General features: G+C 35.5%; 193 protein-coding genes and 3 pseudogenes (2 of these 196 only partly in view). 38 read left to right on the top strand and 158 right to left on the bottom strand.

The annotated features are described in order from the left end of the window. The 18 genes from gudD to ABC346_RS07505 all read right to left on the bottom strand — a co-directional run. A protein-coding gene (gudD, locus tag ABC346_RS07590; protein ID WP_413234278.1) for a glucarate dehydratase crosses the window boundary here: on the bottom strand, positions 1-1,003 show its 5' portion. The gene continues 362 nt to the left of window position 1, outside the view; the window shows 1,003 of its 1,365 coding nt (coding positions 1-1,003); it begins with the start codon at positions 1,001-1,003; the stop codon falls past the left edge of the window. Positions 1,004-1,121: 118 nt separating this feature from the next. After that, complete coding sequence (locus ABC346_RS07585) at positions 1,122-2,123, bottom strand: tripartite tricarboxylate transporter substrate binding protein (RefSeq protein WP_413234277.1); 1,002 nt, start codon at positions 2,121-2,123, stop codon at positions 1,122-1,124. Between the two features lie 23 nt (positions 2,124-2,146). Continuing rightward, the gene (locus ABC346_RS07580) at positions 2,147-3,661 is read right to left on the bottom strand and encodes a tripartite tricarboxylate transporter permease (RefSeq protein ID WP_413234276.1); all 1,515 of its coding nucleotides are present in this window, start codon (positions 3,659-3,661) and stop codon (positions 2,147-2,149) included. Positions 3,662-3,673: 12 nt separating this feature from the next. Then, positions 3,674-4,162 (bottom strand): tripartite tricarboxylate transporter TctB family protein, encoded by a 489-nt coding sequence (locus tag ABC346_RS07575; RefSeq protein WP_413234275.1) that lies wholly within the window; start codon positions 4,160-4,162, stop codon positions 3,674-3,676. Positions 4,163-4,216: 54 nt separating this feature from the next. Then, positions 4,217-5,677: an alpha-ketoglutaric semialdehyde dehydrogenase GucD gene (gucD, locus tag ABC346_RS07570; RefSeq protein ID WP_413234274.1), complete on the bottom strand. Its 1,461-nt coding sequence runs from the start codon at positions 5,675-5,677 to the stop codon at positions 4,217-4,219. A gap of 26 nt (positions 5,678-5,703) precedes the next feature. Next, positions 5,704-6,630 carry a 5-dehydro-4-deoxyglucarate dehydratase gene (gene kdgD, locus ABC346_RS07565; protein ID WP_413234273.1) on the bottom strand — a complete coding sequence of 309 codons (927 nt, stop codon included), beginning with the start codon at positions 6,628-6,630 and terminating at the stop codon, positions 5,704-5,706. Between the two features lie 12 nt (positions 6,631-6,642). After that, entirely contained in the window at positions 6,643-7,347 is a 705-nt protein-coding gene (locus tag ABC346_RS07560; protein ID WP_413234272.1) for a FadR/GntR family transcriptional regulator, read from the bottom strand. 171 nt (positions 7,348-7,518) lie between these two features. After that, positions 7,519-8,694, bottom strand: coding sequence for a mandelate racemase/muconate lactonizing enzyme family protein (locus tag ABC346_RS07555; RefSeq protein ID WP_413234271.1), 1,176 nt, complete (start codon positions 8,692-8,694; stop codon positions 7,519-7,521). 25 nt (positions 8,695-8,719) lie between these two features. Further along, the gene (locus tag ABC346_RS07550; protein ID WP_413234270.1) at positions 8,720-9,679 is read right to left on the bottom strand and encodes a hydroxyacid dehydrogenase; all 960 of its coding nucleotides are present in this window, start codon (positions 9,677-9,679) and stop codon (positions 8,720-8,722) included. A 6-nt stretch (positions 9,680-9,685) separates the two neighbouring features. After that, positions 9,686-10,603 carry a dihydrodipicolinate synthase family protein gene (locus ABC346_RS07545; protein ID WP_413234269.1) on the bottom strand — a complete coding sequence of 306 codons (918 nt, stop codon included), beginning with the start codon at positions 10,601-10,603 and terminating at the stop codon, positions 9,686-9,688. A gap of 62 nt (positions 10,604-10,665) precedes the next feature. Next, positions 10,666-11,736 carry an Ldh family oxidoreductase gene (locus ABC346_RS07540; protein WP_413234268.1) on the bottom strand — a complete coding sequence of 357 codons (1,071 nt, stop codon included), beginning with the start codon at positions 11,734-11,736 and terminating at the stop codon, positions 10,666-10,668. Positions 11,737-11,858: 122 nt separating this feature from the next. Further along, positions 11,859-12,518 (bottom strand): GntR family transcriptional regulator, encoded by a 660-nt coding sequence (locus tag ABC346_RS07535; protein WP_413234267.1) that lies wholly within the window; start codon positions 12,516-12,518, stop codon positions 11,859-11,861. Positions 12,519-12,543: 25 nt separating this feature from the next. Then, positions 12,544-13,518 carry a 2-hydroxyacid dehydrogenase gene (locus ABC346_RS07530; protein WP_413234266.1) on the bottom strand — a complete coding sequence of 325 codons (975 nt, stop codon included), beginning with the start codon at positions 13,516-13,518 and terminating at the stop codon, positions 12,544-12,546. A 331-nt stretch (positions 13,519-13,849) separates the two neighbouring features. After that, positions 13,850-15,157 carry a S8 family peptidase gene (locus ABC346_RS07525; protein ID WP_413234265.1) on the bottom strand — a complete coding sequence of 436 codons (1,308 nt, stop codon included), beginning with the start codon at positions 15,155-15,157 and terminating at the stop codon, positions 13,850-13,852. Positions 15,158-15,500: 343 nt separating this feature from the next. Continuing rightward, entirely contained in the window at positions 15,501-16,100 is a 600-nt protein-coding gene (locus ABC346_RS07520) for a response regulator (RefSeq protein WP_413234264.1), read from the bottom strand. After that, positions 16,097-17,236 carry a sensor histidine kinase gene (locus tag ABC346_RS07515; RefSeq protein WP_413234263.1) on the bottom strand — a complete coding sequence of 380 codons (1,140 nt, stop codon included), beginning with the start codon at positions 17,234-17,236 and terminating at the stop codon, positions 16,097-16,099. The genes ABC346_RS07520 and ABC346_RS07515 overlap by 4 nt, the downstream gene beginning before the upstream one ends. 128 nt (positions 17,237-17,364) lie before the next feature. Beyond that, positions 17,365-18,414: a Delta(5) desaturase DesA gene (desA, locus tag ABC346_RS07510; protein ID WP_413234262.1), complete on the bottom strand. Its 1,050-nt coding sequence runs from the start codon at positions 18,412-18,414 to the stop codon at positions 17,365-17,367. Between the two features lie 695 nt (positions 18,415-19,109). Next, positions 19,110-20,297: a M14 family zinc carboxypeptidase gene (locus ABC346_RS07505; protein ID WP_413234261.1), complete on the bottom strand. Its 1,188-nt coding sequence runs from the start codon at positions 20,295-20,297 to the stop codon at positions 19,110-19,112. Positions 20,298-20,643: 346 nt separating this feature from the next. On the opposite strand from ABC346_RS07505, the gene ABC346_RS07500 reads away from it, so the two are divergent. Further along, complete coding sequence (locus tag ABC346_RS07500) at positions 20,644-21,828, top strand: endonuclease (protein ID WP_413234260.1); 1,185 nt, start codon at positions 20,644-20,646, stop codon at positions 21,826-21,828. Positions 21,829-22,023: 195 nt separating this feature from the next. Here the strand turns inward: ABC346_RS07500 and ABC346_RS07495 are convergent, their stop codons facing one another. The 15 genes from ABC346_RS07495 to ABC346_RS07425 form a co-directional block, all read right to left on the bottom strand. Then, a complete protein-coding gene (locus ABC346_RS07495; protein WP_413234259.1) occupies positions 22,024-23,466 on the bottom strand; it encodes an FIMAH domain-containing protein in 1,443 nt (480 codons plus the stop codon). 720 nt (positions 23,467-24,186) lie between these two features. Continuing rightward, the gene (locus tag ABC346_RS07490; protein ID WP_413236528.1) at positions 24,187-26,118 is read right to left on the bottom strand and encodes a fructose-1,6-bisphosphatase; all 1,932 of its coding nucleotides are present in this window, start codon (positions 26,116-26,118) and stop codon (positions 24,187-24,189) included. Between the two features lie 325 nt (positions 26,119-26,443). Beyond that, the gene (tkt, locus tag ABC346_RS07485) at positions 26,444-28,441 is read right to left on the bottom strand and encodes a transketolase (protein ID WP_413234258.1); all 1,998 of its coding nucleotides are present in this window, start codon (positions 28,439-28,441) and stop codon (positions 26,444-26,446) included. A 71-nt stretch (positions 28,442-28,512) separates the two neighbouring features. Further along, complete coding sequence (gene ulaA / locus ABC346_RS07480; protein ID WP_413234257.1) at positions 28,513-29,853, bottom strand: PTS ascorbate transporter subunit IIC; 1,341 nt, start codon at positions 29,851-29,853, stop codon at positions 28,513-28,515. Between the two features lie 30 nt (positions 29,854-29,883). Continuing rightward, positions 29,884-30,165, bottom strand: a complete 282-nt coding sequence (locus ABC346_RS07475) for a PTS sugar transporter subunit IIB (protein ID WP_413234256.1) — start codon at positions 30,163-30,165, stop codon at positions 29,884-29,886. Then, complete coding sequence (locus ABC346_RS07470; protein WP_413234255.1) at positions 30,165-32,204, bottom strand: BglG family transcription antiterminator; 2,040 nt, start codon at positions 32,202-32,204, stop codon at positions 30,165-30,167. The genes ABC346_RS07475 and ABC346_RS07470 overlap by 1 nt, the downstream gene beginning before the upstream one ends. 263 nt (positions 32,205-32,467) lie before the next feature. Continuing rightward, positions 32,468-32,605: a hypothetical protein gene (locus tag ABC346_RS07465; protein WP_413234254.1), complete on the bottom strand. Its 138-nt coding sequence runs from the start codon at positions 32,603-32,605 to the stop codon at positions 32,468-32,470. A 716-nt stretch (positions 32,606-33,321) separates the two neighbouring features. Beyond that, positions 33,322-33,702 (bottom strand): hypothetical protein, encoded by a 381-nt coding sequence (locus ABC346_RS07460; RefSeq protein ID WP_413234253.1) that lies wholly within the window; start codon positions 33,700-33,702, stop codon positions 33,322-33,324. 700 nt (positions 33,703-34,402) lie between these two features. Beyond that, entirely contained in the window at positions 34,403-34,789 is a 387-nt protein-coding gene (locus tag ABC346_RS07455; protein ID WP_413234252.1) for a hypothetical protein, read from the bottom strand. Position 34,790: 1 nt separating this feature from the next. Continuing rightward, positions 34,791-36,584 (bottom strand): T7SS effector LXG polymorphic toxin, encoded by a 1,794-nt coding sequence (locus ABC346_RS07450; RefSeq protein WP_413234251.1) that lies wholly within the window; start codon positions 36,582-36,584, stop codon positions 34,791-34,793. A gap of 276 nt (positions 36,585-36,860) precedes the next feature. After that, the gene (locus tag ABC346_RS07445) at positions 36,861-38,180 is read right to left on the bottom strand and encodes a YdcF family protein (protein WP_413234250.1); all 1,320 of its coding nucleotides are present in this window, start codon (positions 38,178-38,180) and stop codon (positions 36,861-36,863) included. A gap of 635 nt (positions 38,181-38,815) precedes the next feature. After that, complete coding sequence (locus ABC346_RS07440; protein ID WP_413234249.1) at positions 38,816-40,159, bottom strand: GntP family permease; 1,344 nt, start codon at positions 40,157-40,159, stop codon at positions 38,816-38,818. Between the two features lie 94 nt (positions 40,160-40,253). Further along, positions 40,254-41,441 carry an L-rhamnonate dehydratase gene (gene rhmD / locus ABC346_RS07435; RefSeq protein ID WP_413234248.1) on the bottom strand — a complete coding sequence of 396 codons (1,188 nt, stop codon included), beginning with the start codon at positions 41,439-41,441 and terminating at the stop codon, positions 40,254-40,256. Positions 41,442-41,505: 64 nt separating this feature from the next. Continuing rightward, positions 41,506-42,531 (bottom strand): zinc-dependent alcohol dehydrogenase, encoded by a 1,026-nt coding sequence (locus ABC346_RS07430; protein WP_413234247.1) that lies wholly within the window; start codon positions 42,529-42,531, stop codon positions 41,506-41,508. A 21-nt stretch (positions 42,532-42,552) separates the two neighbouring features. Next, positions 42,553-43,455, bottom strand: coding sequence for a fumarylacetoacetate hydrolase family protein (locus ABC346_RS07425; RefSeq protein ID WP_413234246.1), 903 nt, complete (start codon positions 43,453-43,455; stop codon positions 42,553-42,555). A 356-nt stretch (positions 43,456-43,811) separates the two neighbouring features. Here ABC346_RS07425 and ABC346_RS07420 point away from each other — a divergent pair, with 356 nt between their 5' ends. Further along, a complete protein-coding gene (locus ABC346_RS07420; protein ID WP_413234245.1) occupies positions 43,812-44,594 on the top strand; it encodes an IclR family transcriptional regulator in 783 nt (260 codons plus the stop codon). 133 nt (positions 44,595-44,727) lie between these two features. On the opposite strand, the gene ABC346_RS07415 is transcribed toward ABC346_RS07420, so the two are convergent. Next, a complete protein-coding gene (locus ABC346_RS07415) occupies positions 44,728-45,774 on the bottom strand; it encodes a GDP-mannose 4,6-dehydratase (protein WP_413236527.1) in 1,047 nt (348 codons plus the stop codon). 92 nt (positions 45,775-45,866) lie between these two features. Between ABC346_RS07415 and ABC346_RS07410 the strand changes: the two genes are divergently transcribed. Next, positions 45,867-46,994, top strand: a complete 1,128-nt coding sequence (locus tag ABC346_RS07410; protein ID WP_413234244.1) for an NUDIX hydrolase — start codon at positions 45,867-45,869, stop codon at positions 46,992-46,994. Between the two features lie 182 nt (positions 46,995-47,176). On the opposite strand, the gene ABC346_RS07405 is transcribed toward ABC346_RS07410, so the two are convergent. The 16 genes from ABC346_RS07405 to ABC346_RS07330 form a co-directional block, all read right to left on the bottom strand. Next, positions 47,177-48,559: a Coenzyme F420 hydrogenase/dehydrogenase, beta subunit C-terminal domain gene (locus ABC346_RS07405; protein WP_413234243.1), complete on the bottom strand. Its 1,383-nt coding sequence runs from the start codon at positions 48,557-48,559 to the stop codon at positions 47,177-47,179. 49 nt (positions 48,560-48,608) lie between these two features. Beyond that, the gene (locus tag ABC346_RS07400) at positions 48,609-50,123 is read right to left on the bottom strand and encodes an oligosaccharide flippase family protein (RefSeq protein WP_413234242.1); all 1,515 of its coding nucleotides are present in this window, start codon (positions 50,121-50,123) and stop codon (positions 48,609-48,611) included. A 38-nt stretch (positions 50,124-50,161) separates the two neighbouring features. Beyond that, a complete protein-coding gene (locus ABC346_RS07395) occupies positions 50,162-51,292 on the bottom strand; it encodes a polysaccharide pyruvyl transferase family protein (RefSeq protein WP_413234241.1) in 1,131 nt (376 codons plus the stop codon). Positions 51,293-51,301: 9 nt separating this feature from the next. After that, positions 51,302-52,633, bottom strand: coding sequence for an O-antigen ligase family protein (locus ABC346_RS07390; RefSeq protein WP_413234240.1), 1,332 nt, complete (start codon positions 52,631-52,633; stop codon positions 51,302-51,304). A 26-nt stretch (positions 52,634-52,659) separates the two neighbouring features. Further along, positions 52,660-53,658: a stealth family protein gene (locus ABC346_RS07385; RefSeq protein WP_413234239.1), complete on the bottom strand. Its 999-nt coding sequence runs from the start codon at positions 53,656-53,658 to the stop codon at positions 52,660-52,662. Between the two features lie 7 nt (positions 53,659-53,665). Further along, positions 53,666-54,973 (bottom strand): phenylacetate--CoA ligase family protein, encoded by a 1,308-nt coding sequence (locus ABC346_RS07380; RefSeq protein ID WP_413234238.1) that lies wholly within the window; start codon positions 54,971-54,973, stop codon positions 53,666-53,668. A gap of 35 nt (positions 54,974-55,008) precedes the next feature. After that, positions 55,009-55,971 (bottom strand): ATP-grasp domain-containing protein, encoded by a 963-nt coding sequence (locus tag ABC346_RS07375; RefSeq protein ID WP_413234237.1) that lies wholly within the window; start codon positions 55,969-55,971, stop codon positions 55,009-55,011. Between the two features lie 31 nt (positions 55,972-56,002). Further along, positions 56,003-56,533: a GNAT family N-acetyltransferase gene (locus ABC346_RS07370; protein ID WP_413234236.1), complete on the bottom strand. Its 531-nt coding sequence runs from the start codon at positions 56,531-56,533 to the stop codon at positions 56,003-56,005. Positions 56,534-56,568: 35 nt separating this feature from the next. After that, on the bottom strand, positions 56,569-57,177 hold the full coding sequence (locus tag ABC346_RS07365; protein ID WP_413234235.1) for a sugar transferase: 609 nt from the start codon (positions 57,175-57,177) through the stop codon (positions 56,569-56,571). A 77-nt stretch (positions 57,178-57,254) separates the two neighbouring features. Beyond that, complete coding sequence (locus tag ABC346_RS07360) at positions 57,255-58,364, bottom strand: DegT/DnrJ/EryC1/StrS family aminotransferase (protein ID WP_413234234.1); 1,110 nt, start codon at positions 58,362-58,364, stop codon at positions 57,255-57,257. 107 nt (positions 58,365-58,471) lie between these two features. Further along, complete coding sequence (locus ABC346_RS07355; protein ID WP_413234233.1) at positions 58,472-60,298, bottom strand: polysaccharide biosynthesis protein; 1,827 nt, start codon at positions 60,296-60,298, stop codon at positions 58,472-58,474. A gap of 23 nt (positions 60,299-60,321) precedes the next feature. After that, complete coding sequence (locus ABC346_RS07350) at positions 60,322-61,017, bottom strand: helix-turn-helix domain-containing protein (RefSeq protein ID WP_413234232.1); 696 nt, start codon at positions 61,015-61,017, stop codon at positions 60,322-60,324. Between the two features lie 89 nt (positions 61,018-61,106). Next, the gene (locus ABC346_RS07345) at positions 61,107-61,793 is read right to left on the bottom strand and encodes a LuxR C-terminal-related transcriptional regulator (protein ID WP_413234231.1); all 687 of its coding nucleotides are present in this window, start codon (positions 61,791-61,793) and stop codon (positions 61,107-61,109) included. Between the two features lie 121 nt (positions 61,794-61,914). Continuing rightward, a complete protein-coding gene (locus tag ABC346_RS07340; protein WP_413234230.1) occupies positions 61,915-62,679 on the bottom strand; it encodes a tyrosine-protein phosphatase in 765 nt (254 codons plus the stop codon). 385 nt (positions 62,680-63,064) lie between these two features. Next, positions 63,065-63,760, bottom strand: a complete 696-nt coding sequence (locus ABC346_RS07335; RefSeq protein ID WP_413234229.1) for a CpsD/CapB family tyrosine-protein kinase — start codon at positions 63,758-63,760, stop codon at positions 63,065-63,067. Continuing rightward, complete coding sequence (locus tag ABC346_RS07330) at positions 63,738-64,502, bottom strand: YveK family protein (protein ID WP_413234228.1); 765 nt, start codon at positions 64,500-64,502, stop codon at positions 63,738-63,740. Before ABC346_RS07330 ends, ABC346_RS07335 begins: the two co-directional genes overlap by 23 nt. Positions 64,503-65,078: 576 nt before the next feature. Here ABC346_RS07330 and ABC346_RS07325 point away from each other — a divergent pair. After that, a complete protein-coding gene (locus ABC346_RS07325; protein ID WP_413234227.1) occupies positions 65,079-66,158 on the top strand; it encodes a C40 family peptidase in 1,080 nt (359 codons plus the stop codon). A gap of 132 nt (positions 66,159-66,290) precedes the next feature. Here the strand turns inward: ABC346_RS07325 and ABC346_RS07320 are convergent, their stop codons facing one another. After that, entirely contained in the window at positions 66,291-67,244 is a 954-nt protein-coding gene (locus tag ABC346_RS07320) for a nuclease-related domain-containing protein (RefSeq protein WP_413234226.1), read from the bottom strand. 254 nt (positions 67,245-67,498) lie between these two features. Here ABC346_RS07320 and ABC346_RS07315 point away from each other — a divergent pair, with 254 nt between their 5' ends. Together ABC346_RS07315 and ABC346_RS07310 are read left to right on the top strand one after the other, a co-directional pair. Next, positions 67,499-68,473, top strand: coding sequence for a cupin domain-containing protein (locus ABC346_RS07315; protein WP_413234225.1), 975 nt, complete (start codon positions 67,499-67,501; stop codon positions 68,471-68,473). Between the two features lie 75 nt (positions 68,474-68,548). Further along, the gene (locus ABC346_RS07310; RefSeq protein ID WP_413234224.1) at positions 68,549-68,941 is read left to right on the top strand and encodes a hypothetical protein; all 393 of its coding nucleotides are present in this window, start codon (positions 68,549-68,551) and stop codon (positions 68,939-68,941) included. 701 nt (positions 68,942-69,642) lie between these two features. Here ABC346_RS07310 and ABC346_RS07305 read toward each other — a convergent pair. Beyond that, on the bottom strand, positions 69,643-70,815 hold the full coding sequence (locus ABC346_RS07305) for an IS256 family transposase (RefSeq protein WP_413234223.1): 1,173 nt from the start codon (positions 70,813-70,815) through the stop codon (positions 69,643-69,645). 830 nt (positions 70,816-71,645) lie between these two features. Between ABC346_RS07305 and ABC346_RS07300 the strand changes: the two genes are divergently transcribed. Then, positions 71,646-71,816, top strand: a complete 171-nt coding sequence (locus ABC346_RS07300; protein WP_413234222.1) for a YfhD family protein — start codon at positions 71,646-71,648, stop codon at positions 71,814-71,816. A 118-nt stretch (positions 71,817-71,934) separates the two neighbouring features. Here the strand turns inward: ABC346_RS07300 and nagA are convergent, their stop codons facing one another. Further along, positions 71,935-73,110 carry an N-acetylglucosamine-6-phosphate deacetylase gene (gene nagA, locus ABC346_RS07295; RefSeq protein WP_413234221.1) on the bottom strand — a complete coding sequence of 392 codons (1,176 nt, stop codon included), beginning with the start codon at positions 73,108-73,110 and terminating at the stop codon, positions 71,935-71,937. Positions 73,111-73,268: 158 nt separating this feature from the next. Then, on the bottom strand, positions 73,269-74,372 hold the full coding sequence (gene wecB, locus ABC346_RS07290) for a non-hydrolyzing UDP-N-acetylglucosamine 2-epimerase (RefSeq protein ID WP_413236526.1): 1,104 nt from the start codon (positions 74,370-74,372) through the stop codon (positions 73,269-73,271). Positions 74,373-74,645: 273 nt separating this feature from the next. Here wecB and ABC346_RS07285 point away from each other — a divergent pair, with 273 nt between their 5' ends. Then, positions 74,646-75,644, top strand: a complete 999-nt coding sequence (locus ABC346_RS07285; protein ID WP_413234220.1) for an LCP family protein — start codon at positions 74,646-74,648, stop codon at positions 75,642-75,644. 191 nt (positions 75,645-75,835) lie between these two features. Here the strand turns inward: ABC346_RS07285 and ABC346_RS07280 are convergent, their stop codons facing one another. Next, complete coding sequence (locus ABC346_RS07280; RefSeq protein WP_413234219.1) at positions 75,836-76,567, bottom strand: WecB/TagA/CpsF family glycosyltransferase; 732 nt, start codon at positions 76,565-76,567, stop codon at positions 75,836-75,838. Positions 76,568-76,790: 223 nt separating this feature from the next. On the opposite strand from ABC346_RS07280, the gene ABC346_RS07275 reads away from it, so the two are divergent. Next, positions 76,791-77,840, top strand: coding sequence for an LCP family protein (locus ABC346_RS07275; protein ID WP_413234218.1), 1,050 nt, complete (start codon positions 76,791-76,793; stop codon positions 77,838-77,840). A 45-nt stretch (positions 77,841-77,885) separates the two neighbouring features. Here the strand turns inward: ABC346_RS07275 and ABC346_RS07270 are convergent, their stop codons facing one another. After that, positions 77,886-78,923 carry a glycosyltransferase family 4 protein gene (locus tag ABC346_RS07270; protein ID WP_413236525.1) on the bottom strand — a complete coding sequence of 346 codons (1,038 nt, stop codon included), beginning with the start codon at positions 78,921-78,923 and terminating at the stop codon, positions 77,886-77,888. Positions 78,924-79,138: 215 nt separating this feature from the next. Here ABC346_RS07270 and ABC346_RS07265 point away from each other — a divergent pair, with 215 nt between their 5' ends. After that, the gene (locus ABC346_RS07265; protein WP_413234217.1) at positions 79,139-79,855 is read left to right on the top strand and encodes a glycerophosphodiester phosphodiesterase; all 717 of its coding nucleotides are present in this window, start codon (positions 79,139-79,141) and stop codon (positions 79,853-79,855) included. A gap of 83 nt (positions 79,856-79,938) precedes the next feature. Here ABC346_RS07265 and ABC346_RS07260 read toward each other — a convergent pair whose 3' ends face one another. The 8 genes and pseudogenes from ABC346_RS07260 to ABC346_RS07225 form a co-directional block, all read right to left on the bottom strand. After that, on the bottom strand, positions 79,939-81,096 hold the full coding sequence (locus tag ABC346_RS07260; protein ID WP_413234216.1) for a CDP-glycerol glycerophosphotransferase family protein: 1,158 nt from the start codon (positions 81,094-81,096) through the stop codon (positions 79,939-79,941). A gap of 13 nt (positions 81,097-81,109) precedes the next feature. Then, on the bottom strand, positions 81,110-82,375 hold the full coding sequence (locus tag ABC346_RS07255; protein ID WP_413234215.1) for a CDP-glycerol glycerophosphotransferase family protein: 1,266 nt from the start codon (positions 82,373-82,375) through the stop codon (positions 81,110-81,112). An 11-nt stretch (positions 82,376-82,386) separates the two neighbouring features. Beyond that, positions 82,387-83,127, bottom strand: coding sequence for an SDR family oxidoreductase (locus ABC346_RS07250; protein WP_413234214.1), 741 nt, complete (start codon positions 83,125-83,127; stop codon positions 82,387-82,389). Positions 83,128-83,129: 2 nt separating this feature from the next. Then, positions 83,130-83,825 (bottom strand): IspD/TarI family cytidylyltransferase, encoded by a 696-nt coding sequence (locus ABC346_RS07245; RefSeq protein ID WP_413234213.1) that lies wholly within the window; start codon positions 83,823-83,825, stop codon positions 83,130-83,132. A gap of 139 nt (positions 83,826-83,964) precedes the next feature. Then, complete coding sequence (tagH, locus tag ABC346_RS07240) at positions 83,965-84,744, bottom strand: teichoic acids export ABC transporter ATP-binding subunit TagH (protein WP_413234212.1); 780 nt, start codon at positions 84,742-84,744, stop codon at positions 83,965-83,967. Positions 84,745-84,759: 15 nt separating this feature from the next. Next, a complete protein-coding gene (locus ABC346_RS07235; RefSeq protein WP_413234211.1) occupies positions 84,760-85,581 on the bottom strand; it encodes an ABC transporter permease in 822 nt (273 codons plus the stop codon). Positions 85,582-85,687: 106 nt separating this feature from the next. Then, positions 85,688-86,848: pseudogene (locus ABC346_RS07230) on the bottom strand (CDP-glycerol glycerophosphotransferase family protein); the annotation flags it as partial. A 35-nt stretch (positions 86,849-86,883) separates the two neighbouring features. After that, complete coding sequence (locus tag ABC346_RS07225; RefSeq protein WP_413234210.1) at positions 86,884-89,022, bottom strand: bifunctional glycosyltransferase/CDP-glycerol:glycerophosphate glycerophosphotransferase; 2,139 nt, start codon at positions 89,020-89,022, stop codon at positions 86,884-86,886. 253 nt (positions 89,023-89,275) lie between these two features. Here ABC346_RS07225 and ABC346_RS07220 point away from each other — a divergent pair, with 253 nt between their 5' ends. Both ABC346_RS07220 and ABC346_RS07215 read left to right on the top strand, forming a co-directional pair. Then, on the top strand, positions 89,276-91,168 hold the full coding sequence (locus ABC346_RS07220) for a DUF5776 domain-containing protein (RefSeq protein ID WP_413234209.1): 1,893 nt from the start codon (positions 89,276-89,278) through the stop codon (positions 91,166-91,168). 220 nt (positions 91,169-91,388) lie between these two features. Then, positions 91,389-91,499, top strand: a pseudogene (locus ABC346_RS07215) (ATP-binding protein); the annotation flags it as partial. 232 nt (positions 91,500-91,731) lie between these two features. On the opposite strand, the gene ABC346_RS07210 reads toward ABC346_RS07215, so the two are convergent. Continuing rightward, positions 91,732-94,866, bottom strand: a complete 3,135-nt coding sequence (locus tag ABC346_RS07210) for an N-acetylglucosaminidase (protein WP_413234208.1) — start codon at positions 94,864-94,866, stop codon at positions 91,732-91,734. 358 nt (positions 94,867-95,224) lie between these two features. Between ABC346_RS07210 and tagD the strand changes: the two genes are divergently transcribed. The 3 genes from tagD (at position 95,225) to ABC346_RS07195 (ending at position 97,967) form a co-directional block, all read left to right on the top strand. Next, complete coding sequence (tagD, locus tag ABC346_RS07205; RefSeq protein WP_413234207.1) at positions 95,225-95,623, top strand: glycerol-3-phosphate cytidylyltransferase; 399 nt, start codon at positions 95,225-95,227, stop codon at positions 95,621-95,623. After that, positions 95,616-96,812 (top strand): CDP-glycerol glycerophosphotransferase family protein, encoded by a 1,197-nt coding sequence (locus ABC346_RS07200; protein ID WP_413234206.1) that lies wholly within the window; start codon positions 95,616-95,618, stop codon positions 96,810-96,812. The genes tagD and ABC346_RS07200 overlap by 8 nt, the downstream gene beginning before the upstream one ends. An 84-nt stretch (positions 96,813-96,896) precedes the next feature. After that, entirely contained in the window at positions 96,897-97,967 is a 1,071-nt protein-coding gene (locus ABC346_RS07195; protein ID WP_413234205.1) for an acyltransferase, read from the top strand. Positions 97,968-98,045: 78 nt separating this feature from the next. On the opposite strand, the gene ABC346_RS07190 is transcribed toward ABC346_RS07195, so the two are convergent. Continuing rightward, the gene (locus tag ABC346_RS07190; protein WP_413234204.1) at positions 98,046-99,317 is read right to left on the bottom strand and encodes an SGNH/GDSL hydrolase family protein; all 1,272 of its coding nucleotides are present in this window, start codon (positions 99,315-99,317) and stop codon (positions 98,046-98,048) included. Between the two features lie 403 nt (positions 99,318-99,720). Between ABC346_RS07190 and ABC346_RS07185 the strand changes: the two genes are divergently transcribed. From ABC346_RS07185 to csaB, 3 genes are read left to right on the top strand one after another with little or no spacing between them, the layout of a single operon-like run. Then, a complete protein-coding gene (locus ABC346_RS07185; RefSeq protein ID WP_413234203.1) occupies positions 99,721-101,289 on the top strand; it encodes a putative polysaccharide biosynthesis protein in 1,569 nt (522 codons plus the stop codon). A gap of 21 nt (positions 101,290-101,310) precedes the next feature. Further along, positions 101,311-103,197 carry a DUF5693 family protein gene (locus ABC346_RS07180; protein WP_413234202.1) on the top strand — a complete coding sequence of 629 codons (1,887 nt, stop codon included), beginning with the start codon at positions 101,311-101,313 and terminating at the stop codon, positions 103,195-103,197. 12 nt (positions 103,198-103,209) lie between these two features. Further along, positions 103,210-104,328, top strand: a complete 1,119-nt coding sequence (gene csaB, locus ABC346_RS07175) for a polysaccharide pyruvyl transferase CsaB (RefSeq protein WP_413234201.1) — start codon at positions 103,210-103,212, stop codon at positions 104,326-104,328. Positions 104,329-105,387: 1,059 nt separating this feature from the next. Here csaB and ABC346_RS07170 read toward each other — a convergent pair. The 5 genes and pseudogenes from ABC346_RS07170 to ABC346_RS07150 form a co-directional block, all read right to left on the bottom strand. Next, positions 105,388-106,509, bottom strand: coding sequence for an acyltransferase (locus ABC346_RS07170; protein ID WP_413234200.1), 1,122 nt, complete (start codon positions 106,507-106,509; stop codon positions 105,388-105,390). Between the two features lie 20 nt (positions 106,510-106,529). Then, positions 106,530-107,585 (bottom strand): annotated as a pseudogene (locus ABC346_RS07165) (glycosyltransferase family 4 protein). Between the two features lie 52 nt (positions 107,586-107,637). Next, entirely contained in the window at positions 107,638-108,333 is a 696-nt protein-coding gene (locus ABC346_RS07160; RefSeq protein ID WP_413234199.1) for a glycerophosphodiester phosphodiesterase, read from the bottom strand. A 194-nt stretch (positions 108,334-108,527) separates the two neighbouring features. Further along, positions 108,528-112,295, bottom strand: a complete 3,768-nt coding sequence (locus tag ABC346_RS07155) for a S8 family serine peptidase (RefSeq protein ID WP_413234198.1) — start codon at positions 112,293-112,295, stop codon at positions 108,528-108,530. Positions 112,296-112,990: 695 nt separating this feature from the next. Next, positions 112,991-114,082 (bottom strand): glycosyltransferase family 4 protein, encoded by a 1,092-nt coding sequence (locus tag ABC346_RS07150; protein ID WP_413234197.1) that lies wholly within the window; start codon positions 114,080-114,082, stop codon positions 112,991-112,993. 205 nt (positions 114,083-114,287) lie between these two features. On the opposite strand from ABC346_RS07150, the gene ABC346_RS07145 reads away from it, so the two are divergent. The 4 genes from ABC346_RS07145 to zwf all read left to right on the top strand — a co-directional run bounded on the left by ABC346_RS07145 (position 114,288) and on the right by zwf (position 117,867). Further along, positions 114,288-114,719, top strand: a complete 432-nt coding sequence (locus tag ABC346_RS07145) for a hypothetical protein (RefSeq protein WP_413234196.1) — start codon at positions 114,288-114,290, stop codon at positions 114,717-114,719. A gap of 236 nt (positions 114,720-114,955) precedes the next feature. Continuing rightward, complete coding sequence (locus tag ABC346_RS07140) at positions 114,956-115,702, top strand: threonine/serine exporter family protein (protein ID WP_413234195.1); 747 nt, start codon at positions 114,956-114,958, stop codon at positions 115,700-115,702. A 131-nt stretch (positions 115,703-115,833) separates the two neighbouring features. Beyond that, a complete protein-coding gene (locus tag ABC346_RS07135; protein WP_413234194.1) occupies positions 115,834-116,271 on the top strand; it encodes a threonine/serine exporter family protein in 438 nt (145 codons plus the stop codon). Between the two features lie 120 nt (positions 116,272-116,391). Beyond that, positions 116,392-117,867, top strand: coding sequence for a glucose-6-phosphate dehydrogenase (gene zwf, locus ABC346_RS07130; RefSeq protein ID WP_413234193.1), 1,476 nt, complete (start codon positions 116,392-116,394; stop codon positions 117,865-117,867). Positions 117,868-117,996: 129 nt separating this feature from the next. Here zwf and ABC346_RS07125 read toward each other — a convergent pair whose 3' ends face one another. From ABC346_RS07125 to ABC346_RS07115, 3 genes are all read right to left on the bottom strand, one after another. Then, complete coding sequence (locus tag ABC346_RS07125) at positions 117,997-118,314, bottom strand: hypothetical protein (protein WP_413234192.1); 318 nt, start codon at positions 118,312-118,314, stop codon at positions 117,997-117,999. 399 nt (positions 118,315-118,713) lie between these two features. Next, positions 118,714-121,764, bottom strand: coding sequence for an efflux RND transporter permease subunit (locus ABC346_RS07120; protein WP_413234191.1), 3,051 nt, complete (start codon positions 121,762-121,764; stop codon positions 118,714-118,716). Between the two features lie 3 nt (positions 121,765-121,767). Continuing rightward, a complete protein-coding gene (locus ABC346_RS07115) occupies positions 121,768-122,631 on the bottom strand; it encodes an efflux RND transporter periplasmic adaptor subunit (protein WP_413234190.1) in 864 nt (287 codons plus the stop codon). Positions 122,632-123,330: 699 nt separating this feature from the next. Here ABC346_RS07115 and ABC346_RS07110 point away from each other — a divergent pair. The 3 genes from ABC346_RS07110 (at position 123,331) to ABC346_RS07100 (ending at position 126,494) form a co-directional block, all read left to right on the top strand. Beyond that, a complete protein-coding gene (locus ABC346_RS07110; protein ID WP_413234189.1) occupies positions 123,331-124,326 on the top strand; it encodes an ABC transporter substrate-binding protein in 996 nt (331 codons plus the stop codon). 105 nt (positions 124,327-124,431) lie between these two features. Then, on the top strand, positions 124,432-125,289 hold the full coding sequence (locus tag ABC346_RS07105) for an ABC transporter permease (RefSeq protein ID WP_413234188.1): 858 nt from the start codon (positions 124,432-124,434) through the stop codon (positions 125,287-125,289). Beyond that, positions 125,286-126,494, top strand: a complete 1,209-nt coding sequence (locus tag ABC346_RS07100; RefSeq protein WP_413234187.1) for a quaternary amine ABC transporter ATP-binding protein — start codon at positions 125,286-125,288, stop codon at positions 126,492-126,494. The genes ABC346_RS07105 and ABC346_RS07100 overlap by 4 nt, the downstream gene beginning before the upstream one ends. 113 nt (positions 126,495-126,607) lie before the next feature. Here ABC346_RS07100 and ABC346_RS07095 read toward each other — a convergent pair whose 3' ends face one another. Both ABC346_RS07095 and fabZ read right to left on the bottom strand, forming a co-directional pair. After that, complete coding sequence (locus ABC346_RS07095; protein ID WP_413234186.1) at positions 126,608-126,844, bottom strand: hypothetical protein; 237 nt, start codon at positions 126,842-126,844, stop codon at positions 126,608-126,610. A gap of 112 nt (positions 126,845-126,956) precedes the next feature. Then, complete coding sequence (gene fabZ, locus ABC346_RS07090) at positions 126,957-127,379, bottom strand: 3-hydroxyacyl-ACP dehydratase FabZ (RefSeq protein ID WP_413234185.1); 423 nt, start codon at positions 127,377-127,379, stop codon at positions 126,957-126,959. Between the two features lie 140 nt (positions 127,380-127,519). Between fabZ and ABC346_RS07085 the strand changes: the two genes are divergently transcribed. Beyond that, positions 127,520-128,539 (top strand): NADP-dependent oxidoreductase, encoded by a 1,020-nt coding sequence (locus ABC346_RS07085; protein ID WP_413234184.1) that lies wholly within the window; start codon positions 127,520-127,522, stop codon positions 128,537-128,539. Between the two features lie 67 nt (positions 128,540-128,606). On the opposite strand, the gene ABC346_RS07080 is transcribed toward ABC346_RS07085, so the two are convergent. From ABC346_RS07080 to ABC346_RS06760, 65 genes are all read right to left on the bottom strand, one after another. Beyond that, complete coding sequence (locus ABC346_RS07080) at positions 128,607-129,800, bottom strand: amidohydrolase (RefSeq protein ID WP_413234183.1); 1,194 nt, start codon at positions 129,798-129,800, stop codon at positions 128,607-128,609. A 294-nt stretch (positions 129,801-130,094) separates the two neighbouring features. Then, a complete protein-coding gene (locus ABC346_RS07075; protein ID WP_413234182.1) occupies positions 130,095-131,300 on the bottom strand; it encodes a cystathionine gamma-synthase family protein in 1,206 nt (401 codons plus the stop codon). Positions 131,301-131,361: 61 nt separating this feature from the next. Next, the gene (locus ABC346_RS07070; RefSeq protein ID WP_413234181.1) at positions 131,362-132,558 is read right to left on the bottom strand and encodes a M24 family metallopeptidase; all 1,197 of its coding nucleotides are present in this window, start codon (positions 132,556-132,558) and stop codon (positions 131,362-131,364) included. Between the two features lie 190 nt (positions 132,559-132,748). Continuing rightward, positions 132,749-134,323 (bottom strand): esterase/lipase family protein, encoded by a 1,575-nt coding sequence (locus ABC346_RS07065; protein ID WP_413234180.1) that lies wholly within the window; start codon positions 134,321-134,323, stop codon positions 132,749-132,751. Positions 134,324-134,440: 117 nt separating this feature from the next. Then, the gene (locus ABC346_RS07060; RefSeq protein WP_413234179.1) at positions 134,441-136,156 is read right to left on the bottom strand and encodes a PucR family transcriptional regulator; all 1,716 of its coding nucleotides are present in this window, start codon (positions 136,154-136,156) and stop codon (positions 134,441-134,443) included. Positions 136,157-136,307: 151 nt separating this feature from the next. Next, positions 136,308-136,832 (bottom strand): hypothetical protein, encoded by a 525-nt coding sequence (locus ABC346_RS07055; RefSeq protein WP_413234178.1) that lies wholly within the window; start codon positions 136,830-136,832, stop codon positions 136,308-136,310. Between the two features lie 998 nt (positions 136,833-137,830). Next, positions 137,831-138,172 carry a DNA-directed RNA polymerase subunit beta gene (locus ABC346_RS07050; RefSeq protein ID WP_413234177.1) on the bottom strand — a complete coding sequence of 114 codons (342 nt, stop codon included), beginning with the start codon at positions 138,170-138,172 and terminating at the stop codon, positions 137,831-137,833. 100 nt (positions 138,173-138,272) lie between these two features. After that, positions 138,273-139,103 (bottom strand): flagellar hook-basal body protein, encoded by an 831-nt coding sequence (locus ABC346_RS07045; protein ID WP_413234176.1) that lies wholly within the window; start codon positions 139,101-139,103, stop codon positions 138,273-138,275. Between the two features lie 21 nt (positions 139,104-139,124). Then, positions 139,125-139,934 carry a flagellar hook-basal body protein gene (locus ABC346_RS07040; RefSeq protein ID WP_413234175.1) on the bottom strand — a complete coding sequence of 270 codons (810 nt, stop codon included), beginning with the start codon at positions 139,932-139,934 and terminating at the stop codon, positions 139,125-139,127. 77 nt (positions 139,935-140,011) lie between these two features. Continuing rightward, positions 140,012-141,013 carry a rod shape-determining protein gene (mreB, locus tag ABC346_RS07035; RefSeq protein WP_413234174.1) on the bottom strand — a complete coding sequence of 334 codons (1,002 nt, stop codon included), beginning with the start codon at positions 141,011-141,013 and terminating at the stop codon, positions 140,012-140,014. A 256-nt stretch (positions 141,014-141,269) separates the two neighbouring features. Further along, positions 141,270-141,554, bottom strand: a complete 285-nt coding sequence (gene spoIIID / locus ABC346_RS07030; protein ID WP_011067356.1) for a sporulation transcriptional regulator SpoIIID — start codon at positions 141,552-141,554, stop codon at positions 141,270-141,272. 473 nt (positions 141,555-142,027) lie between these two features. Next, on the bottom strand, positions 142,028-143,047 hold the full coding sequence (locus ABC346_RS07025; RefSeq protein WP_413234173.1) for an AimR family lysis-lysogeny pheromone receptor: 1,020 nt from the start codon (positions 143,045-143,047) through the stop codon (positions 142,028-142,030). A gap of 248 nt (positions 143,048-143,295) precedes the next feature. Then, on the bottom strand, positions 143,296-144,159 hold the full coding sequence (gene spoIIQ / locus ABC346_RS07020) for a stage II sporulation protein SpoIIQ (RefSeq protein ID WP_413234172.1): 864 nt from the start codon (positions 144,157-144,159) through the stop codon (positions 143,296-143,298). A gap of 215 nt (positions 144,160-144,374) precedes the next feature. Continuing rightward, positions 144,375-145,562, bottom strand: coding sequence for a stage II sporulation protein D (gene spoIID / locus ABC346_RS07015; RefSeq protein ID WP_413234171.1), 1,188 nt, complete (start codon positions 145,560-145,562; stop codon positions 144,375-144,377). Positions 145,563-145,842: 280 nt separating this feature from the next. Beyond that, positions 145,843-146,859, bottom strand: coding sequence for an ABC transporter ATP-binding protein (locus tag ABC346_RS07010; protein WP_413234170.1), 1,017 nt, complete (start codon positions 146,857-146,859; stop codon positions 145,843-145,845). Between the two features lie 15 nt (positions 146,860-146,874). Further along, the gene (locus ABC346_RS07005; RefSeq protein ID WP_413234169.1) at positions 146,875-147,807 is read right to left on the bottom strand and encodes a C40 family peptidase; all 933 of its coding nucleotides are present in this window, start codon (positions 147,805-147,807) and stop codon (positions 146,875-146,877) included. 38 nt (positions 147,808-147,845) lie between these two features. Continuing rightward, complete coding sequence (locus ABC346_RS07000; protein WP_413234168.1) at positions 147,846-148,937, bottom strand: dipeptide epimerase; 1,092 nt, start codon at positions 148,935-148,937, stop codon at positions 147,846-147,848. A 12-nt stretch (positions 148,938-148,949) separates the two neighbouring features. Next, positions 148,950-149,867, bottom strand: a complete 918-nt coding sequence (locus tag ABC346_RS06995) for a S66 peptidase family protein (RefSeq protein WP_413234167.1) — start codon at positions 149,865-149,867, stop codon at positions 148,950-148,952. A 315-nt stretch (positions 149,868-150,182) separates the two neighbouring features. Continuing rightward, a complete protein-coding gene (locus tag ABC346_RS06990) occupies positions 150,183-151,856 on the bottom strand; it encodes a peptide ABC transporter substrate-binding protein (protein WP_413234166.1) in 1,674 nt (557 codons plus the stop codon). 15 nt (positions 151,857-151,871) lie between these two features. After that, positions 151,872-152,879, bottom strand: coding sequence for an ABC transporter ATP-binding protein (locus tag ABC346_RS06985; protein WP_413234165.1), 1,008 nt, complete (start codon positions 152,877-152,879; stop codon positions 151,872-151,874). Positions 152,880-152,888: 9 nt separating this feature from the next. Next, positions 152,889-153,842, bottom strand: coding sequence for an ABC transporter permease (locus ABC346_RS06980; protein ID WP_413234164.1), 954 nt, complete (start codon positions 153,840-153,842; stop codon positions 152,889-152,891). Beyond that, entirely contained in the window at positions 153,839-154,777 is a 939-nt protein-coding gene (locus ABC346_RS06975; protein WP_413234163.1) for an ABC transporter permease, read from the bottom strand. Before ABC346_RS06975 ends, ABC346_RS06980 begins: the two co-directional genes overlap by 4 nt. Positions 154,778-154,825: 48 nt before the next feature. Beyond that, entirely contained in the window at positions 154,826-155,650 is an 825-nt protein-coding gene (locus tag ABC346_RS06970) for a M55 family metallopeptidase (RefSeq protein WP_413234162.1), read from the bottom strand. Between the two features lie 236 nt (positions 155,651-155,886). After that, positions 155,887-157,218, bottom strand: a complete 1,332-nt coding sequence (gene murA / locus ABC346_RS06965) for a UDP-N-acetylglucosamine 1-carboxyvinyltransferase (RefSeq protein WP_413234161.1) — start codon at positions 157,216-157,218, stop codon at positions 155,887-155,889. A 34-nt stretch (positions 157,219-157,252) separates the two neighbouring features. After that, positions 157,253-157,969, bottom strand: a complete 717-nt coding sequence (locus ABC346_RS06960; protein ID WP_413234160.1) for a YwmB family TATA-box binding protein — start codon at positions 157,967-157,969, stop codon at positions 157,253-157,255. Positions 157,970-158,086: 117 nt separating this feature from the next. After that, positions 158,087-158,317 carry a DUF1146 family protein gene (locus ABC346_RS06955; RefSeq protein ID WP_413234159.1) on the bottom strand — a complete coding sequence of 77 codons (231 nt, stop codon included), beginning with the start codon at positions 158,315-158,317 and terminating at the stop codon, positions 158,087-158,089. Between the two features lie 759 nt (positions 158,318-159,076). Beyond that, positions 159,077-159,472, bottom strand: coding sequence for a F0F1 ATP synthase subunit epsilon (locus ABC346_RS06950; RefSeq protein WP_413234158.1), 396 nt, complete (start codon positions 159,470-159,472; stop codon positions 159,077-159,079). Between the two features lie 96 nt (positions 159,473-159,568). Beyond that, positions 159,569-160,963, bottom strand: coding sequence for a F0F1 ATP synthase subunit beta (atpD, locus tag ABC346_RS06945; protein ID WP_413234157.1), 1,395 nt, complete (start codon positions 160,961-160,963; stop codon positions 159,569-159,571). 39 nt (positions 160,964-161,002) lie between these two features. Continuing rightward, positions 161,003-161,863, bottom strand: a complete 861-nt coding sequence (gene atpG / locus ABC346_RS06940; protein WP_413234156.1) for an ATP synthase F1 subunit gamma — start codon at positions 161,861-161,863, stop codon at positions 161,003-161,005. 85 nt (positions 161,864-161,948) lie between these two features. Further along, positions 161,949-163,460 (bottom strand): F0F1 ATP synthase subunit alpha, encoded by a 1,512-nt coding sequence (atpA, locus tag ABC346_RS06935; protein ID WP_413234155.1) that lies wholly within the window; start codon positions 163,458-163,460, stop codon positions 161,949-161,951. An 18-nt stretch (positions 163,461-163,478) separates the two neighbouring features. Next, on the bottom strand, positions 163,479-164,024 hold the full coding sequence (locus tag ABC346_RS06930) for a F0F1 ATP synthase subunit delta (RefSeq protein ID WP_413234154.1): 546 nt from the start codon (positions 164,022-164,024) through the stop codon (positions 163,479-163,481). Next, positions 164,021-164,548, bottom strand: a complete 528-nt coding sequence (gene atpF, locus ABC346_RS06925) for a F0F1 ATP synthase subunit B (RefSeq protein WP_413234153.1) — start codon at positions 164,546-164,548, stop codon at positions 164,021-164,023. Before atpF ends, ABC346_RS06930 begins: the two co-directional genes overlap by 4 nt. A 136-nt stretch (positions 164,549-164,684) precedes the next feature. Further along, on the bottom strand, positions 164,685-164,891 hold the full coding sequence (gene atpE / locus ABC346_RS06920) for a F0F1 ATP synthase subunit C (protein ID WP_011067377.1): 207 nt from the start codon (positions 164,889-164,891) through the stop codon (positions 164,685-164,687). A gap of 45 nt (positions 164,892-164,936) precedes the next feature. Next, positions 164,937-165,659, bottom strand: a complete 723-nt coding sequence (gene atpB / locus ABC346_RS06915) for a F0F1 ATP synthase subunit A (RefSeq protein ID WP_413234152.1) — start codon at positions 165,657-165,659, stop codon at positions 164,937-164,939. 56 nt (positions 165,660-165,715) lie between these two features. Next, positions 165,716-166,105: an ATP synthase subunit I gene (locus ABC346_RS06910; protein WP_413234151.1), complete on the bottom strand. Its 390-nt coding sequence runs from the start codon at positions 166,103-166,105 to the stop codon at positions 165,716-165,718. Between the two features lie 452 nt (positions 166,106-166,557). After that, positions 166,558-168,765 (bottom strand): S8 family serine peptidase, encoded by a 2,208-nt coding sequence (locus ABC346_RS06905; RefSeq protein ID WP_413234150.1) that lies wholly within the window; start codon positions 168,763-168,765, stop codon positions 166,558-166,560. 262 nt (positions 168,766-169,027) lie between these two features. Continuing rightward, complete coding sequence (gene upp, locus ABC346_RS06900) at positions 169,028-169,657, bottom strand: uracil phosphoribosyltransferase (protein WP_413234149.1); 630 nt, start codon at positions 169,655-169,657, stop codon at positions 169,028-169,030. Between the two features lie 485 nt (positions 169,658-170,142). After that, positions 170,143-171,378, bottom strand: coding sequence for a serine hydroxymethyltransferase (locus ABC346_RS06895; protein WP_413236524.1), 1,236 nt, complete (start codon positions 171,376-171,378; stop codon positions 170,143-170,145). Positions 171,379-171,435: 57 nt separating this feature from the next. Further along, positions 171,436-171,990: a TIGR01440 family protein gene (locus tag ABC346_RS06890; protein ID WP_413234148.1), complete on the bottom strand. Its 555-nt coding sequence runs from the start codon at positions 171,988-171,990 to the stop codon at positions 171,436-171,438. 208 nt (positions 171,991-172,198) lie between these two features. Further along, complete coding sequence (locus tag ABC346_RS06885; RefSeq protein WP_413234147.1) at positions 172,199-173,599, bottom strand: methyl-accepting chemotaxis protein; 1,401 nt, start codon at positions 173,597-173,599, stop codon at positions 172,199-172,201. 14 nt (positions 173,600-173,613) lie between these two features. Beyond that, positions 173,614-174,216, bottom strand: coding sequence for a low molecular weight protein arginine phosphatase (locus tag ABC346_RS06880; RefSeq protein ID WP_413234146.1), 603 nt, complete (start codon positions 174,214-174,216; stop codon positions 173,614-173,616). A gap of 463 nt (positions 174,217-174,679) precedes the next feature. Further along, complete coding sequence (locus ABC346_RS06875) at positions 174,680-175,228, bottom strand: manganese efflux pump MntP (protein ID WP_413234145.1); 549 nt, start codon at positions 175,226-175,228, stop codon at positions 174,680-174,682. Positions 175,229-175,396: 168 nt separating this feature from the next. Further along, positions 175,397-176,416: an L-threonylcarbamoyladenylate synthase gene (locus tag ABC346_RS06870; RefSeq protein WP_413234144.1), complete on the bottom strand. Its 1,020-nt coding sequence runs from the start codon at positions 176,414-176,416 to the stop codon at positions 175,397-175,399. Between the two features lie 176 nt (positions 176,417-176,592). Further along, on the bottom strand, positions 176,593-176,994 hold the full coding sequence (locus tag ABC346_RS06865) for a GNAT family N-acetyltransferase (RefSeq protein ID WP_413234143.1): 402 nt from the start codon (positions 176,992-176,994) through the stop codon (positions 176,593-176,595). Positions 176,995-177,069: 75 nt separating this feature from the next. After that, complete coding sequence (spoIIR, locus tag ABC346_RS06860) at positions 177,070-177,660, bottom strand: stage II sporulation protein R (protein ID WP_413234142.1); 591 nt, start codon at positions 177,658-177,660, stop codon at positions 177,070-177,072. A gap of 138 nt (positions 177,661-177,798) precedes the next feature. Next, the gene (prmC, locus tag ABC346_RS06855) at positions 177,799-178,662 is read right to left on the bottom strand and encodes a peptide chain release factor N(5)-glutamine methyltransferase (RefSeq protein WP_413234141.1); all 864 of its coding nucleotides are present in this window, start codon (positions 178,660-178,662) and stop codon (positions 177,799-177,801) included. A gap of 4 nt (positions 178,663-178,666) precedes the next feature. Then, a complete protein-coding gene (gene prfA, locus ABC346_RS06850) occupies positions 178,667-179,737 on the bottom strand; it encodes a peptide chain release factor 1 (protein WP_413234140.1) in 1,071 nt (356 codons plus the stop codon). Positions 179,738-179,880: 143 nt separating this feature from the next. Beyond that, positions 179,881-180,504, bottom strand: coding sequence for a thymidine kinase (locus ABC346_RS06845; RefSeq protein WP_413234139.1), 624 nt, complete (start codon positions 180,502-180,504; stop codon positions 179,881-179,883). A gap of 231 nt (positions 180,505-180,735) precedes the next feature. After that, positions 180,736-180,981 carry a type B 50S ribosomal protein L31 gene (locus ABC346_RS06840; protein ID WP_011067396.1) on the bottom strand — a complete coding sequence of 82 codons (246 nt, stop codon included), beginning with the start codon at positions 180,979-180,981 and terminating at the stop codon, positions 180,736-180,738. Positions 180,982-181,144: 163 nt separating this feature from the next. Beyond that, entirely contained in the window at positions 181,145-182,425 is a 1,281-nt protein-coding gene (gene rho / locus ABC346_RS06835) for a transcription termination factor Rho (protein ID WP_413234138.1), read from the bottom strand. A 387-nt stretch (positions 182,426-182,812) separates the two neighbouring features. Continuing rightward, a complete protein-coding gene (gene glpX, locus ABC346_RS06830) occupies positions 182,813-183,781 on the bottom strand; it encodes a class II fructose-bisphosphatase (RefSeq protein ID WP_413234137.1) in 969 nt (322 codons plus the stop codon). Between the two features lie 111 nt (positions 183,782-183,892). Further along, positions 183,893-185,179 carry a UDP-N-acetylglucosamine 1-carboxyvinyltransferase gene (murA, locus tag ABC346_RS06825; RefSeq protein ID WP_413234136.1) on the bottom strand — a complete coding sequence of 429 codons (1,287 nt, stop codon included), beginning with the start codon at positions 185,177-185,179 and terminating at the stop codon, positions 183,893-183,895. Positions 185,180-185,300: 121 nt separating this feature from the next. After that, a complete protein-coding gene (gene fsa, locus ABC346_RS06820; RefSeq protein ID WP_413234135.1) occupies positions 185,301-185,942 on the bottom strand; it encodes a fructose-6-phosphate aldolase in 642 nt (213 codons plus the stop codon). An 83-nt stretch (positions 185,943-186,025) separates the two neighbouring features. After that, positions 186,026-186,880 carry a class II fructose-1,6-bisphosphate aldolase gene (fba, locus tag ABC346_RS06815; protein ID WP_413234134.1) on the bottom strand — a complete coding sequence of 285 codons (855 nt, stop codon included), beginning with the start codon at positions 186,878-186,880 and terminating at the stop codon, positions 186,026-186,028. A 114-nt stretch (positions 186,881-186,994) separates the two neighbouring features. Then, entirely contained in the window at positions 186,995-187,354 is a 360-nt protein-coding gene (locus ABC346_RS06810; RefSeq protein ID WP_413234133.1) for a response regulator, read from the bottom strand. 506 nt (positions 187,355-187,860) lie between these two features. Beyond that, positions 187,861-189,471, bottom strand: a complete 1,611-nt coding sequence (gene pyrG, locus ABC346_RS06805; RefSeq protein WP_413234132.1) for a CTP synthase — start codon at positions 189,469-189,471, stop codon at positions 187,861-187,863. Between the two features lie 169 nt (positions 189,472-189,640). Then, positions 189,641-190,162, bottom strand: coding sequence for a DNA-directed RNA polymerase subunit delta (gene rpoE, locus ABC346_RS06800; protein WP_413234131.1), 522 nt, complete (start codon positions 190,160-190,162; stop codon positions 189,641-189,643). A gap of 500 nt (positions 190,163-190,662) precedes the next feature. Continuing rightward, positions 190,663-191,268 (bottom strand): TetR/AcrR family transcriptional regulator, encoded by a 606-nt coding sequence (locus tag ABC346_RS06795; RefSeq protein ID WP_413234130.1) that lies wholly within the window; start codon positions 191,266-191,268, stop codon positions 190,663-190,665. A 37-nt stretch (positions 191,269-191,305) separates the two neighbouring features. Then, a complete protein-coding gene (locus tag ABC346_RS06790; RefSeq protein WP_413234129.1) occupies positions 191,306-192,445 on the bottom strand; it encodes an acyl-CoA dehydrogenase in 1,140 nt (379 codons plus the stop codon). Further along, positions 192,445-193,596 carry an acyl-CoA dehydrogenase gene (locus ABC346_RS06785; protein ID WP_413234128.1) on the bottom strand — a complete coding sequence of 384 codons (1,152 nt, stop codon included), beginning with the start codon at positions 193,594-193,596 and terminating at the stop codon, positions 192,445-192,447. Before ABC346_RS06785 ends, ABC346_RS06790 begins: the two co-directional genes overlap by 1 nt. Before the next feature lie 22 nt (positions 193,597-193,618). Further along, complete coding sequence (locus ABC346_RS06780) at positions 193,619-194,470, bottom strand: 3-hydroxybutyryl-CoA dehydrogenase (RefSeq protein WP_413234127.1); 852 nt, start codon at positions 194,468-194,470, stop codon at positions 193,619-193,621. A 14-nt stretch (positions 194,471-194,484) separates the two neighbouring features. Beyond that, positions 194,485-195,678 carry an acetyl-CoA C-acetyltransferase gene (locus ABC346_RS06775; RefSeq protein WP_413234126.1) on the bottom strand — a complete coding sequence of 398 codons (1,194 nt, stop codon included), beginning with the start codon at positions 195,676-195,678 and terminating at the stop codon, positions 194,485-194,487. A gap of 289 nt (positions 195,679-195,967) precedes the next feature. Next, positions 195,968-198,076, bottom strand: a complete 2,109-nt coding sequence (locus ABC346_RS06770; protein ID WP_413234125.1) for a (Fe-S)-binding protein — start codon at positions 198,074-198,076, stop codon at positions 195,968-195,970. Positions 198,077-198,393: 317 nt separating this feature from the next. Next, complete coding sequence (gene argS / locus ABC346_RS06765) at positions 198,394-200,064, bottom strand: arginine--tRNA ligase (protein WP_413234124.1); 1,671 nt, start codon at positions 200,062-200,064, stop codon at positions 198,394-198,396. 12 nt (positions 200,065-200,076) lie between these two features. Further along, the gene (locus ABC346_RS06760) at positions 200,077-200,505 is read right to left on the bottom strand and encodes a YwiB family protein (protein WP_413234123.1); all 429 of its coding nucleotides are present in this window, start codon (positions 200,503-200,505) and stop codon (positions 200,077-200,079) included. 235 nt (positions 200,506-200,740) lie between these two features. Between ABC346_RS06760 and ABC346_RS06755 the strand changes: the two genes are divergently transcribed. Next, a complete protein-coding gene (locus ABC346_RS06755; protein WP_413234122.1) occupies positions 200,741-202,765 on the top strand; it encodes a transglycosylase domain-containing protein in 2,025 nt (674 codons plus the stop codon). Between the two features lie 188 nt (positions 202,766-202,953). Here ABC346_RS06755 and ABC346_RS06750 read toward each other — a convergent pair whose 3' ends face one another. From ABC346_RS06750 to ABC346_RS06740, 3 genes are read right to left on the bottom strand one after another with little or no spacing between them, the layout of a single operon-like run. Next, positions 202,954-203,475, bottom strand: a complete 522-nt coding sequence (locus tag ABC346_RS06750) for a YwhD family protein (RefSeq protein ID WP_413234121.1) — start codon at positions 203,473-203,475, stop codon at positions 202,954-202,956. 58 nt (positions 203,476-203,533) lie between these two features. Beyond that, positions 203,534-204,040 (bottom strand): YwgA family protein, encoded by a 507-nt coding sequence (locus ABC346_RS06745; RefSeq protein ID WP_413234120.1) that lies wholly within the window; start codon positions 204,038-204,040, stop codon positions 203,534-203,536. 14 nt (positions 204,041-204,054) lie between these two features. Further along, a complete protein-coding gene (locus tag ABC346_RS06740; protein WP_413234119.1) occupies positions 204,055-205,350 on the bottom strand; it encodes an HD domain-containing protein in 1,296 nt (431 codons plus the stop codon). Positions 205,351-205,435: 85 nt separating this feature from the next. Between ABC346_RS06740 and ABC346_RS06735 the strand changes: the two genes are divergently transcribed. After that, positions 205,436-206,275 (top strand): lipoate--protein ligase family protein, encoded by an 840-nt coding sequence (locus ABC346_RS06735; RefSeq protein WP_413234118.1) that lies wholly within the window; start codon positions 205,436-205,438, stop codon positions 206,273-206,275. A 402-nt stretch (positions 206,276-206,677) separates the two neighbouring features. On the opposite strand, the gene pta is transcribed toward ABC346_RS06735, so the two are convergent. After that, on the bottom strand, positions 206,678-207,652 hold the full coding sequence (gene pta / locus ABC346_RS06730; protein ID WP_413234117.1) for a phosphate acetyltransferase: 975 nt from the start codon (positions 207,650-207,652) through the stop codon (positions 206,678-206,680). Between the two features lie 229 nt (positions 207,653-207,881). On the opposite strand from pta, the gene hemQ reads away from it, so the two are divergent. The 4 genes from hemQ to ABC346_RS06710 all read left to right on the top strand — a co-directional run bounded on the left by hemQ (position 207,882) and on the right by ABC346_RS06710 (position 210,055). Next, positions 207,882-208,631 (top strand): hydrogen peroxide-dependent heme synthase, encoded by a 750-nt coding sequence (hemQ, locus tag ABC346_RS06725; protein WP_413234116.1) that lies wholly within the window; start codon positions 207,882-207,884, stop codon positions 208,629-208,631. A gap of 131 nt (positions 208,632-208,762) precedes the next feature. Continuing rightward, positions 208,763-209,188 (top strand): cell wall hydrolase, encoded by a 426-nt coding sequence (locus ABC346_RS06720; RefSeq protein WP_413234115.1) that lies wholly within the window; start codon positions 208,763-208,765, stop codon positions 209,186-209,188. Between the two features lie 65 nt (positions 209,189-209,253). Further along, the gene (gene gerQ, locus ABC346_RS06715; protein WP_413234114.1) at positions 209,254-209,721 is read left to right on the top strand and encodes a spore coat protein GerQ; all 468 of its coding nucleotides are present in this window, start codon (positions 209,254-209,256) and stop codon (positions 209,719-209,721) included. An 82-nt stretch (positions 209,722-209,803) separates the two neighbouring features. Continuing rightward, a complete protein-coding gene (locus ABC346_RS06710; RefSeq protein WP_413234113.1) occupies positions 209,804-210,055 on the top strand; it encodes a hypothetical protein in 252 nt (83 codons plus the stop codon). Here ABC346_RS06710 and ABC346_RS06705 read toward each other — a convergent pair. The 4 genes from ABC346_RS06705 to ABC346_RS06690 form a co-directional block, all read right to left on the bottom strand. Then, a complete protein-coding gene (locus tag ABC346_RS06705) occupies positions 210,050-210,421 on the bottom strand; it encodes a DUF423 domain-containing protein (RefSeq protein WP_413234112.1) in 372 nt (123 codons plus the stop codon). The genes ABC346_RS06710 and ABC346_RS06705 overlap by 6 nt on opposite strands. Positions 210,422-210,439: 18 nt before the next feature. Continuing rightward, positions 210,440-210,769, bottom strand: a complete 330-nt coding sequence (locus ABC346_RS06700) for a YwdI family protein (protein WP_413234111.1) — start codon at positions 210,767-210,769, stop codon at positions 210,440-210,442. A gap of 133 nt (positions 210,770-210,902) precedes the next feature. Next, a complete protein-coding gene (locus tag ABC346_RS06695; RefSeq protein ID WP_413234110.1) occupies positions 210,903-211,070 on the bottom strand; it encodes a hypothetical protein in 168 nt (55 codons plus the stop codon). Between the two features lie 457 nt (positions 211,071-211,527). Continuing rightward, complete coding sequence (locus tag ABC346_RS06690; protein WP_413234109.1) at positions 211,528-211,827, bottom strand: phasin family protein; 300 nt, start codon at positions 211,825-211,827, stop codon at positions 211,528-211,530. Between the two features lie 366 nt (positions 211,828-212,193). On the opposite strand from ABC346_RS06690, the gene ABC346_RS06685 reads away from it, so the two are divergent. Next, positions 212,194-213,537: a YjiH family protein gene (locus tag ABC346_RS06685; protein WP_413234108.1), complete on the top strand. Its 1,344-nt coding sequence runs from the start codon at positions 212,194-212,196 to the stop codon at positions 213,535-213,537. Between the two features lie 95 nt (positions 213,538-213,632). Here the strand turns inward: ABC346_RS06685 and ABC346_RS06680 are convergent, their stop codons facing one another. Both ABC346_RS06680 and ku read right to left on the bottom strand, forming a co-directional pair. Beyond that, on the bottom strand, positions 213,633-214,643 hold the full coding sequence (locus ABC346_RS06680) for an acyltransferase family protein (protein WP_413234107.1): 1,011 nt from the start codon (positions 214,641-214,643) through the stop codon (positions 213,633-213,635). A 274-nt stretch (positions 214,644-214,917) separates the two neighbouring features. Next, positions 214,918-215,760: a non-homologous end joining protein Ku gene (ku, locus tag ABC346_RS06675; protein ID WP_413234106.1), complete on the bottom strand. Its 843-nt coding sequence runs from the start codon at positions 215,758-215,760 to the stop codon at positions 214,918-214,920. A gap of 102 nt (positions 215,761-215,862) precedes the next feature. On the opposite strand from ku, the gene ABC346_RS06670 reads away from it, so the two are divergent. Then, a complete protein-coding gene (locus ABC346_RS06670) occupies positions 215,863-217,659 on the top strand; it encodes a DNA ligase D (protein ID WP_413234105.1) in 1,797 nt (598 codons plus the stop codon). A gap of 61 nt (positions 217,660-217,720) precedes the next feature. Here ABC346_RS06670 and ABC346_RS06665 read toward each other — a convergent pair whose 3' ends face one another. From ABC346_RS06665 to ABC346_RS06655, 3 genes are all read right to left on the bottom strand, one after another. Further along, positions 217,721-218,164, bottom strand: a complete 444-nt coding sequence (locus ABC346_RS06665) for an OsmC family protein (RefSeq protein WP_413234104.1) — start codon at positions 218,162-218,164, stop codon at positions 217,721-217,723. A gap of 65 nt (positions 218,165-218,229) precedes the next feature. Continuing rightward, positions 218,230-219,060, bottom strand: coding sequence for a TerC family protein (locus tag ABC346_RS06660; protein ID WP_413234103.1), 831 nt, complete (start codon positions 219,058-219,060; stop codon positions 218,230-218,232). Positions 219,061-219,446: 386 nt separating this feature from the next. Further along, on the bottom strand, positions 219,447-221,180 hold the full coding sequence (locus ABC346_RS06655; protein ID WP_413234102.1) for a phospho-sugar mutase: 1,734 nt from the start codon (positions 221,178-221,180) through the stop codon (positions 219,447-219,449). Positions 221,181-221,364: 184 nt separating this feature from the next. On the opposite strand from ABC346_RS06655, the gene ABC346_RS06650 reads away from it, so the two are divergent. Continuing rightward, on the top strand, positions 221,365-222,459 hold the full coding sequence (locus tag ABC346_RS06650; RefSeq protein ID WP_413234101.1) for an AI-2E family transporter: 1,095 nt from the start codon (positions 221,365-221,367) through the stop codon (positions 222,457-222,459). Between the two features lie 18 nt (positions 222,460-222,477). Then, complete coding sequence (locus ABC346_RS06645; protein ID WP_413234100.1) at positions 222,478-222,666, top strand: SE1832 family protein; 189 nt, start codon at positions 222,478-222,480, stop codon at positions 222,664-222,666. A 123-nt stretch (positions 222,667-222,789) separates the two neighbouring features. Here ABC346_RS06645 and ABC346_RS06640 read toward each other — a convergent pair whose 3' ends face one another. Further along, a complete protein-coding gene (locus ABC346_RS06640) occupies positions 222,790-224,592 on the bottom strand; it encodes a cation:proton antiporter (RefSeq protein ID WP_413234099.1) in 1,803 nt (600 codons plus the stop codon). Between the two features lie 221 nt (positions 224,593-224,813). Between ABC346_RS06640 and recQ the strand changes: the two genes are divergently transcribed. Then, positions 224,814-226,961: a DNA helicase RecQ gene (gene recQ / locus ABC346_RS06635; protein ID WP_413234098.1), complete on the top strand. Its 2,148-nt coding sequence runs from the start codon at positions 224,814-224,816 to the stop codon at positions 226,959-226,961. A 162-nt stretch (positions 226,962-227,123) separates the two neighbouring features. Here the strand turns inward: recQ and ABC346_RS06630 are convergent, their stop codons facing one another. Next, positions 227,124-228,365 (bottom strand): aminopeptidase, encoded by a 1,242-nt coding sequence (locus ABC346_RS06630; protein WP_413234097.1) that lies wholly within the window; start codon positions 228,363-228,365, stop codon positions 227,124-227,126. 194 nt (positions 228,366-228,559) lie between these two features. Here ABC346_RS06630 and ABC346_RS06625 point away from each other — a divergent pair, with 194 nt between their 5' ends. Next, entirely contained in the window at positions 228,560-228,886 is a 327-nt protein-coding gene (locus tag ABC346_RS06625; RefSeq protein ID WP_413234096.1) for a winged helix-turn-helix transcriptional regulator, read from the top strand. Positions 228,887-228,985: 99 nt separating this feature from the next. Here the strand turns inward: ABC346_RS06625 and ABC346_RS06620 are convergent, their stop codons facing one another. After that, positions 228,986-229,501 (bottom strand): acyl-CoA thioesterase, encoded by a 516-nt coding sequence (locus tag ABC346_RS06620; protein ID WP_413234095.1) that lies wholly within the window; start codon positions 229,499-229,501, stop codon positions 228,986-228,988. Between the two features lie 63 nt (positions 229,502-229,564). Continuing rightward, positions 229,565-230,686: the 3' portion of a cardiolipin synthase gene (gene cls, locus ABC346_RS06615; RefSeq protein WP_413234094.1), read on the bottom strand. The gene runs 318 nt beyond the window's last position; the window shows 1,122 of its 1,440 coding nt (coding positions 319-1,440); its start codon lies off the right edge, out of view — the gene reads right to left on this strand; it ends in the stop codon at positions 229,565-229,567.

Raw genomic sequence — 230,686 nt, 5'->3', positions numbered from 1 at the left:
CAACACGAACGGATCCTTGCATCGTCCAGAAATGGGGATCAGCTAACGGAATATCTACAGCATGTAATTGAATTGCATGCCCCATTTGTTGCCAATCGGTTGCAATCATATTAGTTGCTGTCTTTAGTCCAGTTGCTTTACGAAATTCTGCCATTACCTCTCTTGCGGAAAAACTACCCTCTGCACCGCATGGATCCTCGGCGTATGCCAAAATATCATGCTTATCTTTACATAGGCGAATTGCATCTTTAAGCAACCAGCCTCCATTTGGATCAAGTGTAATTCTGGCATTAGGAAATCTTTCTTTTAATGCTATAATTGCTTCCATTTCTTCTTCACCACGCAGCACACCTCCTTTAAGTTTAAAATCCTTAAAACCATACCTTTCATGTGCAGCTTCTGCTAATCGGACTATCGCTTCTGGAGTCAATGCCGATTCATGACGTAATCGGAACCATCCATCTTGAGCATTTGCATCACTATCATATGGTAAATCTGTTTTATTACGGTCACCGACATAGAATAGATAACCTAACATTTCTACTTCATCTCGTTGTCTTCCTTCACCCAATAATGTAGCAACAGGAACTTCGAGAAACTGACCAACCAAATCAAGCAGTGCACTTTCCAATGCAGTAACAGCATGAATAGTCGTTCTTAAATCAAATGTTTGATTACCTCTTCCACCTTGATCTCGACTACCAAACTTTATTCTTATTTCATTTAATATGTCTTTATATTCTCCAATCTTCCTTTGTAGAATTAGACTTTTCGTGTCCTCAAGAGTTTGTCTTATCGGCTCTCCACCTGGCACCTCACCTACGCCAATATTTCCAGAACTATCTTTAAGAATCACGATATTTCTTGTAAAAAAAGCATTATGGGCACCACTTAAATTAAGGAGCATACTATCTTTTCCAGCAATAGGTATGACACTCACCTCTTGAATGATTGGGGTATGTACTCCAATTTTTGTATCTTCATTTGTCGTTTGCTGCCCCATCCTTCTATCTCCTCCATTTATATCGATTTTAATTTTACATATAATTTGTAAATACACATTCCAACTAGCTTAGGAAAAAGGAGGACTGCCATGCGAAGATGACAGTCCGCACTCTTTTTTATTCACTACTATTTTCATGTAAGATTTTATACTCTTCTGTTAATGTATCAAAATGGGTTTTTAAATCCTCCGGTGACATATAAGCTGGATTGATAAGGTGTGGATCTAATTCAGCTTTAAAATCGGGATTATTTGCGACATTTTCTAAAGCACTAGAAAAACTTTCTACAACCTCTTGAGGTGTATCTTTAGGAAATGCCCAAAAGAAAAATTTATCAAAAGAGACATCTACACCTTCTTCTTTAAAGGTAGGAACATCTGGTGCACCTTCTAATCTCTCTTCTGCCATAATACCCAAAGCTTTAAAATCACCAGATTTTATATATTCTTGTACTAATCCTAATTGTGTAGGAACTATATCAATTTGTTTACCAAGCAAAGCAGTTACTTTTTCAGCAGCTGCACCAACATCTACAATATTAAACTCTGTACCGGTAGCCTCTTGAAAAGCAAGTAATTGTAAGTGTGTAAAAGATCCCGTTTCTGTTGCAATAGAGATTTCACCTGGTTTTTCCTTAGCTGATTCGATGAGTGTATTTAGATCTGTATATTCTGATTCAGCATGAACAATAAATGCATTACCTAAGTCTTGAACATTAGCACCAGCTAATTCATAATCTTCGTAGTTGAAATCTGCTAATTCTAATAAACTATTTATTATCATAGAGTTATGAAAAGCTAAGACGGTATAGCCATCCGAATTTGCGTCCAGTACCTGTTTTGTTCCAACCGTGCCACCTGCTCCACCAACATTAGAAACAACGACATCTGTTCCAAGTTCTTCACTTAGAAACTCAGCAGTAATTCGTGCATTTCTATCTGTATCACCACCCGCTCCTGCTGGTACAACCACTTGTATTGGTTTATTGGGATAATCAGCAGAACTACTGTCCGCACCTGCTTCACCATTTCCATTACTTGAACTGCTACAAGCTGCCATCATCAAAACGACAATTAACAAAAATCCAATCATTAATAATATTCTGTTATTTTTACCCAAGATAAATCCTCCCTTTTATTCTTTTAAATTGTGTTCGCATCTTCATTCTTTTTTTTGTTCTTTAGTGTTTTATAAGCACCTAAGCCTACTGACAATACTGCAATGATCAAAAACGTTGCCGCTATAGGTGAAGTTAAGAAAGGTACAAAGTCACCTCCGGTTAATTGTAATCCTCTTCTAAGATTGACTTCTAAAATAGGTCCTAAGATGAAACCTAAAATAAGAGGAGTAAGTGGAAATTTTGCTTTTATCATAATGTAACCAATAATTCCGAAAAATAAGAGCGCATAAGCGTCAAATAAACGATTGTTTACACCAAAAGCTCCAACTACACAAAGTACAATGATTATAGGGTACAGATAATGTCTTGGTATACTTAACAAACGAACAAAACCTCTCATACCTGCATATAAGAAAAGCAGCATAAAAATGTTTGCTATAATCAATGCAGCAAATATTCCATAAACAACTGGACCATTTTGTTCAAATAATAGCGGCCCAGGTTGCAAACCATGTATTACAAGACCACCTAGTAACATAGCAGTAACTGTATCCCCAGGTATACCAAGTGAAATTAGTGGAACAAGCGCCCCGCCAACTGCAGCATTATTTGCAGTCTCTGAAGCTACAACACCGTCATCAATCCCTTTTCCGAACTTTTCAGGGTTCTTTGATTGTCTTTTTGCGGTAACATAAGCAATAATATTAGCAGTTCCTCCACCAATCCCCGGTAAAATACCGATTCCGATCCCAATAATTGCAGATCGTAGGAAATTCCAACCTTGTTTAATAAACGTAATTGGCGCAAATCCTAATCCTTTAATCTTGTAGTCTCGAATTTTATCTTGATTTATTTTATTTTTCTTACGTTCTTCAATTACTTTTAACATTTCTGAAATGGCGAAGAGGCCAATTAATACTGGAAGCAAATTAAATCCTGCATCTAAAGCATCTAATCCAAAAGTATACCTTGGAAATGAATCAATTGGGGCTGCTCCCACGAAAGCAAATGTAATTCCTAATAAAGCACTAATTAATCCTTTTATCATCGACCCTTCTGACAAACTTGAAATTAAGGTTAAAGCAAAAATCGTTATTGCAAAATATTCAAATGGTCCAAAGTTAAGTGCAAATTTTGCCAGTGGTGGAGATATTAAAATTAAAATAATAATACTTAATAAACCACCAAGAAATGAAGATATAATAGAGAGCCCAAACGCTCTACCAGCTAACCCTTTCTGCGCCATTGGATAACCATCAAATGTTGTTGAAATGGACGAAGGTGTTCCAGGAAGTTTTAGTAAAATAGCAGGTATCATTCCTCCAGAAACTCCCCCTATGTACAAGCCCATCAACAATGCCATACCATTACTTGGCCCCATTCCAAAAGAAATTGGTAAACAAATAGCAACTGCCATGGTAGCAGTCAATCCTGGAATAGAACCAAAGATAAGTCCTAGAATGACTCCACCTAAAATAATCAACATCGATTCAAACGTGAACATTAGCGAAAAACCTTCTACAATCGTTTCAAACATTTATAACACCTCCTATCCCAAAATTCCTGCTGGCAGCATAAGAAAGAATACATCTTTAAATACCCAATAAACGGATACAGATACGACAATCGATACAACAGCAAATTTTATGGGACTTCTCTTTTCTGGAGTTGATATTAAATAAATCTGAATAAATAAATAGACTATAGTCGAAAGGAGAAAGCCCAAAGTAGGAATAAGGAATAGATAAACAGCAATTAATCCAAGTGAAATGAGAACTAAAGTATAATCAAGCTTAACTTTCTGTTCACCTATCACCTCTGCTCTGTTCTTCCTTTCTTTGTTCCATTTGTTTAAAGCGCTTACAAACAAAATGCCACTAAGAACAAACAATGCAATAGCAACAACTTGAGGTAAGAAATCTGAACCGATCTTCGACGCTGATATTTGCTTGAATGAAAATGTAGAAGTATATAATACAACAGAAAGTACTATCAAGAACAAAGCAGAAAATAGGTCCACTAATTTATTTTCATGCAATTGTATCTCATCCCTTCATAATTTTTGTAATGTTAAGGGGGAGTCCCCTTAACATTACTTAATAAACACTGTCTTAATTGAGGTAAAGAATTCAATAGCTGCTTTACCTTGTTCTCTTGAATGAGAACTCGAACTTTTCATTCCGCCAAATGGTGCTTGCAATTCTACACCTGCAGTTTCTGCGTTCACCCTGACTAATCCTACCTCAATGTCATCAATGAAAGTTAACATCTTTCTAATATTTTCCGTGAAAACTGCAGCACTTAACCCGTATTCTGTATCATTTGCTAATGTCATAGCTTCTTCAAAAGTTTCTACTTTAATGAGAGCAAGCACTGGCCCAAAGATTTCTTCTTGTGCTATGGTCATATCACTGGTAACGTCTTCAAAAACGGTTGGCTCAACAAAGTTACCATTCTTATGCTCTTCGTCTGTTAGACGATTTCCTCCAGTTAACAAAGTCGCCCCTTCTTCTTTACCTTTTTTAACATAGTGGAGCACTGTTTCCATTTGTGATTCGCTTACACTTGGCCCCATCCAATTTCCGTCTTCTAACCCATTACCAACCGTTAGAGCTTGTATTTGCGTTAGTAATTTTTCTTTAAAGGCATCATATACCGAACTTTGAACGATTACACGACTTGTTGCTGTACACTTTTGACCGGTGGAGCTTAAACCACCACTTATCGTAGCCTGAACAGCTAAATCTAGATCTGCATCTTCAGCGACTATAACTGGGTTCTTTCCTCCCATTTCAAGTTGGTATTTTGCTCCTCTAGCTAGAGCAGTCTGTCCAATATGTTTTCCTGTTTGGTCTGATCCGGTAAAGGTAACTCCATTAACGTCAGGATGCTCTGCAATTCTATTTCCCACAATGGATCCTGAACCAGTTACCATATTGATAACTCCATTAGGCAATTCTGCTTCAGCAAAACATTCAATGACTTTAGCTGCAGTAGCTGCTGCTTCTGTTGCAGGTTTTATTACAACTGTATTTCCATATATCAAAGCCGGAGCTATTTTCCAAATTGGAATAGCTACCGGGAAGTTCCACGGAGTAATTACTCCTACTACGCCTAAAGGTGCACGGGTAGTATACATAATCCCCTTACTATCTGTAGAAGGAATGACATCTCCGACCTCTCTCAACCCTTCTCCAGCATAGTAACGCAGAATAGCTACACCTCTAGCCGTTTCACCCTTAGCTTCAGGTAAAGTTTTTCCCATCTCTCTTGTTAATGTCTCTGCTACGTCATCCAAACGGCTCTCTAGAATATTAGCAACCTTATAAAGATAGTTTCCTCTTTCGTTTCCAGATAATTTCCTCCAGCTTTCCTTTGCTGCTTTTGCCGATGCAATAGCTTCATTTACATCATCTATTGTCGACCGTTGAATGACTCCTACAACATCATTTCTATCAGCAGGATTAAGAACTTCCTTCGTTTCTCCACCCTCAGAAGATTTCCATCTGCCATTTATGAAATTTAAGTATGACTGTTCATCCGTTTTTAACATTTTCATCTTCCTTTCTATTGGATTCATTAAAGACTTTTCGTTAGATTAGATGGATATTTAATTAATGCTTTCTTCAGGATTTCCTCTAGTTGCTCATAGTGCTCATGCTTTACTGGTGTTACAGGTGGACGTACATTCTTACTGTTTATAGGTAAGCCAACTATTTCCATACCTGCCTTTATCAAAGAAATTGCATATCCTTTGCCTTGTCTCCGAATCCTATTAATCGGAAGAATGACATCTTGGTATATTTCATTTACAGTAGTCTGATCCCCTTCCAGTAATGCATCATAAAATTTCCTGGAAATATGAGGAATATAGTTAGAAATAGCGGATGAATAGGAATCAAATCCTAATGGAATATAAGCTGGCATTGTCACTTCTGCCATTGGCATTCCATTTAGCCATCCAATTTTGTTACCAATACTTTGCGTAAATTCTATTATATGTTCCATGCTTCCGTGTCCATCTTTAAAACCTACTATTTGTGGTATTTCTACTAATCTTTCAATGGTATCCAGAGTCATGACGACATTATCTCTTTGATAGACAATTGCATTTAAATTAGTAGATGTAGCAATGGAATGTACATACTGATAAATACCTTCTTGTTCCCCATTAATTAGGTAAGCTGGCATAATTAAATACCCATCCACACCATGTTTTTCGGAGATTTTAGCTTTGTATATTGCATCACTAAGATTGCCACCGACACCTGTGTATACAGGTACTTTTCCTTTTACAGTCGCTGTAGCCACTTCGATAATAGACTCATATTCCCTGTTTTCAAGTGAATGAAATTCACCAGCCCCACATGCTACAAAAATTGCCTCTAATCCTGAATCTAACAAATACTGTATATTCTGAGATAATGCTAGTTCGTCTATATTCCCCTGGCTATCGAACGGCGTCACAGGAAATCCTAAAATTCCAGTTGGCGCATTTCTCTTCATAAAAATCCTCCTCTAGTTTTCATCACTATTTGTTTTTCCTAATTTCACACGTTTTCTTACATGATCTAGATGGATATACATAGCACGGTGGGCTTCAATTGGATCTCTGTTTTTGAGAGCTTCATAAATTGCTTGGTGTTGTTGAATGGTGATATCTATGTTTCGATGTTCCTTCGAAATGGTGTAATACATTTTGTAGAAAAAATCCATTAACGGTTCAATAATTCCAGAAGTTACATTATTCATCACAGAGGAAGTAATAATAGTGTGAAATTCTTTATCCATCTCATCATAGTTCCCAATATCATTCCTCATATTATAGATGGTTGTCTCGAGTTGTTGTAATTCATCCTCTGTTATTTTTTCCGCTGCAAGTGTTACAAACCCAAGTTCCTGCGTCATTCTTGTCTCAATAATCGTTTCAATATCATCGGATGATAACGCTAACATAAGACGGAAAGGTCTACTTCCGATTTTATCTGAAATGTATGTGCCATCTCTCGACTTTCTTTTGAGTATCCCTAATGTCTCAAGGGCACTTAATGCCTCTCTCAGAACCGCTCTACTCACATAAAGCATATCCATCAATTCATATTCCGAGGGTAACTTATCACCTGGCTTAATTTTCCCATCAATTAGAAGTTTGATAATTTCGTCCATCACTAAACTTGAAAGCGTATTCTTTTTAATTGACTTTAATTTAATATCTCTACTCACTAATCCTTCTCCTATCCTAATTTCTTATGGATAGTATATAATATTGTTTATTTTCAGTCAAATAAACTTTTTATTTGTCAGACAAATAAAATATAAAATTTCCTAAGTGGAATGAATACCACTAATCTACTCCGTAGTGATTCAGTCCATTAACTTCGTTTCTATACCGTTTCAAGATTTTGTATCAGCTGTACGGTCTTGAAGTTGATGCACTGTCACATTATCCCAACTTAAATCCGGCACTTGATATTTTGCTAACAATGATTCATCCAGTTCAATACCCAGTCCTTTCACACTTCGATCTGGAGCATAAAGATATCCATCTTTATACGTAACTCTATTTTGAACCACATCTCCAACATAAAGCTCTGGACCAGTAGGATCAGACGTATGGTTTATATTTGTTAAAGAGCATCCTAAATGAGCCATGGCTGCCGTCCCAACAGATAATTCCTGGGTGGTTCCTAAAACTACATCTTTGCTTACCACTTCTGCTGCAAAAGCTGCTTTTTTCGCTGATGTGAGTCCCCCAATAAATACAGGAGAAATATTAAAAATATCGATCGCATCTTTTTTTATCATTTCTTGTTGCTGTTTAAAACTCCAGACATGTTCACTGATCGGATAGTCTGTTTTTAATCGTAGTTGATACAAACCATCAAAGTCATTCCTCGGTGCCGGGCTCTCTATCATTTCTAATCCCAAATCATATCTAGTTAGACGTTTGATTGCGCGATAAGCATCTTTCCAGTTTAGTAGATGACTAAAATCATAGGATTTGATACGTACCCTAGAACCAAATTCTTCCTTCACCCTAGATAAAAATTCCTCATCAGCATCAAGGTTTTTCCCTACATATAGCCGAAAAACATCAAAACCTTGTTCCAACTTTTTACGAACCACATCAAGATTACTCTCCACTTCCTCCATAAATCGATGTCTAAAAATCGGATAGCAGACTTTTATTTTCTCTTTCACTCTCCCTCCAAGAAAATCTGATACAGAAATATCCAGATATTTAGCACATAAATCATGTAATGCATTATCTATCCCGTTTCTTATAAAACTTCCTTTTTCGTAATAGTACATCGTTTCAGGAAAGTTATCGGTTAATTCTTTATTAATTTTCATTAGATCAAATGGATTCTTACCTAGAAGGATAGACATGAGTCCCCGCTTTAAATCATGAAGATCCACAGAATAAAGTGGTAAATGGGAGAAATCCGACATTTCACCAATCCCTGTTAAGCCTTCGTCCGTATGAATTTTAACAATAACGTGTTTATTCACAAATCCTGTATGACGTGGTATTCCAACTGCATGTAATTCCAAATCCGTAATATTCATCATTTGTCATCCTTTCCTTTCAAAATTATGTTGTCACTGGATGAATTAGGTTTTCTGGGCATTTCCCATTTTTCACTGAAATGATTTCATTTGCCGCATCTATTGCCATTTGTTTAAATGCTTCATGAGTCTGAGCTCCTAAGTGCGGTGTAACAATCACATTCTCTAATTTGAATAAAGGATTCTCTTCTCTTGGTGGCTCCTCCTCAAAAACATCCACGCAAGCCCCTCTAATTTCTTCGCTCATCAAAGCCTCTACTAGTGCTTCCTCATCTACAACTCCACCACGTGCTGCATTGATTAAAATAGCATCTTTTTTCATTATATGAAATGAGTTTTTATTGATAAGATGATGGGTAGCATCTATATAAGGCACATGTAAAGTAATTACATTAGATACTCGTAATAAATCTTCCAACGATTCTGTTAATTCTACATATGACTCTACACTTTCTGCGTTCACATAAGGATCAAAAACTACAATATTCATTCCTAACCCGAACTTACATTTTTCAGCAATTAACCGCCCGATATTTCCGAAACCAATAATCCCGAGCGTTTTATCTTTTAACTCATAACCAAATAGCCGATTACGAATATCAAAGTTCCCATCACGAACAGCATGGTCAATTGACAGTAAATGTCGCGTACTTGCTAGCATAAACGTTAACACTAGTTCTGCCACTGCATTTATATTTGCTGAAGGAGTATTAGTAACTTTTATACGGTGTTTTGTAGCAGCATTTACATCAATATTATCCACACCAATCCCGTGCCTTGCAATAATTTTTAAACGGTTGGCATTTTGTAATATCTTTTGGGAATATATTTCCGTTCTAGCAATAATAGCATCAACATCTCTTACATATTTCACAAGTGTATCTTCATCGTAGCTAGGTGGAACAACAATACTTGCACCGTTTTCCTCTAGTAATCTAATCCCTTCTTGTGCAATCTTTTGCGGGACTAATACTCGAAATTTCATTCGCTGTCACCTCACCTCTTGCATGTTTCGCCAGCTTTTTAATAACTCCTCCAGCTCTAGTCTATCATTCTTCGATAAAGGATTTACCGGTTCCCTTGTTACGCCTGCTCTTAGGCCTAATTGTTCCATTGCCTCTTTAATTACTACAACGTTATTGCCATTGTTATGTTTCGCTCTTAAGTCTTCAAACGGCACAACTTCTTCCCATATGTCCCATACCTTTTCTTGATCACCCTCTTGTAATGCATGCAGTAGAGCAAATGACTTCTGTGGAAAAACATTGACCAAGCCAGAAGTAAAGCCGACTGCCCCAGAGTGATAGAAAAACGGTGCCCATTTCTCCGCCGTCCCACAAATGAATGCAATATTATAAGATTTCGGTATAGAACGAATCACCTGAGTAACACGTTGAATATCGTTAATTGCATATTTGATTCCTACCAATTTCTCTAATGGAGCTAACTGTTTAATCACATTATCACTTAGATAAGCATCTTTAAAATAAATGATGGAGGGAGCATCTAATCCTTCTATGATGTTCCGATAATATTCTATCGCTCCAGCTTCTGTAATATATGGATGAATTGGTTGATGAATCATCACACAATCTGCTCCTAACCTGAGTGCTGATTTACCCATTTCAATGGCTGTATCAACTGAATAACCAATGCCAGCTACAACTGTTGCCCGACCATTCACTACCTCAGTTACTCTATTCACGACCTGATTTGCTTCCTCCATGGTCAATGCATAAAATTCACCAGTGTTTCCATTTGGAACAATGACTTTTATTCCATTTTGAAGGAGAAAGTTGACATTGTCATCCAGCCCTTTCCAGTCAATTTCTTTCGTACCTTCTACAAAAGGAACAATATTAATCCCCGAAATTGTTGAAAATCGATTGCTAAATTCACGATAATCCATATTTGCTTCTCTCCCTTACCTTTTAAATAATTTCCCAAGAAACTAGCCAATAAATTCTTTATTTAATTACGCTGCTTGTTTTGAGATAAATAGTGTTCTAGATCAATTCCATATTTTTCTCCAGTTTTTCTTAATTCATTTATAATTTCTTGACTTATTGGAATACCGTTTTCTTTATATGCTTTCTTACGCTGTAATTCCATATCCCCGGGCATATACACTTGATCAAACCCTTCACTTGGTTCACTTGAAATAGTCTCTTCAATCTTCTCTAGAACATTTTGATAAAAAAGTTCCGGATCTCCGAAGTTTTCAATGTTAATCGCACCGAATAAATGTCCCAATCGTTGTGGGTAAGGATCGTCATATTGTCTTGGAATGCTTTTTCCAAATAGTGAACCAGTTAGAACACCACTTAGAATGTCAATAATAATTGCTAACCCAGATCCTTTAGGACCCATTGGAAGTACAAATCCTTCCCAAGCTTCATCTGCATCCGTTGTTTGTTTCCCATCCTTCGTGATCGCCCAACCTTGTGGAATAGATTCTTTATTTTTCTTGGCAACCATAATTTTCCCTCTGGCAACATTACTTGTTGACATGTCTAAAATGATAGGACTTTTTCCTTTACCAGCTGGGATCGAAATCGAAATTGGGTTTGGACCTAATGAAGGCTCCTTTGCTCCAAATGGAACCATAATCGGAGATGCATTCGTCATAGAAATCCCTATAAATCCTTTTTCCGCAGCTACTCTTGTATAAAAGGAAGCGGTTCCAAAATGATTCGAATTCGACACACCTACGAACGAAGTACCATATTGTTCTGCTTTCTCAATGGCCATGTCCATGGCTTTAACCCCAACAACCTGCCCCCAACCATTATTTGCGTCAAGTAAAGCGGTCGCAAAAGAATCCTGTACTACACGAATACTTGTCTTCCTCTCGATGATTCCTTCTTCCATTCTTTGTAAATACCCGGATATACGTTGTACACCATGTGAGGTTATCCCGCGCAAATCTGCATCGACTAACGTTTCTGCAATTATTTCGGCTTCTTCAGCTGGCAAGCTTTGCTTAAAAAGATCCTGACAAAAACTTCGCAAGTCCTTTTCTGATATGGTTATTTTGCTCATTTATTTCCTCCTAACCTCATAGTGATATCTGATATATCAAATATTAGATAAAAAAGTATTTATTGTCAAGTCTATTCTGAATATTTAACAAAAATATTATTTCCTTTCTTACTCGATAATAATTAATATAGCGCTACTTTGGCTGAGCGAATAATATGATCTCGCATGACCCTTTCTGCTCCATCTGCATCTTGATCAACAATCATTTTATAAATAAGAAAATGCTCCTTAAATGCCTTTTCATGCTCTTCAATATTGGATAATGCCTTTTTACGAATAAATTGGTCATATGAATGAATAGACTCAACTTGCTTAAATATAAAACCATTTCTCGCACATTTACGAATAAACTGATGAAACTCACTATTGAATTCGTTTAATTTTTCTCGATTATTCTCACTCGTATATTTTTCCATTTGTTTAATTACAGTTTCCAGTTGGACCAATTCTTCATTTGATCGCTTTAAAGCAGCGAACCTTGCTGCAACACCTTCCAATGCAGCTCTTACACGTGCTATTTCTTCGACTGAACTCATTATATCAGCCGAAACAAAGGTTCCTTTTCTTGACTGTGTACTGACCAACCCCTCATTGCTAAGCAATCGAAATGCTTCTTTAATTGGTGTTGTGCTCACTTCAAAAGTCTTGGCCAATTCTCTTTCTCTTAAATGAAAACCAGGCTCATACTCCCCATTAATAATTGCCTCTTTTAAATAATCATAAATAAGATCACGCACAGAGCGCGATTGCATACTAATTTTTTTTGAGATTTCTTTATCCATAATTCTTTTTCTCCTTCTTCAGTTATTAGATAATTAGGACATCTGGATTGATAAGGCTTGGCGGTACCTCTCCAGTTAATCCTTTAATAAGATTCTCCACAGCAAGCTTTGCCATCTGATATCTTGTTTCCTTGGTCGCCGAACCTATATGCGGTAATGTAACCACATTTTTCATTTGAAGTAGTGGACTATCTTTAGAAATCGGCTCTTTTTCATAGACATCTAGACCGGCACCTAATATTTTTGTGGTTTGTAAAGCATGAATAAGTGCCATTTCATCAACAAGTTCTCCCCGAGATCCATTTAAGAAAATTGCTGTTTCTTTCATTAAGCTAAATTCCTTCTCACCAATTAATTTAACTGTTTCAGGAACTAAAGGTGCCATAACAAGTACAAAATCCGAAACTTTTAAAAGTTCTTCCAAAGAAGCAAAATTAGCGTTGAGATTTTTCTCCGCGTAAGATTGAGTAGAACGATTATGATAGACAATTTTCATTTTAAATCCATAATGTGCCCTTTCTGCAACTGCTAGGCCAATTCTTCCCATACCTATGATTCCTAGCGTTTTATGATGGACATCGACTCCAAATAAATGCTCACTAATATTTTCATTCCACTTGCCTAATTTCACAAATTGATCCAATTCACAAATTCTTCTAGAAGTAGATAACAACAATCCAAACACCATGTCTGCAACTGTATCTGTTAATACATCCGGAGTATTCGTTGCCATAATGCCTCTTTTTGTCAGCTCTTCTATATCCAAGTTGTCATACCCGACCGACATATTAGCTACAATTTTTAATCGAGGTGCTTGAACTAGAAGCTGCTGATCAACCCTTAATTTTGATCCAATAATACCCTCTACACGCTGTAAATCACTATAAAAAGAATCAACCATTTCGGAATTTAACTGGTGCTGATGAACGATAAAGTAATTTTTCAATTGTTCTAGCAAATCATGTGGAATAGATTTATATAAAATGATTTCTCGTTTCATAGCATCCCCCTAAAAATCCGCCTTTTGGTATATGATATATCAGATTTGGCGGAACTACAATATGATTATGAATATTATAATCTTTTCACTGACGTATTTCTGCTTCATACTTTCACATGAACAAAAAAAGAGATGTCTCCCATCGTATAGATCGAGAAACATACCTTAGAATAAGAATACTTGCACTTAGGCTTAATACAAGTAATATAAAAAAACAATCCGAACTAAATTCAAATTTCCAAGTTAAAATTCGAATGAGTTCGGATTGTTTACTTTTGTATCCTTATTTATCTGTATTACTTTAGCATTTAGATCCCAGCATTTTCCTTATCTAACTTTCTTGCACTACTTCAGCAGGATCTTGACGTTGATAATTCTTTGCCATATCCACGGCACTTTCTGCTTCAATATATCCCCATATATCATCAAGTGTTGGATGAGATGTCGCTTTTAGGATGCTCTTTATATCATTTGGACTGAGATTCGGATTGGCTTCCAGCATGAGGGCGATAATCCCTGCACAAATTGGTGTCGCCATTGATGTGCCCGACAATTGGATATAATTCTCATCAACAACCATCTCCGGGATTTGAGATTCCAACGCTGATCCCGGTGCTAACAAGGAGATAATATTTGTACCTGGAGCGTATACATCCGGTTTTACCAGCGTATCAATCGTAGGTCCTCTACTCGAATAATCTGCTATTGCATCATCCGTCCGATCTAATGTATCCTGATCATCCGTTGATCCAACCGTAATGATAAACGGGTCAATGGCCGGGGTACTAATCGATGATGCGGCAGGACCATCGTTTCCAGCAGCAGCACACACTACAATTCCTTGATGCCACGCAGATTGGGCAGCTAGTGATAATGGATCATCCCTGAAAGATTCATAAGCAGGCGCTCCAAGTGAAAGCGAAATAATCCGTATATTATGTTCGTCTTTATGATCGACACACCATTCCAAACCTTCAATAATCGTGGATAATCTTCCGCTTCCTTGCTCATCTAAAACCTTTATTCCAATAATAGAGGCTTCTGGTGCTGGGCCAATATACTTTCCATTAGAGAGACTCCCATTTCCTGCCGCATCACCAGCACAATGTGTTCCATGTCCATTATCATCATAAGGTTCGCTTTCTCCGTTTATAAAATCTTGAAAAGCTATAATTCTATTAGTAGGGTCCGTCAAGTCAGCATGTGCATGGACGCCAGTATCGATTACTGCAATCGTAACGTCTTTTCCAGTTAATCCAAGCTGTTCTTGAACGTTGACAGCTCCTGTTTGTTCACTGGCAATATCTAAGAAGGCAGTTACAACCCGATCATAAAAAATCCGATCGACTGCTTCATGGTCTATAATCTGTTGTATTCTATCAGGTGTTAAATATCCCTTCATCCCATTTATACTGCGTAGTTCACTATGGAGCTTGTTATGGGAGTCAACATTACATACTTTTAAGAGGTCATCTTTTTTGTCTCTTTCACAACCCTTTTTCAAATAAACGATAAGGGGGATTTCATTGTTGCCAGTTTCGTTCTTGTCTACTTTTCGAGAATTCCGTAATTGTTCCACTAAGCCAGGGTCAAGTTTACGTTCTGCTTGTTCAAACCATACTTTTTTCCTGTTGCTCATGTTTACTCCTCCTCGATTATTTTTTGTTTGTACACTAATAGATTACCAAGGACTAGTAATGGAAACAATCGGACAAGATGACTATTTTTTTGAAAATTTAAATAGTATAGTAGTTTTGATTATAGGTAGATATTAATTGGGTTTATACGAAGTTGGAATTTAGTTCTCAATAAAAAAACAGCTAGCTAGCCTCATCGAATGAAAATTCAAATGGAGGTATGAACAATCATAGGAACTTACGCTGAACATGAAAATCACAATAGAAAGTAGTATACACTTTTCCCCTTCGATTACTAAACAATTTCACATGATCGATACTAGGAAGTTTGCGTAATACGGAGAACTATTTGAACCATCCCTTTTCTTTTATTCTAGAGATAGCTTCAATACGGTTGCTGACATTCAATTTGTCCATGATTGTTGAAACATAATTCCGAACGGTACCATTTGTTAAATAAAGCTGTCCTGCAATCTCTTTCGTCGTCTTCCCATCAGCAATGAGTTTAAGCACTTGCTCCTCACGCTCTGTCAGTGGATTTCCTTCTTCATAGGCCATATCAATTAATTCTGGCGCATACACCTTGCGTCCAGTCATAATAGCACGTATAGAATTTGCTAGTTCTTCACTAGGACTGTCTTTTAACAAATAACCGCTCACATTCGCTTTACGCGCTCGTTCAAAATATCCCGTACGAGCGAAAGTAGTTAAGACAATCACTTTACAATCATCATCTTTTAGTACTTCGGCTGCGTCTAGTCCAGTCTTCACTGGCATTTCTATGTCCATGATACACACATCAGGCTTCCATTTTTCAACTAAGCTTAATACCTCTTCCCCATTCTTCGCTTTCCCTACCACTTCCATATCCTCTTCCATACTAAGAAGAGTGCCCAATGCTCCAAGCAACAATTGTTGATCTTCTGCAATCACAATTCGAATCAATTCGACTCCTCCTGTTCCTTTTGTTGAATTACACGCGGCACTTGGATGGTAAGGATTGTTGTGCTCTCATTTGTAGCATCAAAGGATAAACTTCCATTAACGAATCCCAACCGTTCTTTCATTCCAAGAATTCCATTTCCTTTAAACGTATGGTTATCCTGAATACCTACACCGTTATCTATAACACGAATGGTCCATTTATCTGGTGTTTGCTTCATCACTATTTCACACTTTGTTGCTTCACTATGTTTCACCACATTTGTTACTGCTTCTTTTAAACTCATACTTAGTACATTTTCTATGAGTAAAGGAGCATCCCAAAGCTTAAGATCATCTTCCACTTCACATGTTATTTCTGCTACTTCAAGAAGTTGGCGAACACGGATAAGCTCATCTTTTAATCTTGTTCCTTTCATTCCAGAAACGAGTTCACGAACTTCTTTCAGTGCTGTCCTAGCAGTTTGATGAATATCCGCCAATTCATTCTTCGCTGACTCAGGATTTGCGTCTACTAATTTCCCTGCAAGTTCACTTTTCAACCCCATTAGCGAAAGCTTTTGTCCCAACGTATCATGCAAGTCTCGAGCAATGCGCTCACGTTCTTCTAGCACAATCAGTTGAGCAATTTTCTGATTCGCATCCTCTAGCTGATTTTCTAATTTCTCTCGTTTATTTCGATTATACATAGTAAATGGCAATAAAATCACACCAATAATACAAATAATAATAAACGGCCATTGATTATAAAAGATCTCTTCTTGAATGAAAAAACCAATTGTTACTGCTGCTAAGGTAGTGACGAGATGAACGACATACAGTGAAATAAAACCAGCCTTATTCTGTATATTCCCTATAAAGAAAGCGAGAAATAATGCAAAATATACATATCCAAAATATAGAGTCACGCCAACACTAATAATGATTTCAATACCCACAGATACATAGACGGTCCAGCCTTTTTTTATAAACGCCAATCGATAAGTGGTAAAGAATAAGACAATCATGATAACTCCAGCAACGATCTCAACTAACGAAGAGGAGCGAAGAATAAAATAAAATGGAAGTAGACAAAATGCGATCCACGCAAAAAGACTAAGCCCCGTATTTTTCGGGAAAAGATGATACCAATGTTGCATTCCAATCTCTCCTCTATCATTGCTTGTTTTGCTAAGTATAACAAAAACCCTTCATATGTGTTATAAAGGGTTTCGATTCTAACCTATTCAATTTTTTCTAGCCCCTAATAATCTAGATAAAGAGAATGTTATTTTTGCAAACTGGTTCTGCTTGACTTTAATTGCTGCATTAATTTCTTCTCATTGTCCATCTGCTTAAATTCCTTAAAAGAAACAAACGACTTACTTTTTTCATCATACAAACGGAAGCGTAGTGACTGTAAACTCGTCAATAACGTGATTGTTGTTGCTTTGTGCAATGGCGGTGTTGACTCATGTGCTTTCTCCAAGTGGTAGTTTGGAACCCTTGGGCTTAAATGGTGCACATGATGATAACCAATACTTCCTGTTATCCACTCAATCACCTTAGGAAGCTTATAATAAGAACTTCCATCAACTGCTGCTTTTACATAATCCCATTCATCTTCATTTTCAAAGTAAGAGTCTTCAAACTGATGTTGCACATAGAACAACCAGATTCCTGCAGCTCCTGCAACAAATAAAATTGGTAATTGGACGACCAAAAACGCTTGCCAGCCAATCGCCCAAATCAATAAACCATAAATAGCTAAAATGGAAACATTGATTAGATATGTATTCCAGCGCTCTTTACGTTTGGGGCCTTTTCGATTAAATCGGTTTGAAATCAAGAATAGATATGCCGGACCTAATCCAAACATAATAATTGGATTACGGTAAAGTCTGTATGCAAGTCTGCCCCAAAAGGAAGCATTTGCATACTCATCCACAGTCATTACCCACACATCACCTGTTCCACGTTTATCTAGATTACTACTTGTAGCATGGTGAATAGCATGAGCCCGTTTCCATTTTTCAAAAGCAAAGTGCGTGATAATTCCAGTAATCGTACCAACGATTCTGTTCGCTTTGGCATTTTTAAAAAATGACATATGCGTACAATCATGGAAAATGATAAAGATACGTACAACAAAACCTGCTGCAACAACCGATACTGCTAAAGATAGCCAAATGGATACCGATAAACTCTGGTACGCAAGAAACCATAACAAAAAGAACGGCAATATAGAATTGATTAATTGAATAATGCTCGTCCTTGTATCTGACTTAGCAAAGACAGAAACACTTTTTCTTAATTGTGCTTGTTTTTGTTTACTCATGCTTTTCCTCCTCTAACAGGTTACATATTAGTACTATTCTATACTTCGGATAAAGTTTTCATAAGTCATAAACGTCATGGAATGATATGACATTTGTCATATTGGGTTTAGAGCGGAGATTACTTTTCGGGTTTGAGTGAGCGAAAGGTGATCGTTTTCTAGTTTGGATTGCCCAGGTCAAGATGCAATGTTATCAGGTTAATTAGGAAATGACAGGATCAAACTAAACCTTATTGATTAACGACAAGATGTTGTGAATTTACATTTTGGGAAAAACCAAACTTGTGAACCAATTAGAGATCATCCTATTTTAATGATTAAAGCCACTTCTTGCGTAGAAAAATTAAAAACCTCCATATAATTACTGTCACACTTATTAGTGTGCTCAATAATTATACGGAGATTATGATGAACGTGGTAAAAATGCGCAAACCTATATGGATACACATTTTCCTTAAAGCCACAGACCCTGATTCATGAAACAAATAGGAGTAAAAGTATAATTTTATAGTTTTCTGTTCAAAATCCACTTAATTATGAAATCTAGTGAGACAATAATCCCGTTCTCTTCCAAATTGAGGAATTTCATCATAGTTATTTACCTCTGTGAAAGATGCAAATTCTTTTATTGGACTATCTGTTTCAAATCACTTAGTTAATCTAATTCAACACTTGTGTTATACTCAGGAAATTTATTACCTTCCTGTTAGAGGAATCTCATCATAATCCTCGACATCCAATTCATAGACTTCATCCGTTGCAAGACTATTTAAAATTCCGTATAACCCTTCTTCAACAGCTTTAGTCAATTGTCCCATTTTCTTTTGACCAAAACTTTGCGTCTGTCCGGTAACTTCAAATAATACAGCACCACTTCCATTTAGCGCAAACGTACCAAGTGCAGTACCTGGTAAATCTAAGCCCTGTGAATAAAGCGAAATATTGCCAAATGGGGAATTCCCCATTTGCTGTAATGCATTATATGCAGCAACATTCAATTGTTTGGAAAAATCTTCATTATAAACGTCCGCATACTCGCTATATTTTTCCCCTTCTGGTGTACTAGGGTGGGGTACAAATACACCCGATAGAGATAATGTAACTGGAATATCTGTACCATCAATTACATATTCCCCTTGATGATGTAGGTCTATAAATACATCAACTTTACCACATTGTGCTTGCAAATCCTTATAAACATCTCGAATTATCTGAGCTTCTGGAGTAATAAACCACCCTGGTTCTGAAGAATTGTTTGGGAAATCTTCAAATTGTGGTACATAGTTCAAATTCGGATTAAAGTCTCGATTTACATCAAATCCAGGATTTGAAGCATAATCCCAATATTGGTTAGTGTAAGTATAATAATTCCAAGATGGCTCTGCACCTTCCAATTGTGGAAACTGATTAATTACCTCATCCCAATCCAATTCATTACCACGACGATTTAATTCAGAACCATCAGGATTGACCATAGGCATCGCTACAATTGTCACCTCTTCTCTAAGTTGCCTCATTTCTGGAGAGTTATTTTTACCTATCTTTTTAATCATATTTAACAATGCTTTTGTGCCTACTTTTTCATTTCCATGAATCTCACTTTGAATTAAAACAACTTTATCACCTGAACCAACTGTCGCCTTATAAATTTCACGATTGTGATTAGAATAACCAACAACATCTACTTCCACATTACCATTGCTTGTTCTTTCAATTTGATTAAGTTCTCTTGTTAATTCATCATGACTAATAAAACCCGAAACAGGCGGCATGTTAATCTCTGCCGCCTCTGAAACAACTGGTGAACCAGCAAACGGTGTTAACATCCCTGCACCTAACAAAATAGAACCACTCAACAATGCAATCTGTCCTATACGTTTCATCTTATCCCTCCACATTTTTAGTTTATATGTAGAATTATTCCTTCTACATATACCAATTTCCTTCAAATAAATTAAAAATGAATCTATAATACTTTATTTTTTTCTAAAAATTAAGTCATTTACCCCAACACTTATCTTTAATTAGGATTATTGATCCTTTTTGTCAGGACTAGATATTACATATAAAATAAATTGAGGTATTGTTAATATGAACCAACTAACTCCCAGTATTTTTAACTACGACCTATCTCATATTTTTTGTTACAGCAATTTTATACTCCGGTAAACCTACCTTTATAACAATGATATATAATACAATTAAACCAACTATAAGGAGGAGAAGTAATTGCAAAACATCCAAAAAAGAACTTTGCTGACAGTCGTCTTAGTACTTGCATCTGTATTGTTGTTTATTCAACCGGTAGCCAATTTGATTGTGAATGCATCCTCAGGGGATGGATCCGTCTCATCTCCGTACACAGTCTCACAAGCCATTGAGAATCAAGATAATTCTTCTAAAACAGTGGAAGGTTATATTGTCGGCCAACCAGTCTCCACAACTTCAGTCATCACGAGCAATTTTCCAAATAATTACGCTTTTGCTTTAGCTGACAACCCCTCAGAAACAAACATAGAAGAAATGATTTATGTTCAAATACCATCTTCATTTCGAACTTCATTTGGCTTACAATCGAATCCTTCCTTATTAGAAGAGAAAGTTAAAGTCACTGGGACACTGACCAACTACTTTGCACATTCTGGAATTAAAGATGGTACTGCTTTTGAACTACAGACGGACGACGAACAACCACCAGAAACAGATCCAGATCCTGAAACTCCATCACCAGACGGTTACTATGATGATGCAAATGGTAAAACAGGAGAACAATTAAAATCTGCTTTACATGACATCATTGATGATCATACTGAAATCTCCTATTCAAATGTTTGGGAAGCACTACGCGAAACAGATGAAGACCCAAATAACTCCAATAATGTACTTCTTCTTTATACTGGTCGTTCACAAGGTAAAAACGAAAACGGTGGAAATGCGGATGATTGGAATCGCGAACATGTTTGGGCAAAATCTCATGGAGACTTTGGTACGTCAATGGGACCTGGTACCGACCTCCATCATTTAAGACCAACAGATGCTTCTGTAAACAGTTCAAGAAGTAACCTCGATTTTGATGAAGGTGGCAATGAGCATACAGAGGCACCTGGAAACTACTATGACTCCGATTCCTGGGAACCAAGGGATAGCGTAAAAGGTGATGTGGCAAGAATGATTTTTTATATGGATGTACGATATGAAGGTGATAGCGGTGAACTCGATTTGGAATTAAATGATCGGGTCAATAATGGATCTGCACCATACCATGGCAAACTTTCGGTATTGCTGGAGTGGCACGAGGAAGATCCCGTTGATGATTTTGAAAGAAGAAGAAACGACATCATTTATAACGATTACCAGCATAATCGTAATCCATTTATTGATCGCCCGGAATGGGTGGGGAAGATTTGGGAATAACCTAAAAGATTTATTATACCTTTAATTGCAGTTGAACAATTCTAAGAAGTATTTTGTTAAAAAAACCTCACCAACTACAGGGCGAGGTTTTTTTGATGACTGTATTCAAGTAATGTATGTCTATGAAAGCATGTAGCTGTCTAGAACTCATTAAATTCCACTTTGTTTTAGAATCACATGTTTATCCCAATCCAACTAATCTATTAAGTTATTTTCCCATCCTTCAAGTAAAGTGTTGGTATTGGTGTGAGGTTTATTACCCCATCTTTCAAGTAAAAGATTCGCGTCACTATTGAGTCTGTTATAAGCTTCTTGTTCAATTAATCCGTTTTCTCGCTGACTATCAAGTAAAACTTTAAATCCATTCAAATGTTTAACCATTTTCTCACTATTATCTTGATTTTCATAGTTTTCTAGAGCAGCTAAATGGGTATCTACTAAACGAGCATCCCTTTCATTTTTAAATTGTCCCTCTTCTGTAAAGCGGACCATAACATCTCTCATGTCTGTTATATTGTCTGTCCAATACCTAGGAATTTCTGTAAGGAAATCATCTCCGTTCAAATTATCAATAGAACCATCAGCCATATGAGAAATAATTCCCCACAACCCATTTTCCACACGATCTACTAGGTCTTGATCATAACCAAATTGAGGTTGTTGACCAGGCATTTCGAAAAGTACAGTTGCCGTTCCATTAAGAGCAAATGCAGATCTGGCTTGTCCAGGAAAATCACGTTCTTGAAAGTGGATATATTGGGCTACACCAGGTTCCTCTTTATCTGAGAACTCCTTTACCCCAAGAGCTGCAGCTAATGCATAACGTTTTGATTTATCCTGATCCAACAATGGATACTCATTGTATTTTGTGCTATCTTCTGGTCCTAATGGTGGGTAATCTATTGCAATTGTAACGTCTTCCCCTGTTTGATTCATTACTGGGGTCCCCATGTGATGAAGATCAACATAAGCTTCTACTTGACCAAACTCCTCTTGCAAGTCCACATAATGATCTCTCAGTAATTGAGATTCCTTCGTTATGAAGAAACCAAAATCATTAGTGTGTCCAGGTAAATCTTCAGCTACTACTTCATAGTTCAAATCCGCATTAAAATCACGGTTCAGATCAAAGCCACCATTTCTCTCATTATAGTACCATGCGGGTGTAGCCCCTTCTAGATGTGGGTAAGTAGAAATAACTTCTTCCCAAGAGAAGATATTTTGTCTTTGAGGTATCTCCAGCCCATCAACATTATATCGTGGAATAGCCACTATAGTAACCTCATCACGAATAGATTGTGCGAATGAACTATCGCTAGTGCCAAGGTATTCTAATATTTCTACAAGTGCCTCTCCACCACTTTTTTCATTGCCGTGAATACTACCAGTGATTAATATCACTTGATCACCTGTACCAATACGTGCAGAAATTACTTCCTTTCCTTGTTCGCTATAACCAGATACATCAGTCTCTACTTTTCCATCACTAGCTTCTACAATTTCGCTTAGTCTTTCAAGAAATTCTTCATTGGTCATCCAATCTCTTTCAGTTTCAGCTGAAACTCCACTTACTGGAATCGATATTACCACTAAGACAATTACAAAGAACATAACTCTTTTCCAAATGTCATTTTTCACAATATACAGCCTCCTCGTAATATCCATTTACAATTTCCCAATGTTCTCGATAGTTGCAGAAAAGTAGTTTTACGATGAATCTATGACCCCTCTCTATGATTATTTTACATACTTCCAAAATTTTACTTTATTATAAGAAATATTCTTTCTAACTATTACTATTTCCTTCAAGCAAATTAAAAAATGAATCTAATCTACTCTATCACTTTTAAAACTTGAGGCCTCCTCCCTAACAAGTCTTCATAAATTAGGTTTATTGTTCCTATATATAAGAACTAGTTTTGCAGAACACGAAAGAATAGGCGTCACTTTTACTATTCTTACCACGCCTAAAAACAAAAAGATCCTGCTGAGATTTCATACGCATTCCTACAGGTACTCACTGATACAGTTTGATAAAAACGTCTAACTCTGCATAATCGCTAGGAATAAACCTTCTAACTCCCTCATATCCGTAGCATAATAGTGAAATTGCCTGCGTTGGCTTTGTACAAATAAAGAGAAAAGCTGTTGCAATATATTTGCAACAGCTTACTAAAAACCCTTTCTTTTGGCCCAAAACCTTTTTTAGAATACATCTACACTAGTTCATTGTGGAGATTTTTTAAACATTATCATTTAACTTGAGGTCTATTAACTAAGCCAAGTAATTTACTCACGGTTAAAAATTTATCTAGTGTATTCTCAGACTTCTAATGTACTTAATCGCAAAAACTAGTTTTACTTCAAATACCGATACTTTAATAAACTATTCAACATATTAATGTCCTCTATTAGTTTCTTTCCCATATTGGTTTCTGAAATCTTTTTTCTCTCTAACTCTTCATCAACTAATCGCTTTACTGATAGCACATCATTACCATTTCGCAAAACATCTTCCTTTGAGTTAAAATGCTGATGAGCAACCAATTGCATACCGAACGAATTATATAATAACGTATAGCCTGCAATGCCTGTTGTTGGCTGATAAGCCTTTGAAAAACCTCCATCAATGACAATCATCTTGCCATTTGCTTTGATTGGATTTTCTCCCTCAATCTCTTTGACTGGTGTATGACCATTGATAATATGGCCTTGATCTGGATCAAGATCAAATCCTTCTAAAATCATCCGGCAAGTTTCCTCTTTTTCTCGCAAATAATAATATGGGTTCTTTCTCTCTTTGTGCAACTCCTTATCCTTAATAAAGTATCTTTCAAAGGTGGTCATTTCCCTTTTTCCAAAAAGGGAGGAATACTCTCCAGCCCATAAATACCAAACCATATCCGTTGCAAGATCATCGGTTTCTTCACGGCTAGAAAAAGCGTGTCGTAAATAGTTTTCGAAAATATCGAGTAACTCCCGACCTGCATACGTTTTATTTTCAATAAACATCTTTTCCATATTTCCATTCTCATCTATTGGTATGCAGCCATGTATTAATAAATTTCCGTTGTATCTTAAATAAAGTGTGCCTTTTTTCATTAAAAATTCCATATGCCTTGCTAGTTTTTCTGAATGCTGGACAGAAAATAATAATTTATCCATTACTTGTTTCTCTTCTTCCAGCAATTCATCAGGCTGGTCTGGATTAACGGTTGCAAAGCAGGTATTTTCCAATGGATATGTCTTTCCATCAATCGTAATTTTATTGTTTTCATAATCGACCTTTTCTAGTAAAAGCCTTTTCGACATATTAAAGTATGGACGTCGTTTTATGATTGGCATCTCAAGTTTAAACTGAATCATAGCAATTGCTTGATGTATCTTGGTAATTTGTGATTGTTCTTGTTCTGATAGTTTTTTATTCGAATGTCTTTTGGGTCTAAAAGCTGGGTTGTCCTTGTAGTACTTCTCTGCAAGATTCAAAAGTGGTCTAAGATTGATGCCATACACATCTTCAATAATATCCAAATTGTCATAACGTGCACAGATTCGGAGTATATTAGCTAGGCAAACCTTTGATCCTGAAAATGCACCAATCCAAAGCACATCATGATTTCCCCACTGAATATCCAAGGAATGATAATTGATGAGTGCTTCCATAATTTTATCTGGTTCCGGTCCCCGGTCATAAATATCCCCTACTACATGAAGGTGGTCAACAACTAATTGTTGAGTCGTATAGGCAAGATCTATAATAAGTTTATCCGCCTGACCAAGTGAAATTACTTTTTGGACAATCTTGGAATAGTAATGTTTTTTGTTTGTATATTCATCTGTTTTGTAAAGTAACTCTTCTATGATATATACAAATTGCTTCGGTAATGCTTTACGTAACTTAGTACGAGTGTACTTCGAAGATGCATAAGGGATAAGTCGAATCATTTGATCAATTGTTTTGGTATAGCATTCATTTAACTCCTGCTTATTGTCGAATTGATCCCGAATTAATTGCAGTTTTTCTTCTGGATAATAGATTAATGTTGCGAATTCATTTATTTCCTTCTCCGATAGTTCATGCTTAAAAATATCCCTGATTTTTTCCTTCACTTTGCCCGAACCATTTCTTAACACATGCTGAAATGCTTGGTACTCACCATGTAGATCACTTACAAAATGCTCCGTTCCTTTTGGTAAATTGAGGATGGCCTCCAGATTAATAATCTCCGTAACTACTTTTTCTTCACTATCATACTTCTGTGCCAATAAGTCTAAGAATTTCTCCTCCAACATGTCCATCCCCTTTTGACGATCATTTTATGTATAAAGTCCATTGCAACTACTATACCAAAAAGACTAGCAGAAATGAATTGCTAGTCTTTCAATTATCTGTATTTATTGTAATAGATTCCATTTCCACAATCCATGCTGCCGCACTTTCGAGTACTGCTTCGGATATGGTTGGATGTGGGGAAATCATGCTCTCTATTTCCTCTACTCTACCTTCTAGATGCATAAATGCAGTACCAGAGATTCACGCTTATATAGAGTTTTATAATTTAAAATTCTATATAAAAGGATAACCCTAAAGGCTATCCTTTCCACATCTTAATATCTACATTAACTCTTTAAATTTATTTACCACATTCTCAACTGTAAATCCATACTGCTCAATTACTTCATCTCCAGGAGCAGATGCTCCGAATGTATCAATACTCATTACATCACCTTTGCTGCCCGCATATTCTCTCCAGCCCACTTTAGAGCCCATTTCAACGGTTAAACGTTTATGCAAGTTCTTTGGCAAAATACTTTCTTGATATTCAACTGATTGTTTTTCAAACAAATCCCAAGATGGCATACTTACCACATTCACATGAATCCCTTCTGCGGATAAACGAGCTTGAGCATCAATAGATAAAGAAACTTCGGAACCAGCTGCAATAAGAATGCCCTCAGCTTTACCTTTAGCCTTCGATACTATATAAGCTCCTTTACGAACACCTTCAATTGCCGATTTCTCTGTTTCATTTAATGTAGGTAGACCTTGTCTTCCTAATACGAGCATTGTTGGATGATCTTTTGATTCCACAGCTATTTTCCATGCTTCTCTTGTTTCGTTAGCATCAGCGGGACGAATAACAGAAATTCCTGGCATTGCTCGAAATGCTGCAAGATGTTCGACCGGTTGATGTGTAGGCCCATCTTGCCCAACTGCTATCGAATCATGTGTAAACACATAGATCACTGGTAATTCCATTAAGGAAGCTAGCCTAATTGCTGGGCGCAAGTAATCTGAAAAAACGAAGAAAGTACTAACAAAAGGTCGTAAATGATGTAATGCCATTCCATTAGCAATCGCTCCCATGGCAAACTCTCTCACACCAAATCGAACATTTCTACCAGAATAGTTATTACGATTAAAATCTACATAATCTTTTAATCTCGTTTTTGTTGATGAATCGAGATCAGCAGATCCACCAACTAATTCAGAAAGTTTACTAGCTAACGCATTTAATGTCTCACTTGATGCAACTCTTGTGGCAATAGTATCACCTACTGAATATGTTGGAAGTCCGTTATTCCATGCTTCAGGAAGCTCTCCAAAGATGATTCTTTTCAATTCCTTTGCTAATTTCGGATATTCATTTTGATATTCAACAAATAAGTCATTCCATTCTTGTTCTTGCTTAACACCATTTGCTTTTACACTACTAAAATCCTCATATACTTCTTCCGGCACATGGAATTCTTCGTGTTTCCAGTTATAAAATTCTTTCGTGCGTTCAATTTCTTCCTTACCTAAAGGATCGCTATGAGCATCACTTGTACCCTGTAAGGAAGGAGATCCATATCCAATAACCGTTTTCACTTCGATAATCGTGGGTCTACTTTCATCAGCCTTCGCTTGTTCTAAAGCGACTTGAACCGCTTCAATATCATTTCCATCTTGAACATATAAATATTGCCAATTAAAAGATTCAAACCTTTTTTTAATATCCTCAGAAAAAGACAACCCGAGTCCACCATCTAAGCTAATATCATTTGAATCATACATTACAATTAACCGCCCGAGATTCAAGTGACCAGCTAATGATGCAGCTTCATAAGATACACCTTCCATTAGATCACCATCTCCACAAATAGTATAAGTGTAATGGTCGACAACAGGGAAATCCTTTCTATTATATGTTTCAGCCAAATGTCTTTCCGCCAATGCCATTCCAACGCTTACTGGAATTCCTTGCCCAAGTGGTCCTGTCGTTGCTTCCACTCCTGAAGTTATCCCATACTCCGGATGTCCAGGTGTTTTACTTCCCCATTGTCTTGTATTCTTTAAATCTTCAATCGTTACATCAAACCCAGAAAGATGAAGCAAATTATACAATAGGTTTGATCCATGTCCTGCGGATAAAACAAATCTATCACGATTAAACCAATTCGGATTTTCAGGGTTAATATTCAACACATTTTTCCAGAGACTATATGCCATAGATGCTGCACCCATTGGCATTCCTGGATGACCATGCTGTGCTTGTTCTACACTATCAATGGTTAATGTACGTATGGTGTTAATCGATAGATCAGAAATTGTCGAACTCCTTGTCGTCATACAAGAAACCTCCTATATTATCAAGACCATTACCTCATTGGTAAATTTTAAATAAAATGGATTAGGTAATCTTATTTTGCTTCATCTTTTTTCTTTTTAATTGGTATTAACATTAATACAATAATTACAATTAAACTTACTGTAATAGCAATAGGTCCAGCATAATTAGCCAAGGAACCAAAGAATATACCAGTTACACCAAAGTCAGCATCTGAAAATGTCGTATTAGCAAAACCTAGATCACCAAGTACTGGCATTAGGAACACTGGCAGGAATGAAATAATTATCCCATTCACAAAGGCTCCAGTAATAGCACCTTTAAATCCTCCTGTCGCATTACCAAATACTCCTGCGGCAGCTCCTGTGAAAAAGTGAGGTACTACACCTGGAAGAATGATAATACCTCCAGTAAAAATCATAATAAACATACTAAATATCCCACCAACAAAACTTGCAAAGAAACCAATTAACACTGCATTTGGCGCATACGTAAAAACAATTGGTACATCAAGTGCTGGTTTCGCATTCGGTACCAGCTTAGTAGAAATCCCTTTAAAAGCAGGTACGATTTCTGCTAGAACTAATCGTACTCCTGATAGGATGATAAATACTCCTGCTGCAAAACTACCAGCTTGAATTAATGAGAATACCAGGAAGTTCGTGCCTCCACTTAATTCACTCTCGATGAATGAAGGTCCTGCAAAGAGCGCTACAATTACATACATTAGAATCATTGTTAAAGCTATACTAACTGTACTATCACGTAAAAACCCTAAGCCTTTAGGAAAGTTAATATTCTCAGTAGAATTTTCCTTACTTCCTTTAAAAAGTTTACCTACTAATCCACTCGCAGCATAACCTACAGCACTAAAGTGACCAAGCGCTACATTATCATTTCCTGTTAATTGACGCATAAATGGCTGAAGAATAGCTGGTGACAATGTCATCACAATACCAAGAGCAACAGACCCTGCAGCAATTAATCCAATTGTATCGAACCCTGCTACAGCCATAATTACAGCTAGCATCGCCGCAAGATAAAGTGTATGATGCCCAGTCAAGAAAATATATTTGAAACGCGTGAATCGAGCTATTAGAATATTGACAATCATCCCAAAGAACATGATTAAAGCAGTGTTTCTTCCAAATTCAGATAATGCTAAAGCAACGATTGCTTCATTATTCGGTACAACCCCACTAACATTAAACGCTTCTTCAAACATTGCACCAAAAGGAACCAGTGAAGTTTCTAAGATACCTGCCCCGGCTGAAATTACAAGAAAACCTACAAAAGTTTTCGTTGTTCCTTTGATGGTATCAGGCATGTTCTTTCTTTGTGCAATTAAACCAATTAAAGCAATAAGTGCTACTAAAATAGCTGGTTCACTCAAAATATCAATTAAGACTTGCATTGCTTTCCCCCCTTTTTTAATTCTCTACTGTTAAACCAATCCTTTTTCTTCCACTACTTGTTTTACTTTTGTTCGCAATTCATCCATATCAATGATGCTATCCATTACAACCACTTCCCCTAAATGTGCTCCTCCTTCAGCAATATCTCTTGCAAGGAAAAATACATCAGCATCTCCCGGCGCTGCCGAACTTAAATCAGAATGAGAAACTTCAACACCTGTTACTCCTAGTTCATTTAAAATTTGATTGATATTCATCTCTACCATAAAACTCGTTCCTAAACCTGAACCACATACCGCTAAAAATTTCATTATTGATTCTCTCCTTTTTTAATAATTTCAATGACCTGCTCTGCTGTTTCAGCTGATTTTAAAGATTCTAGTAAATCATTATCACCTAGAATTTTTGTTAACTGTGCGAGGGCCTTTAGATGCGCTTCACTATCTATTGCAGCTAAACAAATAAAAATATCAATTCTATGTTCTTCCTGATCTAAAAGTAAAACTGGTGATTTTGTTCTAAGGAAGGACATCCCTAGCTGATTCACACCATTTTCCGGTCTAGCATGTGGAATAGCGACCCCTTTTCCAATGTGAATATACGTACCGACTTCTTCTACTTTTTTTATCATCGCATCCACATACTGCAGCTGTATTTTATTGGATTCTACCAATGGTTGTGATGATTTAGTAATTGCATTTCTCCAATCCAATTTTTCCTCTGTAAAATGGATTGTTTCTTTTGTTAATAACTCTGATAACATTGGTTTGTCCATCCCCTTGATTTTGTTTTGTGCATAAAATAAATGAACTATTTCGGAATATAGCTTATGTTCATCTTTTACCTCAGAATGTTTCTTAATTAGCTCCATTAATTGCTCCACTGAGACATTTCGTTCATTCAACCTTGGAAATTGTTGTATTACCGATCGAATTAAATAATTCTTTTCCACATCTGATAGTAATGGCTTAACCATGAAGACTGGCTTTACGGAAGTAACAGGAACCGTTGAAAATACAACATCATAGGTGTTCGTTGGTATATCTTCCAACCTATCACGATTACTTACTCTCCATAACCGTATATCAGGAAACAGTTCCCTTAATTGCGCCTCTAACATGATGGACGAGCTTACTCCATTCGAACAGATAATTAATCCAGTAATTTTCTCTGAATTTATCTTTTTACCTTTATCCAAAAATCCACCAAAAAGTATAGTGAAAAATCCAATTTCATCTTCGCTAATTTCTTTGCCCGTCCAAAGCGTCAATGGAGATAACGATCGCTTTACAAACTGAAAAAGTTCTTTATACTCCGTCTGTATTCTCTCTGTTAATGGATTAAACAATGGAATCTCAAATGAAATTCTAAAAAATGCTGGAACTAAATGATTATATAGACTTTGCTTTAGAAACGCTTTATTTTCAATTGGTAGTAACGTATTTTTTTCAAATTCGTCGATAATCTGTCCTGCTAATACTTCTAATGCAGGATTTTCAGATATTGGAACCACGTGGAGGGTCATTAATAGCTGTATCGTTACAAAATAACTTTCCTCCTCACCCCCTCCAGGAAATAATTTTCTCGATAACGCTTTACCGTGCTTAAACATACTCTGACCTTCAAGCATTTGTTTTTCTAAGCCCTTAAAAATTAACTCCTTTTTCACAAGACGAACTTTTATTAGAGTAAGGTAGATAATCATCTCTGTTTTTCTGCTTTTAACTAACGATAGCTCTTTAGAATCCAAATACTGATCAATAATCTGCTGTGTTTCTACAAGAACTTCTTCCATGCCCCAAGACTTGAGTGCTAAGATAATTATTTTTTTCCCAAGCGGTTGTGACAGTAAATGATTAACACAATAGATTGCTAACCTCCGCTTGTCTAATTCATTACCAACAAAATGATATCCATCCAGACGAGTATAAATAAAATCAACATGCCACCGCTTACTAATTTCTTTTAACCTTTTTACGTCGTTAAGAGCTGTATTCTTACTAACCCCGAGTAACAACTGAATATGGTAATTAGATATAGGTTCTCTTCTAATAAATGTGTACAAATAGATCAAGTACGATCTATCCTGTTCAGAAATAATGAACTGATTAGCATTAAAATCCAAATTGTTAGTCTTAAATAGAGTCTTTAACTGTTTCTTTATAATAATGACCTGGTTCGATACTGTAATTGCTGGTAAATCATTGGACGTCAATATCTCGTTCACTTTCTCCAAGTCATACATCAACTGTCGTTCCGTTAAGTTTAACTGTATTAATATCTCTTGCTTTGTTATTTTGTCATGTTTTATCAATTCTTCTAATAACTTATAAGATCGTTGATCAAACAATGGGTACCCTCCAAATCTTAATTTTATTGTAAAACGCTTACAGGACTGATTCAATAATAATTGAACCCAACTTTTGCAACGATACTCAAACACTAATTGGGCTATTCAATGTTAGATAATTGGTCTAAGTTTTCTTTATACTAATATACATACATTTCGTATCTTCCATACTTCTTCTTACAATTATCTACTTCGTATTGTTTGATAAATTTAGACATAAAAAATACCACCTTTTATTTATTAAAAAGTGGTATTGAGAGTGATTATTTTGTTTGACGTTCCATGTAACATACTTGGTCTTCAAAATCTCCAACTCCTTCGATAACCATTCCGTTTTCATCAATTACATTAGTATTAAATCTCATCCTAAACATAATAGGCTCAGACCAAAATGTAATCATTCCTTCTTCGTCCAATGTATATTCGAAGTCAACGTCTTCATTGTGCTCAATTTTTGCTATATCATTTTCATCAAAATCCACAGAGATTATTATAGGACACTGTGGCTCGCCTTGTACTTCTCCGTCTTCATATCCTGCAGTTGCTACCCATTTTCCACCTACTAAATACTCATCTGTAATAATCTCTTTCCCACATCCTGTCAGAAAAAGAATAATTACAATGAGAGCTCCCCTTCATTTCAAATCAATCAATCTCCTTTACAAAAACATATGAATCAATTATGTAGATTAAAACACTATTATTTTCAAATTACAACAAATCCAAAGACTGCTCACTGTTGTTTTCGACTTTACTAACTTTTTTATCATACTATTTTATTATCCACTTAATTAGTCTGTGTTTTATCTGAGTTATTCTTCTGTTTGCCGTTCTAAATAAAAATTTCTTCCTTCTATTCCGTATAACCCTATTCCTTTGTTATATTATTACAGCCAGCTAGTATCATAATATAAATATACCAATTTTACTTTTTTCAAGTAACGCTCCCTATTAGAGCAAATCCGTTCGACCTTTGATATTCACTTTCCAGAATCTATTTCAAGTTGTTTTCCCCATAACATTTTAAGTCCCATTACAGTTTACTCACAATCGATTAGTATTGTTCCGCAGTGCTTCTAAAGAAAATACCATCTTCATTTAGGCAGTATTAAAAAAATTACTCTCCCTGCCGTTCCATGTAACAGACCTGATCCTCAAAGCCTCCTACTCCAGCAATAGCCATTGCATCATCATCAATTAATTTAATATCATAACGCATATTTAGGCTTAAATATTCTGAGTAAAATATAACTCTATCTTTCTTATCTTCCTCAAATGAATATTCAAATTCTTGATCAGGATACTCAATATAAACTAAATTATTATTTTTAAAAGTCATCGAAATAACTGTATGACATTGTGGATCTCCTTCAGCTTCACCATTCTCATATCCTGCTGTTGCTACCCATGTACCGCCTACTAAATATTCCTTAGGTACTTCACTTTTACAACCAATTAATAATAGCAAAATAAATATACTGAGCATTATTCTTTTCATTTAAAAACTCCCCAATCGTTAATTTCGTTCCGTTAAGTTTAATTGTATTAATATCTCTTGCTTTGTTATTTTGTCATGTTTTATCAATTCTTCTAATAATTTATAAGATCGTTGATCAAACAATGGGTACCCTCCAAATCTTAATTTTATTGTAAAACGCTTACATATCCGATTCAATAATAATTGAACCTAACTTTTGCAAACGATATCAAAACACTAATTGGGCTATTTAAATAATTGGTCTAAGTTTTCTTTATAATAATACACATACACAATGGAATGGATATTCAATACTTATTTATGCAGCAGCAAAAAACAATATAATCGATGTACTTGTTACAGACGATCAAGTTTCAGAATATTTACTAAGAAAATCAGAAAAAGTGTTAGTGGTTCCAAGACCACTAACACCCTTAATATGGAACGTTCTTCTAGAACAATTGTTCAAAGAAAATAAAAGTCTATAATATTAGTCTTACTTAAAAGTGTACCTAGTTATAGGCTATTGATATTATCCCCCCAAAAAATCTATTTTCCTACTTTATTGTGTGATAGGCATGTTTTATAATACAAAATATAATACAGAGTTTTGCAACAAAAAAGTAACAAGGTATCACAAATAAAAAGGCTTGCCAGCCCAAACAAATATCCTACAGTAAGGGAGTGTAATATATTTAAGATGTTATAAGTGGGTTTTAAGTTATTCTTCTTTTGTTTGACGTTCTAAATAGCATACTTGATCTTCCATTTGTCCTTGACCTTCAATGACGATACCATTTTCATCTATTATTGTAGTATCAAACCACATCCTTTTACTTAGAGAATCTGAATAAAAAGAGATTTGACCATCTCGTTCTTCCGATATTGTGTATTCAAACTCTTCAGCTATATGCTCGATATAAACCATATTTTCATCTATAAAATTTAGTCCTCTAATAATAGGACATTCTGGATTTCCATCTACTTCTCCACCTTCATATCCAGCAGTTGCGACCCAGTTTCCTTCCTGCAAGTAATCAATAGTTATATACTCTTCACAACCTACTAGTAGTAATAGGATAAATATCAAAAAAATTACTTTTTTCATTTTATTTATCAACTCCAAAAAATATTTCTTTATATATTCCTTCATCCATTTCCAATATCTTATTAACTTCAGAAACTACTGCATTCCAATCTTTTATAGCAATAGACTCTTCAGGGTATATTATATCAGAGTTGTCTATACTAATTTTTTCCCAACGATCAAATATATTATATGTTTCCTCACTTGGATAAAAACTGAGTAGGTCTTGTTCATTTTTTCCATCAGTACTTTTAACACTGCTCACACCCACTTCCAAACGAATATCAATTCCAATTTCAAGAGCCTCTTTTACTGTTAATTCTTCATCTAGTTTATTTCTACCTTTATAGTAATCAGCCCCTTTACTCACTACCTTTAATGGAATTGATAATTTTTTAGCTGTAGCAACTGTTGATCCTACAGTATCAGTTGCCCAATTAAGCCAATAATTCTTACTGTAATTTGCTCTTTCTTCTCGAGTTTTATCATTCAAAGTTTGATTGAAGAACTCCGACCCTTTACCAGTACCATAATATGTTATTTCCGTACCATGATAATGAGTAGCTATCATATTTTCAGATTCAAACATAAAATCTCTAAATTCACCTTCACTCATTATTTTTTGATGACTCGGTGAAAATACTGCCTTCTCTATACTAGAAGAAACATGATAAGAAGTTTTTTCAGCATAATCTGACTTATATTCAAGCTTAGAAATATTTATAATCTCATTCTTTCCTATTGCCCCAATATAATCATTTAATAATAAACTATATGTTATTAAATTTCTTTTAATATTTGGATCTTCAAGGTGTGCCTCCCGTAGATTGTTTGATCCAGTATATAAATACATTTCAAGCAACATTAATTCATTAGCAAGATTTTCTTGAGATATAACAACATTGTCATTTAAGTAATTTTTTAATTCATCAATACTTTGTTCATTCATCAAGCCTGGAATAGATTCAAAATGTTTCTTTTGATCATCAGTTAGATAGATGTTTTGAATGTACTCATATAATAAATCTTTTTCTCTATCAGATAAAGGCACGGACGATATATTTACTATATTGCCATTTCCATCTTCATCAATATTCACTTTATCCATTATCGCCTCTATCTCCGCACCATAAAACACATTCTCTCCATGCACTTTCTCTATCAATGCTTGATATCCATCTAAATTAATAGCACTTAACATACTATAATTCTCAATATCAATACTTCCATTCTTCACCTTACCTACCAGATCGCTAAGGTATTTCATCATGGCATCCAAATCTTCTCGTGCACCTTCTAATATCTTTTGACCTTGCTTATCGACCTCATGTAGTCTTTCAACAATCTTATCGACTTTAGTTTTTCCTTTTTCAATGCTATCGATAAATAGGGAGTCGTCAATCGGAGATAAGTCAATAATATCTCGAACTCCTCTTAATATATCATTTGTTTCTTCTGTTAATTGCACCGTAACATCTCTGGCTTTATCAAAACCGCTTTTTAATTCTCCACTCAAAAAATCCTCATTGATATATCCTTGGGAATGAGGTTCAAATTCTTGTATGACTTCTTTCATTTGTTTTAATTTTGCTTTCAAATCTTCTAATGATTTTTGTAGAAATTCTAAGAAAGGTAGATGACAATCGTAATAATACGCACGCATGGAATCGGCCATTTTACCTTTAAAACTTTCATCGGTATTGTGAAAAGAATTTATAGCGCTCTCCACAGATGAAATTTGTTCCGCCACTTTTGATACATCTGTCATTGTCTTTTCAAACTCAGTAAAGATATGTTCAACATCTAACGTCTTCAACCAACCACCCTTTGGATTTTATGCTGTCACTTATGTAAAATATTCAAATAATGCTATATATTTACATTATAAAATAAACCCGTGCCATTAGGTAGGGGTCATACGTTGTGTTTAGGTCTAAAACCACTATTAAATAAGCGAAAAGAATTAGTTCTTTGTATTCAGTTTTGTCATCAATTTATACTTTGTTGATAAAACAATGAGCTCTGCTACGAGAGACAATTGGTCTCCCGTAGCTTTCCCCCTCAATTAGCCTTGTTTATAACAAAATTACCATTACAATGATTCTTCTAGTAAATATTCTGTGTTTCGAATTAGCAAATCATATGCGTAATCAGAAATAAGCTCTTCACTTCGATGATATTCTAAGAGATTCTGAAAACCATTTAAATGCTTCACCAATTTTTCCTCTTGCTCTGTTTCTTCAAAACGTTTCAATGCGATAAGATGAACTTCCAGCGACCTCGCCACATTATCATCTGCAAATTCACCATCCTCCTGTAAATTCTTTACTTTCTGTTGCAGGCTATCCAAGGATGGTGCTTCCACACTAACATTTATATTTTTATTTAATGTTTTGCCGTTTTCTTCATAACGAACGACAATTTCCTGATCTCCTATTACCGTTGGATCAAATCCTGTAATCTCTGAAAGCTCTGTAACATCCCGTTGATAACCATTATCATATCTTGCATCAACGTTTACATTTAATTTTTCATGTAAGATGTATTCTAAATCACCCTCAATATCCAATTCCTCTAGTTGAGAAATTGGCAAATCCTCAGATTCCTCTACCCCTGCTATTTGATACATCCCTCTCACTTTTAGAGAGAGTGGTTCTTCTGTTTTATCTTCTCGATACCAACCAGCATTACCTTCTCCCAAAAACTCAATGGGAGATTTTTCAAGTTCTTTCGCCTTTAATTGAGACATGGTGTAATAGAATATACTACTTCGCTTCAAATGATATTGGCTGGTAATCATAGAAAATGAATCTATATCATCATAATTATTGTACAAAATCTCAAAACTGTTCGAGGCGTTTTCAACGGTATTTGAACTTTCATTTTCTACAATGATCCTGTCTTCAGAAAGACCATGATCCACTAACCAGTCATGCATTCGATCTCCTTCAGTCCAGCCATTTTTCTCTACTCCTCCGGTTACTAACACATAAGAGTTAGGGTATTTTTCAGCACTATTTAGAGCAACTTCTAATCTACCAATTAATTCGTCTTCCATCTCACCATTACTATCTAAAGCAAACCCTAAAACAACAAACACATGGGTATCATCTTCTGGCAAACCATCAGGAGCTACATTTAAATTTTCTTCCATTTCATTCTCAATCCAGTCCCACCGATCAATGACTGCATTCCATATTGTATAATCTTCTGGAAATTCTTCATCCATCAAATCGAGCGTTCTTGCAACGTCAGTACGTGCTTCTTCACCATAATAATAGATTAATTCACTTATTCGTTCATCCGGACTTTCTTGAATGTTTTTGGGCTCTGACTCTGCTGATACAGTTGAAAAAGATAGAAAACCGATGATCAGTAGTGTACTGATAAAAATCATATAAATTTTTTTCATTTACAACACCTCGCTTTGTTCTTTTTCAATTATTTTTCATACAAACCTGTGATATCATGTTATTCATGATTTACATTTGTTCGCCTTATTCTTTTCTGGAACAAATACTACTTTTCTCTATAGTCTAGTGTCATCCATCCACATCGATCATAAAAATATCAAATGAAAAATTTGGGAGTTCGCCACCTCCATTTTTAATATACTTTCCACTCGAGAATCTGTTTAGCAACTTTTGTTACATCTGTCATTATCTCTTCAGCTTCGAGTAAAAATTGGTTCAGAATCTAGCGCCCTTCATCAACCTCCCTATTGATTTTATGATATCACTTATCTAAAATATTCAAATAATACTATATATTTACACTATAAAAAAGAATGGGGACTAATCAGTGGATTTGAGGTCGAAATCGAAAATGAATAAGTATAAAAATTAGTTATATGAATAGCTTATATCATTACCAAACCAATATACCTCCCATAGCAAAGAAGGATATAGAAGAAATGATACGGATTGGATTTGTTTAATTTTTATAAAAAACAACCCGTAGATGTTAATTCCAATCTACGGGTTTTACTATATATCTATACTGCCATTAATTCTACAAGTTTCTTAATTTTTCTAGACTAAAAATTCTTTAGAAAATATGTGCACCGATTAAAGTGATAATCAAGACGACAATACCAGCAATGGCCTCACTAGTAGTATATGTTTTCAGTCCGCCTTTCACTGTTAATCCAGCAATCTTGGTAGTGATCCAGAATCCGCTGTCGTTCACATGGCCTAACATTAAACCTCCTGATAAAGAAGCCATCGCTACCCAAACAGGATGAACATCTACCCCTGTAACAACTCCTGCCATGATAGTCATGGTCGTAATTCCAGCAACAGTACCCGAACCAGTTATCGTCCGGAATAATACACCCATGAAAAATGCTAATAAAATTACACTTAATACAGATTGTACATCACTTACAAATATATCTAGGATAGCTTGGTCAATACCAGTACTTTGAATAATAGCACCAAAAGCACCGCCTGCACCAGTAATTAATAATACAATACCAGTTGCTTGCATTGCCTCCGAAGAAGATGCATCTCTTTGTTTCTTATTAAGCGATTTTGCTGCTACAAAGTATGCAGCAATTGCACCAATGAGTAAAGCTATAATTCTATCACTTAAGAAAGTGATAATCTCTGGATTTTCATCATAGAAAACATTCCCAACTGAACCTAACAAAATCATGATACTTGGTAAAATGATTGGGATAATCGCTATCCATGCAGAAGGAGGATTATCTGGAATCTCCATTTCACCATATGGGTTATCCATCGTAGAATCCTCATCGGTTTCCTTTTTCCAAAAACCTTTATCAAGAATAACGAAGTAAATTTTTATCGTTACCAAGGTAGCAATGAACCCAACGATTGCACCTACAGAAATCATAATACCTAAATCGAAATCTAAAATACTCGCAGCTGCCAAAGGATTTGGTGTAGGTGGCACCAAAGTATGGGAAAGTGCTGCCCCGATCACAATAGCACCTACTGGATACGGTAGTGGCTTATTTAGTTGTTTTCCAATTTGCACTGAAAGCGGTACCAAAATCAAGAAAGCTACATCAAAGAAAACGGGTATAGCTAATACAAATGCAGCAAGCCCAATAGAATAAAGTGCTAGTTTTTCAGATGTCTTCGTTACAATTGCATGAGCAATTGAATAAGCACCACCTGAATCAGAAATCAACTTACCTAAGATTACTCCTAACCCGATTGGAATACCGAGGTCTCGCATCATACTGCCAAAACCATTGGAAATTCCTTCAATCGTTCCAACTAACCCCAAGCCAGATGCAATACCCATGAATAAACTAGCAATTACTAAGGCCATGGCAACATTCAATTTAAAAAATACAACAACTCCCAACATGATGGCTAAGGCTATTACCAAATAAACTATCAACATCATATCTTCCCCCATAAAATCCCCCCTGTAAAAAGGCGCTTACCTCCTAGCCAACCAAATAGTAATCCGTAGATTTTGCTGAAATAGCGCCTATTTATTTCAAATTTTCTTATGCGTCTTTAAATACTTCTGTTAAATTGGCATCTTTTGATAAAGTAACTCCGAAGCCTGGTCGATCATCAAGCTTCACTTTTCCGTTTTCAGGAATAACCTCTCCTTCTAACAATGGATAATATTGCGGAACTACCTTATCCGCATTTGGACTCATTACTAGATATTCCGCAAACGGACTATTTGTTTTAGTAATTACATAATGATAGCTATATACCCCGCTACCATGTGGGATGACATATTTACCATAGCTTTCTGCAAGATTACCAATCTTAATAAGTTCTGTTAGGCCTCCACACCAACCTACATCCGGTTGTAAGATATCTAAATCGGTAAATTCTAATAACATCTTAAATCCGTAACGGGTAGCTTCATGCTCTCCACCAGTGACCATCATATTATTAGGAGCACGTTTCTTCAGATCTCGGTATGACCAGTAATCATCTGGATTAAAGCATTCTTCAATCCAACGAAGATCATATTCATTTGATTTTTCCATCAGCTTTTGTGCGTACGGTAAATCAAGTGCCATCCAACAATCCCACATAAGCATGAACTCATCACCTACTTTTTCACGCATAGCAGCTAATCGTTTAATATTCTTTTTTAATCCAGCTTCACCATCAGCTGGTCCATAAACTAGTGGCATTTTCCCGCCAATAAAGCCCATTTCTTTTGCTAAATCTGGACGAGGTCCGGTTGCATAACAGGAAATTTCATCTCGAACCTTACCACCGATCATTGCATATACAGGCTCTTGTCTTATTTTCCCTAGTAAGTCCCATAACGCTAGATCAACCGCAGAAATCGCATTCATGACGACGCCTTTCCGACCATAGTACATCGTAGCCCGATACATTTGATCCCACATTTTCTCTATTGCTTCAACAGGCTGCTCAACGATAAAGCGATCTAAATGGTTCATTACAATCCAGGCTGCAGGATAACCTCCAGTAGAGATTCCAACTCCAACTTCCCCATTATCCGATTCCACTTCAACTACGATTGTCTTTAGTGCATTAATCCCAAAACTTGTACGTGTCTTTTTATATTCAGGATAAATACTCATTGGAGTAGCAATTTGATTGACAATCCAATGTTCTTCACCTTGATCATGATAGTCACCTCCGCCACCGCCAACAACATAGGCGCGAATGTCAACAATCTTATGTCCTGTTACGCTCATCATATATTCCTCCTCAAAATTGTTTTATATTTAGTGAAAGTTCTTTGAATACCATCTAAGTTTTTTATCTATTTAAATCAAGAAAAATTTTACTACTTTTGACTTTACCTTCTACTAAGTCCATAAAGGATTGTTGTCCATCTTCCAAGCTCCTAACTTCTGTCCATCCTTTTGGCGTAATCTTTTCCTCTATTAATAACTGAACAGCATCTAAGAAATCTTGTCTTGAATAACAGAACGAACCAAGAACTGTAATTTCACTACGTATATAATGATTAATCGGAACAATCGTCTCATCAATTCCGAGACCAACATTCATAATTACACCGCCTGGATTAACCACATTTGCAGATTGTGTACGTGTTGGTTGAAATCCTACTGCATCAATTACAACATCTATCCCCTTATAGCCTGTAATTTCATTTAATTTATCCTCAAAGTCATCTTTAGAATTATTTAAAGTGTCTTCGATTCCTACTTTTGTAAGCGTCTGTAGTCGGTCTTCATTAATATCCGCTACAATAACTTTATTTGCCCCCAGTTCCTTTGCTACAAAAGCACTCAGTAACCCAATTGCTCCGGCTCCATACACCAAAATATTTGGCACCGTATGCATACTGATTGCACGTCTTATTGCCCTGAATGTACATGCTAATGGTTCTGCTAAGGAAGCTGCAAAGGAATCAAGCTCTTCTGGAATCTCAACGATAGAACTTCCGGGAACTGCTACATATTCTGCAAATGCTCCTGAACGATGAATTCCGATGATTTCTCTATGTTCACACTGTGTTTCATTGCCACGAATACACTGTTTACAAGTTCCACAAGTTAATAGTGGATTAACGACTACTTTTGTTCCTTTTACAATCCCTGTAACAGATTTCCCTATATCCGCTACACGTCCACTAAACTCATGCCCCATTACTAGCGGAGGTATACGCAAGCTGTTATGCCCTAGAAACCCTTCAATCTCTGATCCGCAAAGTCCCACTACATCTACTTTAACGAGTACTTCATCTTGTTTGACTTCAGGTATTGGTCTTTCCTCGATATCCATTTCCTTTGGCCCATTCCATGATAAAACTTTCATTAAATCTCCCCCTAGTTGTTATTAATCTATCGTGTTCTCTAATATCCCTATGTTTTCGATCTCGATCTTGCATGTGTCACCAGACTTTAAGAATACTTGTGGATCTCGAAACACTCCAACCCCATGAGGTGTTCCAGTTGCGATAATATCTCCTGGTTCAAATGTAAATCCTTTTGATAAGTAAGAAATAATGTAAGGAATGTCAAAAATTAAATTAGTTGTATTAGAATCTTGCAATTTCTCACCATTAAGCTCCAATGTAATATCAAGCTGATGTGGATTTTCAATGTCATCCTTTGTAACAATCACAGGGCCAATTGGCGCGAATGTATCGTAGGATTTCCCACGAACCCATTGTACATCTTCAAATTGAATGTCTCTTGCACTTACATCATTGATTATTGTGTAACCAAATACATAATCAAGTGCTTCTTCTTCTGTAATATTTTTTCCTTTCTTTCCTATTACAACTGCTAGTTCTGCTTCATAGTCAACTTGCACAGATTCCTCTGGTAATTTAATTACATCATCAGGACCAATAATACAAGAAGCCCATTTGGAAAAAATCATTGGCTTTTTCGGTGGTTCTACATCTTGTTCAATACAATGATCCATATAATTGTTCCCTACACAAACTAATTTCCCAGGACGGTTAACAGGAGCCAGAATCTTAACATCTTCCCATTTGTAGGTAACTCCAGATAACGAATCTATATTCTTCTCTGCCCATTGCCATACCGATATGATAGATTCCATAATTTCTTCATTTTGAATAACTATAGAGTCTAAATCATATTCCATTAACAAACTTTCATCATTGGCTTGGTTAAACTGCTCAGTTAATTTTTGCAGATCATAAACCGTTTCTTCTTTTTGAATACCTACTTTTGTTTGTCCATTGTGTTGAAATGTGAGTAACTTCATATCATAACCTCTTTTCTCAAATTTGAATTAATAGAATCGAACTTGACAACGCTTCCATTAAATTCCCAAAAAACATCAGTAATTTTACACTGATCTTTCTTTTAGTTTTTTATAGTAAACTAAGTTTTTATTAGTAAACTAATTATATGATAACAATATTTTATTGTCAAACAATTCCCGCATTTATAAATTCATTCTTAACTTAATTACAATTAGCAAAGTAGAGTTCATCTACAGAATAGATTGCTAAATATGGAAAAATTGACACTTAAATAAATTCTATAATAGAATATAGCTAAGTTTTCTTTATTAAACTAAGTTTATTATTTTAAAAGAATATGAGGGTGAATAAGAAATTGACTAAAAAAAAGTATTGGGTACCAGCTCTTGAGAGAGCAAATACTGTTATTGAAGAAATTGCAAATTCCCCACATCAGTTGAGATTAATCGATTTATCAAATCGTTTAGAAATAAACAAAAGCTCGATGTTTTCTTTATTACATACATTAGAAACATTGGGATGGGTCACAAAGGATAAAAGTGAAACATATGCATTGGGATCTGTTTTGGGATTCCTCGGAACAACTTATTTAAACCAATTTAATATTTTGGAAACGTTTGCTAATGAAGCAAGAAAATCAATCGAACAAGTAGATGAGCATATTCAGCTGGGAAAATTAATTGGAAGTGATGTGTTTTATATTGGAAGAGAGGAAGGAAGCTCACCAGTACGACTAGTGACAGATCCTGGAACCCGTTATCCTGCATATGCATCTGCAATAGGAAAAATTCAATTATCCAAATATAACTATGAAGAATTGAAAGCAGTATATCCAGAAGGCGAATTTGAAAGAAAAACCGATTTTACTGTACGTAATGTTGATGCATTATGGAAGCAAATTGAACATGCTAAAAAAAATGGATTTGTAATAGAGGAACAAGAAGGAGCACAAGGATTTTATTGTGTTGCCGCACCAGTTTTTAACCAAAGTAATGAAATAGAATATGGGGTCAGTTTTACGATGACTGAGCATAGTTGGAAAAACAAAAAAACATTAGCTACGGAAGAAATTATCAAGTTAGCGAATAAGTTATCCGAGAATGGTGGGTCTTTTTCGGTTTCTCGTGGAGGGAATTAATTAGCTTAGTTGTACTTTTAAAGTAGGCTTATTTTGCTAACATCTATATTTTGTATTGTAAGCTTGCTAGTATATAACAAAAACCAACAACACTAGTGCCAGTGATGTTGGTTTTATAATTATCTATATTCGGTTAAACTTCCGCTTTAACTCCATAATACTCCACATACCAGTCCGTAAACTGCTGCAACCCTTCTTCAATAAAAGTTTGCGGTTTAAACCCTACCGCATCTTGTAATTGTTTGGTGGATGCATAAGTAGCTGGTACATCACCTGGTTTAATTGGTTCAAAATGTTTTTCAAATTCTACTCTTTTCCCAAGTGAATTACTTAGACATTTCTCTAATGTTTCAATAAATACCATTAATTTTTCTGGGCTACTTTTTCCAATATTATATACCTTATGCTGTACTTCACCATCGGGACTATGAGGAATCAAGCGTTCAATTCCTTCCACAATATCGTCGACGTAGGTAAAGTCACGGTATAAGTCATTTTCAAAATCCCCATTGTTAAAGATCTGAATAGGTTCTCCATGGAATAACTTATTCGTAAAACCAAAATAAGCCATATCTGGTCGGCCTAATGGTCCATAGACTGTAAAAAATCGTAGGCCAGTAGCTGGGATACCATACAAATGACTGTATGTATGAGCCATTAACTCATTTGATTTCTTCGTAGATGCGTATAGAGATACCGGATTATCCACAAAGTCCGTTTCTTCAAACGGCACTTTTTTATTCGCACCATATACTGAACTAGATGATGCATAAATTAAGTGCTCAACTGGATGGTGACGGCAAGCTTCCAATATGTTATAAAAACCAATGACGTTACTTTGCATGTACACATCAGGATTCTCTATAGAATATCGAACCCCTGCTTGAGCTGCTAAATTCACCACAAAGGATGGCTTGTACTCTTCAAATACACTGAGTACCAATTCTTTGTCCGAAATATCGCCTTTAATAAACGTAAAATTATCGTTGGGTTGTAATAATTTAAGTCTCGTTTCTTTAAGGTTCACATCATAGTAATCATTTACATTATCTAAACCTATTACGCTGTATCTTTGCTCTAATAGTCTTTTGGATAAGTAAAATCCGATAAAGCCCGCTGCACCTGTTATTAGATATAATTTGTTTTCTTTAGTCAACAATTCCAACTCCTTATAGTTTATTTATACTATTACTTTAGCAGGATATAGGAATAATGTGTAGAATAGATATATATAAGTAAATATAATTTATAAACAATTACTAGGAGGTTTTTATGCCAAAAGAAGAATTAATCTCAGCTTTAAAAAGCGACTCTTTAAACGTACTTAATTCAATAGTGCCAGTGCCCCAGGAATTAATAAAATACGCTTTTAAGAGAATAAAGAATAATAAAGTTCATAAATATACAAATCTGAATTACCAGGAACTATTAGATTTTTACTATAATGAATCAGAGAGTATTATTGATTTACAATTAAGTAGTTCTCATAATATGAAAATACCCCAGTGTTTGATAATTGATAACACTTGGAAAAGATACGATTTAGAAAAGTTTAGATTTAATTTCATTGGGAGTACTTTTGAACCAAAACAAAGTATATTGGATCAAACCGATTCGGGATTTAATAAACTTTCTAAAGAAATCAACTATACTAATGATGAAAATTTAAGACTAGCTAATATTATTAAGAATGGTGATAATTACATATTTGAAACACAACCGGTCTATTATAAAAATTATTTAAAAACTAATATGTTAATGGATTATCCATTTAATAAAGAACTAACTTTAAGAAAAAAATATCACTCTAATGGAAGCCTAGGACTTTTAGATAATTCTTTTTTCGCAAACCATTTAGGTTTAAATATCCTAGCATTTACTTCTGGGGGAAAATTAATATTACAACAAAGATCTTCTAAAGTCGCATATGCTCCCAATGAAATTGGTGCATCTATATCAGGGGCAGTATCATCATCTGATATAAAAAATAATAGCTCTTTAGCAGATTTATCTATAATTAGAGAAGGTATTGAAGAATTAGGAATAGAACGTAATGATATTAAAAAAAATAGTATTCAGTTCCTTGGGTTATCTAGAGAGCTATTAAGAGGTGGAAAACCTGAAATGTTCTTTTCTATGCAAGTTAATTTATCAGAAATTGAACTTAAGAATAAATGGAAATTAGCTAAAGACAAATGGGAAACTAAAAAATTAATATTCTATACTTTTGATGAATATATCTTAAATCCTATTACTCAAAAAGAATCTAAGATATTTGAAACTCATATTAATCAGTTACTTAATGATTATGGAAACAAAATGTCAATTCCACTATTAACAAATTTAGCATTGTGGATAAAATTTAAAAGGTTATATAATATTAACAATTATATAAATTAAAGAATTTAATAGAAATTTTTCGAAACGACACTTAACAGAAGTAATCATATATTTTAAACGATTTAATTGATTGTGCTAGAGTATTATTACATCTTCAATATAAGCAAAAATTTTATTATTGGATAAAACAATAAAACAGGAGTGAGCTGTTCGCTTACTCCTGTTTTTGACTTAGAAACTAATTAAAAAATCCTATTATAAATTTTCCTCATGAAAGAAGGGTTAATAATATTATTATACTCTTTAATCGATTTTTCCATACGGCTTACGTAAAAGTCAAAACTCCCTTTCTCTTTAGCATACTTGAATGCTTCAAAACTTTCTTTAGAAAGTTCCATTCTTTTCGCATAAACTCTCTTCCTGTTCTTAATTATGTTATTCGTAGCTTTAACCCTTTTATTAGGTCGCCACTCTTTTTTTTGATCTTTTAAATAAAGTCTGTATGCTAACCCATCTCTTCGTTGACGGAAACCTCCAGCTTGAGATTCGTATATTTTATCGGCTGTTAGACGGTCTAACTGTAGTTTTTGATTTACGATTCCTTGCTCTATTATATCTACAATATCAGGGTTTCTAACAACTACAATGTTAGTTCCATTACTATCATGTTTATATTCAGGAAGCCATGCATCTCCTACTGTGACATCTGCTGTTTCAGAAAGTACATCATCACAGAATTCACATGCATTATATTTAAAATGCCCTTGACCCCAATTTGTTGTATAGAGGTCATGGCGGGCTTTAGTTAAGGATACTTCTTCATTATCAACAACGCCTTTAGCTTCAATTCCATATTCATTAGCTTTTTTTCCGTCTAGTTTAACTCGAAAGTCTATTGAAGTAAGGTTATTGGGATGAATACCAATTTGCCATCCTTGTGCTTTAGCAAAGAAATCACTCTTCAAATGCCCACAGACTAATCCAATACAATAATGAATTCTTTCTTTAATCAAACTATTTTTATTTGATAAGAGCCTAACAGATTTAATAAAACAAGGGATACCAATAATAGCATATCTACCATCATTTTCTTTTACATAGTCCATAACCTGAGACAACTCAATTGGATAATATTTAGATTTTGCACCAGTCAAGAATTCTTCTTTATTTGTCGAAACTTGATATTCAAACAAAGCTTCGCTTTCTCTCGTACTCTCCCGAACATGTATTACTGAATCAACTAAATTCTGTTCCATTAATTGTGCAGCAATCCAACTACCCATTCCTCCTGAAGAACCATTATTACGATAAGAGCTTTCTTTGACATAGCCAGCATAATTATTTAAGTAATATCCTGTATATTGGTTAAAGGAGGCTTCAAAATCTTCGAATAAATTTTTACCAATCTCTGTTTCATTATCACTATCATTTGAAAAAGGGCACACTTCGTTTACGTTATTGATTTGATTATTATTTTTAAATTCTTTTTTTAAATAAGCTTTATATTCTCCATTCTCATTAAATTTGATTTCAAATGGAGAATTATCTATACTAGCACATGCTCCACAACCGATGCAGTAATCATTCGCAATAACTGTATTCATTAATTTTTCTATATTATTCATAGATTTTCCTTTCTAATTGCTAGCTTTAATAATTTATGGCAAATCATATTTACAAGATTCTGTTTTTAACCTTGCCTAATATAGATTTGATCAAATTTTTTTCATATGAATTAAATCCAATATAATAAATAAACAGAACATGAATAATTGTATAAATGACTATTTTTACACCTAACAGAAGTATCGATTCTTGTACAAATATCATTGAAATAAAATATCCGATTGTTATAGACAACACTATTGGAATAGTGGCTATAACAATATTTCTCCAGAAAGCTACCATGTTAATTCCTATTTTCTTTTGGTAATAGATATTCATTACTATTACATTCCCTAAAAGTATTGTTAGTGCTGTAATGATAGCAACCCCAATTCCTCCATATTCCTTAGCAACTGGTATTGAGATAATTATATTTAATACTGCTATACTAATTAAAACTACTGCCCTAAAACCTTGTAGGTTTTTCGCATACAGTATATTAATGCCTATATTTTGTATTAAAGGTATTGTTAATGGTATTAATATAATTAAACCAATATAATATGTTTGACTATATTCCGATCCTGCCCAATAATATATAAACTCCTTACCATACAATATATATCCACATAATATTAAGGTAATAACAAAATACTGTATTCTACCATATTTAATCATTAAATTTGAAAGTTCCTCATTTGCTACATTTTTAGCTACCATCATAGAAATTTTAGGTAATAGAAGTCCACTTATTGCAGTTGAAAATTGCATGTACAGCTTTACAAATAGCATGGCAATTGCATATATTGCAACTGGAACAGTTCCACTTACCGCTCCCAATATAAGTTGATCCGTTTGCCAGTATATTTGGTCTACCACAATTCCTAAAAATACTAAAAATGAATAACCTAATATTTCACGAGTTAATTGTATATCCATTTTACCAAAGTAGAACGAAATATCTAACTTTTTAAAACAATAAACCATAGTAAAAAATAAACATAATAAATTTACAAAAGTTGTAATGGCTACCATAGATACAGCTCCATACCCCATATAGATAATTGGAAGTATTAAAAGCGGACCTAAAACAATACGAGTAATTGATACTATTTTATCAATAATAAATCTTTCATGAGCACGTAAGATTGAGTTAAATATTGATAATGGAAAGGACAAAGCAAAATTAATAATTAAAATAAATATCATTATTTTTGCTTTCATTATATCCTCATTTGATAATTCACTTCCAAAAATAGTATCAACACTATTATAAACAAAGATTCCTACTATAATAGTAATTAATCCTATCACTGAATATAATGTTAGAAAAAAACCATTTAACTTAGCAGCAGAATAATCATTACCAATCTCACGGTTTCTAGCACTATAACGAACAAGTGCATTACCCAAACCTAAATCCATAATGCTGAAATATGCAGCTATAGAACCAATTAAAGAATACAATCCATATTCTGATTGTCCCAAAATTCTAATCATAACGGGGGTATATAATAGAGCTAACAGAATAGATACAATTATGGATAAATATGATAATATAGCGCCCATTTTTAATTGATTCAACTTAAACAACTTCTTTCAAATTCGTTCATTTTATCTCTTCAAACCAATGCTTTAGACAAGTATTGTTTAGATTTTTCTTTTTCTTTTTCCAAAATTCCTGGAACATTTGAAAAATCCATAGTAAATAGGTTATTATTATCTGATATATTTATATTGCTAATATGACGGTTTACTAAATTAAACTTAGATAGTAATGTTTCTATTCTTGAATTCATTGATGGAAATCGACTATTTCTGTCTGTTATAACAAATGGTGTTTCAAGCAAAATAGAGAACACAGCTCCATGAAACGAATCTGTAATAAATAAGTCTGCATTATCAATTAAGTAAACAAATTCTCTTGGACCAGAGAGATATATTTCTCGTTCTTGAGCTTGAGCTAGATTAACTACTTTCAAATTATTATTTTCGGAAATTTCTTTTACTATCTTCTTTTTATTTTTATCTATATTACCTAAAAAATAAGTTAATAAATACTTTTGATCTGTAAATGCTTCAGGTTTTTTCGCAATGTTTAACCATTCTTCTCTAGTTAAGAGTAATGTTGGATCTACAAGAACTGGTGCCTCTTTATCTGTTAGTTCTTTTATAATCAGCGCTCCAGCTTCTTCTCTAGCAGAGAGTATCTCCATCTCATTAAGCCACTGAGTATATTTATTTTTGTATTCATCTGGAATAAAGCTTATTCCAAAACTAGGTGCATAAGATATTCTTTTATGTTTAGATGCAAATTGTAAAAAATATAATGGATTATCTTTTCTAAAAATAGGATTCCACACTTGATCACTACCAACTACAAAATAATTAAATTCATCATCCAAATTCTCTGGAATGTTATTTTCACTTATTTTATAAGGAGTTTCAGAAATATATTTGTTCGAAAAATCCCGAAAAATATTTTGTCTTTTCTTATCAAGATCATTTTTATACAATTTACCAATAACTTTGGATTGAATTCTTGCAAAATTCGTTTTTGGGGAAGATAAAAATATATTTTTAACTTTAACCAATGTAGGAATATCTTTTGAATTATTTCTTTTGATTTCAACCCAGACTGTCTCAACACTATAACCATACGCTTTAATAACTTCTTGTAAAGCATAATTTTGTAACCTATTTCCATAGTTTACATATCCATTTAAAGTAACGATTCCTACTTTGTCTAACATAAATACACCTCATAAATGATCTGATTTTTTTAATACAATTAAACTATTCATTATTGCTAAACAAAAGAAATACATAAAAAGATAAACTGTATTATAAAAAGGATTTTCTGATAAGCAATACAGTAAGAAAAATGTTTGGTAATATATTGAAAAACATATACCTAATTTCCATTTTAAATTAATTAAAGTGTTGTATTTAATAATTTTATAACATTTAATAGTTAAGATATATGCATAAATAATCGGTATTATAATTATCATAAATCCAATTAAACCTGTTTCAGACAATAACTGTAGATAAACATTATGCACTATTAAATCTCTTGATAGTAATCCTGATGTAATTACCACAAATTGTCCCCAACCAATTCCAAATATAGGATTCTCTAAAAATAATTCCCAAGCACGTTGGTATAAAACAGTTCTACCACTCGTTACATCTTCTCCTGAACCGATTCCCTGAATAGTCTCTACAAGTTTAGTTAAAATAGGAATTGTTTGTAAAAATCCCCAAAGAACATATGTTAATCCTATTATAAATATAATACCTAATGTATATTTAAATATTTTTCTAATTTTTTGCCTATCTGATGATATCACTAATTGTGTAATTACAACAGATACTCCTCCCCATAACAATACAGATCTTTTTCCTACAATTAATAAAGAAATTGCTAAAAGTAATATTAATAATACATTCCATATTTTATTTTGATTTTTACCAACAATTAGTTGTGCTAAAACGATTCCTATTCCCATTATCATAGGTCCCGCTGCCATAGATGGTTGAGAAAGTCCTAATCCTGCATAATAATTTAAATTTACTAATTCTGTTACTCTCTGTTGAGCAGAAATTGAGATAAATGGAAACATTAATGAATGGTACATATCCGTAAAGAAATAATGAAAAATAGAATTTAATGCATAAACTATTGCTGCATACTTAATAACCGTAAATGCTAAACTAATATTATCTATATTTGTTTTAGCTAATAACAAAAATAACAAACCAAATACATACATGAAGATTAATACATCATTTTCTTCGATACCAGATCCAGAAATACTGATCAATACAAGTATAACTATGATTGAAAAAGACCAAAAAGCATCTAGTAATGTGAAGGTTAAATCTGGAAGATTATTAATCAATGACTTCAAAAATAAAGTTGATATAATTACCAGTAACACAGATATTTCTATAAAATTATTCTGGATAACTAGATAAAATAGCCATCCTTGTGTAAAAATGTAAAGAATAAATGCCAGTATAGCTAGTTGTGAGAAATTAATCTTTTTATTCTTATTTTGAATATCATACATTCCATAAACTTTTTCCATTTTTTCTCCACTCACATTAATTTTAATTATTTTTCAAAACTAGATTTATTAGGTAATAAATTTTGAAATGTATCTATTATTTCATTTTTCACTTTATCTATATCTCTAACTACTTCTTTATCATTGTCATTAATACATATAACTTGATATTTTTGATTATTAATCGCATTTATTACATCTCTATTATCATTTGATAAATTGTATGTCCTTCCTATCTTAGCTGTTCTTGGTATAAACTGACCTTCCACAAGTTGTCTATATCTGAATAACCATTGGTTTACATCTCTACCATTTCGGAATTTATTTTGACATGTCTTATCTAAGACTTCCATTTCTTCATCCCAAAGTTCTACAAAAGTTTTCTTTAAATATGAATTTGGTAGATGAGGATTTAAAAAGCCAGCGAATTGATGAAATGGCATCATTAAAAATGTGCTTATTAAATGCTTTTTATATGACAAAGAAAACCATTTAGAAAAATTATTTATAATTACTTTATTTTTACTATATTTAGTGTTTATAATTTCCATGTTATTGGAGACTATAGCTCCAGTCGATTCCCTAAAAGTGTTAATTATTGGTTTAATTACCGCAATATCACGAGGTAAACCATTTTTAAAAAATTCCTCTTTATTTACATTTCGAATTATAAATGTATCATCATTAAAGTATACAAAATGTTCAGTCAGATCTTTAATTCTATGTAAATTTAATTCAATTACATGGGAACTGAAAGTTGGAAGATATTTGTCTGGAATAAAATCGGTATGATTCACAATATTAATTTTAGGATGATCAACATTTAGCCATTCAGGAACATGGCCCCAAGTAATGAAGTGCACTTTACGTACCCATGGAGCAAATTGATCGACCCCCCTAAACCAATATTGTAGATTATCCCAATCTCGATATCTAACTTCTCTACTATCATTAGAAGTTTTATTATTATATTTATTTTTTTCAATTATCCACTCTTGATCGTTCCCATCAACCCAAGGTAGAATAAAATCTATTTTATCACTCATATCAACATCACTCTTCTATTAACCATTTTGTTTTTCCGGCAATTGTCTGTTTTAAACTATCCACTTGTTTTATATTTAAATCTGATAAACGATAATCAACTTTATTTAATCGAGAACGAATCTCAGCAAAATCATGCTCTGTTAATTTTGAATTAGATTTAAGATAGATAGTATATATTTTTTCAAATGTATATCTAATTTGATATGCATTTATTTTATCTGAGAATTTTATCGCGTGTGTAATTCCTTCTGAATGGATAGGAGTATTTTCATCTAACATCAAAAAATCATTATCTCTTCCAATAACTCGCGAAAAAGCATATACGCTATTCTCACTTTTTAATGCACCTGAAATAAGATCCCCTAACTCATACCTAACCAAAGGAAATGCTCTCGGATAAAGACTAGTCACTAGAATTCTTCCTTCTTTTGCAGGATTTCCCTCGTCATCTACGCATTCAACCAAGTTATTTCTCCAAATAACTTTATAACTTTCATCAGGATCAGTATGTGCTAATAATTTTGTCTCCATTGATGCATATTCTAGTCCTACCGGACATCCGAAAATCTGTCCAATATAATTTCGATCTGATTCTTTATCAAAGCCCTCGGCTGCCCCAATAACCGCTTTAATATTTAAATTATTAAATTCTTCTTTTTTATCTATATTTGCCATTGCCAACAATTGCAATGCCTTACTATAACCAATAATATATTCGGGCTTAAATTTCAAGATTTCTTCTCCAGCAATTTTTAATTGTTTTTCCGATAAATCGTATGCTGAAAATCTTTTAAATCCAATTAATGGATGCCCTATTTTAAATTGAATTACTTTTTTATATTTTGTTAATCCAGTTCCTAATACATGAGAGTGTCCCCATAACCTAAACATTCGATCAGATCTTTTAATATTATAAAAAGTTCTTGCAAACCATAGACTCGGCTCACAGTAAGACGATTCCTCTTTCCAACTCGGAAAATTTAATGGATTTCCCGTTGATCCACCAGTACTAATCCACGAATCTGGTTTTTTAGAATGATCAGTAAAATCACCTACTTTTCCCTTTATATATGACCTAGAATTGATAGGGATTTTTTGGAAATCAGCCCACCCTTTAATCTGTTTAGGAAGTTCATCATCTTCTACGATCTTTTTAAAATAAGGCACATTTTTTTGAATACCTTGCCATAGCTCATTAAATTTAATCAATTGATATTTAGAAATATCTTCAATTGAATGATTTCTATAAAAGTTTATTTCATAATCTAACTTGGGTTGCATACTTTTTTCTCTTAAATATGGAAATAAAAACATGTTGACACCTCTTTATGTTTTGAGAACCTAAAAAATCATATTAATTTAACATCATCATATTTCATCATTATACTACCTACTTCATAATTATAAGAAGTATATTTCTTATTCACACGATCATTCAAATTTCGAATTATGTACTCTACAAAATTTACTTCTGCCTCATGCGCATGTGGGTAACCACCACCAAAGCGTGGATTAATTTCAGAGATATAATAATTACCTTTATACTCAAAACAGTCGATATCAATCTGACCTTTAAAATTGGTCTTAATAACAAAATCTTTAATCAATGAAGTTATTTTACTATTATGTATTGCAATTGATTTATCAGTCTCCCCCGACCGCATACTGATTTTCTCTTTAATAAAAATATCCACTAAATGTCCATCTAGTAAATCTATATACACATCAATACCAAATTCTTTATCTTTATAGAATGGTTGGATGATTAAATTATCCTCTTTTGCAAAAATAGTCTTTAATTCTTCCACATTATTTGCTAGCTCAATTCCAATGCTAGCACTTCCCTTTTGAGGTTTTATTATAAAAGGAAAATCTAATAAATTTTGCTTTATTTTTTCTTCTACAATTTCAATGTTATTAAAAGTTGGTACACAGGGTATATCTTTCTTAAGAAGGTAATCATACATTGCTAGTTTATCGTATCCAATTACCAACATTTCTAATGGAGATAAAATTAATTTAACATTAAGATCATCAAAAACCTTTCTGTTTGCTGCTAAGATTTCTAATTCTGGATCGATTAGTGAAAGGATTGCATCAACTTTATATTTTTCACAAATATTAATTAGCTTATCCAAGTAATTTTTATCATCAACTCTTGGTATAATATCCTTATCATCAGCAAAATACAGTGCTGGTGCTTTAGTATCGCAATCTACAGTAATTACTTTTCCATTTACTTTGTTTAAGTTCTCTTTAAAATATTGTACAACCTTAACTCTTCTTCCTGCACTTGAAATTAAAATATTCATGTTATTATCCTTTCAAACTAAAAACATTAAACTATAGCTTATTTTTATACTCACTTCTTAATACACCCATAATATGCTTATCACGATAGACACCGTTATAATATATGTCTTCTCTTATAGTACCTTCAATTTTAAAACCGACTTTTTGGTTAATATGTTTCATTTTTTCATTTTCTGTCCATACATAGGAATAAACTTTATTTAAAGCTAAATGATCGAATGCATAATCTAATATCAATCTTCGTGCGTCTGATGCGTGACCTTTTCCCCAATATATTTTATCCCCTATGCCTAGATAAGATTCTGCTTTAGAATTTTTATAATCTATATTCACTAGCCCAACATACCCAATTGGCATACTATCTTCAGCAGAACAAATAATAAAATCACTTCTAGTATTGTTAGTAGATACTGCTTGTAACCATTTTTTTGTTCCAACTATGGAAATCGGAAAATCTACATTTAATGTTTTTCTTACTTGTTCATCATTAAACCAATTAACTTTATGTTGTACATCTGATTCTTCCATTAACCTAATATATGTATTTTTTCTGTGTAGCATATTAAACCTCTCCTTTAAGCTACTATAGAAGACTGTTAATTACTTTTTTTTCTTCTATTTGGTCCATGTATATTTTCACTTTTAACAATTTTATATAAAGTTAAAGACACAATTTTTAAGTCTAACAACAAACTTTGGCTGTCAACGTATTCGTTGTCAAAGACAAATCTTTCTGCCCAAGTTAGCGAATTACGTCCCTTAACCTGTGCATAACCTGTAATCCCAGGTCGAACATTAAATCTTTTCTTCTCTTTACTAGAATAGTCTTTATATTTCTTCGGATGGTATGGAACCGGTGGTCTTGGACCTACAAAACTCATTTCCCCTTTAATTACATTAATTAGTTGAGGAATTTCATCTAAGCTTGTTTTCCGAAGAATTGACCCTAACCTGGTTACCCGTGGATCCCCTTCAAATGTACTTAATCCAGATCCTACACTCATAGCATTCTCTATCATAGTTCTAAACTTAAAAATTTTAAATATTTTTCCATCTTGTCCCAGTCGCTCTTGCTTAAAAAAGATATGTCCTTTACTATCCACTTTTATTAAAATTGCTACTATCAGACCTACTATGCCAAACGGAATGGCTAAAGCTAAAGCCAAGATTAAATCCAATGTTCTTTTAAAAGTTTTTTCGTACATTTTATTTCACCTTATCATTTATATTTACTACAATCTCTAACTCTTAAATTAACTAATGCATATCATTTTTTCTACAATTAGAATAGACCCTTAATAATTTTTGTAACATGTGATAATTCTTCATGTGTCATCTTCGTATCAGATGGCAAACAAACTCCATTTTCAAACAAACACTCAGACACGCCTTCACCTATAAAGTCATATTTCATAAAATAAGGTTGCAAATGCATTGGTTTCCATACAGGACGTGATTCAATATTTTCCTTTTCTAACGCATCCATCAGTTCTACTGGGCGAACATTTCCAGTCAATGTAATTGAGCTCATCCAAAAATTAGGTTCATCCCATTCATTCCAAGGCATAAACTCTATTCCTTCTAGTCCAACTAATTCTTGTTTATAAAACTCATATATATAACGTTTTTTCTCTACTCTCTTATTCAGTACCTTTAGCTGACCTCTACCAATCCCGGCAGCAATATTACTCATTCTATAGTTGTAGCCGAGTTCGCTATGCTGATAATGACGAGCTTGATCTCTGGATTGTGTCGCCCAAAAACGGGCTTTTGCAATTTTTTCTTTATTATTAGAAACAAGCATTCCACCCCCAGAAGTAGTAATAATTTTATTACCATTAAAAGAAAAAACTCCATAATCACCGAATGTCCCAGTATGCTTTCCTTTATAATAAGTACCTAGTGATTCCGCAGCATCCTCAATAACAGCTACATTATACTTATTGCAGATTTCCATAATTCTATCCATATCAGCTGATAAACCATATAGATGAACAACAATAACTGCCTTGACTGCTGGATATTTTATAAAAGCTTCTTCTAATGCATTTGGATCCATATTCCATGTCTTTTTATCACTATCAATAAAAACAGGAGTAGCATGTTGATAAATAATTGGATTAGCTGTAGCTGAGAATGTTAAAGAAGGGCAAAATACGATGTCACCTTCTTCAACACCTGCAGCTTTTAAAGCAAGGTGAATTGCTGCTGTTCCAGAAGATAAAGCTGCAGCTGTTTTAATTCCAATTTTTTTTGCTAGTTCATTTTCAAATTCATTAACATTAGTTCCTAATGGCGCAATCCAGTTTGTATCAAATGCTTCTTGTACAAAGTGTTGTTCAAAGCCTTCTTCGCTCATATGCGGTGAAGAAAGAAAAATACGTTTAGACATGGTTCAAAACTTCCTTCCTCAAGGGGTTATTTCTTTAGGTAGTTATATATCTACTTTGCTTTAATTATATACCTTCTCACAATTGGTTATATTAAAATTAAAATTAGTTAAGCCTTCAACGTTTCTAAAATTCGACGTTCTGCAAAAACAATATTCATCATTTCATCTTTTAAAATTTCTGTATTAAATCCTTCAAAATGGATTAATAGATTAGTTATTAATTGCTGGTCTACTTCTACCGTACGCCCGACATAAATCTTTTCGTATACTTGCTCTGGAAATACTTCATCCTCACCAAGTAATTCCTCGAACATTTTTTCTCCAGGACGAATCCCTGTATATTTGATTTCAATTTCGCTTTCACTATATCCTGATAAACGAATAAGGTTCTTGGCAAGATCAGCAATTTTCACTGGATTCCCCATATCAAGTACAAAGATTTCTCCACCCTTAGCCAGTGTTCCAGCTTGTACAACTAATCTCGACGCTTCAGGAATTGTCATAAAGTAACGAGTCATCTCTGGATGAGTAACGGTAATTGGACCACCTTGTTCCATCTGCTTTTTAAATAGCGGGATTACACTGCCTCTGCTTCCGAGTACATTTCCAAATCTAACTGCGACAAATTTCGTACTGCTTTTTGCAGCTAAATCCTGAACGACCATCTCTGCTATTCGTTTACTTGCCCCCATCACATTGGTTGGATTCACTGCTTTATCGGTTGATACCATTACGAATGTGCTAACTCCAAATGCATCGGCTGCTTCTGCGACATTCTTCGTACCAATAACATTATTTTTAATTGCTTCATGTGGGTTGTACTCCATTAATGGAACGTGCTTATGTGCTGCAGCGTGGTAAACAACTGACGGGTGATGCTCTTGCATAATTTGGTGCATACGGTCTCGGTCTTGGACATCACCGATAATTGGGACGATTTCAATCTCAGAATCTGAATAGCGGTTGTTTAATTCCATATCAATGTTATAAATGCTGTATTCTCCATGACCGACTAATAAGATTTTCTGAGGTGTAAACCGCATTACTTGGCGACATATTTCTGAGCCGATTGAACCTCCAGCTCCTGTAACCATCACTGTGTTTCCTGTGACGTATTCAGAGATTGCTTCAATATCTAGTTTCACAGGCTCTCTCCCTAAGAGATCCTCAACTTCCACATTTTTTAAATGACTTACAGATACTTTCCCCGTCATCAAGTCTTCTATTTTCGGTATCATTTGTACTTTTGCTACTGTCTCTCCACAAAGCTCGACGATTCTTTTTAACTCGCCATTTTTGAGTGATGGAATGGCAATAACAATATGTTCAATCTCAAGATCCTTTACCTTATCCGGAATATCTTTTGAGCTACCGACAACTGGAAGATTATAGACTTCCATTCTTTGCTTCGCTAAATCATCATCAATAAATGCTACTGGATAAATTTCTGATTGATGTTCATTTTGCAGTTGGCGTGCAATCATTGCCCCTGCTGATCCAGCACCGATAATAAGTGTGCGCTTTTGATCGATATTCTTTTTAATATAACGATCTCTGACAATTCTCCACATAAAACGAGAACCACCGATTAATACGATATGTAATAACCAGGTAATTACTAAGGCACGACGATAAATCATTCCATTAGCAATCATTTGAACTACTGCCACCAATAAAACAGTGAGCGTTACTGCCTGTACAATCGCCAATAACTCACGCACGCTCGCATATGCCCAAACTTTGTTATATAACTTGTACACAAATGCAAACATATGATGAAACACGAGTAATGCAATCGCGCTTATCCATAATTCTTCAGCAAGAAATACATCTGGATATGCAGGATAAACAACCCAAAAAGCAATAAAAATTGCTGTACTAACAATTGCCGAGTCTAATAAAATAAGCAACATCAACCTTTGCTTATACGACATAATGCGACCTCTCCTCTATCAAACTACGAAATTACGTTATATTCTCTATTTTCCTTGTTTATTAAAGAGTCAGATTTTAGATTATTTAAAAATTCTATCATATTTCGTCGGCCCTTTATATGCAACTTTCGATACAGATTACTGACGTGAATCTTTACAGTCCCTTCCGCAATGCCTAATTCATTTGCAATGCTAAGATTTCTTAACCCATCTTTCACACGATAAGCGACATGCGCTTCTTTGATGCTAATTTCAATGCCATTATCGGTTAACTTCTGGTAGAAGATATCGAAATTTGCTTTTTTTAATTCTTGCACTCGCTCCATTAATCCTTTATGCGCGGATATTGGCAAATAAAAATAATCATGTTGTAATTGGTCAATTACTTGGTGCAATTCATTCTCTTCCATCTGATATTTTTCGAGAATACTATCGACATGACTAATCATTGTGTACATTTCTATTTCAACGACTGTTGGAACTAAGAGGATAATCTTGACGCCTGGTTGTTCTTCTTTAATAAATGTGATTTTCTCCAATAATAATTCTTTATTTTCAATCGATTCCACATCAAATATGACAACATTCGGACTATGACTTATGATGAATTCCGAAATTTTCCTATCCCAGGACAAAATTTCTACGGTCCCACGATCTAAAAGTCTATGTATATATTGCATTTGTTCATTATCATTACTTACATACACAACCTCTATCATTCTTTTTCCGCCTTATCTCAATAATCATCCGTTTAAAAGATGTATATCCATAATACTATAGACCCAAAAATAAAATTAGTGACTTTTTGTCATAAAAAGTCACTTTTAGAAAAATATTCCTCCGATTGGAAAATTTCCGTTAAAAATTCGATTGTTTTAGAACGATTATGAATGTTTAGTTTGTTATAAATTTCACTAATATAGTTCTTTACAGTCCCTTCACCAAGAAATAATTTAGAAGATATTTGGTGATTTGTATGGTTTGTCATTAAAAGATAAGCGATATCCACTTCTCTTTTTGTTAGACGGACACCATGTTGTTTGATTTTCTCTTGAAATAATTCTTTTTTATCGATGACAATATCTCTTAATTGTTCTGAAACGATACTATTAACCTCAAAAGGAAAAACAGTAGCTCCAGCTTGAACAATGCGTAAAGTCTCAATGCTTTGATGGATAAATAATTCATACGGAATAACTGCATCTAATCCAATCAGCATTCCTTGCAGTAACTGTTCTTTATTTGGTGTGTGATAGATGAGGATTACTTTGCTATTTGGTAATACTTGTTTTACCTTTTTTGCTTGTTGAAGGGTGTCTTTATCAATATATTCTTCATGCAAGATAACAATATCCGGGATAGACTCTGCAACAAAATTCTCATCCAGATTATTAATAGATTTTGGGTCTATTAGTTTTAGTGAATCATCTTGTTTTAAGTAATCTTCTAAGTTGTCTTGATCGTTTTTTCCGTTCTCGACTAATAATACTCTCATGCTAAATTACCCCTTTAATCAGTATGCGCTTCCCCCCAGAATTGCATATGAGTAAATCCTGTTGTAAATGATAATTCTCCTTGATTGCTTCAATTTCACAGAAGAATTCTATCGTGTTGTGTTAAAAGAGTCCTAGAAATTTCTTTCTTTTCGGTTGTGTTGGTTCCATTCGGTTAACATTACTATTATTTAAGAGTAATTGTGCATTTTCTTGAAGCATATATACATAATCATTTCCAAACTTCGTTCGTACATAATCAAATGCTTCAGCCATTACAAATTTTCGAGATTTAATATTATGTGCATCTGATGCTATGAAGTGTGACTGATTACATTCGATTAATTGATTGGCATACTTCTGAATATCTTTACCGAATTTACCTATAAGACTTGCCGCAGTCACTTGTGTAAGCGCACCATTTTTCACAAAATTGTATAACTTATCTTGTTGCTCAAGCAATTCTTGATTTCTTTCCGGGTGTACGATTACCGGGGTATACCCTTTCATTTGAATATCAAATAACATTTGCTTTGCATAACGAGGTACACTAGCTGATGGAAATTCAACAAATAAGTACTTCGAATAATTGATTGGCAATAAATCATCCGAATCTATGTCAATAATCATATCCCCATTTATACGGGTTTCCTGCCCTGGCAAAATCTCTAACGGAATTTGGTGATCGGATAATAATTGATTTAATATGTTCACATTATGAACAATGGAAGATTTGTCATTAAAATAAGAGCCATTTCGATGATGTGGTGTAGCGACGATTGTCGTGATACCTTGAGCAACTGCCTGTTTGGCCATTGCAATGCTATCTTCTTCTGTTTTCGCACCATCATCGACGCCAGGTAAAATATGTGTATGGATATCTATCATGTCGAAAAACCTTCCTTTCTAAAAAATATTTGTTATATTAATTATTTGAATTATTAAACGATTAAAATCTATTATACGGTAGTTCTATTAGCAATACAATTAATAACATATACTTTTACACGTCTTAAGGTATGAAATCAACTTGTCAAATAGGTAAAATTTACCACTTGATAATTATAGCAAAAATCCAAGTAAATTTCTAGGGTTTTCCTGTCATAGAAAAGTCATAGGTTCACTTCAAGTGACCTAGAGCTAATCTATTGAACTACCACTGATAGAAGGCTCAAACCTGTAATTAAACGGTAGTTCTTACAGGTGACTCGTAACAACGTCGGTAAAGAAAAAGAAAGAGCGCATCACAGGACGGTTGCGCTCTTTTTTCTATTTAGCTTCCATAGTAGTAATAGTAGTTCGCATCTTTCTTATCACGATCATTTAACACAGCTCCTAGCACATTTGCATTAACTGATTGCAATGCTTCTAGCGCTTTATTCGCTGCTTCATTCTCTGTTCGTTTACTCCGAACGACGAGAATCGCTCCGTCTACAAAGTTGGACATCACTTGTGCATCTGTTACCGCTAATACTGGTGGCATATCAAAAATGACAATATCATAATGCTGCTTTGCTTCTTCGATAAAGAACTGCATGCGTTTCGAACCTAATAATTCAGACGGGTTTGGTGGAACAGGACCACATGAGATTAGATCAAGGTTCTCTACATCACTTGATTCTACTGCATCCTGCATAGAGGTTTCCCCCACTAATATATTACTAAGTCCGCGTAGATTATCTAATCGAAATGTATAATGGATCGTTGGTTTTCGTAAATCCGCGTCAACTAATAGTACCCGCTTTCCTTGCTGTGCATAGACGATTGCTAAGTTTGCCGTTGTCATTGATTTCCCTTCAGAAGGACCTGCAGAAGTAAGTAAGATACTTCTTAATTCATGATCAACCGAAGCGAATTGTAAGTTCGTACGGATAGTACGATACTGCTCTGAAATCGGTGAACGAGGGTTTATCTTTGTAATGAGGTGTCGCATCTTATTATTAATGTTAGACAGTTTTTTTCGCGCCATCTAGACCACCCCTTACTGTATTTTTGGAAGTTGTACGTGAGAACTGTTCCTGACGAACATCCTTGTCATCTAAATGAGAGATAACACCCAGCACAGGGATATTCAATTGCTTCTCAATATCTTGTTCTGTCTTAATCGTATTATCTATGTACTCTAACAAGAATGCGATACCTACACCTACCATTGCACCAAGTACAATCGCAATCGCAATATTTAAGATTGGATTCGGGGCAACTGGTGAAGGTTCTTCTGCAAGTTCTGCCTGAGAGAGAACCGAAACATTATCTACATTCATAATATCTGGAATTTCATCCTGAAACACTTGTACAGTCGTATTAGCAATTTCTGTCGCTAGTACAGGGTCAGGATCAGTAGCAGTAACGGTAACTACTTGAGAATTTTCTTCACTAGTCACGCTAATTTTTTCTGATAACTCAGTACTTGATAGGTCTAATTGTAATTCATCAGCTACTGTATCCAGAATTGCGGGACTTTTAATAATAACGTTATATGTATTAATGATTTCTACATTCGTACGAATATCTGTTTGCGTAAATTGATTTGCTTGTTCTTGGTTGCTTTGATTCACAATAAACTGTGAACTATTTTCATATTTCGGTGTCAATACAAAGTAACTTATAATTGCTGCTGCAAGCGCCGCGAGTAAAATAAACGTAAAAATTAATAAAAGACGCTTCTTGATGACCCCAAAGATTTCCTTAAGGGATATTGTCTCTTCCATTTGTGTACCTCCAATATTTTGTCACCTTCTATTTAGATGACAAAATGAATAATGTAATAATTTTTAGTTGGTAAGTAAAGGAATCTCACCTATTACCTCTACTATTCATCCCATATGTATAGATTAAGTTCTACCACAGATGTCCAATTTTGGCTGGAACCTGATCATCAAAACCAATTACGAACAAATCTACCAAAATTATCCTATACCATACGACATTATAAACCGAATTATATCATATTACTATGTAAATTCTATATTTATTTTATAAAGTTTTGAAAATAAGGTTTATTTTTTAGGTTTAATTACCTAGTCGTGACTGAAGTTCTATCCTGTATATTACAAATAACCTCTCAATCTATAAAATTATGTCAAAAAACGATATAATATGATTACATTATTGTTAATAATTGGATATTAACTAAAAATAAGCCAATCTTGCAACCATCGAATTACTTCTATAGACCTACGATATCTTATCATTTCCAGACTACCTCAGACAATATATCTACAATTATTTAGAGGAGTCTATTACAATCAGATTTCAATTATTAAACTCAACGGAGGGGACTACACATGGCAAGTAAGAAAATCTTTTTTTCAGTTACCGCAAGTGCAGTAGTAGCATCGGCATTCTTTGCAGTGGATGAAGCAGAAGCATCATCGTACAAAGTAAAATCTGGAGACTCTTTATGGAAAATTGCTCAGCAACATAACACATCTGTTTCTAGTTTGAAGTCTATTAATAATCTATCATCGGATATTATTTTTCCGAATCAAGTGCTGAAAACAAGTAAGTCTAGTTCTGGAAGTTCTAGTAACTCAAACTCTAGTAATTCTAGTTCGAACTCTAATTCTTCAAGCAGCTCGACATACACTGTTAAACGTGGAGATACGTTAAGTGGTATTGCTTCAAAGCATGGTATTTCATTATCCAATCTAATGAAGTGGAACAACCTATCTACGACTTTAATTTATCCTGGAGATAAATTTGTCGTAAGCAAGAACGGTTCAAGTAATTCTGGATCAAGTAACTCAGGTTCTAACTCAGGTAGTTCAAATAGTGGTAACTCTGGATCAGGAAGTGCTAAAGTACATACAGTTAAATCAGGCGATACATTATCTGCACTTGCTAATAAGTATAATACGAGTGTATCAAACTTGAAGAAATGGAATAACTTAAATTCTAGTTTAATTATTGTTGGTCAGAAATTGAATGTTTCTTCATCTGGAAGTAGTGGCGGCAACAATAATAACAGTGGAAGTAATTCTTCTAGTAATGTTGATGTGGATTACAATGTTGATAAATTAATCAGCACGGCAAAAAGTTTAAATGGTACACCATATGTTTGGGGCGGTTCAACAACAAGCGGATTTGATTGCAGTGGATTTATCTATCATGTATATAATAAAGCAGGAAAAGACATTACGCGTACTTCTAGCCAAGGATATTTTGATCGTTCCTACTATGTAAATTCACCACAAAAAGGCGATTTAGTCTTCTTTAAGAATACCTATAAATCTGGTATCTCTCATTTAGGAATTTACATTGGTAATAACCAGTTCATCCATGCTGGTTCTAGCGGCGTACAAATTACAAGTCTAGATAATTCTTACTGGAGCAAGCACTTCGATAGCTACAAACGTTTTTATTAATAATATATTTTCTAAATGAACCCTCGTGATGAACGAGGGTTTTTTTGATTGAGTTCTTTTTAAAATTCTCATCTATCCACACAATTTAAAAAGGCCACCCTCCCCTCCTAAAAGAGATGAGGATAACCTTTTTCACTTCAAAAACCATTTTTGCTGTTTCTTATTAAATACATAATTCGCACTTTTTAATAAATATTTGACAATATGTCTTGATTTTACATGAAGCCATCTGGCAGCCTCTCGATTTGTTAGTGAGCGTTGAAAAATATAATAATAATCCATCAATGCTTGTCGGTGGGCATGTTTCGAAGTATGTTCACAAGACTGACATTGCCATTTTCCATTATGGCGGATCATTCCTAACTTCCCGCACTCGGGGCATGCAACTCCAGTTAAGACATCCCCTTCCCTGATACTATATTTCTTCAAGATATTTATTTTCTTCTTTTTACATACAGATTTCAATAGATCTCCCAGTTTCTGATGATCTATAATTGGTGGATATGCTGATTTTCCCTCTTCAGTATTCATGATTGTTTGCTGAAGTTTATTTACCATTACCACCGAGTTATCCATTGGTATCGAATCTTGCATAATCTTTATCATTATTTTCGGATCACTTATTACAATAAAAGCCTCCATCGATAAGTTGTATACCTCTTGTGACTCTAGCCATTTTTGTAATTGAATTTTTTTAAATTCTAATTGTTGAAATGGAAATAATTCTTCTATAATAAGTTTTGGTTTATACGGCACATTCTGAATTTGATCCGAGGTAAATTCAAATGCAGGTTCTACGATATCATTATTAACATCAATGATATAGATCGTATGTGGAGTAATAATCAAGTTGTCTACTTCAAGGTATTGATTTTCTACTTTAATATACACATCATGCAATATCGTATAAGATGCTCCAATAGCTTTTAAAGAAAAATCGACAGAAGTCATACCAAGAAAGTGACGATGACTTTTGGAGTAATGTTGTTCAATTATTTCTTTCTCCGTAAAGTCATTTCTCAATCTAGCCAATATTGATTCATACGAATTCAATATAATTGGCTTCTTTCTTTTCTTGATAATCATTCAAAATCACATTCCTCTATCTCTATATCTTACAATTACTATCTTTCATTATGTAGTAATATGACAAATATTGTCTATATAATGAAAGATAACTCTCTTATTTTACCATCAAATTGACAGTAACTTATAGAATAAATCATTTCACAAATGTCAATATATAAATCTAGGTATTTGTCACAATCAACCATTTTGTTACATACGCTGTTATTGAAAATTTTATGATTGGAGTTGTATTTATGGCAGGAGTATCCCCAATGGAATTTTATTCAAATCCAAATAGACAGTATTTCTTAGATTTAAACCAACAACGTCTATTTACCCGCAATGACGAAAACTACATTAATCGTCTAGGAAGAGATGTATTAGATACACTTGGAGATGTATCTTTATTAGATATATATTTAAGTACCGGTCGCGTAGTAGAACCGCATTATCATCCGAATGCAGCTGAACTGGTCTACTGTATTTCCGGAAGTGCCGTTGTTTCACTAATTAATCCATTCACAAATGAAAGGAAAGATATTACAATCACACCTGGAGAAGTAGCTAATATTCCAAAAGGATGGTGGCATTGGGAGGAAGCATCCGAAGATCAAACTCATTTAATAGCCATTTTTGATGCGCCATACCCAGAATATATTCTTGGTTCCGATATCCTAACAAAAACACCGGTGGATGTGTGGGCACATACGTATTGCCTTGATCCAGATACGTTTAGTGAAGCAATCGCACCAATTGGTAACGAATCAATTGTTATTGGACCAACAGATGCTTGTGTACAAAATCGTGAAAATCGAAATGCGGTAACAGCTGAACAAGAATCCATACCTGAAACAACTATCAGTAATCCAGACCAGTTAAATCAACCAATTTCTCAACAAACCTTACCACAATACACACCAGCAAATATACAACCACTTGGGTATCATGCACAACAACCTAACACTTCCGCTAATCAATCGCACGAATGGGAAAATCAACAACATCAGGGGCATCCTGAAGTTCAATCAAATTGGCATTCATCGCAGCAACCTTATCTATTATACCCGCAAATGAACCAAGTAGGTACAAATTTAAACTTTCAACCGCAACAACCAATGTATCCGAATTCAATAGCATACAATGAATATCCTCAACAGCCTAGAAATTATGATCGTCCTGCAAATAATTTTAATGGCGGGCCAGTATATTACTACCCAAATCCAAAAGGAAATAACGATTCTGAATAGGACCCAAGTCTAGTAATATTCACCACTCCTTGTCCATAGACTGTACAAATGGGCTTTTTGAGGAGGAATTAAATAATGAAAACAGGGGACTATGCAGTTACAGAAGATATGCTATCTCGATACTACGAATTAAATAAGCTACGGAAAGAAATCGACTCCGAAATGAAAGAACTTAAAGAGATATTTCATTCCTATATGGACCACCGAGTAGGAGAGAACAAAAAAGGGGAATTTTCAGAAGGAAGTTATCAGTTAGTACGGCAAATTAGAAAAGCTGAGAAATACCTTGAAGCTGAAACCGTAGAGAAATTAGAAGAAATGCAGCTTCATGATTTAATTCAAGTACAAAAGAAACCAGATGTTACAAAGATTAATGCAGCTGCTGAATTAGGTTTGCTCCGGGAAGATGAATTAGAAGAATTAAAAACAACAAGTTACACACAAGCAATCGCAGTGAAGAAAGTATAGGTTGCTACCTAATTTATAATGTTAAACCGTAATAGAATGCGCCTGTTAATTGGTGTTTTGGATTTGACTGATTGGAAGAATCCTTTTCATCAATTTAACAAAGGTGCATTTTTGTTTTAGTGTTTATCAGGTCGATTTATGCTAGAACGATTATATCCAGCTGCTTCTTTTATCTTACCAACGCTTCAGATAGTCATCTCCTTTATGAGCGACCGCTTTTTCTTCCTTAATCTAATTCTGGGCACTCATCTTCTTTATGAGTGACCGCTTTTCCTGCCTTCCTCTAATCCTGGGCACTCATCTCCTCTATGAGCGACTCCTTTTTCTACCTTCCTTTAATTCTGGGCACTCATCTCCTCTATGAGCGCCTCCTTTTTCTACCTTCCTTTAATTCTGGGCACTCATCAGCTCTATGAGCGACCACTTTTTCTACCTTTCTCTAATTCTGGGCACTCATCTCCTCTATGAGCGACCGCTTTTTCTACCTTCCTTTAATTCTGGTCACTCATCTCCTCTGTGAGTGACCACTTTTTCTGCCTTCCTTTAATTCTGGGCACTCATCTCCTCTGTGAGTGAGTCAAGTCCCTATTATTGTGTAAAATCAAAAATACAAATTATCAACCACTTTAAATATATAGTTGTATTTGTTTTGGAAGGAAGGGTACCCTTCCTTCCAAAACAAATTTCGCTCACGATCAGGCCTATTTGTCCCTGTTGAAAATGGGTCTTTTCTTTTGTTCTTCTTCCTCGTAATCCATTAATACAGCTCCAATTAAACGAAAAGCAGATTGCGTATTCGGGAAGATACGAATTACTCTTTCCCTGCGTCTTACTTCTTGGTTTAGTCGTTCGAGGGAGTTTGTACTACGTATATGCTTTTGATATTCTTGTGGTTCATTAAGATACTGAATGGCATCATCAAAACCAACTTCTAAATTATTTATTACTTTTTCCAGTTTGGGATTATCTTGGCGTTGATGGACGAATTCATCTTTTATCTTTCGTGCGTTTTCAGGTGTTACTACAGCGAAAATGCGTTTTAATTCTTCTTTTATATCTTCCATTCCTTTTTTGGGTAGCCGTTCGATGAGGTTTTTCTTAAAATGAACCGTACAACGCTGCCAGGACGTTCCAATAAACACTTTCTGTATCGCTTTTTTTAATCCTGAATGTGCATCGGAAATAACGAGTTTTGGTGATTGTAAACCACGTCCTACTAATTCATTTAAGAATTCTTTCCAAGCTTCATAGCTTTCCTCATGACTTACCTTCAACCCAATTACTTCACGTTTATTCCCCTCATTTAACCCCGTGGCAATATATACTGCTTTAGATACCACTTTATGATGCTCGCGAACTTTGATATACATCGCATCTACATATACATATCGATAATAATCGGTACTTAATGAACGACTTGCCCATTCTTTTACAACCGGATCAAGCTTTTCCGTAAGACTAGATACGAAAGATTTCGAAACGTATTCTCCACACAATTGTTCCACCACATTTTTTACTTTTCGAGTGGATACGCCATTCACCACCATTTCAAGCATCGATAAAGCAAATGCTTGGTCACAACGCCTATATTTTTCAAATACGGTTGGGGCAAATTCTCCACTTCGTGTTCGAGGTACACGCAACTTGATTTTCCCAATACTCAACATATAATCTCGCTCATAGTAACCATTTCTATAGTCTTGGCGTTCTTCCGTTCGTTCATAGGTCTCCGCTTTTAAATATTCATCACGTTCTTTTTCCATGTATTCATTCAAAACTAGGATGATAGTTGATTTCACTACATGATCTAGATTGGAATTCATGATAGAGTCTTTTAGAAAGTCCATATTTAGGTTAAACTGTAATTGGGTCATTTTAATTCTCCTTCCGGTGTATTCGTGGTTGATTACATTGTAACCGAAAGAGATTAAAATGACTCTTTTTCTTTTTACACAATTATATGGACTTAATCTGTGAGTGACCACTTTTTCTGCCTTCCTTTAATTCTGGGCACTCATCTCCTCTATGAGCGACCGCTTTTTCTACCTTCCTCTAATTCTGGGCACTCATCTCCTCTATGAGCGACCGCTTTTTCTACCTTCCTCTGCACTCATAAGATTAAGTCACTATTATTGTGTAAAAGGAAAAGCCACCCTTCTCACCAGGGATTATTCTATACAATAATAATTACTTAGCTTTTATCTTACCGAATTTGGCAGGGCTTCTGAATTGAGGGAACATAAATCATTTTTATCTTACCGTTCTTGGCTATGCTTCTACACTATGGGCACATAAACACCTTTTTTTTACCGATCTTGGCTATGCTTCTACACTATGGGCACATAAACACCTTTTATCTTACCGTCCTTGGCTATGCTTCTATACTATGGGTACATAAACACCTTTTATCTTACCGTCCTTGGCTATGCTTCTACACTATGGGCACATAAATGTCTTTAATGTTACCGTTCTTGAGGGATTCTCTACATTACGGGAACTTAAACACCTTTTATCTTACCGTATTTGTGGCGACTACTTTAATTCGGGAGCATAGCTTAACATACCATTCCACTCCCCATAACTGCTTGTATTTCATGGCTAATTTATTTTTATCCTTTGTACATACGAAGCAGACACGAATGATAATAATTTCACCTTATTGGTAAATACTAAGGACCGAAACTAAAACAATGAGGTGATTATCGTGGGTAGAGATGAGCATAAGAAGTCTAAGAATAATTTTCTTTCGCAAACTCCTGAAAATCAAAAGTCAGATGGTCGTGATATCGAGTTCTCCGAGGAATTAGCAGATTATGATGACAAAGAGGCTCAAGCAAGAAGTCGGGCAGCAGATAAGCGTGCAAAGAAAAAATAGTTAGGAAAAAGAGGAGATTCCTTTGCGAATCGCCTCTTTTCTACTTCTTAAATAACGTATAGGCTTCCCGTTGAACTAGGGATAACAATTGATCAAACGTTTGATCAACACGTCAGCATCACTTCCGATAAGCAGTTTCCCCACCACATATTGTATACTGAATATCCAACTCTTCATTTACAAGAAGAAGATCTGCATCCTTCCCTACTTCAATACTCCCCTTTTTATCAAAAATACCAATTTGCTTAGCGGGGTTTACCGAAGCCATCTGGATTACGTCTTCTATATCCACTCCGTTTAAACTTAGCATATTCTTAACGCCATCAATCATTTGCAGAACACTTCCAGCTAAACTACCATTCTCAAGTATTGCTCTACCCTCTTTTACTGTCACAGGCTGTCCGCCTAATTCATAATCACCGTCTGCTAGCCCTTTTGCTCGCATCGCATCAGTAATAATAATGATCCGTTCTGAACCCATCGCATCGTATATTAGTTGCATCATTTCTGGCACGACATGAATCCCGTCCGTGATTAACTCTGCACGTAAATTATCTAATTGAAAAGCTGCTCCCACGGCCCCAATGTCACGATGATGGATGCCATTCATTGCATTGCATAAATGAGTTAATTGGCGAACACCTTGAGTTACAGCTGTTTTCATTTGAGAAAAGGAAGCATCTGTATGACCAGCAGATACATTAATTCCAGCTTCATATAAATCTCTGATAAATTCTCCATTTGTATCATGCTCGGGTGCCATCGTTATCGTTCGAATCCGATTCCTAGAGGCTTGCTGCCAATGTCGAAATTGGTTTATGTCTGGCTCTACAATATACTCTTTTGGCTGCGCTCCAGCTTTCGACACTTCGACAAATGGTCCTTCTAAATGAACACCCACCATTTCTGCGGTACCAGGCTGATTACTGAAAGAACCAACATTCAAAAGCGCTTTTTCAATTTCTTCAGGTGATTGGGTAATTGTCGTTGCAAGAAAACTTGTTGTTCCTTCACTTGGAAGTTTTTCTGCTAATAGTTGTAATGAATGAGCCTCTGCATCCATTACATCGACGCCATATCCACCATGAATATGCCCGTCAATAAATCCTGGCATCGCACTCCATTTATGTTTGGCATCAATTACTTCCATACCTTGTGATGGTTCAAACTGCTCCTGCCCGGAAATAATTCGATCAATTTTTCCGTTACTTACAATGATTCCTGCATTCTCTATTTTTTCAAAGCCAGTATAAATCGTTTTTATATTCTTTATCCATACGTTTCCGTTCCCCATTTTTCAGGCACTCCCATTCTAAAGCATCAATTATATAGTACTTTTATTATATACCTTCTACCGAAAACAAAAAAGATTGCTGTCGATATTTCCCGGGAAATGATAGAACACCTACCAATATGTAAAAATAGAAGGTATCCACTTGGATACCCTCCCCCTTACTTTTTATTTTCGTTAAAATAAGCCACAATTGCATCAGCAATTCTTCCTGAAGCTTGTCCATCCCCATAAGGATTAGACGCTTGTGCCATTTTTTCATATGCTTCTTTATCTGTTAATAATTCGTGCGCCATGCGGAATATATTATCTTCGTCTGTACCCGCTAATTTTAATGTTCCTGCCTTTACTCCTTCTGGACGTTCTGTTGTATCACGTAAAACTAATACAGGAACACCCAGTGAAGGAGCGTCTTCTTGAATACCACCAGAATCAGTCATAATTAAATGCGATCTCGACATAAAATTATGGAAATCAATTACCGGCAGTGGATCGATCAACTGGATACGATCATGGTTATTTAAAATTTGATTGGCTGTTTCTCTTACTTTTGGATTTAAATGTACCGGATAAATCACATGGATATCTTCATGTTCGTCAACTAACCGTTTAATCGCTCGAAACATTTGTTCCATGTTACTCCCAAGATTTTCACGTCGATGTGCAGTAACAAGAACAATTTTTTTATCCGTTACGGCTTCTAAAATTTCGCTCTTGTACTCCGAAGAAATCGTTGTTTTCAATGCATCGATTCCTGTATTTCCCGTTACAACAATATCTTCTTCTGGTTTATTCTCTTGAAGTAAATTTTCTTTCGCTTGGTCAGTGGGAGAAAAGTGTAAGTCTGCAATTACACCCGTTAACTGTCGATTCATCTCCTCTGGATATGGAGAGTATTTATTCCACGTTCGCAGCCCCGCCTCTACATGACCTACAGTAATCTGCTTATAGTATGCCGTTAATGAAGCTACAAATGTTGTAGTCGTATCTCCATGAACAAGGACGATATCAGGTTTTGTTTCATCCATGATTGTTTCTAATCCTTCTAGACCGCTTTTGGTAATTTGGGCTAGTGTCTGATTCTGTTTCATTAAATTAAGATCATAATCTGGTGTAATAGCGAATGTTTCCAATACTTGATCTAACATTTCTCGATGCTGAGCTGTAACAGTAACAATCGTTTCAAACTCATCTGGACGTTTCTTTAATTCCAATACAAGTGGTGCCATTTTTATAGCTTCTGGTCTTGTTCCAAATATATTCATTACCTTAATACGTTTCACTTGGATCACGCTCCGTTGACATAATTCTTTCTTTTTGATGTTACTTTTTATATAGTTATGTAAAAGGAATGATATTTTCTTTTCACTCATATTATATCGTTACAACCTATAAGATGATAGTTATAAAATGATTACAAACATAATGATTCATTTACATACATTTAAACTATTTTAACATTGTCCCCAATTCTCGCATATCATTCGCTTATTCCCTACATAAATTACTGAACAAAATCTAAATAAGGAGAACCACGTATGGCGACGAAAAAATCGTTCAAAATGAATTTAATCTATGCATTACTTATTGTGATTGCAGTAATTATAACTAGTGGTTCTGCATATGCGTACCACCTATATTCTACTGCTGAAAAATTGGTAGAAGATAATCATGAATCTACTGGGAGAGAAAATGAAACATCGCAATTACGTACAGAAAAAGTAAATCCAATTGAAGACAATGTCTCCATCTTATTTATCGGTATAGATGAAAGAGACCCCTCTGAACAAAGCCGATCGGATGCGTTAATTTTGGCGACTTTTAACAAAGCGGAAAAATCCATTAAGTTACTTAGCATTCCTCGTGACTCATATATGTATATACCCGCAGTTGAGCGATATACCAAAGTCAATCATGCGCATGCATATGGAGGACCGTTGGCATCCATCGAAACCATAGAAGAATTCTTTCAAATTCCGATTGATTATTATGTACGGCTAAACTTTGATGCATTTGTTGATGTAGTAGATGCATTAGACGGAATCTATTATGATGTGCCTTTTCAAATTAGTGAGATGGATTCAAATGATCAAGCAGATGCAATTCAATTAGAAGAAGGGTATCAACAAATCAATGGAGAAGAAGCTTTAGCACTTGCACGAACAAGAAAATATGATAGTGATGTTCAAAGAGGTATAAGACAGCAAGAAATCGTAACAGCTATTGCTAGCAAGGCTACTCAACTTTCTTCCGTTTTGAAATTAGAAGATGTTTTAGTTGCTATCGGTGACAATATGCGCACGAACTTCACCTTTCAAGAGATTACTTCATTCTCTTCTTATATGATAAACTCATCCATTAATATAGAGAAGATTAATCTTGAAGGTGCTGGCGGCTATCTGGATAATGGCGGTTGGTATTATCAAGTAGCAGAGCAAAGCCAGCAGGAAATCACTGACCAATTGCGTAAACATTTAGGATTGCCAGCGGTATACAGCACAAATGAATTAACGGAAGATAATCCTATTCATCCATAAGTTGAAATTTCATTCAGTCCGGGCTTTCGTTGTTAGTAGCACCGAATCGGACATTTATTAATTATATATCCGCTACTTACCCTTTTTGCAACGCCTTATCGTCTTAAAGCATGGTATTATTGCTCGTTACATGCAGAAAAAAATATGAACTGCCCCAAGGCTAATAGCCAGTAAGCAGTTCATGTTTTTCACTATTTACGAAAGATAATACGCACTATAAATTCAAACAACTTCAAGATTCGTGTAAATCTTGTTGGCTGATTTATAAAGCGGTACAACCATTCTAAATTTAGCTTCACCCAAATATCAGGTGCTCTTTTCACTTCCCCTGCCAATCCATCAAATGTACCTCCGACACCGATAAATAATCCTTTTTCAAATAGATGTTTGTATGTAGATATCCATTTTTCTTGTCTAGGGAAACCTGTTGCTACAAAAATAATATCTGGATTCGTCTCACTAATCGATTCTGCCAATTCCTTATCTTTCAAATCGAAGAACCCATGGTGATTTCCTGCAATAGTTAGATTGGGAAATTGTTCTTTCACATTGTACACTGCCTTCTTGTTCACTGCTTCACTCGCACCAAGGAAATAACAACTTAATCCAGATTTGTTAGCGTATTGTAATAAATCTAAGGATACATCATAGCCAGCAATTCTTTCCGTTAAAGGTGTCTTTAGAATTTTGGCGGCCATGATGATGCCTATCCCATCCGGGACGGTATAATCCGCTGATTGAACAATTTTTTTGAACTCTGCATCCTCTCTTGTCTTCATGACAATTTCTGGATTTGCAGTAACAATAAATGTTTGCTTTTCATTATCTAATCTTGGGTAGATATCCTCTTCTAAAAATTTTTTCTTTGTTTTGTTAACAAAAGGTATCTCCATAACTTCTACTTTTCGACTATTTTCGCTCATTATTTCGCAACCTTTCTCCACAAAATTCCCTTATTTTCAGTAACTTGTAATGAAATTGTTATTTACCTTTCTATGAAACCATAGTAAAATGAAGGTTAGTGTTTTACTATTTTCAGAAAAAAAATATAGTTTAAACATGTACTGATATAATTCTTATCATATAATATACTATATGATAATACGATAATACATTAAATTATTTATTTCTTAAGGGGACTTTCTTATGTCAAAAAAACGGAAAGAAACTCGAATTGTGAGAAGAAAAAAGCGTAAAGTCAGAAAACGCATTTATTTTATATTACTTCCAGCACTTATACTCTTTATTGGTGTGGCTTCTTATATTGGACATTTATATGTCACTGCAGGCAGTGTTCTTGACGATTCGTACGAAAAAGATGAACGTGGCAAATCTGAATTGAGAGATTCAGAGGTTAATCCAGACATTGATAATGTCACGGTTTTAATTATGGGTGTAGATACAAGTGATGTACGAGGGAACGAAGAAAATGCGAGAACAGACGCACTTATGTTAGCTTCCTTAAATAAGGATGATAAAAGTGTAAAGCTTCTCAGTGTGCCTCGTGATTCTTATGTATATATTCCAACAGTAGATCGTTTCGATAAAATCAATCACGCCCATGCTTTTGGAGGAACGACTGGAACTATAGAAACAGTAGAAAGCCTACTCGATATTCCAGTTGACTACTATGTGAAACTTAACTTTGAAGCATTTATTGATGTTGTAGATTCTCTAGGTGGAATCGAAGCTGAAGTACCATATGAATTAAAAGAACAAGATTCAGAAGATACTGCTGGAGCTATTCACTTAATGCCAGGGGTACAGGAGTTAAATGGTGAAGAAGCATTAGCCCTTGCACGTACAAGAAAGCAAGATAATGATATTGAACGCGGGAAACGACAGCAAGAAATTATCGAAGGAGTTGTCGATAAAACAGTTTCCTTACAATCCATATTTAAAATTGATGATGTCGTAAAATCCGTAGGCGACAATATGACAACAAATATGAAATTTAGTGAAATGAAAAGCTTTTTCTCTTATATTACAGCTGGTTCGAATTTAAAGATTGAAACATTAAGCCTAGAAGGAACAGATGATACAAGTCAAGGACCATACTACTGGATGATAGATGAAGCAGCATTAAGTCAAACTAAACAGACATTACAAGCACATCTAGACATCGAACCAACTAATAATTGGAATAACAGTAATGCAACTTCAGATCCAGAAACGGATCAAGGTTATCAAAACTAAGAAAAATGCCACTTCATTTTAATGAAGTGGCATTTTTCTATCTCATTATTTATGATGTTGCTTACCTGCTTTTTTAATCATATTTGTCATCGGTTTAAATTCACTGTTAATTAACTCTAAATTCTCTATTAAGATAATCAGCACTGACGATACAATAAATAATATGAGCAGCGATCCCCAAAGTGTTGTCATCGAAAATAAAATAGCTGCTACACTAAATAATGCACTTAATGAATAAATCAGTAATACTGTTTGTTTATGCGAAAAACCAAATTGAATCAAACGATGATGTAAGTGAGCACTATCTGGACTTGATACAGGTTGTTTGTTTATTTTCCTCCGTATCATAGCAATAAGCGTATCAGAAATAGGAACTCCCAAAATAAATATTGGAATTAAAAACGATACTACGGTTACATTTTTAAATCCTAATAAAGATAACACTGCAATCATAAAACCTAAAAATAATGCCCCAGTATCTCCCATAAAAATCTTTGCGGGAAAGAAATTATATCGTAAGAATCCAAGTGTACTAAATAATAAGATAAAAGCAATGGTTATTACATATACATCACCCATCAAAATTGCCATACCAGCAATCGTGGTTAATGCTATCGATGATACGCCTGCAGCTAAACCATCTAATCCATCAATAAAGTTAATGGCATTAGTAATTCCGACAATCCACAATAACGTAAATAACGGGCTAAAGAATCCAAATTCTAACTCTCCACCAAAGGGTAAATTCACGAATTCTACTTGCAAACCACCCCAAAATACGACCAGTGCCGCAGCCAAAAATTGAACAAAAAACTTGAACTTAGCAGACAAGTCATATATATCATCAAAGAGCCCCAATAGGAAGACGATTAATGCTCCACATAAAATTGGTATATGGTACTCACTCGCTGGTTGCAAAATTAATATACCTACTAAGAAGCTAATTACAATAACAATGCCGCCTAAAGTAGGAATTGGCTCTTTATGTACCTTACGAAAGTTAGGTTTATCAGTAAAATGAAGTTTTTTTGAATATCGTATAACCCATGGAGTTACAACTAGTGCAACTACTAAGCTAATCATGGATAGTAGTACAATGTTTACCACATTGACACCTCAATTCATGAATGAATACTTCTTGAATAAGTATACCGTAATAACGATTAAACGTGTACACTTATGAACAAATTTCGTTGAATTTCTCTGTTTATTTTACGTCGAGTTTAAAAATTCACACATACCATTTTTTCACAATCCAACCATATGCTATGATAAGTACAATTAGAGGAGGAATTGCTATGGTATTAAATTTCGCTCATCGTGGATCATTAACAGAAGCACCCGAAAATTCACTGTTGTCATTCGAAAAAGCTCTTAAGCAAGGTGCAAAAGCAATTGAATTAGATGTTCAACTAACGAAGGATAATGTACTTGTTGTTTGTCATGATCATAAGTTAACTCGATTTAACCATTCATCTAAAGAGTTAATTAAAAATATGACATGGGAAGAATTAAAGCAAGTCGATATCAGTGCTTCATTTGGTGATACTTATGGTCCTGCATATGTTCCTAGATTAGAAAATGTATTAGAGCTTGTCCCTAAAGATATTTATCTAAATATAGAAATTAAAAATATTCCAGTACTATATGATGGTATTGAAGAAAGGGTTCTGTCTTGCTTATCAAATTACAATCGATTGGACCGTGTACTCATCTCTTCTTTTGATCACGTTGCACTACAAAAGATTAATAATTTAAATCGTCATATACCATTAGGAATGATCTTTCATTATCGACTATTAGATACGTGGAAGTATGTCGAGCAAAGTAACTTACCTATATATAGTATTCACCCGAATCATGTTTTTGTTGATCAAACGTTTGTCCAACATTGTAAACAAGCTGGATATCATGTATTTCCTTATACTGTAAATGATATGGAAAGATATGATCAATTAATTTCCTATGGAGTAGATGGTGTCTTTAGTAACAATCCAGAGATTTTTAAAATATAAAGCAGAGTGGGGCAAAAGAAAATTAATCAAAAGGTAATCTTCATGATTTAGCTTTTGAACAATACTCTTTGCCCCAATCTCTACTATTCACTACTCATAATATTCTTTACAATTCGCTCGGTAGCCTGCCCATCATTGTAATCAAAATATCGTTGCTTAAACTGCTTCACGTCCTCGATGTTCCTTAATTCCATAGATTGTCTAATCGAAGCAATGAGTGCTTCATTTGTCATTACTATTGGACCTGGCATCGTCTCCTCATAATCATAATAAAAATCTCGCTCAGCCCTATATTCTTCTAAATCATAGGCAAAGAAAATCATTGGCTTCTCTAGAATGCTAAAATCAAATATGATACTTGAATAATCCGTCACTAGAATATCTGCTACAACCAATAATTCTTCAATAGTAAAATCTTCATCTACTAAAATAACAGAAGAATTATCCTCTCGCTCATATTTCATATACGGATGTAAATGTATCATAAGTAAATAATCTTCTCCTAATTTCTCTGTAAACTTGTCTATATTAATAGGAATTTCAAAGTTTTTTTGATTATGACTACCACCACGATAAGTTGGTGCATAGAGAACTTTCTTCTTATTTCCATGAGAAGGAAATTTAGCTTGAAACTTATATAAAGCTTGAAGTTTTTGTTTTTCATCAAAAAAATAATCTGTTCTTGGAATACCAAGTGGGTATATATTTTTACTATCCATATTAAATGCTTCCGCAAAGTATGGAATTACTTCATCTGAGCTTACAAATGCTTTTGTATAGTTACCATGGATAGGTATATAATTTAAATAATTTCGACTTGGTCCATAAGGTTTATCAATCGTACTATAACCGAATTTCTTCAACGCTCCTGCGCTATGCCAAAGTTGAATCACCTGCACACTCTTTCTAGGCTTTACTGCATAAACAAGAAAATAATAGTCATCAATGAAAAAATAACGCGATGTTGCTAAATGATAGCTAGCTCGAAACATATGAATAATATAACCGATCTTCCCTAATAAAGAGCTATCCATCTTTTGTAGTAAATAAGTATTTTCCATCCCCGGATAATGTTCTTGTAAATAAGCTTCGATTTGAGCTAAATTACCTTTTATATCATGTGAGCGATAGGAAGCAAAAGTTGCTTTATTTTGTTTTAGAGGAAATATACAACACAATGAATAGATTACTCTCAGGACCCACTTTACAATGATTGTCGGAACTAATTTTAATCGAGACAAATCATCCTCTCCTCTACAATAGGTACTTTTCAATATATTCAACTTGTTTTTGAAGTACCGGTTGCTGATTTTCAGGAGAATAAAAAATATCTAGTACTCTGCTTCTATCTTTTTGATACTTCATTGGCTCTTCAATTGACTCTTTCATGTAATTTATTAATTCATTAAATTGATATGCCTTTGGTCCAGGTGTGACATCAAAATAATTAAAATACATTTGATTCGCTTTGGTGAGATATAAATCAATGTCATAACAAAAGAATAAAACTGGTCTATCCAATAATAGATAGTCTGTGTAACAACTAGAGTAATCTGTAATAAGTATATCGGTATATTTCAATAACAACTGTGGATCATAAGATTGTTCCGATATGTCTTTAATATTGCTATAGGAAGTCGGTACGTTTCCTTGACTATACATATGACGCTTAAAAACAAATGTATATCCATTATCTTCACAAAACGCATTTAACTTCTCAAAATTAAAAACGAGACTAATATCTTTCTCAAATTTACCCACACTTCGATGAGTCGGCATATAAAGAATGATTTTTCCTTCTCTTATCCATTCTGGGATCAATTTATCCTCTTCTGTTTCCATAAAGAATACATCGTTACGCACTTGTCCCAATTCAAGTACATTTTCTCTAGGAACTAGAAATGTCTCCGGATAATAAGAACTCACAGACTCACTCGTTGAAACAACATAACTTTTTTTCGTTAAATTTGCTTTTACTACGAACATTGCAAAGAATTTTCGTATCCTATTCTGATCATGAATAACTTTGTAAGAAAATGTATGTTTATTGGCTCCCCATACTTTCTTTAATCCAACTCCATGCCATGTATTATAGGAAATCGCCCCACCAACAAATGTTTTACTAAAATCATCGTTAATTGAATGTGAATGTACAATTACTTTCGCTCGAAGTTGGTTGATGATTCCCTTTATCGAATGATGCTTATATGCTTGATAACCAAGAGAATTTATTTCATTCACTACTCTTTGATTTTTACTGATCCATACACACTGTAGACTATCATTCTTATTCATTTCTAAAAACAAATATTTTGTATTCCCTCTAAATCCATTTCCACTTTCTCCTCCAAAAACGATAAGGTTTTTGGATTTTGGAAAAAGCTTTGATAGAAAATGGATGGTTACGACTACTGACCTTTTTAATATTAGGCGAGTCTTTTTAGTTAGAGGCTTGCTTACTGATAAAAATATAAGCACTAACAGTATTAACTGAATAACTTGAAACACGGTTTCATCCATACCTATCCCTCTTATGCTAGTTTATTTACTGTCTCTTTCTTCATTGTTTTTTGAACTTGTTTTCGTATGACGATATCCTGTCCGTCTAAACAAACCCCATTCTCTGATAATAAATGACTAACAACTTCGCCAACATGTTCAGGCTGCATTATGGTTGTTGGATCTTCATCAGGAGCAAGAACCTTCCTCAGTTCGGTCGCACAACGACCAGGAGATACACAATAAACCAGTATGTTATAGTCAGATAACTCATCTGAAATCGTCTGTGAAAAACTAATCAAAGCTGCTTTTGATGAAGCATATGCCGACCACCCAGGTCTAGATGAACTGCCAGCAGTTGACGCAACATTCAATATTTTCCCTCCGGTATTCTTCATGAACTTTACTGTTTCTTTCGTTATGTTAAATAAAGAGTGTATATTTATCTGATATGTTTTTTCCCAATCTTCGACAGAGGTCTCTAGTAATGACTTTGGATTTGCATATCCCGCCACATTAATCAGCATATCTATCGTTCCATGTTCTTCTCCAATTAAATGAACCTGTTCTTTTACTTGAGCATAATCCGTTAAATCGATAGCTACAATTTGAACATTATGTTGGTTAACCATTTGATTCCTTGTTTCTACTAATCCATCTTCAGATCTCGCCATTAATATAAAGTTATTTATTTCATGCTGTTTACTAAGTTCAACAGCAATTGCCCGACCAATTCCTCTACTTGCACCTGTAATAATACATGTATTTGTCATGCTTATCCCTCCATATATACGGAATTTTTATAAATTGCTTCAGCAATAATCCGATCAATTGGTTTCGTTATTTTAATATTTTCTTCAAATCCTTTAAGAATCGCAATTGGTGACTGAAAGTAATGAAAGTATAAGCTAGCATCCTCTGTAAATTCTTCTCTATCTTGCCTTGCACACTCATGAGCGTATAACAATTTTGATGTATTGTACTTATGAGGAAGCTGAACATTAACAAGTTGACTTCTCTCTAGATTCTCTTCTACGAATTCTTTACCCTTTAATACAGTAAAAGGAATATCTAATCCGAATATGGCATCTTCACTTCTTTCATTTATTAATTCTTGAAAACCTTCTACAGTAATAAAAGGTCTCACAGCTTCATGGATAATTACCTGTTCATTTGAACATTGAAGCAAACCCAAATAAACCGACTCCTGCCTTGAAGAGCCCCCTTCTATTATTTTAATTGGAGTGTGGAATCCATACTCTCCAATGATTGATTCGGTCTTCTCCATAAATTCTACTGGACAAGGCATTACGACCTCTTCAACTTGATGTAAGCGCTCAATTTTCTCTAATACATGGATGAAAATCGGCTTTCCAGCTAGTAATAAAAATTGTTTTGGGATATTAATTTGCATTCGTTTGCCAATGCCACCTGATAAAAGAACCAGACTATACTTGGACAAAAGAACCACTCCTTTTTTGTCAAGACATGGGAACACTTTAGTATTTATTATACATGTAATGTTAAGAAAAATTAATTGTTTTTTTATTTTCAGTTAACAATTCAAATAAAAATACCCTCTAGCAATTAACTAGAGGGTATTTTTATTTTCAATTATTCACTTTACTATTTCTATACTCTTTTCTTTCCTCGTTGCTCATTTTCTTCCACTTTTTTAAGAATTTTTCATATTTTGGTATAACTTCTTCTGTTAAACCAAAGTCTTTCACTGTTCCATACTCTAGCCACAGTATTTTCTCACAAAACTCTTTCATCTGTCCTAGAGAATGACTTACAAATATCATTGTTTTTCCACAATCTTTAAATTCTCTCATTTTGTTTAAACTTTTCTCAGCGAAAGCTTTGTCACCCACAGATAACGCTTCATCAATAATTAAAATATCAGGATCAACATTAACGGATATAGCAAAACCTAAGCGCGATTTCATTCCACTGGAATAGGATTTTACTGGTTGATCAATAAAATTTTCTAACTCGGCAAATTCTATAATTGCAGGCTCTAGTTCTTTAATTTTATCTTTATTAAAACCTAGCATTAACAATTTTAACTCTATATTGTCTCTACCAGACAAATCCCCTTTTAAACCTGAAGCAACAGCTATTAATGAAACCTGACCGTTTAATTCAACCGTTCCGGATGTTTCTGGAACAATTCCTGCTAATATATTGGAAAGTGTTGATTTACCAGAACCATTTATACCAATAAAACCGATAATATCACCTTTTTCAGCATCAAAATCAACATTATTTAATGCATAAAAATCCTTACCGTAACTTTTTGGACTAATTAGGTCTAGTAACCGCTCTTTATTACCATTATATAATTTATATTTTTTGGTTATATTTTTCGCTTTTATAGCTTTATCCATAATTAACACATGCCTTTATAAGAAATCAATAAAATGTCTTCTGAACTTCATATGCATCCTTGAACCTATTATTAATAATACGATGACTACTCCCCAAAAATAGAGGGTGTACTCCCAATTCGTTATGAAATACCATTCTGTACCAAAAAATGCAGCTCGATATCCTTCAATAATATAATATAATGGATTCAACTTCATTAATTCCATTAGCCACGGAAAATCTTCCAGTTTACTTAGTGGCCATAACACACCAGATAAATATAAAAACATCCGTAATGTAGAATTAAGCAGCATATGAAAATCTCGTATAATTGTTGAAATTGTTGAAGTAATTAATGCTATCGCAAACAATAAACAAAGTGTAGCAAAAATAAAATATACTAATTGAAGATAATATATATTTATAAAATAACCCATTAATTGATAAATAAAAATTGAAATTAATATTGTAATTAGATGCACATAAAATTGTGAGAAAATAATATAACTAGGAATTATACTCATAGGAAAATTCATTTTTGATAACATTCTCAAACGTGAATAAATGGATTTTGATCCTTGTATAGTTGATTGATAAAAAAATGTCCAAACAAAGAATCCACCTATCAACCAAGATATAAATGGTACCGGTTCTCCTCCCATCGTTACATCTTCACGTGAAAGTAATAAACCAAATACAAACCAATATATCATTATTTGAATAGCTGGATTTATTATTTCCCATGCCATTCCTAGATAATTATTTTTATTTTTACTCTTTAATTCATAAAGTGACAATCTACGTACTAAATAAAAATGATCTATTTGCTCTTTAATAATATTTAATGCGGATTTCATTATAGATTCCTTTCAAATACAAGAATTCTTTTTATTACGCTCCTAAATTATACAAGTTATATTTATAAAAAACAATTAGGAAAAAGGCTTACCTAGTGTAAGCCTTTTAAAATTTAAACATTTTCTCAATAACTCTTTTCGTTGAGTTCCCATCCTCTAAATAGCAGAATTGTTCATAAAAATTCTCTGTAGTGTGATTTGGGTGAAAACCATTTTCTTCAATCTCTTTAATTGTAGCCATAATTTGTTCTGTATTTTTTAATAATGGACCCGGAGCTTCATTCTCAAAATCAAAATAAAAGCCACGAAGATTATCCCTATAATCTTCTAAGTCATAGACATAGAAGATTATTGGTCTTTTTAAGTTAGCATAGTCAAAGAATACAGATGAATAATCTGTAATTAACACATCGGATATTAGATACAACTCTCTAATATCTTCATGTTTAGACAAATCAAATACAAATTCATTATAACTCGACAAGTCAATATTCTCTGCTACTAGATAATGCATGCGAAGAATGATTACATAATCTTGTCCCAATTCTTTTTTTAATAAATCAAGATCTAACTTCAGGTCAAATTTATATTTCCCTTTGCTATAAAATTGATTGTCTCTCCATGTAGGAGCATACAAGATTACTTTTTTTTCTAATGGTACGCCTAAGATAGCTTTAATTCTATTAATTTCCTGTAGATTATTTTCATTTAAAAGATAATCATTTCTTGGATAACCCGATTCAATAATTTCTTTATTAAATTGAAAAGCCTGTTTAAATATGTCCGTAGAATAACTATTAGGTGATACTAAAAAATCCCATTTATTTGCCTCATATACAAAATTACGTTTATACTTTTCAGTATTTGTACCAGGCATTTGAACTTCATCTATATCAATCCCTAATTTCTTTAAGGGGGTTCCATGCCAAGTCTGTACATATACAGTTTCTTCAGGTTTTTTTATCCAAAGAGGCATTCTGGAATTAACTACCCAATATTTGGATCTAGCCATTAATATAATCCATTTAAAAGACAAACGTCGGACATACTTAATACTTTTTGCTTCAAATACATGCGTGTGTCTTCGGTCAGCACTCCAATATAATTTATATTCAGGATAATGAATCTTTAAATATTCATAAACTGCTCTTGGATTATCACTAAATTGCTTTCCATGAAAACTTTCAAATACAACAGCTTTATTGTTCTTAGGAAGAATACTACCTAAGAAGTTAAAGGAGCTTGAATACAATTTAAAAAACAACTTAAATATTTTTACCTTCACTATTATTCACCAAACTATTAGCTATTTTTATTAAATACGGTTTTAACTGTTTTTTCACTAGCTCTACCATCATCCCACTGACAAAATTTATCGTAAAATTTCTGATAGGTATGACTATATTTAGTATTAATATCATCTATATTTTCCACAGAATTTATTACTTCATCCGTTGTCCTTAATAATGGTCCAGGAACCTCTTTCTCCATATCAAAATAAAACCCTCTTAGATCATCTCGATATTTTTCTAAATCATAAGTGTAGAAGAGTATTGGTCTTTTAAGGTGTGCATAATCAAAGAATACAGAGGAGTAATCGGTGATTAGCATATCAGAAACAAGATATAATTCAGCTATATCGTCGTATTTACTTCTATCATATACAAATCCTTCAAATTCTGAAACATCAATTGAGTTTGCAATATGGTAATGTGTTCTTAACATCAATATATGTGTGTCACCGAATTTTTCTTGCATCTTTTTTAAGTCCAAATGTAAAGAAAATTTATAATTTCCTCTTGAAAAGAACTCATCATCCCTCCAAGTTGGAGCATATAAAATGACTTCTTTACCTTTAGGTATTCCAATCTTATCTTTCAACATATTAATATCTTTTTCGTTGTTCTTTGTATACAAAATATCATTTCTTGGATATCCAAACTCTAACATTTCCTTATCATACTTAAATGCACTTCTGAATATATCAGAAGAATATTGATTAGGTGAATTTAGGTAATCCCATCTTCTTGATTGATAATAAAATGATTCTTTATGTTTTGGATCAGCTGAATGAATTTCATTAACATCAAAAACTAAAGTTTTTAATGGTGTTCCATGCCAAGTCTGTAGATATACATTTCCATCTCTTTTAACCAAATATTTCGGTAGACGTGCATTACTTATCCAATATTTAGCTCGTGCTAAATAATAGAAATATTTTAGACTAAATCTTTTTACAGTAGTTGTATTATTTTGCATTTTTTTATCTTCTCTAAAAGACCATACATAAGTATATTTCATATCATTATTAACCATATACTCATAAATATGTTTAGGATTATCAGAATAAGATTTACCTAAAAAACTCTCAAAAAAAACGAGATCTTCTTTCATTTTTAATTTTAAAAAGATCTTTTCATAAATTAAAATATTAAATTTTCTCTTACTTTTTACACCTTGTTTTAAATCTCTAAGAAAACGATGTTGTTTGTTTACACTCTTGTATTTATGAATATTGTCTTTTTGTACGTATTTTATTTCTCTTCTTAAAATCCAATCTTGATCTTTGACAGTATTAGAATCAATTTTTCTAAATACCTCAACTAGTTTATGATATATATTATCTATTGAATCCTCCAATTTAAAATAAGATATTATTTTTTTTCGATAATAATTTAATAAATCTTTATTTAAATATTCGTTTATTAATTGATCATCCTTATATAAATTTCGTAACATTAACTGCATTTTTAAATAATTCATAATTAAATTTTCTGGGGAGTACTGAGAGATTGATGGATTACTTATTGGGTCATTTCTTTTTCTTCTAAAATACACTGCTTCTTTTAAATATAACGCAGTATTGACATTTTTTAAGAGTGGAATCATAAAACTCAGATCACTATATGCTTCTACCTCTTCATTAAATAATAAATTTTTTTCTCTAATAAAATCTGTTCGGATTAAACAATTTAAACATGATCTATTTTTTATTAATCTATATTTATCATCCATGTATAGTTTTGGAGTGAATAATCCATCAAATATAATTGATATTGCTTTACTAAAATCAGTATTCTTTACTTTCCCTTTAATAAAATTTGAATTTTTAATATTATTTACTAACAACTCTATAGTTCTAGAATCAATATAATCATCGCTATCCATGAAGTAAATATATCTTCCATTCGCTTGATACATTCCAATATTCCTTGAATAACCTACTCCATATCTTTTTTCATTTGTTATCAATGTTATTCTGGAATCATTTTTATATTTTTTAATTATCTCAACACTATTATCGGTACTCCCATCATTTACTATTATTAATTCTAAATCGGAGTGAGTTTGATTTAATACAGTTTTTATACTGTTCTCTAAAAATTCTGCGGTATTATAAACTGGCATTATTATCGATACTGTTTTACCTTCACTTAACATAATTATCTCCTTATTTAATGATAATTTAATTTTAACATTTTTAAATTATATCATATGATAAAACTAAACAAAACTTACATATACCATAAAGGTAAATTCATATATATCCGTTAATCTTATGTAATTTTCAATACAGATAATCCTTCCGATTGTTTTTACTAAAATATGGTTATTTTTTCACCTTTACTGTTTATTATTGTCCAAAAATGTTATAAACTTAAAGTGTTAAATATAATACTATGGAGAATGAATAATGCAAAAACTATTATCTATAATCATACCGGTTTACAATAAAGAAAAATATATTGAAGAATGCCTATATTCAATTTCAAAATTAAATATTGATAAAGATACCATCGAAGTAATTGTTGTTGACGATTGCTCAACTGATAACTCAGCAGAAATTATATCTAACTTTAGTTCACAATATAAATACATCAAATCGATAAAATTAGAAACTAATTCTGGTAGTCCTTCAAAACCAAGAAATGTCGCTATTGAAAAAGCAACAGGAAAATATTTAACTCTTTTAGATGCAGATGATTGGCTAGATTCAACTGGATTTCCTGAATTATTATATCAAGCATCGGATAATAATGCAGATATAGCGTTTGGTCAAAGTATAAAACATACAAATGATAAAATAACAAAATTGGGAAGGTTTACTTCATACACATTTGCAAATAACCTTATTCCTTTTGAAATCGAAAGAGTATTTAGATCAGTTGGTCCGCCTGCCAAAATTTTCAAAAAGTCAATTGTAATCAATAACAACATCAAATTTGAACACATGAAATATGGTGAAGATAAACTGTTTTTTATAGAAGTAATAGCTAAGTGCAAGACTGCATCAATGAACAATAAACCTGTTTATCATGTTAATAGATACGAAGATAATAAATCTTTAGTAGGCCAAACCACAGCATTTGAAAAAGCAAAATACAATATCCAGGTTCTTAAAAGTGTAATTAAGCTAAATTTACCAACAAATATATTAAAGCCTGTTATTAGTCGAATAGTTGAAGTTGATTTTCTATCAAGATTATTTAATAGAAAACGTTATCTTTCAAGTCAAAGTAAAGAAGTTTACCATCAATTATTCGAAGAACTTATGGAAGTAGTTAATAAAACAGATTTAAAAGTTAGTGAACTAATAATGAATGAAAAATTACTTGTTATTTATGAACTTCTTATTCAAAAAAGATATAAAGATTTACATGATTATATTGAATTTATGATTGTGCCTAGTTTGACTAAAAGGTATATTGAAAATGATCGAATCAATTACGATTTACCTAGTATTTTAAAAGATTTTGAACCGTTACTAGAACCTTGCCATACTGTATATTATGGGTCACGTATGTTCAATGAAAAAGTATATGAAACAATTAAAGTATACAAAGGGGCAGATGTAAGAATTAATAAGGTAATATTAAGTGCTACTGATGACGAATCGTATGAAAAAAGTTTAAACTTTCAAGTAGTTGACAACTGTATACTTTTAAATCCTAGTGAAATTTCTTTAGAGGGAAAAAGTTTTAATATTAGAGTAATATATAATAACTATCATCAATCTGTCGTATCTATGGTATATCCAAGTTCTAACTACACAAATTATCTAGAAAGACAAAATCACAAAATTATATTTTCAAAACCCAAAACTGACTTCGAGCCGAAAATACAAAAATATTTCCATAGTGCACCGAAAGCTATTCTAACACTAACAACTGTTAATAAATATTCAGATACTAATTTTAATAGACTTTTTAAAAAAGGGATACATTCAGGAGAGTTAATTGATATTATTGGTATAGATTATTCCACTAAAGGTACACCCAGATTATTAACAAAAGATAATAAATATATAACTGCTAATAAAAATTTTGTAGCTGAAGTTACTTCTGAAGACTTAAATCAAAAGTTAGTCAATTATATCTCTACTACACCTAATAAAGTTAAAATCATTAAAAAATGTAAATTATACAAAACTAAAGAATTTAAAGAGGATTTCATTAAAAAAGTAAATAAAAATGAAGAAATAGAAATATCTTCTATTGAATATACTAAAAACCTTACTCCAAGATTAGTCACAAATGAAGGGCATTATTTAACTGCTAACAAAAAATTTGTCAAAGTTATAGAATAATGGTTTTTCAGAGTTATTATTTTTTTATATAAGTAGAACAGAGTACTACATAATGGTAGAACTCTGTTTTTCTGTATTAAAATAATTATTGTAAGTAAGAGAAGAAATTTCAACCAAAAATGCTTTCTCTATTTTGGTCATTGTTTCATCACTAAGAAACCGAAGAGGTCGAGAGGATTGCTAGCAATGACTAAAATTAATCATATCAAAATTTTGTGTGGACTCGAAGCCTACAGCTGCTTTAGTTGACCGTGTTATACATCATGCTCATATTCTTACATTTACAGGAGACAGTTACTGGGTAAGCCATGCATTATCAAGACAAAATTAATTAAAAATACGGCTGGCAAGGTTATGTATTTTTTATTGCATTATTATGTACTTTTCTATTGCAAAACACAATCGTGCAGTTGACTTCCAACTTACTTCACCAAAATAGTAACAAATCCTTATAAATTGTAAATAATTAAGAAGTTCTAAAAATCATACAAAAATCCTTTAATTTGTAAAAATAGGAGTGAGCTATTATCTGCTCACTCCTATTTTTACTTAGAATTAAATGATTATTTATAATTAGGAATATCTAATTTCACATCATACAATCCCATATCTTGATAAAGATTATACATAGAGTATATTTGTTTAGACGCCCATCCTATGTCACTAGCATACTGATGACTTGCAACTGTTTTACCATTAGATGTACTATAATTCCACCGCATTTTATAAAGTGTATTTTGCCCTGATTTAATATAACTGTTACCTATAAATTTGGCACCACCTAAAATTGCTTTCGTTGGTGTTGTCCATCCATTCTCATAAGCAGTTTTTGCACCACTTTGTACAGCAGAACCATCATATGCCCCTATACCAAACATATTATAAACAATTACTCCTCTATATTCTACTCCTTGAGCAAGTTTGGAAGTTCCATTGCCGGTTTCTAATAAAGCGTGTGAAATTAAGTAAATATCACTGACACCATTTTCTGCACTTGCATCAATAAAATCCTGGCCGTGTCCTTCAAGAATTCCTTTTCCTTTTAAATAATTATTCAAAAAAATAGCAGAGGATCCACTTGTTACTGACAAATCCAGAAATTGAAATTTTTGTTTTTCATCATTTATAAAATTATTAGGATCTAAATAATATTTCACGTCTTCTGGGCTTGCATTTACCCACTGGTGATATTTAGTATATTCAATTTGATACCACCCATTTACTTCCCTAATAATCTCAACTTTTTTGCCTTTACTTAACTGTCCAACTACCCAGTAACTTGTTGCTGGTCCACCTCTTACATTTAATGAACTTGCAGTTACTTCATTTTTACTATTAATATACTCTTTAGAAACATAAGTATCATATTCTTTGTCTGTTTGTGGTTTTGGGTTTGCATTCATTTGAATGTTCACTGCTTCATCTAATGAAATATTATAATTTGAATATCTTTTCTCAACCTCGGATACATCACCTGAATGCAACCAAACTCTTTTTCCGTTTAATGTGCCTCGATACCAGGTGTCTACTCCTACTGTTTCTGTTAAGTTCACCTTAAATTCTTTTCCAGTATGTTTCGACATGTTACTTTCTACAAGATCTTTTGATCCTCCCCATGCCTTGGAGTAGCCTTTCCCTGTACCTTTCACATAAAACGTTTTGGCTTTTCGATCAACGGTTTTATGATCATACACCCATAAATCTTTTGCTTTTGCCCATCCGATTGCTCCAGATTTATTTCCTTGCCATGAAGTATTTAATTCATAGTACGTTTCTCCATTTAATTCTGCTTTTTGTTTTACATAATATACTGCATTTAAATACTTATCAGAACTAATTCCACTACTATTGTTTCCTACTTCTTTGTACAGAGTTGTACCACTTCGTATATGGCCTAACTTACTTACTTCACTTTTACTTATAGAGGTAACATCACCTGAATGCAACCAAACTCTTTTTCCGTTTAACGTACCTCGATACCAGGTGTCTACTCCTACTGTTTCTGTTAAGTTCACCTTAAATTCTTTTCCAGTATGTTTCGACATGTTACTTTCTACAAGATCTTTTGATCCTCCCCATGCCTTGGAGTAGCCTTTCCCTGTACCTTTCACATAAAACGTTTTGGCTTTTCGATCAACGGTTTTATGATCATACACCCATAAATCTTTTGCTTTTGCCCATCCGATTGCTCCAGATTTATTTCCTTGCCATGAAGTATTTAATTCATAGTACGTTTCTCCATTTAATTCTGCTTTTTGTTTTACATAATATACTGCATTTAAATACTTATCAGAACTAATTCCACTACTATTGTTTCCTACTTCTTTGTATAGAGTTGTACCGCTTCGTATATGACCTAAACTACTAGTATTTTGAGTAAGAAATACATTATCTGAATGCAACCAAACTCTTTTTCCATTTAATGTGCCTCGATACCAGGTGTCTACTCCTACTGTTTCTGTTAAGTTCACCTTAAATTCTTTTCCAGTATGTTTCGACATGTTACTTTCTACAAGATCTTTTGATCCTCCCCATGCCTTGGAGTAGCCTTTCCCTGTACCTTTCACATAAAACGTTTTGGCTTTTCGATCAACGGTTTTATGATCATACACCCATAAATCTTTTGCTTTTGCCCATCCGATTGCTCCGGATTTATTTCCTTGCCATGAAGTATTTAATTCATAGTACGTTTCTCCATTTAATTCTGCTTTTTGTTTTACATAATATACTGCATTTAAATACTTATCAGAACTAATTCCACTACTATTGTTTCCTACTTCTTTGTACAGAGTTGTACCACTTCGTATATGGCCTAACTTACTTACTTCACTTTTACTTATAGAGGTAACATCACCTGAATGCAACCAAACTCTTTTTCCGTTTAACGTACCTCGATACCAGGTGTCTACTCCTACTGTTTCTGTTAAGTTCACCTTAAATTCTTTTCCAGTATGTTTCGACATGTTACTTTCTACAAGATCTTTTGATCCTCCCCATGCCTTGGAGTAGCCTTTCCCTGTACCTTTCACATAAAACGTTTTGGCTTTTCGATCAACGGTTTTATGATCATACACCCATAAATCTTTTGCTTTTGCCCATCCGATTGCTCCGGATTTATTTCCTTGCCATGAAGTATTTAATTCATAGTACGTTTCTCCATTTAATTCTGCTTTTTGTTTTACATAATATACTGCATTTAAATACTTATCAGAACTAATTCCACTACTATTGTTTCCTACTTCTTTGTATAGAGTTGTTCCACTTCGTATATGTGCTAATTTACTAACATCGCTCTTTTCAGAAGAAAACAACTCTATCTGAATCTGCTCTGTACTGCCTTCCTCTTCAATTTCTTTTTTAATATTTTTCTTCTCCACAGACTTTGGATGTCCAGTTGTTTTTTCTAAATTATTCTCATCGTCTTTTTCTTGAAAATCTTCAGAATTTTCCTCCGGAATTCCATTCTCTTCATTTAACTGCTCTTGGATGCTATCTTTAGAAGGTACAGACGTTTCGTCATTTACATTGACCTCATTATTACTCTCCGATTTCTTTTCTTCTAATTCGTTTGCACCCGTTTGTTCAGCTGTCTCACTTTCATCAACAACTGTACTTTCCTCTGCTAAGGCTAACGATGGGGAAACTAAATTCACAACCATTAGAAAACTAATCATTAAAGCAAAAAAATTTTTTTTCATAAAATACTTACATATCCATACCGCACTGGATAATGCTTTCCCTCCTTTTTAGTTTTAAAATAGATTGATAGTTTTATATACCTACTTCTCATGTTAGCTTATATCAATCTAATTCTATTATACTAGATTAACCATTTAATGGAAATAGCTTATTAACAATTTAATTACAAAATTAATGTAAATATGACAATTTTTGCAGATAAGAGCTTTATAACTCGTTTTCAATCCTTTTAAAACATTGATAATACTTATATTCTAGCTGTTTTCATTTGTAAACTAATTGTTAATTGTTTATTAAACTACTTTTAAAAAATATGTTATAATAAAATTCAAATGATTTTTGGAGGTTATTATTGTTATGAAGAAAGTAATTACGTATGGAACGTTTGATTTACTTCATACCGGTCATATAAATATATTGCGTCGTGCTAAGGAATTTGGAGACTATTTAATTGTCGCAATTTCTGCAGACGAATTTAATGCATTAAAAGGAAAGAAAGCATATTATACGTTTGAACAAAGAAAAGCTATCTTAGAAGCAATTCGTTACGTCGACGAAGTCATCGCAGAACATACATGGGAACAGAAAGTAGAAGACGTACAGAAACATGATGTAGATGTCTTTGTAATGGGAGATGACTGGGAAGGAAAGTTCGACTTCCTTAGTGAACACTGTGATGTTGTTTATCTTCCACGTACAGTTGGTATTTCTACAACAAAAATTAAGAAGGATTTGAACTTAGCTAACAATGGCTAGAGAATTCGCAATATCCATCTACCTTTTTGTTTTCCGTGTATTATTTTCGATTTTTAAACTTTATCCTCAAAAGAAAAAGACAGTTGCTGTCTCCTCTTTTGGGGATAATATTGCGTTTACGGTCAATTATTTACAAAATTTAACAGATGAAGAGATTGTTATTTTACAAGAGTTGAATAGTAAATTTAAATTTGACTCAAACAAACACAATATAATCCCGTTTGATATGAAGAAACATCCAGTTGCTTACGTGAAAGGTATTTATCATTTAGCAACTGCCTCCACAGTATTAGTTGATACGTACCAAGGATTTTTAGCTTCGACAAATTTTCGCTCTGGCACAACGTGTATACAACTTTGGCATGCAGCAGGAGCATTAAAACAATTTGGCTTAGAGGATCCATCAAACCAATATCGAAGCAAACGGGCTTTAGATCGATTTAAACGGGTTTATTCACGTTTTGATTATACTGTCGTTGGTTCTGAAAAGATGGCTGATACGTTTAAACGAAGTTTTGGTTTAACTGATAACCGCATTTTACGGACAGGTATCCCTCGTTCAGATTTACTCTATGACGTTAATCATCGTGACGAGGTTTATCAATCGATCAATCAACAGTTTCCTGAAATTAATGGTCGTAAAATTATTCTTTATACACCGACATTTCGGGATGAGCATCTATCAAACTATCAATTAGAGCTGGATATAAAACAAATGTATCAATCATTGTCTGATGAATATGTTTTGTTCATTAAGCTCCATCCTGCAGTGACAGGATTTATTACCAATGATTTATTTGAGGACTTTGTATTCGATTTGTCTGATTACAAGGATACCAATGAATTATTGCTTATAACGGATATTCTTATCAGTGATTATTCCTCTATTCCATTTGAATATGCAATCATGGAAAAACCAATGATATTTTTTGCTTATGATATGCAAGAATATAAGATCACTAATGGATTAATTCATGACTACGAAGATCATGTACCTGGACCGGTAGTTGGTTCAACCTTCGAGATAGTCCGAATAATTCAAGAACAAGATTTTAGCATTGAAAAAGTAAGTGCATTTCGTGACAGTTGGAATGAATACTCTAATGGAAATGCTAGTCGAGAGTTAGCTTTATTTTTAACTGATACAGAAGAACCAAAACAACACAAAGTACTGGCAAGAGCAGATTAGTCTTTTTAACCTCTAAGGTACAATACAAGCCTTAGAGGTTTTTTTATTAAACAATTTAGATTCTCGATTGAAAGGAAAACATTCATGAATAAATACTTCGAAGAGATTCCGTATATTCGTGCTATTGCATGCATGATGGTAGTTTTAGTTCATATATCAGCTATATCACATAGCAACTCTTTTTTTGCTGATAATTGGAGCTTGTATATAAATCAAATTAGTAGAGTCGGTACACCAATATTTGCAGTGATTAGTGCTTTTCTTCTGTTCAACTCAATAAAAGATAAAAAATTAAATTTAAAACGTTTCTTTAAATCGAGAACAACAAAAATCGTACTACCTTTTATTATTTGGACGATAGTTTATCTAGCTGTTAAAAGTTATTTAGGAAAAGATGTATTTTCAAATATGGGACAAGTTATTAATTATTTCTTACTAGGAACCTCCCACTATCACCTTTATTTTATTATCACTGTAATTCAATTCTATATAATCTTTCCCATTTTACAGTTACCGAAGAATAGAATAGTTATCCTTGTAATGTTCTTATTAAGTATTCCATTGAATTTCTATTGGTATAATATAGACAATTTTACATTTGATAATACAATAATCAACAGTATTTTAAACCATCGATCTTTTATTTTGAATTGGATTGCTTACTTTATGTTTGGTGCTGTTTTAGTATACTTCTACAAGGAGCTTATTTCATTCACTTATAAAGCAAGATATTTAATTTTTAGTGCCTTTATATTAATGATGTTTATGATGGTAAACGAAATTACTCATGGTGTAGTTTTAACATCATCTAGAGAAGAAAATCTGTTTTATGTTCCTATTGTTATACTATTTTTACTTACTACATTTAATTACATCAAAAATTTTAATAGGACTGTTAATGTTATTACTTTAATTGGAAACTACTCAATGGGGATATATTTAATTCACCCATTAATAATAATATTTTTAAGAGAAACATTTGCTTTATATCCTTTAGTATCTTATCAATTAATTATTGTATTTATGGTAGTACTTACTCTATCAATTTTAATAACTCAACTAATACTTTTCATACCTCTTTCCAAGTACATCATTCCTGTTGGTAAAAAAAAGAAAAGTATTACACCAAAAATTAATGTAAAAGAAGTTATATAAAAAAGGAAAAAGATAAATGTGTGGTCACATTTATCTTTTTTATCTCAAACAACATTTATCACAACTAAATTCTTCTGGTTATTTCTCTTCAAACATCTCCAAATTCACTTCATCAGCCATTATCTCATATCCTTCATTATTCGGATGTAAACCGTCCCCGGAGTCTAATTTGGACTTTATCTGTTTTGGCTCATTTGGATCTCTTAATGCTTTATCAAAGTCAATAATTCCATCAAACTCATTACTAGAGCGAATCCAATCATTAACCTCCTGCCTCGTCCGCTCTTTTTCTTCTGAATACATACCAGAACCTTTGAAAGGCGTTAATGTTGCTACATAAATTTGAATACCCTCCTGATGTGCTTCACGACTAATTTCCTTCATCCGACTAATAATTTTCTCTGTGGAATACTCTGGATGATGTCTTATATCATTCAAACCTCCATGCAAAATCATTGCTTGAATTCCTGTTTGACTGAATACATCACGATCCAGCCTCCCTAACATGTGCTCACCTTTTTCAGGAGGACTATTAAGCAATTGATTAGCAGTAATCGCTGCATTTATTACGGATAATCGAACACTTGGGCTTTCGTCGTGAAATCGTTTTGCAAGATAATCTGTCCATCGTTGATTGGCGTCTATTGTTGAATAATTTCCATTATCAATCGAACTCCCAACCACTGCTACAGATCCATCGATTGATTCTTTTGACTTAACATCGATTCCATCTAACCAGAACCAAGCCTCTTCTCCGTCTTCAAACTCGGAAGATTCCGCTGTATTGGAATGATTTCCAGAGGCGAGATAACTTGTTTGTATCGATCGCGGATGCCATGAAGTAGGACCGGTTGGCTCCTCAACATATACACTAACCGCTAGTTCATCATCCTTATCTAGTTCAAAATCAATTGGGTCACTAAAAAATCGTTCTCCTTCTGGAATCGTAACTGACTCTTCGCCCTCAAATATAAGTTGTTTCTCCGTTCCATATTCGTTTTCTGCACCTTCTTTAGAAATTGCAACATGCACTTCATCAATTTCTAAAGGAGTCGATCCGAACACATTGGATAATCGAACACGTATCTTGTCCCCATCTATATGAGGTTTGACAATAAATCGCAATGTTTGGTCTTCAAAACCTTCCGAGGAAACACCATCTTTAAATGGTGCTTGGAGACTAGCTGTCCACCCAGCTACCCAGTCATCATCAGTACTATTATTATTATTTTTATCAATCGTATTTATATTTGTATTTTTACTATCCATCGCTTGATTAGAGGCTACGATGCTTAGAATAATAACCGCCATGGCAACAACCATAATAATCGAGTACAGAATCCTTTTCATTCATCCCTCACCTTTCTATAACTTGCTAGTACACATACAATATAGTTGTTCGATTTATCTACTGTAAATGTTAGTGTTTCAGGGAAACCAAGAGCTTTTATATCAATCTGTTGGAGGATTTCTTTAAGATAATACCCAATTATGGTGTGATTAAACAAAACAGTGTCCATCTCGCAAAATAAATCAAACTTATTTGCTCAAAACTTATCTAATAGTACGGAATAACTAATTCTTTATTCACCCATTACTTTAAGTTTCCGTAAATCAAATTAATTTTATGTAAATCTTACTGCATTTTACTTGCATATCTACTACGATATTGAATAAGTTCTTCATTCTAAAAATGAGAAAACCGGACAAACTAAATGGAATCGATTGGATTTCGTGTAAAGGAGCTACCAAGATGAACACATTAGTAAAAGGGACTTTATTTTTAACAATTGCAGCTATATTTTCCAAAGTTCTTGGTAGTGTTTTTCGAATTCCTTTACAAAATATTGCTGGAGATGAAGTGTTAGGGATATTTAGCTTTGTTTATCCCGTTTATATGGTTGCTTTGATTCTTTCGGTTGCAGGCATACCTATTGCGATTTCCAAATTGATTTCTGAAGCTCGTGCAGAGAATAACGAGGACCGTATTTGGTATATATGGTACACCGCTCGAATATTAGCGATCTGTTTCGGACTAATTAGTTTTGGATTTATTTACATTTTGTTAGATCCGATTGCTTATTTACTAGGTGGAGAGTCTACGAAGCTTGCTTTATTAACAGTGTCAGTGACATTACTTGTTGCACCTTACATGGCAGTATATCGTGGTTATTTTCAAGGGTATGAAAATATGACACCAACAGCTACATCACAAGTAATGGAGCAGTTAATACGTGTTGTCTGTATGCTTGGGATTGCTTATTTTTTCGTGTTACAACAATCATCATCCGAATTGATTGCTGGATGGATGATGATAGGTTCTGTGATTGGTGCTTTAGTTTCTCTCATCTACCTGTCGTTGCTTTTCCGCAGGCAAAACAAATTACAACCACTTAGTAAAAGTTTTTCTTTCTCTAGCTTTCTAAGATATAGCAAGTATATATTACGTATATCCATTCCGATTGCTTTTGGTTCAATTACAATGGCCTGTATGAATGTGGTTGATTCCTTAACGGTAAGTTCTGGACTTCGTCAATTCGGAGTAGATCAAGCAATGATTCCTTACGAATATGGGATCTACGGTCGCGGGCTCGCTCTTGTCCAAATAACGACTGTTGTTGCTTCTTCTATTGTCGTACCATTAATTCCTTATATTGCAAATAAATTAAAGCGTAATTCAAAAAATGAAGTATCCCGTTCCCTATCGACTATTTTTTTCTATTCGCAGCTTATTTCTTGGCCAATGGCTATTGGAATGGCGGCTTTAATCATTCCGTTAAATATGAGCTTATTCACGGATACATATGGGAGTGAATTATTAAGCCTTCTCGTGTTTAGTTCAATATTTACATCATTAAGTATATTGAGTACAGGGATATTACAAGCTATTAACGAAGAGAAAAAAGCTGCGATTTATATTTTTTATGGCGTAGGGATTAAGGTAATCCTAAACCTTGTACTAATTCCGTTTATAGGTTTATATGGGGCTGCAGTTTCTACATTAATCGTTTATTTAGGTATAGTTATGCTTAATCTTTCATTGATCCGAAAAAAGATACGTTTTCCTATTTTTCTTCACAAAAGTTTACGAATCTTTGGCGTATCAATCATTACAGGAATTGCCTTGTGGTTGCCGATATCCCAATTTGCAATAGATTCATGGGGTAGATTGCAGGCTATTCTATATGTCGTGATTAGCACTATTATTGGCCTGATTATCTATCTGATATTAGTCATCTTATTTCGGATTATGAGTCGGGGAGAAATACGCAGACTTATTCATCGTATCCAATCACTTTACATAAACAAACTACAAGAATGAGGTTCCTTGGAGGTTATTCACATGAAATTAAATCACGTATTATTTGGCATCGTAATTCTCCTTTTACTCCTTAGTTTACCTAATATATATGAGCGAATACAGGTGGAAAACGGTCAGAATACAGTAGAGACGGTATTGCCAATTGAGGAGTTACAAGAATTAGCTTCTTCTATCGATCAATCACTTGATGAAATGATAGTAGAATTACATGAGTCTGGCTTATCAGCAGTGAGTGTAGAGCCATTAACGATTCAAGACCTTGAAACAGCTGGTCATTTATCTATTTACTCTGATACCTATTTATCGGATTTACTTCGCCTTCAAGGAGAACTCAATAATGACTCACTTACTGAAGGATACTATGTCACTATCCCTGAAAATCAGTACTACACTGATCTCATTGAACGTCAGTTACAGCCAGAAACCATTACCTTATTAGGAACAACATTTTTCCTTATAGAAAACACTGCTGAAATGGATGTGGATTTAGGTTATGAGGCCTCTACATTAGAAACTTTACAGGAGCATGATGTTCCTTATGTGTTACGAGCAGGTAATCAACCGACCGTTGAACAAAACCAAATGATAGTAGAAGAATTATTGAAACAAAACCGTACATTATCCCATGGAATTCTGTTTACGAGAGATGAGGCTATTGGTTACCCGACTGTAGATCACCTTCAAACAATGGCAACGGAACTTCAACAAGCAGGTTATCACTTTTATTTAATTGAATTTGCAGATCAATCTGGTATGCAGACGGTTGCGAGGTCCACTAATTACGATCTTATCCGGTTACACAGTATTTTTCTTGATGATAAACCGATATCCGAAAGTGTCGAGCAAACGATTCGCGCAATAAAAGAAAGACAGATTCGTTCTATTTATTTACATGTTCCGATGGATGTCGATGCAGAAGAAAGCTATGCAGCAACCAAAGACTATTTAGAAGATGTACAGCGAAATTTACCGGATAAATTTGAGTTAGGGTTAGCACAGCCATTTGAAAATATAGATCAATCAAATTGGATGATTTGGATGGTGATAATCGCAAGTGTCATTTGGGGGTATCTAGCAACATCTTGGATTTCAATTCGATGGGGTCGTTTTATCGTCCCGCTTGTAGCTTTCGCTCTTACAATAGGCTATTTATTTACAGATAGACTTTTCCTTTTACAAATGTTGGCGTGGATGATAGCTGTGATTACGCCAGCTTATGCGGTAATTAATACGATGAAGCAACGGCAAAGGTATCTCGAAACAAAATATAAAACGATCAATTGGATTAAATTACTGCTATGCCCAATTGGAATCCTGTTGATTGGCATATTATTGGTTATCGGATTGTTAAATGGAAATGCTTTTACTAGTGGGATGGAATTATTCCGTGGAGTAAAACTCCTACATCTATTACCAATTGGAATCGCGTTTGTCGGTTTGTTTTGGAATGATGTCATTGATAACGGTAAATTGCTCCTTCATAAATTCTTGCATGCAGAAGTAAAGTATTGGCATGTCCTAATTATGTTTATACTTGCTGTCATTGGATTTTATTATATTAGCCGTACTGGCAATGCAGGTTCGGTTAGTCAATTGGAAATTGCAATTCGTACAACACTAGAAGAAATATTATATGTTCGACCTCGTACAAAAGAATTTCTAATTGGGTTTCCATTATTTATCGTTGGATTATACCTTTTAAAGTATTATCCATTAATCAGTAAGGTGCTTCTGACCTTTAGTACAATTGGATTTTTGTCAGTGGTAAATACATTCACACATTTTCATATGCCACTTCATCTATCATTTTTACGTTCTGGTTATAGTTTACTTTTTGGATTTTTAATTGGTTATCTGCTGGTTCTTATTATCCGAGCAATTCGAAGTTATTTACAACAAAGATTTTAAGGAGGCGCTACGATGAACTTGGTTCTGTCAGGATATTATGGATTTGACAATGCTGGAGATGAAGCAATTCTTTTTTCCATTATTACTGCGCTCAGAAAATATCACCCATCAGTACAGATTACTGTATTATCGAATAATCCGGATTACACCGCTTCTGCTTACGATGTCGAAAGTGTTCACCGTCAACAATGGTCTGAGGTGAACAGAGTCATTCGCAACTCAGATGGATTAATTAGTGGTGGAGGGTCATTATTCCAGGATGTAACAAGTAATCGATCCATTCCTTATTATGGCGGAATTATTCACTTAGCGAGATTTCATAACAAACCAGTATGTGTCTATGCACAAGGGATGGGACCAATCCGCAGAAACTGGTGTAAAAAGATGCTAGCATATACAATAAATCGAGTTCAATTTATATCTGTTCGTGATCAAGCATCAAAAGTATTTCTTGAATCTATCGGAGTCCAAAAAGAAATACATGTTGTACCGGACCCTGTACTCGGGTTACCTACTCCTGATATCCGTTATCAGTCAAATAAACAAATTTGTGTTTCTGTTCGTCACTGGAAAAACAATCAAGCGTACCAAACTAAACTTTCTGAGTGTCTTGATCGACTGTCGAATGATGGATATCGAATTGTCTTTCTTCCCATGCACGGAGAGAAAGACGTAGAGGCATCAAAAAATATTCAAATGAATATGATTGCTCCGAGTGAGATTGCTTCAGATGCAAATTCCTTACAAGCTAAATTAGAGGTGCTCTACCACTCAGACTTATTAATAGGTATGCGACTGCATGCAATGATTTTTTCGAGTATTTCTCAAACTCCATTTGTGGCTCTATCCTATGATCCAAAGATTGAAGCATTTGCCGAGCAGGTCAATCAACCCGTTGCAGGGCATGTGGAAAGAGATGATTGGACAGGTGAAAGTCTATATGAAGCAGTGAAGAAGCATCTAGAGCAAAATAATTATAACCAAATGTTAGAGAAAGTGAATGAACTGCGAAAGCAAGCAGAACAAACAGCAATTCATTCGTTGCAACTATTTCAAAAAAACGTTCACGCTTGCTCATGGGATTCTACAAAAAATAAAATTATTTTAAATAAACATGGAGATGGGACATAAGTGTTGCACAAGAAAAGAATAGTTAGGAGTAGCAAAGGATATCGTAGTATACAATAGTAGAACGTTTCTAATAACCAAAATAGCCTTGGAAACCGGGGAATATGGTTAATAGACGGGCTCTATTAACTAAAACTGCTTTAGAAATTCAGAAAAGTCGTTGTTAGACATGCTCTATTAACCAAAATAGCTTTAGATATCCTGAAAAGTCGTTATTAGACATGCTCTATTAACCAAAACTGCTTTAGATATCCTGAATAGTTGTTAATAGACGGGCTCTATTAACCAAAATAACTTTAGATATCAAGAAAAGTTGTTAATAGACGGGCTCTATTAACCAAAACTGCTTTAGATATCCTGAATAGTTGTTAATAGACATGCTCTATTAACTAAAACTGCTTTAGAAATTCAGAAAAGTCGTTGTTAGACATGCTCTATTAACCAAAATAGCTTTAGATATCCTGAAAAGTTGTTAATAGACATATTCTATTAACCAAAATAGCTTTAGATATCCTGAAAAGTCGTTATTAGACATGCTCTATTAACCAAAACTGCTTTAGATATCCTGAATAGTTGTTAATAGACGGGCTCTATTAACCAAAATAACTTTAGATATCAAGAAAAGTTGTTAATAGACGGGCTCTATTAACCAAAACTGCTTTAGATATCCTGAATAGTTGTTAATAGACATGCTCTATTAACTAAAACTGCTTTAGAAATTCAGAAAAGTCGTTGTTAGACATGCTCTATTAACCAAAATAGCTTTAGATATCCTGAAAAGTTGTTAATAGACATATTCTATTAACCAAAATAGCTTTAGATATCCAGAAAAGTCGTTATTAGACATGCTCTAATAACGACTTTAAATATCGCGCAATCTAGTTAATAGATCACCCAACTAATAAAAGATAAAAACCGCCAAGAGAATTGCTACCTGTATATACCCGATTCGATTCAAGGGCCAAGATCCTTTAGGTATGCCCTTGTGGTACGTACATTCAGCTGGGGGAGGAACGATCCCCCCATGAATTTTCACACTTAATAATCTAAGGAAGTTGGCGATTATTTTTTCCAGGGAGACTTTGGTATGTGTCCAAAAGGAATCCAATATAACTTTGTACAATAGTAGACGGCTCTTACTATAGCCCAACTTGCCATAAACACAATTAAAAATATCGCAACTTGAAAGCTATGATATATAACGGGATCTCCGCTAACTGGAACAAGTCGAATTATTTTCAATAGTAATGGATGCACTAAATAAATTCCAAATGATACTGCCCCAATTTCCATCCAAACACTTTTTACCAACGGAGACATTCTCTTGATAATCCAATGGGTAGCTACAAATAAAAGCACACTTGCAAATAATGTGTAGAAAGCCCATGTGAACTCTGCGACATATGCTTGAATGATTGAAGGAAGTTTTTCTTGAATGTCGGATTGATAAAAACCAGTTCTTGTAGAATATATGTAACCAGAATAAGCTACCAAAGATACGACATAGAAGAGAATTAATACACCCTTCCCTTTTTTTACCCACTCCAATGATTTTAATTGTTGATAATAAATACCTAAGAATGCACCAATAAAATAATACGATAAATAGGAGAATGCAATCGAGCCCTTCCATTCAATTTGGAAATAATGCTTGTTTAATATCACCCATATCCACTGCAACACAATTCCAATCCAAAAAGCATTTTTTGCTAAAGTTTTACTTCTTTGGAAAAGTAATAATATGAGTGGAAAAACCAAGTAAAACTGTACACTAATAAAAACAAAATATAAATGTGCATGTGCTTTTCCAGTTGCAAGTTCAATAAAGAAAGTTGTTAGTGCGTCTGCTCCCTGCCAGCCACGATTAACGGTAAAATAGAGAATCGAAAACAACAGATACGGAAGCAAAATATATTTTAATCGTTTCGTGTAGAATCGTTTCAGTAATGCCTTATCCACATGTCGATCATGGTAATTATAAAAAAGAACAAAACTACTTAGCATAATAAATGTTGGTGTACCCAACTTACCGGCCGTATTGAGGACATTATACAATACAAACGAGCCCGAATCCGTAGCTAATTGGGAAACTCCTGTTGAAGTTGTATGTACTAACACTACCGCAAAAATAGCGAATGCTCTAGTCATTTGAATCTCATCGAGACGTTGCCGTTCCTTAGCCATAAAACTCATCCTATCTCATTTCATGATCGTTTGCTTTTCGATTTAACAGTCTGAAACCATTGAATCACTGGTCGATAACGTGTTCCCAGTAATCCGGTCACTTCGATTAGAATTTCTGCCAAGATAAGTACGGCAATTAAAATAATTGCTGCTCCCCACACTGTAGATTTTGTAAAAAGAACGGCTGCTATACTAAACAGAGCAGATAACAAATACAAAATGAGTACGGCTTGTCAATGTGTGAATCCCAATCTTAATATACAATGATGCACATGAAATTTATCTGGAGCCGAGATAGGCTGCTTGTGTATAATTCTTCGGATAATTGCAATCGTTGTATCCAAAATAGGTATCATCAAGATTAGAATGGGTACCATTAATGAAAATACAGTCGCATTTTTATATAGTCCCATCACAGCAAGTACACTTACCATATAACCCAGAAATAACGACCCGGTGTCTCCCATAAATAATTTAGCTGGATGGAAATTAAATACTAGAAATCCTAATGTACTTCCTAGTAAAACGGTAGCGATTAAAGCAATTGTGATATCTCCCATTGTCGTTGCCAGATAAATAATCGTGACTAGCGCGATAGAAGTAATACCTGATGACAAACCATCCAACCCGTCAATTAAATTAATCGCATTTGTAATAGCAATAATCCAAATAATCGTGATGGGGATTGCCCATATTCCAAACTCAATTTTTTCTCCTACTGGAAATGTGATAAATTCGATTCGAATTCCACCTGCGACAGTTATTACTGCTGCAAGAAATTGACCTAATAACTTCCATTTTGCTGCCATTTGAAAACAATCGTCCATCATTCCGGTAAGAATAATCATAACCGCTCCAGCTACCAATGTAATTGGAATCGCATTAGTTGGAACAAATAAAAAAAGACCAATGAAAAAGCTAGCAACAATGGCTAGTCCTCCTAGTCTTGTCATTTGGAGGTCATGCATCTTCCGGTGATTTGGCTGATCCACTGCTCCAATTTTATGAGCTAGTTTCATAGATATTGGTGTAAAAATTAATGTCATCATAAAACAAATGGTCAGTGTAAGAAGCATCGATGTTTGCATGAGTATTTCCTCCTGTGATCTTATCTTTTTAATGCATTGTTTATAGAATTACTGCCTTGTACTTTTCTAATTCATCTGTTGTTGCAAGAATAGATGGATTTTGTTTGATAAAATGCATTTCGTCTTGTTCATTCACTTTCCAAGCAACTAACTGCACATCATTATTTTGACACCATTCAATATGCTTATCTTTTATTCCATCAAAACGGACGGCAAAGTACTCCGCATTAATTCGCTTTAGTTGACGAAAGTGTGATCGTTTGACTCGATTCACTACCGGCCCTAGTTCTAGTTCATTCGATAACTTTCTTAATTTTTTTAGTGCTGCATAATGGAAGGATATAATATAAACTTGATCTACCATATCTAATTCTTCCACTACTTGGAATACTTTTTCTTCAATTCCTTTATATAATTGTGTTTTCTTTAATTCGATAGATACGATAATTCTATCTTTTGCTAATTCAAGTGCTTCTTGTAATGTCGGAATTTGTTCACCTTCCTGGACATTAAATTTTTTTAGTTCCTGTAAAGTATAGTCACGAATTTCTCCAACTCCATTTGTCATTCGATCAATTTTATCATCATGCATCACTACTGGAATGCCATCTTTACTTAAATGAACATCCAATTCCATGTGTGTAAATCCTAAATCTATTGCTGCTTGGAAGGAGGATAATGTGTTCTCTGGATACTTCACTGGATAACCTCTGTGTGCAATACCTCGAATTTGCATGTTTACATTCCCCTTTTCAGTTATAGGATTATCTTACATTTTTAGTGTACCCGATATATGTAAATTTCCAGTTACAACAGAATAAAGTCTCTGTAAATCTTCATTAAGTAAATTTAATATTTTCTGTTAATTTACCTGAACACAAAAACATGAGCATCTACGATATTCGTAAGATGCTCATGTTTATAGTTTACTTATCCGAATAAGCTCCAGATAATACTGATGAGATTTTTAATACCTCCGATAATTTTGCCAATCCAGCCGTTTCCTTTGCCATCATCGTCGTTATCTCCGCCACCATCACCTTTTCCTTGTTTCTTTTCGATAACAATTTCTTCTACGGTTTCTTTACCTGCTAGATCGACGACTTTGAATTCAAAGACATTTTCGCCTTCTTCTAAATCGAGATCTACTTCAATTTTTTCATTGAATTTCTTCTTCCCGTATGGTTCGGACAGTTCGTTCATATACACATGATTTCCATTGACAAATAAATCAATTTGATCGAAGTTGTCTTTCACATGTGCTTTAACGGTTACCGTATCTTTTTTCGTTTCTTTAGGAGCTTTCACGCTTATTTCTGCAGCTTCCGAGTCAACAAAGTAGCGACGTGCAATTTCTGTGTCATTCCCTGCATTATCGACTGCGGTAATTTTACTTGTAAAGTATCCATCTTTATCTTTTGTAATTACTTTAGAGAAGTAATAACGATCTTCTTCCTCGTTATATTCTAATTCAACTTCTTCTCCGTCAATAGTCACTTGAGCAACACCAGATTCATCCGTTACATAGCCGGTAAATTCGACGTCACGAGATCCTATTGCTCCTAAAAACTCTGGTGTTTGAAGACGAAGATCAGGTACCGTTGTATCTGGCACGATTTCCTCTGGCTCCTCTTCTGCTGTATTACCAGCATAGTCTGTCGCAACAATTGTTACAGTTTGATCTTCCCCAAGTTCTTCACTTAATGTATGTTCTGTTTCTCCATTTACATATGGAGTTTCTAGAACAGATTCACCATCGACAAGTACATCCCATGAAGCTACTCCACTTAATTCATCCGTTACATCTACCGTAATTACATTGTCTTCTGGATTAATCGTAGCTGCTAATTCAGGCTCGGTTAAGTCTAGAATAACTGGTAAATCTAACGTTTGACGTTCTGCATCTTCGTAGTCAATTGCTGCATCAACAGATAGATAGTATTGCCCTTCTTCTGCTAATTTACCATTTATCTTACCATCCCATGCTCTTGCAGATGATAGAGAATAGTATGGTGCCCTTCCACCATCGTAGTAATTTTTACGAAGCTCTCGTTCCATGCGGATAGTACGAACAACTTTTCCATCTTCATCACGTACGGTAAACTTGGCGTCTTTCGCATTTCTTAAGAACGATAATACCATTAAGGCATTGTCTTGTGTGCCATCACCATCTGGAGAAAAAGCAATTTTCTCTGGATCAATTTCTCCAGTTGCTAAGTCTTCTCCTAGGAATCCATAACTTCCTTCACCAAGATCTGTTAATACTCCAGTCATTTCATAGAAAGTATCCTCTTCCCATACTGGTGTATCAAAAATTGGAGCTTGATCCCATTCACCTTTAAAACCTACATATGGCACTGATAACTCTGGATTTGTATCCGTTGGGTCTGTTAACGTTACAAACCCTTCTAACCAATATCCATTTGTGTAAATTTCATTTAGATCTGCATCCACTGAGCTTAAATCAATTGTAACTGTAAATGTTTCTTCTCCATTTGCAGGGATTTCAATTGTGCTCGTTGCTTCCCCGTTGATGGTCGCTAGTTCACCTAAATCCGTAGCAGAGAAAAGATTAGGTGCATTGACTAATACTCCTCCACCATCAACTGGAGTATCTGTTTGTACATTTGCATCTACATCATAGCTTACTGCTTCATCTGTTACGTTCTCTGCAGTTAATTCAAAGCTAATTTCATTTTCTGTAATTTCTTTTAAAGCTACTTTAGCTTCGTCTGTTTCTGATTCTGTTACGACTACTGGAGTAGAAAGAGCTGCGTGAAGCTGCATCATTCCTGCACCTTGACGGCGTGGAGAAACATATTCTTCTTCAAATTCTACCTTTTCAGATGTATTCATCATAATATTTTTTGCTTGGTGAACGCGATCAGCATTTTCATAGCCAAACTCTTCGTCCACACGTTGTAATACTAATGCTCCTCCACCTGCAACATGAGGCGCAGCCATAGAAGTTCCACTCATTAATCCATACTCATTATCGTTTAATGTTGATAGAATTTGTCCACCTGGTGCTGTGATTTCTGGTTTGAAATCAAGGTTAGGTGTTAATCCCCAAGATGTAAAATCACTCATTTGGCCTGCACTTGGATTTTCCATTTGAGTAGTTTCACCATTAAATGTAATTGATACTGCTTGTCCATCTTGTAATGCTTGAGCTAAACGATCTCCATCTGATTTCAACATAAATAATTGAGGAATAGTAATCGCTGGCTCTGTTGCCATATTTACAATTCCGTCAGTGTTATTGTAAATAATGACACCTACTGCACCTGCTTGTTGAGCATTTATTGCTTTTTCGGTAAATGCATTTCCCCCGCGCTGGATAAGCGCATATTTACCTTCAACATCAATACTTTCAAAATCCTCTGGCAGCCCAAGCCCAGCGTCTACTAAATCAAATGTCTTCTCATCGACATCATTTGGATGGACATTACCCGCTGATAGGAAACCAGACATACCTTGTTCTCCATCAATCTCGTAATCTATTCCATCTACTTCCATATACGTATTTTCAAAGGATGCTACTTGCAAAGATTCATAGGATACACCCGGAGATCCACTAACTCCATAGTCTGGATTAGAGGTATACGGATGGAAATATCCATCTGCAAATAATGCAGAGTTCCCTGCAGAAATTGACATCAATATCCCGTTATCCACAGCACGAGCAACCGCAATTTGTTCCGGTGATTCTGCATTTACAAATCCAGCTGGTGATCCAAGACTCATATTTAATGCATCTGCTCCTAATTTAATTGCATCATCAATTGCTTTAATGTAAATATCTCCATAAGTCGATTGCATTTCTGGATCATTACCAAATACTTTTAGTGCGAGTAATTGCGCTTCAGGAGCAATCCCTTTTATTCCGCCATTTTCTTCATCGCCATTCGCACCAACGGTTCCAGCTACGTGCATGCCATGATAGTTCGCACCTGCATGGATTTCACGAATTTCATCATTTTCATCCATATAGTTGTAACCATACGGAACTTTTTCCGTGTAGAATTGTCCTGGTAAATCCTCTTCATTAATTTGTTGGTTAACAAATTCTTCCGATAGTGCGGCTTCATTACCTTCACTTAGAATCATATCTTGGTGAGAAGGATCGATTCCAGTATCGATAATCCCGACTACAAATCCTTCTCCTTTATAACCATAGTCGCGCCATGCCTGCTGCGCTTCTACTAATTCTTTACTATATTTCATATCTGGTTCTACTTCTGGACGTTCATACTCATTGACGATATGTACTGTTTTTACGCCTTTGAGTTCTTCAATTTGCTCAATGTCCTTTTGTTTTACCTCCACACTGAAGCCGTTAACTACAGTCGTAAATTCTTGTAGAACTTTAGTGTCTAATTTTTTCGCTTCCATTTCTTTTTTTACTTCTTGTTGTTGTGCCTTCGCGTTCTTTTCTAATTGCTGCTTCTCTGTTTCTTCAAGTGTTTTGTACGTCATTCCACGTTTTGTGGCGATTTCAATAGGAGCCTCTTCCTCCATTTCCACAACCACACGTACTTCTTGTTCTGGATCTTCCGTGCCAGTCAGTTCACCCGAAAGGTTTCCCTTTGTTAAATTTTGTCCAGACAGCGATTGAATTGCCGCTGCGCTCGACATAGCAAAATTGGAAAAAATAAGTAGAAATGCTAAAAATAATATTCCGACTTTTTTCCGCATGCTTCTCCCCCTCTACCAAAAATGTAGTATATCTGATACATTCGCCTCTATTTCACTAATTTCAAGAGACTTAATATTCAGATATATTAATCATATAGCAATTATTTCACAGGCAACAGGGGACAAAGTCATAGTACTTTTATATCGAATTTTTCAGATAATAGAATTGCTAAAAGGTCAAAATAGACTAGCTATTTATAACAATAACTAGTCTACTCCGCTTTTACTATTAATTATTGGTCCCAAAATAAGAACATTGACTTCTTTGTCGAAATTTCTATTTGTATGTTATCGTGTAGAAATATTTACTAGTACAATTCTTTTAGAATACTACTAACGAAGTGTTTAATGGTATTGCAGTAATCGTTTCTGACTACCAAGCTCGAATGATAGTTCTAATTTACAATTAAATGAGTGACCGGTTTTTCTCTTCACTCTATTATGGGCGCTCATCCACTCTTTGACTGACCACTTTTTCTCTTCACTCTCTATTATGGGCGCTCATCCACTCTTTGACTGACCGCTTTTTCTCTTCACTCTCTATTGCAGTCACTGATACATATCGAACCACTTGATATTAGAACATTCAAATTCATTCCTATATATAAAAACCAAACTACGCTCTAATCAATTGAATCCGAGAGTAGTTTGGTTTTTATACCATCATATATTCACTTCCAAAGAGGATACACTAGTTATCGCGACCGCCTTCGAAATATTCCCAGTACCTTTTGCTTCAACTTTCTTAACGCTGTTACAACTGGACGTTTTCCTCCTAGCACTAAGCCTGCTAATTCTGCAAAAATGTGGAGTAATACGAGTAGTATAACTGTACAAACTAGCGACAGAATCACACTTGTTTCTGAAAACAAAATGCCTATAAAGCCAAATAATATACTAAATATATAGATGATAATAACCGTTTTCCGATGACTATATCCTGCATCAATTAATTGGTAGTGAATATGCCTGCGGTCAGCAGCCATGATACTTTCTTTATTATATAATCTGCGAATAATAGCAACTACCGTATCAAAGATCGGAACAGCCAAAATAACAATTGGAATAATAAAGCTAAAGAAAGTAATATTCTTAAATAAACCCAATACGGATATCACAGCCATAATATAACCGAGTAAATTTGACCCTGTGTCCCCCATGTAGATTTTAGCAGGGTAAAAATTATGGTAAAGGAACCCGATATTTGCGCCAATAAACGTAACACAAAGATAAGCAACCATGACTTGCATATCAACTATCGCCATTGCGAATATGCTTGTCATTGCGATGGTTGTCACACCGGTAGCCAGTCCATCCAATCCATCAATAAGGTTAATCGCATTTGTAATTCCAATAATCCAAAAGAATGTAAGAACCGGACCTAAATATCCTAACTCTATCATCCCAATAAATGGAATAGTCACTCTTTCAATAATTAGTCCAGCGTAAATTAACAGCCCTGCTGCAACAATTTGCCCGGTTAATTTCATATATGGTTTGAGTGTATACTTATCATCTAACGCACCTGTTAACAATATAATTAGTGATCCAATCAGAATTTCATTCATATAGATGTGATACGGTTGAAGATAAATCATTCCTATAAAAGCACCTATAAATATAGCTAATCCACCAAGTCGTGGAGTTATTTCTTTATGTATTTTCCGACTACTTGGTGCATCCATCACACCAATTTTAATTGCAAATCTACGGACGGGAAACGTGACGAGTAAAGTTGCTACCAATGAGATTGTAAAAGCAATAAATAAATCTACATAGTTAAACATAATATTCTCCTATTTTAATCGTGATGTGGAATCTAAGTTGGCTATTTCTACATTTTTCCTATATTTTGTCTATAATTGTCTTAAATTATATCGAACATGCCATACTTTTAGCAAACTTTTCTCTGAATAATTCATGCATCTTTTGCCGTAGTATGCTAAGATTAAACGGAATTTTGAATTATTCGAATAGAAAGGAGGATATAATATGATACCTTACATATTTGTCGCAGCTGCTGCTATCGCTGCATTAGGGATTATCAGTGCATACAAAAAAGCTCATAATGCCATTTTAGAAGGACAGAATGATACTGCAAAAATACAAAGTAAATTCTTTTTACATGTGGCTATTATCGAAGCTTTACCTATTATTTTAGTTATAATTGGTTTCATGTTTGCAGAAGGACAGACTTTTACCATGCAGGATATTTATATTCCGTTAGCAATCATTATTGGTCTTTTTATTTTTAATGCTTTTATTGTCTTTTCTCAAATATCTCAAGTTAAACACTTGCGTCAATCAAAACAAATTGATGAACCGACCTTAAATGCAGCTAGAGGTATATCGTTCATTGCAATTGCTGTTAGCAATGCCGTTCCGATTATTAGCTTGGTTTTCACTTTAATGATTACTAGCTAAACTATAAAGAACCGTGTACATAACTTTCAGTGGGACTTCTTAATGCCCACTGAAATTCCCTCATACGATTCCGCTATCTATACATATCCCTCTCAATCATCCGAACATTTTTCAATTTATCTCAACATAACCGGTATTGCTTTTCATATAATCAAAGCTTGCATATAATAGGTATGATCATAGCGTTTTAGCAAATGACATATATAATCTTTAGACATCGAAGTGAGTGATGATGAATGAATGAAAGTATAATTTCCGTAGAAAAAATATGCCTCATCGCAGGAAAAATAATGCTAATTAGTGGTGCAGAGACGCATCGTGTAGAAGATACGATGAATCGAATTGCTCGTGCATATGGTATTACCAATCCACAAAGCTATGCAACTCCAACAGGAATTAATTTTTCGATTGATTTAGCGACGACGACAAATTTTTTACGTATCACAAGTCGTTCAACTGATTTACATAAAATTGCAGAAGTAAATCATGTATCAAGACAAATTGTAGAAGGAACTATATCCAAACAAGAGGCTTACAGTAAGCTTCAACATATAGAAAAGAATAAGTTAACTTTCTCTCCAACTATTCAAATTATTGCTGCCATGCTGGTTAGTGGTGGATTTACAATGATGTTTGGTGGTTCCTGGCAAGACTTTATCCCAGCACTTTTCGCTGGTGGGATAGGGTATGCAGGAATGTTAGCTTTTGAAAAACTTGTAGAAATTCGGTTTCTGGCTGAGTTTTTTGGCGGGTTTGTTATTGGCTTATCTTCATTTTTATTTCTTTGGCTTGGACTCGGGGAAACGATTGATAGTGTGATTATTGGTGCAGTGATGCCTCTCGTGCCTGGACTACATATTACGAATGCAATCCGTGATTTAATGGCAGGACATCTCGTTTCCGGTGTATCAAAAGGGATGGAAGCACTGTTAACCTCGTTTGCAATTGGTGCTGGTGTAGCTATCATGTATGCATTTTTATAGAGAATGGTTGCGAAGAAATTGAGGAACAAAGGGAAAACCTCCTTCAGTGGGAATTTTCGACTTCTCCTCAATTAGCCTCATTATCTTGTTACATGCGAGATAAATAAATGAAATGGAAAGGAGAATAAAAGTTGCTAACACAAATAGTCATGAGTTTTATTGCTGCTGCTGGCTTTGGCATTTTATTTAATGCTCCTCGCAGCGCATTGATTCAATGTGGAACCATTGGTATGCTCGGATGGATTCTCTATTATTCTTTGGTTCAGCAGGGAATGGACGTTGTGCCTGCCACAACGTTTGCAGCAATGCTCGTTGCCATATTAAGCCATCTATGTGCCCGATTCTTTCAAAAACCGATTATTGTTTTTACCGTTTCAGGAATCATTCCACTTGTTCCTGGAGGTATTGCTTATAATGCGATGCGCCATTTTGTAGAAAATGATTATAATACAGCCGTACAATTGTCTGCGCAGGTTATGTTATTAGCGGGAGGAATCGCTATTGGGTTAATGTTTTCTGAGGTGTTGAATCAAATTTTGAAGAAAATCATCAAGGTACAACGCGTGTAAATACATTCTTAAAGTTAAGATTTGCTAGTCCGAATGTTTGGTATGTGTTTATCTTTTGGATTATAATGTGAAATGTCTTACAATGGAAATAAATTTGAAAAAGAATTGAGGAAATTAACGATGGAACAAACTATACAGCCAAGAGCAGTTATTGTAATCTTCGGAGCAACTGGAGATTTAGCCAAACGTAAACTATTCCCTTCCATTTATCGTTTATACCGAAGCGGAAAATTAGATGAGCATTTTGCAGTTATTGGTTTAGCACGTCGTCCTTGGACAGATGAAGTACTTAGAGAAAATGTGGAAACTTCCATTCAAGATGCTCTATCTCCGGATGAGGATTTATCCGAATTTATTTCCCATTTCTATTATAAATCGTTTGATGTGACTGAAAAAGAATCTTATCAAGGGCTAGACGAAATGATCCAAAACCTAGAAGGTCAATACAAGACAGAAGGAAACCGGCTATTTTATTTAGCAATGGCTCCCGATTTCTTTGGTGCTATCGCAAATCAACTTAGTGATTATGGATTAAAAGATACGGATGGTTGGACCAGACTTGTAATTGAGAAGCCATTTGGTCATGATTTACCTTCTGCTAAAAAGTTAAATCATGAATTACAAGCAGCTTTTCGCGAAGATCAAATTTATCGTATTGACCATTATCTTGGTAAAGAAATGGTGCAAAATATTGAAGTTATCCGTTTTGCGAACGGCATTTTTGAACATTTGTGGAATAATCGATTTATTTCAAACATCCAAATCACAAGTAGTGAAACCCTTGGTGTAGAGGAACGTGCACGTTATTATGATACATCTGGCGCTACACGAGATATGGTTCAAAATCACATGCTTCAAATGGTTGCATTACTTGCGATGGAACCTCCAATCAGTTTAACCACGGAGGAAGTTCGCTCCGAAAAGATTAAAGTATTGCGCGCCTTAAGAACAATGGATTCAAATGAAGTAGATGACTATTTCATTCGCGGTCAATATGGTGCTGGTACAGTCAAGGGTCAACCTGTTATTCGCTATCAAGATGAGGATGAACAGCTAGAAAATTCCCAAACAGAAACATTTGTAGCTGGCAAACTTTTAATCGACAATTATCGTTGGGCAGGCGTTCCTTTTTATATTCGAACAGGAAAGCGTATGACTGAAAAATCAACGAAAATCGTAATTGAATTTAAAGATATTCCAATGAATCTTTATTATAAAAAAGATGAGCAAAAGAATCCAAATCTATTGGTTATTAATATTCAACCAAACGAAGGTATTACGCTTTGCTTGAATGCACGTAAATCTGGTGAAGGTGCACTAGCAGAGCCGATTCAATTAGCTTATCATCAAAATGCTGTATCTGGTATTAATACACCAGAAGCATATGAAAAATTAATTTACGATAGCATGCTTGGCGACGCAACTAACTTTACCCATTGGGATGAAGTTGCTTTGTCTTGGCAATTTGTCGATAAGATTTTGGCAAACTGGTCTGAAAATCAACCAGAATTTCCAAACTATTCTTCTGGATCAATGGGGCCAGATGCATCCGATGAGTTATTGAAAAAAGATGGTTTTCACTGGTGGCCAATTTAAAAGGCTTAATGTAAGAACAACAATTTTTGAAGTCGTACCATTCACGAACCACATTAAAAAAGGGTATTGTTATTTATAGACTTTACAGGGATTCTCCCTACTTTCTATAAAAACAATACCTTTTTATTATTATTGATAAATTATGTTTTCATCATCATTTTTATCGGATTGCATACCTGAAATGATTAACACTATAGCTGAAATCCAGTGCATGACCATTCCAACTATTGGAATCCAAGCGATAACACTCGTAATAATACCAATCACACTTCCGGCAATCCAACGTCCATCACGTTTTGCTAATATAAGCGTTAATATGTGAAGTAATAGCATGACGAATAAAGGCGTCCACGCATTAGAAAAAATATAAATTCCACCGATAAAGGGAATACCTAACAAAGCTTCCGCCACCCCGGTTACCCATTGCATAATTCTAGAGATTGACATATTTTATCCCCCCTTTAAAGTTATATTTTCTTTTAAAAGTATCATACCCGGTTTATTGACAAATCATGTCTAATTCTGGTGAATTCCATTCTAAGAAAGAGCGAATTATTTAGCGTAAATCTACACTTTAATACATTGCATTTATCTTACCAAGCTAGGCTACGATTCTCGATTCCGGGAACATAAATTCCTCTTATCTTACCATCCTAAGATGCATTCCCTGATTCTGGGAACATAAATTAACCTAATTAACATTAGACGAACTTCTAACGCATATCATCCCACGAAACCCCAAAAAAATACCGTATGAGTGAGGTAGCGATCGCCCTGTAAGTAAGATTTATCCTACCTACTTATACGACATCCTCATCCCATACGGTTTCATATTACTTATTTATTTTATGCTTCTTTCTTTTTTCCTCTAAATTTAACTGTTATATTATCAAATATTAAATAGATAACAGGAACGAAGAATAAGGTAAAGAAACTGGATACAGTAAGCCCAAATATAATTGTAACTGCGAGTGGTCGTTGTAACTCGGCTCCTTCTCCAATTCCTAATCCTAATGGAACCATTGCTAAAATGGTTGTTAAGGTCGTCATTAGAATTGGTCGTAGTCGAGATCTCCCAGCTTCGATTATTGCTTCTAAGCGATCTGTTCCTCTTCTGCGTAAAATATTTATATAATCGACGAGTACGATTGAATTGTTCACCACTATACCAGCGAGCATGATTATACCAATAAACGCTGGAATGCTTAATGACAATCCTGTCACCCAAAGCCCGCCGATAACTCCAATAACGGTTGTAGGTAAAGCAAACATGATGATAAATGGCTGTAATAGATTTTCAAATTGGATTGCCATTACTGCATACACTAAGAATATGGAGAATACTAACGCAATCGCTAATTCTGTAAATGCTTCTTCCATATCTGCAGCTTGGCCTCCAATTGAATAGCTATATCCCTCTGGAAAATGCATATTACTTAATGTTGCTTCTACATCAGCAACAACACTTCCTAGATCTCGATCTACAATATCGGAAGTGACATTCATTTGTGGTTGTTGATTTTCTCTTAATAATGATTCTGGACCTTGTACTTGTTCTAATTCAACCAATTCATCCAATGGAACTTCCGCACCAGTTGGTGATTGAATAGTCATATCTTGTAAGTCATTTATGGTGCTTCGTTCTTCATCAGGATATACAAGGGTTACATCCATTTCTTGCCCATCTTCACGGTATTGCGTAACGACTTGTCCAGAGAACTTCATTTGAATTTGGCTGCTTACTTGGTCTGAGGTAAGACCATAGCTACTTGCAACTGCATCATCTACTGTAATTGTCATTTGTGGTATACCTTCTGAAGCAGCAGTAGATGCATTAAATACACCATCAATTTGGTTGATTTCCTGAAGAACTTCTTCGGATAGATCTGTTAACACTTCATGTTCTTGTCCATTTAGTTGGATCGTAATCGGGTCTCCCATTTGCATACCGCCATCCATTGCACTTGCTACAATATCGGCACCAGCAATATGTTGTAACTCTTCATCAAGTTCTTGAACAATTTGTGTGGTCGTTTGATCACGTTCTGAAGCCGGGATCATTTGAATCGTATACGAAGCCTGATTCCCAGATCCAAAACCTGTAGCTCCGACAGTGACATAGCTTGTTTCTACAACTTCATCATACTCACTTAGAATTTCGTTTACTTGATCAGAAATAGTTTGTGTATAAGCAAGACTACTACCTGGAGCAGTCTCAACCGTAATTTGCGCCTGCCCTTGATCGGAAGACGGCATAAATTCGGCACCCATACGTGGGATTAATGCAAGACTTCCTGCTATCGCAAGAATTACTAAGAGTACTGTCGTTTTTCTAAACTTCAATGCTCGACTTAAGCCACCACTATAAAGATTTCGCAGCCAATCGAGAAAACGATCGAACCAATACCTTCTTCCCTTGTCCTCCATTGTCTTCGATAACAGTTTAGAAGACAGCATCGGTACTAATGTAATGGCAACAACAAGTGATGCAATTAACGAGAATGCTACTGCTAGTGCTAATGGAGCGAATAAATCCGCAGATAATCCTTGTACAAATATAATTGGTAAAAAGACAACCAATGTAGTTGTTGTAGAAGCAATAACTGCTGGTGCCAATTCAGATGCACCTTTTGTTGCAGCATCGAATAGATTGTATCCCCGTCTCTTATATGAATAAATATTTTCTAAGATAATGATCGAACTATCTACCATCATCCCAATCCCAAGTGCTAATCCACCTAAAGTTAAGACGTTTAATGTTTGTCCTGTGAAATACATTAATGCGAATGTAGATATAAGCGCAATTGGAATCGATAAACCGATAACGATTGTAGCTCGGAAGCTTTTCAAGAATAATAATAGAATGAGAAAAGCAATTGCTCCACCGATTAAAATATTATTTACTACAGAGTCAATCGACATTTCAATAAAATCAGATGTATCAATTACTGTTTTTAAGTTTGCTCCTTCTGGAAGATTTCCCATAAGATCTTCCATAGATGACTCAATATTCTCCGCTACTTCTACAGTATTTGCATCGGTTTGTTTCATTACCGATAATACGATAGCCGATTCTCCATCCACTAATGTATCGGAGCTTCTATCTTTAAAATCATCATTTACTGTCGCTACATCCGATACTTGAATAACACTACCAGCTTCTGTTTGAATTCTTGTTTCTTCAATATCATTTAACGATTCGAATTGTCCTGTTACTCGTAATTGTAGGTCTTTATCCCCTTGTTCTACTGTTCCAACAGAACTAGAATTATTGGACTCTGAGATGGCTTGCATGACCGATTGGGAAGTAATTCCATACTGTTTCATACGCGCTTCATCTAGTTCAACCTGAATTTCTCTTTCCAGGCCGCCTTCAACCGAGACAGAAGCAACACCTTCTTGCCTTTCAAAATAAGGTACAATTTGTTCGTTGGCTATTTCGGTTAATTCAGCTGTATCTCCACCAGTTAGTCCTAAATAAACCACTGGCATAGCTTCAGGACTAAAACGGAGAATATTCGGTTCACCGGCCTGATCCGGTAACATGCCTTTTACTTGATCCACTTGCTCTCGAACATCTAATAAGGCTTGATCTAAATCGGTGCCATTTTGAAACATCATCATTACCATCGATGAGCCTGATTGAGACTGAGACTGTACAGTATCAATTCCCTCTACGGAACTTACAGATGATTCAATGGGTCTACTAATTAAATTCTCGACATCTTCAGGAGCAGCATCTTGATAACTCGTTGCGACAACAGCTACTGGTAAATCAATTTCAGGAAAAAGATCTACGCTTAAGTTTCTCAATGAGACGACGCCTAAAGCAATGATTGCCAAAACAACCATAATCACTCCAATTGGTCGTTTTACGGATGTATTTACAAGCTTCAAGATCTATTCCCCTTTCACTACTTCTACAGAATCTCCATCCTGTATGGTTAATTGACCAGATGTAACGATTTCATCTCCTGGTTCTAATTCACCTTCAACCGCTGTTTTTTCGGATTGCATTTCATTCACGGTTACTTTTTTTCTTTCTACTTGATTATCTACTACGATATAAACATAAGATTCATTATTTATTTCTACTACTGATGCAGTAGGAACAAGCAATGAATCAGAAACAACTGTCTCTGGAATGGCTAAAGTTGCCACGGTACCAGTCAGTATATCTTGTTCTTGTTCATCATCGATTGTAGCTACCACTGGATATAGCCCAGTATCATCTGGCATGGAATCAATTTGCTTAATAGTTGCTTCAAACTCATTTCCATTGATCGTAGATGTAAATGTATCATCTTTATTTATTAATTCTAAAAATCTCGCAGTTGCAGTAAATTGCAACTTCCAAGATGAGGTATCTGCGATTATCGCAAATGGTTCTTCCGGATTTATCATGTCACCTTCATCAGCTTGGATTTGCATTAATTCCCCATCTGAAGGAGCATAGATTGTTTGCGTACCAGCAGGAGTTGTCACAGTTGCGATCGTGTCGTCTTCCTCTACATTCGCTCCATTTTCCACATCCAGCGTTTCAACTTCACCTGGTTGTTCTATTGTTATCGGTGTTGTTTTATTGGGCTCTACTCTCCCGGAAATAGTTCGATCAATGTTTAAATTCCCTTCTTCAACCTCTGCAGTTTCCACTGATACAATTCGATCCTCTTCTTCTTGATTATCGCTCTCTTCTTCTTCAGAGCATGCTACTAGTATGAATACCAAAAAGATAACTCCTAAAAATAGTATTGCTTTCCTCATGTTATTCTCCTTTCAATTCCCGCTTTTTTTATCTAAAAAATGAATCAATTATCCCATTCAATTCTAAGTCTATTCTGATAGTTTGGATACTCTTTCAGTATACCGACCAAGACTAGACCTCGCAAATTCAACGGCTGGTTAACGACAATTTAGTTTCAAGTTTCAGTTAATGCCTTAATCATGCAAATACGTCTATAGTTTTCGACAATTTCTGAGTATTCTCGAGTATTTGCTTAAGAATATATAGTATTTGTGGTTCTTTATGCTCTAGATAGTAATTACTTATATATATCACGAGATATCGTGTTTTAAGCGATTTGAGTCAATTTTAACAATTCGATACAATAAATGAATGTAAACGCAATGACTTATCAAGTGGTATAAACCCCCTCCAGATCAAAGTTTGAATAATTTCCTTATTGGATTCTTCTTACATATTTCAAACGTAACTCAGATACGTTTGCGATATATTATTTCACTATTAACACATTTCATTCTTTTCGAATAAAAATGCTGATCAACATTTTCAGCAATATATACGAACTGACGAAGTAATGAAGAACTACCAATTCTTCTTTATAGTGATATGAACGAAGGAAAGATTACATCAGAGTCAGTTAGGTCTAGAGATGGCTATTCATAAAGTCTAGCTAATTTTTATACGTTTACTAAAAAATAATTAGAAGGGGACATAGTATAATGAAAAAAACGATTTTATTACTTATGGCTGCTGTTGTACTAGTACTTTCTGCGTGCGGCAATGCTTCAGGCGACAGTGAAATCGACACTATCGTGTTAGCTGATGCAGGTTGGGATAGTATTAAAGTGCATAACAGTATTGCACAAAGAATTATCGAAGAAGGATATGACTACAATACAGATGTTACATCTGGTTCAACAGCTGCGACCGTACAAGGTTTACGTGATGGAGATATCCATGTATACACGGAAGTTTGGACGGATAATATTAAAGAATTGTATGAGGAGTCCATTGAGTCTGGTGATATCGAACAACTTTCTGTAAACTTTGATGATAATGTACAAGGACTTTATGTACCTTCTTATGTAATCGAAGGTGATCCAGAAAGAGGAATTGAACCACTTGCTCCTGAACTTGAAACAGTGGAAGATTTGAAAAAATATCCTGAGGTTTTCCAAGACCCGGAAGATCCCTCCAAAGGTCGTCTAATTAATGCTCCAAGTGGTTGGGCAGTAGAACAAGCGATTAATGAAAAATTCGAAACATATGGTTTAGGAGAGACATTCAATAACTTTGGACCTGGTTCTGATGCTGCAATCATTGCAGATTTAGCAAGTGCTTATGAAGCAGGGGAAGGTTGGGTTGGTTACTATTGGTCTCCGACTGCAATTACTGCAAAATATGATTTAACGCTATTAAAAGAAGATCCGTATGATGAAGAGCAATGGAACGAAGATAAAAGTACAGAATTCCCTCCAAATGATGTAGTGGTAGCTGTTCATAAAGATTTTCCTGAACAAGCTCCGGAGGTAACGGAATTCTTGAAGAACTATGAAACAAGCAGTGCATTAACAGAAGAAGCATTAAATTATATGGAAGAAAACGGTGCTTCACCTGAGGAAGCAGCTGAATGGTGGATGAAAGAACATGAAGATGTATGGACAAGCTGGGTTCCTGAAGATGTAGCGACAGCCGTACAAGAATCATTACAATAATTAAACTGGAGCAGCTTGCCACTTGGTTGGCTGCTCTTTCTATTTAAAAATATCTTTTAACGATGAAAGAGAGGTGTAGAACTGCTTGTAGCAGTATCGACGCTTATGGGTATATTTCCTGATATAGAGTTTGAAGCTGGTAAGTATGTAGATCAAGCCGTTAGTTTTATTGATACTACATTTGAAGCTTTTTTTGATTTTATTTTCTTTATCGCATCTCGTTCGATTAATCTCATGACAGATGGATTAATGTTTTTACCTTGGTGGTTATTCATCATTATTATTATTGGACTAGGATGGTACTTTAAATCGGCATTTTCGGGAATTCTTTATGGTGCATTTATTTTTATCATCGGCACTTTTGGATTATGGGAGGATATGATGATTACCATCTCGATTATTCTCACCGCAGTAATTATTTGTTTAATTATCGGAATTCCAATTGGTGTAGCAATGTCATTTAGTAGACTATTCTCGACTATTGCCCGTCCTGTGCTTGATGCAATGCAGACAATGCCAAGCTTTGTCTACCTTATTCCAGCAATTTTCTTCTTTGGCTTAGGTAATGTTTCTGCCATTTTTGCGACGCTGATTTATGCATTACCTCCGGTTATTCGTTTAACGGAACTTGCCATTCGTGGAGTAGACAAAGAGATTATCGAATCTGCACATTCATTTGGTTCATCAAAATGGCAAACATTGAAAAAAGTTCAATTACCACAGGCAACACCTACCATTATGGCAGGTGTGAACCAAACCACAATGATGGCTTTATCGATGGTTGTTATTGCATCGATGGTTGGTGCTTCTGGTTTAGGTGAACAAGTACTTGTATCGATTAACCGTATTGATATCGCTCTAGGATTTGAAGCAGGTATTAGTATCGTATTTTTAGCCGTAATCATTGACCGTATTACGAACGGCATTGCACAAAAATTTCAAAGACAGGGTGATAGAGCATGACAACCCATATTAAAGTAGAAAATGTATCGAAAATATTTGGACAAAAACCTAAATCTGTTATTCCAATGGTTAAAGAAGGAATGTCAAAAGCAGAAATACTAAAGAAAACCAATCATACCGTTGGTGTGTACAATGCGTCTTTTGAAATTAAAAAAGGAGAAGTCTTTGTTATTATGGGGCTTTCTGGAAGTGGAAAATCAACATTGATCCGCTGTTTTAACCTTCTAAATAAACCAACGGATGGCTCGATTTTCATTGATGATGAGGACATCACCAAACATAACAAAGATCAATTAAAGAAAGTCCGCCAAGAAAAAGTAGCGATGGTATTCCAGCATTTTGGCTTATTTAATCATCGTACCATTTTAGCAAATGTCGAATATGGATTGGAAATACGTAATTTCTCAAAAGAAGAACGCAGAGAAATTGCATTAAAAAATATTGAAACGGTTGGATTAAAAGGATACGAGGATAAATATCCAGATGAATTATCTGGTGGTATGCAACAACGTGTCGGACTAGCTAGGGCATTAACTAATGATCCTGATATCCTTCTTATGGACGAACCATTTAGTGCACTCGATCCACTTATTCGCCGTGAAATGCAATTAGAGCTTCTAGATATCCAAGAACGTTTGCAAAAAACAATTATTTTCATTACACATGATGTTAATGAGGCATTCAAAATTGGAGATCGCGTAGCTGTAATGAAAGACGGACATGTGGAACAGGTTGGAACACCGGAAGAAATCATCGCTACTCCAGCAAATGATTATATTTCTGAGTTTATTAAGGATATCGACCGCTCCAAGGTGTTCCAAGCTTCTCATATTATGACGAAGCCAAACGCACTTGTTTCTATGAAAGACGGCTTAAATGTTGCCGTTCGTGAAATGAAAGAAAATGGAATCTCCAGTGTATTTGTTGTTGAACGAGGCAGGCATATTAAAGGTATTGTCACCATCGATGATGCAATCAAAGGAATTAAAGAGCAAAAATCATTAGAAGATATTGTTCGTACAGATATAACGATTGTAAAAGAAGATGAATATATCAATGATTTAATTCCTAAAGCATTGGAGTCCATGTTCCCACTAGCAGTAGTCAATGAAGAGAATAAACTTATTGGTTATATTCTTCGTGTTCATGTACTCTCAGGATTAACTTCCGATGATGTGGATGAAAGTGATGAATATCACGGCTAACAATTACTGCGCTTTAGGATTTCTTAGATATCCCACCACATAATTTTACAATTTTTGTGTAATAAGAAAAGAAGCTTGTAGAGTTCTAATACGCGCTCTACAAGCTTCTTCTTTTATTGTTGATCTTGTTCGTCTTGCATTTCGCCATCTTCAGGTTGAATATCTTCTAATCCACCATTTTCACCGGTATCATCACCATTTGGCTCATCCATACCGCCTTGATCAGATGGTACTTCTTCTTCAATAGGGTCTTGGTTATCAGTAGGCTGTTCATTATCTGTATTTCCACAAGCAGTGATTAATGATAATGCTAACGCTGCTGTACCAAACTGCATAAGAAATTTCTTCATAGGTATTTTTCCTCCTTTAGTAATCACTTTCGTGATTAGATTAACCAAAGATAGGAAAAAAATACATTATCTCAAAAAAATCTTATTAATACGTTTCAACATCTAGTAAATATTATTTGATTGCGAAAGTGATTTCAGCTTCGCATGCAACTTCACCGTCTACTGTCGCTATTCCTTTCCCTTTACCAATTGGGCCCTTCATTCGTATAATTTCTACTTGTAAATTTAGTTGGTCACCTGGTTTAACTTGACGTTTAAAACGGCATTTATCTACACCTGCAAGAAAGCCAATTTTTCCTCTATTTGCTTCTATATTCAAAACAGCTATCGCTCCGGTTTGCGCCAATGCCTCCAAAATTAACACACCTGGCATCACAGGATACTCTGGAAAATGTCCTTGGAAAAATGGTTCATTTACCGATACATTTTTTATTGCAGTGACTTTTTCGCCTTCTTGTATTTCCACCACTTTATCCACTAATAGAAATGGGTAACGATGTGGGATTATTTCTTTGATTTGTTCTACGTCCATCATTATTCGACTCCTTTTATGTAACATTTATCCCTATTATAGCGAATATAAATAGGGAAAGAAATACTTGTATATGTTTTGAATTAATGTAAAGTTGGGTAAATACTTAGTACAATCGTTAGATCGAAAGGGTGGATAAACTTATGTCAGAACAAAATCAACAAATTAAATTAGCAAAACGTCCAGAAGGAACGCCTACAAAGGAACATTTCGATATTGTGGATATACCGATAAATGATCCAAACGATGGCGAAGTTCTTATTAAAACTGTTTATCTTTCTGTTGATCCTTATATGCGTGGTCGAATGAGTGCTGGAAAATCATATGTAAAACCATTTGAAGTAGATAAACCTATCAATGGTACGATTGTTGGCGAAGTAGTAACTTCTAAATCAGACTCATTTTCTAAAGGAGATTTTGTCCGCGGAATGTTCCCTTGGCAACGATATAATGTAGTTTCAGCGTCACACGTTGAAAAAATTGATCCATCTATCGCACCCTTAACTGCATACTTAAGTGTGCTAGGAATGACTGGTCTCACAGCTTATTTTGGTTTGTTAGACATTGGACAGCCTAAAGAAGGAGAGACTGTAGTCGTATCCGCAGCCGCTGGTGCAGTGGGTTCTGCGGTTGGTCAAATCGCCAAAATTAAAGGTGCTAAGGTTGTAGGAATTGCAGGTACAGATGAAAAAATAGATTATTTAGAGAGTCAATTAGGGTTTGATAAAGCAGTCAATTATAAAGCAGCAAACTTTAAACAACAACTAAAAGAAGCTTGCCCAAACGGCGTTGATGTCTATTTTGATAATGTGGGAGGAACAGTAACAGACAACGTTTTAAGCCTTTTAAACGATTTCGCTCGTGTTCCTTTATGTGGAGCGATATCCACGTACAATCTGAAGCCAGGTGAAGACCATGGACCAAGTATATTACCGAAGATCCTTAAAACGCGCACAACCATAAAAGGATTTATCGTAAGTGATTATCAAGAACAATTTCCTGAAGCAATCAAAGATTTGGCAAACTGGATTGCTGAAGATAAATTACAGTATGAAGTAACGACCATAGATGGATTTGAAAATACACCTACTGCATTTTTAAACTTATTTGAAGGAAAAAACAAAGGGAAACAACTAGTAAAAGTAAGCGAAGCTTCCTCTTAAATTAAGATGCTAAAAATGTCCGAACTAACGAAATAACTAGTTCGGACATTTTTGCCCTGATATATTTTTAAATAGCGGTTTGCTCTATGCGGGCTATTGCGCATTCCACTAATATAGTTACTCCTAATACGAATGAAGACTCATCCATATCGAAGACAGGTGTATGCAAATCACGCGAGTATTCTTCGTCTAATGCACACCCAAGAAAAAACATTGTAGCTGGAAGTTTCTGTGACACATATCCAAAGTCTTCTCCTCCCATTCCAAATGCCTCTTCAAATATATCTACATGTGTCTGCATTTTTCTAACTGAATGACGTACAATCTGATTTAAGTATGGGTCATTATATAAAGCCGGCTCTCCTCTTGAAACGTTCAATTGATATTCTCCACCCAAAGCATGGACCATTTGAAACACTTGATGCAATTCTCGTTCCAGTTGATCTCGTATTGTTGGAGTATAACTTCGAATTGTCCCACGAATACTTGTTTTGGCAGGAATAATATTGGTTGCATTTCCTGCGCGAATTTCACCTACCGAAATCACACCTTTTTCTGCTGCCGCTATTCGACGGGAAGTCACTCCATATAAACCTGGGAGTACAAGCGATAACATCCAAATTGGATCGGTTGATTTTTCTGGATAACCACCGTGTCCTCCTGTACCATAAATAGTTGCTTCAAATTCATCAACATTCGCCATGCTAAATCCATCATTGATTAGAAGCTGACCTGATTTCTTCCACGGGCACATATGTAGCGCAAATGCCGCTTCAACTTGATCGTAGACCCCTGCGCGTAAAAGGTATGGAGATCCTGATAGCCCATGTACATCTTGCGCCTCTTCTGCAGGTTGAAAAATGAGTTTAATTGTTCCCTTCCAACTTTTATTTTCAACAAGATCTGATAAAACCTTTGCCGCTCCTAACAGTATCGCTGTATGCGCATCATGCCCACATGCATGCATCACTCCTCGGTTCTGCGATTCATAAGGAGTATGCGTTTGTTCCTGAATTGGCAAGGCATCCATATCTGCTCGCAATGCTATAGTCGGACCTTCTCCAGTTGAGATAGAAGCAATTACGCTCGTTGGTGTACCTACTCCTCTTTCTATTTGAATATGTTTCATCGTTTGCAAAATTTCTATTACCCGCTCAGAAGTGCGATATTCTTGGAAACTTAATTCAGGAAACTGATGAAACTCTCTTCTCCATTCAATTAATTGATCTTCAAATTCAAGTACTTTACGATATATATTCACATTCGCATCCCTTCCTTTTACGTTGTTTGATAAGGAAGAGGCTGAACACAAAAAATTTTCTGGTTAAAATGACAAGTGATAATTTAGCGTAAGAAATATACTTAGACTCCGTGTGTATAGCTGTTTTTGTGTACCTGGATGACTGTGGACGAAAAAACCAAAGCGAGCCCCGGGCACGAGCATCCCGAAGTCTCATCAGCCGCCCACGACAATGTATATTTCTAAAGTGGTTGTCAAAAGTCATCATTAGAATCTAACTTTTTGAGTAAATACTTTTGTCTCAACCTCGTTCTGTTAAGAAATTTCCAAGCTTTTTTCTAACTGAACAAAAGCTTGAGAAAAGTCTTCCAATATATCTTCAATATATTCGATACCACAGGAGACTCGGATGAGTCCTTCAGGGATTCCCATTGCAGCCCGTTCCTCTGGAGTACATTCCACATGACTTGTTGTACGTGCAGGACCAACCGTTGTTTCTACTGCCCCTAAATTTGCCGCTCGATGCGCATACTGTAGCTTCGGTAGCAATTCTCTTACCGTATCGACTCCGCCTTTTACTGAAAAACTCAGCATGCCTCCAAAGTCTTTCATTTGTTCTTTTGCAATATCATGATTCGGGTGTGTCGGTAATCCTGGGTAAAACACATCCTCTACAATATCTTGCTGTTGTAGGAACTTTGCCAATTGCATCGCGTTAAATGACTGTTCTCTCACACGTAGATGGAGTGTCTTCATACCACGTAATGTTAAATACGCAGCCATTGGGTCCATCGTTGCTCCGTTAATTTCACGGAAATGGTAGATTTGCTCTACGTAATGTTCAGGACCACAAACTACGCCACCTAATGCATCGGCATGACCGCCTAAAAATTTTGTAGCACTATGAATAACTAAATCAGCACCAAGTGCTAATGGGTTTTGATTTATTGGAGTACCAAATGTATTATCGACGATCACAATTGCACCTGCTCGCCTTCCTACCTCCGCCATTTTCTTTAGATCGGTAATTTTCACAGTTGGATTCGTTGGGGATTCTAAATAAAGAATCTTACAACCTTTATTTACTTCTTTTTCAATTTGTTCATGATCTCCCGTCTCACATAATGTTACTTCTACCTGCTGACGTGGTAGAAATTCTGTGAATATTTTATTCGTTCCACCGTATGTGTCTTTTATCGAAACAATACGATCCCCCGGTAATAAAAAAGTAGAGAGTGTATTACTTATAGCTGCCATTCCTGTCGAAAAACTAGTAGCAGCTTCTGCTTCTTCTAACTGCTTCACTTTATCTTCGAATGCCTGCACTGTTGGATTTGTATTTCTCCCATAAATATGGCCTTTCTTTTTGCCGATTGCCACATCATACCATTCATCCATATCGTCATAATTATACGCAACACTTAGGACAACAGGTACTTGCGTTGCTCCGTGTACAAGGTATTCCTTTTCTCCTGCCCAAACTGCTTCTGTACCTACGTCTACTTTCTTTTTATCTGTCATCTCATCACTTCCTTTTCTCAAATTTTTTGCTATGCATCAACGTAATCATATTCTTTTATCCTTAACCGACAAAATCAAGGTTTGCAAATCCGTCTTTAATCATCAGTTCTCTAGGAAGGTTCGAAAAAGTCTCACAACCACTCTCAGTTACACGGAACGACTCACTAATCTCAAAGCTATCTCCTTCCGACCAGATCGCTGGTATTAAGTGAAAGGTCATATTTGGTACAAGGATCGTTTTGTCTCCGGTTCTTATGCTAGCTGTATGCTCTCCCCAATCTGGAGGATAATTTAATCCCATTGAATACCCTAATCTCGACTCTTTCGTAACGCCATGTTTTTCCACCGTTTTTCTCCAAACTGTTTCAATTTCTTCACACGCTACTCCTGGCTGAATAAAGTCTAGACAAGCATTCAACCCTTCGATGACCACTTCTGATAAGTTCTTCATATTTGTTGAAGGCTGACCAATTTGAACGGTTCGGGCTACTGGTGCATGATAGCGTTGATAACAACCGGCCAACTCTACAATTACTGTTTCACCATGCTGATATGGTTCATCCGTCCACGTAAGGTGCGGAGTTGAAGTCCTCTCTCCTGCTGGTAGTAAAGGCACAATTGCCGGGTAATCTCCCCCAAATTCAGGCGTACCACTTAATTGTGCATGACTGATCTTAGCAGCAACATCACAACCTCGAACGCCAGTATTCACCATATCTATCCCTTCACGCATGGCATGTTCTGCAATAATTCCGGCTTTTTTCATCTTCATAATTTCTGCTGGCGACTTGATGATACGTACCCAATTCACGATTAGCGATCCATCTAAGAATATTGCATTAGGAAGACCTTTATTCAATTGTTGAAAACATTTTGCTGAAAAATAATAGCTATCCATCTCCACACCAATATGTCGTTTATCTTGACCAATTTGAGTTAAAATTTCTGCTACAAAGTCCATTGGGTGCCTCGTTTGAGAATGAACATAGGTATCTGGATAAGGAATAATATTTTCATGAAACAGCCATGTCGTTACCTTTGCAGCGTTTGCATCTGCTGTTCTTCCTATCCAAATCGGTTGCTCCTCATCATCTATCAATACCAACATTTGATCGACATAGAATGACCAGCCATCAAACCCTGTTAAATAATTCATATTTGCTGGGTCTGTTATCAGTAGCACTTCTATTCCTTTTTCGGCCATTTTAGCTTTCGTACGCTTCATCCTATCCATGTACTCTGCAACTTCTACATTCACGTCAAACACCACCTTTATAATTTTTGTTTATTAATTCATTATATTTTCTAAATATTTAAAATGATATTCACCAATTTGTATGAAAGTTTCTGGAGGTTTGTAGTCAGTTTGGAAATGAACGAATATTCTAAAGCAAAAAAACCGCTATAAAGGTAGTGATAATACCTTTATAGCAGTCTCTATCCATAGATTAATCGACGTATACGGAATCAACGATGGTTCTCGTAAATGGTTCTCCTTCTTTCGTTAATCCGTTTATTTCAATTGTAATATTATATACTTTTCCTTTGTTTACAAACGTAAGATTCTCCGATAAATCAGCTTTTCCAGTTGTCCTATAGGTTTTTGTGTGGTCCGTCCCAGACTCGGTTACATGGTAAGTAGCTTGCAATGTATTTTCTTGAACCGTTTCTGGAATCGCTTTCAAATTATAGGTGTTTTTTTGGTTTTCATTGAATTCTAATTTACTATTACGAATAATTTTTGGCGTTGTTTTATAATCCGCCATCAATACGAAAGCATCCTCTTGATTTGTAATAAGTTCTAGCTTCCAATCTCCTGCTTTCGGTTTTTCTATAAAGCTCACGTGACTAATGGAGCCTGCGAATATTCCTTCTGCATTTTCCGTAGTTGTGACATCTAAATTAATTTCTTTCCCGTCCGGATCTATGAGATTTATTTCCGACAATTTATTGGAAGTCATCAAATGCAAGGAAAGTTCCCTGACATCGTTTTCCACAGAAACAGTGGTAGTAAACCTTCCCTTATTAACTAACTGCCCACCGGTAATCCATTGATTAACGCTAGGGGTAGGTAACTCTGTACTTTTTGTAGATGTAGCGAGATTATTTATTGTATCATTTTCCATTAAATAATTTTCAAATGAAGCGAAACTTTCGCCGGTTCGAATCGAAATATGATTCCAATCTTCCACCGCTAGTTGGTGTCCTCCTGGAAGACTACTACTTCCACTAGTTACTACACCATCATTGGACCCGAACTGTGATAAATACATTCCTCCAAACCAAGTAGAGGAAAATATGAACCCCCAACCAGTACCACCTAGTGTGTAATAATTATTGTGATACGCCAACGGTTGATTATCCATTTCGGAACGGAAATTTTCCATATATCCCATCTGCAACGCATATGTTCCATCGCCTTGCGCACCAAGTAAGTCCGCTAGCCACTCCACGGGTGAACTGTAAGCTAAATCAGCAAGTTGCGAACCATGGTGAGGACTAGATAATGTAATAACATTGTCTACATATTGCCACGCACCATAATACGTTAATGCGGTCTGTGAATCGACCCCACCCTTACTATAAGCAACAATTGTCACTGGCCGGTCAAAGTGCGTAGATATTTCTCTTATTTTTTCCGCAAGTAATTCACCATTATCCCACATTGTTGCAGACGCTCCTCCAGCATCATACAATTGGACGAAAGCAGTTTGATAACCAGCATCAAGCGCCGTTTGGTACATGTCATTATCTTCCCAGAAAATCTGTGCGACATTATTAAGTCCTGGTACGAATAAAATAACGGGAGCATTCGGAATTGGATTTGACGGTACTAATCCAGCGTACCACTCTCCTGGAGTCTCTTCGTTTCCATTACCTATTTTCCCAGATAAGGAACTTTCATTTGATTCACCTATTAATGTTGGCGGAGAAATTTCTGAAGCTGAAACACTATATACTAAAGCAAGCATGAAGACGAAAAAGAAAACAATAAAAACAACTTTCTCAGTGGTCAGTTGCATGGTTTCCTCCTCAGTCGTTTTTTACTTCACAGAATATGTATGCCTAGATGTCTTGTCTGATGAGGAAATAGACAGATTTAGGAAATAAGACCTTCATTTTTACGGTTAGTGAATAATTTATTTTTGGGAGTAAGAAGCATTAATGTTTTCATTTCCAATTCTCCATGTTTTCAAGCATAGCTCCAGTAAAAATAAATGATCCGAATTATTTAATGAGAGCCCCGTTAAAGATTCAATTTTTCGTAATCGATATAGAAGTGACTGTCGATGCAAATGCAATGATCTAGCTGTTTGGCTAACATTTCCTCGATATTGATGAAATGCTGTGAATGTTCCAATCAAATCCATTTGTCGATCCGCTTCATATTGAATCAAAGGTGTTATCGTATTTCTCATCATTTCTCGCATATCATCAAATTCATAGAGATTTAATAAAATTCGATCGAGACCTGTTTGATCATACCATGTACGTCGCTTGTCTTTACGATAGCCAATTTTTAGTGCCGTACGTGCCTGTTGATAGCTTAAATGGTAATCAGAGAATTGCTTGACTCTTTTCCCTAAGCCCCATATCATTTCAACATCCGGCAGGAGATTTTGTAGGCGACGGTCAATCATATCTAAGAAATCCGTCGCATATTCATGTTCGGTTTGATGCTCCACTTGCAAGTAAATAAGAAACACATCTTCGTTTCGTGTTAACAACCATTGTCTTTCCAGCGTTGTTGCCGCATAAATAATTTCTTCTTCGATGTATCTGTGCATGCTTTTCTTCCAAGAATCAAATGTGTGAGCCTCTTGGATTCTTCTCTCAAATATCCGCTCCATATTTTCGGCAAACCCAACAATACATACATATTCGTGTTGCAATTCATATCCAAGTAACCCAGCACGTGATGCAGCTTCTTCATGTGACTGAAAGTATCCTTTCGCTAACTCATCAACAAAATCACTTCGGAGTCGAATTTTTGTTTCTTCGATAGCATTTCTTTTCGAAAACCAAAGGGCGATTGTTGTAGCTGCATGCTCAATAATATGAATTCGATTGGATGTTAAAAAAGTTTCCATTGCTTCATCTTCCGGAAGTGAAACAAAAAGATAGCCTTGTGGCTCACCAGATACTTGTAAAATCGGTATTTGCACAAGCGACTGTTCCGAGTGATTTCCTTCAATGAGATCAAACTTTTGAATAAAAGGGTCGTTATTATTTAGCACACTTTGTTGGCGTGGAATCTTTCCATTTACAACATTCTGCTTCCATTGTTGTTGAACTTTTTCAGTATAAAGATCTCCATCAAAGAGATTTCCAAATCGATCAGATAAATAGATCGCTGCTTCCATCTCATCTTGAATAAAGGTAAGAATATCATTTAAATCCCGTTCTGCCAGAATTAGGTTTAACAACTCTTGTTGGATGCGTTCGGACCGCTTCCGTTCCTGACTTCCTGCGTCGGTTAATTGCAACATAACCGTTTCCACAATATTGGCAAACCGAATTTCCCATGGTAGAACAATAATAACAAAGTCGTGTTGCTTTGCCATGTCCATCACTTCTTTTGGAATATCATAAATAAATCGCCCAAGTGCTATCATAAGTGCAGCAGCTTTTGATTCAATGACGTCTTTCACAAATTCAATAAACAGATCGGGTTCATTCTTACAGCCAATTGCCGTCGTTAATACGATTTCATTTTTTCGAACAAAATTCTCTACAGGTAATTCAATCACAGAAATCCATTGAACTTCTTTTTTATCTGTTAGCAATTCACTAGTTACTACCTTAGCATCCATTAACAAATCTTCTCGAAGAACATCTTCTACCGTTAACCCCATCAGCTGACTCTCCTCCCCACCCCATTTAGAAAAGAAAAGATTCTATCTATCGAAATATGCTTTTTTCATATTTTAACAGATTAAAGAAAGATTGAGGAGTTATTTTCCGATTAGTTTGAAATCTTACGTTGTGAATTGTATGTCGGCCCAATTAAAATAACAAATCCATAATAAAAGTAGCTTCCTTATTGTAAATTTGATACATAAAAACCATCAATATTATTAATCCAAATAAGTGATGGTCTGGTGAAATCTGTTCATCTACTTTAAAGACCGTTTTTCCCGTCAATTTAGGAGGACGAATAACCGCTATTTTTTGTTTATTCACTTTAAAAATAATATCCTCTTTCCAGTCTTCTTCTATAAAAATATCATCCCTCTCGATAACACCTATCACGCAAAAATAAAAAAGATTGTCCCCAAGCTTATCCTTTAATGTGTGTGATTGGTCACCATGAATTACTCCATATGAAGGTTGTATTACATTTTTCCAATTTCTTTTTTTAATACCTACTATCGTAGAATTTCCTTCCACTGGTTTAAATTCAAACACATTCTTTGTTTCATATCCTTCTTTTCGCACACCGGTAATCTCACCAACAACTTCTTCATTTTCATCAACAAGATGTATTTCCTTATTCGAAAAGAATTTCTCAGTTAATGTATACTGTAGCATAAAATAATTTCCTTTCTAATGAGTTATAATTATCCTATTACGAATTAGTTGATTATTTAGATTCATTATATAGCTAATCCAATAAAAATAGTTATTTGTGGTCTTGGGAAAGGATTAGTGGGATATGGGGATAGGATGAAGACGTTGGTTAATTATCACTGAGATGAGTGACTGGACTTTCGGTTCCCTTCTGATTATGATCACTCACCGCCTTTATGAGTGACCGGATTTCTCGCTTCCCTTTGATTATGGGCACTCACCGCCTTTATAGGTGACCGGACTTCTGGTTTCCCTTTGATTATGGACACCCATCGCCTTTATGAGTGACCAGATTTCTCGTTTCCCTTTGATTATGGGCACTCATTGGCTTTATGAGTGACCAGATTTCTCGTTTCCCTTTGATTATGGGCACTCATTGGCTTTATGAGTGACCAGATTTCTCGTTTCCCTTTGATTGTGGGCGCTCATCAGCTTTATGAGTGACCAGATTTCTCGCTTCCCTTTGATTATGGGCACTCATTGGCTTTATGAGTGACCGGATTTCTCGCTTCCCTTTGATTATGGGCGCTCATTGGCTTTATGAGTGACCAGATTTCTCGTTTCCCTTAGCAATTATGTATTACAGGAGGATTGATCAACCACTTATTTAATCCATGTTTGCTTTAGCTACTGCACTTTATCTTACCTTGACATGCTCCCTGAACCAATTCCGGGAACATAAATCCTGTTTATCTTCCCTGCTCACGCTCACCAATCCATTTCTGGAAACATAAATCCAGGAAGCTTCCACATGCAAGTGTCTCAAATCACATTAATGTCTTTATTCACAAAATGTAACGCGCATCAAAGATTTTAAATTTCCCCTAGCCACCCTTGAGTATTGGCGAACTAGGGATTATACAACAAAACCAAAGCCCAATATAATATGATGTCGCGCCATTTAAAAAGCATGCATTTCAAATAAATTTAAGAATGCATGCTCACGATTTATGGTTATTTTATTCGGCTTTATATACAATATCAATGATATGCTGCCATGTTTCCTTTTTTAATACTTCGGTTGGTGGCCCATCCCCAATAACTCCATACCCAACCATGAGTCCAATTACGAGTGCTGAGACACATAGAATAGAAATTACAATAATCCGAAGCCAGATCGGAAACATACGAATTCTAGGAAACTTTGAATTACGTTTCTCTTCTTTTTGTAATTTCTTTTGCTTTTTACGTGTATCATGATTGTTCTCTTTATTCCTTGCCGCTTGCGCCTCACTGCTAGTTGCAGCTTTTTCATTCTTGGCACGGTTTTTTTGTAGTTTTTCGGTTTCATTGGTAGACATGATTGTTGCTCCTAACTCAAATACAAATCAACATATTCGCCAAATTACGTTTCTTAGTTTACGCAGAATTACGCCGAACTGCAAGAGATGCGATTTGGAATTATGAGCGAATTTGATTAACTAGACCCATCATTTGATCGCCCATGGTGATTGTACGTGAATTAAATTGATACAATCGTTGTGTCATTAATAAATCTGACATTTCCTTTGAGATATCCACATTTGATTGTTCCAATGACTTAGATTGTAATATCGCGGTTTGCGGATTAGTCTCTTGAATGATCTCTTCTGCATTAAACCCCAGTGCTTCTAAATTAGGTAATTGAAATAGGTTTTGACCGGTTGATTCTAATAAGCGAGGGCGAATAGCCTCAACAACAGTTAGTTGATTTTCTATTGTTTGTTGCCCATTGCGTCCAACAAGTAGTTGGCCATATTCATTTATTTCAATTGAATCAAAATCATCTTGAATTAATATCGGGCCGTTATTACCGATAACTGGATTTCCATCCGATGTTGTTAACATCACTTGACCATTTCCCATTGGACTTAGATAAAAAGAACCATCACGTGTATAACGTGTTCCGACCTGTCCATTTTCGGTTACTTCAACCTGGAATAATAGGTTCTCACTTGTTAAAGCAACATCAAGATCTCGATTCGTTTCTCGAATAGCTCCTTGATTCAGATTCATATTTGTCGAACCTAATCTCGCTCCTGAACCAACACGAATACCGTCTGGCGTAAGACGACCTTGTGCATTAGCTGGGTCAGTTAAATTATTCACCTGTTGTGTAAGTAAGGATGAAAATTCAGCTTGTCTACTTTTATAGCCGGTAGTCTGGCTATTTGCCATATTATTACCAATTAAATCTAGCTTGTTTTGCAATTGATTCATCGTTACAGCAGCCTGTATCATCATTTGCGACATCGTTTATATCCCTCCAGAACTCTATCCAAGACGACCAACCTCATTTACTGCTTTTCCTAAACTTTCGTCATATGCACGTAAGACACGTTGATTCGTTTCAAACAATCGGTATGCATTCATCATATCTGCCATCGTTTGCATAGTATTCACATTTGATTGTTCTAAAGCACCTTGTTGCAAAGAAAATGTTGCAGCAGCTGGTACATCTACTGATTCACCAGCAAATAAATCATTTCCTTCTTTTACAAGTTGATTCGAATTTTCTACATAGCGAATACCTAATGGAAATGCACCACCTGCTGTCTGTACAAAACCTTCTGGTGTTACAACATAATCTAAACCGTTCGTCTGAATTGGATTCCCGGCGTCATCAAGAACATAATTTCCTTGATTGGTTACAAGAAATCCTTCTCCATCTACAGTAAAATTACCGTTACGAGTGAGCATTTCTTCTCCATTTTCATTTTGAACAGAAAAGAAAAGAAACCCATTTTCATCGGGAACCTGTCCTTGAATAATCGCTACATCGGTAGGTAATCCAGTCTCCTGAACATCACCCTGTGCGAAGTTAGGTAATGTTTCTTGAACGTAAACCCCTGTATTAATCGGACCTATTGTCTGACTCATAGGGAAGTTAACTCCACCTTGTGTTGTTGGAATCTGTTTATTTGATCCTGTCTGTTGCAATAAAAGCTCTGGAAATGCTCGAATTGTTGTTTGATCCGCCTTATATCCTGGAGTGTTCGCATTTGCTATATTATTGGATAGGGATTCTTGCTGCCGCTGTTGTGTAATCATACCACTGGCAGCTGTATATAAACCTCTTAACATGGTATTCTCTCCCGTCAATTTAGAAAGTACATCCTCATTAATACTACTTCTAATTTCGGTATGAACGGTCGAAACCTTTAGCTAATATTTCGTTTTTCTACTTTATCGATATTTTCTAACATAATGCCCGTTCCTTTGGCTACACAATCCATTGGATCTTCAGCGATAAATACAGGAACTTTTAATTCTTCTGCTAGCAATTGATCAATTCCATGGAGTAATGCTCCGCCACCAGTCAAAATAACCCCTCTGTCGATAATATCAGCAGACAGTTCTGGTGGTGTACGTTCTAAGACTGATTTTGCAGCTTGAACGATTAAAGATACGGATTCGTTTAAAGCTGTTTGAATTTCTGAAGACCCAATCGAAATTGTTCTTGGTAGACCAGTTACCATATCTCTTCCTCGGATATCCATTGATTCTTTGCGTGAACCTTCAAAGACTGTAGCAACATTTATTTTAATCTCTTCTGCTGTACGTTCTCCGATTAATAGCTTGTATTTTTTCTTAATGTATTGCATGATCTCTATATCAAACTTGTCACCGGCCATTTTTATTGATTCTGAAGTAACGATGCCTCCCATGGAAAGGACAGCCACATCTGTCGTACCTCCACCAATATCTACAACCATATTTCCGCTCGGTTGATAAATTTCCATACCCGCACCAATTGCAGCTACTTTTGGCTCTTCTTCTAAGTAAACCTTCTTACCGCCTGATTTCTCAGCTGCTTCTTTGATGGCCTTTTGCTCAACTTTGGTAATATTCGTAGGGCAGCAAATAAGCATTCTAGGTTTAGATAGAACACCTTTGACATTAATCTTATTTATAAAATGCTTTAGCATAGCTTCTGTTACATCAAAGTCTGCGATTACTCCATCTTTCAATGGGCGAAGCGCTTCGATATTTCCTGGTGTACGTCCAACCATTCTTCTCGCGTCTTCACCAACCTCAAGTACTTTACCAGTATTGCGGTCCATCGCTACGACAGATGGTTCATTAAGAACAATTCCTTTACCTTTCACATGAATCAATACATTGGCAGTACCAAGGTCGATTCCAATATCTCTGGAAAACATGAATCAAAATCCTCCTAGCGTTACAATCTTGCACCGTCCGAAGACATAATGCTACTATTATAATATTTTACCACAAAAATCCACATTTAACTGCACATTCGTAAATTTTTTGTCTAAAAAGTAGGAAAGATGGTTGACAAAGCACAAAAGAAGAACAGTAGGTTGACCTAGATACAGTCATTTGACCTACTGTTTATGAATGAAATTGGATCTTATGGATTATTTTTGTACGCACTCCTTTCTTAAGTAAATCAACCTATCCTGCTGGCTTCTTCTCTGTCTCTAACGGCTTCCCATCAATTTTGTATTTTTGTCTAGTGGCCTCACCTCCACGCAGGTGTCGGATTGCTTTATGATATTCAAGTATTTCTTTCACTTGAATGGCTAGCTCGGGATTGATTTCTGGTAATCGTTCGGTAAGGTCTTTATGGACTGTACTTTTCGAAACGCCGAACTCTTTGGCAATTGTCCGGACGGTTTTTCTTGTTTCTACAACATGTCTCCCAATTCTGATTGTTCTCTCTTTGATGTAATCATGCACACCGTTCGCCTCCCTAAGTTGTTATTCCGAGGTGTAATTTGAGACAGGGTGTTATACGTTGTTATGTTTGTCTAATTGGAAAAGTATGCTAAATAGATCGGATATGTAGCTGCTGGAAAATTAAAAGTGGACCAGTGTTCCTGTGGAGCAAGAAGTACACAACGCAAGCTCTCACCTCAGACAGTTCGATTGCATGGTTTGTAACATTTTATTACTTAAGGCAATTGTTTATGATTAATTTTAAACAATTCAGAATATGGACAGGATGTTTTTTTCATTTTTGCTAACTATTGACATATCTCTTCAGAAAATCAGAGGGTAATTATTAAAACCTAACCTAATCATTTTCAGAAACTGAGAAAATAACAGTCCAGTGAATGGGTTCACTTTTTTCCAAATAACCAAAAAAACCAAATTACAACCGGTCACACACCAGATTATAATTCGGTTATTATTTACCTTATCGCTATTCTTCATCTTGATAAGTCAAGTGCCTCCAATGGTAAGCGACTATAGAAAAAATCATTATTGTCTAAGATAAATTCATTATAGGATTGGATTAGTATATCCTTATCTTGTTTCGCTAAACCAAGATAGTATCGTTGAAGAGGGGTTTCGATATTGACGGTTTCTAATAGTTCTAATGCTTTATCATAGTCTCCTCTTGCGACTTCAAGATGGGCTTGTTCCGCTTTATCTAGAGACTGTACCTTGTCCACTTCCTTGAATTTACCTGAAAGGAACGGGATAAAATTATTTTCAATTCGATGCTCGTACAATGAAATATTATGTTTCTGGGAGATTTGTTGTGCTTTTTTTAAATGATACATACCTTTTTCATATGCATCGAATGTATAGGACAAGCCAAGATGACTATGGATGGTAGCCTCTAGTAGGATACTGTCATTAATATTTAACGCTTTATACGCATATTTTCTTGCCATAATCAATTCATTTCTTGCCATATGAAAAACAATATGAAATCGATAAATACGCACTTTAAAAAAGTTGACTAAGATACGTTCTTCCACCTTCTCCAAGTGTGTTTCATATGTAGCAATAAGATCTCCGAGTCTTCTATATTCTTGTTTATAATAAAAACAAGTTTCTCTTATTAGCTTTATTAATAATGTAATTTCAGGTTCCTTTATGGTGTATCTAGCTATGAAATAATCTAGGTAGTGAAGAGTATTATCAGGGGATGTGCGTTGGTTAAATAAATCAAGCATAAGTCGATAAATATTGCCCCAAAGCCTATTAGAGGGGTTAATTGATTCACGATTTTTCTCAATTAGCTGATCTAACTCACGAAAATATCCATTCATGTATAGGTATTCCATTCCTGTTTTTTGAATTTCGGTCGATGGGCTATTTAAACAAATCGCTTTCATTAAATCCCTAGCAACAACTAAATCATATTCATGATAAACTCTTGATGCAATATCGGTTAACGAGTCTTCTGTATGAGATTCCATCAATTTCGTAAGGACCACTTTTCTTCATCCTTTTCCTTTTCAGGGAAAATTCCCTCTTTTTTTTAAAACAATACTATCTTACCACAATTTATCATAATAAAAATAATATATCGTTCGACAATTTGCGCATATTGATTGATACATAGGAATAAAGTATGTTGTTTTTAAATGTCACCCTACATGTGCCGGGCAGTAATTCCCACTGAATAAAGTTTCAGTCTATATCCACATAAAAAAGAGCCTGATAGAAATCAGGCTCTGATCTATTATTCTTCGATGTTTTCTTCTGTTTCTGGCTCTTCATCTGTATTTGATTCAGAATCAGAATCTTCTTCTACATCTTCTTCTACAGGTTGTTCCCCAGCATTATCTTCTTGTTCCACATCATTCGACGATTCTTCACTTGCTTCATCTGTTTCGCCTTCTTCGGTAACTGCAGAATCTTCTTCTACATTTGCAAGACTACTAACTGGTTGATTAAAGTAACTTTCTGGATTTAATTCCGCACCAGATTTACGGATTTCAAAATGGACATGTGTTCCATTATCTTTTCCAAAAATGTTCTTTCCAGCTGTACCTAGCTTGTCCCCTTGAGTAAGTTTGTCTCCTGCTGATACAGAAACTTCTTCAAGACTAGCATAATACGTTTTGATATCTTCATTATGTGCTAGCACAACAACATTACCTAACAATGGATCTTCTTTTACTTCTTCTACAGTACCACTGATCGCTGCAAGTACATCAAATGTCTCTGCATTTGCTGCTGCAATATCTACACCAGTACTTTGATAGTATCGATTATTATATAGTACTAGTGCGTTTTGACGATCCTCTTGATCTGCGTCGTAGTCAAAAAATTTAGTTACGATTTCTGCTTCATCTTCATTTGCTACTGGCATTGCAATTACTTCTTGCTGATCTAATACTGGTTCTGCATCTTCATCGTTCATTACTGGTGTGTAATGATCTTCTGCAGATCTGTCATCTGCAGTATCAGAATCAATATTTTGATACCAGACTACGGCGGTTAATAAAACTGCTGCAATGGTTAAATACAGTGCTGGGAAAAACCATTTCTTACGGAAAATTTGGCGCCATTTATTTTTTGGCCCTTTGAATTCCTCATTCATTTTTCATCACCTCTGCAACCATTGTGAGCAGAAAAATCAAAATATATACATAACAGAGTAAAAAAAATTATAATTTTGTGGATGAGTTAGTCATTTTTGGGAAAAGTAAATGGTTACATCACCGTTTAATCAAGTATTTCAAGAGTTTTATAGTTTTGAATACAATAAGCATGATTTCCAAGTTGTTGCGGATTCCACATGAAAAAACCCTCGTTTTATCTTGAAACGAGGGTCGGTGCTGTTTCATCTACAGAATTTATTTCAACATCCTTATAATAGTAATGGATGATATCTTCATATGTTTTCCCTTCTTTTGCCATTCCATTGGCACCGTACTGACTCATTCCAATACCATGACCAAAACCTTCTGTCGTAAATACTAAATGGTTATTCTTTTGTTCTACCGTAAAATCACTTGATAAGAGTTGTAAAGTTTCGCGAACCTCTCTGCCTGAAATTGTCTTTCCGGCTATAACTAAGTCTTTTACTCTCCCACTATCTGTTCGAGTTATTTCCATTGGTACTGATTGATTTTCAGCTAAGTCCACTTCTAAAGCACTGGAGACTTCCTCAAGTGTAAACATAGATTGACTGGTGTATTTTGGAGATTCTTCTTTATCCCACGGACTTTCCACACTTCTTAAGTAGGATACTTCTGTTTCCCAATAATCTTCCGAGTTCTCGGTATACCCATTACTTGTTGAGAAAAAGGCAGCAGTGATTGGAGCATCGTTATACGTAATGATTTGTCCCTTTGTTTCCTTAACCGCATTATTTATTTTATTCATATTTTCCTTATACTTTTCTTTCCATAATCCCTTTAATTCATCTTGGCTCTTATATACTTGGTGATTCACTGTATCGGTTAAATCATACGGAGTATTGTCTTCCCCATGTAATAGTAGATTCACTGTAAATGTTCTTGCGGCTACAGCTTGAGCTTTTAACGCTTCTAATTCAAAATCAGCAGACATCTCAGATGCGACTACTCCAGCAACATATTCTTCCAAAGGGACATCCTCAACAGTCTCTTTCTTGTCTCGCATTACTGCTACAGAAAACGGGGAACCGCCTACTTCTACAACTTCCTGTTCAGTATCTTGGGACGCTGTTTGATTCTCTTTAGCCTGTGAATATGTTCCACTATTATCCTTGGAGAGATTGACTACAATAGCTGGCACAACAAGTATAAACATCATGAGAATTCCAAAAAAGCTGATCATCGTTAATCTCCAAGGTACTGGTGATCTACTTTGGAAATATCTTGATTTACGGTTACGGAATGGTACAATTTTTTTCAGCCCCGGCTCTTGATGACTGGCATATGGTTGCTTTTTTTGTTTAAGCATCATAATTTTCTTCTGAATAGATGGTTTTCTTCTTTTTATATACTTTTTTTGCACAGCCTTCCTCCTCTGCCAATAAGGTTTGATGCTAATCTAGCATCCCTACTAATAAATCTATACAGTCACTTGAAAAAATAGACCTTAAATTTAGCGAAGAAGAAAAACTTCATTTTCCTGTAACATTTTTTCGTTTCGTATTGCAACTATCTACATATCTATATTCCTGTTTCTCAAAAAGCAAAACACACTTTAAGAGACCCTTGAAGAGATTTTTATTGCAAGGATTAAAAAAGCTAGCTCCATTCAAAATATGAATAGAACTAGCTTTTAGAGTTATTTAACTTATTGCTCCTTCTTTCAGCTGTGGTCCGGTATGAGGACTGTTCGCTTTTGACTTATCGTACAGGTGGCATGCAACATAATGACCTTTCTCTGCCTCTTGCCATACAGGACGATCTTTTGCACAAACTTCCATCGCCATCGGACAACGTGTACGGAACACACAACCGCTAGGAGGATGAATCGGACTCGGTAGTTCACCTTCTAATATAATTCGTTCCCGCTGATCCTCAATATCCGGATCCGGAATAGGAATCGCTGATAACAATGCCTTCGTGTATGGATGTAACGGATTATCATACAAATGTTCACTCTCCGTCTCTTCCACCATATTCCCTAAATACATAACCCCGATTCGATCTGAAAACTGCTTTACCATCGATAAATCATGAGCGATAAATAGAAAAGTTAATCCTTTTTCCTGTTGCAATCGCTTCATTAGATTAACTACCTGCGCTTGTACCGAAACATCCAATGCGGAAATCGGTTCATCTGCAATAATAAATTCTGGATCTAAAGCAAGTGCTCGAGCTATTCCAATCCGTTGACGCTGGCCTCCACTAAATTCATGAGGATAACGATTGGCATGATCCTTATTCAAACCTACCTCTTCCAACAGTTCATGGACACGTTTCAATCTCTCTTTTTTATTGGAATATAGGCCATGTACTTCCATTGGTTCAGATATAATCTCTTTAATCGTAGAACGTGGATTTAATGATGCATATGGATCTTGAAAGATCATTTGCATTTTTCGATAAAAAGTAAATCGTTCTTTTTCACTTAATTCATGTACATTTTCATGATCAAAAATTACTTCTCCATCTGTCCTGTTATATAAACCTAGAATGGTTCGACCAATCGTTGATTTTCCGCAACCTGATTCCCCAACCAGCCCATAAGTCTCTCCACGTTTTACATGAAAAGAGATATCATCAACTGCTTTTAAGATGCTACCTTTACCGACTTGAAAATATTTCTTTAAGTTACGAACGTCTAAAATATTATCTTGCATTCTTATCCCTCCCAATCACCAGTATCTTCGTGCTGCACATAATTCTTTTTCATATTTGGTTCCCACTAATGGAGTGATTTCGATCCCTTTACCTGTTTGTGGAGAATGTAACATTTCACCATTTCCTTTATATATGCCTACATGATGGATACTGCCTTTTCCTTCTTCGTACGCAAAAAACAGTAAATCTCCAGATTGTAATTCATCAAACGGTATTTCTTTTCCACTTGCTGCTTGATCACCGGCATCTCGTGCAATCCAGTATCCATTCGCTTTATGAGCTACATAAGCTAATCCGGAACAATCGTAGCCAAAAGAGCTCATTCCTCCCCAGAAATAATCTAATTGTAAGAATGGCATTCCGACTTGGACGATATCTTCTCCCTTTCCACGAGAGACTCCATCCTTTGTAGAAAAAATCTGTACGTCTTCTTTAGCTATATATTGCAAGCCATGTGGAGTCTGAATTTGTACACGATGTTGTTCTTCCGTTACTACAGGTAGAATAGTTGCAAAACTAGTTTCAATCGTCTGTTCCCTGTCTTGGGTTACGAAGCAACTTTTATCTTTGATAACTATCGCCATTGATTCTCTTATCCAATCTGACTTCGTTGTCATGGATAATTGTTGCCTTGGAATCCATCCAGGATATCCTCTTTTATCTTTTTTAGAAGGTTGAAACGGCAATACGACTTCTGCCCATTCATCTAACTCATTAATTATAATCACCGGTTCGCCGTATAATGCTTGCGTCTGCACTCTATTTTCGTTACATAGCGCTAATCGTTCATTATAGGATAGGTGCTGGTACCATTGATTGATATTCGTTGGGTTCGTTAGCCCATCTTTGTCTATATCTCTGGCAGATTCCGGAGTCGTCCAAACCGTTGCCACTTGTACATTGACTATCCCAAATTCGTCGGTTAATTGATCAAACGTTTGATTCATTTTTAACCTCCTCCCCTTCGAAGTTATTTCACTATGTTTTATTTCAAAAACTCGGAACGTATCCCACTTATTCCTAATCCATACCCCTTACTAAATGACAGATGACTACCTTTATAATTTACACCACCATGAACCAAATCTCCTGAAAGCATTAACGGAGCATCAAAATCAAATCTTGTAACAACCGGATGACTAGCAGCAAAATGCGCGGCCGCACTAATTCCTAGTTTCGTTTCTATCATGCTACCTACCATACATTCAATTCCATAGCTTTGCGCTAAAGTTGCTATTTTTCTAGCTTGATGGATTCCACCTGACTTCATTAATTTCATATTAATAAGGTCTGCTGCGTTATTTTCCAGTACTTGTCTCGCATCATAAATAGAGAATACCGCTTCATCCGCCATAATTGGAGTTTCTGTTCGTTCCGTTACATATTTTAATCCTTCTATATCTTTTGCTGGGACTGGTTGCTCTACAAGCTCTATATTTAGTTGCAAGTCCTCCATCTGCTGAATTACTTGAACAGCTTCTTTTGGCTTCCAACCTTGATTTGCATCAAGTCGAATACAAACTTCATTACCAATTGATTGACGAATCGCTTTTATACGCTCTAGGTCTGTTGCAATTGGATCTTTCCCGACCTTTACCTTCAGTATCGAGAATCCGTTTTGTTTATATTGGTTAGCATCACGTACCATTTCTTCTACAGCATTTACACTGACGGTATAATCTGTTTCGATTTCTGATTGATACCCTCCTAAATATTGATGAAGGGGTAGTTTTGCATATTGTGCTAATAAATCATAAATAGCCATATCAACAGCAGCTTTGGCACTCGTATTTCCAATCATGCACGCTTCTAGTTGCTCAAAAATGCGTTCATAAGCAGATAATGATGTACCGAGTAAAAGTGGTTTGATCACTTGATTAATAGCATATTCGATACTTGCCAGACTGTCCCCAGTTATGACATGAGTCGGAGGAGCCTCCCCCCACCCTGCATATCCATCTCCAGTTGTTAATTTGACGATGATAGATTCAGCTACCGTTACGGTACGTAAAGCTGTCTTAAACGGAGTATGTAATGGCACAGATCCAATAAAGGTTTCTAGATTTGTAATCTTCATATTATCTCTCCTTTATCTGACACCTGGATCAATTGTTAAAGATTTGCTTTCTGAAGATAACTCCCCCACAACACCTAACGGCAGTGAAAAATGAGGAAAACAATGTCCAATTTTAAACCCACCGATTACAGGTTTTCCGAGTGGTCGAAAATAATCTTCAAATACATCTGTTAAAGAGAGACTTGGTTGAAGGGATGGTTCCGCATCAGCAAAGTCTCCCACGATAATTCCAGCTGCATCTTCTAACTTTCCAGCTAGTCTTAACTGATTAAGCATACTATCTACACGATAAGGTTCTTCTCCTACATCTTCTATTAATAATAGCTTGTTTTTTGTATTAATTTCATAAGCTGTCCCCATTGAACTCACTAATAATGATAGATTTCCACCAACAATTTCTCCTTTTGCGGTTCCTTTTGTATACACCGAAAGAGAAGAAACTTTCTCTGAGTATATCAATTCAGTTGGTTCAAATAATTGTCTAAATAATTGACATGAGAATCGATCAAAATCAGGTTTTACAATGTCAGATGCGGCCATTGGACCATGAAAGGTAACCAATCCCGTTGCTTGACGAATTGCCGTATGTAAATAAGTTATATCACTATAACCCCAAATAATTTTAGGGTTATTTCCAATTAACGTCATATCTAATTGATCAACGATACGAGCAGATCCATATCCACCCCGTGCGAAAAAAATTGCTTTAATACTATCATCTGCAATCATCTCATGAAAATCTTCCAGTCGCTGTTCATCACTAGCTGATAAGTAACCTCTTTCGTCAAAAAGATAATTCCCTAATTGTACGCGAAGACCTAACTGTTCAAAAAAAGATAAAGATTTATTTATCTTTTCTCGGTTAGGAGGTCCTGCTGGAGCAACTATTCCAATCTTATTTCCTTCTTTGAGACGATTAGGAAGTATCATGAAAAGATCCCTCTTTCTTATGTATTTATTAAATAACGTCGCAAGCTCCGTATAGTAACCCACAATGTAGGTTATTTACGTAAATTAAAAAATCCGCTTCAGAAATATACTCCGCTTTCTGTGGGATCGGCTGGTGAGTCTCCGATGCATAAGCATCCAGAGGCTCACCTAGGCCTCACTCCCAACAGACAAACCTTGATAGCATTGTATCGCAGACAGAAAATCGATTTTTGATTTTCAAAGTGGCTCTGTATATATCTTACGCTTATTCTAGCTATCTCTTTGTATATTGTCTTTGAGGATTTTCAATTATAATTACTCTGTTACGTCAGTATATTTTAAATCAAAATAACCAACTGGATGACGTAGAATTCCTTCCACATGATCCGCTTCTAGAACTACTGTATTATAGTAACGAATTGGCATTGCAACCATTTCTTCAGCAAGCAATCTCTCTGCTTCATATAAATACTCATAGCGTTGTTCTTCATCTGTTTCCGTTTTTCCTTTTTCAATTAACTCATCATACTCTTCATTCGACCAACCAGTACGGTTCATATAAGAATCTGTAATAAAACTTTCTAAGAAGTTTACTGGATCACTATAGTCATTAATAAAAGAACTACGTGATAGTTGTAATTCTAAATTTTGCTGCGCTTCAGCGAATACGTTCCACTCTTGGTTTTCTAATGATACTTCCACACCAAGATTTTCACTCAACATATTTTGAATCGATTCAGCAACAGCTTTGTTCGTATCACTTGTGTTATAAGATAAAACAATGCTTGGAAGTTCACTATATCCTTCTTCTTCCATTCCTTGTTCTAAAAGTTCTTTTGCTGTATCTGGATCAAACTCTACTAAATTCCCATTTGCATCACGGAAATCCCCACCATCCGGAGTAGTAAATCCGGGAGATACAAAACCATATGCAGGTTCTACACCATTTTTCACGACATAGTTGGCAATATCTTCACGATTGATCGCATAAGCAAACGCCTTACGAATATTTTTATTTTGGAATGGTTCTTCAGTAATGTTAAAACGGAAGAATTCTAGTCCGCCGTAATCACCAATAAATACATTATCTCCATCAATTAATTCATCTGACATTTCAGCAGGAATACTTGTTGCATCTCCAATAGAATCTAATTCTCCAGTCTCGAACATTTGGTACTGTGTATTTTCATCATTTACCATTGCAAAATGAATCTTATCTAAATTAACTGCTCCTGCATCCCAGTATTCTGGATTTTTCGCAAATACCATTTCACTATCATGATCCCATGATTCTAATAAAAATGGACCGTTTGCAACAAACGAGTCTGCTTCTGCATGCCAGTCGGGATTTTCTTCTGCCACTTTATGATTTACTGGGAAGAATGCTGGATTCGTTAGAACATCTAAGAAGAATCCAGTTGGTGCTTCCAATACTACTTCTAATGTCTTTTCATCTACCGCCGTAATATTGACATCCTCTGCTGAGCCTTCTCCATTATTAAATGCTTCTGCTCCTTCAATAAAGTACGCTAAAAACGCTGCGGAGGATGCATTCGCTGGTTCTAACATATATTTCCATGCATATACAAAGTCTTCAGCAACTACTGGATCTCCATTCGACCAGTTTGCATCTTCGCGTAAATGGAATGTATAAGTCAGTCCGTCTTCAGATACGTCCCAATCTTCTGCTACACCTGGTCCGGCAACATGATCTTGATCTAACCTAGTTAGCCCTTCCATTAAATTGTTTAACGGATCCCAAGAAACTTGATCAAACCCAATCGATGGGTCGAGTGAAGTCGGTTCTACACCGTTATTTAAACGGAGTACTTTTTCTCCAGCAGCTTCCTCATCTTGACCTTCTCCTTCTTCTGTTTCTCCTGCATCAGCACCTTCTGGCTCACCGGCATCTTCATTTGCAGTACATGCTGCTAATACAAGTGCCGTTAATAGAGCCAACAAAACCAACAGTAATTTTTTGTTCTTCATACCATTTCCCCCTTTTTAATATTTTAAAGAACTTTCAGCTAATAGCTGTTGTGCCCGTTCATCCTGAAGCCAACAATCCACACTATGTGATAACGTTAACTCTGTCTGAACTGGGTAAACTTTATCACACACCTCCATCGCAAATGGACACCTTGCTGCAAACGGACATCCTTGTGGAGGTGAGAATAAATCAGGTGGTGTTCCGTCAATTGGATTTAATATATCTTCCTTTACATCCAATCGAGGTACAGAATTTAACAATCCTTTTGTATATGGATGTTGCGGTTGATAGAAAATTTCTCGTTTCGTACCTGATTCGATAATTTTTCCTGCATACATTACCGCAATTCGATCTGCAATTTTAGCAACTACCCCTAAATCATGTGTGATCAAAATAATGGAAACACCCATCTTTTCCTGTATTTTTTCAAACAATTCTAGTATCTGAGCTTGGATTGTTACATCAAGTGCTGTCGTTGGTTCGTCTGCTATAAGCAGGTCCGGCTCACAAATCAAGGCAATTGCGATGACAATACGTTGCCGCATCCCTCCACTAAATTGGTGTGGATATTGCTTCAAACGCTCTTCTGGACTCGGTATTCCAACCAATTCCATCATTTCAATCGCTTTTGCTTTCGCTTCCTTTCCTGAAATACCTTTATGTTCTTTCAATCCTTCCATTAGTTGTGTACCAATGGTAAGTGTTGGATTTAATGCTGTCATCGGATCTTGAAAAATCATTGAAATATCCACACCACGGATTGATCGCATCTGTTTCTCTCGGAACTGAATCAAGTCTTGCCCTTTAAAATAAATATTCCCTTTGGTGATTTTTCCTGGTGGGTTAGGAATCAGTCTCATGATTGCATTCGACGTGACACTTTTTCCACATCCGGATTCTCCTACAATTGCTAACGTTTCTCCCTTATTTAAATGAAAATTAACCCCACGGACAGCCTGGACAGAACCACCATAAGTTGTAAACGTCACATGAAGATCTTTTACTTCGAGTATTTTTTCCAAATGGTTCACCTACTTCCTTAATTTCGGATCCAGTGCATCCTGAAGTCCGTCTCCAAGTACATTAAATGCAAACATCGTAAATGATATAAAGAACGCTGGGAAGAACAATGTCCACCAGTTACCAGAAAGAATCGCGCCTAATGAATCATTGGCCATGACACCCCAACTTGCAAAAGGGGCTTGAATGCCCAGTCCAATAAAACTCAGGAATGCTTCTGCAAAAATGGCAGATGGCACGGTTAATGTCATTTGAACAATAATTGGACCCATCGTGTTCGGCAATAAATTCCGTCGAATAATCCTCGATGACTTCGTGCCGAACGCTCGTGAAGCGAGGACAAATTCATAGTTTTTTATTTGTAACACCTGTCCCCGCACAATTCGGGCCATCCCGACCCAACCAGTTATCGTTAGAGCAAGGATAATCGTGCCTAGGCTTGGTCCTAATACTACAAGAAGTAAGATAACAACTAACAAATATGGTAATCCATATAAGATTTCAATAATACGCATCATCACATTATCCGTGCGACCGCCTTTATAACCGGAAATACCTCCCCAAATAATTCCTACGGTAACATCAATGAGTGCTGCCATTAATCCAACAAAAAGGGAGATTCGAGCACCGTACCACGTTCTCGTAAATACATCTCTTCCAGCACTGTCTGTACCAAACCAATGCTCACTGGAAGGTGGCTGATACTGATTTGGCAAGTCCTGTTTGTTAACTTCATATGGTGAAATCATCGGTCCAAAAATTGCCATGACTGTAAGCAATACTAAAAATATTAATCCAAGCATTGCCATTTTGTTTTTCACCAAGCGTTTCCATGCATCTTGCCAATAAGAAAGAGAAGGTCTGGCAACAGACTCTGCTTCTAATGTATCCTTACCTTTCCAAGAGAACCATTCATCTGGCACTGTGGGAGGATTTTTATCGGGTAATTCTTCATTGGAACTCATGATGCTTCTCCTCCCTTACTATTCATTTTTATTCGAGGATCTAGGATCCCATATGCAATATCTACAAGGAATAACATGATTATTAGAAAAGCACTATAGAATACCGTCGTTCCCATAATTACTGGATAATCCCGTTGATTTATACTTTCAACAAAATATTTGCCCATCCCTGGAATCGCAAAGATCTGCTCAATTACAAATGTACCAGTCAGAATTCCGGCTAATAATGTTCCCATAATGGTGACGACAGGCATTAACGCATTACGAAGCGCGTGTTTAAATACAATTTTCCAAGGAGATAATCCTTTTGCTTTAGCCATTTTTATGTAATCCTGTGTCAGAACTTCAAGCATCGTAGAACGAGTAAGCCTTGCTATAATTGCCATCGGACTTGTTGCCAGTGCCAGTACTGGAAGAACCATATGTGCTGGACTTTTCCACGTTGCGGTTGGAAAAATTTCATAATTTACTGCGAGTTGCTGAATCAGTAATGTAGCTAATATGAAGTTTGGTATGGAAATTCCTAATACTGCTATCCCCATAGTTAAGTAATCTAATATTCCATTATGTCTAAGTGCAGCGATAATCCCTACTAAAATACCTGAAATGACTGCAACAACGATGGTGACAATCCCTAATTCGAAAGAAATTGGAAATCCTCTCGATAATAAATCGTTTACAGATTGATTTGGCTGTTTAATCGAAGGTCCAAAATCAAATGTAATTATAGATTTTAAATAAAGTAAATATTGAATATGTGGTGGTTTATCTAGATTGTAATGCGCTTCTAAGTTTGCTCGAATAGTTTCATTTGAAGATTGATCACTATTAAATGGTGAACCTGGTATACTCGTCATTAATACAAAGGTTAGTGTAATAATAATCCACAGCGTTACCGCCATAACGGCTAATCTTTTTAATATGTATTTCAGCAAACGGATGCACCCCCTAATAAATTTGCTAATACAGTTGTCTGTTTTTGTTTAAGAGAATGTAGTATGCATTGCCAGCTCTGTCATGACTAACATAGCTTGATATGCTTCTTTCATATCTTTTGCACGGAACTTCACCTTTGTTGTACCTTCGATCAATTCTGTTCCTGGCATAAGATTCGCCCATTCTGCTTGACCATAATTACAAAATTCAATGGTTAATTCAGGGTGTTCTGGTGGAAATAAGGGTTTTACATTACTTGCATTTGTTAATGCTTGTTTCACTTGTTTCTGTAATAATACTCCTGCTTTTGATGGAGTAAGGCTCCTTACAGAAGATCTCGATATTGATTCTTTGACGATAGCTGTTGTAACATCTGGTATCAGTTCTTCTGCTTCTCTCGCTGTGTAATCATCGCCTGTAACTAATAAAATAGGGACGTCGTAATACCCTGCTAAGTAAGCGTTCATCCCCATTTCTCCAATACAATGATCGTTAATGAAAAAATTTCTCACCGCATGAATCATTGAATGTGACATTACTCCTGGACTTCCTGCCTGAGAATGATAACCAACCAAAAAAACACCCGTATATGAATGATCCAAACCTTGTACCATAGAAAAAGGCTTCACTTCTCCGGTAATCAAGTTGCAATCTGGGTGAATCTCGTCAATTAGCAAATTATTCATTTTGGAGTGACTATCATTTACAAGCACTTCTTCACAACCATAGTCAAAAGAAGCTTGAATAACGTAGTTCACTTCTTTTGTCATGATTTTCCTAGAACGCTCATAATTAAGGCTTTTGGCATCAACAAAGGTATAGTCTGGTAGTCCTGTAATACCTTCCATGTCTATCGATATGTATATTTTCATGTTGTCTCACCTACTTATACTTTTGTTAATTTTCTATTAATTTTATCATGTTTTTTCAATTATGAGAAGTTTTATATTTGTTATTAATCTGAATATTATTAATATAAGTGGGTATAATATAAAAAGATTTAAATTATTCTTGGTTTCTTAATAAGGGAAATTTTCCTGGAATATGAAAAAAGTAGATGTGCATCTACACATCTACTTTTGAAATAATTTTTTTAGAAAATAGTTAATTAATCCGCAGCAATTTCATTTGATTCTTTTGCGGTAGTTACATAGAGTGGTTGTACAATTACTCCGTTCTCATCCACTCTCTTGATATCCGCACCAAGCGCTGCTAACTTATCAACAATATCCACATAGCCTCGGTCAAGGTGTTTAAGTTCAGTCACACGTGTGTACCCATCACTCACAAGACCAGCTAAAATAAGTGCTGCAGCTGCGCGAAGATCTGTAGCTGCTACTTCAGCACCTTGTAATTCTGAAATACCTTCAATAATTACACTGCGTCCTTCAATTTTAATATTGGCGTTCATGCGACGAAATTCTTCTACATGCATAAAACGATTTTCGAAAACAGTTTCTGTAATTACACCTGTACCTTCTGCACGTAGCATTAGTGACATCATTTGTGATTGCATATCTGTTGGAAAACCAGGGTGTGGTAATGTTTTAATATCTGTTGATTTTAATTTCTCTGGTCCAATAATACGTAATCCGCCATTCTCATCAATTACGTTTACATTCATTTCTTCTAACTTTGAAATTACAGAGCGCAAATGTTCACGCATTGCATTCTCAATGAATACATTACCTCCAGTTATTGCCGCTGCCACCATAAAGGTACCTGCTTCAATACGGTCAGGTATGATTGTATGCTCTGTACCGTGAAGTTTTTCCACACCAATAATACGGATTGTTTCCGTACCTGCTCCAACGATATTCGCACCCATTTTATTAAGATAATTTGCTAAGTCTACAATTTCCGGTTCTTTTGCAGCATTTTCAATTACTGTCTTTCCTTCTGCGAGTGCTGCAGCCATCATAATGTTTTCTGTAGCACCTACACTTGGCATATCAAGATAAATCTTTGCACCTTGTAATCTGCCATCGACTTTTGCTTCCACATAGCCATTACCTACATGGATATCTGCTCCCATTGCTTCAAAGCCTTTAAGATGTAAATCAATTGGTCGAGAACCTATCGCACATCCTCCTGGCATAGCAACTTTCGCGTGTCCATAACGGGCCAATAATGGTCCCAAAACAAGTACAGATGCACGCATCTTTCTTACATATTCAAATGGGGCTTCTGTCTCTAATTGTTTTGATGCATTAATATTTACTGTCTTTGTAGCTGAATTAAATTCAACATCTGCATTTAGATTACGTAATACTTCATTTATTGTATATACGTCTGCTAAAACCGGTACTTCTTTAATAACGCTTTTCCCTTCACTCGCAATTAAACTTGCAGCTAGAACAGGTAATACAGCGTTTTTAGCACCTTCAAGCCGAACGGTGCCATTCAATTGGTGTCCGCCACTTACGATGATTTTTTCCATGTTATAAATCCCCTTCAGATCCAATTTCCCTATATTAATATTCATGTATTAGGATAGGTGTTCCTATCGTGTATTGCTCATTTCCTGCATCGTCTTCTATAATAGCTATTTGTACATTTATCGGTCCATCATCTACAGAGTAAAATTCATTCCATAAATCTGTATACCCATAAAATGACTTTTTAATCGTGGATTTTGCTATATTGTCGTATTGTGTTGTTGTATGTCGTAAATTAAAATAATTTATTGCATGATTTATAAAAACATCACTGTTCATTATATCATCATTTACTAAGGTCAGACAAGTATATGATTGAGCTAATTTTGTAAACAATTTATGAACAATTTCATTCTTAGTTGTTATATAAGTTTCTTTTATTTCTTCGCTCCAATCAGCCCCTTCTAAAAGAGCGATAATTTCTGCCTGTAATGATGATTCAGTTGGCAAAATTACTTTATACAATACGTCCATACTATCTATTTTATGATCGTTTTTAAAGATATATTTTATACTTTTTTCATCTATTTTTTTCTCATAAGAAAAGTCATCTTTAAGTTGCTCTACTAGCTTTTCTGCTTTATCTACTGATATAGATTCTTTTATATTAACTTGCCAGTTTTCCACCTCAAGTTGCTGCTCTATAGCAAAATTTCCGAGAGCTACCATTTCATCTGAATCTAGTTCAGATGCATGCGTTGTTGTTAAGAATAAAGAAATAAATATAAAGAATAATAAAAGTCTATTAAACATGAAAAATCCTCCTATCAAATCTATTAATCTTAGTTTTGACAGAAGGATAATTTTACATACGAAACAAATTCCGACATTATATTAAAGAGAGCGCTATTTGCAGAGCTAGCTAGGATTTTAGAAAAGATACGTTAAATCTCCGGACCACTGCAGTACTTCTAAGAAGAAACGACTAACTCCCGCTCCGATAACAATAGTTAGAAACAAAAGAAAAACTCTTGCTTCTCCTGCTCTGCCTTTCTTAAAAATATAATCAATGTTTAACGCCATAACCAGACGCCACGTCATATAGATGAAAAATAAATGAGAAAAGATACTAATTAATGCCATTTGTCCAACTGAAAACATACGTACCACCTTTCTTTCTAGTGAATACTTTGACAGGTGAATCATAAAAAGTCAATTCAAACCTAACTCTAGTTATACTTTCAGGACTAAGCTTACATTTCCCGGGAAATATCGACAATTTACTAGTTAGTATGTATAGTATTTGGTAATTACACTGAGTTAGTTGATGTGAGTAGTTGAATGTTTCACCTTAATTATAGGGTGATGTACTCTATTACTGTTATCTGAGGGTTCTGAAGCCAAGTTGGTTTTGTAGAAGTGGTCTATTCACTACTTTTCTGGTTTCCTCTTGATCTTTTCGTTTATAGAGTGCGTCTATTCACCACTTTCTGCTCTTCCTCTTGATTTTTTCGTTTTTAAAGCACGTCTATTCACTACTTTTCTGGTTTCCTCATGCTTTTTCGTTTATAGAGTGCGCATATTCACTTCTTTCTGCGATTCCTCTTGATTTTTTCGTTTTTAGAGCACGTCTATTCACCATTTTTTGCGATTCCTCTTGATTTTTTCGTTTTTAAAGCACGTCTATTCACTACTTTTCTGGTTTCCTCATGCTTTTTTCGTTTTTAGAGCACGTCTATTCACCACTTTCTGTGATTCCTCTTGATTTTTCCGTTTTTAGAATGATCTTACTATGCGGTTGAGGACTGTTTTAGACAAATGTACTGCAATGTTATCTCATAGTTATAGCGGCAATTTGCATGTTTCTAAGCAAGCTGCGCATACAAAAAACTCCCGCAATACATTGCAGGAGTTTTTGTGCTATTTGCCTACGTCGAGGCGATTAATTGCTCTTTTGAGTGCTAATTCGGCCCGAGTTTTATCAATATTATCCTGTTTTGCCTGAAGACGTCTTTCCGCACGTTCTTTTGCTTGATTTGCACGTTGAACATCGATATCACTTGCAGTTTCAGCAGATTGTGCAAGAATGGTTACTTTCTCAGGCTGCACTTCCATAAATCCACCACTGATTGCTAAATATTTAGTATCATTTCCCTTTTTCAAGCGAACTGCACTAATTTGAAGTGGAGAAACTAATGGAATATGTCCAGGTAAAATACCGATTTCACCAGTTTCAGCTTTACAAACTACCATTTCAAAGCTTTCCTCTAAAACCGGGCCACCAGGAGTAACAACACTCACTTCTAGTGTTCTCAATGTAACCCCTCCTAAGAGACGGGTTGGAAGTGCCTCATAATTAATCAGGCATCTAAAGGATTTCTATAAAATCCTTCTATCTTCCAAGACCGAATATTATTCCATTCCTTTTGCTTTTTCAACTACTTCTTCAATACGTCCAACTAGACGGAAAGCATCTTCTGGAAGATCATCATATTTACCTTCAAGAATCTCTTTAAATCCTTTTACAGTTTCTTGAACCGGTACATAAGAACCTGGTTGACCAGTAAACTGCTCCGCTACGTGGAAGTTTTGGGATAAGAAGAATTGAATTCGACGTGCACGTGCAACGACTAATTTATCTTCATCACCTAACTCATCCATACCAAGGATCGCGATGATATCTTGAAGTTCACGATATTTTTGTAGTGTTTGTTGTACTTGTGTTGCTACTTCATAATGTTCTTTCCCAACAACTTCTGGGTCAAGTGCACGTGAAGTAGACTCTAATGGATCCACCGCTGGGTAGATACCTTGCTCAGACAACTTACGATCAAGGTTTGTTGTCGCATCTAAGTGAGCAAATGTTGTAGCCGGAGCCGGATCCGTATAGTCATCGGCTGGTACATAAATTGCTTGAATAGATGTTACAGAACCTTTATCTGTTGATGTAATACGTTCTTGTAATTGTCCCATTTCAGTAGCTAGTGTAGGTTGGTAACCTACCGCTGACGGCATACGACCAAGTAGTGCGGATACCTCAGAACCTGCTTGTGTAAAACGAAAGATGTTATCAACGAATAATAATACATCTTGTCCTTGCTCATCACGGAAGTATTCTGCCATTGTCAAACCAGTTAATGCTACACGCATACGTGCACCAGGTGGCTCGTTCATTTGTCCGAATACCATTGCTGTTTTAGCAATAACTCCAGAATCGCTCATTTCATAGTATAAGTCATTTCCTTCACGGGTACGTTCACCTACACCCGCAAACACGGAAATACCACCATGCTCTTGTGCGATGTTATTGATTAATTCCTGGATTAATACAGTTTTACCTACTCCTGCTCCACCGAACAGGCCGATTTTTCCACCTTTAATGTAAGGTGCTAACAGGTCTACTACTTTAATACCTGTTTCTAAAATTTCGGTTTCTGTAGATAAGTTTTCAAAGTTTGGTGCTTCACGGTGAATTGGATCGCGACGGATTCCTTCTTCTAAAGGTTCATCTAAGTCGATTTTTTCACCTAATACGTTAAATACACGGCCTAGTGTTACGTCACCAACAGGTACTGAGATTGGACGACCAAGGTCTTCCACCTCTGCGCCACGTTTAAAACCATCTGTTGAAGACATTGCGATGGTACGTACACTATTGTCACCTAAATGAAGAGCTACTTCTAGTGTTAGTTCTTCACCACTGTCACTACGGACAACTAAAGCATTATTTACTGCCGGGAGTTCAGTGTCTTCAAAACGTACATCGACTACTGGTCCCATTAATTGTGTAACGCGTCCTTTGCTCATCTATTTCCCTCCTAACTTACTGTCCACACGGGGTTAAAACTACTCGAGTGCTGCTACGCCACCAACAATCTCTGTGATTTCTTGTGTAATAGCTGCTTGACGTGCACGGTTATATGATAGGGATAAATCATCAATTAGATCCGAAGCATTATCCGTTGCACTACGCATTGCAGTCATACTAGCCGCGTGTTCACTTGCTTTCCCATCAAGTAATGCACCAAAGATTAGACTTTCTGCATACTGTGGTAAAAGTACTTCCAAGATTTGCTCTTGGTTTGGATCAAATTCGTAGTCGGATGTAGCCGATCCACTTTCGTCTAGATTTTCAATTGGAAGTAATTGTTTATTTGTAACCACTTGCGATATCGCACTAACATAATGGTTATATACAATATTTAGCTCATCGATATCTCCATCTGCATACATTTGAACTGTTTCAGAAGCTAGTTCTTTTACATCTGCAAATGTTGGATGATCCGGCACACCTAGTACACTTTTTGATACCGGTAAGCCTCGTTTCCGACAAAAATCGTAGCCTTTTCTTCCAAGTACAATGATGGTATATTCATCGGTACTTTTATGGTTCTTTTCAATCGTGTTAACTAGATTTCTTAAGACATGGCTATTGTATGCACCTACAAGACCACGGTCTGAAGTAATAATTAAATAGCCTGTCTTTTTGACTTCACGTTTGATCAGCATTGGATGCTGTGCATCCGTATTAGCATTCGCTATACTGCTTACAACTTCTTGAAGTTTATCAGCGTACGGGACAAATCCACGGGCATTTTGTTCAGCTTTTGACATTTTAGAAGCCGAAACAAGTTCCATCGCTCCTGTAATTTGTTTTGTTTTTTTCGTAGAATCAATTCTATCTTTTAAATCTCTTAGTGATGCCAAGCTCTTTCACCACACTTTCCTATCAGGAGTGAGGGTCGAGGAGTAATTATTCGACCCTTTATACTCTATACCGAAACTTCATTTATTAATTATTAGATGGTAGGAATGTTTTCTTAAATGATTCAATCGCATCATTAAACTCGCCTTCATCTGGTAAATTACCAGTTTCACGAATAGAAGTAAGTAATTCATTACGATTGCTTTCCATCCAAATGTTCAATTCTTCTTCAAAACGTTGAATATCTTCTACAGGGATATCATCCAAGAACCCACGAGTAAGTGCATAGATAATAACTACCTGTTTTTCAACTACCATTGGTTTATGAAGACCTTGTTTTAACACTTCTACAGTACGTTGACCACGATTTAGTTTCGCTTGTGTAGATTTATCTAAGTCTGAACCAAATTGAGAGAATGCTTCTAATTCACGGAAAGATGCAAGATCAAGACGTAATGTACCTGCTACTTTCTTCATTGCCTTAATTTGTGCAGATCCCCCAACACGTGACACGGATAAACCAGGGTTAATCGCTGGACGAACCCCAGAGAAGAATAGATCCGATTGTAAGAAAATTTGTCCATCAGTAATGGAAATTACGTTTGTCGGGATATAAGCTGCAATATCACCAGCTTGTGTTTCAACAAATGGTAATGCAGTTAATGAACCGCCACCTTTTGCATCACTTAATTTAGCCGCACGCTCTAATAAACGAGAGTGTAGGTAGAATACATCCCCAGGGAATGCTTCACGACCTGGTGGGCGACGTAATAGTAAAGAAAGCTCACGGTATGCTACCGCTTGTTTAGATAAATCATCATATACAACTAACACGTGTTTTCCGTTATACATGAACTCTTCACCCATCGCTACACCAGCATATGGAGATAAGTATAATAATGGTGCAGGATCTGAAGCACCTGCAGTCACTACGATTGTATTATCAAGTGCACCGTGCTTACGGAATGTTTCTACTGTTGAACGTACTGTTGATTCTTTTTGACCAATAGCTACGTAGATACAAATCATATCTTGATCTTTTTGATTCAAGATTGTATCAACTGCTACTGTTGTTTTACCAGTTTGACGGTCCCCGATGATTAACTCACGTTGACCACGGCCAATTGGAACTAATGCATCAATCGCTTTAATACCGGTTTGAAGTGGCTCATCTACGGATTTACGATCCATAACTCCTGGAGCAGCCGCCTCGATTGGACGAGTTTTTGATGTTTCAATTGGGCCTTTACCATCAATTGGTTGACCAAGAGGGTTAACCACACGACCTAATAGTTCCTCACCTACAGGTACTTGCATGATTCGGCCAGTACGACGAACTTCATCGCCTTCTTTAATTTCTGTATAAGGTCCAAGGATAACGATACCTACATTACTTTCTTCTAAGTTCTGTGCTAATCCCATAACACCGTTAGAGAATTCAAGTAATTCCCCAGCCATAGCATTATCAAGACCATGAGCACGTGCGATACCGTCACCGACTTCAATAACTGTTCCAACATCACTTACTTCGATGTCAGAATCAAAGTTTTCAATTTGCTGTTTAATCAGTGTGCTAATTTCTTCAGCATTAATGCTCATACCATTTCACCCCTATCATCATTTGTTAGCAGACACGATGCTACGTGAAATGCGGTTTAGTTTATTACTTACCGTTCCATCGTAAATCGTATTTCCGACTCTTATTTTCATACCGCCGAGAACCTTAGGATCTACAATATTCGTAATCTGAACACTTGTTTTACCTAGACGTTTGGCAAAGGATGCTTGAAGTTGTTCCTTTTCATCCGTACTTAATTCTCGAATAGAATAGACGGTTGCATCTGCAATTCCTTTTGCATCGTTTACCAAAGCGACTAGGTGATCAACAATAGATGGAATGGTTGATGTACGATGACGATCAACAAGTAATTTCAACGTGTTAATCACAACCTGATCCGTCCCTTTAAACACTTCAGCTAAAAGTTGTTTTTTCTTCACACTATCAATCTTTGGATGCTTTAGGAATACATTTAATTTTTGATCGTTTGTAAAAACTTGACGAACAACTAGAAAATCTTCCACTAATTGACCCAAGGAATTCTTCTCATTACCGAGCTGAAAAAGAGCATCTGCATAACGCTTTGCTATTACGGAATTACTCATCGCTCTTCTCCTACCTCTTGGATATATTCGTTAATAAGTTTCTCTTGATCTTGCTCGCTAAGCTCTTTTTCAATTACCTTACTTGCAATTAATACAGATAAGGATGCAACTTTATCTTGTAACGCTTGAATAGCTCGTTCTTTTTCATTTTGAATATCTGCTTGCGCTGATTCTTTAATGCGCTCTGCTTCTTTTCTCGCTGAATCGATGATGGCTTGCTCTTGTTTCGCTCCTGCAGCCTTCGCATCTTCTATCATTTTCTGCGCTTCTGCTTTTACTTGATTCAATTGCTCAGCTGCTTCTTTAGAAGCTTTTTCTGCTTCTGCGCGACTTTGCTCTGCTGATTCAATTTCATTCGCTACGTAGTTTTCACGCTCTTCCATTTTGTTCATTAATGGTCCCCAAGCAAATTTCTTGAGTAATGCTAGAAGAACAAGGAAGAAGAATAATTGAACTAACATATCTGGCCAACGTAAACCACCGACACTAGCTCCAATGTTTAACAAGTCAATGTATGAATGCACCGATCCCACTCCTTTCGCTAATAAATCACATCTATGGTCTGATGTATAAATCCTACATCGTTACTCTTGCATAAAGGAATGGCGAAGATTCTTTGTAGCTGAACTTCGCCATTATAATTCTAGGAAAAATTGCGATTTACATTACCATAAACGCGATAACTGCTGCGATGATCGGAATCGCCTCTACAAGTGCTACCCCGATAAACATTGTACCTTGTAGTGCACCACGTAATTCTGGTTGACGTGCAATACCTTCTACTGTTTTACTTACGATCATACCGTTACCAAGACCTGCTCCTAATGCTGCTAAACCAATTGCAATTGCTGCTGCTAAAGCTCCCATTGATAATTTCCTCCTTTTATAATAAACCTAATAAATTATTTTTTATTAATGGTCACTGCTCACTTTGTGAGACATGTAAACCATTGTTAACATAACGAATACGTAAGATTGGATAGCTCCAATAAACACACTAAATCCTTGCCATGCCAGCATCGGAAGTGCTGCTCCGAAGAATCCAAACACACTAGCTGTTCCAAGTCCTACTAATAAACTTAATAAAATTTCACCTGCATAAATGTTACCAAACAAACGAAGACCCAACGTTAATGTGTTGGTGAATTCCTCTACGATTTTAAACGGTAACATGAGTGGTACTGGGCTTACATATGTTTTTAAATAAGCTTTTGTACCTCTTAACTTAATACCATAATAGTGTGTTAATGCAATAATCATTGTTGATAATGTTAATGTCATAACCGCATCTGCTGTAGGTGATTTCCACCACAGGTCATGACCTACTACCCCAACCGTTGCAACACCTATTAAGTTACTAACTAGAATATAGAATATTAGAGTTAGTCCAAGCGGAAGAAAAATTCTTCCTGTTTTCCAATCCATGTTGTCTTGGATGATACCCCTAACGAATTCTACAGCCCATTCCATGAAGTTCTGTATTCCCTTAGGTTTCATCTGTAACTTTCTGCTTCCCCAAACACAGAAAACAAAGACAATAACACACACGATAAATGTCATCATGAGGTTAGAAAGGTTAAGATTCGCACCCGGTATCCCAAAGATATCATGCACTATTGGATTTTCGTGATCCAAGATTATCACCCCTTTACTAAAACTATTTGTAAGTAAAAATGGAATACTGGAAAGGATTAGTCTTCTTCCTGGTTGCGTAAAGATAATTGATAAACAATGATATCTAACGCGATAACAAAATAAGAAGAAAGAATCCCAATAATTACAGCCATTACGTGAAAGTGTTCTTCAAATCGCATCGCAATCAACACTCCCAACACTGCGGCGGCCATTCTTGTAAACGTACCTAATCCTCCTCTGGCCTTCCCACCTGCTGCAACTGTTTCCCCAAGTTTTGCTGTCTTGCTTTGTAGTAACCACAAGTTATAAAGACTAATGATACTACCTAGGATTAATCCGAAAAAAACACGGGGATATGGTAGAAACCCAGCGCAAAGCACTAATACTGCTAGTAAATAAAACATCCATTGACGCTGTCGGGTTATCATTTTATCATAATTAGACATTATATTTGCTACACTCCTAAACCCGTACAATAGATACTAAACAGACTACCAACACACATTTGCATCCGTTTTCAATCAAATCGGGGAAAATCTCTTGCTAGGTAATATTACTTGTAGTTTTAGATGCGGAGGTGTTACGTTCATTGCATCTATGTATTTGAAGTCAGAAGGAACCATTGTTCGCTGTTTCATAACAGGGGATAATTTTGCGAACAAAAATGGGCTAAAAAAGCTGTTTCTCCTCACTCCACACTAAATAAGTTTACATTAGCCAAGCTGGGATTGTCAATTAGTAACAGGCATTAATCATATTAATTATATTACATATATAAACATTGACATATTAGTCTTTCTCAGCTTGAATTTCCCTATTGTGCACTATATCACAAATTAATTCTCTCGTGTTATTTAACAATTTTCGTTTTATGACTTTTTTGTGAACAAATGTAATGTTACCTAATATAGACCATTGCCTCTGAACTTTCATACGTTCCATCGTCCAAGTAAACCGTTACAATAGCTAGATAATTCCCTCCTTTTCCTGCTTGTTTTGTCGTAAGTTCCCCAGTGTGTAGACCTTGCTCCAAGTTCTTTTCTTCCAACAATCTCCGCTGATAGACTAAGGTATCAGGATCATATAAATCAACTTCAAGTTTACGAGCAGGCTCTGTCATATAGATTTGATATTGATATAAATCATCTGAGAGCGTTTTAAGCGAGAACTCAAAACCAGCTGTTTTTGGTTGATCCGCTTCCTCATTTACGATAATGTACGGCAATTCATATGTTGCATCTCCTTGCTCTAAAGCTATCCACCCTTGATGAACCCCTTTATCTAATTGCATTCCTGTAACAGATACTTCGATAGGTACCTTTTTCTTTTCATAAGGTCCCAACTGAAAAGAACCAGGTAAATCCCACGATATTCCTTTATCTTTATACGGTATTTCAAATTGATAGGACTGTGGTTCAGCTGTCATATTTTCAATAATTAACTCATGTTGAAACGCTTGACGATAATTATCTACCTTGCCAAATTGGAGTTGACCATTATGAATAATCGTATTTGCTTCAATCGCTTTATTTACATCGATCACTCCCATGCCTTGTTCCGTTGAAGTTACTAGCTCATCATCATTCATTAGTTGATCTGCAGATGTTTGGATTGCTCCAATAATTTGTTCATTCGTCCAATCTGGTTTTGCTTCCTTAATTACAGCTGCAGCACCAGCCACATGAGGGGTTGCCATACTCGTTCCATCCATGGCTTGATATCCATCTGGTACCGTACTCCAAATCTGAGTACCCGGAGCAATAATATCAGGCTTTATCTGCCAGTTAATTGTCACAGGTCCTCTTGAACTAAATGGTGCTACTTGAACTGGTTGATCTATACGTTTTGAATCAATGAAATAATGATTATTTTCTTCCGATTGTTGCTTTAACCATTCTCCATCTTCTTTTGAAATAGCTGCTACAGGAATTTGTACGGGAGCATCACGATATTCTACAGAACCTTGAAAAGGACCAGCTTCATTATTATATATAAGTACTGCTTCCGCCCCTAATTCTTCTGCTTGCTTTGCTAATTGATAAAAAGGAATCTTTCCTCGTTGTACAAGAGCTATTTTTCCAGAAAGAGAGCCAGTTGCTTCTTCCTCTATTGAAGTAATATCGTAATCTCTCTCCAAACTCCATTCAGGTGCACCAAGCATCTCTAACAGGAGAATAGTTTTATCTTCAAAAGAATCTTCTAATACCGGAACAGTTGACGGAGTTGTTGAAGCTCCAACAGAAAAAGCTTTGTTTGCAGTGGCTGGTGAACCTACAGTCCATGCATCAGGGCCACTATTGCCATTAGCAATCACGACAAAAATTCCAAGCTCAGCAGCACGATTTACCGCTTGACTTGTTGGATAATCGGGAACATTGACATTGTTACCTAAGGAAAGATTAATAATATCTACTTCATCTTCAATCGCTTTTTCCATCGCAGCTAATACTTGCACGGAAGTCCCCGCTCCACCTGGACCTAGTGCTCGATATGCATAGATTTCTGCATCAGGAGCCATTCCTTTTAATTCTCCATTTGCAGCAATTATTCCAGCTACATGTGTTCCATGTGATGTGGGTACTCCTTGATCAGGCTGTGTCTCCATCGGATCATCATCGAGATCTACTAAATCATATCCGTTTATATAATTCGCCTGTAAATCTGGATGATCATAATCAATCCCCGTATCAATTACTCCTACTTTTACACCTTTACCTGTGTATGATGTATCGTTCCACGAATACGGTTCTGCCTCTCTTATTGATGATTGAAATTCAGATAAAAGTGAAGATTTTGTAGTTGGTATGGCTTGATATTCTTGTACAGAATGGATGTTTTTTATGAATTCTAGTGATTCCATTCTCTGGAGATGTTCCGGGGAACCTTGTAGGGCTATTCCATTAAAAATCGTATCGTATACAGCAACCACTTCAATAAAAGGGTGGTAATCTTTTATATACTCAACTTGTTCATATGGATCACCTTCCACTTCAATAATAATCGATTCCTTTTGTTTATATTCTGCAAATGTTGTTAACTGTGGATAACTACATGTGAACAATAAAATTGCATAAAAAAATATGGGGATAAGTTTTACGATATTCATCCGAGCACCACCTTATTCCCATAGCTTTTGAAGTTTTTATTATATTTATACGGATAAACCGATGTAAATTATTTGAGTCTTTGTTTCAGAAGTTGTCTAAAGTTCAAACCTATCTTTTACCTATTATAAATTGAAATACGACCGCTTTTCTGTGGACAAGAAATCTACTTACTCAGAAAAATATATATCTGAGTGGATTCTCATATAGTGCTATTTCCACAGGAATCGGCCGTATATCAAATAAAACTATTAATTTGTTAAATTATTTAGTACCGAACAAGCGATCTCCGGCATCTCCAAGACCAGGGATAATATAACCATGATCATCAAGACGATCGTCCATTGCCGCTAAATAAATATCTACATCTGGATGTGCTTCTTTCACCACTTCAACACCTTCTGGAGCAGCAATTAAACACATGAGACGAATATTTTTAGCGCCTCGTTTTTTGATTGCAGTGATTGCATCATTTGCAGAACCACCAGTCGCTAGCATTGGATCGATAACAATGATTTCACGTTCTTCAATATCATTTGGAAGTTTGACATAATACTCCACAGGCTTGAATGTTTTCGGATCACGATATAGGCCAACATGTCCAACTTTAGCAGCCGGAATTAACTTACGAACACCATCTACCATTCCTAGACCCGCACGCAAAATAGGAACTAATCCCAACTTTTTCCCAGCAAGAACTTTTGAAGGTGCAGTAGTTACTGGAGTTTCTACATTTACTTCTTTCACTGGCAAGTCACGAGTAATTTCAAAAGCCATTAACATTGCAACTTCATCAACAAGCTCACGAAATTCTTTTGTCCCCGTATTCTTATCACGTATGTACGTTAATTTATGTTGAATTAACGGATGATCAAATACAAATACATTACCCATCTTAAGATCACTCCTTATATTAAAAGATATATCTTTAAAATTGTACTGAAAATCTTCTATGCTTTCAAGTATAGTTTTTCTAATGGTAAGTCTTTACAAATTTTTGATTTTAATAATAATTAATCATTTCAACAAAGGCGCGTTGTTTGATTTCCATTGCAGACGGACGCTTTCCGCAGGCACGGCCTCAGCTAACTTGAAAAGAAGAACACTTTTCAAGTGGATCTTCAAGCTCCCTATTCTGAGCAGGAGTCGCCGTCTTCCATTACAATCAAAGCCAAGAATTTTCTGTAACCCGATTATGAAATTAATTCTAGTTAACATTTTTCTCTCATCCCGCAGCCCTAAAAATATGGGGGTACACCGCTACGTAACTAAACAAGTGTTTCGTTTTTGTTCATGTTTTATCAAATATCTTTATTAAAGAAAAAAACGAACAATACTGGATAATGAGTTATCATCCAATTATTGTTCGTCTTTATTATCTAAGCATATAGAGGAAATTTTTCTGTAAGATTTTGTACACGTTGTGCCGCTTCTTTTAACTTCGCTTCATCTTCATGATGTTTTAATGTTAATGAAATGATAGAAGCAATTTCTTTCATTTCTTCTTCACCAAAACCACGAGTAGTTACTGCAGCAGTACCGATACGGATACCACTTGTAACAAAAGGACTTTCTTGATCAAATGGAATTGTATTTTTATTTGTTGTAATTCCAATATCATCTAGTGCTTTTTCAGCTACTTTTCCTGTTAATTGCAGTGGGGTAACATCTAATAATAATAGATGGTTATCGGTACCTCCAGATACAATACGAATCCCTTCTTTATTAAGAGCTTCCCCTAGCGTTTTAGCATTAGTAACAATTTGCTTTGAGTATGCTTTGAAGTCGTCTGATAATGCCTCTTTAAATGAAACAGCTTTTGCAGCAATAACATGCATTAGCGGTCCACCTTGTATTCCAGGGAAAATCGCTTTATCAACTTTTTTAGCGAATTCTTCTTTACATAGAATCATACCACCGCGAGGGCCACGCAATGTTTTATGAGTTGTTGTAGTTACGAAATCTGCATGTGGAACTGGGTTTTCATGTTCACCCGTAGCGACTAATCCAGCAATATGCGCCATATCTACCATTAGATACGCATCGACTGCATCAGCAATTTCGCGGAATTTAGCAAAATTAATAGAACGAGAGTATGCACTTGCTCCTGCCACAACTAATTTCGGCTTTACTTCCTTCGCTTTTTCCAGGACAGCGTCATAATCTAATTGTTCTGTTTCTTTATCCACACCATAGTCAACAAAATTATACAATTGACCACTAAAGTTAACTGGGCTACCGTGAGTCAAATGTCCACCATGATTTAAGTTCATACCTAGGACAGTATCGCCAGGCTCAAGAACTGCAGAATAAACTGCCATATTCGCTTGCGCTCCTGAATGAGGTTGCACATTTGCGTGATCAGCACCAAATAATTCTTTCGCACGATCACGGGCAAGATTCTCCACTACATCAACGTGCTCACAACCACCATAATAACGCTTGCCTGGATAACCTTCTGCATATTTATTGGTAAGAATAGAACCCATTGCATCCATTACTGCTTTCGTAACAAAATTTTCGGATGCTATTAATTCAATCTTATCTTGCTGACGATTCTTTTCGGCTTGCATTGCTTCAAACACTTCGGCATCTGCTTGTTTCACAAATTCCATCATTGGTATAGCCCCCTATGTAATGAGATTTTATAGATTTACTGATGTAGATGATAGTTAATAATGATTACTACCATAGAAGGCTCTAATTCCTCCTATTAGCTTTGGACGAGTACGAGCAGCTCTTACACGAGCATGATTAACAAATCGTTGTTTGAATTTAAGTGGAACTGCAACATGTTTTAAATGCATACCAATCATTGTTTCTCCAATATCCATTCCTGCATCAGCTACAATTTCCTCTACTACAACCGGATCATTCATATGTCGATACGCATAGGCAGCCATTGCTCCTCCAGCCTCCCGTACCGGTACAACTGTAACTTCTGGTAAGGAATAGGTAGTTGCTACCTCCTTCTCGATGACAATTGCTCGGTTGAGATGTTCACAACATTGAAATGCTAAATGGATACCTGTTGCAGTTTGTAGTGATTGAAGTTGTTGATAAATGGTAAGAGCAATTTGCTCACTTCCAGCTGTTCCAATCGGTTGACCAGCAACCTCACTTGTCGAACAGCCAACAACGAAAATATCATTTTCTCGCAAAATACTAGCATCTGTCCACTCTTTGACAATACACTGTAAATCTTGTGCAAGTCTATCATTTGTCATTATTCTTTCACCTAACTTCTTCCAAAGTCAAGAAACTTTTCATCAGTAACGATGTCTAGCTCAGCGTCTACCACTAGCGAAAATTAGAATAAAAATAGCCATACCATGTCATATGACACATTCTCCTATGCCCTATGAAACATAAGTTTTTCCATTGCTAGTAGGGTGCTTGCGCCTTTGTTATAAGCATACCATGATTTTTGTTAATTTACGAAACTTCTTTATTCCTATTTTTCTCCAAAGTAGATTCACTTTTTTCTAGATAAGATTCTTCCTGTTCTGTCTCAAAAGGCTTGATATTACTTTGTACTTCATGTTTTCTTACCTTAAATTGGTTAATTTGTGATTTTAGATTATCCGCATGTTGTTCCATTTCATGAGCTAATTGATCGACTTGCTCCATTGTTATTACTTGTTCTTGAATAGCAGCATTGACTTCTTCAGTTCCTGCTGATGTTTCTTCTGCAATAGCTGCAACCTCTTGTGATTGTTGTACCGTATTTTGGATAGAATGAAGCTGTTGATCTACTAATTGATGAATTGTTTCAATTTCATTCGCAACATCCGTAATGGAATCAGCCATCTCTTCAATTGTACGGTTCGTTCCTTCTCCTTGTTTTGCTTCTTCCTTTGCATACTCCACGTTCTCATTGATTTTTTCTACTACCTGCGTAACATCATGCTGAATAGCTCCGATTAATTCTGATATTTGCTGCACTGCTTGAGCACTTTGATCAGCTAGTTTACGAATTTCCTCTGCAACAACAGCAAAGCCTTTTCCATGCTCACCTGCACGCGCTGCTTCTATCGATGCATTTAGTGCTAGAAGATTTGTTTGTTCCGCAATTTCTCCAACTAATGTAATGATTGTTTCTACTTGTTTTGCATTTTGTTTTAAATGATCGACATCTTTTAATGATAATTCTTGTTCATTTGTCAATTTCTGAATACCAGTTACTAACTGTCCAACCACTCGTTGACTTTCCTGCAAGGTAGTAAGCATTGACTTTGATTTATCGGTAGATTGTTCTGCTTTTTCTTGCACTTTTTGAGCCAAGTCGGTAGCTAATTCTACCGATGCTGCAGTTTGTTGTGTAGCTTCCGACGAACTCTCAGCTCCGTTTGAAATATCAATGATAGATTGTCCTATAGCTGTCGAATGTTGAGATGCTGTATGTGATGCATTCTTTAATTGAACAACTGTCTCATTCGTTTTTTCGAAATGCGCATCAATGTTATGTACCATTCGATTCAAATTTTGTAACATACCATTGACTGCTAATGAGAGCGAGCGGATTTCATCGTCCGAGCGAGGTATATGCACTTGTTGATCTAAATTTCCTAGAGATGCCTCCGTTGCAACTTTTTCTAGACTTTCCATTGGTTTCGTAATCCATTTAGCCGCAAAAAAGGCGAGTAATCCAGACCAAAAAATACCTAGTAATAAGATGATAGTCAAATATAACTCATCAGAAATACTCCAGAATTGCTGTACATAATCATTCACTACATAAATAAATAAAGCACTAAATCCATAAGTAATAATTGCTAATACAGTTATTAAAATAACAAGTTTTAAGCGCAGACTGAACCGATACTTTTTCTTCATAATTTCCTCCTACATTACGTATGTTTTTGAACAAAAAGGTCTATGCAGTCTTCAATTTCTTTCATCGTATTACGATATAGGTCTAAACCACCACCAAATGGATCAGAAATATCGTAATTGATTAGTTTGGATTCTAAATGCTGAATATCATTCATTTCTCGCTGAAATTCCTTAGCGACCAGTTGATGTAGCTGAAAGTTATTCATTGTATGCTGATGTTTATGAATAAATATAGAGCGCTTTTCTTCTAAATCAGCATAGGCCTTTTGTATCTGTCCCCATATTTCTTTATCGGCTTCTGACACATATTCTTTAAGGGTAAAATACTTATCTTGTTGTTCTGGAAATTGGATAATTAGCGATTGTTTATGTGAAGTAGTCATCGTAAGGACAATATCTGCCCATTCCAGTAACTCCTCACTTACTGATTGAGAATAATGATGCATATCAATTCCTTTTTCAGATAATGCTTGAATGGTCTGATTTGACGCAGGGTTATGATCCATTGCTGTCGTTCCTGCTGACTTCACATTCAATGTAGGCATCTTACTTTTTAACAACGCCTCTGCCATCGGGCTTCTGCAAGTATTTCCTGTACATACAAATAAAACATTCATAAATAACCCTCCACTTATTCTATAAACAACAATATATCATAGGATGCATGTAAACGTGCCAGTTTAACTTTAGTTGTAAAGCCATTATACCCTACTAAAATAGAACTATAAATGACATTTATAGTTCTAGTTCTTTCCCACGTTTAATTATTATCTTAAGCATGTCGTTAATTATTCAATTTAATCATGTGAGTCTATTTCATAAAATAAGATATTTCGAATAAAATCTTAAATGTTGCGCTGTTTGATTTTCATTGCAGACGGCGCTTTTAAGCAGGCACCGGTTTTTAGCTAACGCTCCCTGTTCTGAGCAGGAGTCGCCGTCTTCCATTACAATCAAAGTTATAATTCGACGACAATTATATAAGTATTCCCGCTAGTAATAAGACTCTAATAAAATATTCGATTTTTGGATGTAACTTAGCAATTAGCGGTAAAGTTACTCATCCAATCCACTCATATACTAACTAAATAAAATAAATATACCGAATCCGCAAAGTATGCTTCCTCCAAGTAGTTCACTGTACATCCCTAAAAACCTATACACTTTTCGCCCAATTAACATCCCTAACCATGTGACAAAACAGCTGATAAGACCGAAGGAAAACAGCGTAATAAGGATTTGAACACCAGATATTCCTAGTCCCAGTCCAACAGTAAAACTATCTAAACTAACACTAAAAGCAATCACCCATAGCCCAATTCCCACAGGTTGCCAACGAAATCCTTCCGTTAATCGAAACGCAGAAAAAAACATATGCGCACCTATTAAAAATAGTAATACACCGCTAGCAAGTGATGTCCATTGACCAATTTGCTCAGAAATAACTTGTCCAAGCAGCATACCAGCTAAAGGCATTAACATATGTAAGAATCCAATTGTTAACCCAATATATGCAATCCTTTTTAACCGTAATTGTTGCATTCCTAGACCTAAACTAACTGAAAATCCATCCATACTTAAACCAACTGCTAATAAAAAGATTGATATAATTTCCGTTGAAAAAGGCATTCAATTTCCCCCCAGGACATGCTAATAAAACTATATGCATGAATAAGAAAGCTTATGAATGCCTGTCTAATAATATTTTTAGTTACATTGCATCCAATGGGTAAAACAACTCAATCAATATATGGAAAAATTACATGTTGAAAAAAATTACCCTTCATTCCAGCACCTTTACTTAATTGTCGAGTCAGAAGCTTTACGTAATCGATTCATAATTGCCTGTCCAATTCCATTCTCCGGAAAAGACTCACATAAAATAATATCTACCGCTTGTTGTTTAAAATGACGTAAGCCATCGTAAAGACTTGAAGCAATCTCCTCCATCGAATCGCCTAGTGGATAGATATTGTCATGAGATAATTGATCTGCAACTTGATTGGAACATAATACACCAACTCTATGATTGTGTTGTTGTTCTTTCACAATCAACGCTTGGAACCCATTACTATCCCCTTCAAAAACCCATAATGGAACTTCAGGTGCATAATGCTTATACTTCATTCCTGGTGATTTTGGCTTCCCTTCACCATCTATAATCCCCGGATCTACCATAACGTGACCAACGACATTCTCCAAATTCTCTTTCGTAACTCCACCTGGACGAAGTATCACAGGAATCGCTTGTGTACAATCTATAACAGTGGATTCTAACCCAACTCCTGTTGGTCCACCATCAACGAGTCCTGCAATTCTTCCTTTTAGATCATCAAAAACATGATCAGCTGTTGTCGGACTAGGTTTTCCAGAAATATTAGCACTCGGTGCTGCAATCGGGATGTCTACTTCTTTTAATAATTGTAACGCTATCGGATGATTCGGTATACGTACACCAATTGTATCCAGTCCTGCTGTTACGTTCGATGCACATGTCCCATTGCTTGGTAATATAAACGTAAGTGGACCAGGAGAGAAGACATCAATTAATTTATCCACATAGGCAGGTATTGAGGTAACTAGGCGTTGTAATTGTTCTTTTGTAGCTACATGAGCGATAAGTGGATTATCTTCCGGCCTGCCCTTCGCTTTAAATATGTTAGAAACCGCTTGTTGATTAGTGGCATCTGCACCTAATCCGTACACTGTCTCTGTCGGGAAAGCTACTGTTTGACCTGATTGCAACATAGCTGCAGCTTCCCTAATATCATCTGGATTCTTCTTTATATCATTCATATTCCATCGTTTCGTAGTCATTCTGTAACCTCTTTTCTACGTTTCTATTTTAGTAGAAGCCGACTAGAAACGCAAAAAAGTGGATAACCCGTCATGGTTATCCACTTTTCCACACAGATTTATCCACATGTATAATTTTATGCACAGATTATTCGCATTTATACACAGTCCCCTGTGTATATTGTGTGTAAATCCAGTTATGATACGTTATATGTCCACCAATTTCCTTTTTTATGCTGCTCTATTTTCCTTACTTCAATTTGTTCTTCACGCTTAAACTGCAAGGCTTCTAGAAGTATATCCACAACTGGTTGATTACTATGCACATATACACACTTTGCTTCTATCTTTCTTGCAATTACTAATATTCCTTCCAATAATACTGGAAGTTTTCTTGCCTCCGATTGAGTTATATACAATTGTTTTAACCAATAAGCATTATCTTCGATTGGTTTTAAAACAAAACACCCATCAATCCTTCCATTCATCTCTACTACATATCCATGTGAAAATAGGAGATCCTTCGATACATTTTCATTTCTTTCGAGAAAATCATTCACTGCCTGCTGTTCCGCTTCTTCTACTTTGAAAATTTGCATATGATCACCTCTATTAAAAGTTTAGTAGATAATTTTTCATCTAATTAATGTTAGTCTATGCAAATAATAGAGGAACTATGACCATCCTAACCATTCAAATAAAAAGAATTTTACTTCTGTCTCCTCTTCTTCTACTTCTTGCTCCTCGCCTTCAGCTGCCACAGATGTTCCATTGAAAAAATCGAGAAAGCATAGAGGCGGGAATAACACACACCACCAATTCGAACCTGAACCTTCTCCCAGCGTTACTAGAATTGCTTCATATTCTCCAGCTGGATATAAATAGTTCCCATATAATTTTGCAGGGAATGATATGTTTTTGCCATATTCCACAGCGTATTCAACTTCTTCATCTTCTTCGATTAACACTTCATCCACCACTGTTTCTAGTTCTGAGATTCTAGTTTGAATCAGTTTCCTAGCTTCATCTATATCATCAATATCTTTCACCCATTCTGTCACAACTTCGTTAATCTCATCTCGAACTTTGTGTTTTATTTCTTGATCTCTATCACTATCACTATTTGCTAAAATACGAAGACGAATCGCTTCATCTGGTATAACTTGATATCCTTCATCTTCTAAAGAACTAGATGTAAAAGCAACTAACGGTATCAGAAAAAATAATCCTACTAATAATCCAAATAAGAGCAAAAGCTTTTTCATTAAAAAATCTCCCTTCCATCTGTTCATCAACAGTCTGGACAAGGAGATAATTATTTATACTATGAACCTATTATTTTTTTCTTTAGATAATAGGAAAGTTTCAAGAGTCCACTAACAACCACTCTTGGAACTCTATTTTTATCTCTTTATAACATACGCTAATAGAATTCTGTCTTTTTGATTGATATCTTTTATTGTGAATACTTCTCTTAAAGGTAGATTCTGCCTAATCATATTTGTAATCGTTGCAGCTTGATCAAATCCTATTTCAAAAGCTAACATCGATTGCTCTGATAATTTCATGGTTTTCATTTGTCTTAAAATAGCATGATACGCAGCTAAGCCATTACTCTCTGCAAATAATGCTAAATCAGGGTCAAAGTTCTTTACTGTATCTTGTAATTCATCAGATTGTGACCAAGGTATATACGGCGGATTGGAAACAATAATATCTGCCGTTTGATCCATATCCACAAACGGCTCTATGAAGTTCCCTTGTAAAAAGGTTACATCTGCTTGCATTGCATCTGCATTTCTTTTTGCAACCGATAATGCTTTTTCCGAAATATCCGTCGCATAAACTCGTGATCCAGGAAGCTCAAGCGCTAATGTTATTGCAATTACTCCACTACCAGTCCCAACATCGACAATGGTTAGAGGTTTATCCATTGTCTTCGCCTGTTGGATTACTTGTTGGACTAATTCTTCTGTTTCTGGACGAGGAATTAATACATGTTGATTTACTTCAAATTCACGACCATAGAAATGTTCTACTTTCGTTAAGTGTTGAACTGGAACACCTGTCTCAACGTGTGTAAAGATGTCTTTTTCAAATGCTTTAATGGTATTCTCGTCAATCGGATCTCTCCATCTCATTAACAATTGTTCTTTTGTTATTTGTAAATGATGTAACAAGAGAATCTCTGCTACTTTTGGCTCGCGCCCGGCCTTTTCTAAAAAAAGAGAAGCCCGTTGAAGGACTTCATAACATTTATCGCTCATTTAATTACTCACCTATTTGCTCTAATTTTTTCGTTTGTTCTTCCATTACTAAAGCATCGATAAACTCATCTAATTTCCCTTGCATAATTTGGTCTAATTTTTGAATGGTTAAACCAATTCGGTGATCCGTTACACGGTTTTGCGGGAAATTATACGTGCGGATACGTTCGGAACGGTCTCCTGATCCAACCGCAGATTTACGATTTTCATCATACTCTGCTTGTGCTTCTTGTTGGAACTTATCGTAGATACGTGCACGTAATACTTTCATTGCTTTTTCTTTATTTTTTATTTGTGATTTCTCATCTTGAATCGATACAACAATACCGGTTGGCACATGGGTTAGACGAACCGCAGACATTGTCGTATTTACACTCTGCCCTCCAGGTCCACTAGAAGCAAACGTATCGACACGGATATCCTTATCATGCACTTCTACTTCTACCTCTTCCGCTTCCGGAAGCACAGCTACGGTTGCTGTTGAAGTATGTATACGCCCACCAGATTCTGTTTCTGGAACTCGCTGCACACGGTGAGCTCCATTTTCATATTTTAGCTTCGAATAAACATCCGATCCATTAATCATAAAGATGACCTCTTTATAACCGCCTACACCTGTAGAACTTGCTTCCATGACATCAATTTTCCACCCCTGGTGTTCCGCATAACGAGAATACATGCGATATAAATCTCCCGCAAATAAAGCAGCCTCATCGCCACCCGCTGCACCACGAATCTCCATAAATACGTTCTTATCATCATTCGGGTCTTTTGGTAATAGAAGAATCTTCATACTGGACTCTAATTCTTCTTTACGTCCGCTAAGCTCGGATATTTCTAATTTCACCATTTCATACATTTCAGCATCTAATTTATCTTCCATCATTTCTTTTGCATCCGTCAATTGTTCGGTGACCTCTTTATATTCACGATAAGCTTGAACAACATCTTCTAAGCCAGATTGCTCTTTGGAATATTCACGAAGTTTTTTGGAATCATTGATAACTTCCGGGTCACTAAGCATTTCATTTAATTTATTATATCTGTCCTCTAACGATTGTAAACGATCTAACATCGGACATACACCTCTTTCTGATTAACAGTATCATTATAGTATATGGGAGTCGCCTGGTCAATTGACCGTCAATGTTAAGCTAACACATAAAAAGGATAGTATAAGTTTTCTCGTTACTTACCTATCCATTCTTATTTTTTCTATTAACTTTTTAAGGCATCCCATGATTTCGTTGCAAAATTATTTTCTGGACGAAAAGGGACTTCATGATGATGTCTGCATCTAGGTTCATAAGATTCAGAAGCGCCTACTAAAATGATAGGGTCATTATACGAAGCTGGTTTACCGTCAATAAGTCGTTGTGTACGACTTGCAGGTGAGCCACATATCGGACAAATGGCATTTAATTTTGTTACGGATTCTGCTAATGCCATAATTTTTGGTACGGGTTCGAAAGGTTCTCCACGAAAATCTAAATCAAGGCCTGCTATTATTACACGGACACCTCGGTTTGCCAGTTCTTCTATTACATCTACGACATTATTATCAAAGAATTGAACTTCGTCAATACCTACAATTTCTACATGTTCATCAACATCTTCTAATATTTCAACCGCATCGTGAATTGGACGTGCCATTGTGGATGTTCCATCATGTGACACAATTGCTTTATCATCATAGCGATCATCGATTGCTGGTTTATACACTCTTACGTTAATATGGGCATATGTCGCACGACGTACTCGACGAATTAATTCTTCTGATTTCCCAGAAAACATACTGCCGCAAATTAATTCTACCCAGCCATTTTGTTTCATTACATACATGTGAAGATCCCCTCTCAAGATATTCCTTCGCACGAGGTTGCACAAAAAGTCCGTTGAAACGACCTCCTTTTGAACACGCACTCGCAAGTATATGTAGATGATATATATTTCATCCCGTCATCATATGTAGCTTATTTTAACAATAATGAAAGTAAAAAAACAGGCAAAATTAGACATTTTGCCTGCCTTTTTTAGGAAGCGTTCAACGTAAACTTACGTTGAGTAGCATTCTTATTGAAGATTATATTTTTTCTTAAAGCGATCCACACGTCCACCGACTTTATCAGCTTTTTGCTTACCAGTGTAGAACGGGTGAGAATCAGAACTGATTTCCACTTTAATTAATGGGTATGTGTTTCCATCTTCCCATTCAATTGTTTCATCAGATCCTTTAGTAGAACCACTCAAGAATTTGAAATTCGTACTAGTATCTAGAAATACTACTTTTTTGTACTCTGGATGGATATCCTTTTTCATTGTATTTCCGCTCCTTTTTGCCCTGAATCCCTTGGAAACAGAGTTATTGTAAGAGTCGTCATAGGCGGTTGGGTACACCTTTTCTAAACTCACATAGAAAGATTATAACAGTCTCCGGTTCTAAATGCAACAAGAGGATGTTTTTCATTTTATTAAATTAGAACTATCTGGACATCCCTTTACGTTTCATTTCTTCTCCCATTAATTGAAGAAATTCTTCATTACTTTTCGATTGTTTCAATCGTTTTAAGAAACGATCTAAGAAATCATGGGAATCCTGCATCGTTTTACGAATTGCCCACATTTTATCGAGGTGGCTTTTATCTACTAGTAACTCTTCTTTACGTGTTCCCGAACGCATAATATCTATTGCTGGGAAAATACGTCGATCGGCTAGATGACGATCGAGATGCAATTCCATATTACCTGTACCTTTGAATTCTTCATAGATGACGTCATCCATTCGTGATCCGGTATCAACAAGAGCAGTTGCAAGAATTGTAAAACTACCACCCTCTTCAATATTACGTGCAGCACCAAAGAATCGTTTTGGACGGTGAAATGCTGCAGGGTCAATACCACCTGAAAGCGTTCGCCCACTAGGAGGAATAACTAGGTTATACGCTCTTGCTAGACGAGTAATACTATCCATAAGTACAATTACATCACGTTTGTGTTCAACTAAACGCATCGCACGTTCTAATACTAATTCTGAAACCTTAATATGACTTTCTGGAACTTCGTCAAAAGTAGAGCTAACAACATCTACGTCGGCTGAAACAGAGCGTTCAATATCTGTTACTTCCTCTGGACGTTCATCCACCAATAGAATAATTAGTTTTGCATGAGGATGATTTTTAGAAATACTGTTAGCAATTTCTTTGATTAACATTGTCTTCCCAGCTTTTGGTGGAGCTACAATTAATCCACGCTGACCAAATCCAACTGGAGTCATTAAGTCCATAATTCTTGTAGATAGTTGATTCGTCTTTGTCTCAAGTTGCATCGTACGATTTGGATATAAAGCTGTTAATGCAGGAAAATGAACACGTTCTTTTGATGAATCAGGATCTTCATCATTAACTGCGTCAACATGAAGTAATCCATAATATCTTTCATTTTCTTTAGGAGGACGTACCTTACCTGAAACTTTATCACCATTTCTTAAATCAAATCGACGTATTTGGGAAGCAGAAATATAAATATCTTCTGCACTTGGAGAATAATTAATTGGACGAAGAAAACCAAATCCTTCTGAAGGTATAATTTCAAGGATGCCATCCATAAATAAAAAACCATCTTTTTCCGCTTGTGCTTTTAAAATAGCAAAAATTAGTTCTTTTTTTGTCAGCTTAGCATAATAAGAAACTTTATACTCCTTAGCCAACGCATAAATTTCTTTTAATGTCATTGTCTCTAAATTAGAGATTGTTAATGTTTCCACTAAATCACCACGCCTGTCTAAATTCTTGTTTTATTACATATTTTAAAATATTTACTTTTACTAAAAACGCATATTTCCTATTGATTGTCCATCTAAATTGGAAGGTTACTAGAAGATTATTTGAGTTTAACAGAAGCTATTCGAAGTTGTTTTTATGTTCTTAGTTGTATTCAACCAGACTAACCTATTCTTGCCTATATTAAACATCTATTATCATACTCTTTTAGAAGTAAAGATTCAATAGACTTTTTTGTCAAATATTAGAGGAAATTTTGGAAAGGGAATTAAAAATGTAAAAGCTGTCCCCAAAAATCTGTCGATTGTGTTTTTGCAGAGGTTAAAATTCTACGAACAATCGTATTTTTGAGAACACCTTCTGTATTTAAATTATGGTTTAATTACAAGATCTGGTTTTTTCTGTAAACTGTGTGTGCCATCAATGAAACGTACAGTTCCACTTTTTGCACGCATTACTAATGTAGATGTCGTTGCTTTTTTCCCTTTAAACTGAACACCTTTGAGTAATTCTCCGTCTGTAACACCCGTGGCAGCAAAAATAGCATCGTCTCCACTACAAAAGTCATTCATATAAAATACTTTATTTAAATCGGTAATCCCCATATCATGGCATCGTTGGATTTCTTCATCATTCGATGGTAATAACTTCCCTTGGAGTTCTCCACCTAAACATTTTAATGCCGCTGATGCTAAAACACCTTCTGGAGCACCACCAGAACCTAGCAGAATATCTACACCAGTATCATCAAAAGCAGTATTAATTGCCGCTGCTACATCACCATTCGGAATTAACTTAATTCTCGCACCAGAAGCACGAATCTCATCAATCAATTTTTGATGACGTGGACGATCGAGAACTGTAGCTACCACATCTTCAATCGATTTATTTTTTGCTTTCGCTACTGCCTTGAGATTATCAACTACTGGAGCGTTAATATCAATTTTTCCAACAGCATCTGGACCAACTGCTATTTTTTCCATATACATATCTGGTGCATGTAATAATGTTCCTCTATCAGCAATAGCAATAACAGCTAAGGCATTCCATGTTCCTTGAGCTACAATTTCTGTACCTTCTAACGGGTCTACTGCTACATCCACTCCAGGACCGTATCCAGTACCTAATTTTTCACCGATATAAAGCATCGGTGCTTCGTCCATTTCACCTTCACCAATTACTACTGTACCATCCATTGGTATGGTATCAAATACCGTACGCATTGCAGTAGTTGCTGCATCATCAGCTTCATCTTTAACACCTCTACCCATCCAGCGAGCAGATTGTAATGCTGCAGCTTCCGTCACACGTACTAACTCCATCGATAAACTTCTTTCCATTTCAAACATCTCCCTTTTTCTTTTAATAGAGGTTGTACAAAATTTATCTTTTTGGACAGACCTTTATCAAATACTCATCCCATCAAGTATTTATGGATATGTGAAATGGCATTACATATTTTGATCTTGCATTATCTCTACATCTGTCATTTCTTCACGCCAAATTTTCGCGCCTAATGTTGATAACTTTTCTGTTAATTTTTCATATCCTCTATCTATATGATCCAGCCCTGTTATTTCTGTAACTCCATCAGCTAACAGACCAGCAATTATCAGTGATGCTCCTGCACGAAGGTCACTAGCTTTTACTTTTGCTCCTTCTAACTGAACCGGTCCTGATACAATAACCGATCCACCTTCCACCTTAATAACTGCATTCATTCGACGTAACTCATCGATGTGCTTTAATCTAGCGGAATAAATGGTGTCTGTTATTACACCAGAATGGCTTGCTTGTGTTAGTAAAGAAGTAAACGGTTGTTGTAAATCCGTTGGAAAGCCAGGATATACTAGCGTTTTAATATCTACACTCTTTAGTGGTCGGTTTCTTGCAATATATAGTTGTTCGTCGCTTTCTTCCACGGTTACATCCATTTCACGTAACTTTGCAATCAGTGATTCCAAATGCTGCGGGATTACATTATCAATTATCACTTCTTTACCTTTAGCTGCTGCAGCAATTGCATACGTTCCTGCCTCAATACGATCAGGGATAATGGTATGACGACAACCATGTAAAGAAGGCACACCATCGATACGTATCACGTCAGTACCTACACCTTTAATTTTTGCTCCCATATTCGTCAGTAATGTTGCTACATCGATAATTTCTGGCTCTTTCGCGGCGTTCTCAATGGTAGTTCTTCCTTTTGCTTTTACTGCTGCCAGCATAATATTTATCGTTGCACCAACACTAACAACGTCAAGATAGATACGCGCTCCACGTAGTTCGTTTGCTCGCAGATAAATCGCACCTTGTTCATTAGTAACCTCTGCACCTAGTGCTTCAAAACCTTTGATATGCTGATCAATTGGACGAGGTCCTAAAAAACAACCACCTGGTAAACCAATTACTGCCTTGTTAAACTTACCAAGCATTGCACCCATAAAATAATAAGAGGCACGAAGTTTTTTGACCTTACCATTTGGTAAAGGCATTGCCATCATCTTTTCAGGATGAATCGTTATATCTTGTCCGTCTCTAGAAACACTGCCACCAATTTCTTCAAGTAAATCCCCTAAGGTATCTACATCAGAAATTTCAGGAAGACCTTCAATCGTTACTGCTGAGTCTGCCAGTATTGCAGCGGGAAGTAAAGCAACTGCACTATTCTTTGCTCCGCTTATTCGAACTTGGCCATTTAAATCATGACCACCTTCAATTAATAATTTTTGCATATGAAAACCTCATTCCTAAAGAGGTGTTCTTCGTTGAACACACTGTATGTTGTTAGTAGGATTTTTCACTAAAAACGTCTTTACCTTTAGTATTGTTTCCTAATTTACCAAATACATGTAATTATTTCTGTTTATTCCAATCATCTAGGAATTTTTGAATTCCTTGATCTGTAAGTGGATGCTTCACAAGCTGTTCCAATACTTTATAAGGAATAGTCGCAATATGTGCCCCATTAAGTGCAGCATCAGTTACATGAAGTGGGTGACGAATAGATGCGGCAATAATTTCTGTGGACACATTGTGTCGATCGAAAATTTCTGCGATGGTAGAAATTAGAGTCATTCCATCTTGTCCAATATCATCTAAACGTCCTAAAAATGGAGATACATAAGTTGCACCGGCACGCGCCGCTAGTAATGCTTGGTTCGCATTAAAAATAAGTGTTACATTCGTTTTGATATTTAATTCACTAAAGACTTTAACAGCTTTTAATCCTTCTAATGTCATTGGAACTTTTACTGTAATGTTAGGAGCAATTGCCGCTAACTCCTTACCTTCTTCTATCATACCTTCTGCATCTTCAGCAATAACTTCTGCACTTACAGAACCAGGTACTTCTTTTGTAATCTCGCGTAAACGATCGTGGAAAGAAACTCCTTCTTTAGCAACTAAACTCGGGTTTGTTGTCACACCTGCTAGTATTCCTAATGAATTCGCTGCACGAATATCATCAATATTAGCTGTATCGATAAAAAATTTCATTACAAATCCTCCCTGCTATTTATTTAGTAAAAATTGTTGGAAAAGCTGCACCATTGGTACAGCTCTTCGTTTCAATTATGTTATTATGCTTGGTTAGAAGAACCAAATTCACGCATTTTACCTTTTACAGTTTCTTTAATCGCTTCTGTTCCTGGACCTAAGTATTTACGTGGGTCATAGAGGTTTGGTTTTTCTTCTAATGTTTTTCGTACTGCTCTTGTTTGAGCTAATTGATTTTCCGTATTTACATTAATTTTAGCAGTTCCTAAAGAAATAGCTTTCTGAATATCCTTTGTTGGGATTCCAGTTCCACCATGAAGTACTAAAGGTACATTAACTGCATTTAGAATTTCTTCCATTTCTTTAAATCCTAAGTTTGGTTCACCTTGATATTCCCCATGCACAGAACCTAGTGCTGGAGCTAAGCAATCTATTTCTGCCTCTTTTACAAGACGTTGACATTCCTCTAGATCAGCATACTTAATTCCACCGATGACTCCATCTTCTTCTCCACCAACAGTTCCAACTTCAGCTTCTACTGAAACGCCATGGATTTGTGCTAATTCCACAACTTTTCCTGTAACTGCGATGTTCTCTTCGATTGAAGAATGAGATCCGTCAATCATAACAGAAGTAAAACCAGCATGGATTGCTTCTGCACATTTTTGGAAGCTAGATCCATGATCCAAATGAATTGCTACAGGTACAGTTGTACCATAAGATTCCATCAATGATTTCACCATAGCAACGACTACGTTGAAACCACCCATATATTTTCCAGCTCCTTCAGAAACACCAAGAATAACTGGTGACTTCTCTTCTTCCGCAGCTTGAAGAATAGCTTGTACATACTCTAGGTTGTTTATATTAAACTGACCTACTGCATAACCATTCTCTTTACCTTTTTCTAGCATTTCCTTCATTGATACTAAAGGCATGAAAAGTTCCTCCTTATATTTACATAGCAATAAAAAACATCATCATTTTTATTACATTATAAGAATACCAAGTACCAGTCTCTGGTGCAACAAGTTAGATTCATTCTATCTCTATTAATCGTCTAATATGTCTTCTACATCGGCGCACAATTCATTTAAATTAAAAGGTTTTGATATTAATTTTTCAACCTTATAGTCCGCTAATTCTTCTTGTATACTTTCAGCCATTCCACTCATTACTACAATCTTTGTATGGTTTTTATCGGAGTTCATCTGTTTAATAACCTCCTTACCATCCAACACAGGAAGTTTATAATCTAAAATCACTAAATCATATAATTTCTCACTTAGCTTATCGATTGCATCTTTTCCAGTTCCTGCAAGGGATACTGCATACCCTTTATCTGATAATACTTCACTTAATAACATTCTGATACCTGGTTGATCATCTACTACTAAGATTGAATTTCCCATAATCATTCTCCCCCTGTGTGTTATTTCCTGTAATTATAAAATTCGATGACTACAAAAAATAATCCTGCTATTTCGAAAAAGAGTTTTTATAAACATATTGCTAAAAATTGGTAAAAATATATTTTAATTTTACCAATTTATACAGGAAAATAGTAGCAAAAAATTCTCAGTTACTTATAATTACTGTTGCTCGTATTTACTTTATAAAGTGGAACTTCATTCTGTTGGGGTTTTGTTCTTCCCCCACTTGAATGACTGAATAAAGGCGCGAGCGCTCGCTTAGCAACGTAGCGAGTGCCCCTGTTTTTTAGAGTGGAAGTTGGAACAAAAAAATTTACGTAAAAGATAAATTCGAATGAATGACTTTCAAGTCAGGGGGGGGGATTGTGTACTGGAGTTGCATAGCCGTTTCTACCTAAGAACGATTTGAAGTCCAAATTCTTATACTTTACTTATCTTGTAAAAAAAAGCTGTTCAAATAAAATTTGAACAGCCTTTTGATAAACTTATTGACCTTTACGATATTCAACGGAAGCGCCGATAAAGCCTTTAAATAAGCTTTGTGCGCGAGTTGGACGTGAAGTAAACTCTGGGTGGAATTGACAAGCTACAAACCATGGATGATCTTTCACTTCAATTGTTTCAACTAAGCGGCCATCTGGGCTTGTACCAGAAAATACAAATCCTTTTTCCGACATTTGATCTCTATATACATTATTAAATTCATAACGATGACGATGTCTTTCTTCAATAACATCAGCTCCGTCGTAAGCTTCTTTCGCTTTTGTACCATCTACAAGTTTACAAGGATAAGCACCTAAGCGAAGTGTACCGCCTAAATCCTCGATATCCTTCTGTTCTGGTAATAAATCAATCACTGGATGCGGTGTATGTGGATCAATTTCCGCTGAATGAGCTTGAGACAGCCCAACCACGTTACGAGCGAATTCAACAGAAGCTAATTGCATCCCTAGGCAAATTCCAAAGAATGGAATGTTGTTTTCACGAGCATAACGAATTGCTTCAATTTTTCCGTCAATACCACGATCTCCAAATCCACCAGGAACTAATACACCATCCACTTTAGATAGTTCTTCATTGATTTGCTCTTTGGATAATAACTCTGAGTTAATCCAATGAATTTTCACATCAGCGTCATAGTCGTATCCAGCATGTTTTAATGACTCAACAACAGATAAATAAGCATCTGGAAGCTCTACATACTTACCAACAAGACCAATATGAGTTGTTTTACTCAGGTTACGTACTTTATTCACAAGGCCCTTCCATTCTTCCATATCTGCTTCTTGACAATCAAGACCAAAATGATTACAAGTAATTTGATCTAGCTTTTCTTCTTGTAACGCAATCGGTACTTGATAAAGTGTATCCGCATCACGCATTTCGATAACAGATTTATCATCAATATCACAGAATAAAGCAATCTTTTCTTTCATGTCTTTGCTTATAGCCATTTCTGTACGCAAAACAATCGCATCTGGTTGAATTCCAAGTGAGCGTAATTCTTTCACACTGTGTTGCGTTGGTTTAGTTTTCATTTCGCCTGCTGCTTTAATGTAAGGTACGAGTGTACAATGTACATACATAACACTGTCACGACCAACATCACTTTTTATTTGGCGAATTGCTTCAAGGAAAGGTAGAGATTCAATATCCCCAACTGTTCCACCAATTTCCGTAATAACTACATCTGCACCTGTTGCTTCACCTGCTCGAAACACTTGATCTTTAATCTCATTCGTTATATGAGGAATTACTTGAACAGTACCACCAAGATAATCTCCGCGACGTTCCTTACGGATAACGCTAGAATAAACTTTTCCTGTTGTAATGTTACTGTATTTGTTCAAGTTAATATCAATAAAGCGTTCATAATGACCTAAGTCTAAGTCTGTTTCCGCTCCATCATGCGTTACAAATACTTCACCATGTTGATAAGGACTCATTGTTCCAGGATCCACATTAATATACGGATCAAATTTTTGGATAGTCACACTTAATCCACGGTTTTTCAGTAAGCGACCTAATGATGCTGCTGTTATTCCTTTACCTAGAGAAGATACTACCCCTCCAGTAACGAAGATATACTTTGTCACGTTCCTCATCCTTCTTTCTATCTATGATATTTTATTATTCCTAGTATGGCTAAAGGGGAAAATAAAATAAGAAAAGCGTTCCCCCATTTAACTGGGAAAACGCTTTGTATTTCGATTCAAAGAGCCCAATAAAGATTGTACTCATTGTCTTGTAAAAAGTCAAGACTTCTTAACGAGGATTATCATCATCGTCTTCATCTTCTAAATCTTCATCTGCTTCTAACTCATCGACTTCATCTTCAAGATCCTCTAAATCTTCATCTAAATCATCTTCAAAATCTTCGTCTTCGAGATCATCGCCTAAATCACTAACAATGTCATCAATTTCATCGTCTGTTACATCTAGATCATCATCAGCGTCATCAACGACTGCTGCTTTTTTCTTTTTCTTCTTCGTCTTTTTCTTCGGTTCTTCGGTAATTTCTTCCTCTGCTTGTTCCACTGGGTACCAGCGTTTCAATCCCCACATTCCAGATCCTAATGTAAGGAAACGACCGTCGACATTCATATCCGTGTAGAATTGTGCCATCATATTTTGTTTTTGCTCATCAGTAAATTCTTTCAGCTCAGCAATCTTATTGAAGATATCCTTATAATTTATTGCTTTGTTCTCTTCTTTAAGAATTTTTGCTGCTAGCTCAATCATGGATAAATGGTCAATCTCATCATGGGTTAATTGTTGCAAACTCACGTTCATGCACTCCCTTAGTAAATATAATCAAGGCATATTCTACTGCCTATGTACCTTCTTGTATATCCAGTTCTTATTTGAACTATTTCTACAGAACCAATTTCATAATCAAATTAGTTGTATGAAAATCCGAATTTGCTGTTTGATTTTCATTAAATGTATCAACAACTATGAAATTGACTCATCTACACTAACATAAAACTTTATTCAGCGGTCTTCTTACTTTAACCCTGATTGGTAGTTAAATAAACCAGGTTGGTATCATCCAGTAACTCCTGCCTAACCTAGACTGATTTTTCCTATCTGTTTTAAAGCAAGGCATTTACAGATGATTACAACATGATAAACATATTTTACATTATAAACAAAGTTAGATGCAATATTCCACATATAAGACATAAAAAGTTGAGAAATTTAATTCTCAACTTTTACTCCAATCGCCTACATGTTTTTCTACGTTCCACCAAAATGTTGATCACCTCATGGATTATCATCCAATCTTAGGTAAGTTGGTCCAGATGTTTCATTTGCAAATCAATGTATTCTTCAAGTGTAAATTGTTTTTGGATGATCCACCGTCGGAATCCCCACATATGCCCTCCAACGACAATATTATTGGCAATAAGACATATTTCTTTATCCTCTTGGTTTCTTTCCAGGCAGGTTGATAGTAATTTAATCATTATATCGACCACAGCTCTTTCTTGTTGCAAAACAAAGTCTCTCGTTTCCTTTTTTAGTGATTTCGTTTCCTGATACAACATTAAGATTTCATCTTGCATATCATCCATGAGGTAAAAGAAAGATCGTATGGCCTTACGCATACTTTCTAAGGAAGGATTTTCTACTTCCACCGAAACCGCAATTCGATCTCTAACTTGATCATGAATCGACTCACATACTAGGAATAAGACATCTTCTTTTGTACGAATATATTCATATAACGTACCAATACTAAAACCCGATTCTTTCGCTATTTCTCTTGTAGTTGTACGATGAAAGCCTTTTTCTTGGAATAAGCGCATGGCACCTTTAATAAGTTGATTGCGACGCTTACTGACAAGCTGCTGATCCTTAACTGATGAAAGAATTCGATCTTCTGCCATTTTGATATCCTCCTTTCCACACTTTACTTATATATCACTATTTGGTTAACATTCTGCCGATGACTAATCGTTGCACCTCATTTGTTCCTTCATAGATTTGTGTGATTTTAGCATCACGCATATACCGTTCAACAGGGTAATCTTTCGTATATCCATAACCACCAAATACTTGGACTGCTTCTACGGTACTTTTCATTGCTACATCTCCAGCAAATAACTTCGACATTGCAGAAGCTTTCCCATACGGTAAGCCAGCTGATTCCAGCCAAGCAGCTTGATAGGTTAATAGACGAGCCGCCTCTATCTCTGTTGCCATATCTGCTAGTTTAAAAGAAATTCCTTGATTCGCAGCAATCGGCTTTCCAAATTGATGACGTTCTTTGGCGTAATCCGCCGCAGCATCCAACGCTCCTTGAGCAATACCTAAAGCTTGAGCAGCTATACCATTTCTTCCACCATCGAGTGTGGTCATAGCAATTTTAAAGCCCTCTCCTTCATTACCAAGTAAGTTTGCTGCAGGAATTCGACAGTTTTCAAATATTAATTCGGTGGTCGGAGATGATCGAATTCCGAGCTTTTTCTCTTTTTTTCCAAAACTAAAACCTTCAGTTCCTTTTTCAACAATAAATGCACTAATTCCTTTATGATTTGCATCAATGTCAGTTTTAGCAAATACAATATAAATATCAGCTACGCCGCCATTGGTAATCCAAACCTTATTTCCATTAATGACAAATTCTTCACCATCTCGTCTTGCTGTCGTTTTCATCGACACAACGTCACTTCCAGCACCTGGCTCAGATAATGCATATGCACCTAATGCTTCACCGATTGCTAACCGTTTCAAGAAATTTTTCTTCTGATTTTCCGTACCATACTTAAATATTGGCCAACTTGCTAAAGATAAATGTGCTGACAATGTTACTCCTGTCGATGCACACACACGAGACAGTTCTTCTACCGCAATGACGTAGCTCAGATAATCCGAACCAATCCCACCATATTCTTCTGGCCATGGAATGCCAGTTAATCCTAACTGCGCCATTTGATCAAAAATTGAGCGGTCAAAGCGTTCTTCTTCATCACGTTCTGATGCTGTAGGCGCAACTTCTTTCTCTGCAAAATCACGAACCATTTTACGCAGCATTTCTTGTTCTTCCGTTAATTGAAAATTCATCAACCATGCACCCCTCCGTCTTTTAGTAGATGTTTTGCAATTACAATGTGCTGAATTTCATTGGTGCCTTCGTATATTTCCGTTACTTTTGCATCACGGAATAATCTCTCAACTGGATACTCCTTCGTATAACCGTAACCACCAAATACTTGAACTGCTTCAATCGCATTTTTCATCGCTGTTTTTGTTGCCATCATTTTGGCCATTGATGCTTCTTTGCCACATGGTTTCCCTGCTTCAATTAAAGCGGCAGCTTGATAAGTTAATAACTTCGCAGACTCTACATTCGTTGCCATCTCAGCTAATTTAAAGGATATCCCTTGGTTGGCTGCGATCGACTTTCCAAATTGTTCTCTCTCTTTGGCATAAGCAACGGCATAATTCAATGCTGCTTCTGCAATCCCAAGACCTTGAGCAGCGATACCAATTCGACCGATATTCAGATTAGCCATCGCAATCTTAAAGCCATTTCCTCTTTCACCCAATAAGTTTTCTTTCGGAATTCGACAGTTTTCAAAGATAATCTCTACCGTATTCGATCCATGCAAACCCATTTTCTTTTCTTTTTTTCCAATAATGAATCCGGGTGCATCTTTTTCAACGATAAATGCACTAATATCTTTCGAATCTTCTCCTGTACGGGCAAATGTAATATACGTATCTGCCTCCCCGCCATTCGTAATAAAAACCTTCGATCCATTTAATACATACATATCATCTATTTGTTTAGCAGTGGTCTTCATACTGCTTGCATCCGAGCCTGATCCTGATTCAGTTAAAGCAAAAGCGCCTAAATATTCTCCTGAGGCAAGTTTCGGGATATAACGTTGTTTTTGTTCTTCTGAACCAAAGTACAAAATCGGATTCGTGCCAACCGATGTATGTACCGATAAAATCACACCTAAAGTTGCACTAAACTTAGATAACTCATGGATAACTTGAATATAAGAGGTATAACTCATCCCACTCCCGCCATATACTTCTGGAATAGGAATCCCCATGAAGCCAAGTTCCCCCATTTTTTGTACTAGCTCTTTAGGAAATCGATCTTCTGCTTCCATACGTCCAATCTCTTGCATAACCTCTTGTTTAGCAAAATCACGAACCATTTTTTGTAACATTTTTTGTTCATCAGATAGCTTTATCGACATGACGGGCACCTCTCTCTAGTGATTAATCATATGTGTAAAAACCTCGACCTACCTTTTTACCAAGACGACCGGCTTTTACGTACTGTCGTAACAATGGACACGGACGATATTTACTATCTCCAAACCCTTCGTGTAGTACTTCCATAATATATAGACATGTATCTAATCCGATAAAATCAGCAAGTTGCAAAGGGCCCATCGGATGATTCATACCAAGTTTCATCACTTGATCTACATCCTGCGGAGAAGCAACACCTTCAAACACTGTGTAAACGGCTTCATTTATCATCGGCATTAAGATACGATTGGCTGCAAACCCTGGAAAATCTCGTACTTCTACAGTTGATTTTCCTAATGATTCTGACATTTCAGAAATGAGTTGATACGTTTCATCACTCGTTTCTAAGCCACGAATAATTTCAACTAGTTTCATGATTGGAACAGGATTCATAAAATGCATGCCGATAACTTGTTCCGGTCGTTTTGTTTCTGCTGCAATTTCAGTGATTGGTAAAGATGATGTATTAGAAGCTAAAATAGCGTGACTTGGCGCATGTTTATCTAATTCTTGAAAAACAGAGGTTTTCACTTCCATATTTTCAACTACAGCTTCAATTGCCAAATCACAATTTGCTACTTCTTCGATTGTGTGAGCCAAAGTAATTCGATTTAATGCTTCATTTTTATCTGTTTCAGACATTTTATCCTTGGATACATCTTTTTCTAGTATTCTTTCAATGTAATCATATCCTCGCTGCTTCGCTTCGTTACTTGTATCAAAAAGGTATACATGGTAACCAGAACGAGCACAAACAAGCGCAATTCCTGCGCCCATTTGGCCAGCTCCAATCACCATAACATTTTGGATATTCATAGTTATCCTCCTTGTTATTTTGATTCGGTTGGTACTTCAATAAGAATGGCATCTCCTTGCCCACTTCCGCTACAAATAGCAGCGATTCCCTTACCCCCACCACGACGTTTTAACTCATGTATAAGCGTAAGAATGATGCGCGCTCCACTTGCTCCTATTGGATGGCCAAGAGCAACTGCTCCACCATTTACATTAATTTTTCCTTCGTCAATACCTGCAATTTGTCCACTCGCAAGTGCAACAACTGCAAATGCTTCATTGATTTCGTAAAGGTCAATTTCTTCTTTAGAAGTGCCGGTTTTTTCTAACAGTTTATTAATGACAATCCCCGGTGTTTGCGGGAAATTCTTTGCCTCTACAGCAACTTCTGCGTGACCGAGAATATAAGCCAGTGGTTGTTTATTTAATGCAGCGGCCTTTTCATCTGACATTACAACAAACGCGGCTGCTCCATCATTTACTCCGGGCGCATTACCTGCAGTTATCGACCCATCCTTATCAAACGCAGGACGTAACGATGATAATTTGTCTATCGTCGTATCTTTACGTGGTGCCTCGTCTTTATCAACTGTTATTGGATCGCCTTTTCGAGTTGGAATTTCCACTGGTACAATTTCATCTGCAAACTTATTCGATTCGATTGCTTCAACCGCTTTTTGATGACTACGCAAAGCCCACGCATCTTGGCGTTTTCTAGAAATCTCTAAATCTTCGGCTGTAGAATTACCATAGTTGCCCATATGATTCCCTGTAAATGTACAAGTTAGGCCATCATGAACCATCATATCTACAACAGACTTATCCCCCATTCGATTCCCCCAACGTGCATCTGGTAAAAAGTATGGAGCATTACTCATGCTCTCCATTCCACCTGCTATAATGACATCTTCTTCCCCTAAACGAATCAACTGATCCGCTAATGTAACACTACGCATTCCAGATGCGCATACTTTATTAATCGTTTCTGATCGAGTCTCCCATGGAAGTCCAGCATTCCTAGCAGCTTGACGAGATGGAATTTGTCCTTGCCCGCCTTGTAATACGGTCCCCATGATTACCTCATCAACGACATCATTAGCAATGTCTGCTCGTTCCATAGCTTCTTTAATTGCAATACCTCCAAGCTCTGTTGCTTTTAACGGTTTTAAGGCACCACCAAATTTTCCAAAAGGTGTACGTGCACCAGATACGATTACTGATTTTCTCATTTTCTTACCTCCTTGTAATGATTGAACGCTCGTTCAATATTGACATGGGAAAATAGAGAGGATATACCTCCCTACTTCCCAATTTATCAAAAACGATAAGGATTGGGACAAAAGTATTCACGCAAAAGATAAATCCGCTTTTGACTAAAACACTTTGTTATGTCCCAACCTCTTATATCAAGATTCTCATGGAAATAAAGAAGATAAGCTTGAAAACAACTGCCTAAAAGACTGATATGTTCATCTAACCATCCGTGTGGATAAGAATCCGACTGTTGGAAGATGCGCTTTATGCAGTTTTCACCTCTTCTTTATCCAATACAGAGATTGCTAGAATTTCGGCTACATCCATTGTACCTATATTCTCTTCCACTTCTTTCGCTTTTGTTCCATCACTTAGCATCGTGAGACAATATGGACATGCACTAGATATCATGGTTGGCTCTACTTTTAAAGCCTGTTCCGTACGAGCTACATTAATTCTTCCTCCTGTAGTTTCCTCAGTCCACATAAGGCCACCGCCAGCACCACAACACATACCATTCTCACGACTACGATCCATTTCCACTAACTCAAGACCTGGAATGGACTTCAGAATTTCTCGAGGCGGGTCATATACGCCATTATATCTTCCTAGATAGCAAGAGTCATGATAAGTTAATCTTTCGTTTATCGCTCTCTCTGGTTTAAGTCTTCCTGACATTACTAAATCATAAAGCATTTGTGTGTGATGGTATACTTCAGCTTCGAATCCAAAGTCAGGATATTCGTTCTTAAATATATTGTAAGCATGTGGATCAATCGTGACAATTTTCTTGACGTCATGCTTATTAAATTGCTTGATATTTTTCTCGGCTATTTCTTGGAATAAAAACTCATTACCAATACGACGAGCCGTATCTCCAGAGTTCGCTTCTGTGTTCCCTAAAATCGCAAAACTTACACCAGCTTGATTCATTAACCTTGCAAATGCAAGTGCGATTTTTTGACTGCGGCTATCAAAAGAACCCATTGAACTTACCCAGAATAGATATTCAAACGACTTATCTTCTTTCTTCAATTCTTTCACCGTAGGGATATATACAGATTCATCCTCATCGCGCCATTTTACACGATCTTTTTTAGAAAGTCCCCATGGGTTACCTTGTCGTTCAATATTCGTTACTGCACGTTGAATATCTGAATCCATTTTTCCTTCAGTCATGACAAGATAACGACGCATGTCAATAATTGTACCAACATGTTCATTATTTACTGGGCAGGCATCTTCACAGTTACGGCAAGTTGTACATCCTGCTAGCTCTTCTTCTGTGATAACATCTCCAATTAAACTTGAACTTTGAATAGTTGCAGCAACTTCTTTATCTGCTGACGCTTGATTTCCAGCACTACCTGCAAATGCATAAGACGGCACCCAAGATGATTTTCCGGTTATCGCAGCTCCTTTTTCGGTTAAATGATCCCGAACTTTTATCATTATATCCATCGGAGATAACATTTTACCTGTCCCTGCCGCTGGACAAACATCGGTACAACGACCACATTCTACACATGCATAAAAATCAATCATTTGATGTTGTTCAAAATCTTCTACTTTTCCAACTCCAAAAGCAATTTCCTCTTCACTTTCCTCATCCACATCTTCCATATCAAAATCTAATTTCTTCAATTTACCTGGAACTTTTTTACTCAAAAATACATTGATCGGAGCAGCAATTAAATGAGCGTGCTTCGATTGTGGAACATAAACTAAAAACGTAAGGAGGGTAATGGTATGAACCCACCAAGCAATATAAAACAATACGGTGGCAGTTTCAGCAGACGCCCAGCCAAAAGCAAGAGCAAAAACACTAGCAACAGGCTCAGCCCAAGTAATCTCATGTCCATGCCAGATCATAGCCATACCATTTCCAAATAACACAGAGACCATTAGTGTACCTATAAAAATAAGTACTAGTCCTGCTTTAAATCCCCTTTTAAGCCGAACAAGCTTTTCCATATATCGACGATAAAATGCCCAAATAACTGCAACTAAAATCATCAATGTTACTAACTCTTGAAAGAATACAAAACCAGGATAAAACATACCAAATGGTAAATGATTACCTGGAGATAACCCTTTTACAAACATATCAATTGCACCAAATTGAACTAAAATAAACCCGTAAAACATCATGACGTGAATCGTTCCAGACTTCTTATCTTTTAGAAGTTTGGATTGACCAAATACGATTTTTCCAATTCGCTTTAAGCGCAATTTTATTTCACCATCAAACTCTGATTTCTTCCCTAGCTTGATATAAGCGATTCGGGTTGCGATTACTTTGGCAAATAAATAAAACGCATAAATCGTGATAGCCAAAAATGCAATCCAATTAATAATTAGAAAAGTATCCACCGTCTGCTCCCCCTCTTTGTGTAGTATTCTTCCATTGATAACGATTACATTTCCTTCCGTGAAAGAAATCCTTACCTATTACTTTAAACATGAATGATCATTCAGTCAATATATTTTAGGTAAAATTTTAAAAATTCATCCTAGGAAGATTGTTCATGTAATTATTGTTGTCCAATTATATGAAAGAATGACTTGTCTACACTTTTTATGTTACCTTTTTGGTTTCTCCCTCTTTTTCTCGGGCACATAAACGCCAAAAGAGAAAGCCTATCCCTTTGAATTCCAAAAAAGGGATAGGCTTTCCATGATTATTTATTTTACATTTTCTCTGGTGCAGAGATTCCGATAATTGTCATTGCATTCGCAAGTGTTTGACGAACAGCTTTCATTAGAGCAATACGTGCATGCGTCCTAGCTTCATTATCTGCATCTAATACTTTTTCTGCATTATAGAAGCTGTGTAATAATGTAGCAAGTTCAAAGATATATTGAGTCACTTTATGTGGTGTATGTTTATCAGCAGCATCAACAATCATTTGTGGAAGCTCACCGATTTTCTTCAATAGATCCAATTCTTTTTCTGCAGTTAATAAAGATGGATCAAATTCTGCTTCTATATTAAATCCTTTGCTTTGTGCCTGAGAAAGCATGGTGCAAATACGTGCGTGTGCATATTGTGCATAATAGACTGGGTTGTCGTTAGATTGTGATTTTGCTAAATCCATATCGAAATCTAATTGTGAGTCGTTCGAACGTGCAACAAAATAATATCTAACTGCATCAATTCCTACCTCATCCATCAATTCTCTCAGTGAAACAGCCTTCCCTGTCCGCTTACTCATCTTCACTTTTTCGCCTGCTTCAAAGAGGTTTACCATTTGAATGATTTTCACATCAAATTTCTCCACTGGGTATCCCAATGCTTGAAGTGCAGCACGCATACGTGGAATATATCCATGATGGTCTGATCCCCATACATTTATAATGCGATCAAACCCACGATCTAGTTTGTTTTTATGATAAGCGATATCCGGGGTCAAATAGGTATAATTTCCATCGCCTTTTATTAGTACGCGATCCTTGTCATCACCGAATTCTGTTGTTTTAAACCAAAGCGCTCCGTCTTTTTCAAATGTATAGCCGCCTTCATCAAGTACAGCAAGGGTATCATCGATTTGTCCATCTTTAAATAGAGAACGCTCAGAGAACCAATGATCAAATTCTACACGAAAGTCCTTTAAATCCGATTCGATATTTCTTAACGATGCTTTTAATCCATACTCTTTAAAGAAATCTAAGCGTTCTTCGTGATCTTTATCCGCCCATCTTTCTCCGTCTTCATTTACTAACTCTTTGGCAATATCAATAATAGCCTGACCTCGGTAGCCATCTTCTGGCATATCCACATCTTTACCGATTTCTTGCAAATAACGCGCTTCTACGGATAAACCGAGATTATTTATTTGATTTCCTGCATCATTAATATAATATTCTCTTTCTACTTCATAACCTGCAGCTGCAAATACATTACAAAGTACATCCCCAAAAGCAGCATTACGTGCATGCCCTAAATGGAGGTCTCCTGTTGGGTTTACAGATACAAACTCTACTTGGACTTTTTCTCCATTTCCGCCCGTTGATTTACCGTAATTATCACCTGCTGATAATACAGTTTCAATAACTTCACCTAAGAAGTCTTGCTTCATGAAAAAGTTAATAAATCCTGGCCCTGCAATTTCAACTTTTTCAACAGATGCTGCCGATTTATTTAACTTGCGGGTGATATCGTCAGCAATTTGTCGTGGAGCCTTCTTTGCAACACGTGCAAGTTGCATCGCAATATTTGTAGCAAAATCCCCATGGGCCTTGTCTTTTGGTTTTTCCAAAATAATATCTGGGATTTGATCCTCTGTAGCTAATTCCGCATTAATGACAGCATAATGGATTTGTTCTTTTAATTTTTGTTCCGTTTTTTCTAATACGTTCATGTTGATGTCCTCCTAAGAAAATGTCAGTACTAATCTATGTTCTCTTTCCAATTGTCCATTAAGTTTCATATTATAATCCATTTGTAGATTTCCTTTGTTATCCTTTTCTTTTTCAAAAGAAATCCTGTTTGTAAAAGTCTCCATACGCATGCTCCCATGCATATGTTGATAAATATTTTCCGTTCGACTATTTTCTTGAAATTGTTGATTCATCTTAATTGCACCGGACCGTCGGATAGCAACTCGCTCTGGTTGAATCGTAATCATGTTTTGTATTTTTTGACCGTCCTCTAAAAATTCTGTATACCGCAGAACGTCAAACTTTCCTTGAACCATTAATTCGCCTGAAAACGATTGTTTCTGCGTTTCCTTATCCCCAGTCTCTATATCATGAATCATCGTCTGTAATTCGATAGTTACTTCTTTTCGTCCATTCGTCATAGCATCGCCTCAGTTTCGTTATTACATCCTTACAAATTCGTAATTTCTTCGTTAGAACTTCTTCTTTTGTTCATCACGTTTCCGTCATTTTCATTAATGTACCTATTATAGCGATAAACGGTGGTGATAATCAATACTATTCGTTAGTGCAAGAATTTTCGAACAAACGTTTATATTCACGATTCCTTTCCAATAATGATTATATAATGCATGAAAACTATTGGAGACGAAGATCATGAAGCAATCAAAACACTGGAAAAGAATAAGAACCATTATTTGGATAATGGTTGGGCTAGTTGTTACTGCTATATTGGGTACCTATATCATTTCCTATTTACTTGGCCCCCCAGAATTAGCTGGTAAGCAACCGACTACAGTCTATGATCGATATGATGAAAAAATTGGAGAAGAGCGCTTGTTAAATTCCATGGAGTGGGTCTCCCTTGAGGATATGAATGAAAACATCATTCAGGCTACCTTACTTATCGAAGATCAACAATTTTTTGAACATCATGGGTTTAATTATAAACGAATCGCAAAAGCAATTTGGACAAATATAACGCACGGCTCCTTAAAAGAAGGAGCAAGTACAATAACACAACAATATGCACGGAATCTTTATCTATCTCCGGAAAAAGCATGGTCTCGAAAAGTACAGGAGGCTTTTTATGCTATACGTTTGGAAATGTTTTACTCGAAAGAAGAGATTCTAGAAGGATATCTAAATACCATCTATTACGGTCACGGTGCATATGGAATTGAAGCTGCTAGTCGTTATTTTTTTGATACGACTGCAAAAGAATTAACATTGGCACAAGCTGCGATGCTAGCAGGTATTCCAAAAGGCCCCTCCTATTATTCTCCATTAAATAATGAAGAATTAGCAAATGATCGTCAGCAACTTATATTATCTGAAATGCTCCAACATGGTGTGATTACAAAAGAAGGATATAATCGTGCCAGACAAGAAAAATTAATCTATGCTGAAACAGCTGCGGAACCAGAGGTAGCACCTTACTTCACTGATGAAGCACTTGTAGAAGCTGCTGAAATTTTAGATATTGGTATTGAGGAAATTCAATCTGGTGGATATGAGTTATACACTACGTTAGATCCTTCTCATCAAACAGAAATGGATCAGGCGGTAACGAATAATTTGAATGGATCGGAAGAATTAGAAGTAGCTGGAGTATCTATTAACCCTACAACGGGCGAAGTTACTGCCTTGATTGGCGGCAAAGATTACGTAACAAGTAGTTATAATCGATCTACCAAATCAAAAAGAATGGCTGGCTCGTCCTTCAAACCAATCCTTTATTACGAAGCTCTAGAGAACGGTTATACACCAAGTACTCGATTAGTGAGCGAAGCGACGACATTTAACTTGGAAGATGGATCAACTTATCAGCCTGGCAATTTTAACGGCTATTATGCTAATGGGCCAATTACGTTAGCACAAGCTATTGCACTTTCTGACAATATCTATGCAGTGAAAACAAATTTGTATCTCGGACCAAAAAACTTAGTTAAAGCAGCGAAAGATTTCGGTATTACGAGTGAACTGGATGCTGTACCCTCCCTAGCATTAGGTACTTCATCCATTAGCGTATTGGAATTAACACAAGCTTATGGCAGGATAGCGAATGGTGGAAAAGAAATTGAACCGTATACGATTCGAAAAATAGTCGATAAAAAAGGAAAAACAATTTTTGAACATAGTGATGATAAATTAAAACAAGTTCTAGATGAGAAGAAAACATTTATCCTCACGCAATTACTCACTGGTATGTTTGATGAAGAATTGAACGATTATACGAGTGTGACTGGGTCTACGATTAATAACCAACTTTCCAATATCTATGCCGGTAAATCAGGAACAACAGATTACGATAGTTGGATGGTGGGATATAGTCCGGATGTAGTTACTGGAATATGGGTAGGTTATGATGATCATCGAAAAATAACTCAAGTTCAAGAGACTACTTTATCTAAACAAATTTGGGCTAACTATATGGAGGCTATTCACGAGCCATCGAGCAAACATACATTTGCCATGCCTTCTGGAGTGATTGGGTTACCCATTGATCCCGTTAGCGGTAAGAGAGCTACCCCCTCCTGTAGCCAAAGTCGTATTATGTTTTTTGAAAAAGGTACGGAACCTTTAGGTTATTGTACAGACAGAGAACATCCTGAAGATATTGAGGAAGAACAAAAAAATGATGAAGGCTTCTTGAAAAAGTTCTTTGATGAGTTTTTCTAAATTAACATTACTAACTGCATAACTGAAACTTTACAAAAAAACAGCCAGTATCGAGAATTTCGATAGCTGGCTGTTTTTTTGTCCTAGTAAACATGAGTGAGCCCATGTATTCATTAGTTTACAAATTTTTGACAAAAAGTACAAGATTTTCTTGTTAAGTTCATCATTCATTCACAAAATCGTAACATTTAATCGATGGATAATTGTTGTTTTAATTCCTCTGTAGAATTATCCCAAAACTCTGGTTTGTAGTCACGAAGGAAATCTCCTAAAAGCTTCTTCGAATGATCATCCATATGCTCAACAATAATATGGCCTTTCAGCGATTTCTCCATATGCTTTACATGTTCTGCCATTGATTTATATGCACGCTTGATTTCCCGGTTCACACGAATTTCACTTCCTGCCACTCCAGCATAATAAGGTCCATTTTCGTTTTTTTCAACCGTGACCCATACGATCCAGTATAATTTGCCACCTTGTACTTCTTCTCTATCATTAATCCATTTCACTCTACGCTCAACATCACTTCTAGCATGCATCGCAGCCATGTCTACATAGGCTTTATCTTCATTTGGATCGACAATGATGGATGACATATTTTCTAAACTAACCGTTCCGGCACCATAACCACCATGACCATCTGTAGAATCATCTTTTATGATCGTAAAACTATTCTTTTTTTTGTTGGAAGATTGATCTGAACTCATTGGAAACCTCCTAATTAATTACTATTGATGCTATTGTAGCACGTTCGTCTGTACTTTTTTAGTAACACGATTTGTTTGTTAACTCATCCATGAATTGAAACGCTTCTGTTATCTCTTCATCTGTATACTTTTGCTTTGGCTTTACTGTATGTACTTTTTCAATAATCTCTTCTTTGGAAGACTGACAAAAGAAAAACATCGTTGATACCAACTCCAGAAAACGCGAACTTTTTTCTTGTAATAACGGAATCATCTTTCCTATATCGGGCAAATCCATTTGAAATTGTGTTAGAAAAGATTTCCCTTTATCCGTAATGGTATAATGGTATTGATGATAACTGCTTTTTTCTTCTTTCTGCTCCTGTACAAAACCCAAATTACATAATTCCTCTATCCGAAGTGTTAGTTCTTCCGAGTATGGCCCATAAAAATGAAACTCATATTTTTCTTCAAATGGTACCTTACACTGCTGTAATATATAAATCATTTTTTGCAATTTTTTACGACCAGTAACTTGATTAGCTACTGAAAAGAACTGTAGTAGTTTTGCGTGGTTATCTAACAAACCCAATTCACTCCTTATCCGTACAGAATATCCATAATACGTTGTTTTAAAGTTTCATCTTTTATTTCTTGAATTCGATCTTTAGGAAAATAAAGCTTATGATCGGTTCGTTTCTTCCCAGAAATAGATTCTACAATATCGGAATGACGAGATAATTCTTTCAGCCCACCATCTGGCATTAATAAATGAATAGGTAATCGTTCTTCCTCTTCCCCAGGACGATAAAAATCATAAGGTAAATCCGATGATGAATCGACGACAAGATAATAATCAGGATTAATTCCAGCTTCTTTAAATAATTGATATAATTCCATTCCTGCATTTATCTGTGGATCTGGATTGTATTCCACATATTTAAATAGTCTACGATTTATAAATCTTTCACATAAATCTGCTAAAATCTCATCGTTTTCTTCTTGCCATAATTGGAAATAATAATACACAATCATCTCGTCTATTTTTAAATAATCATGCAGGTCTACTGTTCCACTAAAAAATGAGATAAAGTGTGTTGGTTTTAATTTAAAAGTATATGAATTATCTTCATATAAATATTTTGCACGTTGGAAGATTTTCGAAAGAATCACTTCTGCACTTCTTGTTACCGGATGAAAATATACTTGCCAATACATCTGATAACGACTCATAATATAATCTTCTACTGCGTGCATACCAGTTGATTTAATCACTACCTGATCTTCCATTGGTCTCATTACCCGAAGAATTCTCTCCATGTCAAAGTGTCCATAACTGACACCCGTAAAATATGCATCTCTTTGTAAGTAATCCATTCTGTCCGCATCAATTTGACTGGAAATCAAGCTTACGACAAGCTTATCCGAATACGTTTTTGCAATTACGTCTGCAACTTTTTGTGCAAAATTCGGAGAAACCCTATTTAAAATTTCATTAATCTTCGTATTCTCTAAAATAACGCGCTGTGTAAACTTTTCATGATCTAGCTTAAAAACTTTTTCAAAGGAATGCGAAAAAGGCCCATGTCCTAAATCATGTAGCAAAGCTGCACATAAGCATAATAATCGATCTTCATTATCCCAGTTCACTCGTTCTTGGAAGTTCAGCATAATACGTCGGACAATCTCGTATACACCTAGTGAATGATTAAACCTACTGTGTTCGGCTCCATGAAAAGTTAAATTGGTCGTCCCCAATTGCTTCACTCTCCGAAGCCTTTGAAATTCGGGAGCAGCAATTAAATCCCATATTACTCGATCTCGAACGTGAATATACCGGTGAACAGGGTCTTTAAATACCTTCTCTTCTGTTAGCTGTTGGTCTTTATACTCCATATCTATGTCTCCATCCGATCTTTTTCGACGATTTTAGTATATTATATTATAGTTAGACAGAGGATGAAAGCACAAGGAGGAAATTATGAAAAACTGGAAAGATATTATCCATCATCAAATATTTCGATATATAGACCATTCAACTCAAACTGAGATAGAGGGCAAACCTAATACAGCATTAGCTTCCTTCGCTGTAGACGATGCGCTAGCTATTTCTGTTAGTGAAGAAACTTCTCCTCCAGTAATCCGATTATGGGTACATCCAAATACAATAGTACTTGGTATACCAGATTCACGATTGCCTTTTATTGATGAAGGAATGCAATTTATAGAGCAGAATAATTATCAAGCTGTGGTTCGAAATTCCGGAGGTCTAGCAGTAGCTTTAGATGAAGGAGTGCTGAATATTTCACTAATTATTCCTGGGGGAAAGAACTTATCTATCTACGATTGTTATGAAGCGATGGTTCGCTTTGTACAAGCCATGTTTAATGATATTACTAATAGTATTGAAGCTTACGAAATTGTTGGATCTTATTGTCCAGGAGATTACGATCTTAGTATTAACGGTAGAAAATTTGCCGGGATATCCCAACGCCGAGTAAAAAATGGAATTTCTGTTCAAATATACTTAGATGTCGAGGGTAATAGTAACCAACGAGCAAAGCTTATTCGAGAATTCTATGCAAAGGGAAAGAAGAATACGACAACTTCATTTACGTATCCTGATGTTGAACCGCAAGTAATGGGTTCTCTTTCCGAATTGTTAGGAATCTTGTTAACAGTAGATGATGTAAAAAAGCGAGTTGTATATACATTGAAGCAGTTATCTGATGAAATAGTAGAAATGCCAATTCAAGAAGAAGAAAAAGTGAATTTTGAAAAAAGATATAAGCAAATGGTGAAACGGAATGAATCGAATTAAACTTTTAAATTAAAATTTACAAGAGGCTGGGACAAAAGTATTTAATCAAAAGACAAATCCGAATGATTGGCCTATAAAAACCCGCTTCAGAAATATACTGCGCTTATTCTAAGGTGGCTGGTGAGCCTCCGGATGCTTATGCATTCCGGGGTCTCGCCTAGGCCTTGTTCCCATAGGACAAGGAAGACTGCGACAGCATTACATCGCACGCAGAAAATCGATTTTGATTTTCAAGGAGTCTCCGTATATTTCTTACGCTTGTTCTGGCTTTCACACGTCTTTTGACCAGAACTTTTTGTTATGTCCCAACCTCTTATTATTGCTATTAAATTGAGTTCCGAGAACCCAAAAACTACTTTCTAAAATTTATTATGTTTCACATGATGAATCGTCTTTAAATTATTATTCTCCTACTGCTTGTGCTGCAGTAATTAGTGCTAAATTATATACATCTTGCGCACTGCATCCACGTGAAAGATCGTTTACTGGACGGTTCAATCCTTGAAGAATCGGTCCTACTGCTTCAAATCCACCTAAACGTTGCGCAATTTTATATCCAATATTTCCTGCTTCCAAGCTAGGGAAAACAAAAACATTTGCATTACCTTTTAGAACGGAATCAGGAGCTTTTTTCTCTGCTACGCTTGGAACAAATGCAGCATCAAATTGGAATTCTCCATCAATGACTAGAGATGGATCTTTTTCTTTAGCAATTTCTAATGCCTCAGACACTTTTTCAGTTTCTGGAGATTTTGCAGAACCTTTTGTAGAGAAACTTAGCATAGCGACTTTAGGATCTACATCGAATAAAGCCCCTGTTTTTGCACTTTCTACAGCAATTTCTGCTAGGTCATTACTATCTGGTGTAATGTTAATAGCACAGTCAGCAAATACATACTTCTCTTCATCACGAACCATGATGAATACACCAGAAGTTTTCTTTACGCCTTCTTTTGTTTTAATGATTTGTAATGCAGGACGTACGGTATCTGCAGTAGAATGTGCGGCACCACTAACTAATCCATCCGCTTTATTTAAATAAACAAGCATGGTTCCAAAATAGTTTTCATCAAGAAGAATTTTCTTCGCATCTTCTTCCGTTGCTTTTCCTTTTCTTCGTTCCACAAAAGCTGAAACCATTTCAGAAAAACCATCGTAGTTTGCTGGATCGATAACCTCGCAACCTTTTAATGATACATCAAGATTTTTTGCTTTTGCTTCCACATCTTGTGTATTGCCAATTAAAATTGGTGTCATAATTCTTTCTTCTGCTAAGCGACTTGCTGCAGTTAATATACGTTCATCTAATCCTTCTGGAAAGACAATTTTTTTATCAGCAGCTGTTACTTTTTCAGCTAATTGTTCAAATAATCCCATAATGTATGCCTCCTTGTAGCTTTTACAAACTTGTGAATACTTTCTCATGATAAACTATCACAGTAAACAAATAAAGTGAAGCGCATAGTATGAATTCATAATTTTTGACAAACAATTGACAATAGATACTTACAAGGTGATTTTGAACCTATTTCATATGATTAGAGTGCCCTACTTATGCTATAGTAAAACCAGAAGATGTATTTTTCTATATAAGGAGTTGTTAAATATGGCAGAGGCAGTAGTTACTGTTGACGGTTGGTCAGCACTACATGATACACGTCAATTTGATTGGACATCTTGGAAATTAATTTCTAAGGAAGAAAGACAAGCAGCTATTGATGAATTCCAACAGCTCATTTCTAAATGGGAAGCTGTAGAAGAAGAAAAGCAAGGGAGCCATGGAGTATATAAAGTAGTTGGTAACAAAGCAGACTTTATGTTTATTTTCTTACGTGAGAGCTTCGAAGAATTAGAACAAATCAAGACAGACATCAATAAAACACAACTTGGTGATTTCTTAATCCCTGGTTATTCTTATGTTTCAATTATTGAAAAGACCATGCATGATCCAATGAAAGCTGGTGAGGATCGTGAACTTTCTGCATACGTTAAAGAGGCACTAAAACCTACCATGCCAAAATGGGAGCATGCTTGTTTCTACCCTATGGCTCGCCGTCGCGATCCAGGTGCAAACTGGTTTGAAATTGAAAAAGAAGAACGTACGAAGCTTTTATATGAACATGGAATGACTGGTAGAAAATATGCAGGAAAAGTAAAAGAAATTATTACAGGATCCATTGGATTAGATGAATGGGAATGGGGCGTAACATTATTTGCACATGATCCACTTCAATTCAAAAAAATTGTTTATGAAATGCGTTTTGATGAAGTAACAACGAAATACGCTGAATTTGGTGATTTTATTGTAGGAAACTTCTTAGAAAAAGAAGAACTTTCCAACCAATTATCTATATAAGATTACACAAAAGACTTTCTATCTTTTTTGATGGAAAGTCTTTTTTTATTGTCATTTTATCTTAAATAAAGGCATAAAGATAAATATTGAGATTAACATCCTAGAATGTTCTATGGAAATGAGGTATCTCTATGGCGGTTGTAAAACATACCGACGCAGAAGTAGCGTTACTTGCTCGTCTCATGCGCGCTGAAGCTGAAGGTGAAGGTGACTTAGGAATGTTGATGGTTGGAAACACTGGCATAAATCGAGTTATTGCAAGTTGTTTAGATTTTCCAAACATCCGAACTATTACGGATATGGTTTATCAAAGTCCAGGAGGATTTGAAGCAACACAAAAAGGTTACTTCTATCAACGTGCACGAGAATCAGAAAAGCGGCTTGCTCGCAGGGTGATTCAAGGAGAAAGGCAACATCCAGCAACAAATACTTTATGGTTTTTCATGCCAGAGGGGGAATGTCCAGAACAATGGTACGATCAATGGAATGTGGGAAGATTTAAATCACATTGTTTTTATGCCCCCGATTATGCAGATTGTCCTGAAGTATATCGTTAGACAAACTTCTTTCAATAAGGAGGGTTTGTTAAAAAATTTAATTGATGGATTAGGAGGGAACATAAATGAGTGAAAATGAAAACCAATCCAACTTTCAAAATTATGCGTATCAGCAACAACAAGCTCAACAGCCTTACTACTATTATCCAAACACATCACCTGCATTCTATCCAGTATACCCAACAAGGCAGTTCAATCAAGGCGGGCAACAACAACAGCAACAGCAGCAACAACAACAACCACAACAAACTGGCGGAATGCTACCAACTCAACAATCGTTCATAGAAAATATCCTTCGTTTGAATCGAGGTATGCTTGGGTCATTTTATATGACCTTTGAAAATAGCTCAGAGCAGGAAGAATTTCGAGGCTATATTGAAGAAGCAGGAAGAGATCATATTCTGATTCGCGAAGAAGATTCAGAACGGCGAATACTACTATTAATGGTTTATTTAGATTACGTTACGTTTGATGAAGAAATTAATTACTCATACCCATTTGGTCAGCAACTCTCTACTTATTCTCCAAGATAAATTAGTTGAAACCGTATAAAAAAGGATGACCCTAACTAAAACTGGGTCATCCTTTTATTCCATTTGTTAGTGAGGTGCAACAATGAGACATCCATATCAAAAATTTATTCAAATGGAAGTTATTGGCTTAGTGCTTTCTTTTCTCTCTGGTATTACAGCTTTAATTACAGGATGGGTAATTCTTCTGTTTTTTGCTGTCTATTTACTTGTTTTAAGTATTGTTTGTGATGCAATAATATTAATGCAAACAAGACGCCAATCGGAAGCTATGAAACAAGGAATCCGTGCATTCATTTTATTTTTATTAATCACATCTATGTTCTTTCAATTATAAAAGTCTTATGCCTGCAATACCAAGTAATACCCAACCAATAAGGAAAGCAAGACCTCCAATTGGTGTAATCATTGCAAAGGTAGTTATACTCGTAAAGGAATAAACATATAAACTTCCTGAAAACAGAATAATCCCGACAAGAAACATCCAGCCGCTTGTTGTTAATAATCCACTACCTTCAAATTTTGCTAATAGAAGAGCAACCGCAATTATTGCAATAGTGTGGAACATTTGATAATCTACTGCTTTTCCCCAGTTATTCATTGCTTTCTCAGAAAGTTTGCCTTCTAATCCATGCGCACCAAATGCGCCTAAAGCTACTGCTAAGAATCCTAATACAGCCCCAATTATTAAAAATATCTTCATTATCGTTTCCCTCCGATGTTAAAAATCAAATAATGAATCTCCATTCGCATCATCATCAAAAGATTTCTTCGTTTTTACGCCGTTTGATTTTGAAGTATCTCCGAGCATTGCCTTTATTTCTGCTTCCGAAAAATGTGATTCGGAGTCTGAATCTTGTACTATTTTTGGTGTTGTAATTGAAGAAACCTTGGACCCTTTATTTGGAGTATGTGTTTCATCAAATAACTCACTTAGAACACGGACATGTTCCATTCTCTTTTTCAATTGTGAGTAGTTGTTAGCCTCACGTTTCGCTGCTTCTAATTCTGCTATCATCTTATTAATGATGGTCTCATTGGAAACCGACATAACACTCTCTCCTTCATTAACACTTTCATGAGAATTATAGCACGAAAACTAGTGATTTTATACAAGTCACTATGAACGATTTATAACATTTATCCAAAATAAAAAGGGTTTCGGAATGTCCGATTGCCCCTTATCATGAATTCATTGTATATAAATGACCTTCTTTTGATTTTAGCTGTTCTTCCAATTGTTCTACCGTATAGCGTTCATACATCCATTGCAAAAATCTTATTTCCTCATCTTGCAATTTTCTTCCAAGCTTCTCCGTAGTGTCATTACAAATTTGAAAAAAGCTTTGCATATCGGCAACTCCCCCTATACGTGCTACTAACTATAAACAATTATACTCGTTAAAACTATCACAATCAATAGTAAATTGATAATTTACTGAATTTACAGTCTTGGATTAACCTTCATTTAATGGAGGTTCTCGTTCTTTTCCTACAGAATGTTAGTACCACAAAAGCGTGACCTAAAGCACTTGAACACAATCGGATATAGCGGTCCAGTTTATCCTCCTCTTATCCTCTTTCGGTAAGTCTCATCGTCTTGAAGTAATCGTTTTAAGGCCTGTACAATTCAGATAAATATCCAGTTTTAAAGAAAGAGAGCCTGGGACAAAAGAATGAAATCAAAAGAAAATCTAAATGAACGATCTCCTAAATCATCGCTATAAAAGTATACTTCGATAAAAATTAGAAATCATTTGTCTTTTGAGCTAAACTTTTTTGTCATGTCCCAAGCTCTCTAAAAAGTGCCTATTGGTCACTTAACTTGTCCTCTAGTTCTGTAAGTCTTGCATGAATTTCTTGAATATCTTCTACGGTTGCGATTCCATAATCTTTAGCAAGCTTGTGAGTTTGTTGATGTTGTTTCGCATCCCACTCTTCTTTTTTCATACCGCCTTTTTCGATAAAGTTATCCATGACGGTCTTCGCTTGCTCTTGTGTTAGTTCGTTTTTGTCAACGAGTTCTTTCAGTTTCTTATCGAACTTCTCTTTACCACTTACAGCAGCTCCTAGTCCAAGCAAGAAACCTTTTCGTAAATAATCACTCATGTATTACACCCCCTTCAATGAAATTCACTTTCAAAAGATGCATCTGGAGAAAATATCCCCATGGATTATTTCTATTATAGTGAATGAACTACCATATCGTAAATTAATTTAACGTTATTACTAAATTAATATCCATATTAGTTATTATATTCCCGATTTGAATAGTTTTAATCCATTAATTAATAATGAATGATGGTTATATATTGTTCGGATTATACCTCTTCTTATGAAATTAAATACCATACTAATTATGAAATTAGTTACAAACTAAAAAATGATTGAATATATTTTCCCTATAATGTATAATTATGCAGTCAGTAAATCATGTATAATAATGAGATAAATATAAATTTGGGGGTCAATAATTTGAAATCATATTCTTTTAGCGATCATTTGAAGTTCATTATACCTTCTTTGGTTGGTATTTTCTTCTTTATGGTTCCTATTACCGTTGATGGTGATATGACAATTCCAATTGCTTTGTTAGCAAATTGGATACAGGTTTTATTAGCAGATAGTCTTTCTGCAATTATGATGGTTATTATCATTATAACTGCTATTTTTACAGTTATTGCTAAATTCTTAGGGGAGGATGCTTTTAATCAAAAGCCTTTCTTAAAGCAATTATTCTACACAAGTATGTTCTGGACAATCACACGTGTGATTGCTGCCATTATCGCAGTCATGGTATTTTTCGAAATCGGTCCAGAAGCAATCTATAGTGAAAATACAGGTGGAATGTTATTACATTCTCTCTTACATGTTTTGTTTGCAGTATTTTTATTTGCCGGATTACTTTTACCACTGCTTACGAATTTTGGTTTGCTTGAATTCTTTGGAACATTAATGACAAAGGTCATGCGCCCTTTATTCCGTCTGCCTGGGCGTTCATCAATTGATGCACTTGCTTCTTGGGTAGGAGATGGAACAATTGGAGTTCTGTTAACCAGTAAGCAATACGAGCAAGGAAACTATACGAAACGTGAAGCAGCTATTATTGGAACCACATTCTCTGTTGTTTCTATTACTTTTACATTAGTTGTCCTACAAGAAGTCGGATTGGAAAGATTATTCTTCCCATTTTACTTAACGATTATTATTGCTGGGGTTGTGGCGGCACTTATCATGCCTAGAATTCCACCTCTATCTAGAAAAGCTAATACGTATGTTACAGATTCAACTAAAGAATTAGATGAGTCGCTCCCTGAAGGGGAATCTTTAATTAGTTATGGATATAAGAATGCAATTGAAAGAGCAAGAAAAGAAAGTAGTCTTTCGAAGCTACTAAAGGAAAGCGGTCAAAATATCCTTGACATGTGGTTAGGTGTAGCTCCTGTTGTTATGGCAATTGGTACGGTTGCTGTAGTGATTGCAGAATACACTCCATTCTTCCAATGGATTGGCGCACCTTTCGTTCCGTTACTAGAGCTTATGCAAATACCACATGCACAAGAAGCTTCTGAAACATTATTAATTGGATTTGCAGATATGTTCTTACCAGCTATCTTTATATCTGGTGTAGAAGCTGAAATTACTCGATTTATTATTGCAGCATTATCGGTAACTCAATTAATTTATTTATCTGAAGTTGGAGGCTTATTATTAGGATCAAAAGTTCCTGTATCATTCAAAGACTTAGTGTTTATCTTCCTATTACGTACAATCATTACCCTACCAGTAATTACGTTAATCGCTCATATTATCTTTTAAGATATGAATACATTGAAAAAGAACTCAGAGATTTAATAATCTCTGAGTTCTTTTTAGATTTCCACTGAAGTTTTGTTAGTAAATCTTTCTAATCTTTAAGAAGATGTTCCGCTTCGTTGGTTGTTAAATATATTTCGAAGTATAGACATCTTCCCTTCAATTAATGGTTGTGACACTGTTAATACAGGCTTACTAGACAATAGTAGAACAATCATTGCCGAAATACCCGCAATACCGATTAAGTCTAATACATTATTTACTGATAATATATCATATTGACGTAAAAACTGTACGATAAAACCGTGAAGTAAATATACATATAATGTTCTTGTACCTAATTGTGTCAACCACCCGAAATTCCGCTTTGGTACCCAGGCTAACACACTAACCACCATAACAGCTGCTGTAGCATACACAAGCAATCTTGCAATACCACCATATTGCTCCATTCCTAAATCCCCATAAGATTTGGAAGCTAACAACCATCCGGAATTAAAATCCGGCATATAGAAAATGGCAATTGCTAGTACGGTCATCACAACTAATGAAATTACTTTTATCGTATTTCTCTTTATACCCATCATTTGTTTCTCTGTCACCCAATATCCGATTAAGAAGAATGGGAAGAATACAAATGTACGCGACAAACTAAATGTGTGGCCAATCTCTCCAAAATATCCTACTACTACTCCGATTAGTACTGCTAAAGAGATACTATAGAATGGAGGAATTTTCTTAAATACGATTAATAAAATATGCCAGCTAAATAAGCTAAATAAGAACCATAAGGACCAGTGTGGGTGAAACATATCCGTTTGCCAGTCTGGTTTACCAATATAGAAATAATAGATTGTATATAAAATTTGAAAAATCAAATAAGGTACAATTAATTTCTTTGCTAATTTCCATACATATCCCGCATTTCCTGAACCTTTAGCAAAGAATCCAGATAATAGTATAAATGCTGGCATATGAAACGTATAAATCCATAAGTACAAAGTGTTAATTCCTGCGTATTCACTTGTAAAAGGTTGGATCATATGACCAAAAACAACCAAGAAAATTAACAAAACTTTCGCATTATCAAAGAAAGCATTACGTTCCATATTCATCCCTCTTGTTGTATTCCAGAATTATTGTTGCATTATCCACTTTACCCGTTTTTCAAAAAAAAATCATATCAAAAGCCCAGATTTCATCATTCTGTAATCAATTTGTAAGTGCTAAGCAAAAATGTAATAGAAATACAGTTAATTTGCCATAAATTCAAACTTCATTCAATCGGGCTTTACTATCCGTTACATATAGGGTAAATACCAAGAGATATTAGGTATATTTTCCACATAAGTATAAAAGTCCCTAGAGTTGACACTAGAGACTTTATGACGTTGCTTTTTTCTTCTTTGTAGTTGTTTTTTTCTTCGGCTGTTTTGGTTTTGGCTTGTCTTTTTTTGCTCGATCCAACGATTCCTGTAACGCATCCATTAAATTGGTTACATTATCTGGAGTTGCTTTTGGTTCACCGCCAATTTCTATTTCTTCATTATTTTTCTTCGCTTCTATTAATTCTAATAGAGCCGTTCGATAATCATCTGTATACTTTTCAGGTTCAAATTCAGTTGTCAATTGGTCAATCAATAATTTAGCGGTATCCAGTTCTTTTTTTCCTATTTCTGCTTGCTCAGGGACATTCGGCACATCTGATACAGCTCGAACTTCATCTGGATAATGAATCGTTTCTACAACAATTGCACTTTCATATACACGAATGACGGCTAATTGTTCTTTGGAACGTATCATCATTTTAGCAATTCCAATCTTGCCAGAATCTATTAAAGCTTCTCTCAATAGGGCATATGCTTTTGATCCACCTTCATTTGGGGATAAAAAATAACTTTTTTCAAAATATATGGGATCAATATCCTTTAATTGAACAAAGTCAATTATCTCTACTGCTTTATCTTCCTGTTCTTTCTTTAAAGCTTCTAGTTCTTCATCATCTAACACAACAAATTTATTTTTAGCATATTCATACGCTTTTACAATATCGTCATTTGATACATCTTCTTCACAGTTAGGACAAACCTTTTCATATTTAATCGGGGTTTTACATTTTTTGTGAAGTTGACGTAATCGTATATCTTTGTTTTCCGTTGCTGCATGCATTTTAACTGGTATATTGACTAAACCAAAACTAATAGTTCCCTTCCACATTGTATGCATTCCGTTCCCTCCTTATAGTTAGTTTGCAGTTCTCAATGTTTTTTTATACGAGTGGAATAGTAAAAACAATAAAATCAGCCATCCTATTAAAGAGGTGGTTACATGGAATGGATGAAGCCAATAGCAAGTACAGAAATTCCAGTCGGAGATGACTGGCTATATGAGGTGAAATATGATGGATTTCGCTGTAGATTAGTATGGTCTGTCGATAACAAAATAGCCTTGATAAGTAAAAATAATCATGATATCACAAAGAAATTTCCAGAAGTTATTCAATGGTGCAAAGATAACTACGAGTTCTTCAAAAAAAAATTACCACTAGAACTTGATGGCGAACTCGTAATATTAAATCACCGATATCAAGCTAATTTCGCACAAATACAAATCCGTGGAAGATTACAAAGTACTGACCGAATTGAAAAAAAAGCAAATTATAGACCTGCAACATTAATGGTGTTTGATCTGACAGAACTAAAAGGGAAAAAATTACACCAAAACAATTTATCATTACGAAAAAAATACCTTCATCAACTCATGCAACATATATCAAGTGATGGAGTTATTAGATGTGTGGAATCATTTACTTCTATTTCAAATATTAATGAAATTGTATTTTCTGCTAAAGCCGAGGGCATCGTGGCCAAAAGGAAAAAAAGCACATATCAAAAAGGGAAATACCATCACGATTGGTTTAAGATTAAGAATTGGAGGCTAATACATGGGATTCTAACGGCGTATAATCCAAGTAATGGCTACTTCACAGTTAGCGTACTTGAAAATAATACACCCTATTATATCGGAAAGTGTAAACACGGCTTAGCAAAAGATACTTCTCAAACTGTTCAGAAACTTTTTCAAGAACAAGGCGATTATATTGATGGTATTTACTATCTACCTCCAGCAATTACGAGTACAATTCACAGCTTAGATTTATATGATCAAGAACTCCGTGAACCTGAATTTAAAAATATTACAGCAGCTATACCATATACAGAATGCACGTTGGAAAAATTACAACTAGACATGGCACAACTTCCTAATTCTATTGATTTATCAAATACAGATAAATTTCTATGGCCAAATAAATATACAAAAAAAGATCTGTTAGTGTACATTCGTGAGGTATCACCTTGGATGTTACCTTTTCTACGTCAAAAAGCATTGACCATCATTCGTTGTCCCGATGGAATATCAGAAGAATCTTTTTTCCAAAAAAACCTACCAGATTATGCCCCAGATTATTTATCATCCATTTCTTCCCAAGAGAAATATATTGTATGTAATCAATTGAAAAGCATTGTCTGGTTAGCAAATCACGGCTCCATAGAATACCATATTCCATTTCAACGGATTGATCATGTAACACCTATAGAGATTGCTTTTGATTTAGATCCACCAGATCGTGAGAACTTTAATTTAGCTGTACATGCTGCAAAACTCTTAAAACAAATATTAGATGACTTAGAACTTGTATCCTTCGTTAAGACAACCGGAAATAAAGGACTACAAGTATATATTCCAATTCGAGAAGGAAGCATGACTTATGACGAGACATTTCTATTTACAGAAGCCATTGCTAAAACGTTAGAAAAGTCATATCCAAATGATTTTACGACCGAACGGATGAAAAAGAAGCGAAATAATCGACTTTATATTGATTATGTTCAACATGGAAAAGATAAAACATTGATTGCACCCTATTCTCCAAGAATGACAAAAGAAGGTACAATTTCTACACCCCTTTATTGGAATGAAGTAAATGAGGATTTAGATCCTACGTTTTTTACAATTAGTAATGTTGTAAATCGAATACGTGAGATTGGTTGCCCTTTTACAAACTATCACGATATGCATGAGCATCAACATATGAAGAAAATGCTTCGACTAGTACGTGGATAACAAAAAAATCCCGAACCATACTCTTAACCCTTCTCAGTCTGGTTCGGGATTTACATAAAATCTAATTACCGAATGTTGGCTGTAATTCTATTTGTACATTTCCTTGAATTGCTCTAGAGATCATACAAGAAGTCTCTGCTTTTTCTACGAGTTTTCGTACGTGTTTCCACTGTTTGTCATTCGCTTTCTTTGTTAAATCAACAAAAGGTTTATGGATGATTTTTTCATACGTAAATACACCATTGCTTACATCCACAATACCTTCAGATTCTAGAGACATTTTACTTAAAGGCAGTTCCGCACGTTCTATCATTGCAGCCAGTGTAATCACATAGCAAGTAGCAGCCGCTCCTAATAACATTTCATCTGGATTAGTACCGATTCCTGGACCATCCATTTCTGGCGGTATTGATATTTTTGTTTTTAAATTTCCTGCATCAATCGTTCCTTGGCTATTCCTGCCACCTGGCCACTCCGCCTTCAAATGAAAATGATGTTGTACCATAGTCAGCCCCCTCAAGATTATTTACACCTAGTATAATCTTAATAATATCAATTAGCCAGACTAAATTAAGACTGCTCTTTTTCTTGATTCTTCTTCGGACTGGAGGCGAACCAACCTACGATTGCTATTGCTACAAGTATAATATAAAAGCTTATCTTCCAGCCTGTGGAATGCGGGAAGTGTTCTGGAAGCCAGCCAATATCTGGATTTGCCATCACAAGAACTGCTAGTTTCACACCTACCCATCCAACAATTAAAAACGCAGCTACTTCTAGTGCCGGGCGTTTATGAAGAATACCAACAAATATATTCGCAGCGAATCTCATGATAATTAATCCAATCATACCTCCTGCAAATACTACCATAAATTGACCAGTATCTAAGCTACCAATATTACCTAAACCAGTAGCAGGTAATGCTACCGCTAAAGCTACAGCTGCTAATATAGAATCAACTGCAAAAGCAAGGTCTGCAAATTCTACCTTTACTACAGTTAACCAAAATTCTTTCTTTGATGCTTGTTCAGGTTCTTTATTTGCTAATGCAGCTACAGATTCTTTTGCATCTTCAGCTATCTCTAGCTCCTCTTTAGGCTCAGGCTCTTTCTTCTTTTTAAATCGATCATATAAATTCTTTATCGAAATAAATAACAAGTAAGCGGCACCGAGTGCTTGCACCTGCCAAAAATCAACAAGGAACGATATAACAAATAACGATGCAAATCTAAAAACAAATGCTCCTGCCAGTCCATAAAACAACGCTCTCTTACGTTGTTTTTCTGGAAGATGTCGGACCATTATTGCTAATACTAGAGCATTATCAGCTGCTAATAATCCTTCTAAACCAATAAGTACCAGCAAGACCCATAAATATTCTAACAATAACTCTGAACCCATAATACATTAACTCCTCTTCTATAGTGAGACTTCCATTAAGCGGTGGGGGTTTTTCCTACTTGATGGTTTAACGAACCTTATAAAGGTATTATTGTCCATTCTCCTTCTCTTCTTGCAACCCCTAAGATTAAAATGGAAAGGGGATGGACAATTACTCACCGCAATCAACTCATTAGTAAAAAAGCACGTAAAAAAACGAGACCTTTACCTACTAATGGTAGTGGTAAAGGTCTCGCTAACAACGGTCGTTGCCATATAAAGCCGGAGAATTAATCTCGTAATGACGACTTTAAATGTGCAGCTACTCCCCTTTAATTTGCTATAAGTATATCCTTATTAAATACTTTTTTCTCGCATATGTCAATATAGAGAAATAATACATTGAGTTAATCAATGATGCTATTCACTCGTTTTTCTAACGAATCCTTAAGCGCCAACAATCGTTGTTGACTATCCTCCGAATTCGTACCGCGTACACCATAATAATATTTAATTTTCGGTTCTGTACCAGATGGACGGAAACACACCCAACCATCATCTTGTAACAAATACTTAATCATATTTTCTTTCGGAAGTGCAATGGTTTCCTGCTTTCCCTCTAATGTTAAGGTACGAATAGAAATCGAATAATCTTCAATAGCAGTCACCTGCATTCCGCCAATTTCATTGAAGGGTTTCTCTCTAATTGATGTTAAAATTTCCTCGATTTGTTGCGAACCTTCTTGTCCTTTCAATGTTAAGGATGTCATTCCTTCTAGATAGTACCCATATTGATCATATAGTAAATCTAATGCATCAAATAATGTTTTTCCTTGCTTCTTCCAATAATATGCCATTTCTGTGGCCATCATTGCTGCCTGGACAGCATCTTTATCGCGCGCAAAACTACTGATTAAATAACCGTAGCTTTCTTCAAATCCGAATAGGAAAGTCTCCCCCGTTGTATCATATTGGTTGATCTTCTCCCCAATATATTTAAAACCTGTTAACGTATCAATTGACTCTACTTGATTTGCATCTGCAATTGCACGTCCCATTTCTGTTGTAACCACCGTTTTAATCATACGAGGCTTCACAGTTTTAGAAGTATCCATGTGCTTGACAATATAATCAAATAATAATACACCAAGTTGGTTACCAGTTAGCACTTGATATGCATTTTCTGCATTTTTCACAGCAACACCAAGACGATCTGCATCTGGATCCGTACCTAATAAAATATCGGCGTTTGTTTGTTTTCCTAAATCAATAGCTTTTGAAAATGCTTGGTGTTCTTCTGGATTGGGAGATTCCACCGTCGAAAACTCCGGATCTGGTTGAGCTTGTTCTTCTACAACAGCAACTTTAGAGAAGTGAAGCTGCTGAAGTCCTTTTGTTACTAACTCAAACGCAGTTCCATGTAATGGCGTAAATACAATCTGTAAATCCTTATCATTTTGCTGCTCTTCCGTTGATAATTGAGATATTTCATGTAATTTTTCCAAATAAGCGATATCTACTTTATCGGTTAGCCAGGTTAATTTTCCTTGTTCTTCTACTTGTGCTTGTTCTAATATCGGAACTGCTAATTCATCTTCTGTTTTCTGTATTGACTCCACAATCATCTGTGCTTCTGATGGAACAATTTGCGATCCATGTTCATTATAAACTTTGAATCCATTGTATTCTGGTGGATTATGACTAGCAGTAATCATTATCCCTGCTGCAGTTTTTAAATGTCGGACCGCAAAGGATAACAAAGGAGTTGGACGTAAAGATTCAAATACATATGTATGTATGCCATAATATCCTAATACCTTTGCAGATTCTATTGCAAATTCTTTAGACATATACCGAGAATCATAAGCAATGACAATTCCCCGTTTCTTTGCATCACTATAATTAGATAACAGATAATCTGCCAGTCCATTAACTGCTTTTCTTACTGTATAGATATTCATGCGGTTTGTTCCTGCTCCAAGAACACCTCGCATACCAGCTGTACCGAATGATAATTCTTGATAAAAAGCATCTTTCAACGCATCTTTATCATTCTTTAGTTTATCTAAATTTATTCTTAATGATTCATCTAATGTTGTAAACATATTCCACTTCTCAAACATTTTTTCCCAGTTTTGCACACACGTCTCCTCCCAAATAACGATATGCAAAAATTTTAGCATACTTTTTCCCCTATTACTATAACTCTCGTTTAGTGTTATTTAAAATCGGTAATTACTAATTAGTAAGAGAATAACCTTTCTAATCCATGTAAAAAGATGTAAAATAATACTAATCATAGACGATACAGAAAGTAGTGATGTTATGTCGCACAAGCGATGGTTTCAAGTGTTAATGTTCTTTATACTCTTGTTTCTGCTGATTCTATTAATTTCACAGACAACTTTTATTTTTACTCCATTACTGCAATTAATTGGTGCCGTAGCACTTCCTATTATAGGTGCAGGAATTTTATATTATCTAACCAAACCTGTAATGAACTTTTTAGTGAAAAGAAAAATACCTAAAATCCTCTCCATCCTAATTGTGTTCCTGTTAATTATATCTGTGATTGCTTTGTTTGTTTTATTCATCTGGCCAATCGCTCGTGATCAAGCCAATCGATTAATTGATAGCATTCCTGGTATGATTAAAATGGTAGAAGATTTTATTTCTTACTGGCAGCAAAATTACTCTAGTATCCCTGATCAAGTGATCTCAGCAATAAATGATTTTGCAGATGATATTCCTGCGTATTTAGAAAATGCAACAAGTAATATCTTTGGATTTTTAGGGGCATTTATTGGGCAGCTTGTTAGCATTGTACTAGGTGTAATCCTTATTCCATTTTTCTTATTCTTTATGTTAAAAGATGGACATAAGTTGGTTCCATTTATCACTCAATTATTTAGTGAAAAGAAAGCGAAAAATATTCAAAGCCTACTTAGTAAGATTGATAAAGTGTTAACATCGTTTATCCAAGGTCAATTATTAGTGAGTTTAGCTGTAGGTATATTACTATTAATTGGATATTTAATTATAGGGTTACAATATTCAGTCATTCTTGCTTTATTTGGAATGTTGATGAATGTAATTCCATTTTTAGGACCATACATTGCCGTAATACCAGCTTTACTCGTTGGAGCATTCCAAGACCCAATGAACCTTATTTGGGTAGCGATTATTATGTTAGTGGCACAGCAAATTGAAAGTACACTGATTTCACCGAATGTAATGGGTCAAGTATTAAATCTACATCCATTAACAGTTATTACAATCATTTTAGCAGCGGGAAGCATTGCAGGATTTATTGGAATTTTATTTGCCGTACCGATTTATGCAGTATTTAGAACGATAGCAATTCACTTTTATCAGACGTATGTCAAATCAAAAAAAGAAAAACAAGACGCGCTTATTTAGCGAAAGGGGAAATTCGTTTTGAACACTCGACAAGAACTTGAGGCAAAATTGGATGAACTTAAATCAGATTACGTACGGATTCAAAGTGATCTCGATAAATTAGAGTATGTTAAAGGAAGAGTATCGTCTGCTGAAGGCCAATTAATCCGTTTAGAAAAAGAAATTGCCGAAGTTAATCGGCAGCTAGATGAACTTCCGACGAATTAACATACTACGAGCTACCTATTCTTAGCAGCTTTGTCTTTTTCTTCATAAATTTAGATAATTAATATTTAAAATTTAAAACTCCTTAGGAAAACCAAATATTAGGTTTTCCTAAGGAGTTTATTGTTAATCATTATTCTGCTTTGTTAGACTAACAATCACGTCACCTGATACTGGAATAGTTTGCATCTCTTCAGAGAAGAACTTAAGTTGTCCAGAAGGTTTAATTAAAAATAAGAATACCGTTTCTGGATCTTTCTTTTCTTTATAGTGGTCGAATGTAAATTTCTCCGATAAAGTTGTTCTTCTTACCGTAAATCCATCCTCTACCTTCTCCACGAGTTCTTCTAATGAAAACTTTTTATCAAATAAGATGCGCCCGCCTACTTTCGAAACCACTCCAGTAGAGTAGCCATCTTCAAAATGCGTATAAGGACTTACTTTAAATACATTTGTCCTTCCATATTCAGGCATAAACGTTGTACAGATAAGAGAGTTATATGCATGGTCATGTGTTACGGTTAGTAAATACTCATAAGGTATCGTATCGAGATGATGCTCTGTTTGTTCTGATAGCATACTACCGTGATAAACATGCAATCCTGCACTTCGAGCTGGAGCTAGATCTTCCCAAGAAGAACTCACAATAATTGCTGGGTACTTTGCCTCTCCTAGGGATTTAGCAAGTTCAATGGTGAATGGGTTACTACCAACAATTATTGCCCCTGGATTTCCCTCATTCGACAACCCGAGTTTTTTCGATAACCAACCAATAGAAAATCCGTGTGCAACAACAGTAAATATAACAAGTGCAAACGTAAGTGCTGTTAGAATAGAAGCATCCTCATATCCTGCATCGCTTAGTACATTTGCAAAATAACCTGATACCGTTAACGCAACGATTCCACGTGGTGCAATCCAGCCAAGTAGTGTCTTCTCATTTAAACTTAAGCCAGTTCCAATAGTCGATAAAAATATAGACAATGGACGAACTGCAAACATCATAAGAAGAACATATAAGATAATATTTGGGCTAAATATTTGCATAATGGTTTCCCTGTCTAATGAAGCAGTTAGCATGATAAATATAGTCGAAATAAGTAAAACTGATATATTTTCTTTAAAATGGCGCATATCAGAAATTGAACTAATTCCCATGTTCGCTAGCGTAATACCCATCGCTGTTACTGATAGCAATCCTGTTTCATGCATTATTTCATCTGCCAGTGTAAAGCATAGAAGAACTACCACAACAATAGCTGGTGATTTTAAGAACTCAGGAATATGTCCCATTTCAAACATCCAGCCAAGTCCTTTACCAAGTATATAACCAATAAACACCGCAAATAAAGAAGCTGCGAAAAACAGCACCAATTGCATAGCATCTGGAGTCGTTGCCGTAAAAAAGGTAATAATTTCAAAGGCGAATACTGCTAATAGTGCGCCAATCGGGTCTACAATAATTCCTTCCCATTTTAATATTTTGGCAGGACGAGCTTTCAGTTTCGCTTGACGGAGTAGTGGCATTATAACAGTTGGGCCTGTTACAACAAATAAACCACCAATGACAAACGCTACTGCCCAAGACAGTCCAGCTATATAATGAGCCGTTAACGACCCTAGTATCCAAGCAATAAAAGCTCCAATTGTGGATATGCGAAATACAGGTCTTCCTATACCACGCAACTCCTTAAAGCTTAAATTCAAACTACCTTCAAATAGTATAATTGCTACTGCGGCTGAGATGAGTGGACTATAAAGTGCTCCAAAATCCTCTTCTGGATTAATAACTCCAAATATTGGACCAACCGCTAACCCTGTAACCGACATTACGACGATGGCAGGTAATCGGTAGCGCCAAGCAATCCATTGAGATGCTATACCAAGCACTCCGATTAACATTATTTCAAATAATAGAGAAGGAACCATACATTACCCTCCTTTTTCTTTTTTGATATAAAAACATTTTATATATGTCGGGATGATATGTAAATAAATTTAGCGCGAACGATTTATTTAGAAAACAAGACTTGTGATAAAAACCAACTTTATCAATTAAAATTCTCTCTATATATAGAAACTTTACTTTCTTCCTTACAAGTTCTACGATAGGAAGATAGATATTCTTTTTTATGAAGGAGTCGGAAAACATGCAAGAACAAATCCAACTTTTAGAAAAATATTTCGGCTATCAACAATTCCGTCCTGGTCAAGAAACAGCTATTTCCTCTGTTATCAAGCATCAAAACACATTAGCGATTATGCCAACAGGTGGCGGAAAATCAATTTGTTATCAAATTCCAGGGTTATCAATGAATGGAACTTCTATTATCATTTCTCCACTTATTTCTCTAATGAAAGATCAAGTGGATGCTTTAGAGGCTCTTGGTATCTCAGCGACATATATCAATAGTTCAATTTCTATGCAAGAACAAAACAAACGACTTTATAACATGCAATCTGGTATATATGAATTTGTCTACGTGGCTCCAGAAAGATTTGAATCTGATTTTTTTATCCAAGCGATTAAACGAACGTACCTTTCATTAATTGCGTTTGATGAAGCACATTGTATTTCGCAATGGGGTCATGATTTTAGACCAAGTTATCGTTCGATTATTCCTAATATCACACGACTACCCCATATTCCAGTATTAATGGCATTAACTGCTACAGCAACCAAAGAAGTTATTCGTGATATTCAACAACTATTACATATATCCAATGAACATACCGTACATACAGGCTTTGAACGCAAAAATCTTTCCTTTCATTTAGTTAAAGGCAAAAACAAGCAGGATTATATCCGTTCCTATTTGAAAGAACATCAAGATGAATCAGGGATTATATATGCTGCTACCCGCAAACAAGTAGATAGTATCTATGAATTATTACAAAAAGCTGGTTATCATGTATCGAAATACCATGCTGGGTTATCCGAGCAAGAACGCCAAGAAGAGCAAATGTCATTCATTCATGATAAGACTACTATAATGGTTGCAACAAATGCGTTTGGTATGGGAATTGATAAATCCAATGTGCGATACGTCATTCATTATGCGATGCCAATGAACATTGAATCTTATTATCAAGAAGCTGGTAGAGCTGGTAGAGACGGCGAACCAAGTGACTGTATTTTGCTTTACTCTCCACAGGATGTACAATTACAAAAATTTTTAATTGAACAATCCGATATGGAGGAAGAAGCACAACAAAAGGAATATAGAAAACTTCAATCAATGACAAATTACTGTCATACACATAGCTGTTTAAATCGATATATTTTAGATTATTTCCAGTCCGAGAAAGATAATGCATCAGATACCTGCAATCGTTGTAGTAATTGTACGGAACGCAAAGAAAAAATCGATATAACAGAAGAAGCACAAATGATTCTTTCATGTGTAAAACGGTTGGAAGAAAGATTTGGAGTTAGTATTACTTCGAAGGTACTTAAAGGATCTAAAGATAAAAAGATCATGGGATTCCAACTTCAAAAACTTACTACTTATGGAATTATGTCTAAGTACACCGAAAAACAAATAACGGAACAAATTCATTTTTTAATCGCAGAAAACCTGTTATCGACAGAAGAAGGCAAATTTCCTTTATTAAAACTAAACAAGAACTCTGTTGAGGTGCTAAAAGGAACACGTAATGTCACCATGTTTTCTAGTCCGATCCCTACTAGTGAATCCGTCGATTATAATACCTCGTTATTCGAGGAATTACGCAATAAACGTAAGGAACTTGCCCAACGATTGGAACTACCACCATATGTATTATTCTCCGATACATCTTTAAAAGATATGGCAAGATATTTTCCTACTAATAAAGAAGACATGTTATCTATAAAAGGGGTTGGAGAGAAAAAATGGGATCAATATGGTGAGGATTTCTTAGAAATTATTTTAGATTGGAAAGATAATAACCCTACTATAAAGCAACCAATTCCAATTAACCGTTCTAAGAGAACCATCCAACCGTTAAAAGATGATCGTCCTTCCCATATTATAAGTCACCAATTATTTTATAGCGGTAAGACGATACCTGAAATTGCCTCTATACGTGAACTATCAGAAACGACGGTAGAGACACATTTATTTAAAGCTGGTAAAGAAGGTCATCCTTTATCATGGAGCTTCTTCCTTTCGGATAAGGAAGAACAAGTAATACTTGCAACGTATGAAGAAATAGGAGAGTCTAAATTAAAACCTATCAAAGATGCACTATCTGAAGAATTGAGTTACACGAAAATCAAAGCCGCTCTTATTAAAAATGACATATTTCAAGTATAATTGAACCCTAAAAGTTGTAATGTGAATATAGAAAAATAGGCGACTCCGTTGGGAAAAGCTTCAGTTGAATGGCTGAACCATACCCAAGGAAATCGCCTATTTTTCTAACTTACAATATTATGTTTAAGTAAGATAAACCTTATTATTTTGGAAATCAATGGGTTATCCTTTAATATTAAGTGCCCATGTTCCATTTCTAAATACAGGCTCTGTTGATCCATCAGCTTTTACACCATCAATATCCATTTGTTCAGAACCAATCATAAAGTCAACATGAATAAGACTATCATTTACACCATGTTTATCTAGTTCATCTAGATCCATCGATGCACCGCCTTTTAAGTTTGTTGGATAAGCTTTACCTAAAGCAATATGGCAAGACGCATTTTCATCAAATAATGTATTATAGAAAATTAAACCAGATTGAGATACTGGTGATTCATGTGGAACTAGCGCAATTTCCCCTAAACGAAGAGCACCTTCATCTGAATCCAGTAAATGTTTTAATACAGCTTCTCCTTGCTCTGCTTTAAAATCAACTACTTTTCCATCTTTAAACGTTAATGTAAAATTATCAATTAAACTTCCACCATAATTTAATGGCTTCGTACTAGAGACCGTTCCATTCACACCATATTTATGCGGTAGAGAAAATACTTCCTCAGTAGGCATATTGGGATTAAAACTAACTCCTGTTTCTGCTTCTGCAGATCCACCTTTCCATATATGACCATCCGGTAGTTCCATCTCTAAATCTGTTCCTGGTGCTTTAAAAATTAACTTTTTGTATTCTTTATCATTTAAAACTTCACGAGCAGTCTTCAATGTTTCATTGTGCTGATCCCATGCTGCAACCGGATCTTCCTGGTCCACTCGTACAATCTTTAATATTGCTTCCCATAAACTTTCCACTGCATCCGTTTCTGATTTATCTGGAAATATTTTCTGTGCCCAAGCTTTTGATGGGATTGAAATAATTGTCCAAGGAATTTTATCATTCATCGTATACTTCCGGAAGTTCACCATAGCTTGCGCAGAAGCTTTATTTGCTTTAGCCACTTTAGATGGATCAATATCTTTTAACAAATCTGGATCTGTTGCACGAATATTAACTACTGCTGCACCATCTTCTGCAAACGAATCATGTAATTTTACCTTCCATTCTGGATAATGTTCGATTACCTCGTCCGGAGCGTACTGATACTTTAATAAAGTTAACTCATCATCCATCCAATTAATATGTACGTCTTTAGCACCTAATTCGTAAGCCTTACGAGCAACAATTCGTGTAAAATCCGCCCCTTCTATTGGAGCATTAATCATAACTGCTTGACCCTTTTGTAAATTAACTCCTTTTTTAAGTGTCAATTCCGCATATTTTTCTTGTGTATGTGTACTAATCATTGTCTAACCTCCACAAAGTTATCTATAATCTATCATCCTTTCTATTATTTCACATTCAACGGAAAATTGCCAAAATTTATATTCGTGCATAAGGTAGCGTCACATTTACTATCATAACCGTTTATGTTATTCTTGATTCAACGATTACTTTTTGTAATTAATGCTGACGAATTATATAGATTGAGGTGAACACAATGGATCAGCAGCTTTGTCCTCGTTTTGAAAAAGCGATGGGGTTATTAAGTACAAGATGGGTCGGCTTAATCTTGTTTGAGTTACTAAAAGGTGCAAAGCGTTTTTCCGAAATGGAAGCCGATTTACCAATCAGTGGTCGATTACTTTCTGATCGTTTGAAACTTCTTGAAAAAGAAGGCATTGTTGAACGTAATATTTATTCCGAATTTCCTGTTCGTATTGAATATTCACTATCATCAAAAGGTAAAAGTTTAGAACCTGTTATTCAAGAAATCCAAAAATGGGCTGACCAGTATGTATCAGCTGATGAGGTAGAACAACACTAAAACGGATGCAAGCTTCGATTAGAAGTCTGCATCCGTTTCTTAATTCCTCTATACATATGTTATTTAAAGTGTAATGCACTGTAACCCTCACAGATCAATTTATTTTTCCGTACGGTAGGTTGTCCCAAAAGTCTCTGCGAGTTTTTTTGAATTAAGTCTTCTCTCTTCACGACGATTTGCTCGTAAAGGTGCACTTTCATGTAACATTTTTTCATCATCAGTTTCTGGATATACTGGAGGAACTGAGATTGGTTTTCCATTTTCATCAATTGCTACAAATGTCATAAAAGCTGTTGTACATGCTTTTCTTTTTCCTGTTTTAATATCTTCTGTAATAGCGCGAATAAAAACTTCCATCGAAGTCTGATGTGTCCATGTTACAAATGCTTCGATAGAAATGTATTGCCCAACTCGTACCGGTGCTAAAAAGTCTACAGAATCTGTAGATGCAGTTACAACAGGATTATTAGCGTGCTTCACAGCAGCAATTCCCGCTATATCATCTAAATGCGCCATTAATTTCCCGCCAAATAATGTATTATAAGGATTCGTATCAGGTGGAAGTACATGTGTCGTCTTAATTGCTAGTGATGCTGAACAAGGTTTTGCTTCCATTCAAAATTTCACTCCTACTGTGCTTTTTCATTATGTTGTGTAGATGATTCCATTCCCTACTATTTACAAGACAGGTGAAATCAACCTAGATATAGACTCTTTAAAACGGATTCCTATCGATCTTTGTTCATAAAGTTTCATTGTCATTTGTGTTGATTTTTCCAAATCTGTATCGAACTTATTTAATAACCGATTCACTACTTCAGAATCGTATAGAAATGCATTCACTTCAAAATTCAGTCGGAAACTACGCACATCAATATTAGCTGTACCAACTGAAGCTATTCTACCATCCACTACAATTGTTTTAGCATGCAAAAATCCATTTTGATAAATAAATATTTCTGCTCCAGCTTGGATTAAATCACCACAATACGATAATGTTGCCCAATATACAAATGGATGGTCGGGTTTGTTTGGAATCATAATTTTAACATGTACTCCAGATAAAACAGCGATTCTTAATGCATCCCTTAAGCTTTCATCCGGGATAAAATAAGGAGTTTGAATATAAATATATTCGTTTGCCTCCATGATCATTTTGATATACCCATTTTTGATTTGTTCATATTCCGAATCCGGACCACTAGTAACAATTTGCATACCGACATTTCCAGAAGAAATGGTTTCATAATAACTTTCATTATATGCGATATTATCTCTCGATGCTTGATTCCAATCCAAAATAAAACGGGTTTGCATACTCTGTACCGCATCACCTATTACACGCAGATGAGTGTCTCTCCAATAACCAAATTTCTTATTAATCCCTAAATATTCATCCCCTACGTTAAAGCCACCTAAATATCCAATATTACCATCAATAATAGCTAGTTTTCGGTGATTTCGATAATTAATTTTGAAATTGACTATAAATCGAGATGGGAAAAATGCTTCGACCATCACTCCAGCAGTTTTCAGTCGTTTTATATAACTCCTTTTTAACGACCTTGAACCCATATCATCATACAGAACTCGTACTTCTACACCTTCATTAACTTTTTTAATTAGCATATCAGCAAGTCGATTTCCTAATCCATCACTTCGCATAATATAGTATTGAATATGTACATGCTTTTTCGCATTTTCAATATCCTCTAGCAAAGCATCAAATTTCTCTTGTCCATCTGTAAAAATATCTACACCATTATTTTGTGTATAAATAGCTTCATCATTTTTCAAATG

It is taken from the genome of Oceanobacillus phoenicis, from assembly GCF_047238145.1.
Classification (GTDB): Bacteria; Bacillota; Bacilli; order Bacillales; family Amphibacillaceae; genus Oceanobacillus.
Note: the sequence above shows the minus strand (reverse complement) of the source record. Positions and strands in the feature narration are given on the sequence as shown.

Coding starts and splice junctions, on each gene's coding strand:
- ABC346_RS07580 (WP_413234276.1), bottom strand. CDS start 3,661: ATGTTTGAAACGATTGTAGAAGGTTTTTCGCTAATGTTCACGTTTGAA.
- gucD (WP_413234274.1), bottom strand. CDS start 5,677: ATGTTAAAAACGGATGAACAGTCATACTTAAATTTCATAAATGGCAGA.
- kdgD (WP_413234273.1), bottom strand. CDS start 6,630: ATGAAGAGAAATGCGCCAACTGGAATTTTAGGATTTCCTGTGACGCCG.
- ABC346_RS07555 (WP_413234271.1), bottom strand. CDS start 8,694: ATGAATATTACGGATTTGGAATTACATGCAGTTGGAATACCACGTCAT.
- ABC346_RS07550 (WP_413234270.1), bottom strand. CDS start 9,679: ATGAAATTTCGAGTATTAGTCCCGCAAAAGATTGCACAAGAAGGGATT.
- ABC346_RS07545 (WP_413234269.1), bottom strand. CDS start 10,603: ATGGATTATCGTGAATTTAGCAATCGATTTTCAACAATTTCGGGGATT.
- ABC346_RS07540 (WP_413234268.1), bottom strand. CDS start 11,736: ATGAGCAAAATAACCATATCAGAAAAGGACTTGCGAAGTTTTTGTCAG.
- ABC346_RS07535 (WP_413234267.1), bottom strand. CDS start 12,518: ATGGATAAAGAAATCTCAAAAAAAATTAGTATGCAATCGCGCTCTGTG.
- ABC346_RS07530 (WP_413234266.1), bottom strand. CDS start 13,518: ATGAAACGAGAAATCATTTTATATAAATCTATTCCACATGATTTGCTA.
- ABC346_RS07525 (WP_413234265.1), bottom strand. CDS start 15,157: ATGAGCAACAGGAAAAAAGTATGGTTTGAACAAGCAGAACGTAAACTT.
- ABC346_RS07515 (WP_413234263.1), bottom strand. CDS start 17,236: ATGCAACATTGGTATCATCTTTTCCCGAAAAATACGGGGCTTAGTCTT.
- desA (WP_413234262.1), bottom strand. CDS start 18,414: ATGAGTAAACAAAAACAAGCACAATTAAGAAAAAGTGTTTCTGTCTTT.
- ABC346_RS07505 (WP_413234261.1), bottom strand. CDS start 20,297: ATGAAACGTATAGGACAGATTGCATTGTTGAGTGGTTCTATTTTGTTA.
- tkt (WP_413234258.1), bottom strand. CDS start 28,441: ATGACGACAAGGAGTTCGACAATTTCTGATCTATCGATTAACACCATA.
- ulaA (WP_413234257.1), bottom strand. CDS start 29,853: ATGCAAGTCTTAATTGATATTTTGAGTGAACCAGCTATTTTAGTAGCA.
- ABC346_RS07475 (WP_413234256.1), bottom strand. CDS start 30,165: ATGAAATTTTTAGCGGTATGTGGTTCAGGTTTAGGAACGAGTTTTATG.
- ABC346_RS07465 (WP_413234254.1), bottom strand. CDS start 32,605: ATGATTACATTTTGGTCTGAGCCTATTATGTTTAGGATGAGATTTAAT.
- ABC346_RS07460 (WP_413234253.1), bottom strand. CDS start 33,702: ATGAAAAGAATAATGCTCAGTATATTTATTTTGCTATTATTAATTGGT.
- ABC346_RS07455 (WP_413234252.1), bottom strand. CDS start 34,789: ATGAAAAAAGTAATTTTTTTGATATTTATCCTATTACTACTAGTAGGT.
- ABC346_RS07445 (WP_413234250.1), bottom strand. CDS start 38,180: ATGAAAAAAATTTATATGATTTTTATCAGTACACTACTGATCATCGGT.
- ABC346_RS07440 (WP_413234249.1), bottom strand. CDS start 40,159: ATGGGGGAAGATATGATGTTGATAGTTTATTTGGTAATAGCCTTAGCC.
- rhmD (WP_413234248.1), bottom strand. CDS start 41,441: ATGAGCGTAACAGGACATAAGATTGTTGACATTCGCGCCTATGTTGTT.
- ABC346_RS07430 (WP_413234247.1), bottom strand. CDS start 42,531: ATGAAAGTTTTATCATGGAATGGGCCAAAGGAAATGGATATCGAGGAA.
- ABC346_RS07425 (WP_413234246.1), bottom strand. CDS start 43,455: ATGAAGTTACTCACATTTCAACACAATGGACAAACAAAAGTAGGTATT.
- ABC346_RS07410 (WP_413234244.1), top strand. CDS start 45,867: ATGCCAAAAGAAGAATTAATCTCAGCTTTAAAAAGCGACTCTTTAAAC.
- ABC346_RS07405 (WP_413234243.1), bottom strand. CDS start 48,559: ATGAATAATATAGAAAAATTAATGAATACAGTTATTGCGAATGATTAC.
- ABC346_RS07395 (WP_413234241.1), bottom strand. CDS start 51,292: ATGTTAGACAAAGTAGGAATCGTTACTTTAAATGGATATGTAAACTAT.
- ABC346_RS07390 (WP_413234240.1), bottom strand. CDS start 52,633: ATGGAAAAAGTTTATGGAATGTATGATATTCAAAATAAGAATAAAAAG.
- ABC346_RS07385 (WP_413234239.1), bottom strand. CDS start 53,658: ATGAGTGATAAAATAGATTTTATTCTACCTTGGGTTGATGGGAACGAT.
- ABC346_RS07380 (WP_413234238.1), bottom strand. CDS start 54,973: ATGTTTTTATTTCCATATTTAAGAGAAAAAAGTATGCAACCCAAGTTA.
- ABC346_RS07375 (WP_413234237.1), bottom strand. CDS start 55,971: ATGAATATTTTAATTTCAAGTGCAGGAAGAAGAGTTAAGGTTGTACAA.
- ABC346_RS07370 (WP_413234236.1), bottom strand. CDS start 56,533: ATGCTACACAGAAAAAATACATATATTAGGTTAATGGAAGAATCAGAT.
- ABC346_RS07365 (WP_413234235.1), bottom strand. CDS start 57,177: ATGTACGAAAAAACTTTTAAAAGAACATTGGATTTAATCTTGGCTTTA.
- ABC346_RS07360 (WP_413234234.1), bottom strand. CDS start 58,364: ATGTCTAAACGTATTTTTCTTTCTTCACCGCATATGAGCGAAGAAGGC.
- ABC346_RS07355 (WP_413234233.1), bottom strand. CDS start 60,298: ATGTCGTATAAGCAAAGGTTGATGTTGCTTATTTTATTAGACTCGGCA.
- ABC346_RS07350 (WP_413234232.1), bottom strand. CDS start 61,017: ATGATAGAGGTTGTGTATGTAAGTAATGATAATGAACAAATGCAATAT.
- ABC346_RS07345 (WP_413234231.1), bottom strand. CDS start 61,793: ATGAGAGTATTATTAGTCGAGAACGGAAAAAACGATCAAGACAACTTA.
- ABC346_RS07340 (WP_413234230.1), bottom strand. CDS start 62,679: ATGATAGATATCCATACACATATTTTACCTGGCGTCGATGATGGTGCG.
- ABC346_RS07335 (WP_413234229.1), bottom strand. CDS start 63,760: ATGGCGCGAAAAAAACTGTCTAACATTAATAATAAGATGCGACACCTC.
- ABC346_RS07330 (WP_413234228.1), bottom strand. CDS start 64,502: ATGGAAGAGACAATATCCCTTAAGGAAATCTTTGGGGTCATCAAGAAG.
- ABC346_RS07325 (WP_413234227.1), top strand. CDS start 65,079: ATGGCAAGTAAGAAAATCTTTTTTTCAGTTACCGCAAGTGCAGTAGTA.
- ABC346_RS07320 (WP_413234226.1), bottom strand. CDS start 67,244: ATGATTATCAAGAAAAGAAAGAAGCCAATTATATTGAATTCGTATGAA.
- ABC346_RS07315 (WP_413234225.1), top strand. CDS start 67,499: ATGGAATTTTATTCAAATCCAAATAGACAGTATTTCTTAGATTTAAAC.
- ABC346_RS07310 (WP_413234224.1), top strand. CDS start 68,549: ATGAAAACAGGGGACTATGCAGTTACAGAAGATATGCTATCTCGATAC.
- ABC346_RS07305 (WP_413234223.1), bottom strand. CDS start 70,815: ATGACCCAATTACAGTTTAACCTAAATATGGACTTTCTAAAAGACTCT.
- nagA (WP_413234221.1), bottom strand. CDS start 73,110: ATGGGGAACGGAAACGTATGGATAAAGAATATAAAAACGATTTATACT.
- wecB (WP_413236526.1), bottom strand. CDS start 74,372: ATGAATATATTTGGAACAAGACCAGAAGCTATAAAAATGGCACCACTT.
- ABC346_RS07285 (WP_413234220.1), top strand. CDS start 74,646: ATGGCGACGAAAAAATCGTTCAAAATGAATTTAATCTATGCATTACTT.
- ABC346_RS07280 (WP_413234219.1), bottom strand. CDS start 76,567: ATGAGCGAAAATAGTCGAAAAGTAGAAGTTATGGAGATACCTTTTGTT.
- ABC346_RS07275 (WP_413234218.1), top strand. CDS start 76,791: ATGTCAAAAAAACGGAAAGAAACTCGAATTGTGAGAAGAAAAAAGCGT.
- ABC346_RS07270 (WP_413236525.1), bottom strand. CDS start 78,923: ATGATTAGCTTAGTAGTTGCACTAGTTGTAACTCCATGGGTTATACGA.
- ABC346_RS07265 (WP_413234217.1), top strand. CDS start 79,139: ATGGTATTAAATTTCGCTCATCGTGGATCATTAACAGAAGCACCCGAA.
- ABC346_RS07255 (WP_413234215.1), bottom strand. CDS start 82,375: ATGGATGAAACCGTGTTTCAAGTTATTCAGTTAATACTGTTAGTGCTT.
- ABC346_RS07250 (WP_413234214.1), bottom strand. CDS start 83,127: ATGACAAATACATGTATTATTACAGGTGCAAGTAGAGGAATTGGTCGG.
- tagH (WP_413234212.1), bottom strand. CDS start 84,744: ATGGATAAAGCTATAAAAGCGAAAAATATAACCAAAAAATATAAATTA.
- ABC346_RS07235 (WP_413234211.1), bottom strand. CDS start 85,581: ATGAAATCCGCATTAAATATTATTAAAGAGCAAATAGATCATTTTTAT.
- ABC346_RS07225 (WP_413234210.1), bottom strand. CDS start 89,022: ATGTTAAGTGAAGGTAAAACAGTATCGATAATAATGCCAGTTTATAAT.
- ABC346_RS07220 (WP_413234209.1), top strand. CDS start 89,276: ATGCAAAAACTATTATCTATAATCATACCGGTTTACAATAAAGAAAAA.
- ABC346_RS07210 (WP_413234208.1), bottom strand. CDS start 94,866: ATGAAAAAAAATTTTTTTGCTTTAATGATTAGTTTTCTAATGGTTGTG.
- tagD (WP_413234207.1), top strand. CDS start 95,225: ATGAAGAAAGTAATTACGTATGGAACGTTTGATTTACTTCATACCGGT.
- ABC346_RS07200 (WP_413234206.1), top strand. CDS start 95,616: ATGGCTAGAGAATTCGCAATATCCATCTACCTTTTTGTTTTCCGTGTA.
- ABC346_RS07195 (WP_413234205.1), top strand. CDS start 96,897: ATGAATAAATACTTCGAAGAGATTCCGTATATTCGTGCTATTGCATGC.
- ABC346_RS07190 (WP_413234204.1), bottom strand. CDS start 99,317: ATGAAAAGGATTCTGTACTCGATTATTATGGTTGTTGCCATGGCGGTT.
- ABC346_RS07185 (WP_413234203.1), top strand. CDS start 99,721: ATGAACACATTAGTAAAAGGGACTTTATTTTTAACAATTGCAGCTATA.
- ABC346_RS07180 (WP_413234202.1), top strand. CDS start 101,311: ATGAAATTAAATCACGTATTATTTGGCATCGTAATTCTCCTTTTACTC.
- csaB (WP_413234201.1), top strand. CDS start 103,210: ATGAACTTGGTTCTGTCAGGATATTATGGATTTGACAATGCTGGAGAT.
- ABC346_RS07170 (WP_413234200.1), bottom strand. CDS start 106,509: ATGGCTAAGGAACGGCAACGTCTCGATGAGATTCAAATGACTAGAGCA.
- ABC346_RS07160 (WP_413234199.1), bottom strand. CDS start 108,333: ATGCAAATTCGAGGTATTGCACACAGAGGTTATCCAGTGAAGTATCCA.
- ABC346_RS07155 (WP_413234198.1), bottom strand. CDS start 112,295: ATGCGGAAAAAAGTCGGAATATTATTTTTAGCATTTCTACTTATTTTT.
- ABC346_RS07150 (WP_413234197.1), bottom strand. CDS start 114,082: ATGTTTAACTATGTAGATTTATTTATTGCTTTTACAATCTCATTGGTA.
- ABC346_RS07145 (WP_413234196.1), top strand. CDS start 114,288: ATGATACCTTACATATTTGTCGCAGCTGCTGCTATCGCTGCATTAGGG.
- ABC346_RS07140 (WP_413234195.1), top strand. CDS start 114,956: ATGAATGAAAGTATAATTTCCGTAGAAAAAATATGCCTCATCGCAGGA.
- zwf (WP_413234193.1), top strand. CDS start 116,392: ATGGAACAAACTATACAGCCAAGAGCAGTTATTGTAATCTTCGGAGCA.
- ABC346_RS07125 (WP_413234192.1), bottom strand. CDS start 118,314: ATGTCAATCTCTAGAATTATGCAATGGGTAACCGGGGTGGCGGAAGCT.
- ABC346_RS07115 (WP_413234190.1), bottom strand. CDS start 122,631: ATGAGGAAAGCAATACTATTTTTAGGAGTTATCTTTTTGGTATTCATA.
- ABC346_RS07110 (WP_413234189.1), top strand. CDS start 123,331: ATGAAAAAAACGATTTTATTACTTATGGCTGCTGTTGTACTAGTACTT.
- ABC346_RS07105 (WP_413234188.1), top strand. CDS start 124,432: ATGGGTATATTTCCTGATATAGAGTTTGAAGCTGGTAAGTATGTAGAT.
- ABC346_RS07100 (WP_413234187.1), top strand. CDS start 125,286: ATGACAACCCATATTAAAGTAGAAAATGTATCGAAAATATTTGGACAA.
- ABC346_RS07095 (WP_413234186.1), bottom strand. CDS start 126,844: ATGAAGAAATTTCTTATGCAGTTTGGTACAGCAGCGTTAGCATTATCA.
- fabZ (WP_413234185.1), bottom strand. CDS start 127,379: ATGATGGACGTAGAACAAATCAAAGAAATAATCCCACATCGTTACCCA.
- ABC346_RS07085 (WP_413234184.1), top strand. CDS start 127,520: ATGTCAGAACAAAATCAACAAATTAAATTAGCAAAACGTCCAGAAGGA.
- ABC346_RS07075 (WP_413234182.1), bottom strand. CDS start 131,300: ATGACAGATAAAAAGAAAGTAGACGTAGGTACAGAAGCAGTTTGGGCA.
- ABC346_RS07065 (WP_413234180.1), bottom strand. CDS start 134,323: ATGCAACTGACCACTGAGAAAGTTGTTTTTATTGTTTTCTTTTTCGTC.
- ABC346_RS07060 (WP_413234179.1), bottom strand. CDS start 136,156: ATGGGGTTAACGGTAGAAGATGTTCTTCGAGAAGATTTGTTAATGGAT.
- ABC346_RS07055 (WP_413234178.1), bottom strand. CDS start 136,832: ATGCTACAGTATACATTAACTGAGAAATTCTTTTCGAATAAGGAAATA.
- ABC346_RS07050 (WP_413234177.1), bottom strand. CDS start 138,172: ATGTCTACCAATGAAACCGAAAAACTACAAAAAAACCGTGCCAAGAAT.
- ABC346_RS07045 (WP_413234176.1), bottom strand. CDS start 139,103: ATGTCGCAAATGATGATACAGGCTGCTGTAACGATGAATCAATTGCAA.
- ABC346_RS07040 (WP_413234175.1), bottom strand. CDS start 139,934: ATGTTAAGAGGTTTATATACAGCTGCCAGTGGTATGATTACACAACAG.
- mreB (WP_413234174.1), bottom strand. CDS start 141,013: ATGTTTTCCAGAGATATTGGAATCGACCTTGGTACTGCCAATGTATTG.
- spoIIQ (WP_413234172.1), bottom strand. CDS start 144,159: ATGAATGAGGAATTCAAAGGGCCAAAAAATAAATGGCGCCAAATTTTC.
- ABC346_RS07010 (WP_413234170.1), bottom strand. CDS start 146,859: ATGCAAGATAATATTTTAGACGTTCGTAACTTAAAGAAATATTTTCAA.
- ABC346_RS07005 (WP_413234169.1), bottom strand. CDS start 147,807: ATGAATCAAACGTTTGATCAATTAACCGACGAATTTGGGATAGTCAAT.
- ABC346_RS07000 (WP_413234168.1), bottom strand. CDS start 148,937: ATGAAGATTACAAATCTAGAAACCTTTATTGGATCTGTGCCATTACAT.
- ABC346_RS06995 (WP_413234167.1), bottom strand. CDS start 149,867: ATGATACTTCCTAATCGTCTCAAAGAAGGAAATAAGATTGGAATAGTT.
- ABC346_RS06990 (WP_413234166.1), bottom strand. CDS start 151,856: ATGAAGAACAAAAAATTACTGTTGGTTTTGTTGGCTCTATTAACGGCA.
- ABC346_RS06980 (WP_413234164.1), bottom strand. CDS start 153,842: ATGAGTTCCAATGAAGAATTACCCGATAAAAATCCTCCCACAGTGCCA.
- ABC346_RS06970 (WP_413234162.1), bottom strand. CDS start 155,650: ATGAAAATATACATATCGATAGACATGGAAGGTATTACAGGACTACCA.
- murA (WP_413234161.1), bottom strand. CDS start 157,218: ATGGAAAAAATCATCGTAAGTGGCGGACACCAATTGAATGGCACCGTT.
- ABC346_RS06960 (WP_413234160.1), bottom strand. CDS start 157,969: ATGTTTAATAGACTTTTATTATTCTTTATATTTATTTCTTTATTCTTA.
- ABC346_RS06955 (WP_413234159.1), bottom strand. CDS start 158,317: ATGTTTTCAGTTGGACAAATGGCATTAATTAGTATCTTTTCTCATTTA.
- atpD (WP_413234157.1), bottom strand. CDS start 160,963: ATGAGCAAAGGACGCGTTACACAATTAATGGGACCAGTAGTCGATGTA.
- atpA (WP_413234155.1), bottom strand. CDS start 163,460: ATGAGCATTAATGCTGAAGAAATTAGCACACTGATTAAACAGCAAATT.
- ABC346_RS06930 (WP_413234154.1), bottom strand. CDS start 164,024: ATGAGTAATTCCGTAATAGCAAAGCGTTATGCAGATGCTCTTTTTCAG.
- atpE (WP_011067377.1), bottom strand. CDS start 164,891: ATGGGAGCTTTAGCAGCAGCAATTGCAATTGGTTTAGCAGCATTAGGA.
- ABC346_RS06910 (WP_413234151.1), bottom strand. CDS start 166,105: ATGTCTAATTATGATAAAATGATAACCCGACAGCGTCAATGGATGTTT.
- ABC346_RS06905 (WP_413234150.1), bottom strand. CDS start 168,765: ATGAATATCGTAAAACTTATCCCCATATTTTTTTATGCAATTTTATTG.
- upp (WP_413234149.1), bottom strand. CDS start 169,657: ATGGGTAATGTATTTGTATTTGATCATCCGTTAATTCAACATAAATTA.
- ABC346_RS06895 (WP_413236524.1), bottom strand. CDS start 171,378: ATGGAATTTGTGAAACAAGCAGATGCCGAAGTGTTTGAAGCAATGCAA.
- ABC346_RS06890 (WP_413234148.1), bottom strand. CDS start 171,990: ATGACAAATGATAGACTTGCACAAGATTTACAGTGTATTGTCAAAGAG.
- ABC346_RS06885 (WP_413234147.1), bottom strand. CDS start 173,599: ATGAAGAAAAAGTATCGGTTCAGTCTGCGCTTAAAACTTGTTATTTTA.
- ABC346_RS06880 (WP_413234146.1), bottom strand. CDS start 174,216: ATGAATGTTTTATTTGTATGTACAGGAAATACTTGCAGAAGCCCGATG.
- ABC346_RS06875 (WP_413234145.1), bottom strand. CDS start 175,228: ATGCCTTTTTCAACGGAAATTATATCAATCTTTTTATTAGCAGTTGGT.
- ABC346_RS06870 (WP_413234144.1), bottom strand. CDS start 176,416: ATGACTACGAAACGATGGAATATGAATGATATAAAGAAGAATCCAGAT.
- ABC346_RS06865 (WP_413234143.1), bottom strand. CDS start 176,994: ATGCAAATTTTCAAAGTAGAAGAAGCGGAACAGCAGGCAGTGAATGAT.
- spoIIR (WP_413234142.1), bottom strand. CDS start 177,660: ATGAAAAAGCTTTTGCTCTTATTTGGATTATTAGTAGGATTATTTTTT.
- prmC (WP_413234141.1), bottom strand. CDS start 178,662: ATGAGCGATAAATGTTATGAAGTCCTTCAACGGGCTTCTCTTTTTTTA.
- prfA (WP_413234140.1), bottom strand. CDS start 179,737: ATGTTAGATCGTTTACAATCGTTAGAGGACAGATATAATAAATTAAAT.
- ABC346_RS06845 (WP_413234139.1), bottom strand. CDS start 180,504: ATGTATGTAATGAAACAAAATGGCTGGGTAGAATTAATTTGCGGCAGT.
- ABC346_RS06840 (WP_011067396.1), bottom strand. CDS start 180,981: ATGAAAAAGGATATCCATCCAGAGTACAAAAAAGTAGTATTTCTAGAT.
- glpX (WP_413234137.1), bottom strand. CDS start 183,781: ATGGAAAGAAGTTTATCGATGGAGTTAGTACGTGTGACGGAAGCTGCA.
- murA (WP_413234136.1), bottom strand. CDS start 185,179: ATGCAAAAATTATTAATTGAAGGTGGTCATGATTTAAATGGCCAAGTT.
- fsa (WP_413234135.1), bottom strand. CDS start 185,942: ATGAAATTTTTTATCGATACAGCTAATATTGATGATATTCGTGCAGCG.
- fba (WP_413234134.1), bottom strand. CDS start 186,880: ATGCCTTTAGTATCAATGAAGGAAATGCTAGAAAAAGGTAAAGAGAAT.
- ABC346_RS06810 (WP_413234133.1), bottom strand. CDS start 187,354: ATGGGAAATTCAATCTTAGTAGTAGATGATCAACCAGGTATCAGAATG.
- ABC346_RS06795 (WP_413234130.1), bottom strand. CDS start 191,268: ATGGCAGAAGATCGAATTCTTTCATCAGTTAAGGATCAGCAGCTTGTC.
- ABC346_RS06790 (WP_413234129.1), bottom strand. CDS start 192,445: ATGAATTTTCAATTAACGGAAGAACAAGAAATGCTGCGTAAAATGGTT.
- ABC346_RS06785 (WP_413234128.1), bottom strand. CDS start 193,596: ATGTCGATAAAGCTATCTGATGAACAAAAAATGTTACAAAAAATGGTT.
- ABC346_RS06780 (WP_413234127.1), bottom strand. CDS start 194,470: ATGAATATCCAAAATGTTATGGTGATTGGAGCTGGCCAAATGGGCGCA.
- ABC346_RS06775 (WP_413234126.1), bottom strand. CDS start 195,678: ATGAGAAAATCAGTAATCGTATCTGGTGCACGTACACCTTTTGGAAAA.
- argS (WP_413234124.1), bottom strand. CDS start 200,064: ATGAACGTATTAGAAAAAACGGAACAAAAATTAAAAGAACAAATCCAT.
- ABC346_RS06760 (WP_413234123.1), bottom strand. CDS start 200,505: ATGACGAATGGACGAAAAGAAGTAACTATCGAATTACAGACGATGATT.
- ABC346_RS06755 (WP_413234122.1), top strand. CDS start 200,741: ATGAAGCAATCAAAACACTGGAAAAGAATAAGAACCATTATTTGGATA.
- ABC346_RS06750 (WP_413234121.1), bottom strand. CDS start 203,475: ATGAGTTCAGATCAATCTTCCAACAAAAAAAAGAATAGTTTTACGATC.
- ABC346_RS06740 (WP_413234119.1), bottom strand. CDS start 205,350: ATGGAGTATAAAGACCAACAGCTAACAGAAGAGAAGGTATTTAAAGAC.
- ABC346_RS06735 (WP_413234118.1), top strand. CDS start 205,436: ATGAAAAACTGGAAAGATATTATCCATCATCAAATATTTCGATATATA.
- pta (WP_413234117.1), bottom strand. CDS start 207,652: ATGGGATTATTTGAACAATTAGCTGAAAAAGTAACAGCTGCTGATAAA.
- hemQ (WP_413234116.1), top strand. CDS start 207,882: ATGGCAGAGGCAGTAGTTACTGTTGACGGTTGGTCAGCACTACATGAT.
- ABC346_RS06720 (WP_413234115.1), top strand. CDS start 208,763: ATGGCGGTTGTAAAACATACCGACGCAGAAGTAGCGTTACTTGCTCGT.
- gerQ (WP_413234114.1), top strand. CDS start 209,254: ATGAGTGAAAATGAAAACCAATCCAACTTTCAAAATTATGCGTATCAG.
- ABC346_RS06710 (WP_413234113.1), top strand. CDS start 209,804: ATGAGACATCCATATCAAAAATTTATTCAAATGGAAGTTATTGGCTTA.
- ABC346_RS06705 (WP_413234112.1), bottom strand. CDS start 210,421: ATGAAGATATTTTTAATAATTGGGGCTGTATTAGGATTCTTAGCAGTA.
- ABC346_RS06700 (WP_413234111.1), bottom strand. CDS start 210,769: ATGTCGGTTTCCAATGAGACCATCATTAATAAGATGATAGCAGAATTA.
- ABC346_RS06695 (WP_413234110.1), bottom strand. CDS start 211,070: ATGCAAAGCTTTTTTCAAATTTGTAATGACACTACGGAGAAGCTTGGA.
- ABC346_RS06690 (WP_413234109.1), bottom strand. CDS start 211,827: ATGAGTGATTATTTACGAAAAGGTTTCTTGCTTGGACTAGGAGCTGCT.
- ABC346_RS06680 (WP_413234107.1), bottom strand. CDS start 214,643: ATGGAACGTAATGCTTTCTTTGATAATGCGAAAGTTTTGTTAATTTTC.
- ku (WP_413234106.1), bottom strand. CDS start 215,760: ATGCATACAATGTGGAAGGGAACTATTAGTTTTGGTTTAGTCAATATA.
- ABC346_RS06670 (WP_413234105.1), top strand. CDS start 215,863: ATGGAATGGATGAAGCCAATAGCAAGTACAGAAATTCCAGTCGGAGAT.
- ABC346_RS06665 (WP_413234104.1), bottom strand. CDS start 218,164: ATGGTACAACATCATTTTCATTTGAAGGCGGAGTGGCCAGGTGGCAGG.
- ABC346_RS06660 (WP_413234103.1), bottom strand. CDS start 219,060: ATGGGTTCAGAGTTATTGTTAGAATATTTATGGGTCTTGCTGGTACTT.
- ABC346_RS06650 (WP_413234101.1), top strand. CDS start 221,365: ATGTCGCACAAGCGATGGTTTCAAGTGTTAATGTTCTTTATACTCTTG.
- ABC346_RS06640 (WP_413234099.1), bottom strand. CDS start 224,592: ATGGTTCCTTCTCTATTATTTGAAATAATGTTAATCGGAGTGCTTGGT.
- recQ (WP_413234098.1), top strand. CDS start 224,814: ATGCAAGAACAAATCCAACTTTTAGAAAAATATTTCGGCTATCAACAA.
- ABC346_RS06630 (WP_413234097.1), bottom strand. CDS start 228,365: ATGATTAGTACACATACACAAGAAAAATATGCGGAATTGACACTTAAA.
- ABC346_RS06625 (WP_413234096.1), top strand. CDS start 228,560: ATGGATCAGCAGCTTTGTCCTCGTTTTGAAAAAGCGATGGGGTTATTA.
- ABC346_RS06620 (WP_413234095.1), bottom strand. CDS start 229,501: ATGGAAGCAAAACCTTGTTCAGCATCACTAGCAATTAAGACGACACAT.